183 protein-coding genes, 5 tRNA genes and 1 pseudogene (1 of these 189 running past the window's edge) are annotated in these 166426 nt (G+C 62.0%); 114 read left to right on the top strand and 75 right to left on the bottom strand.

The annotated features are described in order from the left end of the window. From tuf (CK228_RS14320) to rpsL, 4 genes are all read right to left on the bottom strand, one after another. On the bottom strand, positions 1-1169 hold a 1169-nt coding region (gene tuf, locus CK228_RS14320), incomplete at its 3' end, for an elongation factor Tu (protein WP_056566843.1). A gap of 67 nt (positions 1170-1236) precedes the next feature. Beyond that, positions 1237-3327 carry an elongation factor G gene (gene fusA, locus CK228_RS14315; RefSeq protein ID WP_095770222.1) on the bottom strand — a complete coding sequence of 697 codons (2091 nt, stop codon included), beginning with the start codon at positions 3325-3327 and terminating at the stop codon, positions 1237-1239. 29 nt (positions 3328-3356) lie between these two features. Beyond that, positions 3357-3827, bottom strand: coding sequence for a 30S ribosomal protein S7 (gene rpsG, locus CK228_RS14310; RefSeq protein WP_006202127.1), 471 nt, complete (start codon positions 3825-3827; stop codon positions 3357-3359). A gap of 60 nt (positions 3828-3887) precedes the next feature. Further along, complete coding sequence (gene rpsL / locus CK228_RS14305) at positions 3888-4259, bottom strand: 30S ribosomal protein S12 (protein WP_006333356.1); 372 nt, start codon at positions 4257-4259, stop codon at positions 3888-3890. Positions 4260-4734: 475 nt separating this feature from the next. Between rpsL and CK228_RS14300 the strand changes: the two genes are divergently transcribed. The 3 genes from CK228_RS14300 (at position 4735) to CK228_RS14290 (ending at position 7147) form a co-directional block, all read left to right on the top strand. Beyond that, complete coding sequence (locus tag CK228_RS14300) at positions 4735-5016, top strand: transcriptional regulator (RefSeq protein WP_095770223.1); 282 nt, start codon at positions 4735-4737, stop codon at positions 5014-5016. 16 nt (positions 5017-5032) lie between these two features. Then, positions 5033-6145, top strand: coding sequence for a PLP-dependent cysteine synthase family protein (locus tag CK228_RS14295; protein ID WP_245438029.1), 1113 nt, complete (start codon positions 5033-5035; stop codon positions 6143-6145). Between the two features lie 75 nt (positions 6146-6220). Then, positions 6221-7147 (top strand): Gfo/Idh/MocA family oxidoreductase, encoded by a 927-nt coding sequence (locus CK228_RS14290; RefSeq protein WP_095788251.1) that lies wholly within the window; start codon positions 6221-6223, stop codon positions 7145-7147. Positions 7148-7150: 3 nt separating this feature from the next. Here the strand turns inward: CK228_RS14290 and CK228_RS14285 are convergent, their stop codons facing one another. The 14 genes and pseudogenes from CK228_RS14285 to tuf (CK228_RS14220) all read right to left on the bottom strand — a co-directional run bounded on the left by CK228_RS14285 (position 7151) and on the right by tuf (CK228_RS14220) (position 24378). Beyond that, complete coding sequence (locus CK228_RS14285) at positions 7151-7816, bottom strand: O-methyltransferase (protein WP_095788250.1); 666 nt, start codon at positions 7814-7816, stop codon at positions 7151-7153. An 85-nt stretch (positions 7817-7901) separates the two neighbouring features. Beyond that, on the bottom strand, positions 7902-12098 hold the full coding sequence (rpoC, locus tag CK228_RS14280; protein ID WP_056568394.1) for a DNA-directed RNA polymerase subunit beta': 4197 nt from the start codon (positions 12096-12098) through the stop codon (positions 7902-7904). A 130-nt stretch (positions 12099-12228) separates the two neighbouring features. Beyond that, positions 12229-16365 (bottom strand): DNA-directed RNA polymerase subunit beta, encoded by a 4137-nt coding sequence (gene rpoB / locus CK228_RS14275; RefSeq protein WP_095770228.1) that lies wholly within the window; start codon positions 16363-16365, stop codon positions 12229-12231. Positions 16366-16616: 251 nt separating this feature from the next. Then, on the bottom strand, positions 16617-16994 hold the full coding sequence (gene rplL, locus CK228_RS14270) for a 50S ribosomal protein L7/L12 (protein ID WP_010909265.1): 378 nt from the start codon (positions 16992-16994) through the stop codon (positions 16617-16619). Between the two features lie 54 nt (positions 16995-17048). Continuing rightward, positions 17049-17567 (bottom strand): 50S ribosomal protein L10, encoded by a 519-nt coding sequence (gene rplJ / locus CK228_RS14265; RefSeq protein ID WP_019857958.1) that lies wholly within the window; start codon positions 17565-17567, stop codon positions 17049-17051. Positions 17568-17959: 392 nt separating this feature from the next. After that, a complete protein-coding gene (gene rplA / locus CK228_RS14260) occupies positions 17960-18658 on the bottom strand; it encodes a 50S ribosomal protein L1 (protein ID WP_010909263.1) in 699 nt (232 codons plus the stop codon). Between the two features lie 4 nt (positions 18659-18662). After that, on the bottom strand, positions 18663-19091 hold the full coding sequence (rplK, locus tag CK228_RS14255) for a 50S ribosomal protein L11 (protein ID WP_010909262.1): 429 nt from the start codon (positions 19089-19091) through the stop codon (positions 18663-18665). A 172-nt stretch (positions 19092-19263) separates the two neighbouring features. Next, positions 19264-19791 carry a transcription termination/antitermination protein NusG gene (nusG, locus tag CK228_RS14250; protein WP_010909261.1) on the bottom strand — a complete coding sequence of 176 codons (528 nt, stop codon included), beginning with the start codon at positions 19789-19791 and terminating at the stop codon, positions 19264-19266. Positions 19792-19820: 29 nt separating this feature from the next. Continuing rightward, entirely contained in the window at positions 19821-20024 is a 204-nt protein-coding gene (gene secE, locus CK228_RS14245; RefSeq protein ID WP_010909260.1) for a preprotein translocase subunit SecE, read from the bottom strand. 361 nt (positions 20025-20385) lie between these two features. Continuing rightward, positions 20386-20461 (bottom strand) — tRNA-Trp (locus tag CK228_RS14240). An 82-nt stretch (positions 20462-20543) separates the two neighbouring features. Next, positions 20544-20615, bottom strand: a pseudogene (locus CK228_RS35765) (hypothetical protein); the annotation flags it as partial. Between the two features lie 192 nt (positions 20616-20807). After that, positions 20808-21290, bottom strand: coding sequence for a group II truncated hemoglobin (locus CK228_RS14230; RefSeq protein ID WP_095788279.1), 483 nt, complete (start codon positions 21288-21290; stop codon positions 20808-20810). Positions 21291-21390: 100 nt separating this feature from the next. Next, positions 21391-22986 (bottom strand): hypothetical protein, encoded by a 1596-nt coding sequence (locus CK228_RS14225; RefSeq protein ID WP_245438028.1) that lies wholly within the window; start codon positions 22984-22986, stop codon positions 21391-21393. 216 nt (positions 22987-23202) lie between these two features. Then, positions 23203-24378 (bottom strand): elongation factor Tu, encoded by a 1176-nt coding sequence (gene tuf / locus CK228_RS14220; protein WP_010909256.1) that lies wholly within the window; start codon positions 24376-24378, stop codon positions 23203-23205. 294 nt (positions 24379-24672) lie between these two features. Here tuf (CK228_RS14220) and CK228_RS14215 point away from each other — a divergent pair, with 294 nt between their 5' ends. Beyond that, a complete protein-coding gene (locus CK228_RS14215) occupies positions 24673-25560 on the top strand; it encodes a DMT family transporter (protein ID WP_095788248.1) in 888 nt (295 codons plus the stop codon). 192 nt (positions 25561-25752) lie between these two features. Here CK228_RS14215 and CK228_RS14210 read toward each other — a convergent pair whose 3' ends face one another. Then, positions 25753-26010 carry a GlsB/YeaQ/YmgE family stress response membrane protein gene (locus tag CK228_RS14210; protein ID WP_064982869.1) on the bottom strand — a complete coding sequence of 86 codons (258 nt, stop codon included), beginning with the start codon at positions 26008-26010 and terminating at the stop codon, positions 25753-25755. Between the two features lie 129 nt (positions 26011-26139). On the opposite strand from CK228_RS14210, the gene CK228_RS14205 reads away from it, so the two are divergent. After that, positions 26140-26589 (top strand): YidB family protein, encoded by a 450-nt coding sequence (locus tag CK228_RS14205; RefSeq protein ID WP_095788247.1) that lies wholly within the window; start codon positions 26140-26142, stop codon positions 26587-26589. An 80-nt stretch (positions 26590-26669) separates the two neighbouring features. Here CK228_RS14205 and CK228_RS14200 read toward each other — a convergent pair. Beyond that, positions 26670-26743: transfer RNA gene (locus CK228_RS14200), tRNA-Gly, on the bottom strand. A gap of 90 nt (positions 26744-26833) precedes the next feature. Then, positions 26834-26918: transfer RNA gene (locus tag CK228_RS14195), tRNA-Tyr, on the bottom strand. Between the two features lie 202 nt (positions 26919-27120). Between CK228_RS14195 and CK228_RS14190 the strand changes: the two genes are divergently transcribed. Continuing rightward, positions 27121-27969 (top strand): RNA methyltransferase, encoded by an 849-nt coding sequence (locus CK228_RS14190; protein ID WP_095788246.1) that lies wholly within the window; start codon positions 27121-27123, stop codon positions 27967-27969. Positions 27970-27982: 13 nt separating this feature from the next. Beyond that, positions 27983-28396: a hypothetical protein gene (locus CK228_RS14185; RefSeq protein WP_095788245.1), complete on the top strand. Its 414-nt coding sequence runs from the start codon at positions 27983-27985 to the stop codon at positions 28394-28396. Positions 28397-28563: 167 nt separating this feature from the next. On the opposite strand, the gene CK228_RS14180 is transcribed toward CK228_RS14185, so the two are convergent. The 3 genes from CK228_RS14180 to gcl form a co-directional block, all read right to left on the bottom strand. Further along, complete coding sequence (locus CK228_RS14180; protein ID WP_095788244.1) at positions 28564-29481, bottom strand: 2-hydroxy-3-oxopropionate reductase; 918 nt, start codon at positions 29479-29481, stop codon at positions 28564-28566. A 105-nt stretch (positions 29482-29586) separates the two neighbouring features. After that, on the bottom strand, positions 29587-30384 hold the full coding sequence (gene otnI, locus CK228_RS14175) for a 2-oxo-tetronate isomerase (protein WP_095788243.1): 798 nt from the start codon (positions 30382-30384) through the stop codon (positions 29587-29589). Between the two features lie 16 nt (positions 30385-30400). Beyond that, positions 30401-32182 carry a glyoxylate carboligase gene (gene gcl / locus CK228_RS14170; protein WP_095788242.1) on the bottom strand — a complete coding sequence of 594 codons (1782 nt, stop codon included), beginning with the start codon at positions 32180-32182 and terminating at the stop codon, positions 30401-30403. 213 nt (positions 32183-32395) lie between these two features. Between gcl and bhcR the strand changes: the two genes are divergently transcribed. Together bhcR and CK228_RS14155 are read left to right on the top strand one after the other, a co-directional pair. Then, on the top strand, positions 32396-33217 hold the full coding sequence (gene bhcR, locus CK228_RS14165) for an HTH-type transcriptional regulator BhcR (RefSeq protein ID WP_095788278.1): 822 nt from the start codon (positions 32396-32398) through the stop codon (positions 33215-33217). Positions 33218-33352: 135 nt separating this feature from the next. Next, entirely contained in the window at positions 33353-33769 is a 417-nt protein-coding gene (locus CK228_RS14155; protein WP_095788241.1) for a hypothetical protein, read from the top strand. Positions 33770-33848: 79 nt separating this feature from the next. On the opposite strand, the gene CK228_RS14150 is transcribed toward CK228_RS14155, so the two are convergent. Then, on the bottom strand, positions 33849-34154 hold the full coding sequence (locus CK228_RS14150) for a BA14K family protein (protein ID WP_095770856.1): 306 nt from the start codon (positions 34152-34154) through the stop codon (positions 33849-33851). A gap of 501 nt (positions 34155-34655) precedes the next feature. Then, on the bottom strand, positions 34656-34823 hold the full coding sequence (locus CK228_RS14145) for a hypothetical protein (RefSeq protein WP_095770241.1): 168 nt from the start codon (positions 34821-34823) through the stop codon (positions 34656-34658). Positions 34824-34980: 157 nt separating this feature from the next. On the opposite strand from CK228_RS14145, the gene CK228_RS14140 reads away from it, so the two are divergent. After that, positions 34981-35056, top strand: a tRNA-Thr gene (locus CK228_RS14140). Positions 35057-35229: 173 nt separating this feature from the next. On the opposite strand, the gene CK228_RS14135 is transcribed toward CK228_RS14140, so the two are convergent. Then, the gene (locus CK228_RS14135) at positions 35230-36156 is read right to left on the bottom strand and encodes a LysR family transcriptional regulator (protein ID WP_095788240.1); all 927 of its coding nucleotides are present in this window, start codon (positions 36154-36156) and stop codon (positions 35230-35232) included. Between the two features lie 113 nt (positions 36157-36269). Between CK228_RS14135 and CK228_RS14130 the strand changes: the two genes are divergently transcribed. Further along, on the top strand, positions 36270-36965 hold the full coding sequence (locus CK228_RS14130) for an NADPH-dependent F420 reductase (RefSeq protein ID WP_095788239.1): 696 nt from the start codon (positions 36270-36272) through the stop codon (positions 36963-36965). A 65-nt stretch (positions 36966-37030) separates the two neighbouring features. On the opposite strand, the gene CK228_RS14125 is transcribed toward CK228_RS14130, so the two are convergent. The 4 genes from CK228_RS14125 to CK228_RS14110 all read right to left on the bottom strand — a co-directional run bounded on the left by CK228_RS14125 (position 37031) and on the right by CK228_RS14110 (position 40031). Beyond that, positions 37031-37414, bottom strand: coding sequence for a hypothetical protein (locus tag CK228_RS14125; protein WP_095788238.1), 384 nt, complete (start codon positions 37412-37414; stop codon positions 37031-37033). Between the two features lie 122 nt (positions 37415-37536). Next, positions 37537-38166 carry an SDR family oxidoreductase gene (locus CK228_RS14120; RefSeq protein WP_095788237.1) on the bottom strand — a complete coding sequence of 210 codons (630 nt, stop codon included), beginning with the start codon at positions 38164-38166 and terminating at the stop codon, positions 37537-37539. A gap of 1 nt (position 38167) precedes the next feature. Beyond that, on the bottom strand, positions 38168-39118 hold the full coding sequence (locus CK228_RS14115; protein WP_095788236.1) for an alpha/beta hydrolase: 951 nt from the start codon (positions 39116-39118) through the stop codon (positions 38168-38170). A gap of 34 nt (positions 39119-39152) precedes the next feature. Then, a complete protein-coding gene (locus CK228_RS14110) occupies positions 39153-40031 on the bottom strand; it encodes an NmrA/HSCARG family protein (protein WP_095788235.1) in 879 nt (292 codons plus the stop codon). A gap of 103 nt (positions 40032-40134) precedes the next feature. On the opposite strand from CK228_RS14110, the gene CK228_RS14105 reads away from it, so the two are divergent. After that, complete coding sequence (locus CK228_RS14105) at positions 40135-41031, top strand: LysR family transcriptional regulator (protein ID WP_095788234.1); 897 nt, start codon at positions 40135-40137, stop codon at positions 41029-41031. A gap of 262 nt (positions 41032-41293) precedes the next feature. Here CK228_RS14105 and CK228_RS35760 read toward each other — a convergent pair whose 3' ends face one another. The 3 genes from CK228_RS35760 to CK228_RS14095 all read right to left on the bottom strand — a co-directional run bounded on the left by CK228_RS35760 (position 41294) and on the right by CK228_RS14095 (position 42583). Beyond that, positions 41294-41554, bottom strand: a complete 261-nt coding sequence (locus CK228_RS35760) for a DUF2569 family protein (protein ID WP_245438026.1) — start codon at positions 41552-41554, stop codon at positions 41294-41296. Further along, complete coding sequence (locus CK228_RS35755) at positions 41548-41856, bottom strand: hypothetical protein (RefSeq protein WP_245438025.1); 309 nt, start codon at positions 41854-41856, stop codon at positions 41548-41550. The genes CK228_RS35760 and CK228_RS35755 overlap by 7 nt, the downstream gene beginning before the upstream one ends. Before the next feature lie 112 nt (positions 41857-41968). Further along, on the bottom strand, positions 41969-42583 hold the full coding sequence (locus CK228_RS14095; RefSeq protein WP_095770250.1) for a TetR/AcrR family transcriptional regulator: 615 nt from the start codon (positions 42581-42583) through the stop codon (positions 41969-41971). 91 nt (positions 42584-42674) lie between these two features. Between CK228_RS14095 and CK228_RS14090 the strand changes: the two genes are divergently transcribed. The 5 genes from CK228_RS14090 to CK228_RS14070 are packed head-to-tail and all read left to right on the top strand — an operon-like array spanning position 42675 to position 47270. Continuing rightward, the gene (locus CK228_RS14090) at positions 42675-43766 is read left to right on the top strand and encodes a spermidine/putrescine ABC transporter substrate-binding protein (RefSeq protein ID WP_095788233.1); all 1092 of its coding nucleotides are present in this window, start codon (positions 42675-42677) and stop codon (positions 43764-43766) included. A gap of 8 nt (positions 43767-43774) precedes the next feature. Beyond that, complete coding sequence (locus CK228_RS14085) at positions 43775-44662, top strand: ABC transporter permease (protein ID WP_095788277.1); 888 nt, start codon at positions 43775-43777, stop codon at positions 44660-44662. A gap of 1 nt (position 44663) precedes the next feature. Then, positions 44664-45446, top strand: a complete 783-nt coding sequence (locus tag CK228_RS14080) for an ABC transporter permease (RefSeq protein ID WP_095788232.1) — start codon at positions 44664-44666, stop codon at positions 45444-45446. Beyond that, positions 45443-46507, top strand: coding sequence for an ABC transporter ATP-binding protein (locus tag CK228_RS14075; RefSeq protein ID WP_095788231.1), 1065 nt, complete (start codon positions 45443-45445; stop codon positions 46505-46507). Before CK228_RS14080 ends, CK228_RS14075 begins: the two co-directional genes overlap by 4 nt. A 1-nt stretch (position 46508) precedes the next feature. Beyond that, positions 46509-47270, top strand: a complete 762-nt coding sequence (locus CK228_RS14070; protein ID WP_095788230.1) for an MBL fold metallo-hydrolase — start codon at positions 46509-46511, stop codon at positions 47268-47270. 6 nt (positions 47271-47276) lie between these two features. Here the strand turns inward: CK228_RS14070 and CK228_RS14065 are convergent, their stop codons facing one another. The 4 genes from CK228_RS14065 to CK228_RS14050 all read right to left on the bottom strand — a co-directional run bounded on the left by CK228_RS14065 (position 47277) and on the right by CK228_RS14050 (position 51928). Next, a complete protein-coding gene (locus tag CK228_RS14065) occupies positions 47277-48002 on the bottom strand; it encodes a TetR/AcrR family transcriptional regulator (RefSeq protein ID WP_245437688.1) in 726 nt (241 codons plus the stop codon). A 64-nt stretch (positions 48003-48066) separates the two neighbouring features. Continuing rightward, positions 48067-49494 carry an amidase gene (locus CK228_RS14060; protein ID WP_095788229.1) on the bottom strand — a complete coding sequence of 476 codons (1428 nt, stop codon included), beginning with the start codon at positions 49492-49494 and terminating at the stop codon, positions 48067-48069. Positions 49495-49590: 96 nt separating this feature from the next. Continuing rightward, entirely contained in the window at positions 49591-50625 is a 1035-nt protein-coding gene (locus CK228_RS14055; protein ID WP_095770256.1) for an extracellular solute-binding protein, read from the bottom strand. Positions 50626-50956: 331 nt separating this feature from the next. Next, on the bottom strand, positions 50957-51928 hold the full coding sequence (locus tag CK228_RS14050; protein ID WP_095788228.1) for an NAD-dependent epimerase/dehydratase family protein: 972 nt from the start codon (positions 51926-51928) through the stop codon (positions 50957-50959). Between the two features lie 747 nt (positions 51929-52675). Between CK228_RS14050 and CK228_RS14040 the strand changes: the two genes are divergently transcribed. After that, the gene (locus CK228_RS14040; protein WP_095770259.1) at positions 52676-53449 is read left to right on the top strand and encodes an NAD kinase; all 774 of its coding nucleotides are present in this window, start codon (positions 52676-52678) and stop codon (positions 53447-53449) included. Between the two features lie 192 nt (positions 53450-53641). Then, complete coding sequence (locus tag CK228_RS14035) at positions 53642-55234, top strand: DEAD/DEAH box helicase (RefSeq protein WP_179295907.1); 1593 nt, start codon at positions 53642-53644, stop codon at positions 55232-55234. A 73-nt stretch (positions 55235-55307) separates the two neighbouring features. Here CK228_RS14035 and CK228_RS14030 read toward each other — a convergent pair whose 3' ends face one another. The 7 genes from CK228_RS14030 to CK228_RS14000 form a co-directional block, all read right to left on the bottom strand. Next, complete coding sequence (locus tag CK228_RS14030) at positions 55308-55916, bottom strand: hypothetical protein (protein ID WP_095770268.1); 609 nt, start codon at positions 55914-55916, stop codon at positions 55308-55310. Between the two features lie 252 nt (positions 55917-56168). Continuing rightward, positions 56169-56819 carry an OmpA family protein gene (locus tag CK228_RS14025; RefSeq protein WP_095204385.1) on the bottom strand — a complete coding sequence of 217 codons (651 nt, stop codon included), beginning with the start codon at positions 56817-56819 and terminating at the stop codon, positions 56169-56171. A gap of 127 nt (positions 56820-56946) precedes the next feature. Further along, positions 56947-57315, bottom strand: coding sequence for a GFA family protein (locus CK228_RS14020; RefSeq protein ID WP_032933394.1), 369 nt, complete (start codon positions 57313-57315; stop codon positions 56947-56949). A 104-nt stretch (positions 57316-57419) separates the two neighbouring features. Continuing rightward, the gene (locus CK228_RS14015; RefSeq protein ID WP_095788275.1) at positions 57420-57791 is read right to left on the bottom strand and encodes a hypothetical protein; all 372 of its coding nucleotides are present in this window, start codon (positions 57789-57791) and stop codon (positions 57420-57422) included. Between the two features lie 305 nt (positions 57792-58096). Continuing rightward, a protein-coding gene (prfB, locus tag CK228_RS14010; protein ID WP_140892126.1) for a peptide chain release factor 2 occupies positions 58097-59228 on the bottom strand; the annotation gives its coding sequence in 2 pieces (ribosomal slippage) (positions 58097-59161 and positions 59163-59228; 1131 coding nt in all). Positions 59229-59354: 126 nt separating this feature from the next. Then, on the bottom strand, positions 59355-61811 hold the full coding sequence (locus CK228_RS14005) for a penicillin-binding protein 1A (protein ID WP_095788225.1): 2457 nt from the start codon (positions 61809-61811) through the stop codon (positions 59355-59357). A gap of 214 nt (positions 61812-62025) precedes the next feature. Further along, positions 62026-63288 (bottom strand): N-acetylmuramoyl-L-alanine amidase, encoded by a 1263-nt coding sequence (locus CK228_RS14000; RefSeq protein WP_095788224.1) that lies wholly within the window; start codon positions 63286-63288, stop codon positions 62026-62028. A 650-nt stretch (positions 63289-63938) separates the two neighbouring features. Here CK228_RS14000 and CK228_RS13995 point away from each other — a divergent pair. Then, the gene (locus tag CK228_RS13995; protein ID WP_095788223.1) at positions 63939-66863 is read left to right on the top strand and encodes a ribonuclease E/G; all 2925 of its coding nucleotides are present in this window, start codon (positions 63939-63941) and stop codon (positions 66861-66863) included. Between the two features lie 222 nt (positions 66864-67085). Here CK228_RS13995 and CK228_RS13990 read toward each other — a convergent pair whose 3' ends face one another. Continuing rightward, positions 67086-68051, bottom strand: coding sequence for a glutaminase (locus tag CK228_RS13990; protein WP_095788222.1), 966 nt, complete (start codon positions 68049-68051; stop codon positions 67086-67088). A 4-nt stretch (positions 68052-68055) separates the two neighbouring features. Continuing rightward, positions 68056-69204, bottom strand: coding sequence for an aminotransferase class I/II-fold pyridoxal phosphate-dependent enzyme (locus CK228_RS13985; protein ID WP_095788221.1), 1149 nt, complete (start codon positions 69202-69204; stop codon positions 68056-68058). A gap of 146 nt (positions 69205-69350) precedes the next feature. On the opposite strand from CK228_RS13985, the gene CK228_RS13980 reads away from it, so the two are divergent. The 6 genes from CK228_RS13980 to aat all read left to right on the top strand — a co-directional run bounded on the left by CK228_RS13980 (position 69351) and on the right by aat (position 74656). After that, on the top strand, positions 69351-70742 hold the full coding sequence (locus tag CK228_RS13980) for a M48 family metallopeptidase (RefSeq protein ID WP_095788220.1): 1392 nt from the start codon (positions 69351-69353) through the stop codon (positions 70740-70742). Between the two features lie 64 nt (positions 70743-70806). Beyond that, the gene (locus CK228_RS13975) at positions 70807-71607 is read left to right on the top strand and encodes a DsbA family protein (protein ID WP_095788219.1); all 801 of its coding nucleotides are present in this window, start codon (positions 70807-70809) and stop codon (positions 71605-71607) included. A gap of 145 nt (positions 71608-71752) precedes the next feature. Beyond that, positions 71753-72187, top strand: a complete 435-nt coding sequence (aroQ, locus tag CK228_RS13970) for a type II 3-dehydroquinate dehydratase (protein ID WP_095788218.1) — start codon at positions 71753-71755, stop codon at positions 72185-72187. Positions 72188-72213: 26 nt separating this feature from the next. Further along, positions 72214-72672, top strand: a complete 459-nt coding sequence (gene accB, locus CK228_RS13965) for an acetyl-CoA carboxylase biotin carboxyl carrier protein (protein ID WP_095770859.1) — start codon at positions 72214-72216, stop codon at positions 72670-72672. 10 nt (positions 72673-72682) lie between these two features. Continuing rightward, complete coding sequence (gene accC / locus CK228_RS13960; RefSeq protein WP_095788217.1) at positions 72683-74026, top strand: acetyl-CoA carboxylase biotin carboxylase subunit; 1344 nt, start codon at positions 72683-72685, stop codon at positions 74024-74026. A 12-nt stretch (positions 74027-74038) separates the two neighbouring features. Further along, positions 74039-74656, top strand: a complete 618-nt coding sequence (gene aat / locus CK228_RS13955) for a leucyl/phenylalanyl-tRNA--protein transferase (protein ID WP_095788216.1) — start codon at positions 74039-74041, stop codon at positions 74654-74656. An 8-nt stretch (positions 74657-74664) separates the two neighbouring features. On the opposite strand, the gene CK228_RS13950 is transcribed toward aat, so the two are convergent. The 3 genes from CK228_RS13950 to CK228_RS13940 form a co-directional block, all read right to left on the bottom strand. Continuing rightward, entirely contained in the window at positions 74665-75051 is a 387-nt protein-coding gene (locus tag CK228_RS13950) for a hypothetical protein (protein ID WP_095770860.1), read from the bottom strand. A 75-nt stretch (positions 75052-75126) separates the two neighbouring features. After that, complete coding sequence (locus CK228_RS13945) at positions 75127-75720, bottom strand: DUF2155 domain-containing protein (protein ID WP_095770281.1); 594 nt, start codon at positions 75718-75720, stop codon at positions 75127-75129. A gap of 140 nt (positions 75721-75860) precedes the next feature. Continuing rightward, positions 75861-76259 carry an NADH:ubiquinone oxidoreductase subunit NDUFA12 gene (locus CK228_RS13940; RefSeq protein WP_095770282.1) on the bottom strand — a complete coding sequence of 133 codons (399 nt, stop codon included), beginning with the start codon at positions 76257-76259 and terminating at the stop codon, positions 75861-75863. 230 nt (positions 76260-76489) lie between these two features. Between CK228_RS13940 and panB the strand changes: the two genes are divergently transcribed. Both panB and panC read left to right on the top strand, forming a co-directional pair. After that, positions 76490-77350 (top strand): 3-methyl-2-oxobutanoate hydroxymethyltransferase, encoded by an 861-nt coding sequence (panB, locus tag CK228_RS13935; RefSeq protein ID WP_095788215.1) that lies wholly within the window; start codon positions 76490-76492, stop codon positions 77348-77350. Further along, a complete protein-coding gene (gene panC / locus CK228_RS13930; RefSeq protein WP_095788214.1) occupies positions 77347-78198 on the top strand; it encodes a pantoate--beta-alanine ligase in 852 nt (283 codons plus the stop codon). Before panB ends, panC begins: the two co-directional genes overlap by 4 nt. Before the next feature lie 65 nt (positions 78199-78263). On the opposite strand, the gene CK228_RS13925 is transcribed toward panC, so the two are convergent. The 3 genes from CK228_RS13925 to gatB all read right to left on the bottom strand — a co-directional run bounded on the left by CK228_RS13925 (position 78264) and on the right by gatB (position 81116). After that, positions 78264-78962, bottom strand: a complete 699-nt coding sequence (locus CK228_RS13925) for an AIM24 family protein (protein WP_095788213.1) — start codon at positions 78960-78962, stop codon at positions 78264-78266. 158 nt (positions 78963-79120) lie between these two features. Next, the gene (locus CK228_RS13920) at positions 79121-79612 is read right to left on the bottom strand and encodes a GNAT family N-acetyltransferase (protein ID WP_095788212.1); all 492 of its coding nucleotides are present in this window, start codon (positions 79610-79612) and stop codon (positions 79121-79123) included. A 4-nt stretch (positions 79613-79616) separates the two neighbouring features. After that, positions 79617-81116 carry an Asp-tRNA(Asn)/Glu-tRNA(Gln) amidotransferase subunit GatB gene (gatB, locus tag CK228_RS13915; protein ID WP_095770287.1) on the bottom strand — a complete coding sequence of 500 codons (1500 nt, stop codon included), beginning with the start codon at positions 81114-81116 and terminating at the stop codon, positions 79617-79619. 290 nt (positions 81117-81406) lie between these two features. On the opposite strand from gatB, the gene CK228_RS13910 reads away from it, so the two are divergent. Next, positions 81407-81664: a YjhX family toxin gene (locus tag CK228_RS13910; protein WP_095770288.1), complete on the top strand. Its 258-nt coding sequence runs from the start codon at positions 81407-81409 to the stop codon at positions 81662-81664. A gap of 49 nt (positions 81665-81713) precedes the next feature. Here CK228_RS13910 and CK228_RS13905 read toward each other — a convergent pair whose 3' ends face one another. Both CK228_RS13905 and CK228_RS13900 read right to left on the bottom strand, forming a co-directional pair. Further along, positions 81714-82145, bottom strand: a complete 432-nt coding sequence (locus tag CK228_RS13905; protein ID WP_095770861.1) for a CBS domain-containing protein — start codon at positions 82143-82145, stop codon at positions 81714-81716. Positions 82146-82232: 87 nt separating this feature from the next. Next, positions 82233-82991: a rhomboid family intramembrane serine protease gene (locus tag CK228_RS13900; RefSeq protein ID WP_095788211.1), complete on the bottom strand. Its 759-nt coding sequence runs from the start codon at positions 82989-82991 to the stop codon at positions 82233-82235. Between the two features lie 389 nt (positions 82992-83380). Here CK228_RS13900 and CK228_RS13895 point away from each other — a divergent pair, with 389 nt between their 5' ends. The 4 genes from CK228_RS13895 to CK228_RS13880 all read left to right on the top strand — a co-directional run bounded on the left by CK228_RS13895 (position 83381) and on the right by CK228_RS13880 (position 86418). Then, entirely contained in the window at positions 83381-84013 is a 633-nt protein-coding gene (locus CK228_RS13895) for a PAS domain-containing protein (RefSeq protein WP_095770862.1), read from the top strand. A gap of 119 nt (positions 84014-84132) precedes the next feature. Continuing rightward, complete coding sequence (locus tag CK228_RS13890; protein WP_010909193.1) at positions 84133-84750, top strand: PilZ domain-containing protein; 618 nt, start codon at positions 84133-84135, stop codon at positions 84748-84750. 286 nt (positions 84751-85036) lie between these two features. Then, a complete protein-coding gene (locus CK228_RS13885; protein ID WP_095770290.1) occupies positions 85037-85645 on the top strand; it encodes a transglutaminase-like cysteine peptidase in 609 nt (202 codons plus the stop codon). A gap of 215 nt (positions 85646-85860) precedes the next feature. Continuing rightward, complete coding sequence (locus tag CK228_RS13880; RefSeq protein WP_095770863.1) at positions 85861-86418, top strand: ankyrin repeat domain-containing protein; 558 nt, start codon at positions 85861-85863, stop codon at positions 86416-86418. Positions 86419-86470: 52 nt separating this feature from the next. On the opposite strand, the gene CK228_RS13875 is transcribed toward CK228_RS13880, so the two are convergent. Together CK228_RS13875 and CK228_RS13870 are read right to left on the bottom strand one after the other, a co-directional pair. After that, positions 86471-86998, bottom strand: a complete 528-nt coding sequence (locus CK228_RS13875; protein ID WP_095788210.1) for a gamma carbonic anhydrase family protein — start codon at positions 86996-86998, stop codon at positions 86471-86473. A gap of 19 nt (positions 86999-87017) precedes the next feature. Beyond that, positions 87018-87353, bottom strand: coding sequence for a hypothetical protein (locus tag CK228_RS13870; protein ID WP_095788209.1), 336 nt, complete (start codon positions 87351-87353; stop codon positions 87018-87020). Positions 87354-87470: 117 nt separating this feature from the next. Here CK228_RS13870 and CK228_RS13865 point away from each other — a divergent pair, with 117 nt between their 5' ends. Then, positions 87471-88202: a hypothetical protein gene (locus CK228_RS13865; protein WP_095788274.1), complete on the top strand. Its 732-nt coding sequence runs from the start codon at positions 87471-87473 to the stop codon at positions 88200-88202. 48 nt (positions 88203-88250) lie between these two features. Here the strand turns inward: CK228_RS13865 and CK228_RS13860 are convergent, their stop codons facing one another. Both CK228_RS13860 and cysE read right to left on the bottom strand, forming a co-directional pair. Continuing rightward, positions 88251-88454 (bottom strand): DUF3126 family protein, encoded by a 204-nt coding sequence (locus tag CK228_RS13860; RefSeq protein ID WP_019857879.1) that lies wholly within the window; start codon positions 88452-88454, stop codon positions 88251-88253. A 153-nt stretch (positions 88455-88607) separates the two neighbouring features. After that, complete coding sequence (cysE, locus tag CK228_RS13855; RefSeq protein ID WP_095770865.1) at positions 88608-89456, bottom strand: serine O-acetyltransferase; 849 nt, start codon at positions 89454-89456, stop codon at positions 88608-88610. A 247-nt stretch (positions 89457-89703) separates the two neighbouring features. On the opposite strand from cysE, the gene CK228_RS13850 reads away from it, so the two are divergent. Both CK228_RS13850 and speB read left to right on the top strand, forming a co-directional pair. Next, positions 89704-90309 (top strand): hypothetical protein, encoded by a 606-nt coding sequence (locus CK228_RS13850; RefSeq protein ID WP_095788273.1) that lies wholly within the window; start codon positions 89704-89706, stop codon positions 90307-90309. Positions 90310-90416: 107 nt separating this feature from the next. Next, on the top strand, positions 90417-91388 hold the full coding sequence (gene speB / locus CK228_RS13845; protein WP_095788208.1) for an agmatinase: 972 nt from the start codon (positions 90417-90419) through the stop codon (positions 91386-91388). A 130-nt stretch (positions 91389-91518) separates the two neighbouring features. On the opposite strand, the gene CK228_RS13840 is transcribed toward speB, so the two are convergent. From CK228_RS13840 to CK228_RS13830, 3 genes are read right to left on the bottom strand one after another with little or no spacing between them, the layout of a single operon-like run. Continuing rightward, positions 91519-92286, bottom strand: coding sequence for an alpha/beta hydrolase (locus tag CK228_RS13840; protein WP_095770867.1), 768 nt, complete (start codon positions 92284-92286; stop codon positions 91519-91521). A 19-nt stretch (positions 92287-92305) separates the two neighbouring features. After that, the gene (locus CK228_RS13835) at positions 92306-92866 is read right to left on the bottom strand and encodes a DUF192 domain-containing protein (protein ID WP_095788207.1); all 561 of its coding nucleotides are present in this window, start codon (positions 92864-92866) and stop codon (positions 92306-92308) included. A 24-nt stretch (positions 92867-92890) separates the two neighbouring features. Next, on the bottom strand, positions 92891-93487 hold the full coding sequence (locus tag CK228_RS13830) for a cold-shock protein (protein ID WP_032920553.1): 597 nt from the start codon (positions 93485-93487) through the stop codon (positions 92891-92893). Between the two features lie 216 nt (positions 93488-93703). On the opposite strand from CK228_RS13830, the gene gloA reads away from it, so the two are divergent. Both gloA and CK228_RS13820 read left to right on the top strand, forming a co-directional pair. Further along, positions 93704-94144, top strand: coding sequence for a lactoylglutathione lyase (gloA, locus tag CK228_RS13825; RefSeq protein WP_010909179.1), 441 nt, complete (start codon positions 93704-93706; stop codon positions 94142-94144). Positions 94145-94289: 145 nt separating this feature from the next. After that, positions 94290-94583: a DUF2218 domain-containing protein gene (locus tag CK228_RS13820; protein ID WP_095770296.1), complete on the top strand. Its 294-nt coding sequence runs from the start codon at positions 94290-94292 to the stop codon at positions 94581-94583. 47 nt (positions 94584-94630) lie between these two features. Here CK228_RS13820 and CK228_RS13815 read toward each other — a convergent pair whose 3' ends face one another. Together CK228_RS13815 and ilvA are read right to left on the bottom strand one after the other, a co-directional pair. Further along, positions 94631-95188, bottom strand: a complete 558-nt coding sequence (locus CK228_RS13815) for a DUF1697 domain-containing protein (RefSeq protein ID WP_095788206.1) — start codon at positions 95186-95188, stop codon at positions 94631-94633. Continuing rightward, entirely contained in the window at positions 95185-96441 is a 1257-nt protein-coding gene (gene ilvA, locus CK228_RS13810; protein WP_095788272.1) for a threonine ammonia-lyase IlvA, read from the bottom strand. Before ilvA ends, CK228_RS13815 begins: the two co-directional genes overlap by 4 nt. A gap of 432 nt (positions 96442-96873) precedes the next feature. On the opposite strand from ilvA, the gene CK228_RS13805 reads away from it, so the two are divergent. Both CK228_RS13805 and CK228_RS13800 read left to right on the top strand, forming a co-directional pair. Beyond that, positions 96874-97980: an alpha/beta hydrolase gene (locus CK228_RS13805; RefSeq protein WP_179295906.1), complete on the top strand. Its 1107-nt coding sequence runs from the start codon at positions 96874-96876 to the stop codon at positions 97978-97980. A gap of 142 nt (positions 97981-98122) precedes the next feature. Next, positions 98123-99286 (top strand): alpha/beta hydrolase, encoded by a 1164-nt coding sequence (locus tag CK228_RS13800; protein WP_095788205.1) that lies wholly within the window; start codon positions 98123-98125, stop codon positions 99284-99286. A 26-nt stretch (positions 99287-99312) separates the two neighbouring features. On the opposite strand, the gene ade is transcribed toward CK228_RS13800, so the two are convergent. Beyond that, on the bottom strand, positions 99313-101130 hold the full coding sequence (ade, locus tag CK228_RS13795) for an adenine deaminase (RefSeq protein ID WP_095788204.1): 1818 nt from the start codon (positions 101128-101130) through the stop codon (positions 99313-99315). Positions 101131-101211: 81 nt separating this feature from the next. Beyond that, the gene (locus CK228_RS13790) at positions 101212-101598 is read right to left on the bottom strand and encodes a hypothetical protein (protein ID WP_095788271.1); all 387 of its coding nucleotides are present in this window, start codon (positions 101596-101598) and stop codon (positions 101212-101214) included. A 190-nt stretch (positions 101599-101788) separates the two neighbouring features. On the opposite strand from CK228_RS13790, the gene CK228_RS13785 reads away from it, so the two are divergent. The 31 genes from CK228_RS13785 (at position 101789) to CK228_RS13655 (ending at position 120043) form a co-directional block, all read left to right on the top strand. After that, entirely contained in the window at positions 101789-102454 is a 666-nt protein-coding gene (locus CK228_RS13785; RefSeq protein WP_095788203.1) for an outer membrane protein, read from the top strand. A 498-nt stretch (positions 102455-102952) separates the two neighbouring features. Continuing rightward, positions 102953-103279 carry a hypothetical protein gene (locus CK228_RS13780; protein ID WP_095788202.1) on the top strand — a complete coding sequence of 109 codons (327 nt, stop codon included), beginning with the start codon at positions 102953-102955 and terminating at the stop codon, positions 103277-103279. Beyond that, positions 103279-103449 (top strand): hypothetical protein, encoded by a 171-nt coding sequence (locus tag CK228_RS35295; RefSeq protein ID WP_179295905.1) that lies wholly within the window; start codon positions 103279-103281, stop codon positions 103447-103449. Before CK228_RS13780 ends, CK228_RS35295 begins: the two co-directional genes overlap by 1 nt. 107 nt (positions 103450-103556) lie before the next feature. Beyond that, a complete protein-coding gene (locus tag CK228_RS13775; RefSeq protein ID WP_095788201.1) occupies positions 103557-106049 on the top strand; it encodes a DNA-directed RNA polymerase in 2493 nt (830 codons plus the stop codon). An 85-nt stretch (positions 106050-106134) separates the two neighbouring features. Then, positions 106135-106335 (top strand): hypothetical protein, encoded by a 201-nt coding sequence (locus CK228_RS13770; RefSeq protein ID WP_095788200.1) that lies wholly within the window; start codon positions 106135-106137, stop codon positions 106333-106335. Positions 106336-106475: 140 nt separating this feature from the next. Then, positions 106476-106742: a hypothetical protein gene (locus CK228_RS13765; RefSeq protein ID WP_095788199.1), complete on the top strand. Its 267-nt coding sequence runs from the start codon at positions 106476-106478 to the stop codon at positions 106740-106742. Further along, positions 106739-107101, top strand: a complete 363-nt coding sequence (locus CK228_RS13760; RefSeq protein WP_095788198.1) for a hypothetical protein — start codon at positions 106739-106741, stop codon at positions 107099-107101. The genes CK228_RS13765 and CK228_RS13760 overlap by 4 nt, the downstream gene beginning before the upstream one ends. After that, a complete protein-coding gene (locus CK228_RS36310) occupies positions 107098-107223 on the top strand; it encodes a hypothetical protein (protein ID WP_280951021.1) in 126 nt (41 codons plus the stop codon). Before CK228_RS13760 ends, CK228_RS36310 begins: the two co-directional genes overlap by 4 nt. Positions 107224-107251: 28 nt before the next feature. Then, positions 107252-108013, top strand: coding sequence for a DUF2815 domain-containing protein (locus tag CK228_RS13755; protein ID WP_095788197.1), 762 nt, complete (start codon positions 107252-107254; stop codon positions 108011-108013). Positions 108014-108016: 3 nt separating this feature from the next. Continuing rightward, positions 108017-108505 carry a hypothetical protein gene (locus CK228_RS13750; protein ID WP_210202893.1) on the top strand — a complete coding sequence of 163 codons (489 nt, stop codon included), beginning with the start codon at positions 108017-108019 and terminating at the stop codon, positions 108503-108505. Continuing rightward, entirely contained in the window at positions 108502-108738 is a 237-nt protein-coding gene (locus tag CK228_RS13745; RefSeq protein WP_095788196.1) for a hypothetical protein, read from the top strand. The genes CK228_RS13750 and CK228_RS13745 overlap by 4 nt, the downstream gene beginning before the upstream one ends. Before the next feature lie 15 nt (positions 108739-108753). After that, entirely contained in the window at positions 108754-108933 is a 180-nt protein-coding gene (locus CK228_RS13740; RefSeq protein WP_095788195.1) for a hypothetical protein, read from the top strand. Continuing rightward, a complete protein-coding gene (locus CK228_RS13735; protein WP_095788194.1) occupies positions 108934-109437 on the top strand; it encodes a hypothetical protein in 504 nt (167 codons plus the stop codon). Next, positions 109434-109601 (top strand): hypothetical protein, encoded by a 168-nt coding sequence (locus CK228_RS35290; RefSeq protein ID WP_179295904.1) that lies wholly within the window; start codon positions 109434-109436, stop codon positions 109599-109601. The genes CK228_RS13735 and CK228_RS35290 overlap by 4 nt, the downstream gene beginning before the upstream one ends. Continuing rightward, complete coding sequence (locus CK228_RS13730; protein WP_095788193.1) at positions 109601-109792, top strand: hypothetical protein; 192 nt, start codon at positions 109601-109603, stop codon at positions 109790-109792. The genes CK228_RS35290 and CK228_RS13730 overlap by 1 nt, the downstream gene beginning before the upstream one ends. 132 nt (positions 109793-109924) lie before the next feature. Further along, entirely contained in the window at positions 109925-111430 is a 1506-nt protein-coding gene (locus tag CK228_RS13725; RefSeq protein WP_210202892.1) for a toprim domain-containing protein, read from the top strand. Then, the gene (locus CK228_RS13720; protein WP_095788191.1) at positions 111411-111620 is read left to right on the top strand and encodes a hypothetical protein; all 210 of its coding nucleotides are present in this window, start codon (positions 111411-111413) and stop codon (positions 111618-111620) included. Before CK228_RS13725 ends, CK228_RS13720 begins: the two co-directional genes overlap by 20 nt. 147 nt (positions 111621-111767) lie before the next feature. Beyond that, on the top strand, positions 111768-112055 hold the full coding sequence (locus tag CK228_RS13715) for a hypothetical protein (protein ID WP_095788190.1): 288 nt from the start codon (positions 111768-111770) through the stop codon (positions 112053-112055). Continuing rightward, on the top strand, positions 112055-114085 hold the full coding sequence (locus CK228_RS13710) for a DNA polymerase (protein ID WP_095788189.1): 2031 nt from the start codon (positions 112055-112057) through the stop codon (positions 114083-114085). The genes CK228_RS13715 and CK228_RS13710 overlap by 1 nt, the downstream gene beginning before the upstream one ends. A 161-nt stretch (positions 114086-114246) precedes the next feature. Further along, the gene (locus CK228_RS35750) at positions 114247-114447 is read left to right on the top strand and encodes a hypothetical protein (protein ID WP_245438024.1); all 201 of its coding nucleotides are present in this window, start codon (positions 114247-114249) and stop codon (positions 114445-114447) included. Then, the gene (locus tag CK228_RS13700; protein WP_095788187.1) at positions 114447-114707 is read left to right on the top strand and encodes a hypothetical protein; all 261 of its coding nucleotides are present in this window, start codon (positions 114447-114449) and stop codon (positions 114705-114707) included. Before CK228_RS35750 ends, CK228_RS13700 begins: the two co-directional genes overlap by 1 nt. Beyond that, the gene (locus tag CK228_RS13695; RefSeq protein WP_095788186.1) at positions 114707-114916 is read left to right on the top strand and encodes a hypothetical protein; all 210 of its coding nucleotides are present in this window, start codon (positions 114707-114709) and stop codon (positions 114914-114916) included. The genes CK228_RS13700 and CK228_RS13695 overlap by 1 nt, the downstream gene beginning before the upstream one ends. Then, positions 114913-115722: an exonuclease gene (locus tag CK228_RS13690; protein ID WP_095788185.1), complete on the top strand. Its 810-nt coding sequence runs from the start codon at positions 114913-114915 to the stop codon at positions 115720-115722. Before CK228_RS13695 ends, CK228_RS13690 begins: the two co-directional genes overlap by 4 nt. Before the next feature lie 131 nt (positions 115723-115853). Continuing rightward, positions 115854-116012, top strand: coding sequence for a hypothetical protein (locus tag CK228_RS13685; protein WP_179295903.1), 159 nt, complete (start codon positions 115854-115856; stop codon positions 116010-116012). Positions 116013-116070: 58 nt separating this feature from the next. Continuing rightward, complete coding sequence (locus CK228_RS35285) at positions 116071-116241, top strand: hypothetical protein (RefSeq protein WP_179295902.1); 171 nt, start codon at positions 116071-116073, stop codon at positions 116239-116241. Between the two features lie 187 nt (positions 116242-116428). Further along, positions 116429-118024, top strand: a complete 1596-nt coding sequence (locus CK228_RS13680; RefSeq protein WP_095788184.1) for a portal protein — start codon at positions 116429-116431, stop codon at positions 118022-118024. Then, complete coding sequence (locus CK228_RS13675) at positions 118017-118205, top strand: hypothetical protein (protein WP_095788183.1); 189 nt, start codon at positions 118017-118019, stop codon at positions 118203-118205. Before CK228_RS13680 ends, CK228_RS13675 begins: the two co-directional genes overlap by 8 nt. Beyond that, positions 118202-119059: a hypothetical protein gene (locus CK228_RS13670; protein WP_095788182.1), complete on the top strand. Its 858-nt coding sequence runs from the start codon at positions 118202-118204 to the stop codon at positions 119057-119059. The genes CK228_RS13675 and CK228_RS13670 overlap by 4 nt, the downstream gene beginning before the upstream one ends. Before the next feature lie 53 nt (positions 119060-119112). Beyond that, positions 119113-119496 carry a M15 family metallopeptidase gene (locus tag CK228_RS13665; RefSeq protein WP_095788181.1) on the top strand — a complete coding sequence of 128 codons (384 nt, stop codon included), beginning with the start codon at positions 119113-119115 and terminating at the stop codon, positions 119494-119496. Further along, positions 119493-119777 (top strand): hypothetical protein, encoded by a 285-nt coding sequence (locus CK228_RS13660; protein ID WP_095788180.1) that lies wholly within the window; start codon positions 119493-119495, stop codon positions 119775-119777. Before CK228_RS13665 ends, CK228_RS13660 begins: the two co-directional genes overlap by 4 nt. Beyond that, the gene (locus tag CK228_RS13655) at positions 119774-120043 is read left to right on the top strand and encodes a hypothetical protein (protein WP_095788179.1); all 270 of its coding nucleotides are present in this window, start codon (positions 119774-119776) and stop codon (positions 120041-120043) included. The genes CK228_RS13660 and CK228_RS13655 overlap by 4 nt, the downstream gene beginning before the upstream one ends. 235 nt (positions 120044-120278) lie before the next feature. Here CK228_RS13655 and CK228_RS13650 read toward each other — a convergent pair whose 3' ends face one another. Further along, complete coding sequence (locus CK228_RS13650) at positions 120279-120539, bottom strand: hypothetical protein (protein ID WP_095788178.1); 261 nt, start codon at positions 120537-120539, stop codon at positions 120279-120281. A 21-nt stretch (positions 120540-120560) separates the two neighbouring features. Then, positions 120561-120842, bottom strand: coding sequence for a hypothetical protein (locus tag CK228_RS13645; RefSeq protein ID WP_143750584.1), 282 nt, complete (start codon positions 120840-120842; stop codon positions 120561-120563). 286 nt (positions 120843-121128) lie between these two features. Here CK228_RS13645 and CK228_RS13640 point away from each other — a divergent pair, with 286 nt between their 5' ends. The 15 genes from CK228_RS13640 (at position 121129) to terL (ending at position 139210) form a co-directional block, all read left to right on the top strand. Further along, the gene (locus tag CK228_RS13640; protein WP_095788176.1) at positions 121129-122061 is read left to right on the top strand and encodes a capsid protein; all 933 of its coding nucleotides are present in this window, start codon (positions 121129-121131) and stop codon (positions 122059-122061) included. Between the two features lie 78 nt (positions 122062-122139). After that, positions 122140-122730, top strand: coding sequence for a phage tail protein (locus CK228_RS13635; protein ID WP_095788175.1), 591 nt, complete (start codon positions 122140-122142; stop codon positions 122728-122730). 1 nt (position 122731) lies between these two features. Continuing rightward, positions 122732-125221: a hypothetical protein gene (locus tag CK228_RS13630; RefSeq protein ID WP_095788174.1), complete on the top strand. Its 2490-nt coding sequence runs from the start codon at positions 122732-122734 to the stop codon at positions 125219-125221. 95 nt (positions 125222-125316) lie between these two features. Then, positions 125317-125679, top strand: a complete 363-nt coding sequence (locus CK228_RS13625) for a hypothetical protein (RefSeq protein ID WP_143750583.1) — start codon at positions 125317-125319, stop codon at positions 125677-125679. Positions 125680-125703: 24 nt separating this feature from the next. Further along, positions 125704-126228 (top strand): hypothetical protein, encoded by a 525-nt coding sequence (locus tag CK228_RS13620; protein WP_143750582.1) that lies wholly within the window; start codon positions 125704-125706, stop codon positions 126226-126228. Positions 126229-126293: 65 nt separating this feature from the next. Continuing rightward, entirely contained in the window at positions 126294-128456 is a 2163-nt protein-coding gene (locus tag CK228_RS13615; RefSeq protein ID WP_095788171.1) for a hypothetical protein, read from the top strand. Between the two features lie 63 nt (positions 128457-128519). Further along, positions 128520-132191 carry a phage tail tip lysozyme gene (locus tag CK228_RS13610; RefSeq protein WP_179295901.1) on the top strand — a complete coding sequence of 1224 codons (3672 nt, stop codon included), beginning with the start codon at positions 128520-128522 and terminating at the stop codon, positions 132189-132191. Between the two features lie 73 nt (positions 132192-132264). Beyond that, positions 132265-133794, top strand: a complete 1530-nt coding sequence (locus CK228_RS36305) for a phage tail fiber protein (RefSeq protein ID WP_095788169.1) — start codon at positions 132265-132267, stop codon at positions 133792-133794. Position 133795: 1 nt separating this feature from the next. Continuing rightward, positions 133796-134971, top strand: coding sequence for a hypothetical protein (locus CK228_RS13600; protein ID WP_095788168.1), 1176 nt, complete (start codon positions 133796-133798; stop codon positions 134969-134971). Next, positions 134971-135396: a hypothetical protein gene (locus tag CK228_RS13595; protein WP_095788167.1), complete on the top strand. Its 426-nt coding sequence runs from the start codon at positions 134971-134973 to the stop codon at positions 135394-135396. Before CK228_RS13600 ends, CK228_RS13595 begins: the two co-directional genes overlap by 1 nt. Before the next feature lie 29 nt (positions 135397-135425). Further along, complete coding sequence (locus CK228_RS35280) at positions 135426-135602, top strand: hypothetical protein (RefSeq protein WP_179295900.1); 177 nt, start codon at positions 135426-135428, stop codon at positions 135600-135602. Then, positions 135599-135865, top strand: coding sequence for a hypothetical protein (locus tag CK228_RS13585; RefSeq protein ID WP_095788165.1), 267 nt, complete (start codon positions 135599-135601; stop codon positions 135863-135865). The genes CK228_RS35280 and CK228_RS13585 overlap by 4 nt, the downstream gene beginning before the upstream one ends. Next, complete coding sequence (locus CK228_RS13580; protein ID WP_095788164.1) at positions 135865-136125, top strand: hypothetical protein; 261 nt, start codon at positions 135865-135867, stop codon at positions 136123-136125. The genes CK228_RS13585 and CK228_RS13580 overlap by 1 nt, the downstream gene beginning before the upstream one ends. Next, complete coding sequence (locus tag CK228_RS13575; RefSeq protein ID WP_095788163.1) at positions 136125-137396, top strand: SGNH/GDSL hydrolase family protein; 1272 nt, start codon at positions 136125-136127, stop codon at positions 137394-137396. Before CK228_RS13580 ends, CK228_RS13575 begins: the two co-directional genes overlap by 1 nt. Positions 137397-137497: 101 nt before the next feature. After that, on the top strand, positions 137498-139210 hold the full coding sequence (gene terL, locus CK228_RS13570; protein ID WP_095788162.1) for a phage terminase large subunit: 1713 nt from the start codon (positions 137498-137500) through the stop codon (positions 139208-139210). A 660-nt stretch (positions 139211-139870) separates the two neighbouring features. Here terL and CK228_RS13560 read toward each other — a convergent pair. Then, entirely contained in the window at positions 139871-140095 is a 225-nt protein-coding gene (locus tag CK228_RS13560; RefSeq protein ID WP_095788160.1) for a hypothetical protein, read from the bottom strand. Positions 140096-141317: 1222 nt separating this feature from the next. On the opposite strand from CK228_RS13560, the gene CK228_RS13555 reads away from it, so the two are divergent. From CK228_RS13555 to CK228_RS13490, 15 genes are all read left to right on the top strand, one after another. Then, positions 141318-141878: a hypothetical protein gene (locus tag CK228_RS13555; protein ID WP_095788159.1), complete on the top strand. Its 561-nt coding sequence runs from the start codon at positions 141318-141320 to the stop codon at positions 141876-141878. Positions 141879-141961: 83 nt separating this feature from the next. After that, positions 141962-142729 carry a hypothetical protein gene (locus CK228_RS13550; RefSeq protein WP_095788158.1) on the top strand — a complete coding sequence of 256 codons (768 nt, stop codon included), beginning with the start codon at positions 141962-141964 and terminating at the stop codon, positions 142727-142729. A 181-nt stretch (positions 142730-142910) separates the two neighbouring features. Beyond that, positions 142911-143153, top strand: a complete 243-nt coding sequence (locus CK228_RS13545; protein ID WP_210202891.1) for a hypothetical protein — start codon at positions 142911-142913, stop codon at positions 143151-143153. Then, positions 143150-143557: a hypothetical protein gene (locus CK228_RS13540; RefSeq protein ID WP_095788157.1), complete on the top strand. Its 408-nt coding sequence runs from the start codon at positions 143150-143152 to the stop codon at positions 143555-143557. Before CK228_RS13545 ends, CK228_RS13540 begins: the two co-directional genes overlap by 4 nt. Beyond that, positions 143557-143775: a hypothetical protein gene (locus CK228_RS13535; protein WP_095788156.1), complete on the top strand. Its 219-nt coding sequence runs from the start codon at positions 143557-143559 to the stop codon at positions 143773-143775. Before CK228_RS13540 ends, CK228_RS13535 begins: the two co-directional genes overlap by 1 nt. Further along, positions 143772-144059, top strand: coding sequence for a hypothetical protein (locus tag CK228_RS13530; RefSeq protein WP_095788155.1), 288 nt, complete (start codon positions 143772-143774; stop codon positions 144057-144059). Before CK228_RS13535 ends, CK228_RS13530 begins: the two co-directional genes overlap by 4 nt. A 155-nt stretch (positions 144060-144214) precedes the next feature. Beyond that, a complete protein-coding gene (locus CK228_RS35275) occupies positions 144215-144379 on the top strand; it encodes a hypothetical protein (RefSeq protein WP_179295899.1) in 165 nt (54 codons plus the stop codon). After that, complete coding sequence (locus CK228_RS13525) at positions 144376-144852, top strand: helix-turn-helix domain-containing protein (protein ID WP_095788154.1); 477 nt, start codon at positions 144376-144378, stop codon at positions 144850-144852. Before CK228_RS35275 ends, CK228_RS13525 begins: the two co-directional genes overlap by 4 nt. A 96-nt stretch (positions 144853-144948) precedes the next feature. Beyond that, complete coding sequence (locus tag CK228_RS13520; RefSeq protein WP_095788153.1) at positions 144949-145407, top strand: hypothetical protein; 459 nt, start codon at positions 144949-144951, stop codon at positions 145405-145407. A 6-nt stretch (positions 145408-145413) separates the two neighbouring features. Further along, a complete protein-coding gene (locus CK228_RS13515) occupies positions 145414-145779 on the top strand; it encodes a hypothetical protein (protein WP_095788152.1) in 366 nt (121 codons plus the stop codon). A gap of 127 nt (positions 145780-145906) precedes the next feature. Continuing rightward, positions 145907-146263, top strand: a complete 357-nt coding sequence (locus tag CK228_RS13510) for a winged helix DNA-binding protein (protein WP_179295898.1) — start codon at positions 145907-145909, stop codon at positions 146261-146263. Position 146264: 1 nt separating this feature from the next. After that, positions 146265-147299, top strand: coding sequence for a site-specific integrase (locus tag CK228_RS13505; RefSeq protein ID WP_095788151.1), 1035 nt, complete (start codon positions 146265-146267; stop codon positions 147297-147299). A 267-nt stretch (positions 147300-147566) separates the two neighbouring features. Continuing rightward, positions 147567-147655: transfer RNA gene (locus tag CK228_RS13500), tRNA-Leu, on the top strand. A gap of 410 nt (positions 147656-148065) precedes the next feature. Further along, a complete protein-coding gene (gene hutH / locus CK228_RS13495; RefSeq protein WP_095770870.1) occupies positions 148066-149571 on the top strand; it encodes a histidine ammonia-lyase in 1506 nt (501 codons plus the stop codon). 219 nt (positions 149572-149790) lie between these two features. Continuing rightward, complete coding sequence (locus CK228_RS13490) at positions 149791-150132, top strand: hypothetical protein (protein WP_245317938.1); 342 nt, start codon at positions 149791-149793, stop codon at positions 150130-150132. 43 nt (positions 150133-150175) lie between these two features. On the opposite strand, the gene CK228_RS13485 is transcribed toward CK228_RS13490, so the two are convergent. From CK228_RS13485 to CK228_RS13470, 3 genes are all read right to left on the bottom strand, one after another. Then, positions 150176-150487 (bottom strand): hypothetical protein, encoded by a 312-nt coding sequence (locus CK228_RS13485; RefSeq protein WP_095770302.1) that lies wholly within the window; start codon positions 150485-150487, stop codon positions 150176-150178. A gap of 400 nt (positions 150488-150887) precedes the next feature. Next, the gene (locus tag CK228_RS13475; RefSeq protein WP_095770303.1) at positions 150888-151109 is read right to left on the bottom strand and encodes a hypothetical protein; all 222 of its coding nucleotides are present in this window, start codon (positions 151107-151109) and stop codon (positions 150888-150890) included. Between the two features lie 98 nt (positions 151110-151207). Beyond that, on the bottom strand, positions 151208-151786 hold the full coding sequence (locus CK228_RS13470) for an NUDIX domain-containing protein (protein ID WP_095788150.1): 579 nt from the start codon (positions 151784-151786) through the stop codon (positions 151208-151210). A 157-nt stretch (positions 151787-151943) separates the two neighbouring features. On the opposite strand from CK228_RS13470, the gene CK228_RS13465 reads away from it, so the two are divergent. The 4 genes from CK228_RS13465 (at position 151944) to CK228_RS13450 (ending at position 154150) form a co-directional block, all read left to right on the top strand. Further along, positions 151944-153047 (top strand): NADH:flavin oxidoreductase/NADH oxidase, encoded by a 1104-nt coding sequence (locus CK228_RS13465; protein WP_095788149.1) that lies wholly within the window; start codon positions 151944-151946, stop codon positions 153045-153047. Between the two features lie 129 nt (positions 153048-153176). Beyond that, positions 153177-153494 (top strand): SH3 domain-containing protein, encoded by a 318-nt coding sequence (locus tag CK228_RS13460; protein WP_095770305.1) that lies wholly within the window; start codon positions 153177-153179, stop codon positions 153492-153494. Between the two features lie 108 nt (positions 153495-153602). Beyond that, positions 153603-153881 carry a DUF982 domain-containing protein gene (locus CK228_RS13455; protein ID WP_095788148.1) on the top strand — a complete coding sequence of 93 codons (279 nt, stop codon included), beginning with the start codon at positions 153603-153605 and terminating at the stop codon, positions 153879-153881. Between the two features lie 29 nt (positions 153882-153910). After that, positions 153911-154150 (top strand): DUF2188 domain-containing protein, encoded by a 240-nt coding sequence (locus tag CK228_RS13450; RefSeq protein WP_095770307.1) that lies wholly within the window; start codon positions 153911-153913, stop codon positions 154148-154150. 104 nt (positions 154151-154254) lie between these two features. Here the strand turns inward: CK228_RS13450 and CK228_RS13445 are convergent, their stop codons facing one another. Further along, positions 154255-154539 (bottom strand): hypothetical protein, encoded by a 285-nt coding sequence (locus CK228_RS13445; protein ID WP_095788147.1) that lies wholly within the window; start codon positions 154537-154539, stop codon positions 154255-154257. A 54-nt stretch (positions 154540-154593) separates the two neighbouring features. Continuing rightward, positions 154594-155598, bottom strand: a complete 1005-nt coding sequence (locus CK228_RS13440; protein ID WP_095788146.1) for an alpha/beta hydrolase — start codon at positions 155596-155598, stop codon at positions 154594-154596. Positions 155599-155750: 152 nt separating this feature from the next. Between CK228_RS13440 and CK228_RS13435 the strand changes: the two genes are divergently transcribed. From CK228_RS13435 to CK228_RS13400, 8 genes are all read left to right on the top strand, one after another. After that, positions 155751-156494 (top strand): competence/damage-inducible protein A, encoded by a 744-nt coding sequence (locus CK228_RS13435; protein WP_095788145.1) that lies wholly within the window; start codon positions 155751-155753, stop codon positions 156492-156494. Between the two features lie 82 nt (positions 156495-156576). Beyond that, entirely contained in the window at positions 156577-157410 is an 834-nt protein-coding gene (locus tag CK228_RS13430) for a universal stress protein (RefSeq protein ID WP_095770311.1), read from the top strand. A 116-nt stretch (positions 157411-157526) separates the two neighbouring features. Further along, a complete protein-coding gene (gene gpt / locus CK228_RS13425; protein WP_095770312.1) occupies positions 157527-158027 on the top strand; it encodes a xanthine phosphoribosyltransferase in 501 nt (166 codons plus the stop codon). 210 nt (positions 158028-158237) lie between these two features. Continuing rightward, the gene (locus CK228_RS13420; protein WP_019857844.1) at positions 158238-158726 is read left to right on the top strand and encodes an NUDIX hydrolase; all 489 of its coding nucleotides are present in this window, start codon (positions 158238-158240) and stop codon (positions 158724-158726) included. A gap of 102 nt (positions 158727-158828) precedes the next feature. Beyond that, entirely contained in the window at positions 158829-159140 is a 312-nt protein-coding gene (locus tag CK228_RS13415) for a PilZ domain-containing protein (protein WP_095788144.1), read from the top strand. Between the two features lie 672 nt (positions 159141-159812). Continuing rightward, complete coding sequence (locus tag CK228_RS13410; protein ID WP_095770314.1) at positions 159813-163601, top strand: vitamin B12-dependent ribonucleotide reductase; 3789 nt, start codon at positions 159813-159815, stop codon at positions 163599-163601. A gap of 13 nt (positions 163602-163614) precedes the next feature. Continuing rightward, entirely contained in the window at positions 163615-163965 is a 351-nt protein-coding gene (locus CK228_RS13405; protein ID WP_095788143.1) for a helix-turn-helix transcriptional regulator, read from the top strand. Then, entirely contained in the window at positions 163932-164528 is a 597-nt protein-coding gene (locus tag CK228_RS13400) for an ImmA/IrrE family metallo-endopeptidase (protein WP_095788142.1), read from the top strand. The genes CK228_RS13405 and CK228_RS13400 overlap by 34 nt, the downstream gene beginning before the upstream one ends. Before the next feature lie 330 nt (positions 164529-164858). Here CK228_RS13400 and CK228_RS35735 read toward each other — a convergent pair whose 3' ends face one another. Further along, on the bottom strand, positions 164859-165074 hold the full coding sequence (locus CK228_RS35735) for a hypothetical protein (RefSeq protein WP_245438021.1): 216 nt from the start codon (positions 165072-165074) through the stop codon (positions 164859-164861). 304 nt (positions 165075-165378) lie between these two features. Here CK228_RS35735 and CK228_RS13390 point away from each other — a divergent pair, with 304 nt between their 5' ends. Beyond that, positions 165379-166426, top strand: partial view of an acyltransferase gene (locus tag CK228_RS13390; protein WP_095788141.1) — the 5' portion only. The gene runs 65 nt beyond the window's last position; only the first 1048 of its 1113 coding nucleotides appear in the window; the start codon lies at positions 165379-165381; its stop codon lies off the right edge, out of view.

The following is a 166426-nucleotide window of genomic DNA, read 5'->3' as shown; positions in this document are numbered from 1 at the left end:
TTGATGGTGACGACGATGCCGGCACCGACGGTGCGGCCGCCTTCACGGATGGCGAAGCGCAGCTTCTCTTCCATGGCGATCGGCACGATCAGCTCGACATCGACCGTGATGTTGTCGCCAGGCATCACCATCTCGGTGCCGGCCGGCAGCGACACGATGCCGGTCACGTCCGTCGTGCGGAAGTAGAACTGCGGACGGTAGTTGGTGAAGAACGGCGTGTGACGGCCACCTTCGTCCTTGGTCAGGATGTAGGCTTCGGCCACGAACTTCTTGTGCGGCTTCACCGTGCCGGGCTTGGCCAGAACCTGGCCGCGCTCGACGCCTTCACGATCAACGCCGCGCAGCAGCGCGCCGATGTTGTCGCCAGCCTGGCCCTGATCGAGCAGCTTGCGGAACATTTCCACGCCCGTGCAGGTCGTCTTGGTCGTCGGACGGATGCCGATGATCTCCAGCTCCTCGCCGACCTTGACCACGCCGCGCTCGACGCGGCCGGTCACCACCGTGCCACGGCCCGAGATCGAGAACACGTCTTCGATCGGCATCAGGAACGGCTTGTCGAGCGGACGAACCGGGGTCGGGATGTAAGCGTCGACCTGAGCCATCAGCTCGCGGATCGCGTCCTCGCCGATCGTCTTGTTCGAATCCTCCAGCGCGGCCAGCGCCGAACCCTTGACGATCGGAATGTCGTCGCCGGGGAATTCGTTCTTCGACAGAAGCTCGCGAACCTCGAGCTCGACCAGTTCCAAAAGCTCGGCGTCGTCGACCTGGTCGACCTTGTTCAGGAACACCACGATCGACGGCACGCCGACCTGACGGGCAAGCAGGATGTGCTCGCGGGTCTGCGGCATCGGGCCGTCGGCGGCCGACACGACCAGGATCGCGCCGTCCATCTGCGCGGCACCGGTGATCATGTTCTTCACATAGTCGGCGTGGCCGGGGCAGTCGACGTGGGCATAGTGGCGGTTGGCCGTCTCGTATTCAACGTGAGCCGTCGAGATGGTGATGCCGCGCGCCTTCTCTTCCGGCGCCGCATCGATCTGGTCGTAGCGCTTGTACTCGCCAAAATACTTCGTGATCGCCGCCGTCAGCGACGTCTTGCCATGGTCAACGTGACCAATCGTGCCGATGTTCACATGAGGCTTAGTGCGCTCGAATTTACCTTTTGCCATGTGATGTCTCCATTTCCTGCTCGCCCATGCGGGCTTTGAATTGCGTTACCGCGACGGCTCTTTCGAGTTACGCGTATTTTTTCTGGACTTCCTGGGCGACCGCGGTCGGGACCGGTTCGTAGTGGTCGAACTGCATCGTGTAGGCCGCGCGGCCCTGGCTCATCGAGCGCAGGTTGTCGACGTACTTGAACATGTTGGCGAGCGGCACCATCGCGTTGATGACGACGGCCACGCCGCGTGCTTCCTGGCCCTGGATCTGGCCACGACGGCCGTTCAGGTCGCCGATGACGCTGCCGACATAATCTTCCGGCGTCACGACTTCGACCTTCATGATCGGCTCGAGCAGCTGCACGCCAAGCTTGGGCGCGGCTTCACGGAAGCAGGCGCGGGACGCGATTTCGAAGGCCAGGACCGAGGAGTCGACGTCGTGGTAGGCGCCGTCGATCAGCGTCGCCCGGACGCCGATCATCGGGAAGCCCGCGAACGGACCAGCGCCCATGACGCTCTGGATGCCCTTTTCGACACCCGGAATGTATTCCTTCGGCACCGCGCCGCCGACGATCTTGGACTCGAAGACGAACTCTTCGCTCTCGGTGTTCGGCTCGAAGATAACCTTGACACGGGCGAACTGGCCGGTACCGCCGGTCTGCTTCTTGTGGGTGTAGTCCTGCTCGTGCTTGCGGGTGATCGTCTCGCGATAAGCCACCTGCGGAGCGCCGACATTGGCCTCGACCTTGAACTCGCGACGCATGCGGTCGACGATGATGTCGAGATGCAGTTCGCCCATGCCGGAGATGATGGTCTGGCCGCTTTCCTCGTCGGTCTTGACGCGGAAGGACGGATCCTCGGCAGCCAGGCGGTGAAGAGCGAGGCCCATCTTTTCCTGGTCGTTCTTGGTCTTCGGCTCGATGGCGATCTGGATGACCGGATCGGGGAATTCCATGCGCTCGAGGATGACCGGGTGCAGCGGATCGCACAGCGTATCGCCGGTGGTCGTGTCCTTGAGGCCAGCCAGAGCGACGATGTCGCCGGCGAAGGCTTCTTCGACGTCGGCGCGCGAGTTCGCATGCATCTGCAGCATGCGGCCGATGCGCTCCTTCTTGCCCTTGACGGTGTTGTCGACCGAGATGCCCTTGGTGAGCTTGCCCGAATAGATGCGGGCGAAGGTCAGCGAACCGACGAACGGGTCGTTCATGATCTTGAAGGCGAGCATCGAGAGCGGCTCGTCGTCGACGGCATGACGCTCGATCTCGGCATCAGTCTTGGCATCGACGCCCTTGATGGCGGGAACGTCGGCCGGCGACGGCAGGTATTCGACGACGGCGTCGAGCAGCGGCTGCACGCCCTTGTTCTTGAAGGCCGAGCCACAGAACATCGGGAAGAACTTGACCGCTATCGTGCCCTTGCGGATCAGCGAACGGATCTCGTCATTCGAGGGCATCTTGCCTTCGAGGTAGTTCTCGAGGGCCGTCTCGTCCATTTCGACGGCGGCCTCGATCATCTTCTCGCGGTACTCCACCGCACGTGCCTGAAGGTCGGCCGGTATCTCGACGACGTCCCAGGCAGCGCCCAGCGTCTCGTCACGCCAGACAAGCGCGTTCATCTCGACGAGGTCGACGACGCCCTTGAATTCGGTCTCGGCGCCGATCGGCAGCTGCATGACGACAGCCTGCGCACCAAGGCGCGAGCCGATCATCTCGACCGAGCGGTAGAAGTCGGCGCCGATCTTGTCCATCTTGTTGCAGAAGATCATGCGCGGCACGCGGTACTTGTCGGCCTGGCGCCAGACGGTTTCCGTCTGCGGCTCGACACCGGCGTTGGCATCGAGCAGCGCGATGGCGCCGTCGAGCACGCGCAGCGAACGTTCGACTTCGATGGTGAAGTCGACGTGTCCGGGAGTGTCGATGATGTTGAAGCGGCGCATCTTGCCGTCACGGCCCTTCCAGAAGGTCGTGGTGGCGGCGGACGTGATGGTGATGCCGCGTTCCTGCTCCTGCTCCATCCAGTCCATGGTGGCAGCGCCGTCGTGCACTTCGCCGATCTTGTGCGACTTGCCCGTGTAATAGAGGACGCGCTCGGTGGTCGTCGTCTTGCCGGCGTCAATATGCGCCATGATACCGAAATTGCGGTAGTCTTCGATTTTGTATTCGCGGGCCATCGTAGCTGCCTCTCAGTCCTGTTCGCGCTTTACCAGCGGTAGTGTGCGAAAGCGCGGTTGGCTTCAGCCATCTTGTGGGTGTCTTCGCGCTTCTTGACGGCCGTGCCGCGGTTGTTGGCCGCGTCCATCAGCTCGCCGGAGAGGCGATCGATCATGGTGGTCTCGTTGCGGTTGCGGGCAGCCGCGATCAGCCAACGAATGGCCAGCGCCTGGCGGCGCTCGGGACGCACGTCGACCGGAACCTGGTAGGTGGCGCCGCCGACGCGACGCGAACGCACTTCCACATGCGGCGCGACATTGTCGAGCGCCTGATGGAAGACGGTGACCGGCTCCTGCTTGGTCTTCGACTGGACCTGGTCGAGCGCGCCATAGACGATGGTCTCGGCGACCGACTTCTTGCCGTCATACATGACGGCGTTCATGAACTTGGTGACGATCAGATCGCCGAACTTCGGATCCGGGTTGATCTCACGCTTTTCTGCACTGTGACGACGCGACATGGCTTTTGTCTCTCAATCTCGTAGCCCGACGCTTTCAAGCAGCGCCAGGGCCGGAAAATCTTACTTCGGACGCTTGGCGCCGTACTTCGAACGGCGCTGCTTGCGGTTCTTTACGCCCTGCGTGTCGAGCACGCCGCGGATGATGTGGTAGCGGACGCCCGGAAGATCCTTGACGCGGCCGCCGCGGATCATGACCACGGAGTGTTCCTGAAGGTTGTGACCTTCGCCGGGGATGTAACCGATCACTTCAAAACCATTGGTCAGGCGGATCTTGGCCACCTTGCGCAGCGCCGAGTTCGGCTTCTTCGGCGTCGTCGTGTAGACGCGCGTGCAGACGCCCCGCTTCTGCGGGTTCTGCTGCATGGCCGGGACCTTGTTGCGCTTCACCGGCGCAATGCGCGGCTTGCGGATCAGCTGGTTGACGGTAGGCATTAAACCCTCTTGTCTCTCAATTCCGTGTCTCGTGCCGGTCAAGGCTCGCTCAAAGCGTCATTTCCATACGCAAATTCGGGCCACAAACCGCGCCTCGCGGTCTTGCCCGAACAAATCGCAGAGGAAGCGGAAGCCGCTTCGTGCACGCCGGAAATGTCTTTTCGCTCGTAAAACGAACCCTGTTTGAGGCAAACTCCAAAGCGTGTCGCTTCGGAAGGGAGAGCCTCACATCGGTTCTGACTGGGCGGCTTCTACTCGTAAGCCCGCGAACCGTCAACCCCGGCGCGGCAAATATTGCATCGAAGGCGGGGCTTGGCAGCCATGCGAAAACCGCAGGTAATTTTCTTTCGCCATTTTGCAAGGACGGAGAAGAAAGTAACTGGTTTTTGGCTGTCGCGCGGCCCCGCTTCATGCGAAAAGGCCGCCTGAGCACTCAAAATCCCCTCGCCCGCGCTTTGCCAGGAGGAATCAGCCCGTGAACGACAATGAAGAACGCCCGGTCACCATCATCACCGGCCGGGTGTGGAAGCGCAAAGGCGGCAAGCCGGAAGGCGTCCACGTCATGCTGGTGGCGCCCGACGACGATTCGGCGGTGCGTCGCGCCCTCGAATCGCTTGCGGCGGAAGGTTACGCCGAGGCCGAGCTCGACCAGATCGGCGATATGGACGGCGTGCCGGACGACGAGCCGCATCTGTCGGCCTATCAGGGCGCGCTCGAAGGCGAAGTGTCGATCGTCACCTTCGACGCACCGATCTGAAACCAGGGCACCGATGATGGCCAGATCAAAGGCGATTGAACCTGCATCCCGAGCCTGGGCCGACAAGGCGGTCGCCGCGATCGAGGCCGACCAGCACCGTTCGGCCGATACCCACCTCTGGAAATTCGATCTGCCGGCGCTGATTGGAATCGACTTCTATCTTAAGGATGAGTCCACCCATCCGACCGGCAGCCTCAAGCACAGACTTGCGCGTTCGCTGTTTCTCTATGCGCTGTGCAATGGCCTTGTCCGTGAAGACACCCCGGTGGTCGAAGCCTCATCAGGCTCGACAGCTGTGTCGGAAGCCTATTTCGCGCGCATGATCGGCGTGCCCTTCTATGCGGTGATGCCTCGGTCGACGTCGCGCGAAAAGATCGCCGCGATCGAGCACTATGGGGGCAACTGCCATTTCATCGACGACGGCAGGCGCATCTATGCCGAGTCGTCCGAACTCAGCGAACGGCTCGGCGGCCATTTCATGGACCAGTTTACCTATGCCGAACGTGCCACCGACTGGCGCGGCAACAACAACATCGCTGATTCCATCTTCGGACAGATGCGCGAGGAGCGGCACCCCATCCCAAGCTGGATCGTGATGAGTGGCGGGACGGGCGGCACCACCGCCACGATCGGCCGATACCTGCGCTACAAGCGGCACGCCACGCGGCTGTCGGTGGCGGATGTAGAACGCTCGGCCTTCTTCGAAGGCTTTGCCACGCATGATCGCGAATGTCGCTGCGAGCAGCCGTCGCGCATCGAAGGCATTGGCCGACCGCGCATGGAGCCGTCCTTCGTCCTAGGTGTCATTGATCACATGTTGCAGGTGCCGGATGCCGTGTCGCTGGCGGCAATGCGGGTGTTGTCGCGCCGGCTCGGCCGTCGTGTCGGCGGTTCGACCGGCACCAACTTCATCGCCATGTGCTTTCAGGCGGCGCGCATGATCGAGCACGGTAAGACCGGTTCGCTGGTGACGCTGATCTGCGATTCCGGCGACCGTTACGCCAACACCTACTATTCTGATGAGTGGCTGGCGGCCAACGGCCTCGACCCCTCGCCCTTCGAACCTGCGATCGAAGCCTTTTTGGGGGGCGGAAAACTGACACTGCAATTCGAGGAAAGCTGGGGCTGACTTTTCGGCTTCCGGCTTGCCCGGGGCAAGTGTTCTGATAGAAACGCTCACCATCATCAAACAGACGGAGCGGCCGTGTCCCAGCCCATCAACATCGGCATCGTCGGCGTCGGCAAGATCGTCCGCGACCAGCATCTGCCGGCGCTGGCGAAAGACCAGAACTATCGCCTCATCGCCGCCGCCAGCCGGCATGGCAAGGTCGACGGCATCCCGAACTTTCCGACCATCGAGGCGATGCTGGACGCGGTGCCGGAACTCGAGGCTGTCTCGCTCTGTATGCCGCCGCAATTCCGCTACGATGCCGCGCGCACCGCGCTCGAGGCGAAGAAGCATGTCTTCCTGGAAAAGCCGCCGGGCGCCACGGTCAGCGAAGTCGAGGATCTGAAGGCACTGGCGGCGAGGCAAGGCGTGTCGCTGTTCGCCAGCTGGCATTCGCGCTATGCGCCGGCGGTGGAGGCGGCGCGCGGCTTTCTCGCATCGACCCGGCTCCGCTCCGCGGCGATCGTCTGGAAGGAAGATGTGCGCCGCTGGCATCCGAACCAGGACTGGATCTGGGCGCCTGGCGGCTTCGGGGTCTTCGATCCCGGCATCAATGCGCTGTCGATCGCGACCCACATCCTGCCGGCAATGTTCATCACCTCGGCCGTGCTCGACTTTCCTGAAAACCGCGCCGCCCCGGTCGCGGCGCAAGTCACCTTCCGCACCTCGAACGGATTGCCGGTGACGATGGATCTCGACTGGCTGCAGACCGGCCCGCAAAGCTGGGACATCCTGGCCGACACAGATGCGGGCAAGATGGTGCTTTCCGGCGGCGGCTCGAAGCTCGCCATCGACGGCCAGATCGTACATGAGGAGCCGGAAGCGGAATATCCGATGCTCTACAGGCGTTTCGCCGAGGTCGTGCGCGCCGGTACCTCGGATGTCGATCTGGCTCCGCTCCAGCATGTCGCCGACGCCTTCATGCTCGGCAAGCGCAACGTGGTAGAGGCGTTTTTTGATTGAACTTCAACTGACGACCGCAATGGCAAAGCCGTCATATCCCTTGGCGCCGACGGTCTGGATGGCTGTGCCGTCCAGTCGTTTGTCGCCACCGATGAATGAAAAGGCCGCGCGTGCGCCTTCGACATTGGCATCGCGGCCATCTTCGTTCACGACATCGCCGTCGCGGATGACGTTGTCGCAGACGATGACCGTTCCCGGCCGCGAAAGCCGCATGGCCCAGGAGAGATAGTTCGGGTTGTTCGGCTTGTCGGCATCGATGAAGATGAGATCGAACGGCCCGGCATTTTCAGCACTTAGCGCGGCCAGCGATTCAAGGGCCGGCCCGACCCGCAGTTCCACTTGGTCCCACACGCCTGCCCGTTCGAAATTCGACCGCGCGACCTTGGCGTGATGCGGGTCCAGTTCAAGCGTGACGATCTTGCCGTCCATGGGCAAGGCGCGAGCCATCCAGATGGTGGAATAGCCGCCCAGTGTACCGATCTCGAGCACGTTTTTCGCACTGCCGATGCGCACCAGCAGCGAGAGCAGCTTGCCCTGCGCCGCCGAGACGTCGATCGCTGGCAGGCCATTGTCGCGGTTGGCCGCCAGAACCGCATCGAGAACGGGATCCGCCTCGAAGAGCGAGGAAACGATGTAGTTGTCGACAGCCGTCCAGGTCTTCGTGCTCATCTGCCTTCCTCGATCGTTCGCTGAAAGGAAAAAGCCGCCGGGTTGCCCCGACGGCTTCTGTTGCCTGAGATTTTTGCCGCCGCGCCTACTGCGCGGCGGTTGTCATATCGGCCAGCATCGGCTCGGCCACTTCCACCCCGGAGGCCTTGCGGCGCTCGTCGATGATGAGTTCGTCGCGCGAGGTGGCGATGCGCCGGATCTGGCTCATCGTGCCGCCCGTACCGGCCGGGATCAGCCGGCCGACGATGACGTTTTCCTTCAAGCCCTGCAGCATGTCGGTCTTGCCGGCAACCGCGGCTTCCGTCAGCACCCTGGTCGTCTCCTGGAAGGAGGCGGCCGAGATGAAGGACGGCGTCTGCAGCGAGGCCTTGGTGATGCCGAGCAGCACCGGCTGGCCTTCGGCCGGCTTCTTGCCGTCCTCGATCAGCCGCTCGTTGACCTCTTCCAGTTCGATCACGTCGACGTGGTCGCCCGGGATGTAGGTCGAGTCGCCCTGCGTGGTGATCTCGACCTTCTGCAGCATCTGGCGAACGATCACCTCGATGTGCTTGTCGTTGATCGACACGCCCTGCAGGCGGTAGACTTCCTGGATCTCGTTGACGAGGTAGGAAGCAAGAGCCTCCACGCCCTTGATCGCCAGGATGTCGTGCGGCGCCGGATTGCCGTCGAGGATGTAGTCGCCCTTCTCGATGACGTCGCCGTCCTGGAGATGGAACGGCTTGCCCTTCGGGATCAGGTATTCGACCGGCTCGAGCGTCGAGTCATGCGGCTCGATGATGATGCGGCGCTTGTTCTTGTAGTCGCGGCCGAAGCGGATCGTGCCATCGATCTCGGCGATGATGGCGTGATCCTTCGGACGGCGTGCCTCGAACAGCTCGGCAACACGCGGCAGACCGCCGGTGATGTCCTTGGTCTTGGCGCTTTCCATCGGGATACGCGCCAGCACGTCGCCGGGACGAACCTGCGCACCCGGCTCGACCGAGAGAATGGCCTCGACCGAGAGCAGGAAGCGGGCATCGCCACCCTTCGACAGCTTGCCGACCTTGCCCTTGGCGTCCTGAACGACGATCGCCGGCTTCAGATCGTTGCCGCGCGGCGTCGAACGCCAGTCGATGACCTCACGCTTGGTGATGCCTGTCGACTCGTCGGCCGTTTCCTGGACGGAGATGCCGTCGACCAGATCCTCGAACGCCACCTTGCCCTCGATTTCGGTGAGGATCGGGCGGGTGTAGGGATCCCACTCGGCAATACGCTGGCCGCGCTTCACCTTGTCGCCATCGTCCACGAAGATACGCGAACCATAGGTGACACGGTGCGTGGCGCGCTCCTTGCCGGCTTCGTCGAGGATCAGCACCGCCATGTTGCGGCCCATGACCATCTGCTGGCCGTCGGAGTTGCGCACCACGTTGCGGTTGCGGATTTCGACCTTGCCCTCATAGGAGGCTTCAAGAAACGAGCTATCCACCACCTGCGCGGTACCGCCCATGTGGAAGGTACGCATGGTGAGCTGGGTGCCCGGCTCGCCGATCGACTGCGCCGCGATGACGCCGACGGCTTCACCCTGGTTGACCGGGGTGCCGCGCGCCAGATCGCGTCCGTAGCAGACCGCGCACACGCCGACCCTGACCTCGCAGGTCAGTGCCGAGCGGATGCGGACCGACTGGACGCCGGCCTTTTCGATCTGCTCCACGTCGCGCTCGTCCATCAGCGTTCCGGCCTTGACCAGCAGGTCGCCGGTCACCGGATGGTTGATGTCGTCGAGCGCGGTGCGGCCCAACACGCGCTGGCCGACCGAAGCGACGACCTGACCGGCATCGACGATCGGCTGCATGGTGAGGCCCTTGTCGGTGCCGCAATCCACGGAGTTGACGATGCAGTCCTGCGCCACGTCGACCAGACGGCGGGTGAGGTAACCCGAGTTCGCCGTCTTCAAGGCGGTATCGGCCAGACCCTTGCGGGCGCCGTGGGTCGAGTTGAAGTACTCGAGCACGGTCAGGCCTTCCTTGAAGTTCGAGATGATCGGCGTCTCGATGATTTCACCCGACGGCTTGGCCATCAGGCCGCGCATGCCGGCGAGCTGGCGCATCTGGGTGGGCGAGCCACGCGCACCGGAGTGCGACATCATGTAGATCGAGTTCATCGGCTTCTGACGGCCGTTGTCCTCGAACTCCACCGCCTTGATGCGGGCCATCATCTCGTCGGCGACCTTTTCCGAGCACTTGGCCCAGGCGTCGACGACCTTGTTGTACTTCTCGCCCTGAGTGATCAGGCCGTCATTGTACTGCTGCTCGTATTCCTTGGCCAAAGCCTCGGTGTCGGACACCAGCTTGATCTTGCTGTCCGGGATCAGCATGTCGTCCTTGCCGAACGAAATGCCGGCACGGCAGGCGTGAGCGAAACCGAGCGCCATGATGCGGTCGCAGAAAATGACCGTCTCCTTCTGACCGCAATGGCGGTAGACGGTATCGATCATCTTGGAGATGTTCTTCTTGGTCATCTCCTGGTTGGCGGTCTCGTAAGGCACATTGACGTTTTTCGGCAGAAGCTCGCCGATGATCATGCGGCCAGGCGTGGTGTCATGGATCTTCGACACGACCTTGCCTTCGGCGTCGACCGTGCGGAAGCGACCCTTGATCTTGGCGTGCAGGGTCACCGCCTTGGTCTCGAGCGCGTGCTGGAGTTCGCCCATATCGGCAAACACCATGCCCTCGCCCGGCTCGTTCTGGTTGACGATCGAGAGATAGTAGAGACCCAGAACCATGTCCTGCGACGGCACGATGATCGGCGCGCCGGAAGCCGGGTGCAGGATGTTGTTGGTCGACATCATCAGCACGCGGGCTTCAAGCTGCGCTTCCAGGGACAGCGGCACGTGGACCGCCATCTGGTCGCCGTCGAAGTCGGCGTTGAAGGCCGTGCAGACCAGCGGGTGCAGCTGGATCGCCTTGCCTTCGATCAGGATCGGCTCGAACGCCTGGATGCCGAGGCGGTGCAGCGTCGGCGCGCGGTTCAGCAGCACCGGATGCTCGCGGATGACCTCGTCGAGGATATCCCAGACTTCCGGACGCTCCTTCTCGACCAGCTTCTTGGCCTGCTTGACGGTCGAGGAGTAACCCTTGGCGTCGAGACGGGCGTAGATGAAGGGCTTGAACAGTTCGAGCGCCATCTTCTTCGGCAGGCCGCACTGGTGCAGCTTGAGCTCCGGACCGGTGACGATGACCGAGCGGCCGGAATAGTCGACGCGCTTGCCGAGCAGGTTCTGCCGGAACCGGCCCTGCTTGCCCTTGAGCATATCGGAAAGCGACTTCAGCGGACGCTTGTTGGCGCCGGTGATGACGCGGCCGCGACGGCCGTTGTCGAACAGTGCGTCGACAGCTTCCTGCAGCATGCGCTTTTCATTGCGCACGATGATGCCGGGCGCACGCAACTCGATCAGCCGCTTCAGCCGGTTGTTGCGGTTGATGACGCGGCGATAGAGATCGTTCAGGTCGGACGTCGCGAAACGGCCGCCGTCCAGAGGAACCAGCGGACGCAGGTCCGGCGGGATCACCGGAACCACCTTCATGATCATCCATTCCGGACGGTTGCCGGATTCCATGAAGTTCTCGACGACCTTGAGCCGCTTCAGATACTTCTTCTGCTTCAGCTCGGAGGTGGTCGAAGCCAGTTCCGAACGCAGGTCGCCGGCGATCTTCTCCAGATCCATGCCGGCCAGAAGGTCATGAATGGCCTCGGCGCCGATCATGGCGGTGAACGAATCCTCGCCATACTCGTCGACGGCGATCATGTACTCTTCCTCGCTGAGCAGCTGGTGCTCCTTCAGCGCGGTGAGGCCGGGTTCGGTGACGATGTAGTTCTCGAAGTAAAGGACGCGCTCGATGTCCTTCAGGGTCATGTCGAGCAGCGTGCCGATGCGCGAGGGCAGCGACTTCAAGAACCAGATATGGGCGACGGGAGCGGCGAGCTCGATATGGCCCATGCGCTCGCGGCGGACGCGCGACAGCGTAACTTCGACGCCGCACTTCTCGCAGATGACGCCCTTGTACTTCATGCGCTTGTACTTGCCGCACAGGCACTCATAGTCCTTGATCGGGCCAAAAATGCGCGCGCAGAACAGACCGTCACGCTCCGGCTTGAAGGTGCGGTAGTTGATGGTCTCCGGCTTCTTGATCTCGCCGAACGACCAGGACAGAATCTTCTCAGGGCTGGCCAGTGAGATCCGGATGGAATCGAACACCTGCGCAGGCGCCTGCGGATTGAAGAGATTCATGACCTCTTGGTTCATGCCGTTCTCCTTTTCGGGGTCCTCGAAAACCCCTTGCATCTAGTCGCGGGCCAAACGCCCGCCGTCTTTGTCGGCCACCGGCCGTCGAATTCCTTGGCGCGCCGCAACTTCGTGCGGCGCGCTGTAGCCTTTACTCAGCCGCGTCGGGCAGCCGAACCGGGGCGTCGTCGAGCTTGGTGTTCTCCAGCTCGACATTGAGGCCGAGAGACCGCATTTCCTTGACGAGCACGTTGAAGCTCTCCGGAATGCCGGCCTCGAACGTGTCGTCGCCGCGCACGATCGCCTCGTAGACCTTGGTGCGGCCGGCGACGTCGTCCGACTTCACCGTCAGCATTTCCTGCAGCGTGTAGGCGGCGCCGTAGGCTTCCAGCGCCCAGACCTCCATTTCGCCGAAGCGCTGGCCACCGAACTGCGCCTTGCCGCCCAGCGGCTGCTGGGTGACGAGCGAGTACGGACCGATCGAACGCGCGTGGATCTTGTCGTCCACCAGGTGGTGAAGCTTGAGCATGTAGATATAGCCCATCGTCACCTTGCGATCGAACGGCTCGCCCGTGCGTCCGTCATAGAGCTGCGACTGACCGCTGGTGTGCAGGCCCGCCTGCTCCAGCATGATGTTGATGTCAGCCTCGTGCGCACCGTCGAACACCGGGGTCGCGATCGAGACGCCGCGGCGCATCTGCTCGCTGAGGCGAACAATGCTCTCGTCGTCATACTCGCGGATCGGCTCGTTGCGGTCATTGGCCGGCATGAAGCTCTCGAGCGTCTTGCGCAGCGGCTTGATGTCGCCGGCCGCCTTGTACGTGTCGATCAGTTCGCCGATCTTCCTGCCCATGCCCGCGCAGGCCCAGCCGAGATGCGTTTCCAGGATCTGGCCGACATTCATGCGGCTCGGCACACCCAGCGGGTTGAGCACGATATCGGCATGCGTGCCGTCCTCGAGGAAAGGCATGTCCTCGACCGGAACGATGCGCGACACGACACCCTTGTTGCCGTGACGGCCGGCCATCTTGTCGCCCGGCTGCATCTTGCGCTTCACCGCGACGAAGACCTTGACCATCTTCATGACGCCCGGAGGCATTTCGTCGCCGCGCTGGACCTTCTCGACCTTATCCATGAAGCGCTGCTCGAGCGCCTTCTTGGAGTCATCGTACTGGCCACGCAGGGCTTCCAGTTCGCTCTGGAGCTTTTCGTTCTCCACGGCAAACTGCCACCACTGCGAACGCGGATACTCGTCGAGCGTATCCTTCGACAGCGTCGAGCCCTTCTTGAAGCCCTTCGGTCCAGCGATCGCTTCCTTGCCGACGAGCACGTCGGAAAGACGCGCGTAGACGTTGCGGTCCAGGATGGCCTGCTCGTCGTCACGGTCCTTGGCGAGGCGTTCGATCTCCTCGCGCTCGATTGCCATGGCGCGCTCGTCCTTCTCCACACCGTGGCGATTGAACACGCGCACCTCGACGACGGTGCCGAAAGTGCCCGGAGGCATGCGCATCGAAGTGTCGCGCACGTCGGAAGCCTTTTCGCCGAAGATGGCGCGCAGAAGCTTCTCTTCGGGCGTCATCGGGCTTTCGCCCTTCGGCGTGATCTTGCCGACGAGGATGTCGCCCGGCTGCACTTCCGCGCCGATATAGACGATGCCAGCTTCGTCGAGGTTCTTCAGCGCTTCTTCCGAAACGTTGGGAATGTCACGCGTGATTTCCTCCGGACCAAGCTTGGTATCGCGCGCCATGACCTCGAACTCCTCGATGTGGATCGAGGTGAAGACGTCGTCGGCGACGATGCGCTCGGAGAGCAGGATGGAGTCCTCGTAGTTGTAGCCGTTCCACGGCATGAACGCGACCAGCACGTTGCGGCCGAGCGCCAGATCACCGAGCTCGGTCGACGGACCGTCGGCGATGATGTCGCCCTTGTTGACCCGGTCACCCATGCGCACCAGCGGACGCTGGTTGATGCAGGTGTTCTGGTTCGAACGCTGGAACTTCATCAGCCGGTAGATGTCGACGCCGGACTTGCCGGGATCGAGATCTTCCGTTGCGCGGATGACGATACGCGTCGCGTCCACCTGGTCGACAATGCCGCCGCGGCGGGCACCGATGGCGGCGCCTGAGTCACGGGCAACGACCGGCTCCATGCCGGTGCCGACGAACGGCGCCTCGGCGCGCACCAGCGGCACGGCCTGACGCTGCATGTTCGAGCCCATCAGAGCGCGATTGGCGTCGTCGTTTTCCAGGAACGGAATCAGGGCCGCGGCCACCGACACCATCTGCTTTGGCGACACGTCCATCAGGTCGACGTTTTCGCGCGGCGCCATCATCACTTCGCCGGCACTGCGGCAAATGACGAACTCGTCGACGAAGCCGCCATTCTTGTCGAGCTCGGCGTTGGCCTGCGCGACATGGTGCTTGGCTTCTTCCATCGCCGAGAGATAGACGACGTCATTGGTGAGCTTGCCGTCGACGATCTTGCGGTACGGGCTTTCGATGAAGCCGTACTTGTTGACGCGCGCGAAAGTGGCCAGTGAGTTGATCAGACCGATATTCGGGCCTTCCGGCGTCTCGATCGGGCAGATACGGCCGTAATGCGTCGGGTGCACGTCGCGCACTTCGAAGCCGGCGCGCTCGCGGGTCAGACCACCCGGTCCAAGCGCCGAAAGACGACGCTTGTGGGTGATCTCCGACAGCGGGTTGGTCTGGTCCATGAACTGCGACAGCTGCGAGGAACCGAAGAACTCGCGCACGGCGGCGGCCGCCGGCTTGGCGTTGATCAGATCCTGCGGCATCACCGTGTCGATCTCGATCGAGGACATACGCTCCTTGATCGCGCGCTCCATGCGCAGCAGGCCGACGCGGTACTGGTTCTCCATCAACTCGCCAACGGAACGCACGCGGCGGTTGCCGAGATTGTCGATGTCGTCGATCTCGCCCTTGCCGTCGCGCAGTTCGACCAGCGTCTTGACCACGGCCAGGATGTCCTCCTTGCGCAGCACGCGCACGGTGTCCTCGGCCTTGAGTTCGAGGCGCATGTTCATCTTGACGCGGCCGACAGCCGACAAATCGTAGCGCTCGCTATCGAAGAACAGCGAGTTGAACATGGCTTCGGCGGTCTCGAGCGTCGGCGGCTCGCCCGGGCGCATGACACGATAGATGTCGAACAGCGCGTCCTGGCGGCTCTCGTTCTTGTCGACGTTGAGCGTGTTGCGGATATAGGCGCCGACATTGACGTGGTCGATGTCGAGAACCTTGATCTCCTGCTCGCCGGTGCCAAGCAGCACCTTGAGCGTCTTTTCATCGATCTCGTCGCCGGCTTCGAGGAAGATCTCGCCGGTGGCGTAATTGACGATGTCCTCGGCCAGGTAGTTGCCGAGCAAATCCTCGTCGGTCGCCTTGATCGCCTTCAGGCCCTTTTCGCCGAGCTGGCGCGCCTGGCGGGCGGTGATCTTCTTGCCGGCCTCGACTACGATCTCGCCCGTATCGGCGTCGACCAGATCGCCGACGGCCTTGAGGCCGCGGAAACGCTCGACGTTGAACGGAATGCGCCAGTGGTCGCCGGCGCGCACATAGCTGATCTTGTTGTAGAAGGTCGACAGGATCTCTTCGCCATCCATGCCGAGCGCCATCAACAGCGACGTCACCGGAATCTTGCGGCGGCGGTCGATGCGGGCGTGCACTACGTCCTTGGAATCGAACTCGATGTCGAGCCACGAGCCGCGATAGGGAATGACGCGCGCGGCAAACAGAAGCTTGCCCGACGAGTGCGACTTGCCCTTGTCGTGGTCGAAGAAGACGCCCGGCGAACGGTGCATCTGCGAGACGATGACGCGCTCGGTGCCGTTGACGATGAAGGTGCCGTTCAAGGTCATGAGCGGCATGTCGCCCATGTAGACGTCCTGCTCCTTGATGTCCTTGATCGACTTGGCGCCGGTATCCTCGTCGATATCGAACACGATGAGGCGCAGCGTCACCTTCAGCGGCGCGGCATAAGTCAGGTCGCGCTGACGGCATTCATCAACGTCGAATTTCGGTCCTTCGAACTCGTACTTCACGAACTCCAGCATCGAGGAGCCGGAAAAATCGGAGATCGGGAAGACCGACTTGAAAACAGCCTGCAGCCCCTCGTCCGGACGGCCGCCCTTGGGCTCGTCCACCATCAGGAACTGGTCATAGGATGCCTTCTGAACCTCGATCAGGTTCGGCATCTCCGCAACTTCCGGAATCTTTCCGAAGAACTTGCGTACGCGTCTGCGGCCATTGAAAGTCTGGGTCTGGGCCATCGTCGCTCCTTAGCTCTAAACTCGGGACGAACCTCGCCGCGGTCCGCCTTGCATACCGAACCGCCTGGGCGGCGGCTCTCTGTCTGTTCTCCGTCCGCCTTTCGGCGGACGGCTAAAACGGGAGAAAACCCGTTTCCTGAAGGCCGGTTCGCGGCCCTCAGGAAAGAGGTTCTCGTACATCTCGCGCTACGCGTCCTCCCTCCAGGCGAAGGGAGTGGCGGACGGCGCGAGGCCGCCCGCCGCTTTTACGCTTACTTCAGGTCGACCTTGGCGCCGGCTGCTTCCAGCTGGGCCTTGAACTTGTCAGCGTCGGCCTTGGAAACGCCTTCCTTGACCGGCTTCGGAGCCGCTTCGACCAGGTCCTTGGCTTCCTTGAGGCCAAGACCGGTGATGGCGCGGACTTCCTTGATGACGTTGATCTTCTGAGCGCCAGCGTCGGTGAGGACGACGTCGAATTCCGTCTTTTCCTCGGCCGGAGCAGCAGCAGCGGCAGCGCCGCCAGCAGCGGCAACCGCCACCGGAGCAGCAGCCGAAACGCCCCACTTTTCTTCCAGAAGCTTCGACAGCTCGGCCGCCTCGAGGACGGTCAGCTTCGAAAGGTCGTCTACGATCTTTGCGAGATCAGCCATTGTTGTATTCCTTCGTTAGGTTCGAACGTGTGTTTTTGATAGCGAGGAACGGCCTCATGCCGCCTCGTCCTTCCGGGCGTAAGCGCCGATGACGCGCGCGACCGAGGCCGCTGGCGCATTGACGATCTGGGCGATCCGGGTTGCCGGCGTGGCGATCATGCCAACCAGCCTGGCGCGCAGCTCATCGAGCGACGGAAGTGTGGCGAGTGCCTTCACACCGTCGGCATTGAGCGAGGTGGTGCCCATTGCGCCGCCGAGAATGACGAGCTTGTCATTTCCCTTGGCGAAATCGGACGCGACCTTCGGCGCCGCAATCGGATCCTCCGAATAAGCAATCAGCGTCTGTCCCTTGAACAGGTCGATGATCGATGCGGAGTCCGTGCCCTGAAGAGCGATTTTGGCGAGACGGTTCTTCGCGACTTTAACGGTGCCACCGGCGGCGCGCATTTTCGACCGAAGGTCGTTCATTTGCGCGACGGTGATACCGGCATAGTGGGCCACGACGACTGAACCTGCGTTTCCGAACGCTTCGTTCAGGCCCGTGACGAGTTCGCGTTTTTCCGCTCTGTCCACTGCCTATCTCCAGTTGACCCCAATCCCGTCAATGAGAACATCTCATTTCGAGGACAGGCGTCGGGTTGCCTTTTGCCGGCCGGGCCATCCAGTAACGGATCTCCCGAACGACGCTCGAGGATCCTGCCCCCTTTCGCCACACCGACGGCAAGGCCGGCGATGCGCAGACAAAAGGCAAACACGGTTCGAACCTTTCATTGGAGCATTCGCTCCGTTGTCGGGTCTTCACCCGTCTCATGCAGGCCCACATGAATTAAGGCTTTTGGGCCGCCTGCAATCTCGGACAGGATGTCCGGAAGCCTTTCGACTTCCGGCACCGGGCCCAGGATTAATCCAAGGCCCGGAATTCAGTCACGGATCGGCCTTCCGGCGGCCGATCCAAATGGTCTTAATCAGGACGCAGCGAGCGTCGAGACGTCGAGCTTGAGGCCCGGGCCCATCGTCGAGGTGACCGACACCTTCTTGACGTAGTTGCCCTTGGCGCCAGCCGGCTTTGCCTTGGTCACCGCATCGGCGAAGGCGCGGATGTTCTCTTCCAGCGCCTTGACGTCAAACGAGACCTTGCCGACGCCGGCATGAACGATGCCGGCCTTCTCGACGCGGAACTCGACCGCGCCGCCCTTCGATGCCTTGACGGCGGCGGCGACGTCGGTGGTGACGGTGCCGACCTTCGGGTTCGGCATCATGCCGCGCGGGCCGAGCACCTTACCGAGACGGCCGACCAGCGGCATCATGTCCGGCGTGGCGATGCAGCGATCGAAATCGATCGTGCCCTTCTGGACGATGTCGACCAGGTCTTCCGCGCCGACGATGTCGGCGCCGGCGGCCTTGGCTTCCTCGGCCTTGTCGCCACGGGCGAACACGGCGACGCGAACCGAGCGGCCGGTGCCGTTCGGCAGGTTGACCACGCCGCGGACCATCTGGTCGGCATGGCGCGGGTCGACGCCGAGGTTCATGGCGACTTCGACGGTCTCGTCGAACTTGACCGAGGAACGGTCCTTGAGCAGCTTCAGCGCTTCACCCAGGGCATAAGCCTTGTTGGGATCGATGCCTTCGCGGGTCTTCGATACACGCTTTGCAATCTTTGCCATGATCTCAGCCCACCACTTCCAGACCCATCGAGCGGGCGGAGCCCTCGACCATGCGCATGGCCGCCTCGACGTCGTTTGCGTTCAGATCCTTCATCTTGGCGGTCGCGATTTCGCGCACCTTGTCGCGCGAAACGGTGCCAGCCTTGACCTTGCCCGGCTCCTTCGAGCCCGACTTCAGGTTCGCGGCCTTCTTCAGGAAATAGCTCACCGGCGGCGTCTTCATGACGAAGGTGAACGACTTGTCCTGATAGTAGGTGATGACGACCGGAACCGGCGATCCCTTTTCCATTTCCTGGGTCTGCGCGTTGAACGCCTTGCAGAACTCCATGATGTTGATGCCGCGCTGACCAAGCGCCGGGCCGATCGGGGGCGACGGCGTGGCCGAACCCGCGGAGACCTGAAGCTTGAGCTGGCCTGCAATTTTCTTAGCCATCTCTTTTCCTGCCTTTGTCTATGCCGGCCCCATCAGGGAAAACACCGGCGGTTGCAGTCTGGTGGTGCGGTTCGCGCGGCCGGCTAAAGCCACGTTCGCCTCCCACCGTTCTCAGGCCATGCGTTTCCGCACCGCCTCCCCTGATCGCCAGACCGGCATCAGGGATTTCGGATCAGCCCTTTTCGACCTGTCCGAATTCCAGATCGACAGGCACGGCGCGCCCGAAGATCGAAACTTCCACCTTGAGCCGCGCCCGCTCCTCGTCCACTTCCTGGACGAAGCCGTTGAACGACGCGAAAGGACCATCCGAGACGCGGATCGCCTCGCCGATCTCGAAAGTGACCGAGGGCTTCGGCCGCTCGACGCCTTCCTGCACCTGGTTCAGGATGCGCTGCGCTTCCGCCTCGGTGATCGGCACCGGCTTGGAGTCACCGAGAAAACCGGTGACCTTCGGCGTGTTCTTCACGAGCGAGAACACGGCGTCGGTCAAATTGGCCTTCAGGAGCACATAGCCCGGGAAGAACTTGCGCTCGGCATCGACCTTGCGGCCACGACGAACCTCGACCACCTTCTCGGTCGGCACCACGATCTGCTCGATATCGGCGGACAGGCCCTTCTGCTTGGCCTTGTTCTCGATGTCCTCGGCGACCTTCTTTTCAAAGTTCGAATAAGCGTGGACGATGTACCAGCGCGCAGCCATTTTTTTAGACTTCTCCGTAGTCGCCGGACTTAGCGTCCAATGCCCAGAATCTGTTCGATCGCGAGGCCCATCAACTGATCGGCGCTAAAGAAAAAGATCATCGCAATCACAGCGAAGGCCAGAACCATCACCGTCGAGATCATCGTTTCGCGCCGCGACGGCCAAGTCACCTTGGCGGTCTCCGAGCGAACCTGCTGGAGAAAGACGAAAGGATTTGTGGTTTTCGAAGCCATATGCCGCTCTGTCTTCAAGACCCGTTGGCCGGGTCCCCTGGATGATCCCGCTGGCCGGGACGTGCCGCCTGGGCCCAGTCTCGCGCCGAATCAGCGCAATCATTTCGCCCATGCAAATCAGACGCGTAAAGCCGGCTTCCCAGCTCCACGCGTCGCGTGTCTGTTCTGTCTACATAAAACCGATTCTTGATCCACGCAAGTGGCAAGTGTCCGCTTTATGACCAAACGCCGCCTCGGAACCATCCAGTCGTTCCGTCCCGGCTATGGCGTCCTTATGCCCCAATCGCCCTAATATGGCAAGCGTGTCGCCGATTTTCAAAGGGCGGTCCGCGGAAATATCATTTCTGACGGCCATTTTGAATGGCACGGGCAGCAGGGCTCGAACCTACGACCTGCGGTTTTGGAGACCGCCGCTCTACCAACTGAGCTATGCCCGTATCGTGCGCGCTTCGGCGCAGCAGGGGCTTCCTAAAAGCTTCCGCGCTGTCTGTAAAGAGTGGTTTGCACGCAAACGCGCCTTCATCCCCTTTGCCAGAAATCGGGATAGGTGACGACCAGCCCGTCGTGGTCGATCTCGAGTTCGCGCCTGAAGTCACTGACGCGCGATTCATAGAGATATCGTCTGCCCTCCTTTGGCCGGAGCTCATGACGACGGAGTCGGCAAAACCCTCCCCTGCGCGCTCACGCAGTTCAAGATGCTCGATACCGGGGCCGTCCCACTCGCGCCAGCGCACGGTCTTGAAATGGGCCGACATCAGCCCCGCACTCCGAGGCGGATGGAAGCTACTTTGTTACCGGCGGCGTGTACGGCCCGCCAGGCACGCCCCAGCCCCAGGCAGGCATCGGCTCGGTTTCCGGATCGCAGGTCTCGCCGAGATTGGAGTTCATCTTGGCCAATCGCGATCCCCATTCGATATAGCCCATGAAGGCCGAACGGAATTCGGGATCGTCCGGCAAGCCGACCTCGTCGGCTGCGTCGGCGAGCAGGTTGATCCAGCGGCGGCGCTGTTCTTCCGTCAGATGCTTGCCCAGATGATGCATGACCATCTCGCGGTGGCCGCCGAATTTCTCGCTATAGGTCTTCGGTCCGCCAAAGACCTCGCCGATGAAGGCCGCGACATGGGCGGGATGGTCCGGCGACATCGCCTTGAATACCGGCCCGACGACCGGGTCCTTTGCCACCTTGTCATAGAAGGTCTGCGTCAGCCGGTTCAGGGCATCGCTGCCACCGGCCCATTCGTAGAGTGTCGGAACATCCCGGCTCATCATCGATCCTCCGCCAGCCCCGGCGCCACCGGCGGCGACGATAGCGGAAAGATCGAAGGCAGCTCAACCTGCCTCTATGGCCAGTTTCCGAAGCCGCGCGCTACAGCTTTGCGGGCGCATCGGCCGCCGCATTGGCGGGCGGCAGGCCGCGGCAATTGTCGGGCCTGGGAACAGCTTTGCAAATCGTGGCGCCGGTCAGTGCGTCGACCGATTGCGGCCCCGTTATCAGTCCCGCCCTCAGCATGATGTCCGGTTCAAGCCGGCGCTCGGCCGAGCGCTCCGCGATCGCTTTGAACAGAGCGGGACCGATCGCCATCTCCTCGAGATACGCCTTGACCATCTGCTTCTGTCCCATCGGATACAGGCTGAGCCGCGCCTCGGGACCGACAAGCCTTCTCGCGCCACCGGCAAGCATCAGCGCGCAGGCCGTATCGCATTCGACGCCCGCATCGATGCTCAAACCGGCATAGGCGCCCTCCTTGGCCAGGCAATTCCATGCCCGCGGGTCGCAATCGACGAAATCGGTCCGGCCGACGGCGACGTCGAGCTTCCTTTCGTGGATAAGCCGGCCCGCCGCAAGGGCGCCGGACAGGTCACCTCCCCGTGAGCTGATCACGACAGGCAGGCGCCGCTCGCCAAGCGTGGCGAGCAATTGGCGCAGCTTCTGCGGTGTCTGGCTCGTAATCACGCCTTCCGCCGAGATCCATTCCGGACAGTCGGGATTACACAGCGGATTGCTGCCGCGAACCACGACAAAGCGCATCTCCGCGCCGGCCTTCGCGGTTTCCATTCCAACCGGTGCGACATCCCGGGGCTTGCCCGTCGGAGCGGCCGATGGCGTCGCATCGTTTGCAGGGCTCGGTATCTCCCGGCAGTTCGCAGCCGGCTGCTGCAGTGCGCACAGGCTCGCGGAGGTCAACAGATCCGCCGCGTCTCGGCTGGTCACCAAATTCATCGTCAGCATGTCGTCGAGCGCGATCTGGCGGATGTCGCTGGCTGGCGTGGCCTTCATCATTTCCAGCACGCCGTCGCCTATCCCCATTTCCCTGAGATAGGCCGATAGCGTCTTCTCGACCGCCTTGCTCATCTCGTAGGTCTTGTAGCTGCCGGCACTTTTCCGGCTGACCACCTTGGTGTTGATGACCTTCCTCTTGCCGTTCACGATCCGGTAGGTGGTCCGGTAGAGCAGCTTCTCGCGCTTGTAGGTGGTGGTGATCTGGTGGACGCCGAGATAGGCAAAATCTCCGACCACGCGGCGGACACCGCCGGAAAACATCAGCGGACAGGCCGAATTGCACATGGCCCCGTCGTCAAAGGCCATGCCGAAATAGTCGGCACCCTTGCCCTTGTTGTCGCTGCAATTCTTCGCCTCCGGCTGGCAGCCGGAAAACACCGTCACGCCGACGGCGATATCGAGCTTGGCCTTGCGGATCATCCTGCCAAGTGCGAGCGCGGCATCGACATTGCCGCCGGGCGAGCTGACGACGACGGGCAGTTGCCGTCCCTTCAACGTTTTGAGCGTGCGTTTGAAGAGTGACGGCGTGCCCGCCGCGATCGTGCCTTCAGCCGATATCCATTCCGGACAATTGGGCTCGCAGCCCGGCGCATTGCTGCGCACGACGGCGAAGCGCATCGGCGGGATGTCCAGAGACTGCTCCTGGGCCTGGGCCGGCAGGACCGCAGGGACCAACAGCATGAGACGGACCAGTGCCCGCAACTGCCACCCCTTCTCGCCGAAACAGCGCCCTGGAACCACTCTTTCGCAAAGCTCCCGCAATGCAACCTATACTAGTTGCCGTGATGGCGCTTGCAACAGGGCAGGCGCGGTTCCGATGTCACGCAGCGACGTTAACGAAAAAGGGCGGCCCGAAGACCGCCCTTTCCTTGTCGATCCGGCCGATGCCGGTCTCGATTATTCCTTGATGGTGACGACGATGCCGGCACCGACGGTGCGGCCGCCTTCACGGATGGCGAAGCGCAGCTTCTCTTCCATGGCGATCGGCACGATCAGCTCGACATCGACCGTGATGTTGTCGCCAGGCATCACCATCTCGGTGCCGGCCGGCAGCGACACGATGCCGGTCACGTCCGTCGTGCGGAAGTAGAACTGCGGACGGTAGTTGGTGAAGAACGGCGTGTGACGGCCACCTTCGTCCTTGGTCAGGATGTAGGCTTCGGCCACGAACTTCTTGTGCGGCTTCACCGTGCCGGGCTTGGCCAGAACCTGGCCGCGCTCGACGCCTTCACGATCAACGCCGCGCAGCAGCGCGCCGATGTTGTCGCCAGCCTGGCCCTGATCGAGCAGCTTGCGGAACATTTCCACGCCCGTGCAGGTCGTCTTGGTCGTCGGACGGATGCCGATGATCTCCAGTTCCTCGCCGACCTTGACCACGCCGCGCTCGACGCGGCCGGTCACGACCGTGCCACGGCCCGAGATCGAGAACACGTCCTCGATCGGCATCAGGAACGGCTTGTCGAGCGGACGAACCGGGGTCGGGATGTAGGCGTCGACCTGAGCCATCAGCTCGCGGATCGCGTCCTCGCCGATCGTCTTGTTCGAATCCTCCAGCGCGGCCAGCGCCGAACCCTTGACGATCGGAATGTCGTCGCCGGGGAATTCGTTCTTCGACAGAAGCTCGCGAACCTCGAGCTCGACCAGTTCCAAAAGCTCGGCGTCGTCGACCTGGTCGACCTTGTTCAAGAACACCACGATCGACGGCACGCCGACCTGACGGGCAAGCAGGATGTGCTCGCGGGTCTGCGGCATCGGGCCGTCGGCGGCCGACACGACCAGGATCGCGCCGTCCATCTGCGCGGCGCCGGTGATCATGTTCTTCACATAGTCGGCGTGGCCGGGGCAGTCGACGTGGGCGTAGTGACGGTTGGCCGTCTCGTATTCAACGTGAGCCGTCGAGATGGTGATGCCGCGCGCCTTCTCTTCCGGCGCCGCATCGATCTGGTCGTAGCGCTTGTACTCGCCAAAATACTTCGTGATCGCCGCCGTCAGCGACGTCTTGCCATGGTCAACGTGACCAATCGTGCCGATGTTCACATGAGGCTTAGTGCGCTCGAATTTACCTTTTGCCATAGTCTCTTTCCTTGGACGGCCTTGACCTTCAGTTCAGTCGAATGCGGGGCGATTAGCGACAAAGGCCAAAAAACACAAGCGTCTTTTGGCCGGGTGCCGTCTCACTCAGTCCGAACCTGGGATCCGATTGCGGGGATATGGCGCCGATATAGGAAGGCGATGCGGGAAATGGAATGGGTGACATGCCGATCGATCGAGGCCTGCATGCCATGTTCTTGCCGGCCAATTCCTGTCTCGATCACGGCCAGTTGATGGCCCATTGCGGCGCCCTCCGAGGTCTGATCTCCTGACCCCATGCAATTCATCCCTGCCTCAATCCGCGGCCCGCTGTTCATGATCATCTCGACCGGGTCGTACCTGGTCAACGATACGATGATGAAACTCGCGACCGCCGGGTTGCCGTCCTATGAGGTGCTGTTCCTGCGTGGTGCCGCCGCGACGCTCTGGGGCTTCCCGCTGTTGTTCCTGCTGGGCTACGGCAAACAGATCCCGTTGATCTTCGACAGGCGCGTGCTGCGCAGGAACCTGCTCGAGCTGGCGGCGATCCTTTGCTACGTCGTGGCCCTCGCCAACATGCAGATCGCGGATTCCACGGCGCTGGGACAAATCACGCCGCTCTTGATGCTGGTCGGCTCGTCGATCCTGTTTGGCGAGCGCATCGGCGGCCAGCGCATGGCGCTGATCGGGCTCGGCTTCATCGGCGCGCTGATGGTGGCGCAGCCGACCATGCAAGGCATTTCGGTCTATGCGCTGCTCGCGCTCGGCAACGCCGCGCTGGCGGCCGCGCGCGATCTCGCCGGCAGGCATGTGCCGACGGAGGTGCCGGGAATGATCGTGGCGATTTCCGCCGTGGTGGTGGTGCTGATCGGCGCCGGTGCCGCGCATCTGGCGTCCGAGCGCTGGGTGATGCCCGAAGCTCGCCATTTGCTGCTGCTGGCCGGGGCCGGTCTTTTCCTGATCTTCGGCCATTTCTTCATCTTCATGGCCTATCGCGTCGGGCCGACCAGCGCGGTGGCGCCGTTCTATTACTGCTTTACCGTCTGGGCCGTCATTTCGGGCCTGCTGGTGTTCGGCCAGTTCCCCAACGCGCTGGCGGTCTGCGGCATCCTGCTGGTGGTGGCCAGCGGCCTGACCATCGTCTCGCTGGACCAGCGCAAGCGCCGGCTGACTGTCGTCGCCTAGCATCGGCAGCCGAGCGCCTGTCCGACGCCGAGCACAAGGCCGCTATTCGCAAGTCGCTAATCGGCTGGGCGGTGTTCCTCGCCGGAACGCTGATCTTCTTCGCCGCGGCCGATGCAGTGTTGATGCCATAGGCAAGCCGACGCTGGTCTTGCCTCGGCAGAAATTCCAAACTTCAGATCATCCAGCTGGCGCTTAGAGCGTCCGCCGTCCGCTGAACTGGTGATAGGCCCAGAGCACAACCACCGCGCCAACCACCGCGACGATCAGGCTGGAGATGTTGAGACCGGTGACACCCACGCCGAAGAGCTGGCTGCAGATCACGCCGCCGACGATGGCCCCGACAATGCCGAGCACGACATCCATGATAAGGCCTTGGCCGGTCTTGTTGACGATCTTGCTGCCGAGGAAGCCGGCGATGGCGCCGAGAATGATCCAGCTGATGATACCCATTTTTTCCTCTCCATCCCCTGCCATCGCGACATTTTCATATGATTGTCAAAAGCTCAAGCCAGCTTGAAATTCCGCCCGGATGCGCCATTGTTGACATGGGCCGGGCTTGGTCGAGATGGAGGATCCACTATGGGACTTTTTGACAACGCCGTTCCCGGCGGCAACATCACCAAACCGCTGATGATCGCGCTCGGCGCGTTGCTGGTCGGAAAAATGCTGAGCGGCAGAAGTACCGAACAGCCGGATCAGCCTCAAACGCCAGTGCCGGCCGACCCAGCCGCCAGTGACGGCGGCCTGCTCGGCGGACTGGGCGGCCTGCTCGACAAGCTCAAGAACGCTGGCCACGGCAATGTCGCCGACTCCTGGGTCGGCACCGGGCGGAACCAGTCAATCAACGCCAACGATCTCGGCTCGGCACTTGGGCCGCAGGTGATCCGCGAGATCGCGCAGCGCACCGGAATGGATGAGGGCGAACTGCTCAAGCAACTGTCGACGGCCCTGCCCGGCATCGTCGACAAGCTGACGCCGAACGGCCAGGTGCCGCAGCAGCACCAGGTGGCTTCCGCATTCAACAGCTGACGCGGCAAACACCGATGCCCTGAAGCGCTGCGCGGGTGGTCGCGCAGTGTGCAGGTTTGCCAATTGCGGGGATGACAGTCTGGAGCGGGTAGCGGGAATCGAACCCGCATATTCAGCTTGGAAGGCTGCTGCTCTACCACTGAGCTATACCCGCGCCTTGCACTGAAGTATCGGATTCACCCGAAAAGCGCCATGCACTTTTCGGCCCGATGCTTTTCTCGTTTCAGGGCTTCCGGGCCGGCAGTGGTGGAGAGGGTTGGATTCGAACCAACGTAGGCTAAGCCAACGGATTTACAGTCCGTCCCCTTTAACCACTCGGGCACCTCTCCAGTCTGCCGCCGGAGCCATGCAACGAGGCATTCTTGCCGATCCCGGAGCCCGAGTTGGATATCTTCTCCGAAATCAGCGAAGCGCCTTATGGCGGCAAGGCCAGTGGGTGTCAACCGCGCAGGAAGGGTTTTTCGATGTTGTTCGCCGGCTGCGGCGACGGGCCATATCCTTGGCCGGTGGAGACAGCTATAGAAGCCGGCCATGAGCAACAAGACCAATACCCCCAAAGACACCCATTACGCCAAGCTGCGCCGCGCGCACCGCGACGAGAAGAGCGGCGGCGCGCCGGCATTCCGGCCGCGCCAGCCCGTGCCGCCCGGCGAAAACGCCGCCGATGGCCTGGTGCGACTTTATGGCCTGCACACGGTGCGCGCCGCGCTCGACAATCCGCGGCGCCGGATCAGAAAAATGCTGGTGACCCGCAACGCTGCCGAGCGCCTGGAGATAGAAGATCTCGCCGTCCTGCCCTTCAAGGCGGAGTTGGTCGAGCCCAGGGACATCGACAAGATCACCGGGTCGGACGCCGTGCACCAGGGTGTGCTGATCGAGGCGGAGCCGCTGAAGCCGAAGCGCCTCGACGCGCTCGGCGACACGAGACTGGTGCTGGTGCTCGATCAGGTCACCGATCCGCACAATGTCGGCGCCATCCTGCGCTCGGCGGTCGCCTTCGGCGCCGGCGCGCTGATCACCACCGCGCGCCACAGCCCGCAGGAATCCGGCGTGTTGGCAAAATCCGCCTCCGGCGCGCTGGAACACATCGACCAGATCGAGGTGAAGAACCTGGCCGACGCGCTCGGGCAACTGCACGAAGCCGGCTTCCAGACCATCGGGCTTGATTCCGACGGGCCGGCGGAACTCGAGACGAGCTTTGCCGGCGACAGGATCGCGCTGGTGCTCGGCGCCGAAGGCAAGGGCCTGCGCCAGAAGACGCGCGAGACGGTGACGACGCTGGCGCGGCTCGACATGCCCGGCGCCATCCGCTCGCTCAACGTGTCGAATGCAGCGGCGATCAGCCTTTATGCCGCGCGAAAATTCCTTTCGGCGGACTGAACGAGCTACAAGTATGTTCGAAGCATTCTCAGATGCGGATGAATGGCTCGCGCTTTACGCGAGCACAGTCGGCACGTTGAGAACACTCACTCCATCGGAGTTCTACGACGAGACGAACAACCGCTATCATACCGCGAGAGATGACATAATGCGGCTGGTTCACGGCCTTGAAAATCCCGCCGACTTTCGAGAATTCCTCGACGTTAACGCCGGTCGGAAGACTTGGCTGCCGGACAGCTCCGAAGCCTTGACTGCCATGGACGGTACTGAAATTCACTATCGGGTTGTCAGCAACCTAGCGGATGAAAGGTGGGTTGACGGGGCTCTCAACGAAGCTTTCGAGAACGGCACGCTTATTCCAGCCCTTGAACGGATCGCTGCCGAGATCGGCAAGTTCAAATTGAACAGCAGTCAGCAAACTCCCTGACCACTCTCGCCATTCGTGGCTCGGTCAATCTTAGCGCCATACGGGCTTTCTAAACCACGGCTGAGCGCACAAAGGTAAGAAACGGGTTCCGGCGACAGACGCAGGAACCCGTTCTCTGACAGGACAAGAGGTGGCGGCTTGGGAACGTTGCGCCGCCCTCTCCGGGCCTATGCCGCTTTGCCTTTCACTTCGGTCACTTCGCCACCGACCTCGAAATTGGCCATCCGCTCCAGCGCCCTGACCAGCGCCGAGTGATCCTCCTTTGCGCCGCCATTGGCGGCGCACGAGTTGAACAGCTGCTGCGTGGTCGAGGTGTTGGGCAGCGCCACGCCGAGCGCCTTGGCGCCCTCCAGTGCCAGGTTGAGATCCTTCTGGTGCAATTCGATGCGAAAGCCCGGCGCGAAGGTGCGTTTGACCATGCGCTCGCCATGCACTTCGAGGATGCGCGAGGCCGCCAATCCGCCCATCAAAGCCTGCCTGACCTTGGCGGGATCAGCGCCGGCTTTCGAAGCAAAAACAAGCGCTTCGGCGACGGCTTCAATAGTCAACGCGACGACGATCTGATTTGCCACCTTGGTGGTCTGGCCGACGCCGTTAGGGCCGACCAGAGTGACGTTCTTGCCCATCTTCTCGAAGACCGGTTTTGCGCGCTCGAAGGGCTTTTCCTCGCCGCCGACCATGATGGTGAGCGACGCTGCCTTGGCGCCGACCTCGCCGCCCGAAACCGGCGCGTCGAGATAGTCGCAGCCGAGTTCGTTGATCTTGCCGGCGAAAACCTTGGTCACGATCGGCGAGATCGAGCTCATGTCGATGACCAGCTTGCCTTTGGTCAGGCCGGACGCGACGCCATTGTCGCCGAACAGCACGTCGGCGACCTGCGGGGTATCAGGCACCATGGTGATGACGATCTCTGCCGCCTTGGCGACGGCGGCGTGGCCGGAGACTGTTTTCAGGCCCTTGGCGACGAGATCAGCCGGCGGCTTCGAGCGATGGTCGCTGGCGATGACCTTGTAGCCAGCATCGAGCAGATGCCCCGCCATCGGCGCGCCCATGATGCCGAGGCCGATGAAGCCTATGGTTTCCATTGTGGTTCTCCGTCTTTTGCTGGGCCGCGTTCCTTCGCGCCCCCCCTCTGGCCTGCCGGCCATCTCCCCCACGAGGGGGGAGATTGGCAGCGTCAGCGCCGGCTCTTAAGCCGCCGCGCTGCCCTGCCCGGCCAGGTCCCGGAACCAGCCAAGCCCTGCCTCGGTGCCGGCTTTCGGCTTGTATTCGGCACCGATCCAGCCGGAATAGCCGATGCGGTCGATGTGGTCGTAGAGGAAGGGATAGTTGATCTCGCCCGTTCCCGGCTCGTGACGGCCGGGATTGTCCGCAAGCTGGATATGCGCGATGCGGCCGAGGTTGGCCTCGATTTTACGGGCGAGATCCCCCTCCATGATCTGCATGTGATAAATGTCGTATTGCAGGAACAGGTTTTTCGAGCCGACGCGGTCGATCAGCGCCAGCGCCTGGTCGGAGTAATTGAGGAAGAAGCCTGGGATGTCGCGGGTGTTGATCGGCTCGATCAGCAGCCGGATGCCGGCCTGTTCCAGCTTCTCCGCCGCGAAGGCGAGGTTTTCGGCGAAAACATCCTCGAGCACCTTGCGGTCGACGCCGGCGGGCGCGATGCCGGCCAGGCAATTGACCTGCGCGCAGCCGAGCGCCTGTGCGTAGGTGATCGCCTTGGCGATACCCTGGCGGAATTCCGGCACGCGGTCCGGCAGCACGGCGATGCCGCGTTCGCCCTTGCCCCAGTCGCCGGCCGGCAGGTTGAACAGCACCTGTGTCAGGCCATTCTTCTTCAGCCTGGCGGCGACAACATCGGGCGCATGATCATAAGGGCCGATATATTCGACGCCCTTGAAGCCCGCACGGGCGGCTGCGTCAAAACGGTCGAGGAAATCTTGCTCGCCAAAGAGCATGGAAAGATTGGCGGAAAAACGCGGCATTCTTTTTGTCCTCTTATCAGTCGAGCATCACGATCGCGGTCGGCGCGTCTTCCTGATGTTCGGCAAGTTCCTCGAATTCGGTGATCTTGTCGATCTCGGTGCCCATCGAGATGTTGGTGACGCGCTCCAGGATAAATTCGAGCACGACCGGAACCCGGTGCTCCTTCATCATCCGTTGCGCTTGCCTAAAGGCGCTCGCGAATTCCTCGGGCTTGCGCACCCTCACCGCCTTGCAGCCCATCGCTTCGGCGACGGCGACATGGTCGACGCCATAGCCGGCCTCGGGATCGCCCGATCGGTTGATGTTCTCGAAGGCGAGGCTGACCTCATAATCCATCGAGAAGCCACGTTGCGCCTGGCGGATCAGGCCGAGATAGGCGTTGTTCACGACGACATGGATGTAGGGCAGCTTGTGCTGCGCGCCGACCGCCAGTTCCTCGATCATGAACTGGAAATCATAGTCGCCCGACAGCGCCACGATGGTGCGGTCGGGATCGGCGGCGCGCACGCCAAGGGCTGCCGGCAGCGTCCAGCCGAGCGGGCCGGCCTGGCCGCAATTGATCCAGTTGCGCGGCTTGTAGACATGCAGGAACTGCGCGCCGGCGATCTGCGACAGGCCGATCGTGGTGACATAGGTGACGTCGCGGCCGAACGCCTTGTTCATCTCCTCATAGACGCGCTGCGGCTTCAGCGGCACCTGGTCGAAATGCGTCTTGCGCTTCATCGTCTTCTTGCGGGCCTGGCATTCCTTGGCCCAGCCCGACCAGTCACGCATCTTGCCCGCCGTCTTCCACTCGGTGGCGACGTCGAGCAGCATCTTCAGCGCCGCACCCGCATCCGATACGACGCCGAGATCCGGCGCGAAGACACGGCCGATCTGCGTGGGCTCGATGTCGACATGGATGAATTTCTTGCCCCTGGTGTAGACGTCCACAGAACCGGTGTGACGGTTGGCCCAGCGATTGCCGATGCCGAAGACGAAATCGGCTTCCAACATCGTCGCATTGCCGTAGCGATGCGAGGTCTGCAGGCCGCACATGCCGGCCATCAGCCGGTGGTCGTCGGGGATCGCGCCCCAGCCCATCAGCGTCGGAATAACCGGGACGCCAGTGATTTCAGCGAACTCGATAAGCAGGTCGGATGCATCGGCATTGATGATGCCGCCGCCGGCGACGATCAGCGGTTTTTCCGCCGCATTGAGCATCGCCAGTGCCTTTTCGGCCTGGGCACGCGTCATCGCCGGCTTGAACGGCGCCAGCGGCTCATAGGCATCGATGTCGAACTCGATCTCGGCCAGTTGCACGTCGACCGGCAGGTCGATCAGCACCGGGCCGGGCCGCGACGAGCGCATGAGATGAAACGCCTTCTGCAGCGCCATCGGCACGAGATAGGGCTCCATGACGGTGACCGCCCATTTGGCGACCGGTGCGGCGATGGCGGCGATGTCGACGGCCTGGAAATCCTCTTTGTTGAGCCGCGCACGCGGCGCCTGGCCGGTGATGCACAGGATCGGAATGGAATCGGCGGCGGCCGAGTAAAGACCGGTGATCATGTCGGTGCCGGCCGGCCCGGAGGTGCCGATGCAGAGCCCGATATTGCCCGCCTTGGCGCGGGTGAAGCCTTCCGCCATGTGGGAGGCGCCCTCGACGTGGCGGGCAAGGACATGGCGAATGCTGCCCCTCGCCTTCAGTGCCGAATAGAGCGGATTGATCGCCGCGCCCGGCACGCCGAAGGCGCAGGAGATACCTTCCTTTTCGAGAACGAGAACCGCCGCATCGACGGCGCGCATCCTGGCCATTTTCCGGCCCTCCACTTGGGTTGTCATTGTTGGATGACCGAGAATGTCAGCAAGCCGGCTATTTTTCAATTTTTTCAGAATATTTTTTCATTTGTAGAAAACGGCGACTATTTGCTGATTTTATTCGATTTTCCGTTTTCCAGGAATTTGCGGCCTCGCAACAGTGAAAAACTTTTTCATTGTATGTTTGGAGAAATCGGCGAGACTGGCGCGATGGAAACCACCGAAAAACGCCAGCGCGGCCGACCGCGCGCTTTCAACGGACCTGCCGAAACCAGTTCTGTGCAGTCGCTGGACCGGGCCTTGCGCATACTGGCCATTGTTGCCGAGGGCAGCGGCCTGTCGCTGAGCGAGATATCGGCGCAGAGCGGCCTTGCCGCCTCCACCGCCTACCGCATGCTGACGACACTTGAAAACCACGGCATGGTCGAGTTCGACACATCGGACCAGTTGTGGTCGATCGGCGTCGAGACCTACCGCATGGGCGCGGCCTTCCTGCGCCGCCGCAAGCTGGTCGACCGCGCCCGCATCGTCATGCAGGAGTTGATGGAAAGAACCGGCGAGACCGCCAATCTCGGCGTCGCCGAGGATGATTGCGTGGTGTTCGTCAGCCAGGTCGAGACGCACCAGGCGATCCGCGCCTTCTTCCGCCCGGGCACGCGCAGCCCCTTTCACGCCTCCGGCATCGGAAAGGCGGTGCTGGCGCATCTCGAGCCGGAGCGCGTCGGCACCATTCTGCGCAAGGCTGGCCTGCAGCGCTTCACCGACAAGACGCTGTCCGAGATCCCTGCCCTCGCCCACGATCTGGCCGTCATCAAGCAGCGCGGATGGTCGGTCGACGACGAAGAGCGGCACCCCGGCATGCGCTGCGTGGCGGCCGCCATCTTCAACGAATTCGGCGAGCCGATCGGCGGCGTTTCCGTATCGGGGCCGACCGTGCGGGTGACGCCGGAGCGGCTGGCCGAGATCGGGCCGATGGTGCGCAGTGCCGCGGCCGAGGTGACCCGGATGATCGGCGGCGCGCAAGCCGGCTGATCAGCCTGCCCCGGGCAGCGCGCTCCTGGTCGCAATATCGAAGAAATCGAGCCGTATGGCCGTGCCGACACCGCAAGCGCCGGCGGCATGGACCCTGTCTTGCCGTGGCGTTCGAATGCATGCGAAAGGGCGCGGATGAGGAAAACGGTTCAGCTTCTGCTTGTCGCTTCGCTTTGCGGATGCGTTGCGACGACACCTCGACCCGATGCAGGCGACCAGCGCGTCGATCCCATTCCGTTCTCGCTCGCGCTCGAGGAGGTCGTCATCACCGGCATTCGACAGCGCTTGCCGGATCCTGCTTCCGTCAGGCTCGGAAGGACGCTTGCCGGCGAGCGGACAGTGAACGGCCGCAAGGAGATCGTGGTCTGCGGCTTCGTCAGCGGCAAGACTGCGGCCGGCGGCGCTGGCGGCGACCAAGCCTTCATCGCCAGGATCTACCCGGATTCGGCAAGCAGCCTCGAGCTTGTCGCCATGGGCGGCGCTTCGGAAACAAGGCGCCTCGTCGACAGCACCTGCAGCGCGGCCGGATTGCCGATTTCTGATTCCGCCTGAACACGCAACTGTAAGTATTTATGAGAGAAAGAAAAAGGGCCTCGCGCGAGCCCCTTTCTCTGTTGACGATCCTCCTCTCTCAGAGCCGGCAGTAGTGGCTGTAGCCGTCGTAGCCGATGTAGGTGTCGGAGTCCGGATCGTAGCTCGAGTAGCGATCGAGGCAGCGACGCACATGCCAGGAACCGCCGTCTTCGTCGACATAGACGGTGCGCGGGGGCTGCTGGGCAAGCAGGCTGCCAAGGACGAACCCGCCCACGCCGGCGGCGATGCCGATTCCGAGGTCGTGGTGATGCGAATGAGCCGCCGAAGGCTGAACGGTGCCGACCAGCGTGGTGGCTGCGACGGTGGTGGCGATGACGCCGGAAACGAGTGTGCGCTTGAACATGATGATCTCCTTGCTTCGTTGACCGAGGCGATCCATCCGCCTCTTGATCATCTGTCGCTGCCGCACAGGAAAAGGTTCGAGGCTTTTTTGACTTTTTTTGCGCAGATGCTGCCGGGTCCCGGCCCTTGGGCCCACGGAACATGCAAAAGGGCGGCCGAGGCCGCCCTTCGAACGCAACAGGCCTTGGTATCAAAGGATGATAACCACCCTGCCGTGGTGATGATGCCGGTGATGGTGATGGTACCACCAGTAGTCGCCATAGTAGTCGTCGTCGTAGTAGTAATGATGGTGATGATGCATGCCGTGAGCCGACGACGTCTGAACGGTGGCGGCCAGTGCAGTGAGGAGTGAGGAATGAGTAGTGAGTAGTGAGTAGTGAGTAGTGAGTAGTGAGTAGTGAGTAGCGAGTAGCGAGTAGCGAGTAGCGAGTAGCGAGTAGCGAGGGCAGGATCACGGGGATCCCGGCCCCACTACCCACTACTCACTAGTCGCTCCGCACGCTCATCCCATGCCGGTTATGTGGCGAAGCCAGAAGGCGAGCGCGATGAATCCGATGATCGTGGTCACGCCGGTCCAGTCGACATTGGCCTTCCTGACGTCGCTGATGAGCTTGACCAGCAGCATCCAGGCGATGACGACGAGGGGGAGAATGATGACAAGCCTGATCATGCGACACTCCAGTCCGAAGCGATTGCACCTTCTTGATATGTAGGAAGCGCGCTCGTGGATTTCAGCATGGGCCGGCGGCGGCGTCATCCACCGCCGGGGTAACCGAAAACGGAGTTTTGTCTTTACTGGCGCACGAAATATGCTACCGGAGCGCCGTGCCCTTGTAGCTCAGCTGGTAGAGCAGCGGTTTTGTAAACCGAAGGTCGCGGGTTCGATTCCTGCCGGGGGCACCAGTTCTCAAGCCGTAAGCCGTTCTTTTGCCTGCGCAATTTAGCACCCTTTGGAATCCCGCCTTCTGCCACTGACCGGGCTACCGAGCGTTTGTGTAAGATTTTGTGTAACGGAGACCGGCCTTTTCGTACGAATCTTCGGCACCGATATCTGGCCGCAGAATATCCAAACTGGGTCATTCTCCCTGTTGGCGTCTGCGGCCGTCCTGACCATTCCGGCCCAGCTGGTCCACCACCATTTCGATGAAGGTCTTCAGCTTCGGCGTTTGTCGCCGATCAGGGTGAAACAGCAGATGAATGGGACGCGGAGGCGTTTCGTAGTTCGGCAACACTCTGACGAGCTGCCCGGTCGCGAGGTGCGTGCGCACCGCCTCTTCTCCGATCAACGCCAAGCCGAAACCTGCGAGCGCCGCCTCCAGCAACGAAGCGGGGTTGTTGACCTTGAGACGGCCGTGGACCAGGGCCTTTGAGATGAGACCGTCCCGTACAAAGAGCCAATCGCTGAACGTTGGTTCGGGCCAGTTGCCGAAGAGCAGGCATTCATGATTGACCAGATCCGATACGATCGAGGGCATCCCTCGTTCTTTTAGGTATGCAGGCGACCCGCAGGCAATCGTCTGAAAGGGTGCGAGCTCTATCGCCCCTAGGTTAGACTCCTCGAGAGGACCGATCCGGAACACCGCCTCAAACCCGTCGTCGATAAGGTCGACAAAGCGGTCGTTGAGAACCAGGTCGACATCGACACTGGGGTGGCTGCTCAAATATCGTGCGACCACAGGTGTCACGCAGTGAGCTCCGAATGAAACCGGCGCATTGACGCGCAAGAGCCCTCGCGGTTTACCCCTGGTCTCATCAGCAATTGCATCCGCCCAGTCGACCTCGGCCAGCGCCACTTTGCACCGATCGTAGTAGGACTTGCCGATCACCGTCAGGCTTTGCTTTCGGGTTGTGCGGTTGAGCAGGCGTGCGCCTAAACGTGCCTCCAGATACGTGACATGCTTGGCCACCATCTGCGGTGAGATGCCGAGCGCCGATGCCGTCGCTGCAAAGGAGCCGCTTTCTGCCGCCTTTACGAATGCGGCCATGCTGGCGAGACGATCCATTCCACACTCCTGGTTGGGAGAGCCGGTTTCATGGCGCCATTTATCGATCTAATGCAAGGGGTCATATAGCTTCACAAGCAATCTCATCCCCCACACCTTCGAAAGGCATAAACATGAAAATCGGCATTGTTGGCGCTGGCAATATCGGCAGCGCACTCACCCATCTCTTCCAGGCCGCAGGGCACGAGGTCACGATCTCCAATTCGCGCGGACCAGGGTCTCTGGCGGGCCTGTCGGCGGAAACCGGCGCTCGGGCCGCTGCGATCGAAGAGGCTGTCCGCGGCCAGGACGTCGTGGTCGTCGCCGTTCCCACAAACAAAATCCCTAGTCTGCCTCGCGAACTGTTCGCGTCCACGCCAGCCGACGTCGTCGTCATCGACACGACCAACTACTATCCACGACAGCGCGACGGTCATCTGGACGGAATTGAGGACGCTAACACCGAAAGCGAATGGGTCGAGCGGCACCTTGGGCGTCCGGTGGTCAAAGCGTTCAACACGATAGAAGCGACCCATCTCCTACCGGGCGCCAAGCCGGCGGGCTCCGCGGACCGCATCGCGCTGGCGGTGGCGGGTGATGACGCTCGGGCCAAGTCCAAAGCCATGGCGCTGATCGACGGGATCGGCTTCGACGCAGTGGACGCCGGCACTATCGCGGAATCCTGGCGTCAGCAGCCGGGCTCGCCGGGCTATCTCAAGGACTATGACGTCAAGGGCGTCCGTAGCGCGCTCGCCAAGGCGAACCCTGAACGTCAGCCCGACTGGCGCGCCACGCCCAACAGCCCCGGCACCTACGACTTGCCGGCTTAGACGCCTTGGTCCGGCACCATCTGCCCCGCTCACAGGCCATCAAGGATTAGCCGATGCGCTGCCCGTCAACCCATTGGGAGCTGACGGGCGGCGGCATCTGCGGTGTCCTCGGGTCTCGTGTTGAAGGCTATCGCGGCGTTCGGCGCCGCCTTGCGGATGATGTTCACCACGGTTTCGAACAACAGTAGGCTCCTAGGCGGCAGCCTGAGGCCGCCTCCAATCACCACGCAATCATACGCACCATCGCCCAGAGCTCTTTTGAGGTCTGCAAATCCGGCGGCATCGGGCGTGATCATGCAGGTATCGCCCTGCCACCCCCGTTCCTCAATCTTCGCCACGCCCAAAGCGATCCCGGCGTTGATCTTTTCGGCATTAAAGCCGGGCGGCAATGACGGGTCCGAGAAGTCAACTGTTTCAGGTTTCTGGCCGACAAATAGTATTCGCGTCATTGGAATTCTCCATAAAGTTTCGGGGTTCGGAAAGTGGGATATCGTTCGGGGGCAAGGCTTGCCGCCTCAATGCGCCGACCGTCAAGGATATCCATCCAGTCAGGGGCACGCCCTTGTGACCTTCACCAAGTGATCAGGGGCGATTTGCGCAGCCACGTATCCGCAGTGAGTTGCTGAACAACGAAATCCGCGACATCGGCTCGGGCGATCGTCCCGCCATGTACGCCTGACAGATCGGTCAACGCCCTGATGCGACCGCGCGAAGGCTTGTCGTTGAGCACCATCGGCCGGACGATGGTCCAGTCGAGCGTGCTGCCCCTGATCGCATCTTCCTGCCGATCCTTGTCTTCATAGACCTTCCGCAGCATCAGGGGCAGGAACAACCGGTCGAAGAAGAAACCGCCATGGCCGCGGCTGTCGCCGGCGCCGAGGCCAGTGATGCACACCAGCCGACGGATGTTCTGCTGCTCCATAGCGCCGACCAGCGCACGCGTCGCCGTTGAGAGCAAGGTCACCTCCCGGAACGGGCTCATGGCGGTGCCCAATGAACTGACGACGGCGTCACAACCAGCGATGGCGCGAGTTAGCGCGGCGGTATCGCGGGCGTCGCCTTCGACGAGCTCGGCGCCGGTGAGGTCCTTGGCCTTTGCCTTGGAACGAACGAGGGCTACGACGTTGTGTCCCTCCGCGATGGCCTTAGCGACGATCAGCCGGCCGGTTGCGCCAGTGGCGCCCAATACCAGAATTTTCATTTCAAGCCTCCGAAGCTGTGCTGTTGGACGGGGAAGTATCGACGAGCCGCTGGCGGAGGAAGTCAACGATGGCGTCCACCGAGCGCTCGGCCGCGAGAAAGTGGCCGAGGGAAGACTGGAAGACATGTGGCATGCCCTGCCAGACCGACAGCGTGACCTCCACCCCTGCCGCCCTCGCCCGGTCGGCGTAGCGCACGGAATCCGCGAGCAGCAATTCGTCATCTCCGACATCGATCCGGATCGGCGGCAGGCCGTTCAGCCGAGCATAGAGCGGTGATGCCTTCGGGTTCTTCGCATCCTGGCCCTGAAGATACATGTCCGCGAAGCCCTGGAGCACGCCGCCCGTGAAGATCGGGTCCGCCTCCGCCCTGGTCTCGAGGCTGTCACCGGTGAGCGCAAGGTCAGTCCAGGGCGACATCACCGCTGCGCCGACTGGTTGCACCGTGCCGTTCGTTTTGTCGGCAGCGAGGACCGACAGCAGCGACAGCGTCAAACCGCCGCCAGCAGAGTCACCTACAACCACGATCCGTTCGGCGCCGTCCGCAACGAGACCGCGATAGACGGCGACCGCATCGTCGATGGCTGCCGGGAATGGGTATTCGGGTGCGAGCCGATAGTCAGGGACAAAGGTATCGGCGCCGACACGTGATGCGATCTGACCCGCGAAGTTGGTGAGCGCCTCGGCTGAGCCGAGCACATAGCCACCACCATGAAGATAGAGGATGTGGGCGCCCGATCGTGCACTCACCGGCCGAAGCCAGAAGCCGGCAATGCCTCCGACCGTCGCAGCCTCGACCTGGACATCCGCCGCAGCGGGTGTTGCGGCAAACATGGCGTCGAACATCGGTCGCGCCTCGGGACCGAGTTTCTCACCCTTATGGGCCGAGGCCGCCTGTCGCATCGCGGCTACCGCAGGAGCATCTTCAGGCGAGAGGGGATGGATCGTCATCATGGCAGGTCTCCTTGGTTGGGGGTAAAGTGCGGGCTCAGCCCTTCGCCCACTGGGAGGCGGCATCCCTGGCAAAAGCGGCATAGGAGCGGGGGGCGTGGCCGAGCAGTTTGGTCAAGCGCTCGATGTCGTCAGAGGTCGCCACCGCGCCTTCCGTCTGATACCGGCTGAACATCAGGCGCAGGTCGAGCGCATGCCAGGCCGGCAGCATGGTCTTCGTACGCTGCTCCATGACGACGAGATCGTCGCCGCCATGGCGGATCGCGCGGCCGAGGGCCTCGCTCCAGATGGTGGCGATGCCGTCGCCGGTCAGACTGTCCGGACCAACCAGGGCGTAGGTCTCGCGGCCGAGCGGCGTGGCGGACTGTTCACGGCGGACCAACTCGATCGCTGCGGCCTCGCCGATGTCGCGGATATCGACCATCGAGACGCCTTTCTTGCCGATCGGCGAGCCATAAATGCCGGTCTTCAGCAGTCCGTCCTTCTGGCGAAGATCGTTCTGGATGAAGTAGGCGGGACGCAGGATCGTCGCGGGCAGGTCGAGCGCATCGATCATGTGTTCGACCGTGTACTTGCCCGCAAAATGCGGCACGTCAGCATAGCCGTCGCCGCCGAAGACCGAGAGATAGACGATGCCTTTGACGCCGGCCTCTCGGGCGACCGTGAGGGTGAGCATGGCCTGGGTCAATTCATCGGCGACGTTCGGGGCGAGCAGGAACAGTGTGCTGACACCTTGCAGTGCCGCGCGCACCGAATCCGGGTCGGCGAGGTCACCGCGGACCGCGGTCACGCCCGAGGGCAGTTGCGCTGTTTCAGGAGAGCGCGTCAGCGCGCGGACCTCGACGTTTCGCCCCTGCAGGTGGGCCAGGACTTGGGACCCGATGGTCCCGGTGCTTCCGGTTACCAAAATAGCCATTGTGAAAACTCCTGTTTGTGCGTGTCGAGGGAAAGATAAACGTTCCAATCTTGAGTGGGAGGTGGCATGATCGGAACAGGTCGTCTCAATATTGGAACATGTCATGGATCTAGAAGCCTTGGCCGATTTCAATCTCGTTGCCGCCCACGGCGGTTTCGGCCGGGCCGGTCGCATCTCCGGCCGATCCAAGGCGACATTGTCGCGCCATGTGAGCGAACTCGAACATAGCCTCGGCGTGAGGCTGATCGAGCGTGGGTCCCAGAGCCTGCGACTGACGGACGAAGGGCGAGCGCTTTACGAGCGCACGGACGGATTGATGGCGGAAATCGCGGAGGCGGGAGAGGCGATTGTCTTGGGTGCGTCGACCCCGAGAGGCAGGCTGCGGATAAGCGCTCCCGTGGTTTTCGCGCATGTGGCGCTTCCCATGATCGGCACTCGTTTCGCTCTCGCCTATCCGGAGGTCAAGCTTGAGATTGTTGCCGAGGATCGCAAGGTCGATCCGGTCGAGGATGGCTACGACCTTGTAATCCGGATCGATCCTTCACCGGATGAACGGCTCATCGGTCGCCGTTTTCTCAATGACGAGCGGCTGATTGTTGCCTTGCCGGACATGCCGCGCCCTCAGCCGGTGCCGGGCGGCAGACCGAGTCCGGTAAAGGCCGTTTTGCTGAGCGCAACGTCGCTGAACGTGGTTTGGCGCATCAAATCCGATTTTGAGGACGAAATCCTTTTGAAGCCCGAGCCAATCCTGCGCTTCTCGTCTCTGCTGATGGTGCGCGATGCCGTTCTGGCTGGTGCGGGCGCGGCATTGCTTCCGAAGCTTCTTGTCGCAGGCGATATCGAGGCGGGCCGCCTTGTTTGTTGGGGAACTGATGCCGGTCCGCCTGTCGAGATCTGGGCGCTCCAAAGTTCGCGACGGCTTATCGGTGCGAAAGTTCGCGCTTTCCTGGATGTGATGGAGAGGGCATTTCCCACCAAAACTTTCGTTCCTGCAACCTGAACAAGAACCTGTCCCGCCGGCTAGGCGCCTCCCCGTTTTAGGATGAAGACGGTTTCCCGGCACGGCCATACTGGCGTGGTGCACAGTCCATAACCTCTTAAAGGCTGTGCTGAACGCGCTTTTGGTTTGTAAACCGAAGGTCGGCGGTTCGATCCCGTCCGGGGGCACCAGCAGCGCAACGCTTATGTCGGCTATAGTCGCTTCGACAGGCGGCCCCACCAAGCCTGGTTGAACGCGCTCTCGCAGCATTGCGCGCCTTCTACTAAGCGTTCGCGACCTGGGCGGATGCCCTGACCCTGGTGAACGTGTTGCGTACCCTGACGGATCTGTAGACGTAAGCGACCCAGAGTCCGGCCATGGCAAAAGAGGCTATAGACGTCGCAATCGCGTTTCCGGTGACCACTTGCCCGACCCGAACCCCGAAAACCGTGGAAACCAAGGCTGCGTCCAGGATGAAGACCACCGGGATTGCAAGCCATTGGGCGAGGAACAACTGCTTGAACCAAGGGCTCCGCCTCAGCATGGCAACGACCACCACCAGTGCAGCACCAGAAACGCCAGCAGCAGGGCAATCTCGCCATAGACCACCATGGGTCCGTTCGGCACCAGCATGAGCTGGTTGTAGCCATCGCTCGAGGACCCTATTGCGACAAGCGTGCGCAATGGCGACAAGGATTGACCGATCGCGAGAAGCATTAGCCATCCTCCGAACCCGACGGGATCCGCCGGATTCTGCGAGGGCTTGATGGCGGATCGAACCGCAAAGAAGACGGGGACGCCGATCAGCAACAGAAGGATTGCCCAATGCCAGATGGAAAACTGCATTCACCCCTCCTCTAAAAATGCACCCAGGGGTTGTATCAGATTTCGGATTCGACTCAAGAGGGTTGAGCCGCGACTTGGTCCCAAAATCGATTCTGCTGCCTGTTCCTGACAATCACACCCCGATCGCCGCCACCAGAATCCGGTTTTGCCGGCGTACCGCCGCGCGCAGTTCCGCGATCTTCGCCTCGTCGCGCTTCACGAATTCGATGAACATCATGTTCATGTTGTTGAAGATCAGTTCGCCGAGTGCCGCGCCGTCTATGTCCTGGCGCGCCAGCCCGATCTCCTGCAGCCGGGCGATCAGCGCGCGGATCTGTTCGGTGAGCGAGCGGTCAAGCGCGGTGTAGGCCTGGCCGAACGGGCTGTCGGGAAGCTGCGTCGAGATCGCCATGGCCTGCCGCCACATCTCCTTGCTGAGATAGTGCAGCGAATGCTCGATATAGATGCCGATCAGCGTGTCCAGCGCATCGCCGACATTGGCCGGCGGCCTGGCGACGACACCGCGCCCGGCATTGAGCACCTCGTTGACCTCCAGCGAGACGATGGCGCCCAGGATGTCGCCCTTGTTCTCATAGTAATTGTAGATCGTCCCGATCGACACTTCCGCCTGCGCGGCGATCGCCTCGATCTTGGCGCCCTCATAGCCGGCCTCGCGGAAAAGCGCCGCCGCCGCCTCGATGATGCGCCTGTGCCTGTCCGCCTTTTGCCTTGCCCGCAATCCGCTCATAGCAGCCTCTTGCCACAAAAACAGAATTGACTCAATTTTAGAATTGGTTCAACTTTTTGCAAGAAGCCACAAAGGCAAGGGAGAACACTCGATGTCCGTCAAATCCGCATCCGGGAATCCGCTTTCCATCTTGAAGCGCCATCTGCACGCCGCCTGCGCCGCCACGGCCCTGCTGCTTGGCGCGGGCAGCCTCGCCGAGGCCGCCGATCTCAACGCCCTGATCTGGTGCGACCATTCCGATCCGGCCCTGCTGCAGCCCTTCGAAGAGGCCAACAACGTCAAGGTCAACGTCAAGGAGTTTGAAGGCACCGGCGCCGGCCTCGCCATCGTCGAGCAGTCGCAGCCCGGCGACTGGGACGTGATGGTGATCGACTCGATCGACGTGCCGCGCGGCGTCGAAAAGGGTCTGTTCGAGCCACTGCCCGAGGACAAGCTGCCCTTCGCCGACCTCTTCCCGCAAGTGAAAATGGACGGCTCCACCGTGGTCGGCGGCAAGCGCTACGGCATCACCGAAAAGTTCGGCTACAACACGATCGGCTTCAACAAGACCAAGGTCGATCCGGCCGACATGCAGTCCATGGCATCGCTGACAAGCGACAAATACAAGGGCAAGGTCGCCATCTACGACTATTACCTGCCGGTCATCGGCATGGCGGCACTCGCCATCGGCAAGAAGACGGCCGAGCTGACCGAAGCCGACCTGCCCGCCCTCAAGGACGAGCTTCTCAAGATGAAGGCCAACGCCAAGCTGGTCGGCGAAGTGACCGCCAGCCAGACGGCGCTTGCCACCGGCGAGGTCGACATATTGGTCGGCGGCGGCGAATGGGTGACGGCGGGGCTGGCCAAGGAGAACCCGGCGCTTGACTTCTCCATCCCCAAGGAGGGTGCGGTGCTGTGGTCGCAGTCTCTGGCGATGTTCAAGGATTCCAAGAACAAGGACATGGCGCTGAAATTCATCCAGTACATTATGAGCCCGGAAGGCCAGGCGCGCCTTGCGACCTCGTCCTGCTATTGGGGCATGCCCGCCAACACCAAGGCGGCGCTGACCGACGACCAGAAGAAGGTGCTGCGTTTCGACGAGCAGCCGGGCTTCCTCGCCCGTGCCCAGGCCTATCCGGCGCCGAACGCCGATCTCGACAAGAAGATGCAGGACATGTGGACCGAAATGCTGCAGGCGAAGTGATCCCGCTCGTGAGTTCAAGCGGGAACAGCGGACGTGCCCCGCCCCGGGCGGGCCGTGCCCTGCCCCGGGCGGGCCGCGCCTTGCCCTGGGCGCTGGTGACACCGGCACTCGGCTGGACGCTGTTGTTCTTCGTGCTGCCCTTCATCGCCATGGGGTTTTCGAGCCTCACGGCGCATGAAGGCGGCGGTTTGACGCTTTCCAACTACAACCAGTTCTTCACCAACCCCTCCTATTGGCAGGCAATGGTGAACTCGCTGCAGGTGACGGCAATTGTCACCGTGGTTTCGGTGCTGCTCGCCTATCCCTTCGCCTGGATCCTCGCCGAACAGGTGCCGGAACGCTGGCAACGGCTGGCGCTGATGCTGGCCGTGCTGCCGTTCTGGACGTCCTATGTCGTGCGTTCCTATTCCTGGCTGCTGGTGCTGGCGCAGAACGGCGTCATCAACCGCGCGCTCACCGGTTCCGGCCTGATCACCGAGCCGCTGCAGCTCGCCAACACGCGGCTGGCCACCGTCACCGGCTTCGTGCATTTCTTCGTCATGCTGCTGACGCTGACCATTTTCGCCAACCTCAAGCAGCTCAGCCCGAGCTACCGCAAGGCCGCCGCCGATCTCGGCGCTGGGCCGGTGCGCACCTTCATGCATGTCATCCTGCCGCTGACCTTGCCGGGCATCATGGTCGGCGCCTTCCTCACCTTCGTGCTGTGCATTGGCGATTACATCACGCCGCAGATCCTGGGCGGCAACAACGAGCTTTTGATGCCGCAGCTGGTGATGATGCAGATCGGCCGGCGCGGCGACTTTCCGCTGGCCTCGGCGCTGTCGATCATCCTGATGGCGGTGGTCACCATCGCCTATCTCGCCTGCGCGCGCTGGCTGAAGATCGAGCGGGCCTGAAATGCGCCAGCTGGTCCGCGTCGTTTCCTGGGTCTACGCGCTCGCCGTCTACGGCTTCATCTTCCTCCCGGTGGTGGTGCTGGTGCTGTTCTCGCTGCAGGCGACGTCGTTTCCGATCCCGCCCTTCACCGGCCCGTCGCTGCGCTGGTACGAGGCCGTGCTCTCCGATGTCAGGCTGACCTCGGCGCTGGTCAATTCGCTGCTGGTGGCGTCGATCTCCTCGGCCACCGCCGTTATGCTCGGCTTCCTCTGCGCCTGGGGGTTCGCGCGCTTCGTGCTGCCGGGATCAGGCCTGCTGCGCGGGCTGATCACGCTGCCGCTGACCGTCAGCTATCTCATCATCGGCATGGGGCTTTTGGTGCTGTTCAACTGGGCCGGCGTACCGAAATCGCTGCTTGCCGCCGGCATCGGCCATGTCGTGATCAACCTGCCGCTGTGCTTTGCCATCATCTACAGCCAGATGAGCGACCACCAGATCAACATCGAGCGGGCAGCGCGCGATCTCGGCGCGCCGGAATGGAAGGTGCTGCTGCTCATTACCGTGCCGGTGATGGCCCCGGCCATCTTCGCCGGCTTCTTCCTGTCGATGACCTTCTCCTGGGACGAATTCGTGATCTCCTTCCTGCTGACCCGCTTCGACACCACGCTGCCGGTGGAAATCTGGAACCTGTTGCGCTCGGGCCTCAACCCGAAAACCAACGCCGTCGGTTCGCTGGTCTTCGCCGTTTCCATCGTGCTGGTCGTGCTGTTCGAACTGACATTGCTGCGCCGGAGAAAAGCATGACCGCGCCTCTGGTCGACATCCGCGCCGTCTCGCACCGTTTCGGGCAGCTGGCCGTGCTGAAGAACGTGTCGCTGCGGATCGAGCCCGGCAGCTACACCATCCTGCTTGGGCCATCGGGCTCGGGCAAGACGACGCTGTTGTCCATCCTGGGCGGCTTCGTCATGCCCAGCGAAGGCAAGGTGTTCATTCGCGGCGAGGATTGCACCGAGGTGCCGCCGGCCAGGCGCCCGACGACGACCGTGTTCCAGGACTATGCGCTGTTCCCGCATATGAGCGTCGGCGGCAATGTCGGCTTTGGGCTGCGCATGCAGGGCGTCGACGGCACGACGCGAGCCGCAAAGGCGCGCGAGGCGCTGGCGCTGGTTGGGCTGGCCTCCGCTTTCGACAAGAAGCCGCACCAGCTCTCCGGCGGGCAAAGGCAGCGCGTGGCGCTGGCGCGGGCGCTGGTCATCGAGCCGGCGGTGCTGCTGCTCGACGAGCCGCTCGGCGCGCTTGATCTGAAATTGCGCCGGCAGATGCAGGACGAGTTGAAGGCGATCCAGAAGCGCGTCGGCACCGCCTTCATCCATGTCACGCACGACCAGGAAGAAGCGATGGCGCTGGCCGACCATTGCGTGGTGATGAATGACGGCCGCATCGAGGACGAAGGGCCGCCCGAGCGGGTCTATGCCAGGCCAGCGACGCGTTTTTCGGCGACCTTCATGGGCGAAAGCACGATCCTTGCCGGCAAGGTCACTGAAGCCGGGGACAGGACAAGCACCGTCTCGACGCCGGCCGGCCCGGTTTTGGTGCGCAGCGCCTTGCCCGTGGGCTCAGCCGTTGCACTGGCCATCCGGCCGGAGCATCTCATGCTCGGCGGAGCCGCCGGCACCGCAAGCCTCGGCATGGCGAAAGTGAGCGATGTCGTCTTCCAGGGCAGTTTCAAGCGCGTGCTTGCCGCCTCCGTCGAAGACCCCTCGCTGCAGTTCATCGCCAAGCTGCCGGCGACCGCCACCCTCCAATCCGGCGACACGGTTGCCGTTTCGTGCGATACCGACCAGATCATCGTCTTGGCGGACTGAAATGGGATCTCTTCCGGTCATCGACGCACCAGACTGGTACGAGACCATCCGCATGGCCGACGGCGTCACGCTGATCCATGAGCCATGGATCAAACCGTTCTTCCGCTGCAACATCTGGCATGTGCGCGGCCGCGACCGTGACCTTCTGTTCGACACCGGCCTCGGCCATTTCAGCCTGCGCACACATGTGCGGCTGGTCACGGAACGCAAGCTGACCTGCGTCGCCAGCCATACGCATTTCGACCATATTGGCTGCCATCACGAATTTCCCGACCGCTGCGTGCACCGGGCCGAAGCAAAAATCCTCGCCGATCCACGCAACGAATGGACGGCGGCTGACCGCTATGCGACCGACGAGATGTTCGATGGATTGCCGCAGGGCTGGGAGTCGTCCCGCTACCGGATCCTGCCTGCCCCGGCCGACCGTCTCCTCGAACATGGCGACATCGTCGATCTCGGCGACCGCGCCTTCGAGGTGATCCACACACCGGGCCATTCACCCGGAGGCATCGCGCTCTACGAGAAGAAGACCGGCATACTGCTGTCTGGTGACATCATCTATGACGGCCCGCTGATCGACGACGTCTATCACTCGGATATTCCAGACTACATGGCGACGCTGCTCGCCATGCGCGAGCTCGACGTCTCGGTCGTGCATGGCGGCCATTTCCCGAGCTTCGGCAAGGTGCGCTACCGCCAGCTGATCGACGAGTATCTGGCGCAGAAACGCCAAGCCGGCTGCCATCTGCGGCCGCGGCCCTGAGAACAGCTATGGCATCAATTCGAAATGCCGCGGAAATGCCTGATGCAACAGGAGCAGCATGGTCTTGCGCAGCACATTGGTGTCGCGGCTCGAAGGGTTCAGATGATCCCAGTACCATGCGCCGTGAACCAGATAATTCAGGCTCTCCGACAAGGTGTCGATGTCGACGCCGGTGTAGCCGCCGCTGCGCGAAATCTCGATGAGCAGTTCGCGCGCTTCGGCGGTGTAGGCGAGATCGCTCGGCAGGCCGATCTCATTGTAGATCTGCATGCTCTTGCGGTCGCTTGAGAACACGACAAAGACCGACACCCATTTGGGATGCTGCCGGGCGAAACGCTGCGCACAATCGACGGCGCCCAGCAGCCTTTCGACCGGCGACAGGCCGGGCGCCCGCACCAGGCTGATCCACAGCGCATCATACTGGTCGCTGAGATACTGAAGCACGGCCCGGAACAGGTTTTCCTTGCTGCGAAAATGAAAGACGACCAGCGCGTTGGACGAGCCGACATGTTCGGCGATGCGCTGCATGGTGAGGCTCGCAAGGCCCTCCTCCGCGATGAGCTCGATGGTGGCGTCGATGATGCGCTGCACGCTGGCTTCGCCGCGCTCGCGCCGGCGGTCCTTGGGCGGCGCGGCATCGTTTGCCGCGCCCTTGGTCGTCGCGAGCTTGCGTTTCTCTGGCTTTGCGGTTGCCTTGCGTTGCGCCATTTTCGTCAGGCCTTTCGGACCCATGGCGGAGATATCCCGCCACATAGATTGCCTTGCCATATGGCACGCCGGCTCATCGCGAAATCGCTCAGAGCGATGGGCGCGTCCCGGTGCTCCCATACCATTGCCCCCGGGCCGTTTCATAGGCCAGTCCGGCCCGGAAGACATCGGCATCGCTATAGGTGCGGCCGACGATCTGGATGCCTGTCGGCACGCCGCTTGCGGCGTGGCCCGACGGTATGGACAGAACAGGGCAACGGCTCAGCATGTTGAACGGCGTCGTCATCACCCAGCCCAGCGAGGGGTTCACCTCCCTGCCGTTGATTTCGACCGTGTCCCTGGTCTGGTCGAACTCCGCCGGCACCGCGGGCAGCGCGTTTGTCGGGCAGATCAGCACATCGTGGGTCTCTAGCAGCGGGCCGAGCGTCTGGTACATCCTGGCCGCCACGTCCAGCGTCGCGACGAAGTCGGTGGCCTTGGACTTTTGCCCGTCCTCGGCAAACCGCCGGGCATAGCTGGTCATGTCGCTGGCGTGCTCGGCAAGCAGTTGCGACAGCGACGCGCCGAACAGGTGCTCGAGATAGGCCATCCCGGCCTTGAGCACCCCGTCGTCCCAGCCAAGATCGACTTCCTCGACCGTCGCGCCGAGCGAACGGAACACATCGCAGGCGGCGAGCGTATTCTTGCGCACGTCGGGGTCGACCTCGAAGGAACCGAGATCCATGGAAAAGGCTATTCTCCAGCCTTTGATCGGCTTGTAGTCGAGCGGTAGGCGCAGCTTGGGGCGCAGCGTGGCGATGTCGAGCGGGCTCGGTCCGGCCATGACGTTCTGCAGCAGGATGGCATCCCTGACGTTTCGCGCCAGCGGCCCGGTGTGGCAGTAGAAGTCGAGGTTGAAGGGCGGCTCGTCGGGATTGCGACCGTAAGGCGGCTTGTAGCCGACGAGACCGCAGGCCGACGCCGGAATGCGGATCGATCCGGCAATGTCCGAACCGGTGGCGATCGATGATGTTCCGGAAGCGAGCGTTGCCGCAGCGCCGCCCGAAGAGCCGCCCGGCGTGAAATCGCGATTCCACGGATTGCGAGTCACCCCCCACCGCTTCGACCAGGTGTATCCGGCACAACTGAATTCCGGCGTCGCCGTGCGCGCATGCACGATGCCGCCGGCCTTCATGATGCGCTCGTTCATCGTCGAGGTGTGGCCGCCTATGGCGTCCCTGGACAGCAGCGAGCCATGCGAGGTCGGCTTGCCCTTGATGTAGCTCTCATCCTTGATGCCGATCGGCAGGCCTTCCAGCGCGCCGGTCCTGGCGCCCCTGGCGTATTTCGCCTCGGCCCGGGCGGCCAGCTTCATAGCCTCTTCGAAATGCGTGAAGGTGAAGCAGTTGATCGCCGGTCTGGTGGCTTCAGAGCGGCGAATGGTGGCCTGCATCAGTTCGACAGGCGAGAGTTTCTTTGCCTTGAACAGCCGCAGCGCCTCATGGGCCGGCGTGTAGCAGAGGTCGAGATCGGACATCGGAAATCTCCCGCGATCGCGAGACCGCACCTGGCATGAAGGGTGCCGGACCGCGGGTCGCGGCCCGGTGACTGTGGTTGGGTTGGTCCGGCGACGCTATTTCTGGAGGTCGGTCCAGATCTTCGTGTAGAGCGCCTGCACATCCGATGGACAGGCCGGCATGAACTGACCCTTGGCGGCAAATTCAGCCGGAACGACCACTTCCGGCGCCGTCTTCATGTCGTCCGGCATGAAAGCCTCGGAGCCCTTGATGGCGTTGGCGTAGCGGGCGAAAGCCGAGATCATCGCGGCGTTCTTCGGGTCCATGATGAAATTCTGGAACAGCTTGGCGTTCTCGACATTCTTGGCGTCCTTGAGGACGGCGACATTGTCCATCCAGATCGGAAAACCTTCCTTGGGATAGCCGTAAACGATCTTGTCGTTCTGCAGCCGCTCCCGCAGCGATATGCCGTTCCAGTTGACGCCGGCGGCGATGTCGCCCCGGCCCAGGCCGTCGACGGCCGCGTAGTCGAGCGAAAGCCATTTCGCCTTCGCCTCGACCAGCTTGTCGTGTACCTTCTTCAGCACCTGCATGTCGTTGGTGCAATATTTGCCGCCCTCATAGGCGATGGCGAGGAACATGATGTCCCCCATTTCGGGCACGACATTGATCTTGCCGACAAGCTCCGGCGGCGGGTCGAGGAAGATCGCCGAGGTGTTCGGATCGCCGGAATAGACCGACTTGTTCACCGAAATGCCTGTCGTGCCCCACTGCCACGGAACCGTGTATTTGCGGCCCGGATCGAAGGGAACATCGACCCATCGCGGATCGACATTCTTGAAATTCTCCATCTTGTTGGGGTCGGTCTCCAGGAGCAGACCTTCGCTGATCCAGACCGGCACGACGCTGGCCGACGGCACGACGATGTCATAGCCGGACGCGCCCTGCCGGACCTTGGCCAATGCCGTGTCGTTGGAATCATAGTCGGTGACGGTGACCTTGACCTTGTAGGTTTCCTCGAACTTCTTGATCAGGTCCGGGCTGGTGTAGTTGCCCCAATTGTAGATGTTGAGTTCGCCATCGGCGCGGGCAACGCCGGCTGCGGCGAGCAGCGAAAGCCCGACGGCCGCCGCGGTCAGTTTCCAGTTCATGCTAGTGCTCCCATTTTTGGGACCGGCTGCGTCGCCGCCTCGGTCCGTCTCCTGCTGATGAACAAGCGTGGCTGTGCCCTTCGGCCCAAGGCGGGCCGGCTGGCTGTCAAAATATTCCCCTTTTCGCGACCATTCACCGGCGGATGCCCAGCTGGCCAACTTTGGTGGTCTGCGCCAGGATTAATTATAACTAACTATACAGTCAATATCTTTTCGCAGAGATCGCCGCGGCTGGCCCAGTTGTCCTGATAACGCAGCAAGCTGCGAGCCGATGGCAGGCGGCATGGGTATCTCTTTCGCGCTCGGTACGGGCACCCGGAATTTCGGCTTTTCAGGCGCTTGCCGCCGATCTGTCCCCAGTCACAATCCGTCGCCGGTACCACTCGAAGGTGCGCCGGATCCCTTCCTCGTAGCTGGTCGTCGCCTCCCATCCAGGAAGAACCTGCCTTGCCAGGGTCAAGTCCGGGCAGCGGTTTGTCGGATCCTGCGGAATTGGCGCATGGTGTTCGATGCGGCTGCCCGGAACAAGCGAGCAGACGAATTTCGCGATACCGAGAACCGAGACCTCGCGATTGTTGCCGATGTTCAGGGGTCCCCGGTATGTGATGCTGTCGCGCCAAAAGAAACGCTCCAGGCCGTCGACGATATCGTCCACATACCCCCAACTGCGCGATTGGGAGCCGTCGCCATGGACAGTCAGGATTCCCGTGGTCAGGGCCTGGCAGACAAAATTCGAAACCGCGCGGCCGTCATCGATGCGCGTTCGCGGCCCATAGGTGTTGAACAGCCTGACGACGCGCACATCGAGCCCGCTGACACGTTGCTCCTCGAAAAGCAGCGCCTCCGTGCAGCGCTTGCTCTCGTCATAGGAGGACCTTGGCCCGGTGCAGTCCACGGATCCCCGGTAGCTCTCCGGTTGCGGCGACATCAGGGGATCGCCATAGACCTCCGAGGTCGAGGCGAAGCAGAAGCGACCGCCGAGCCTGAGCAGCGACAGAAGATTGAGCGCGCCGCCTATATTGGCTTTGATCGTGCGCGCCGGCTCGCGCATGTACCATACGGGCGAAGCCGGTGACGCCAGATGGATGATCTCATCGAAATGCTGGCTGGTCGTGAAGGTCTCGGCATCAGCAATCCGCAGGCTGAGCCGCGGGTCCGAGACATGGGCAATGTTGTCGCGCGATCCGGTCCACAGATTGTCGACGACGACCAGCGTTTCCACATCCTCACGCCGCAGCAGACGATCGACAAGATGGGAGCCAAGAAAGCCGCAGCCACCAGAAACCAACACGCTGCGCGGCATGCGCGCTCCCCTTTAGAAACACGGCCGGTCAACCCGCCGCAACGCTTGTTTTCCAGAACGACACGGTCCTATCCGGATACGACACGTCTTCTACCAGTGCTTTCGTCGATGCCGCAATTGCAACGATCAAACTTGCGCCAGCCAGGGCTCCGGTCGCCCAAGCATGAAACTGTCGCTAGGGATGGGCCGAGCGTCGGCGGTATCTACGGACGAGTGGCGTATTCCGGCGACCTACAGTGCCCGTTGCGGGCAAGGCATTCCGGCAGCATCGCCGCAGCGCGACGCTGTCGGCAGCGGTCTCATGCTCATATTTTCCGACTGGCGCACAAGCTCGGCGAAGACCAGCGCGAAGCTACCCAGCATGAGAAAGACGATGATCAGGCGTGCTACCGGCAATATGTCGGCCTCGTCTGGCTGGTGCGTGTCCCCGGAGGAGGCATGCGCACAAATCAAAACTGCCGCAGCGTCCTTTTGGCATCCGAAGGATAGAGCGGTGCTGCGGGCGCCCCCACGCCATTCATGCCGGCTAACATGATCGTTCCGCCTTTACGAGACTTTAAGCCCCGCCTTAACCATCACAATCGCTCGCGCCCTGTCATGAAGCGCGATCCGCAGGTTCGGTCGATGCTCGCGCGGCATGCCTAGCGTGCCGGCGCAACGGCTCTCTTTGCAGACCTGCCCGCCCGTGCTACCCCGGCCCGGGCGCGGCCAGACCTGCCGGCGCCAATCGGTCGCGATCGGGGAGCCATGAGCACAGCCGCCAACAGCATCGCCTTCGTCTCGTCCGACACAGCAGACGCCAAGGCGGCGCTGGAAAGTCTGTCGGCACGCTATGGCCAGTGTCCGGTCGCCGAGGCCGCGGTCGTGGTGGCCCTGGGCGGCGACGGCTTCCTGCTGCAGACCTTGCGCGACACGATGGGAACGGGAAAGAAGGTCTACGGCATGAACCGTGGCACCATCGGGTTCCTGATGAATGAGTACCGTTCCGGAGGGCTCACCGAGCGTATCGCGGCCGCGGTCGCCGAAACCATCCGGCCGCTGGAAATGCTGGCCGTCACCTCGGAAGGCGAAACCGTCTCGGCGCTGGCGATCAACGAGGTTGCGCTGTGGCGCCAATCCTACCAGACGGCCAAGATCCGCATCAGCGTCGATGACCAGATACGGCTCGAGGAACTCAGCTGCGATGGCGTCATGATCGCGACGCCGGCGGGATCCACCGCCTACAATCTTTCAGCGCATGGCCCGATCCTGCCGCTCGACGCACCGCTCCTGGCACTGACGCCGGTCAGCCCGTTTCGCCCGCGCCGCTGGCGGGGCGCATTGCTCTCCAACAAGGCGACCGTGCGCTTCGATATTCTGGAGCCGGAAAAGCGGCCGGTAAACGCCGCGGCGGACCACACGGAGGTCAAGGCGGTGACCTCGGTAACGGTGCGGGAGTCGCCGGCGGCGACCGCAACCTTGCTGTTCGACCCCAATCACTCCTGGAACGAGCGCATCCTTGCCGAGCAGTTCCGTTACTGAGCCGACACAGAGACAAGCGGCCGGATTAAGCATCGCGATTAAGGTTACAGCTTCACAATCGCGCCAATCCCGCCCGTTTCTGTTGACAAATCGCGGACTTGCGCCTAATCGCAATGCCAATCTTGCAAGCGCGTGGCGCTTGCCGCGACGAATAACGTTGCGCCTCCCCGAACCAGCCAAAGACAACAACACTTGTCCTTAGACACCACGATCGCTCAAGAAGCGTTGACCTTTTCAGACCTCGGCCTGTCGCCGAAGGTGCTTTCCGCAGTTACCGATGCCGGCTACACGCAGCCGACACCGATCCAGGCCGGGGCCATCCCGCACGCCTTGCTCGGCAAGGACGTGCTGGGCATAGCCCAGACCGGCACCGGCAAGACGGCCTCCTTCGTGCTGCCGATGCTGACCCGGCTGGAAAAGGGCCGCGCCCGCGCCCGTATGCCGCGCACGCTGATTCTCGAACCGACGCGCGAGCTTGCCGCGCAGGTCGAGGAAAACTTCGTCAAATACGGCAAGAATCACAAGCTCAACATCGCGCTTCTGATCGGCGGCGTGTCGTTCGACGAGCAGGACAAGAAGCTGGAGCGCGGCGCCGACGTGCTGATCGCGACGCCTGGCCGTCTGCTCGACCATCGCGAACGCGGCAAGCTTCTGCTCAACGGCGTCGAGATCCTCGTCATCGACGAGGCCGACCGGATGCTCGACATGGGCTTCATTCCCGATATCGAACGCATCTGCGAGATGATCCCGTTCACCCGGCAGACGCTGTTCTTCTCGGCGACCATGCCGCCGGAAATCACCAAGCTGACGGAAAAGTTTCTGCACGCGCCGGTGCGTGTCGAGGTTTCGAAGGCCGCGTCGGCCGCCACCAACATCACACAGCGGCTGGTCAAATCAGGCTCGAAGCCCTGGGACAAGCGCGAGACGTTGCGCAACCTCATCAAGGCCGAAGACGCTGAGTTGAAGAACGCCATCATCTTCTGCAACCGCAAGGTCGAAGTGTCGGAGCTGTTCCGCTCGCTGCTGAAGCATGATTTCGATGCCGGCGCCCTGCATGGCGACATGGACCAGCGCGCGCGCATGCAGATGCTGGCCAATTTCCGTGACGGCAAGCTGCGCTACCTCGTGGCATCGGACGTCGCCGCGCGCGGCCTCGACATCCCCGATGTCAGCCATGTCTTCAATTACGATGTGCCGATCCATGCCGAGGACTATGTCCACCGCATCGGCCGTACCGGCCGCGCCGGTCGCTCCGGCAAGTCCTTCACCATCGCGACGAAGTCCGACACCAAATATATCGACGCCATCGAACGGCTGATCGGCAACAAGATCGAATGGCATGACGGTGACCTGTCGACGGTCGTGGCCAGCGAAGGCGGCGAGGACGACGCTCCGCGCCGTGGCAAAGGCGCGCCGCGCCGCGCCGGCCGCAAGGACGACGATCGCAAGGACAGAGGCGAGCGCAAGAAGGGCGGCGAACGCCGTGCCAGACACAGCGAGGAAGGCGCCTCGACCGTGGTCGCACAGCAAGAACAGCCCGATGTGACTGGGACGGGCGTCGCCGATATCAGCGAGCGGCGCGCACGCAAGGACGCGATCCGTTCGGAAAACACCGAACGCAAATCCTCCGATCGCAACGAACAGCGCGCACCGGAACGCGGTGACACCAGGCCGCAGCGAGACAACAGCCGTCCTGCCCGCCATCGCCACCAGGAAGACAACGACACCACCGTTGGCTTCGGCGACGACATGCCTGCCTTCATGCGCATCGTCGCCAAGGTCTGATCCCGGACCGCTTTCAAGGGCAAGCCTGCCGGCTTGCCCCGCCGGTGAACTCCTGGTCTGGCCTGGCCGGCCGCTACATCGGCCCAGGCATCATCTTGGTCGGCTTCTCCAGCATCGGAAAATCGGCCTTGTTGCATTTCACGTTCGGATTCGTCGGACTGAACATGCCGTTCGGATTGTCTCTGAACAGCCAGGCGTGAAGATCGTAGTGGACGAACTCCCTCGGGATGAGCGGATAGTGTCCCTCCATCGGGCCCATGAATTTCTGGCCAAACAGTGTGGGAGCCTCCTTGGTGTCCGGTGTCAACGGCACCAGCCATTCCACGCCGACCAACTTCAGGCCTTTCTTGGTCGGCTCGTAGATCAGCACGTTGGGCTTCATCGGGTCGAGCTTCTGGCCGACGCTTGGGACGTTGACGAAATGGACGCCCATGGCGCCTTTTGGGTAATCCATCGAGCCCGGTATCTTTTCGCCACTGTAGAAGACGCAGCCGACCGTCGACAGATAGAGGTCGCGGACAGCTGCGGTGTAGTCTTCATACTTGGCCAGAGATTTCTTCAAGGCTTCGATGTCGGCCTTGTTGGCGTCCTCGGCCCGAGCCGTAGTGACGCCCAACCATGCGCCAAGGAGACCTGTCAAAGCGAGGACGCCGCAGCGCCCAAGGCTGGCTGTTCTTGTCATGCATTCCTCCCAGATTTCTGATCTGGCCGTGCAAGACCGAGGCGGGAAAAAATGCTGATCGCGCGGCCAGTAGTACCGCCTCATCCCCTCCGGAACAGCGACAATACTATTCCTTTCCACTGCTGCGGGGAACTTGTTATTTAGCACTAACTAATGCGCCGGCGTACCAATCCGAAAGAGCGCAGGACGTCCGCTTAAACAGAAACGGCCCCCATGTGGGGGCCGTTTCGCATTCGCTTGCCGAACAGATCGTCAGGTGAGCGGCGACAGCTGGATCTCGACGCGACGGTTCTGCTCGCGGCCGGCGGCCGTCGCATTGGATGCGATCGGCCGCGTCTTGCCGAAACCGGTGACGGCGAAGCGGCGCTGATCGACGCCCTGACCGGACAGATAGTTGGCAACCGCGAGTGCGCGGCGCTGCGACAGGTCGAAATTGTGCTGGTCGCCGCCGGTCGAATCGGTATGACCGAAAACATCGACCGTGGTCTGCTTGAATTTCTTCAGCACCAGCGCAACCGAGTTCAGCACCGGATAGAAGCCGGGCTTCACCGCATCCTGATCGACATTGAAGGTGATGTCCGACGGCATGTTGAGGATGATCTGGTCGCCGCTGCGGGTGACGCTGACACCGGTGCCCTCGAGCTGCCGGCGCAGTTCAGCTTCGTTCTGATCCATTGTGGCGCCGATGGCGCCGCCGGCCAGCGCACCGATGCCGGCGCCGATCAGCGCGTTGCGGCGGTCATTGCCCCCGGCAAGCAGACCAAGGCTGGCACCTGCAAGGGCACCGAGACCGGCACCCGCGGCCGTGTTGGAAATCTTCTGGTCGCCCGTATACGGATCGGTAGTGGTGCAGGCGCTCACCAGCAAAGCCGTCGCCACGACGACGAGCACAGTCTTCTTCATAGATGGTCCCTCTCCAAGTCGCGCCTTTTTCGACGGCGCCAAATCAACCCTTGCCGCGACTTGTACCATGAATTGCGGCGAAAAACGGAATGGGAAAAGCGCCCGCGACGGCTTTTCCCAGGATCAGTTACCAGAGATTCTTGCCGTCAATGACCACCACTTCCACCTTGTCGAGATTGAAGTCGTCGAACAGCCGCGAGTTGACGCTGATCTTCGGATTGTCGAAATCCGGCTCGCCGGTCGACCAATCCGGCGTCTCGGTGAACGTGCCGCAGCCGCAGTTGGCGCAAAACCCATGTTTCACGGTTTTCGAGCCCCACTCATAGAAGGAGACGTTTTTCAGTGGCGTGATGAGCTTGAACTGCGACGGAGTATAATAGGCCCAGAGCGAGCCGCGTTTCGAGCAGAACGAGCAGGTGCATTGCGTCACCGTTTCCGGTGCCTCTGAAACCTCGAATGTCGTCGCCTTGCAGTGGCAGCTTCCCTTGATGGTCATCAACATCACCTCTCCATTGTCGGCCGCCCACGCGGCAGGGCACCATAAAGAAGCGATCCTGACAACTGCCTGCAGGCTCCGCCCCTGAACAGCAGGCAGCGAACTCAGTAGGACGGGGGCGGCACGAACAGGCAGATGGTCTTGCCGGCATCCAACCCGGCCTCATGCGCGCACCAATGGTATTCGCCGTCCGGCGAATCCTTGATGCGCCTGTCGCTGTAGGCCAGCACCTCCCCGGTGTCCTTGATGACATAGCCTTCCGGACGCTCGCTGATCGAGGTCTGCGACACCTCGCGGCAGTCGTAATTCGCGCAGCAGGCGAACGGATAACTCCAGCCTTGCGGCTTGGCCGCGGTCGGCTTGGCGTCGTGCGCCATCGCCGGCGCCGACAGGAGCGCGACCACCGCGCAAAAGGGAAGGACAAGCTGGCCAACCGACGGAACGGCGATGGCCGATCTGGAACTGGCAGCAAACATGGCAACGCTCCTTTCAAACGAGGTTTCAAGCGTTTCGCTTGCCCGTTCCCGGAACGTGTCTTCCCAGCGGCCAATGGTCAGCAGATATGCCGCGACCGGCCATAAATGCTTTTGTCTCCTCCTGCCGCAAATGGTGAGCCGAAAAGTGAGTCGGCGCAAGAAATTGCTGCGTGGAGGCTGCGCCCGTTGCTGGCCGCCCAAGGCCGCAAACGTGCCCTTCATGACCACGCCAAGTCGTCAGGAGTGATGGACCCGCTTGGTCCACGAAAGTGCGAGCGGGTGCTGTGGCCTAGTGGCGGACGGTGCTAGTCCAGATCCGCCACGGCCTCGCCCGCGCCGCCTTCGATGCGTTGCGACAGCGAGGCTTCCATGAAATCGTCCAGGTCGCCATCGAGCACGCTCGACGGGCTGGTGCTTTCGACGCCGGTGCGCAGATCCTTGACCAACTGGTAGGGCTGCAGCACGTAAGAACGGATCTGGTGGCCCCAGCCGATGTCGCTCTTCGAGGCTTCGGTGGCGTTGGCGATGGCCTCACGCTTCTTCAGCTCTTCCTCGTAGAGGCGCGAGCGCAACATCTCCCAGGCCTTCGCCCGGTTCTTGTGCTGCGAACGCTCGGCCTGGCAGGCGACCGCGATGCCGGTGGCGATATGGGTGATGCGCACGGCCGAATCGGTGGTGTTGACGTGCTGGCCGCCCGAACCCGACGAGCGATACGTGTCGATGCGCACGTCCGATTCGGAAACATCGATCTCGATCGTGTCATCGATGACGGGATAGACCCAGACGCTGGCGAAGGAGGTGTGCCGGCGCGCATTGCTGTCATAGGGCGAAATGCGGACCAGGCGGTGGACGCCGGATTCGGTCTTCAGCCAGCCATAGGCATTGTGGCCCTTGATCATCAGCGTCGCGGACTTGATGCCGGCTTCTTCGCCGTCATGCACTTCCAGCACCTCGACCTTGAAGCGGCGGCGTTCGGCCCAGCGCGTGTACATGCGCAAAAGCATCGAGGCCCAGTCCTGGCTTTCGGTGCCGCCGGCGCCGGCATGGATTTCGAGATAGGTGTCGTTGGCGTCGGCTTCACCCGACAGCAGCGTTTCGACCTGTCGGGCCTTGGCCTCGCCCTGCATCGAACGGATTGCCGCCTCGGCCTCGGCGATGACGCCCTCGTCGCCCTCTTCCTCGCCGAGCTCGATCAGGCCGATATTGTCTTCCAGCGCCTGGGTCAGGCCCTTGACCGCCGCGATGCCCTCCTCGAGGCCCTGGCGCTCGCGCATCAGCTTCTGGGCTTCCAGCGGTTCGTTCCAGAGGCTGGCGTCCTCGGCCCGCACATTCAGGTATTCAAGCCGCTTTATGGCCTGATCCCAGTCAAAGATGCCTCCTCAGCAGGGTTATCGCCTGCCTGATCTCGTCGACAATATTCTGCGTTTCCGCGCGCATGGCCTGGTATTTTGTCCTGTTGCTGAAGTGACGCCTCGGTCGGCGGGATACATAGGGACGGCGCCGCCATGTGTAAAGCGAAATGGGCCGGCCCCAAGGCCAGCCCAGCGATCCGCATCCGGCCCGTCAGTAGAGCCCGCCGCCGCCGTCCTGTATGGCCTGGTTGGCCTGCGGCGACAGTGCGCCGCCCGACGCGTTGGAGCCGTCGGCGCCCATGCCGATCACCCAATAGCTGTCGGCGGGACCGGTGCCCGGCTTGAAGGCCTCGATGATGGTGCCCGGATCGCCCGTCGCGGCACGCATACCCGTCTTGCGATTGATGGCGATCAGGTTCATGCCGTCCGGAACCTTGAAGTCGACATTGGGCGTGCCGTCCAGCGCCACGCGCATGAAATCCTTGAAGATCGGAGCGGCGAGGCCGCCACCGGTGGCGCCATGACCAAGGCCGCGCGGCGTGTCGTAGCCCATGTAGAGGCCGACCACGAGGTTCGGCGTGAAACCGATGAACCAGGCGTCCTTTTCGTCGTTGGTGGTGCCGGTCTTGCCGGCAATGTGGCGGCCGAGTTCGCCGATGGTGGCGCCGGTGCCGCGCTGGACCACGCCTTCCATCATCGAGGTGATCTGATAGGCGGTCATCGGATCGAGCACCTGCTCGGAATTGTCGACCAGTTCCGGCTCCGGCTGGTTCTTCCATTCAGGCGCGTTGCAGCCTTCGCAGCCACGCTCATCCTGCTTGAACACGGTCTTGCCGTAGCGGTCCTGGATGCGGTCGATCAGCGACGGTTTGATCGACTTGCCGCCATTGGCCATGATCGAATAGGCCGAAACCATGCGCATGACGGTCGTCTCGCCGGAGCCCAGCGCCATCGGCAGATACGGCGCCAGATGGTCATAGACGCCGAAGCGCTCGGCATATTCGACGACCAGCTTCATGCCCATGTCGTTGGCAAGCCGCACCGTCATCAGGTTTCGCGACTTCTCGATGCCGGAGCGCAGGGTTGCCGGCCCGGCGACGGTGCCGTCATAGTTCTTCGGCGTCCAGGTCGTGTTGCCGCTCTGTATGGTGATCGGTCCGTCCATGATCACCGAGGCGGGCGTATAGCCATTGTCGAGCGCCGCCGAATAGACGATCGGCTTGAACGAGGAGCCCGGCTGACGCATCGCCTGGGTGGCGCGGTTGAATTCGGACTGCGCGTAGGAGAAACCGCCGACCATGGCCAACACACGGCCGGTGTGCGGATCCATGGCGATCAGGCCGCCTTCCACCTCGGGAACCTGGCGCAGGCTGTAGGCATTGTCGGAGCCTTCGTTCTTCTGCACGAAGATGACGTCGCCGGGTTTCAGCACATCGGCCGGCGACTTGGCCTTGACCGTCTTGCCGTCGACCATATGGCGCATGGCAAAGCCCATGTCGTCCTTGCTGACGGTGCCTTCGACCCGTTCCTTGACGATGTCGCCCGATGCCTGGCGCGCGGGCTGCAGGCCTATCGAGAGGCCTGACGCCGAGGAGTCGAGCACGACGGCGAGCGACCATTCGGGGACGTCCTCCAATCCCTTCACGGCGCCCAGCGGGACGCCCCAGTCGCCGGACACGTCGATTGACGTCACCGGGCCGCGATAGCCGCGCAGCGTATCGTATTTGATCAAGCCGTTCTGCATCGCCTTGCGGGCGATGAGCTGAACTTTCGGATCAAGCGTGGTGCGAACGGACAAGCCGCCTTCGTAGAGCGCGTTCTCGCCGTAGCGGCCGATGATCTGGCGACGCACCTCCTCGGTGAAGTATTCACCGGCGAACAGATAGGTGCCGGTCCGGCGCGGCGTCACGCCGAGCGGCTCGGCCTTGGCCTTGATGCCTTCCTCGCGCGTGACGTAGCCATTCTCGACCATCTGGTCGATGACCCAGTTGCGGCGCTCGATCGCGCGATCGGCATGCTTGAAAGGATGGTAGTTGTTGGGACCTTTCGGCAGCGACGCCAGGTAGGCGGCCTCGGCCACGGTCAGCTCGTTCACCGACTTGTCGAAGTAGGTGAGCGCCGCGCCGGCGACACCGTAGGCGCCGAAACCGAAGAAGATTTCGTTGAGGTAGAGCTCGAGGATACGATCCTTGGGATAGGCCTGCTCGATGCGGAAGGCCAGGATCATTTCCTTGATCTTGCGCTCGTAGGTCTGGTCCGCGGTCAACAGGAAGTTCTTGGCCACCTGCTGGGTGATCGTCGAGGCGCCGACCTGGCGCCTGCCCGAGCCGAAATTCTGCAGGTTGACTATGATGGCGCGGCCAAGGCCGGTCACGTCGATGCCGGGGTGGTTGTAGAAGTTCTTGTCTTCCGCCGACAGGAAGGCCGCCTTGACACGATCCGGGATAGCCTGGATCGGCAGATACAGGCGCCGCTCGCGCGCATATTCGGCCATCAGCGATCCGTCCGAGGCATGGATGCGCGTGGTCACCGGCGGCTCGTATTTGGCCAGCACCTCGTAGTCGGGCAGATCCTTCGACAGATGGCTGATGTAAATCGCAACGCCCGCCGCGACCAGAAGGGCCAGCGTCGTGCCGATGCCGAAAAAATAGCCAATGAGACGAATCATACCCGCTCCAGTCCTTGGTTCGGGAATTTCCTAAACGAAGCCGCCTTCCACGCAAGCTTTCGAGCCGGTCCCAATCCGTATTCGAAAACCCATGTCGCCACCATGTGGACAAAATACGGCAAGGCCCGACTTCGTGACCGCCCGCCGCAAAATAAAGGCACCGGGTGTTGTCATACAGCAACGCCGCCTCTGGTTGCAGGCGCCGCAAGACATGTCAACCTCCGGTTCCGACCCCAGCCCTGGCGGATGCGAACAGTGCAACGGCATTGGTGATGCTTTGTGCCGCCTTGCCGCGCCATTCCGCGTCAAGCAGCTGCGCCTCGTCCTTGGCATTCGAGAGATAGCCGAGTTCGACCAGAACCGATGGCACGTCCGGCGCCTTCAGCACCTTGAAGCCCGCGGAACGCTGCGGATTGTTGATGAGACCGACGCTGGTCGACAGCTGGCCGACCAGCGTGTGGGCGAAACTCATCGAGAAGGTGTGCGTCTCACGGCGGATCAGGTCGATCAGGATATCGGTCACTTCCTTATTGTCGTCCTTGATGACCATGCCGGCGAACTGATCGGAGAGATTTTCGCGGTCGGCGAGCGCCTGCGCCTCGGGATCCGACGCCCTGTCCGAGACGGTGTAGACGGTGGCGCCGCGGATGCCCTTGACGCTGATCGTATCGGCATGGATCGAAATCAGCAGGTCGGCCTCATGCTGGCGGGCGATGCGCACGCGGTCGTCCAGACGCAGATATTCATCGGTGTCACGGGTCATGAAGACATCGTATTTGCCGATGGCCGCGAGCTTGTCGCGCAGCTCCGTGGCGAAGGCCAGCGTGACGTTCTTCTCGATGGTGCCGTTCAGACCCTCGGCGCCGCCGTCGACGCCACCATGGCCGGGATCGATGACGACGGTGAAGCGGTGGCCGGGATTGGAGACCGGTCCGGTGCCAACCCGCCCGCCCTTGTCGGTCGAAACCGTCGAGCCGGTGGTCAGCGCCTGGTTGGCAAGGGCGGCGTCGAACTCCCGTTCGGAGGCGGCCGACATGTCGATGGCAATGCGGTAGCCGGTTCCGTCCTCATTCTTGAGCACATCCAGCTTGTCGACGGCGAACGGCCCCTTGCCGGTGACGATCAGCCGGGAAACGCCCTCGCCGAGCGCGCCCAGCCGCACGCCCTTGACCAGGCCCCGCGGCTTCAAATCCTTGGCGTCGATGGCCAGCCTGGTGTTCGCCAGATCGATGACCAGACGATTGGGTCCGCGCAGCAGAAACCATTTGATATCAGGCTCGCGATCGAAATCCATGACGATGCGCATCTTGGTGGCATCGCCCGCCATCTTGTAGCCTTTTGCCACCAGCGGCGCATCGGCGGCGTCGGCAACGGAGAAAAAGGCTTGGGAAATCACCACCAGCAGCGACAGGCATAGAGCGGCAAGAATCCGGCTGCCAACACGACATCCCTTGTCTGTGAAGTCTGCCAGTCCCATCTCTCTTCCAGTCGCTCCCGGTTTGGCGCCAGGCGCCCGCTCGTTTCGTCGAAGTGCCGGTTAGGCCGCGAACTCGATTAACGATTGGTATCCAGAGAAGGTTAACCAAGCCTTTTCACGCAGGGTTCGGACCCAAGCTTACGTTACGGAACTGCTTTTTGCCGGCATCGGAAATCGGGGTTGCCTTCCACCCCGCCAAATCATAAAAGCGATAGTGGATCACTGCAATCCTGGAACCGCCCTCCTCCGCAGCTTCCTGCTACAGGGTCAGATGAAAGGCGGCTCCTTTCGCTTCACGCGAAAAGGCTTCAGGTGATTGCGACGAATTTCGCAGGTGTGCTCCCGTGGCGGGGGAATCACCTGCGTGAGGAAAACGGCCGGGTTTGTTCCCGTGCCGGCTCTGTATGAGCAAACAAGCTGGTCCGGTTTCCGGGCTTTGGTTCAAAAGGTTCCGCTGGTGACGATGGCTTCAAGCGCAATCATGGAAAGGTCCGCATCAAACCGCGCCAGTATGGCAGCGGGCGGCACCGCCATGACACGCGGGCACCGTCCGGCGGACATTCAATTATCCGGCACCCACTCTCCAGACACACAGCAGCGGGCTTTGCCCCGCCAGCTGCGGCTGACGGCTGCCGGGGGGAAACGAAATAATGCCCAACAAAATGCTGATAGACGCCTCCCACCCGGAGGAAACACGCGTTGTCGTCGTACGCGGTAGCCGTATCGAAGAATTTGACTTTGAATCCCAGGACAAGAAGCAGCTCAAAGGAAATATTTACCTCGCCCGCGTAACGCGCGTCGAACCCTCCCTTCAGGCAGCCTTTGTCGAATATGGCGGCAACCGTCACGGTTTTCTCGCCTTCAGTGAAATACACCCCGACTACTACCAGATCCCGGTCGCCGACCGTCAGGCATTGCTGCGCGCCGAAGCGCAGGAAGCCGAGGACGAAGAGGACGAGGATGGTGACGGCGATGACCGCCAGAGCCGCGATCGCGGACGGCGCGGACGCCGGCGCGGCGGCAAGAGCCGCGAGCGCGGTGAGCACAAGCGCGATACCGGCGAGGCAGGCGAAGGCTCCGGCGAGCCAAGCGAACGCAACGACATCGGCGACATCGCTGTCGAGGAGATTTCACCCGAGATCATCGAACACGCAGCCGATACATCGGAACATTCAGATCCCTCGGGGCATGCCGATACATCAGGCCATGATGAAGGTTCCGCCGAGCAGGACGAAACCGAAACCCGCGAGGGTGGTCCGACATCGATCGCCGCCGCGGTCGAAGGCGATGTGATTTCCGAACCTGTCTCGCAGACGGAACAGGCCTCTGAAACCACATCCAGCGACAATGATCGCGGCATGCTGGAGGAAGTACAGTCCTCGCATCCCGACGATCACGAGGTCGAATCGGTCGGCGCCGAGGATGCTCTGGAAGAAGTGCGCAACCGTCGCAAGCCGGTGCGCCGCCAGTACAAGATCCAGGAAGTGATCAAGCGCCGGCAGATCCTGCTGGTTCAGGTCGTCAAGGAAGAGCGCGGCAACAAGGGCGCCGCACTCACCACCTATCTGTCGCTTGCCGGCCGCTATTCGGTGCTGATGCCGAACACGGCGCGCGGCGGCGGCATTTCGCGCAAGATCACCAGTGCGGTCGACCGCAAGCGCCTGAAGGAGGTCGTTGCCGATCTCGAAGTGCCGCAAGGCATGGGCGTCATCCTGCGCACCGCCGGCGAGAGCCGCACCAAGGCCGAGATCAAGCGCGACTACGAATATCTGATGCGGCTTTGGGAAAATGTCCGCAGCCTCACCTTACAATCGACGGCCCCTGCCCTGGTCTATGAGGAAGGCAGCCTGATCAAGCGCTCGGTGCGCGACCTCTACAACAAGGATATCGACGAGATCCTTGTCTCCGGCGAGGAAGGCTACCGCGAAGCCAAGGACTTCATGCGCATGCTGATGCCGAGCCACGCCAAGGTGGTTCAGCCGTTCCGCGATACGACGCCGATTTTCGTGCGCAACGGCATCGAGGCGCAGCTCGACCGCATGCTGCAGCCGCAGGTGACGTTGAAGAGCGGCGGCTACATCATCATCAACCAGACCGAGGCCCTGGTTGCCATCGACGTCAATTCGGGCCGCTCCACCAAGGAGCACTCGATCGAGGACACCGCCCTCCACACCAATCTGGAAGCGGCCGAGGAAGTCGCCCGCCAGCTCAGGCTGCGCGATCTTGCCGGCCTGATCGTCATCGACTTCATCGACATGGAGGAGAACCGCAACAACCGCTCCGTCGAGAAGCGGTTGAAGGATCACCTCAAGAACGACCGGGCCCGCATCCAGGTCGGCCGAATCTCGCATTTCGGTCTGATGGAGATGTCACGCCAGCGCATCCGCGCCAGCGTGCTGGAATCGACCATGAAGCCCTGCCCGCATTGCGGCGGCACCGGCCATGTCAGGTCCGATTCGTCCGTCGCGCTGATGGTGGTGCGGGCGATCGAGGAATTCCTGCTCAAGGATTCGCGCAGCCACATCACCGTGCGCACGCCGGCGGCGACCGCGCTCTACGTGCTCAACCACAAGCGCGGCACGCTGGTGGAACTCGAAAGCCGTTTCGGCCTGACCATCACCATCGAGGCCGACGATACGGTTGGCGCGCAGCATTACGCGATCTTCCGCGGCGCGCTGGCCGAGAAGCCCGAGGGCTTCGTCGAGGTGCGCAGCCTGCCGGCCTATGTCGAGCCGGAAGAGCCCGAGGACGAGATTGCCGTCGTCGAGCAAGACGATGAGGTCGTGGTCCAGGCCGAGCAGCCGCGCCAGCAGCCGCAGCAGCCGCGGCCTGCCGGCAGCGAAGATGGCGAAGGCCGCGACCGCAAGCGTCGCAAGCGCCGCAGACGGCGCGGTGGGCGAGATCGCGACCGCGAGCATGGCGCCCCGACGGACGGGGCATCCACCTCCACTCCGGCCGGCGATTTCGCCGGCGCGGCAGACGTGGCAGGCGATGACGACGGCGAACAGGACGACGACGCCCCGATCGTTGCCAGCGCGTCCGACGAGGCGGTGCAGGCCGCCGATGACAGCCAGGGCAAGAAGCGCCGGCGCGGCAAGCGCGGCGGCAAGCGCAACCGTCGCGAAGACGGTGAAGGCGAGACCGAGGCAAGCGCCAATGAGGCGACCGATGCTTCCGAAAGCGAGCCTGCCTCGATCGAGCCGGTGGCTGTTGCTGCCGCGACGGAAGAGCCGGTGGCCGCGGTGAGCGAAGAGGTGGCGAGCACCGAGAAGCCCAAGAAGCCGCGTCGTGCAGCCAAGCCGAAGAAGGCAGCCGCCGAAGCCGTGGCCGAAACGACCGTCGCCGAAGCGGCCGCGGAAACGCCGGTCGAAACACCGGTGGCGGTTGTTGAAGAGACAGCGGTTGCACCCGTTGCGGAAGAGCCTTCCAAGGCCCGTCCGTCCAGGCGCAAGCCCGCGGCAATCGATGCACCGGTGGTGCCGGTGGTGTCCTCGACCGTCGCCGATGAGCCGGAAGCCAAGACCGAAGAAAAGCCGAAGCGCGCCGGTTGGTGGCAGCGGAAGGGCTTTTTCTAGGCTTCTCAGCTGGTTGAAGTGATTTTTTTAATAAGAAAATCCCGCGCCGATCGAAAGACGGCGCGGGATTTTTCACATCGGGCGTTCCAACCGTTGGCGAAACGCTGGCTAGAGCATGATGCCGAAAAGTGTGAAGCGGTTTTCGGACGACATCATGCTCTATCTCCTTGATTTAGAGGCGGATTCAGATTTCAGGTCGATTCGACCTGAAATCATCCGGCTCTAAGGCGCGAAGATCGACCAGTTCATCATCCTGGCCAGCTTTTCCAGCGCGATCGAACCCAGCTTGGAATTGCCGTTGGCGTTGAGCCCGGGCGACCACACCGCAAGCGATGCCACACCCGGCACAATGCCCAATATGCCGCCGCCGACGCCGCTTTTTCCCGGAATGCCGACACGGAAGGCGAAATCGCCGGAGCCGTCATAGTGGCCGCAGGTCAGCATCATGGCGCCGATGCGCCGCGCCCGCTCCGCCGACACCACGGAATGGCCGGTCGCCGGGTTCTTGCCGCCATTGGCGAGGAAGCGGCCAGCCATCGCCAGTTGCCGGCAACTCATGGCTATGGCGCAATGGTGGAAATAGACGCCCAGCGCCAGTTCCGGCGCATGATGAAGATTGCCGAAGGATTTCATGTAGTTGGCGAGCGCGAAGTTGCGATAGCCGGTGGCACGTTCGGACGCCGCGACCTCGCGGTCGATGATGATGCTCTCGTCGTCGGCAAGAAACTGGATGAAGCGCAGGATCTCGCCGATCGCCTCGCGCGGCTGGTGGCCGGCAAGCAGTATGTCGGAAATGACGATGGCGCCGGCATTGATGAACGGATTGCGCGGAATGCCGTTCTCGTGCTCGAGCTGGACGATCGAGTTGAACGGGTTGCCCGAAGGCTCGCGCCCTACCCGCTTCCACAGCGCGTCGCCGACATTGCCGAGCGCCAGCGTCAAGGTGAACACCTTGGAGATGCTCTGGATCGAAAATGCCTGGTCGGCATCGCCCGCCATCAGCACGCGGCCGTCAGTGGTGACGGCGGCAATGCCGAATTTCCTTGGATCGACCTTGCCCAATTGCGGAATGTAGGTGGCGACATCGCCGCGATCGGCGCGTTCGGCCATTTCGGCGGCGACTTCGGCCAATGCCTGATCAAGTCTGGGGGCCTGTTCGAGTTTGGTGGCCTTTTCGAGTTCCGGCATGGCGCTACCTCAACCAGCGTTCGATGCGCGCCATCGCCTCGACCATGTCATCGTGGCTGCCGGCATAGGAAAACCGCATCGTGCGATGTCCGGCCTGGGTGTCGAAGTCGCGGCCGGGCGTCGCCGCCACATGCGCCTCGGCCAGCATCTTGCGCGCGAAGGCCATGCTGTCATTGGTGTGGCGGGTGACATCGCAGAACGCATAGAAGGCGCCGTCCATGGGCGCGGCCAGCGGGAAGCCGAGTTCCGGCAGGCGTTTCATCAGCAGTTCACGGTTCCAGGCATAGCGGCCCTTGACCGCTTCCAGCTCTTCGGTCGCGGCAAAGGCTTCGATCGCGGCGATCTGCGACAGTTCCGGTGGCGAAATGTAGAGGCTCTGGGCGATGCGTTCGACCGGCCGCACCAGCGCTTCCGGCAACACCATCCAGCCGATGCGCCAGCCGGTCATGCAATAGTATTTCGAGAAGGAATTGATCACCGTGACGCTATTGCCGAAGGCAAGTGCGGTGGTGTCGGGCGCACCATAGGCCAACCGGTGGTAGATCTCGTCGGAAATGACGGCGATGCCCAGTGCCTCCGCCGTCTCGACCAGCGTCGACAGTTCGTCGGCCGGTATGACGGCTCCGGTCGGGTTGGCGGGACTCGCGAAAAGCACACCCTTCAACGGCTTCTCGCGATGCGCGGCCTCCAGGTGACCGGCATGCAGATAGGCTGCGTCGCCAAGCTCGATCTCGACCACATCGATGCCGAGTGCCGCCATGATGTTGCGATAGGCGGGATAGCCGGGTGCCGCGATGGCAACGCGATCGCCCGGATCGAACATCGCCAGGAAGGCGAGATTGAAGGCCGCCGACGAACCCGTGGTCACCGCGATCCGCGCGGGCTCGACTTCGAGCCTATAGTGATCCGCGTAATGCGCGGCGATCGCCTCGCGCAGGCCAGCCAGCCCCAGTGTGTCGGTGTAGCCGATGCGGCCGACCTGCAAGACCTTGGCCGCGGCGGCGCGAACCCGCGCGGGCGCCGGGTCGGACGGCTGGCCGACCGCCATGGAGATCACCGGCACTCCTTGCGCCTTCAGCCGGTTCGCTTCGGCCAGCACATCCATGGCGTGGAATGGCTCGACATTGCCGCGACGTGAGAGCGAAACGACCATTTTATCCCTATCCCGACGGTTTGGCGCGCCGCGCCCCCGAATACATGCGCCGCACAAATGCCCGATTGATGTGAGGATCACAAGTTGAGGAAGTTTCCGGTGCCGACTTTTCATCTTTCGCCCGCTCGTCTACCAGTGGACACGTCATGTTGAGCCGACCCAGATCGACGATTGCCAGGATTGCGCGTGTTTTCACGACGCTTTCGCTTGGCCTTGCCGTTGGCGTGGCAAGTTCGGTCACCGCCTTCGCCCAGAGCGTTCCGGTGGTCCGCGATGCCGAGATCGAGGCTTTGGTGCGCGACTATGCGCGGCCGATCTTCAAGGCGGCAGGGCTTGCGAATGACGGCATCGACATCGTCCTGGTCAATGATTCCAGCTTCAACGCTTTCGTCACCGGGCGACGGCTGTTCATCAACACCGGCGCGCTGATGACGGCTGAAACGCCCAACGAGATCATCGGCGTCATCGCGCACGAGGCCGGCCATATCGCCGGCGGCCACCAGCAGAAACTGCGTGATCAGCTCGAGCGCGCCAAGACGATGGCTATCATTGCGACCTTGCTTGGCGCGGGTGCGATGGTCGCTGGCGCGACCACCAACAGCCGCGGCCTTGCCGGCGCCGGCATGGGCGTGGCCGCCGGCGGCGGCGAGATGGCACAGCGCAGCATCCTCGCCTACCAGCGCACCGAGGAGATAACGGCCGACCGCTCCGCCATCACCTATCTCAACGCCACCGGCCAGTCCGGCATGGGCATGCTGAAGACGTTCCGCCGCTTCCAGACCGCGCTGTCGCTTTCGGGTGCGCAAGTCGACCCCTATCGGATCAGCCACCCGATGCCGCAGGAGCGCATCGCCAATCTCGAAGTGCTGGTGAAGCAGAGCCCCAATGTCGACAAGCTCGACCCGCCGGCGCTGCAGCAGCGCCATGACATGATGCGGGTTAAGATCGCCGTCTACATGGAAGGCAAGGCCACCGCCGCGCGGCTGATGCAAAAAATGAGAGGCAGCCTTGCCGGGCAGTATGGCGACGCCCAATCGACCTACCTTTACGGCGACATCGCCGGCGCGCTCGCCAAGACCAATGCCCTGATCAAGGCGCAGCCGAAGAATGCCTATTTCCAGGAGTTGCGCGGCGACATCCTGATGAAAGCCAACAAGCCCAAGGACGCGGCGGAAGCCTACGCCAAGGCGGTCAGCCTCGATCCGGCGCGGTCGGGCTTGCTGCCTGTCTCGCTCGGCCAGGCGCTGATGGCGGTCGGCACGCCTGACTCGCTGAAGAAGGCCGTCGTGCAGATCAACAATGGCCTGGGACGCGACAAGGAAAATTCCGAAGGCTATCGCTACCTGGCGCAGGCTTACGGCGAGCTGGGTGACATACCGGGCGCCGAGCTTGCCACGGCAGAAGGTCATTTCTATTCCGGTAACTACAAGGATGCGAAGATCTTCGCCATGCGGGCGCAGCAGCAGATGAAGCGCGGCGAGCCGCGCTGGATACGCGCCCAGGACATCATAAACTACAAATCGTCAAACAAGATCTAGTGAACCTTCCGGTCACGCACTGCGACACAGCCGGACCAGGAAACAGGCAAAAGGAACGAGAACGATGAAAAAGGCACTGCTGCTGGGCACCACGGGGGTCGCTGTAGTCCTTGCCATGCTGGCTTTCGGTTTCGTGGCCGGCAGCCCACAGATTGCCAAGGCCGGTACGGCACAGCCCGTCCAGACGGCGGCCGATACCAAGATCGACCGCGCCGAGGTCGAAGGGATCATCCGCGACTATCTCCTGAAGAACCCGGAAGTGCTGCTCGAAGTGCAGGACGCGCTCGAAGCCAAGCAGAAGGAAGAGCAGCGCATCGCCGCGCTCGGCGTCATCAAGGACGCCAAGGACCAGATCTTCAACTCCGCCTTCGACGGCGTCGTCGGCAATCCGAACGGCAAGGTGACGATCGTCGAGTTCTACGACTACAATTGCGGCTTCTGCAAACGCGCCATCGAGGACATGCGGGCGCTGACCAAATCAGATCCGGATCTGCGCTTCGTGCTCAAGGAGTTCCCGATCCTCGGCCCGGATTCGCAGAAAGCCAGCGTCGTTTCGATGGCGTTCCACCTGATGAAGCCGGAAAAGTACGGCGAGTTCCATAATGCGCTGCTCGGCGGCCAGGGGCGCGCCACCGAGGCGGCCGCGATCAAGATCGCGCTTTCGCTCGGCGCCGACGAGGCGACGCTGCGCGAGAAGATGAAGGATGCTTCGATCCCCGAGGCCTTCTCCAAGACCTACGATCTTGCCAACAAGCTGGCAATCACCGGAACGCCGTCCTACGTCGTCGGCAACGAGGTCGTGTTCGGGGCTCTCGGCCAGGAGGTGTTGGCGGAAAAGATCAAGGCGGTGAAAGCCGCACTTTGATCAGCCCGGAGTTTTCTTCACGGGCGCATTTCGGCCTGTTGTGGACAGTGAAAGAACGCACTTGCGCTCTTTTCGCGGACGACTATGCCCGGTATAGAGGCCCAGCGCGCCGGTTTGATACCGGCGCCGGAAAAGGTCGGTTTTTTTGAAAACGGTTTTCGTCCTGAACGGTCCCAATCTCAACGCGCTCGGCAAGCGCGAGCCGGGCATCTATGGCGGCAAGACGCTTGCCGCGATCGCCGACGACTGCAAGCAGTTGGGCACGGCGCTCGGGCTCGAGATCGATTTCCGCCAGTCGAACCACGAGGGTGACCTTGTCGACTGGATCCAGGAAGCCGGCGACAAGGCTTCCGGCATCGTCATCAATCCAGGCGCCTACAGTCACACCTCGATCGCCATCCATGACGCCATCCGTTCGGTCGCACCGCTGCCGGTCGCCGAAGTTCACCTTTCCAACATCCATGCGCGGGAATCATTCCGCCACGTCTCCATGGTCGCGCCGGTCGCCGTCGGCATGATCTGTGGCTTTGGGCCGCTCGGCTATACGCTGGCGCTACAGGCGCTGGCCGCACGCCTATGACCGGCCAACAAACAGAAGGCTCGAAAATGTCGATAAAGAAGACCGGTGTTGACCAGCAACTGATCCGCGATCTGGCGGGCATACTGAACGACACCAACCTGACCGAGATCGAGGTCGAACTGGGCGACCTGAAGGTGCGCGTGTCGCGGCAGGCCCCTGCCGTCCATGCGATCGCGGCACCCCAGCCCAACTATGCGCCGGCAGCAGCCCAGCCCGCGGTCGCTGCCGCCCCGGCCACGGTCGACGTGTCGAAGAACGCGGTGGCCTCGCCAATGGTCGGCACCGCCTATCTGGCGCCGTCGCCCGATGCCAAGCCGTTCATCGAGGTCGGCCAGACGGTCAAGGAAGGCCAGACGCTGCTGATCATCGAGGCGATGAAGACGATGAACCAGATCCCCTCGCCGCGCGCCGGCACCGTAACGGCGATCCTGTTCGAGGATGCGACGCCGGTCGAATACGGCATGCCGCTCGTCGTGATCGAGTAGAGCGGGCCGGATGTTCCAGAAGATCCTCATCGCCAATCGCGGCGAAATCGCGCTTCGGGTGCTTCGCGCCTGCAAGGAACTCGGCATCCAGACGGTAGTGGTGCATTCGACCGCCGACGCCGACGCCATGCATGTGCGGCTTGCCGACGAGAGCGTCTGCATTGGCCCGCCGCCATCGCGCGACAGCTATCTCAACGTCCATCAGATCGTCGCGGCCTGCGAGATCACCGGCGCCGATGCGGTGCATCCGGGTTATGGCTTCCTGTCCGAGAACGCCAAGTTCGCCGACATACTGGCCGCGCACAACATCACCTTTATCGGCCCGACCGGCGACCATATCCGCGTCATGGGCGACAAGATCGAGGCCAAGCGCACCGCCAAGCGCCTCGGCATCCCGGTGGTGCCAGGTTCCGACGGCGCGGTGACCGAGGAGAAGGAAGCCAAGCGCATTGCCGCCGAAATCGGCTATCCCGTGATCATCAAGGCCTCCGCCGGCGGCGGCGGACGCGGCATGAAGGTCGCGCACACCGAGGCCGACCTCGAGGTCGCTCTGCAGACGGCGCGCTCGGAAGCAGGCGCCGCTTTCGGCGACGATGCTGTCTACATCGAGAAGTATCTGCAGAAGCCGCGCCATATCGAAGTGCAGGTGTTCGGCGACGGCTTTGGCCGCGGCGTGCATTTCGGCGAGCGCGACTGTTCGCTGCAACGGCGCCACCAGAAAGTCTGGGAAGAGGCCAATTCGCCGGCGCTCAACGCCGAGGAACGGGCCCGCATCGGCGGCATCTGCGCCAAGGCCATTGCCGACCTCGGCTATTCCGGCGCCGGCACGATCGAGTTCCTCTACGAGAATGGCGAGTTCTATTTCATCGAGATGAACACACGCCTGCAGGTCGAGCATCCGGTGACGGAAGCAATCACCGGCATCGATCTCGTGCATGAGCAGATCCGTGTCGCTTCCGGCGGTGGGCTTTCCGTCAGGCAGGAAGACATCAAGTTCAATGGCCACGCCATCGAATGCCGCATCAATGCCGAGGATCCGCGCACCTTCACCCCCTCGCCTGGTACCATCACGCATTTCCACACGCCAGGCGGTCTCGGCATCCGCGTCGATTCCGGCGTCTATTCCGGCTACAAGATCCCGCCCTACTACGATAGCCTGATCGGCAAGCTGATCGTGCATGGGCGCAACCGCGTCGAATGCATGATGCGGCTGCGGCGGGCGCTGGATGAATTCGTCGTCGACGGTATCAAGACGACGTTGCCGCTGTTTCGCGATCTGGTCGGCAATGCCGACATCGCCAATGGCGACTATGACATCCACTGGCTGGAAAAATACCTGGCCAAGGAAGAGTAGTTCGGGGACGCGATGACCCGTCCTTACGCGCCCGGCTATCGCATCCCCACCGACCTTCTTCTCAAGGCCTACGCTTCGGGCGTCTTCCCGATGGCCGAAAGCGCCAGCGACCCAGAGGTGTTCTGGGTGCGGCCGGAGACACGCGGCATCATCCCGCTCGAAGGGTTCCACACGCCCAAAAGCCTGAGGAAGACGATCCGCAAAAACCCGTTCGACATCCGTTTCGATTTCGATTTCGAGGCGACGATCGACGGCTGCGCGGAAAGGCGGGAGGAAAGGCGCTCGACCTGGATCAACGCGCCGATCCGTGAGGCCTATGTGCAGTTGCATCGCATGGGCCACTGCCATTCGGTCGAGGCGTGGCATGAGGACAAGTTGGTCGGCGGCCTCTATGGCGTGTCGCTCGGACGAGTGTTCTTCGGCGAAAGCATGTTTTCCAAGGAAACGGATGCGTCGAAAATCTGCCTCGTGCATCTCGTCGAGCGCTTGAAGGCACGCGGCTTCGCGCTGCTCGATACGCAATTCACCACCGAGCATCTGAAGCGCTTCGGCGCGGTCGACGTCCCGCGCGGCAAGTATGAGAAGATGCTGGCTGACGCGCTGAAGGGCGAGGCGATCTTTTTTCCGTAGCGATTGGGCTACTTCGCGGCCGTTGCCTCGATCGGCGTCTGCGAGTGGAACATCATCTTCCAGCCGTTGACGCGATGGACATAGCCGGTGCTGACCAGCGCGGCGTAAGGTTCGCCGTTCTCGCGCGTCGCATGCGCCTCGTAGGTCAGCATGACGATGTCGCTGCCCGGCTCGATTATTCCCTTGAGCTCGATATCGAGATCGCGCCAGCGATTAGGCTTGGTCGCGGTCTTGGCAAGATCGGCATTGTCCATCGCCTTTGCCATTCGCGGAAAGGCCACCAGGCATTCCGTGTCGGCATTGGCCGCGTAATAGGCCGCATCGCCGGTCCAGAAGCCTTTTTCGAGTTCCAGCAGTTCTTTCTTGCTGGCCGTGATTCGCTTGGTGTCCGACATCGAAATATCCTCCGGGCGCGTCGATGCGCGGTCGTCCGTGATCCAACGCATGGTGGCCACGACGGTTCCCAGGGATCAGTTGGCGTCTGATGTGTCCGGTTGCGTGGGATCGGACTGTTCCGCGTCCGGGCTGGCCGCAGGCTTGGCGGCGGCTGGTTTGGTCGCGGCCGGCTTCGAAGCGTCAGCCTTGGTGGCGTCGGCCTTGGTGGCATCTGGCGCCGGCACATCGGACTTCTGTTTGCATTCCTTCAGCCAGACATCATAGACGGCATGCTCGACGGCGTTGAGACCAGGGCTTTCGGCGAACATCCAGCCGGTGAAGATGCGGCGGATCTTGCGGTCGAGCGTGATCTCGTCGACCTCGACGAAGGAATCGGTCTTCGGCTCCTCGTTCTGCGGTCGGGAATAACAGACGCGGGGCGTCACCTGCAAAGCGCCGAACTGCACCGTCTCGTCGATATAGACATCGAAGGTGATGATGCGGCCAGTGATCTTGTCGATGCCGGCGAACTCGGCAACCGGGTTGGCGATGCGATCCGATCCCGCTGGCGGTGCCGGCGCGGGGGCCGCCGGTGCCGGTGCGGGCGACGCTGCAAAGGCCGCGGCGCTGACGGCGAGGCCGGCGGCTAGCGTCAAACCGCCCGTCGATATCCGATTGAAAAAGCTCATATAGGGGTACCGGTGGTTCGCGCCCGGGTGATTCCGTCGATCGCCAAGGCTAGTCGCCGTTTTCTGATCAGCAAGCAGCTAAACACCAATTGTGGCGATAAAGGACCGGCCCGCACTTTGTGCCGTACAAGCCGGGGCCGTTACGACCCTGGCGTCCAGGCGTCATAGTCACCCGTAACCTGCGGGCGATGCTGATTGGTCAGCACCGAGCCCTTCGGGCGGTAGGCCGCTGGCGTGCCGGTCAGATTGGGCTTGTGCGGCTTCTGCCAATCGCGCGGCTTGTAGTCCTCGCTGGCCGGAGCGAGATCGACGCGGTGGTGGATCCAACCATGCCAGCCGGGCGGAATGGCCGAAGCTTCCGAATAGTTGCGGTAGATGACCCAACGGCGGGTGCGGCCTTCCGAATCGATGCCGCCTTCGTAGTAGACATTGCCGACCTCGTCCTGGCCGACCCTCTTGCCGTACCGCCAGGTGTGCAAGCGTGTTCCCAGCGTCTGGCTGTTCCACCAAGTGAAAAACTGCGTCAGGAAAGTCTTCATCTCAGAGCCCTTTGCGCTGGCGGCGCCTGTTTCCTGCTTATGGCGTCAGGCCTTCGGGAAGGCAAGGGTTTTGCCATGGAGAGCGTGCAAATGGCGCGCCGGGGTGCCGACACATGCCTGTGCCCCCAAGAGGCGGCAGGATGCACGCTTGCCAAGCCTTTCGGCTCTTTCTAAAGCTCAGCGCGCCCATGCGGATATCCAATCCGGCCATGGGCCGAAGGAGGTGACGATTGGCCACGAAACTGCCGACCACCGACATTCGCATCGGCGCTGAGCTGATTCGCCGCCGCAAGGGCGGCATCCCGTTGGTCTGCCTGACCGCCTACACCTATCCTGTCGCCCGCCTGCTCGACCCGCATGTCGACCTGCTTCTGGTCGGCGACAGCGTCGCCATGGTCCTGCATGGCCACGAGACAACGCTCGGCGCCTCGCTGGAGATGATGATCGCGCATGGGCAAGCCGTGATGCGCGGCTCGGCCAGGGCCTGCGTGGTCGTCGACATGCCGGCCCGCAGCTACGAGGATTCGACGGAGCAGGCCGTGGCCTCGGCGCGGCGCATCGTTGACGAGACCGGCTGCCAGGCGGTGAAGCTTGAAGGCGGCGTCGACATGGCCGGGCAGATCGCGGCAATCGTCGCCTCCGGCATTCCGGTCATGGGTCATATCGGCCTGCTGCCGCAATCGGTGGAGAAGGACGGTGGCTATAAGATCAAGGGCCGCACGGACGAGACTGTCGCGGCGCTGATAGCCGACGCCTTCGCTGTCGAAAAGGCCGGCGCGTTCTCCGTGGTCATCGAAGGCACCATCGAGGCGGTCGCCGCCGACATCACACGCCGCATTGCGATTCCAACCATCGGCATCGGCGCCAGCGGCGACTGCGATGGCCAGATCCTGGTGATCGACGACATGGTCGGGCTGACCGTCGACCGCGTGCCGAAATTCGTCAAGGAATATGCCGATCTGCGCCGCGTGATCGCGCACGCCGCCGAGCGCTACGCAGCGGAGGTGCGAGACCGGACTTTCCCTGGTGCTGCCCATGTCTTTTCAAGTTCAAAAGCCTTTTCGGGCAAAGGCGGCGGGGATGGGTCATGAGTCGTCCCGAGGTCGTCGACAGCGTCGCCGCACTTCGCGCGCAGGTCAGTGACTGGCGGCGCGATGGCCTGCGCGTCGCCATGGTGCCGACCATGGGCGCGTTGCATGAGGGGCACCTCTCCCTGATCAGGATCGCCAGGGAAAAGGCCGAGCGCTGCGTGGTGTCGATCTTCGTCAATCCGACGCAGTTCGCGCCGAGCGAGGATCTCGACAAGTACCCGCGCCATCTGGCCCGCGACCTCGACCTGTTGGCGACGGTCAACGCCGATCTTGCCTTCACGCCGATGGTCGGCGCGATGTATCCCGCCGGCTTTGCCACCAGGATCTCGGTCGGCGGCCCGTCCGCCGGGCTCGAATCGGACTTTCGCCCCACTTTTTTCGAGGGCGTCGCCACCATTGTCGCCAAGCTTTTTCTTCAGGCGACGCCTGACTATGCGGTCTTTGGCGAGAAGGACTACCAGCAGCTTTGCGTCGTCAGGCAGCTCTGCCGCGACCTCGACCTGCCTGTCGAGATCATCGGCGCCCCGACCATACGCGACGCGCATGGCCTGGCCATGTCGTCACGCAACGCCTATCTCGACGAGACTGAACTGGCTGTCGCCCGCCAGCTCAACGTCATCCTGCACAAGACGGCTGCCGCACTGGCGGCAGGCGCGCTCGGAGATGACGCAACTGGGGAAGCCAGCCGCGCGCTCATTGCCGCCGGCTTCCAGAAGGTCGACTACGTCGAGGCCCGCGAAAGCCTGACGCTTGCGCCCTGGCGCCGCGACAGAGCTGGGCGCCTGCTTGCCGCGGCCTGGCTGGGCAAGACGCGGCTGATCGACAATGTGGAAGTTCCCGTTGCCTGATCGGATCGGGCTACGCCACGCCTTGTGCCCTGGCATGTCACCCGTCCGAAATTTCCGGCACGCGCTCACTCTTCCGTCGGCATATGCAGATACATCGACTGGATGCCGACACGGCCCGGACCGGTGAAGCGGTTGACGATGAAATTCATATTGGCGCCGAAGAAGCCGCTCGACAGGCGATCGATCTTGGTTTCCATCCTGACGGAGGCATCCTTGAACAGCCAGCCGCCCGGCTCGATGTCGATGGTCTCGCCGGCGGCAAGCGTCTTTTCAAAGACGTTGCCGTAGCCGTGCAGCCAGACTATGCCGTCGCCGCTATCGCCGCGAAAACGGTCGATGAAGAAGCCGCTCTGGCCGAACAGCATCGTCGCCAGGCCGCGCACACGCTCGAATGTGTATTCGACATTGCCGGTTGCGGCGAGAAACTGGTGTTCGCGCACCTGGATCTCCTCGCCACGCCTGAGATGGATCGGCACGATGTGGCCTGGTCCATCGCGGCTGAAGGCGATGATGCCCGCTCCCGACGCCTCGGTGACGAAGATCTGCATGCCGGCCATCATGCGCTTCAGCGCGCCCTTCAGCGATTTCAGACCGATGGTGATGGTCGAGGTCTTCCACAACAGGATGTGGTGCTCGAAATAGACAGGCATCCGCGTCACATCGACCGAAAGCACGGGCACCAGTTCGCCCGCTATGTGATAGGTGACGCCACCAAAGGTCTCGTCCGACACCTGTGTCGGCATCAGTTCCGGCAGGCTTGGCATGGTTCCCCCCCAGCGCTACCCGGCGTGCCAGTCCATTCCGGCTTCCGCGCGGTCAGCACCGGCAGCTTTGGTGCGGAGCCCTCAGGCCGTCAAACGAAAACGGGCGCATCCAGCGCCGCTCGCGCGAAGGTGATCAAGCGAGGTTCACTTCGAAGGAATCAGCCGGCAAGAGACCGGCGGTAGACCAGTGTCGGCTCGCCCGGGGCACCCGCGTGCCCGCCGGCATCGCCGGATCGCACGAAGCCGTTCGCTTCATAGAAGGCGATGGCGCGGGTGTTCCGCGCCTCCACTTCCAGGCGGATGCCGCGGGCTTCCGGAAAACTCTCGATGATCTCGTCGAGCAACATGCCGCCAATGCCCCTGCCCTGCAGGCCCGGAAGCACGTAGAGCTGTTTCAGGACAACCTCTTCTCCGCCACCAATGCCCTCGGCAAAAGCCACGCCGCCAATGCGCTTGCCGTCATCGGCGACGAGGAACTCGCTGTTCGGCTTGGTCAGTCTCGTTTTCAGAGACGCAATCGAGTGCCATTCGTCGGTGATTTCGGTAACCCGCCCGGCGCCATAGATCGCGTCGTAGGTGGCGTGCCAGGTTTCAACCAGCAGCGCGCGGATGGCAGCGAGATCGCGTTCGCCGGCGGTGCGGACGAACATGGCCTTACTCGATGCCGAGCTTGGCCTTGACGAGGTCGTTGACCGCCTGCGGATTGGCCTTGCCGCCGGTCGCCTTCATCACCTGGCCGACGAACCAGCCGGCCATGGTCGGCTTGGCGCGCGCCTGTTCGACCTTGTCGGGATTGGCCGCGATCACCTCGTCGACCGCCTTCTCGATGGCGCCGGTGTCCGTAACCTGTTTCATGCCACGGCTTTCGACCAGCGCACGCGGATCGCCGCCTTCGTTCCAGACGATCTCGAACAGGTCCTTGGCGATCTTGCCGGAGATGGTGCCGTCCTTGATCAGGTCGATGACCGCGCCGAGCTGGTCGGGCGAAACCGGCGCATTTTCAATGTCCTTGCCCACCTTGTTCAACTGGCCGAGCAGATCGTTGATGACCCAGTTGGCGGCGAGCTTGCCGTCGCGGCCGGCGGCCACCTTCTCGAAATAATCGGCGACCGACTTTTCCGACACCAGGATCGAAGCGTCGTAGGTCGAGAGACCCAGCGAGGAGATGAGCCGCGCCTTCTTGTCGTCGGGCAATTCCGGCAGCTCTTTGGCCAAAGCATCGACATAGGCCTGATCGAATTCCAGCGGCAGCAGGTCGGGATCGGGGAAATAGCGGTAATCGTGCGCTTCTTCCTTCGAGCGCATCGAGCGCGTCTCGCCCTTGACCGCATCATACAGCCGCGTTTCCTGATCGATCTTGCCGCCGTCCTCGATAATGGCGATCTGGCGGCGTGCCTCGAAGTCGATGGCCTGGCCGATGAAGCGGATCGAGTTCATGTTCTTGATCTCGCAGCGGGTGCCGAACTCACCACCAGGCCGCCGTACCGAGACGTTGACGTCGGCGCGCAGCGAGCCTTCATCCATGTTGCCGTCGCAGGTGCCGAGATAGCGCATGATGGTGCGCAGCTTGGTGACATAGGCCTTGGCCTCATCGCCGGAACGCAGGTCAGGCTTGGAGACGATTTCCATCAGCGCCACGCCGGAGCGGTTGAGATCAACATAGGACATGGTCGGATGCTGGTCGTGCATCGACTTGCCGGCGTCCTGTTCCAGATGCAGCCTCTCGATGCCGACCTCGATGTCCTCGAACTCGCCCTGCCGGTCCGGTCCGACCGAAACGATTACCGTGCCCTCGCCGACGATCGGCTGCTTGAACTGCGAAATCTGGTAGCCCTGCGGCAGGTCGGGATAAAAGTAGTTCTTCCGGTCGAAAACCGACTTGTGGTTGATCTGCGCCTTCAGCCCGAGACCGGTGCGGATCGCCTGTTTGACGCACTCCTCGTTGATGACAGGCAGCATGCCCGGCATTGCCGCATCGACCAGGCTGACATTGGCGTTGGGGGCCGCACCGAAAGCGGTCGAAGCGCCGGAAAACAATTTTGCTTCCGAGATGACCTGCGCGTGCACCTCGAGACCGATGATGATTTCCCAGTCACCGGTGGCGCCGGGGATCAAGCGTTTTGCATCGGGCGTGCGGGTATCGATGAGGGTCATGGCGGCCTGCAAATTACGATGAGTGAACTCACGTTTGAACGTGACTTTCACGTCTGAAGTGAAAGTCATTCGCTAGTGCAAACCGCCAGAAGAGACAAGCGCAAAGCCGCCGGCTGGCCTTTTCAGCCGCTTTCGCCTATAGGACTCCCATTCCAATGGAGAGTGGATGTCCACTTACGCTCAGTCCCGTTAAGGCCCTGACCTCATAGCGAGGCAGGGCAGAAAACCTGAAACCCCGTGCCGCGAAGCTTCGCGGCGGCGGCATTTTTTGTTTTCCCGGAACGCTCCACATGGATATTTCGCGCACTGAACAGCGCATCCTGCACCTGCTTGCGCAGGGCGGACGCATTGAAATCGAAAAGAACCAGAAGAAACGGATCGCCTCCGTCAAATGCCTGACCCGCGATGGCTGGCACTATCCAGACGTCGATCTCGACCTATTTCGAAAGCTGAAACGCAAGAAGGCGGTTTCGTCGTCGGGCGGCGGTCCCTACCGCATCACCAGGCGCGGGCTCGAACTCGTCCGCTCCGAACTCGACAACCGATAGACTACGGAACCGCCGGCCGGGTTTTCCGGCCGGCGGTTCCTTTCACCGCTCAGGCGGTGGCGATGTAGGCCCTGATCTCATCCGCCTCGCGCTCGACATCCTCGATGCGGCGCTTGACCACGTCGCCGATCGAGACGATGCCATCGAGCAGGCCGTCCTTTTCCACCGGCAGATGGCGGAAACGGCCCCTCGTCATGATCTCCATCACCTCGTTGACGGTGTGGTTCTCGTTGCAGATCTTAACCTTCGGCGTCATTGCCGAACGCACGGCGATATCGAGCGCGGCGGCACCTTCCTTGGCGAGAACCCGCACGATGTCGCGCTCCGACAGGATGCCGACAATCTTGTGATCGCCATTGGTGATGACCAGCGCGCCGATCTTGTGTTCGGCCAGGATGCGGATGGCTTCGCTGAGCTTTTCATTCGGCCCGAGCGTCAACACGTCGTGGCCCTTTTTTTCCAGAATTGCCTTAACGGTCATGGCGTCCTCCTCTGCTTCGCCTGCCGGTTCCCTGCCAGACCGGCTTTCGCGTAAGAGTGAACATCGTGCGCCGTGATCGGCTGCATTTCAAGTGCGGGGGTCGGTGGTCTCCCATTCCGGCGGCTGCCGTCGCCGATCAAACCAGCGCAGGCCGAAAAAGCCGGCGACGAAGCCGCCAATATGAGCCTCCCAGGCGATCTGACCATCTACTCCAGGCGCAAATCCGAGCAGGCCGGTGGCGAGGTTGATGATCATCCACATGGCAAGGAAGATCACGACACCGCGCGAACGCAAGACAAGCGCGATCGGCAGCACGGGGCCGGCGAAGGCCGCCTTGCCTGCAGAGCGGTCGGTGCGGAAACCGAAACGCGCCGCCGCACCCATCATGCCCGATATGGCGCCGGAGGCGCCGACCAGCGGTGCCTCGCCATAGGGGTGCATGGCCCAGAAGAGCGCCACGGCGGCCAGCCCGGTAATGGCGAAGAACAGAGCAAACCAGATCCCGCCGAGGCGATTGGCCAGCGGCGAACCAAAAGCGGCGAGCCAGACCATGTTGACGGCGATATGGGCAAAACCGCCGTGCATGAACGCATAGGTGAAGGGGCGCGTGAACAGAAACCAGTCGAAGCCGTATTGCCCGGTATAAAGGACGGGAATGAAGGCTCCATCGTAGAGCAGCGTCATCTGCTGCGCGTCGTTCAGCACATATTGCTGCAACAGGAAGACGGCCGCGCAAATGCCGATCACCGCCAGCACGATCGGCGGCAGGTTGAACACCGGTTCGCGCACAGGCGGCGGCAGGCTTTCGGCCGGCTCGGCCTCGGTTGGATTTTGCTGTTCGCTCATCTGCAATCGCACTCGGTGCTGTTCGACCTGGCGAGCATCTAGATCACGGCCATTGGAACCGCAAACGGCGAATCGCCCCAGTGCGAATCAAAAAAGAAGCCGTCCAAGGTTTCCCTTGAACGGCCGGTCGAGCCCCCTGCTCCCCTAAAACTCTTGACTGAAGTGCTGCCGATCGTCGCGAAACGACCGCTTCTGGAGTGGTTTTGGTGTGCCACAGGGCCTGCTCGGGGGCAACGTAAACCAGTTGTTAACCTTAACGTCCCCGACCCGTGAACAAGTGTTAACGACGCTGGCACGCTTCCTGCTCCGCAACGCATGTAGGTCATCGGAGGGCGCCCTTCTGTTCACCGATGGGACATCAGACGACAGAATGCGCGGAGCAGCATACCATGAACCAAAACGGATCGATCACGCTGTTCCATTATTGGAACCGCCTGCGTGACGGACGCCCTGCTCCGAAGCGATCGGAAGTCGAGCCGGCCGATATCAAGTCGCTTTTGGCCGACACGTTCATCCTGGAAAGAGACACGCGCGGCCAACCGGTCTTCCGCCTCGCCGGCACCAGGCTCTGCGCCTGTTATGGCCGCGAACTTAAGGGGTTCTCCTTCCCGTCGCTGTGGCGCGAGAAGGATCAGCGTCTGGTCTCACGGCTGATTCACGGGGTTTTCGACCAGAAATCCGTGGTGCTGATCAATTTCGAGGGCTTCAGCCGCAATGGCCGCTCCAACAAGTTCGAATTGCTTGCCTTGCCGCTCGACGGCGGCATCGAGAACCCGCGCTGCCTTGGCGTGATCAGTGCCGCGGAGAAGCCGTTCTGGCTGGGCGCCGACCCGATCACGGACGCAATGATCGATTCGATCCGTGTCATCGATCCGGAGAAAGAGATGCTCAACAACCGTCCGGCGATCGACGTTCCCTCGCTTGTTCCAGCCGATCTCGAGGCGCCCGATACGATCTCGGCGCTTGGCCGGGCGCGCCGCATCCGCCATCTCGTCGTCTTCGACGGTGGACGCGACGAATAGTTGATGATCGTACGGTCTCGCAGGCTCGTTTTTCCCCTTTGTTAACCCGCTTTGTTGTACTTCTGTGATGAAGTTCCTCGCATTGACGCGCGGGAATGCCAAACGGGGTATAGGCAGTCATGAGGTCAGCGGCGGTCGACTACGCACCGTCCCAAGCTGAAAGGCGTAACTTTCAGCGCGTCCGGGTCAAGATATACGGGCGATTCATGCTGGAAGACCGCACCGAGCACCCTTGCCAGGTTGTCGACATGTCGCCTGGCAATGTCGCGTTCCGCACCGATCGCATCGGCATGCCCGGCGAAAAGGTGATCGCCTATATCGACCATATCGGCCGCATCGAAGGCGTCGTCACGCGCACGCTGCAGGATGGCTTCGCCATGACGGTGATTGCGTCCGACCGCAAGAAGGACAAGCTGGCGGCGCAACTGACCTGGCTCGCCAACAAGCACGAACTCGACCTGCCGGAAGACCGCCGCCACGAGCGCGTCGCGCCGCGCAACCCGACCAGCGTGCTGCAGCTCACCGACGGCCGCCAATACCAGTGCCGGATCATCGACCTGTCGCTGTCGGGCGCCGCGATCGAGATCGACGTCAAGCCGGCGATCGGTGTCCAGGTCATGCTCGGCACCATGCGCGGCCAGATCGTTCGTCATTTCGAGGATGGCGTCGCCATCGAATTCGCCGTCATCCAGCGCCCCGAGACGCTCGATTCCGAATTCAACACGCCACGCGCCTGACCGGATCAAACGGACGCCGCAAGCTAACCGGCCCTGCGTGGCCGATTTTTTGTTTCCGGCCGGCGGCGATTTGTCCCTTCGCGAGTGGCCGGGCTGGCTTCCAGCAGGCAGGCTGCCTTTCGGGGCATGCGCTCCGATGCCGCCCGGGCAATCCAAACAATTCAATACTCAAATGATTCAAATTTTATGTTTATTCTATTGGCGTTTTACTTAAAGTCTGCTTCGCGCTTTTGCGTCAAATAAATCCAGCCGTGGCAATGTCTCCTTCGAACGGGGAGACTAGAAAATGAAAAAAACGAGGGGCAAGCTGTTGCTTATGGCAATGGCGATGCAGCTTTCCGCTTGGGGATCAGCATATGCCGCGGGACCGGCCTATATGCACACTGGCGGCCGTACCACACAGCCTGTTGGCCACTATGAATTCTGCCAGCGCATCCCTGGCGAATGCAACGAGAAGACGCCCAAGGGCGCGCCGGTCGACCTGAGCCGCAAGCTCTGGGCGACGATCGTCAGCATCAACAATTCGGTCAACACCCGCATCAAGCCGCGCACCGACATGGAAAACGACGGTGTCGAGGAGTACTGGGCCTATCCCGACAATGGCTATGGCGATTGCGAGGACTATGCGCTGGAGAAGCGCCGCGAACTGATGGACGCGGGCGTGCCGGCAGGCGATCTCCTGATGACGGTCGCGCGCCAGCCCAATGGCGACGGCCACGCCGTGCTGACCGTGCGCACCAGCCTCGGCGAGTTCATCCTCGACAATCTGGAAACCAAGGTGCTGTCCTGGACGGACACCGACTACACCTATCTCAAACGTCAATCGGCGGAGAATTCCGGCGTTTGGGTGACGATCAATGACGGCCGCTCCGACGCGGTCGCCAGCGTCCGCTAGGACGTAACGAGAAACCCGGTCGAGTCCCCACCCTCCCCGTCCCCAACGACCGGGTCAAAGGAGCCGGCCCCGTCCCCGGGCCGGCTCCGCCATTTCTGGCGTTGCTCGAAACCCAATCAGGGTTGGGTAGGCGCATCCGACTATCCAGAGCCTCCTTTCCATGGACGGCGGATCGCGGCATCATAGGCTGTTGGTTCGTCCTCTGGATCACGGCGATGTTGGAAATCCCGGAAGATCGATGCGAGCGCCATCGCCTGTTCAAGGCGATCGACGATGCCTTCAAGGCCGGCGACTTCGATGGCCTTGGCAAAGCCCTGGGCGGTTCGCCCCGTTGGTTCGACGAACGTATGCCGTTCGAACTCGGACTCGGACATCCTTTGGAATACGCGATCTATTGGAGCCCGGTCGGCTTCATCTCGACGTTGCTGGATGCAGGCTCGGATCCGAATTACGGGGATCACGGCGGGTTTCCGGCCATCATTGCCGCGCTGTCCACCGACCGGGCCGACAGACCGGAAATCATCCAGATGTTGATCGAGGCTGGCGCCGATCCCAATATGCGGGGCGTGAACGACTGGACGCCGCTACACTATTCGGTGGCCGTTCGTAGCGCCGAGGCGATCCGCCTGCTTTTGGCGGCTGGCGCCGACCCTACTCTTGCAACCCGCATCGATGACTATGCGACAGCCATCGAGGAAGCGGACATTGCCGGTTTTGAAGCCGGTGCTTCATTGCTGCGTGATGCCATAGCAAGGCGCGGCTCTAATAGATAATAGCCCGGTCCGGGACGCACCCCGTGGCGATACGGATCGGCCGAAACTGGCGTCAGACCTTCTTCAGCCCTGCCTTGAAGCGCTTGCCATTGGCGACGTAGTGCGCGGCCGAGCCGCGCAGCCTGGCGACGGCTGCGTCGTCCAGCACCCTGATCGCCTTGGCCGGTGAGCCGACAATCAGCGAATTGTCCGGAAATTCCTTGCCTTCGGTGACCAGCGCGCCGGCGCCGACCAGCGAATTCTTGCCGATCCTGGCGCCGTTCAGCACGATGGCGCCCATGCCGATCAGGCTGTTGTCGCCGATCGTGCAGCCATGCAGCATGGCCCGGTGGCCAATCGTGCAGCCCTCGCCGATGGTCAGCGGAAAGCCCGGATCCGTGTGCATGACCGTGTGTTCCTGCACATTGGTGTCGGCGCCGATAATGATCGGCTCATTGTCTGCGCGAATGACGACGCCGAACCAGAAACCGGCATTGCGGCCAACGCGCACGTCGCCGATCAGCGTCGCATCGGGCGCGATCCAGTTTGAACCCGCGTCGGCGAAGCTGGGCTGCGTTCCGTCGATCGCATAAAGCGGCATTGTCGGCCTCCGAATCGTCTCAGATGCCGGACCCTAAGAGACGGATCGTCCATGAGGCAATGGCAAGCACGACGATGCCCAGCGCCAGCGACCAGGCGATCGCCGTGCAACCGCATGACAAGAGCGCCATCGTCGAAATGCGCTTTTCGCGGCGGGCATCGAGGGCATCGTTGACCAGCATGAACGGCCCGGCACCAACGGTGGCCGCCAGCGAGCGCAGCACATGCGCCGGCGACACATAGGGCTCGGCGAAGGCGACCTTGCGGCCCGACAACAACTCCATCGTCGAGCCCGTCAGCCCGCACACTGTCAGCCCGACGACAAAAGCAAACAGGAAGAGTTCCATCTGAGCCATCTTAACCCTCCATTTACCATGAAATCGCACAGTCGTTTCGGAAAGGCTGCAAGAGCCGTGCCGCGCGATGTGTGCCGCCGGGGGACACTGGGAATGGCGGTTGGGATGAGGACCGAGATGAAGCAGGCAGCGATCGCCGACGGCCCTGAACTCACCGTGGTCGATTCCACGCTGATGAAGCGGGTGTTCTATGCCTTCGCCGCACTTGCCTTGCTGTCGGTCACTATCAGCCTTGGCGGCAAATGGTTCGGCCATAGCATCGCCATGGCCGGATATACCGACGACACGACGGTGCGCCGGGTGGTGATCGGCAACAATGTCATTTCCGTGCCGGCCAATTTCATCCGTTTCGACCAGGCCCGGCGCGACGGCATCGCTTCGCGTCTCGACCTTTATCTGCGCTATCCCCAGATGGACGGGTATAGCGAGGCGGCCCGCGACGATTTCAATCACGCGGAAGCCAACAGGAAGATCATCTTCCTGTCCTTCGAACAGCAGATGATGTCGCGCGACATGAGCGGCCGGTTCACGCCGATCTACAGCGCGCTGATCGTCCAGCCCGGCATTCCGGGACCAGGCGGCACGACGGTCTACGGTTTCAATGAGAAATCAGGCTACCTGAACGAGGTGCTGGTGGTCGGCAAGCGCGGGGGAAAGGACCTTTTCGTGGCCCGCTGCCTGAGCGGGCCGACTGCCGGTCAATCGCTGGCGCCGTGCGAACGCGACATCCATGTCGGCGACGATCTCAGCCTCACCTACCGTTTTCCCAAGGAATTCCTTGGCGACTGGCAGGCACTCGACGTGGCAATGACCGCTGAGGCCGGGCGAATGTTGAAGAGCGGACATTGAGAGACAGTCGCAGGCCGCGCCTGGCGCGGCCTGCCATTTGATACGGGATCAGCCCAGATCGATGTCGAGGATCGCCATCGAGAAATTGTAGTCGCCGTCGTCCTCATCCTTGAAGACGATGCCGAGGAACTCGTCACCGACATAGACTTCGGCGGAATCTTCCTTGCGCGGCCGTGCCTTGACCTCAAGCTTGGGGTTCTGGAAGACGCGCTTGAAATAGGCGTCCAGCTTTCTGATTTCGTCCGGCTTCAACAGTCTTCTCCGATCATCGGGCTTGCTGGTTTGAAGGGCGCTTCTGGCACGTCGACAATGGCGATGTAAAGGCAAGCCGGCCGTATTGCACCGCAAGCGGCAGCGCCGCCGGACAAAATCGCAATCGCGCCGGACGGCGCGCCGGCGCAGAAATCAGATATCGAAGCTGATCACCTGGTCCATCGACTGCGACGGCAGGAGCTGGTCCATCTGGCGCGAAGGCTGGTCGCAGCCGGTCTCGCCGACCACGCGGGCCGGCACACCGGCAACCGTCTTGTTGTGCGGCACGGGTGACAGCACCACCGACCCGGCGGCGACCTTGGAGCAATGGCCGATCTCGATATTGCCGAGAATCTTGGCGCCGGCGCCGATCAGCACGCCGCGGCGGATCTTGGGATGGCGGTCGCCGCCGGCCTTGCCGGTGCCGCCCAGCGTCACGCCGTGCAGGATCGACACATCGTCCTCGATGACCGCGGTCTCGCCGACGACGAGGCCGGTGGCGTGATCGATGAAGATGCCCTTGCCTATGCGCGCGGCCGGGTTGATATCGGTCTGGAAGACCGAGGACGAGCGGCTCTGCAGATAGAGCGCGAAATCCTTGCGGCCCTGGGTCCACAGCCAATGCGCCAGCCTATGGGTCTGAATGGCGTGAAAGCCCTTGAAATAGAGCACAGGCATGATGAAACGGTCGCAAGCCGGGTCGCGGTCGTAATAGGCCTGGATGTCGACACGCACGGTCGTCGGCCATTCCTTGTCGTCGGCCAGCATGGTCTTGAAGGTCTGGCGGATCAGGTCGGAGCCGATATCCTGGTGGGCAAGCCGCTCGGCGATCCGGTGGATGACGGCCTCTTCCAGGCTCTCCTGGTTGAGGATCGTCGAATAGAGAAACGCGGCAAGCAGGGGGTCGCGGTTGACGGCGTCCATCGCTTCGTCGCGGATCGAACGCCAGATCGGATCGACCGGCTGCAACGCGCTATGGCGGGAAATGCTGATGCTGTTCATCGACGTCGCGTCCTGCTGGCTTGCCTGTTGTCCGGCGGCACATATAAGCCAGATCATAGCATGATTGAACTCAATTTTCCTTAGTGCTGTGTCAAATGGATTTGGTTCGCAGGAATTCAAGCGGCCATGGAAAACGAACCCTTGATCGCTGAGTCGCCGGAAAGCTGCCTTTCGCGCCCAGCGGCCGGGACGATCCGAGTGACTGGCTCGAAGAGGCTGAGATCGATTAACTGGACGGATGACCAACATGGAAGACCAGCCCTTGATCGACGAACCGCTGAAACGGGAACTCGCGGCGCTCTACCTGGCCGAAAGCCGTCACTATCACAACCTTGCCCATATCGAGGCGATGCTGGCGCTGGCCGGCGATTACCGAGCGCTGCTCAGCGATCCGGAAGCCGTCGAAGCGGCGATCTGGTTCCACGACGCCATCTATGACAGCAAGGCCAAGGACAATGAGGCCAGAAGTGCGGCGCTTGCCGCGCAAAAGCTCGCGAGCCGAACCGACCCGGAGCGCCTGGACCGCATCGGCGCGATGATCCTCGCCACCGCCACGCACCAGTTGCCCGGGTTCGATGACGACGCGGCCACACGCGACGCCAGCCTCTTCCTCGACATGGATCTGTCGATCCTGGGCGCCGCGCCGGATGCGTTCGACGCCTATGAACGCGCGGTCCGCCGCGAATATGGCTGGGTGGAGGAGCCGGTGTGGCGTACCGGGCGGGGAGCCGTGCTGAAGGATTTCCTTGCCCGCGCGCACATTTTCCTCACCGAGGAATTTCGCCAGCGCTTCGAGCCGCAGGCCAGGCTGAACATGGCGCGCTCGCTGGAGGCCTTGCAAAGGACCTCGTGATTTTCGCCGGGGTGCACGGGGCTTTTGCATGCGGCCACAAGAAGCCAGACTGCGAGGGGCGGATCGCCGAAATCGTCAAACGTGAATTCTTCTGAGGTGCCGACATTATGAGCAGCAATTTCTTCCAGCCGGTCGATGCCTCGGCCGTTCCCCGTTTTGCCGGGCTCTCGACCTTCATGCGGCTGCCGGCGGTGGCGAGCGCCGAAGGGCTCGATATCGCGCTCGTCGGCATACCGTGGGATGGCGGCACGACCAACCGCGCCGGCGCACGGCACGGCCCCCGCGAGATCCGCAACCAGTCGAGCCTGATGCGGCGCGCCCACCATGTGTCGGGCATCGAACCGTTCAGCATTGCCAATGTCGCTGATGTCGGCGACCTCTCGGTCAATCCGATCAACCTGATGGACGGGTTGAAGCGCATCGAGGACGGCGTCGCTGCGATCGTGGCGGCAGGCGCCATTCCGCTCGCCGCCGGCGGCGATCATCTGACGACTTTGCCGGTGCTGCGAGCCGTCGCCAAGGATCGTCCGGTGGGCATGATCCATTTCGATGCGCATTCCGACACCAATGACCGTTATTTCGGCGACAATCCCTACACGCACGGCACGCCGTTCCGCCGCGCCATCGAAGAGGAACTGCTCGATCCCAAACGGGTCGTGCAGATCGGCATTCGCGGCTCGATCTATGAGCCCGGCGAGCATGACTGGGCGGTCGCCCAGGGCATTCGCATCATCTACATGGAGGAGTTCGTCCGGCGCGGCGCGGCCAGCGTCATGGAAGAAGCGTGCGCCATCGCCGGAACCGGCCCGACTTATGTGACCTTCGACATCGACTGCATCGACCCGTCGATGGCGCCGGGAACAGGCACGCCCGAGCTCGGCGGCTTCACCACCCGAGAGGCGCAGGAAATGGTCCGCCTACTCGACGGATTGCACATTGTCGGCGCCGATGTCGTGGAAGTGGCGCCGCCATTCGACCTCGGCAGCATGACGGCGCTGGCGGGTGCGACGATGATGTTCGAATTGCTGTGCGTGCTGGCGAAGTCGGTCCACGAAGCGAGAACGCGCAAGATCAGGTGAAGGCGCTTATGGCCGATGCCATTGCCGCGAGGATGGGCAGCCCCGCCGCCACCGACAGCCCGTTGAGAACGATCCCTGCAGGCCAAGGGCGCGATTGTCGTTGGAACGCGCCAGCCCACCGGCAGACCGCTCAAAGCGGATATTCAGCATAAAACTCCAGCACGCGTTTCTTGAAGGTTTTGTCCCCGACCGCCAGCATATGGTCCCTGCCCTCGATGTGGAAAGCCCTGGCGTTCGGCATCAGGGCGGCGAGTTCGTCTGGGGAGCCGCCAATGTCGTCTGTGGTGCCGACTGCGACCAGCGTCGGCTGGGCGATGCGGGCAATATCATCCTCGCTCAGCAACTCCCGCGATGTGGCGATGCAGGCGGCAAGCGCCCGGCGATCGCTGCGGGTCTGGTCGGCGAAAGCGCGGAAAGAGCGGCCGCGCGGATGGGTGGTCGTGGCCGGATCGTCGACAAGCAGGGCGTCGGCAATCGGATCCCAATCGCCGACGCCATCGATCATGCCGATGCCGAGGCCGCCAAAGACCAGCGTCGCCACCTTGTCCGGATCCGACAGAGCCAGAAACGCCGCGATGCGAGCGCCCATCGAATAGCCCATGACATGGGCCCGTTCGATGCCGAGATGATCGAGCAAGGCTGCGGCATCCGAGGCCATTTTCGCCGGCGTATAGTCAGCCTCGTCATAGCTCTTCGATGACGAGCCATGGCCGCGATTGTCGAAGGCAATGGCGCGATACCCGGCATCGTTGAGCGTCTTGAACCAGCCGGGCGACACCCAGTTGACGTAGTGGCTCGAGGCGAAGCCGTGGATCATGAGCACGGGATCACCCTGCCCCGATGCCGGTTGGCGGTCGAGGAAGGCAAGATCGAACCGGTCATGAGAGAAGAACTGCATCGGCTGCCCCACCTCGCGTTCAGCCGCCGCCGTTGGGTGCGTCACCATTGTCCGGCGGTGGCATGCCAGGCCCGGATACGGTGCCAATTGCCGGGTGGCGCAAGAGGTCGCCATACCCGATGCCGTATTTGGCGGCGGCGCCGGCCTTGAGCTCGAGCACGAAGCGCACGGGCACGCCGGGCGAAATGATGGCCTGGGATTGCGGCTCGCCATGTTTGACGGCCCGGATCTTGCCATCCTGGCCGACAAAGATCAGGTCAAGCGGCATCGGCGTGTTCTGCATCCAGAAACTGACCTGTTGCTGTATCTCGAAGACAAACAGCATGCCGTGATCGTCCGCCATGTCCTGGCGATACATCAAGCCGGCCTCGCGCTCCGCGTCGTTGTCGGCGATTTCGATCGAGAAGGAGCGATTCCCATCTTTCGTCGCCACGACCAGCGGCGTCGGGTCGACCGGAAGGATCATCGCCCGACTGTCGGCCGAGGTCGGCCGTTCCGAATAGAAGAAAGCGCCTGCGGCCACGATCACGGCCGCAATGGCGCAAAAAACGCCCGCCGTCAGCCAGTTCCTGCGAGTCATCCACGATCCTCTGCCGAAATCGTCCTAGTGCGAAACCGGCAAGGTGCCCATATCGGGGTGAATTTCGGCGGCCATAAGGCCTTTATCACCGCGGCCGAAACGGACAAGCACGACCTGCCCCGGCCGAAGCTCGGTGATGCCATAGCGGCGCAAGGTCTCCATATGGACGAAAATGTCCTCGGTGCCTTCGCCGCGCGTCAGGAAGCCGAAGCCCTTGGTGCGGTTGAACCACTTGACCAAAGCGCGTTCGAGTCCGCTCTCCGGCGTCACCGCGACATGGGTGCGCTGTTCCTGCATTTCCGCGGGATGGACGGCGGTGGTGACATCCATGGAAAGCACACGAAAGGCCTGCAGCCCGCGATCGCCCTGCTTGACAAGGCAGACCACGCGCGCGCCCTCCAGGGCAGTCTGGAAACCGTCGCGTCGAAGGCATGTCACATGGAGGAGGATATCGCCCGAGACACCGTCATCGGGTAGGATGAACCCATAACCCTTGGCCACATCGAACCACTTGATGGCGCCGGCAATTTCGGTCAGGTCGGCGGCGTCGCCGCCTTCGTCGCGCTTCAAGGCGTCGCCAAGGGTTCCGGCCCGCCCCGTCAAAGAGGCCTTTTCCCCCATAAGAATGCCCCCTTTTTTCAAGAACACCGCAACTGATTCTTGACACCAGATTAACACCGCGGCTTCCGGTGTGTGCAAGACCTTCCCTGCCTTTTTTCACGGTTCATTGCGGGAATACCGGATTTGTTCTTTGCCGGCATCGCCGGCCGCGGGAGATTGCCCTTTCGCCGGGCCGACCCTATGTTGCGCCGCATCCCAACAGATCGAGGAAAACTCATGCGCTATCTGCACACCATGGTCCGCGTCGCCGACGTCGATGCCTCGCTCGATTTCTACTGCAACAAGCTCGGGCTGAAGGAGGTCCGCCGCTACGAAAACGAGCAGGGCCGCTTCACGCTGATCTTCCTCGCCGCCTCCGAAGATGAGCAGAGCGGCATCAACGACAAGGCGCCGCTGATTGAACTCACCTACAACTGGGATCCGGAAGACTACAAGGGCGGACGCAATTTCGGCCACCTCGCCTATGAGGTCGATGACATCTACGCCACCTGCCAGCATCTGATGGACAATGGCGTCACCATCAACCGGCCGCCGCGCGACGGCAACATGGCATTCATCAGATCGCCGGACGGCATTTCGATCGAGCTTCTGCAGAAGGGCCCAGCGAAAGCCAAGGCCGAACCCTGGGCTTCGATGGCCAACACGGGAAGCTGGTAGGCGTCGGCCTGGCACCGGGCGGAAGTTGCCCGGCCGCCTTTTGGCGTTTTTCACGAAGACACCTATCTACCCGAACATGGCGCCAGCCTGACAGGTCTGGCGCCATGTCAAGCAATGGGCGCCTGCCCTTCCGGAGAGTTCACTCATGCCGACCAGCCGTGCCGATGTCGCCACCGAACATGCCAGCCGCTATCTGCAGCAACTGTGCAAGCACTGGGCGCACAAATTTCCCGTCGAATTCGATCCCACCCATGGCACGATCGATCTGTCGCTCGGCCGTACTGTCATGGATGCGGACACGGCAGCGTTGCACATCGTGGTGTCAACCGACGAAGCGGGATCGCTCGAGCGCCTGGAAAGTGTCGTGGCCGACCACATCAAGCGCTTTGCCTTCCGCGAAGAACTGACCTTCGACTGGAAGCCGGCGACGGCAGCGTAGGTGTTTGTTTGAGCACGATCCTGAAAACCGGTACCCATTTTTCGGGGTCATGCTTTCCCGCCGGCCCGGCCGGCCGTCTCCAGCAGCGCCAGCACCGAGCGCCAGTTGCGCGCGGTGCCCGGCACCTTCAGAACACGCGGAATGAGGTTGGCGAAGACTGACTTGCCGAGCCCGTCCGGCGCGCTGAGGTAGAGCACGTCTCGCTTGACTTCGAAGCGCTCGGGGCCGGTGCATTTTTCAGCCAGCCGCGCCACCTCTTCGGCGGTCGGCTCACGCTCCAGCGCATAGGCGTGGAGCTTGGTGTGGTCGGCGGCCGCTTCCGGATAGGGATTTTCGCTCACCAGCCGATCCAACCAGGAGAGATCGCGCACCATGATGCGCGAATGAAAACCCCATTTCTTCTCGAACGCCGCTTCGATTTGTCTGGTCAGCGCGGCGGCGTCGCCTTTGCCGGCCCGGAACACGACATTGCCGCTCTGCACATAGGTGCCGACGCCGGAAAAGCCGAGATCCTCGAAGAACGAGCGCAGTTCCGCCATCTTGACGATGCGGTTGCCGCCGACATTGATGCCGGAAAACAGGGCGATGAAGACCTTTGCGCTCATATGATGAAGCCCGCCAATGTCTCGTTGTCGGTGATGTCCTGATACTGGACGCCCTCGGCCTCGAAATTTGCCTTCAGCAGGTCGAAATTACGGCGGTCCTTGGTTTCGATGCCGATCAGCACCGAGCCGAAATTGCGCGCCGACTTCTTCAGATATTCGAAGCGCGCAATATCGTCGTCCGGACCCAGCATTTCGAGGAAGTCGCGCAGCGCGCCCGGCCGCTGCGGGAAGCGGATGATGAAGTATTTCTTCAGGCCTTCGAAGCGCAACGCCCTTTCCTTGACATCCGGCAGCCGCTCGAAATCGAAGTTGCCGCCCGAAACCACGGCGACAATGGTCTTGCCGCGGATCTCTTTCCTGGAAAAATCCTTCAACGCATCGATGGCCAACGCGCCGGCCGGTTCGAGCACGACGCCTTCGACATTGAGCATCTCGATCATGGTCGCGCAGAGCCGGTTTTCCGGGATCAGCCGCACCGTGTCGGCGGCGAATTCCTTGAGATACCGCAAGGGTTCACGGCCAATCTCGGCTACCGCCGCGCCATCGACGAAGTTGTCGACCTTGGCGAGCTTCAGCCGTTTTCCCGCCGCGAGGGTGTCATGCAGGCTCGGCGCGCCGGCCGGTTCGCAAAAGACGAAACGCGCCTCCCGGCCTTGGTCGGCGAAATAATGCGTGACGCCGGCGGCGAGCCCGCCACCGCCGACCGGCAGCATGATGATGTCGGGCATGCGCGCACCCGGCATCTGGTCCGCGATCTCATAGGCGACCGTCGCCTGACCCTCGATAATGTCCTTGTGGTCGAAGGGGGGCACCATGTGAGCGCCGGAGCTTTCGGTGAATTCGAAAGCGGCGCGATAGCAGTCGTCGAAAAAGTCGCCGACCAGCCTGATCTCGACGAAATCGCCGCCGAACAACCTGGTCTTGTCGATTTTCTGCTGCGGCGTCGTCACCGGCATGAACACCACGCCCTTCTTGCCGAAATGGCGGCAGACGAAGGCAAAACCCTGGGCATGGTTGCCGGCCGACGCGCAGACGAACAGTTCGGCCTGGTTGCCGGCGGCAAGCGCCTTGCGGAAGAAATTGAAGGCGCCACGGATCTTGTAGGAGCGCACCGGGCTCAGATCCTCGCGCTTCAGCAGCACCCGGGCGCCGGTCTTCTTCGACAAATAGTCGTTTTCCTGCAGCGGCGTTTCCGGAAAGATCTGGCCGATCGCAGCGGCCGCGGCGGCAACGCGGGAGGAGAAACTGTTCATCGGGAAGCCACCTTGTGCCGCATGTCCGCGCGGACCCTTGTCATCGACATGGCCGCGCAGCGTGTGTTTATTGCACACTGATCTCTCACAGCCGATCCTGCCTATGGCATATCCGGCCCCGCAACGCCATTGTTCGGTCGTTCGCAACTCTCTTCAGCCGAAATTCGTATAATATTCGCAAGCACTTGTACCCATTTGCTCATGCCGTTATATCGACTGGTCGCGAAATCGAAGCGACGCGAGCCTTCGCGGCCGACGCATCCGGCATCCGCCTCGAGCTGGAGGTGGCTGCCCTTTTCCCGGCTTTTTTCCTCCGCCACCTTGGCTTTCGGGCAACAGTCCGATGGTCGTAGCCAGGCGCTGACCACATTTCGGCTGGACACGACTTAGTTCTGCCGCACTCTCCCTGTCCGGGAGGTGTCGCGGGGGTAGATGGGCCTTTTGGCCGGAGTGGAAATTTCAGGCGTGCCTTTGAAGAAGATCGTTACTGTTTGTCTCGCCTTGCTCGTCGCCGGCTGCGCCGGCCCGCAAACGCAGGAATTGCTTGGCAGCGCCATCGTCGCCGCGCCGGTGACGGATATCGCCGGCAACCACTCGATCTTCATCACCACGACGCGCAAGAAATCCGACGATCCCAACAAGGTTTTCGATGGCGAGCGCTCGGCGACGCTGAACTATGCCCGCGTCAACGTCACCGTTCCGGGGATCCACACGACCGGCCAGATCGAACGGCGCTCCCGCGGCAAGTCGGATGACCCGGCCAAATATTTCATGGCCTCCGAGGTTGTCGGCTACGACACACAGCCGAAATTCTCCAGCGCGCTCAACGCCGATATCGCGGCGCGCGGCGGCCGCGTCATGGTCTTCGTGCATGGCTACAACACCGGTTTCGACGACGCGGTCTACCGTCTCACCCAGATCGTCCACGATTCCGGCTATCCGGGCACGCCGATGCTGTTTTCCTGGGCATCGGGCGCCAAGACCACCGACTATGTCTATGACAAGGAAAGTGCCAGCGCCGCACGTGACCAGCTCGAAGTGACATTGCGCATGCTGCAGCAGTCCGGTGCGCGCCGCATCGACATTGTCGCGCATTCGATGGGAACCTGGGTGACCATGGAAACCCTGCGCCAGATGGCCATCAGCGGCGACCGCGACCTTGGCGGCAAGCTCGGCGACGTGGTGCTGGCCTCGCCGGACATCGATGTCGACGTGTTCAAGAGCCAGATGCGCCGCTATGGCAAGCCCGACAAGCCGTTCATCCTGCTGTTGTCCGACGACGACCGCGCGCTGAGGCTTTCCGGCCTGATCGCCGGTTCACGGCCACGCGTCGGCGACTACAAGGATGCTGCCGATCTTGCCTCCTACGGCGTGACGGTGGTCGATCTCTCCAAGGTCAAGGGCAGCGACAGCTTCAACCATACGAAATTCGCCGACAATCCGGCCTTGGTGAAGATGATCGGCCAGCGGCTGCGCGAAGATGACGGTTTTGCCAGCGACAGGGACGTGACCGACCGCGTCAGCCTGCTCGGGCAGTAGATGCGGCGGCGCGAATTTCGCCGTGCCTGTTCACCATTCACGAGGTATCGGGCCACTTTGAACTGGACCGCGCCGGCCTCTGGCTCTATCGCAATAGCGGTGACGTCATGCTTTTGACGTCCCCCTTCATGGGAGCCGGCGCTTGAGCTTGCGCTTGAACAGTTTCGTCCTCGCGTTGACGCTCGCCCTTGCCGGCTGTGCCGGCCAGAACACGCATGATTTGCTCAACAAGACGAATGTGTCGGTGCCAGCCTCCGACATCGCGGCCACGCACGAAATTTTCGTCGCTACAACCCGCCAGCAGGCGACCAAGGATCCGCGGCAGGTGTTCGACGGCGATCGCTCGTTGACCACCAGCTACGCCCGTGTCGACGTCACCGTGCCGAAGGTCCACCAGATCGGCGCCATCGAGCGGGCCAAGGGCTCGGCCAACTCGATCCCGGCAAAGCAATTCACCGCCACCAATGTCGTCCACTATGGCGATGCCTCGCAATTCGCCAAGGCGGTCGGCGCCGACATTGCCGTGCGCGGGGATCGCGCACTGGTGTTTGTGCACGGCTTCAACAATGGCTTCGACGACGGCATTTACCGGCTGACGCAGATCGCCCACGACACGAAATATCCCGGCACGCCGGTGCTGTTCTCATGGGCGTCGAGCGCCAAGACGACGGGCTATATCTATGACAAGGACAGCGCCAGCGCCGCCCGCGACGATCTCGAGGCGACGCTCAGAATGCTCGCCAAGACACGGGTCAAGAGCATCGACATCATCGCCCATTCGATGGGAACCTGGCTGACCATGGAGGCGCTGCGCCAACTCGCCATCACCGGCGACCGCGATCTCGGCGGCAAACTCGGCTATGTCGTGCTGGCGTCGCCCGACATCGATGTCGACGTGTTCAAAAAGCAGATGATCCGATACGGCAAGCCGGACAAGCCGTTTGCCGTGCTGCTGTCCGGCGATGACCGTGCGCTCAAATTGTCTTCACTTATCTCCGGCGACAAGCCGCGTGTCGGCGACTATGGCAATGCGGCCGATCTCGCCAGCTATGGCGTGTCGGTGGTCGATCTGACCAAAATCAAGGGCGGCGACGGTGGCCTCAACCACGCGAAATTCGCCGACAATCCCATCCTGGTGCAGTTGCTCGGCGATCGCCTGCGCACCCCTGCTGGCCTGGCCTCCGACGAACCCGATCCGGCGCAGCTCAACAATCTCGGCCAAGGCCTCGGCAAGGCCGTCGGTTCGGTCGCCGAGGTCGTCATAACCACGCCGTTCAAGGTGCTGACCATCGTCACCGGCGGGTGAGCCAATCACCCGCGTCGGAGGTTGGTCTAGACGAACAGGTCGACCTTCTGGAACGTCGTCACGTCGATCAGGCCGACGTCGGAAATCCTCAACTCCGGAATGACCACCAGCGCCAGCAGCGAGTGCTGCATGTAGGCGTTGTTCAGGGAGCAGCCCATCTTGCGCATCGCCTCGGTCAGTTTCTCGGCCTTGGCGGCGACGATCTCGGCGCGCTCGTCCGACATCAGGCCCGCGATCGGCATTTCGACAAGCGCCAGTTCCTTGCCCTTCGAGAACAGCACGACGCCGCCGCCGACTTGGCCCAGCCGGTTGACCGCCAGGGCCATGTCCTGCTTGTTCGTGCCAACGCAAATGATGTGGTGAGCGTCATGCGCCACGCTCGAGGCCATGGCGCAATCGCCCATATAGCCGAAGCCGGAGACGAAGGCGTTGGTGACGCCGCCCGTGCCCCTGTGCCGCTCGACCAGCGCGATCTGGCAGACGTCGTTGCGGCGGTCCATGGCGACCAGCCCGTCCTCGACCGGCAGATCGGCCTCCAGGGCCCGCGTCGGCGCCTGGTTCTCGATGACGCCGATGACGCGCACCCGCACCTCGTTGGCGCCCTTGGGAGCCGTGATGTCGAAATCGCCAGCCCTGAGCTTCTTGCCCAGCTTGACGGTGTTCTTCGCCGTCTTCGGGTAATCATAGGCCGGAATGTCGATGTCGAGCTTGCCACCCTTGGCCAGCCTGACGCCGCGCGCATAAACCTCATCGATGGTCATTGCGGCGAGGTCGGAGACAATCAGCAGGTCGGCCAACCGTCCAGGCGCGATCGAACCGATCTCGCGTTCCAGCCTGAAATGCAGGGCAGTGTTGATCGTCGCCATCTGGATCGCCGTCACCGGCTTCAGCCCCTGTTGGATGGCGTGGCGCACCACCCGGTCCATGTGGCCTTCATGCACCAGCGTGCCGGAATGGCTGTCGTCGGTGCACAGGATGAAGTTGCGCGGATCGATGCCGCCTTCGGTCACCGCCTTGATCTGCGAGGCGACATCGTACCAGGCCGAGCCCAGGCGCAGCATCGCTTTCATGCCCTGGCGGACACGGGCGATGGCATCTTCCGCGCGCGTGCCCTCGTGGTCGTCCTCGGGTCCGCCGGCGACATAGCCGTGGAACGGCAAGCCAAGGTCGCGCGAGGCATAGTGGCCGCCTACCGTCTTGCCTGCACGAACCGTCGCGGCGATCTCGCCCGACATGACAGGATCGTTGGCGGCGACGCCTGGAAAATTCATCACTTCGCCGAGGCCGATGATGTTTTCCCAGGTCATGGCCTCGGCGACGTCGGCGACCGTCAGCTCGGCGCCGGCATGCTCCAGCCCCGGTGCCGACGGCACGCAGGACGGCATCTGCACATGCACGTTGATGGGCATCACCACCGCCTCGTCATGCATCAGCCGCACGCCCGGCAAGCCCAGCACATTGGCGATCTCGTGCGGGTCGATGAACATCGACGTGGTGCCGTGCGGGATGACGGCACGGCAGAACTCGGTCACCGTCACCATGCCGCTTTCGACATGCATGTGCGCGTCGCAGAGGCCGGGCACCAGATAGCGCCCGCCGGCATCGACCACCTTGGTGCCCTGGCCGATGGCGTGGCTGGCATTCGGCCCGCAATAGGCGAAGCGGCCGCCGGCAATGGCGATGTCGGTGCCGGCGATGATCTCGCCGGAGTGAACGTTGACCCAGCGGCCGTTGCGGATGACGAGATCGGCGGGCTTGCGGCCCGTGGCGACGTCGACCAGATGCGTCGCCATCTCGGTCCAGGGTTTTGGTTTCGTCGCATGCGCCGCCGGCTTCTTTGCCATGAAGGGACTCCTGTTTGGGCGACTGTGCCAAGCCTGCCTGGTTTTGACCAGCGCCAAACGGCGGACCGGCCCGTCCAGCCTTCACAAAGCCTGTTCAGCCGCGACCTCGACCGTGACTTTCGCACCGCCGGCCGAAATCCGTTCCGCCAGGCGCTGGAGTTCGCCCGGGGCGAAGGTGCCGCTGAGCATTACCTCGCCGCCGAGGATGGGTTCGACCAGGCGCGGCGACGCCACCACGGTACCGTCGACGCTGAGGTCGACCACCTTGCCGACATTCGCCCTGGTGAAGTCGCCGAACGCCTTCGCGCTGTCCGGTGTCATCTTCAGGTTGAGCGCCCGCTGTCCCGACGCTTGATCGGATACGACCGCTGCCTTGGCGATGGCGAGCGTCAATGGCTCGGCCACGGCGAGACCGCAGGTGAACAGTATGATGGCCGTTCCAGTGATAAGACGAGCCAGGCTGTTCATCCGGATTTTTCCCTGCAAGACGGCCATTTTGCACGCTGGCATTCCCCCGGCAATGCCGGCTGTCCTTGGCTTACAGCCTGTGCCTCGGCGAGCGACACACGGCCACAGCCGGAAATTGGATTCCGTTTTGCCGTAAATCGGTCTACCTTGGCTCTCAAGATTTTTCCGGCTCTTCATCCGGGGAGTTCGAATGTATCGCCTTGTCGTCGCAAGTGCCGGTCTGCTTGCCGTCCTGTCGATGCCGGCTTTCGCAGCCGACGCGACGGTCGATGTGCCGATGACCGCGCCCGGCTTCGACTGGACAGGATACTATGCCGGCCTGCAGGCGGGCTATGGCTGGGGCCAGTCCGACATCTCAGGAACGGAAGGCGAGCCGTTTTCCGTCTCGCCCGACATAAACGGCGGTTTCATCGGCGGGCACGTCGCCGGGCTGTGGCAGTTCGACCAGGCGGTGATCGGCGCTGAGGCCGACCTCAACTATTCCTCGGTCGACGGCACGGCGGAAGCCGAACCCGGAAACAATTTCGGCGCCGACATCAAATGGTTCGGATCGGTCAACGCCAAGGCCGGATACGCTATGGATCGTGTGCTGGTCTATGGCATAGGCGGCATCGCCTTCGCCGGGGTCGAAACCTCGCAATCAGCGGGCTCAGCCTTCTCCGAGACACGGGCGAATATCGGCTGGACCGTGGGCGCCGGCGTCGACTACGCGCTGACCGACAAATTCGTCGTCGGCGCCCAGTATCGCTACTACGATTTCGGTTCCGAGCACTATGACGGGTCCAGCGACTTCGTCGGTCGCGACCAGGATACCAAACTGAACACCGTGGGCATCAATCTCAGCTACAAGTTCTGAGCCTCGCCGGCATCGATCGGCGAGCGACAGCTGTGACGTGATCAGCAAAGTCGATGAGGGGCGGCCGGCGCCCCCAGTGGGCGGGGGAATGGGTTGGGCCTGGTAGACGCCGGCCTCGGCGGATCAAGTCCGCCGTGCAAACACCCTACCCATTGCGCGCGGCGCGCTAAATTCCGCGATCACACCAGTATCGCCATGCCATCACCTCTGGGGTGTGTGTTCAGCATGGCCAACAACACGACTTGACGGCCTGTGTCTGGCATCTGAAAAGAGCGGGCATGCGGACGTGGCGGAATTGGTAGACGCAAGGGACTTAAAAACCACCAAATTTCCCTTGCACCCACGCAACTGACCCCTCAACGCCTTGTAAATCCCCGGTTCCTGCCGGGGTTTCGCGTATCAAAACCAATCGCTCCACTGACGCAACGGATTGTGTGGGAAACACACCGATGTGGGAATTTCAGTGGGGAATGCCCCGCAAAAGGAGAACAAACGTTCATGCCGCGAGAGAACCTGATCAAGTTCCGCATCTATCGCGATGAAGACGGTGACGTGCTGCTCAACATCTCTGGGACATGGGATGACGGAGAGGCCGACCCTATCGAGTTTCATGGCGGCACCTACTCCGACCTGATCCTTGAGACCCAGGACTACGGCTACCTCAACATAGGGGGGTCGCTCGTCCACATGCTGGGTGACATGGACTGCATCGCCACCTGGAGCGAGGATGACACGCTCAGTGAGGGTTGGGTCCATGAGTGCATGGATCAGTTCGGATGGGAGCGAAAGTTCTACACGGTGGTCGATGAAACGGTGGCTGTCTGATGGCCCAGAACCGCACCGGCATCCACCGCATGATGGAACACTGCGATCTGTCCTACGAGCAGATCAAGATGTGCCTCTGGGTGATCCACCTCAACCTCCCGAACGCCACCGACTTCGCCGACCAACTGGTCCAAGGCTTCCGCCGCAAGAACCCAGAGTGGTTCCGCTGATGCGTGTCACCATCGTCATCTTCGCTGGCCGGCGCTGGCGACGAACCGAACCACCCTGGCTGCGCGGCACCCGGCCCGCAGTCACGTACACCCTACTGGAGAACTGAATGCAGCATGACCACCTCCTCCAGCGCCAGATCGAGCTGGAGATCGAAATGTCGGGCCTCGGGCGGGAGCGATACCTCTCGCGGGTCCGTAAGAACGTCGACAAGGAGAGAGGCTATGAGACGGATACTGGGCGCTCGATCCTCGAAAGCTCAGTCGGTCCCGTTGCACAGGGCATCGCCCAGTTCGTTGAGGAAGCCTACTCGGGTCGTGCTAGGCCCCGCGCCACCGCCGCCAAGCTGATCAAGGACATGGACCATAGCGTGGTCTCCTATCTCGCCTGCAGGGCCATCCTCGGGCGCATGATGAAGCCGCGCGCCCCGGTCCTCATGACGTTGGCCGTGGCGGTTGCCCGTGCGGTCGAGCTGGAGGCACGGTTCGCGGAGTTCCGCAAGCAGGACAAGGACCGGTTCGACTACGAGCTGCGCAAGCTGTCGGACGACGGTGCAACGGAGCAACACAAGGCGGTCGTCCTGACCTACGCCATGGGCAAGCACAACATCCCATGGGACCGCTGGAGCCGGGTCGAGATGATCCACCTCGGCATCCGTCTGGTCGAGCTGTTCTGCGAACACACCGGGCTGGCCGTGATCCAGCAGGCTGTCGAAGGGGGCGACAAGAACGCCCCGAGGGACCAATACCTCGTCCACCTGACCGAGCGCGCCATGGCGTGGATCGACCAGTCCACCCGGAAAGGCGAGCATCTGTTCCCCGACTTCATGCCCATGCTGGTCCCGCCAAAGGACTGGACGGCGCTCTCTGGTGGCGGCTACTACTCCGACCTCGACCGGCCCCTCCCGCTGGTCCGCAGGGCTAGCAAGAAGCAGTTCGAGCTGCTCAAGCGTAAGCTGGCCGAAGCACAGCACAAGTCGGTCCTGCTGAAGGGCCTCAACGCCATCCAGCGGACGCCGTGGCAGATCAACGGTGCGGTCCTCGACGTGATGGCGGTGCTGGCCAAGTCGAACGAAGGCATCGCCGGCCTCGTACCGGGTGATAGCCCAAAGCCGCCCCGGCCTGAGGGTGTGCCGGAAGACGCCGACCTCAAGACCCTGCCGCCCCACCTCCAGACCGCGTTCAGGGAATGGAAGTGGGCAGCCCGAGACGTCTACTCGCTGAACCTCCAGCTTCGCCAGGACCGGCTCCATCAGGAGACCATGATCGGGCTCGCTGAGCGGTTTCAGCCTGAGGGGGCGATCTACTTCCCGCACAACCTCGACTTCCGTGGCCGCGCCTATCCAGTGCCGCTCGTCCTGCATCCGCAGGGCAGTGACCCGGTGAAGGGTCTGCTGCGGTTCGCTGAGGGGAAGCCTCTCGGGAAGGATGGCGCTCGCTGGCTGGCGATCCATGGGGCTAATACGTTTGGCGTCGACAAGGTGTCGTTCGACGAGCGTGAGGAGTGGGTCGAGGATCATTGGACGGAAATCGCCCATTGCGCCGCAGACCCTCTCGGAAACCTTTGGTGGACTGAGGCGGACAAGCCATGGTGTTTCCTTGCCTTCTGCTTCGAGTGGTGGGACTACCAGACCAGTCCCGAGACCTTCGTCTCGCACCTCCCCATCGCCCTGGACGGCTCCTGCAATGGGCTGCAGCACTTCTCGGCCATGCTCCTCGACAGTGTTGGCGGCAGGGCTGTGAACCTCATCCCGGCGAAGAAGCCGCAGGACATCTATCAGGTGGTCGCTGACCGTGTGATGGAACAACTGCGTTCAATTGTCTCCACTGTCGGGACGGTTGCGGAACAGGGGCGATGGGCTCACGAATGGCTCACCATGGGGATCGACCGCAAGATAACCAAGCGGCCAGTCATGGTGTTGCCCTATGGCGGAACGCCACGGTCGTGCCTGAAGTATGTCGACGAGGCGGTGAAGGCCAAGATCGCGGCAGGCTACAAGCACAACCTGGGTGACGAGCTGAAGAAGGCCATCGGGTTCCTGTCCAGCATCATCTGGGAAAGCATCGGGGACGTGGTCATCGCCGCAAGGGAGGCCATGGGGTGGCTTCAGAAGACGGCTAGGGTCATCGCGAAGGAGAACCTTCCGATGCACTGGACGACGCCTTCCGGCTTCGTGGCCTACCAGGGCTACCTCAGCCTCAAGTCGCGGCGGATCGAGACGCGCATCAGCGGAAGTCTGGTGAAGTTGCGTCTGTTCGACGAGACCGACCTGATCGACGTCTCAAAGCAGGCGACGTCTATCAGCCCCAACTACGTCCACTCCATGGACGCCTCAGCCATGATCCTGACGGTCGCTTTGCTGGCTCTCGCCGGCATCACAGACTTCGCCATGATCCACGACAGCTACGGCACCCATGCCTGCAACACTACGCTGCTCGCCTCGACCCTCCGTAAGGTGTTCGTCGAGATGTACCAGTGCGACCCTCTCACAAAGCTCCGCGATGAGCTTGCGCTTCAATCCTCGGAGGAGTTCGAGGAGCTTCCATCGAAAGGAGAATTGGACCTGTCCTTGGTCCTGCAATCAGACTTCTTCTTCGCCTAGATCGTTGCACTGGCGGGACCTTCCTTTCAGTGCATCCATACCACCCCCACTAGCCCTACGAAACATCAACTGAGGATTTCACCTAATGCAGAACATCACCATTCGCATGGGCGCTGCCCACCAGGACATCACCGTAGGCGACGTCAACATCGACCTCGCTGCTGCATCCAAGACCGACCGGTACGAGCTTCGTCGGACCCTGATCGAGGGCCTGAAGGAGAACGGCTACTTCGGCAAGAAGGAACAGCGCAAGGCTGCCTTCCGCAACCGGAGGGCTGCCGCATGACCATAGGCCTCTGGCTTCTGGTCGCCCAGATCGTCCTCTGCATCCTGTCCCTGTGGCTCGCATGAGCATCGCCTGGGCAACCCTGATCCTCGCGATCTGCATGATCCTCCTCTTCATCTCCGCAAACTGGAAAGACCCTGATGCCCAAGCTTAATCGGGACGTGTTGAACACGGCCACACCCCGCGACGTCGCCATGGCGTCCATGACTGTCCTCGACCGACTGCAGGACTTCCGCCCCGAGATACAGATCATGGGCGCAGCAACGGTCTTCCTGACCCTCGCAGACCACCTCGGCATTCCTGCTCAGGAAGCCTTCACGGTCACCAAGAACCTCATCAACGGCGACGACGGCAAGCGATCCGAGTTCCGTGGCATCGACGCATACATGAAAGGCGAACTGAAATGAGCAAGACCACTGTCAAGACCGGCGACACCATCCGCTGCACCCGCGCAACCGGCACTGGCGGCAAGCTCGCCGTGGACTGCCTCTACAAGGTGATCTCGTTCGATGGTCGCTACGTTCGCCTCGACGGTGTGCCTGGTGGTTACCTCATCACCCGGTTCGCACCGGTTGAGCCGGCTGCCAAGGCCAAGCCAACCACGTTCGGTCAGGTTCGCTCGGTCACCGTCAACCAGTCCGACATCCACGACGTGCTGACCCAGTACGTCCGGCTCGGCCTCGGCATCAACGCCACGGTCGAGAAGATCATCGACAAGTTCCCTGAGGCCGTCGAGCTGGTTCTGAAGCACGAGGTCGCCGCGTGAGCTACCTGACCCTCGCCAAGTTTCACTGGAAGCGCGGTCAGCCGCTGCCGGTCGATCTCTTCATCAAGCTGACCTACCTGGGCTTCGACGTCGAAGCACTTGAACGCCACTACTCCGTCTAAATCCCTCCACTCACGAGACAATTGCACAATGGCAAACGATACCAAGAAGAAGCAGCTCCCCTCTTTCACCTCCCCTCGCGTCGTCTTCGTCTACCCGAAGCTGGCCGAGCCCGACTACGGCAACAAGGACTTCCCGAAACCGGACGGCGAATACAGCGTCAAGGGCAAGATGTCCCTGGCAACGCTGGAGAAGTTCATCGCCACCAAGAACAAGGAGGGCATTACCCTCAACGACCTCTACGAGGAAGCCCGCCGTGACGCCGAGAAGGCGTTCGCCGAGCTGTCGGTCAAGACCCGCAAGGAGTTCGAGAAGAAGAACATCACCGGCCCGGTCATGAACTCGCTGTTCGAGACGCTCTACGACAAGGAGACCGAGGAAGAGACTGGCGAGGTCTGCCTCAAGTTCACCAAGAAGGCCTCTGGCGTGGTCAAGAAAGGCCCGCGTGAAGGCAAGAAGTGGACGTCGGCCCCCGACATCTATGACGCTCGCGGCAAGAAGATGGCCGGCAAGCTCCCCAACATCTGGGGCGGCACGGAAGGCAAGATCAGCTTCGCGGCCTCGCCCTACTTCATCCCAGGCACGGCGGCTGCCGGCCTCAAGTTGATGCTCAACGGCGCTCAGATCATCGACCTCGTGTCGAATGGTTCGCGGTCGGCTGACAGCCACGGCTTCGGTGAAGAGGAAGGCTACGGCTACGACCCGAGCGAGTTCGCTGACGAGGATGCCGGTGAAGACACCAGCTCCGAAGGCGGCAACGACAAGACCTCGGCGGGCGAAGAAGACTTCTAAGCCTTGCCCAGACCGACATACCCCAAGCGGACCTCGAAGCGGCAGATCGCTGTCGCCAAGGGGTTCCGCTCAGGGCTCGAAGATAAGGTGGCTGGGGACCTCGACAATGCTGGGGTTCCCTACACCTACGAGAGCTTCAAGATCACCTACGAGATACCGGCGCGGCTGGCGAAGTACACACCTGACTTCCGCCTGCTCAGCAACGGCATCATCATAGAGACCAAGGGGCAGTTCGTCACGGCGGATCGCCAGAAGCACAAGCTGATCAAAGAGCAGAACCCGGACCTCGACATCCGGCTCGTGTTCAGCCGCTCGGGCACCCGCATCTCCAAGCAGTCCCAGACCACCTACGCCATGTGGTGCGAAACCCATGGCTTCCTCTACGCCGACAAGTCCATCCCGCAAGCCTGGATCGACGAGCCACCGACTGCCGGTCGCGTGGAGGCCCTGAACGCAATCCTCAACTCCCAAACGAAAGCGAAGAAATCATGAGCATCCTGTCCTCCATCGTCTCCTTCATCAAGCGCGCTCCGTCGACCTCGAAGGCCCTCGCCGGCTTCCACAAGGCCATCGCCCAGCTCGACGCCGTGGTCGAACACCACAACCTGAAGGCCGACCGCCTGGACGCCCAGATCGCCGTGAAGGTCGCGGAGCAGACTGCCGCCAAGGACGCCGCTGCCGAGGCCGACAAGGTCGCCAAGCGCATCCGCAAGATCGTTGCCTAATCGGAGAACCTGAACATGAAGATCGCCATCATCACCTACATCACCTTCATCGTCCTCGCCATGTATGGCTGGTTCGCCAACCTGATCGACGTCGTCCAAGCGGTGACCTCGGGCTCCCCGTTCACGACCCTGATCGTCGCCCGCATCGTCGGCGTCCCGGTGTTCGTCCTGGGCGCTGTCCTCGGCTGGTTCTGATTGAACTTCGATAGCAAGGCTTGGACCGGTCGAGAGGCCGGTTCCAAGTCCTACCCCTCGGTCACGGAGCTGATCGACAAGTACCTTCCGCGCAAGACCCAGAACGAGGTCTACGCGATGTCTCGGGTCTACGAGGCCCGGATCACCGACCTGATGCGGACCATCCACGACTATCACCTCCGCTGCGAGGCGATGGCCAAGCACATGGATGGCATGGAGAAGGAGTTCTACAGCCGGGTCGCCTTTCCGGTCACCCACGGTTCGTTCGAAGCTTCGGCAGAACGCATCCCGATGGAGATGTCCCACGGCTACCAAGTCACATGGCGTCCTGACCCTTTCCGAATGCACTGCGTCATGCGGGACAACGACCTGATCAACCAGCAGGACCACCCTCACCTCTTCGAGATGGTCTGCCGGCAGTTCGAGGAACACGTCACCCGAACGCTGATCCCTAAGCTGCGCCAGGAGTTCGCCAAGCTCTACCCGACGATGCGCCGCCGATGATCAAGAGCCTGCTTCATGGCGTCGGCATTTGTTGGGGCTTCGTCCTCACCATCGTCAGCGTACAGGTCGCCTTTGACCTGTCATCCGCTCTCGGCCTCACCGTGATCATCACGCTCGTCGGCCTAGTCCTTGGCTGCCTCATCCACGCGATCAGGGAAAGCTGATGACCGACGCAGACAAGCTCGCGGTCCTACGCTTCCAGATGGCGGCTTATGGCCAGACCTTCGTCCTCCGCAAGGGCAGCACCACCCAGGTGATCGAGCCACACAGGATCGTCGGCAATCGAGCCGGCATGATCCTCGTCGACGAGATCGCCCAACTCCAGCAGTTCCAGAACGACCCGCCGCAAGGCTGAATGCACGAAACCGACAGTGAGTTCCTACGCAAGGAGTCATGCCCATCCTGTGGCTCCCGCGACAATCTCGCCCGGTACACGGACGGCCACGCCTACTGCTTTGGCTGCCGACACTACGAACCCGGAGACAACATGACAGAACAGACCGAGGCGGCAGCGCCCCGGAACGTAGACTTCGTCCCCCTGGGTGAGCCCGCCGATTGGGCAAGCCGAGGTATCGCACTCGAAAGCGCGCAGAAGTGGGGCTTCACCCGTTCAGAATTGAATGGCCAGCCCGTCCGCTTGTTCAACTACCGAAACAGCGCGAGCCAGCTTGTCTGGCAGAAGGTCCGGTTCGCCGGCAAGGACTTCCGGTCCAAGGGCAACAAGGAAGACATGTGCCTCTATGGCATGTGGCTTTGGCGCGACGGCGGCAAGCGTGTCGTCATCGTCGAAGGCGAGCTGGACGCGATCTCGCTCAGCCAGATGCAGGGCCACAAGTGGCCTGTCGTCTCGATCCCCAATGGGTGTGACGGCGCGGCCAAGGCCCTGCGGAAGCACCTCAACTGGCTGGAACAGTTCGACGAGATCGTCCTCATGTTCGATCAGGACGAGCCCGGCCAGAAGGCGACCGACGAATGCAAGGTGATCCCATTCACACCGGGCAAGCTGCGCATCGCCTCACTGCCCCTCAAGGACGCCAACGAGATGCTCATGGCGGGCCGGATCAAGGAGACCATCGACGCCATTTGGGGTGCCAAGGTCTACCGGCCTGACGGCCTCGTCAGCATCGACGACATCCTCGAAGACGCTTTGGAAGATCCAGTTATCGGCCTGCCCTGGTGCTTCGAGGAACTGACCAAGCACACCTACGGTCGCCGCCTTGGTGAAATCTATGGCGTGGGCGCCGGCACAGGCATCGGCAAAACCGACTTCCTGATGCAGCAAATCGCCTTCGACGTGAACGAGCTGAAGGAGGTGGTCGGCGCAATCTTCCTCGAACAGAAGCCGAAGGAAACCGCCAAGCGCGCCGCAGGCAAGTTCGCCGGCAAGCGCTTCCATGTGCCCGATGGCAGTTGGACAAAGGATGAGCTTCGCCGCGCGCTCGAAGAGATGCGGGGCAAGGTCTACTTCTACGACAACTTCGGCCAGACCGACTGGGAGCTGGTGAAGGGGCACATCCGCTACATGGCGGTGACCCTCGGCGTCCGCATCTTCTACCTCGATCACCTCACGGCGCTCGCGGAAGACAACGACGAGCTGGGCGTGATCATGAAGGAGCTAGCTGGCCTCGCCAACGAGCTGAACATCATCATCACCTTCGTCAGCCACCTCGCCACACCAGATGGGAAACCCCACGAGGAAGGCGGGCGCGTCATGATCCGGCACTTCCGGGGCTCCCGATCGATCGGCTTCTGGTCGTTCTTCATGTTCGGCCTTGAGCGGGATCAGCAGCACGAAGACCCGATCATCGCGGCGACCACGATCTTCCGCATCCTCAAAGACCGCTTCACCGGCAACGCGACCGGCAAGACCATCAACCTTGGGTTCGAGAGCGAGACCGGACGCCTGTTCGTTCGCGACGACGACCCCTTCAAAGACAAGGACGCAAGAGAACATGGCTTCTCGAACGAGAGCGATGACGACCTTCCTTTCTGATGCTTGGAGGCTCTGGCTGTTCCTCATCGCGTGGACGTTCCTGGTGGTGATGACCATCCCTGGGCATCAACCCTCAACACCACAGCTGGGCAACGAGTGCCGCGTCTGGGCCGGGCTGTATCTGCCCTGCTCAAAGGTCGGGCCAACCAACTACCCCGACGTATGGCTGAGCGAGGGTCAGGACATCTGACCTTCGACCACACCAACGAGAACATCCCCTCTGCGCTGATCGTTCGGCGCGAGGGCTCCCGCCTAATCCTCCAAACCAGAACTGCCAGCATCGTCCTGTTCGCGGAAGCGTGGAGGGACCTTGTGGGCGCAATTCAAGAGGTAATGCATGGACTACCAGACGACCCTCAACCTGACCCAACTCCTGCTCGCTGAGAAGGAAGAGAAGCGCCAACTCTACAACCGCTTCAAGCAGCTCGAACGCCACAAGGACGACCTCGCCGGGATGTTGATGACAGCCCAGGCCGACAAGCAGCAAGTCAAGGTTCTCACCGACGAGAACGCCAAGCTCGACCAGATGGTGGCCAAGCTGCTCGACGAGAACATGGCGCTGAAGGCTGACAACGACATGCTGCGCCTGCCGCAGATGATCCACCCAGGCTACTTCAAGGGCTGATGGGTCCTACCACCCTCGTCTTCGACATCGAGACGAACGGACTGATCCCAGAGATGACCACGATCCATTCGTTGGTCATCAAGAACACCGACACAGGCGAAGTCTTCTCCTGCACCCCGCAGTGGGAGGTCTCTGACAAGCCCTACTACACGGTCGATTTCGGCCTGCGGATGCTCATGGAAGCTGACGTCATCGTCGGCCACAACATCCAAGACTTCGACGTCCCCGCGATCCAGAAGCTGTTCAAGTGGTTCAAGCCGAAGGGCCTGATCCGCGACACCATCATCATGTCCCGCCTGATGTACGCGGACATGAAGGACGCCGACTTCCGGCAAGAGAAGCGCCTCGGCATGGGGCGTTGGATCAAGAAGCACCTGTTCTCGAAGCATTCGCTGGAGAGCTGGGGCCAACGCATGGGCATCTGGAAGGGTGACTATGGCGAGATCAAGAAGGCAGAGGCAAAAGCCCGCGGTCTCACCGGCCAGGACGCCGTCGACTACGTCTGGGGCAAGTGGTCCCAGGACATGCAGGACTACTGCGAGCAGGATGTCGAGGTCACCGACCGGCTCTGGCACAAGCTGAACAAGAAGGGGTTCTCGGAAGAGAGCATCCAGCTTGAACACGACGTGCGCCGTGTCGTGGCCCGGCAGGAGGCCTATGGGTTCGCCCTCGATCTCCGCAAGGTCCAAGACCTCCACGGCACCCTAGCCCAGCGCAAGGCTGAACTGGAGAAGGCCCTACAGGTCGAGTTCAGGCCGTGGTTCCGCAACCTCGGGACGAAGACGCCGACCATCGACCGAAGCGTCTCGCAAAAGCACTTCAAGCCCATCGGCTACGAGACCGACCGCAAGGGCAACTTCAAGCTCGACAAGAAGACCGGCGAGAAGAAGCCGATCTGGCCGAAGTGCCACTACTCGACCGACGCTCCCTACACCGACGTCAAGCTGGTGCCCTTCAATCCGGGCTCCAGGCAGGACGTCGCTGACCGGATGCGGAAGCTGTTCGGCTGGAGGCCCACGGAGTTCACCTCCGATGGTCACCCGAAGGTCGACGACGAGACCCTCAAGGGCCTCACCTACCCGTCCGCGAAGGTCCTTTGCGAATACTTCGTCGTTCAGAAGCGCATCGGCCAAGTCGCGGAAGGCAAAGAGGCCTGGCTCAAGCACGAGGTCAAGGGCCGCGTCCACGGCAAGGTAGCCACGAACGGGGCGGTGACGGGTCGCATGACCCACTCCAAACCGAACATGGCCCAGGTGCCGGGCATCCACGACAAGAAGACCGGCGAGCTGCTTCCCTATGGCTACGAGTGCCGGGAATGCTGGACCGTCGGAAAGGGCAAGAAGCTCGTTGGCTGTGACGCGGATGCGTTGGAGCTGCGGGACCTCGCCGGCTACATGGCTGCCTACGACGGCGGCGCGTACATCAAGACCGTCCTCGAAGGCAACAAGGCCAACGGCACCGACATGCACACCATCAACGCGAAAGCGCTGGGGTGCAGCAGAGACGTTGCCAAGGTCTGGTTCTACGCCTTCATCTACGGTTCGGGCGACGAGAACCTGGGCAACATCCTCGGCATCACGTCATCCAAGGCCAAGGCTATCGCAGCTGGCAAGCTGTCACGTCAGAAGTTCCTCGCGGCGCTTCCGGCTCTCGGCAAGCTGTCGGAGGCAGTCCAGCGCAAGGCCAAGACCCAAGGCTGGATCAAGGGGCTCGACGGTCGCATCCTCATGGTGCGCTCGGCTCACGCTTCCCTGAACACCCTCCTCCAATCCGCAGGAGCAATTCAGATGAAGCGCGCTCTCGTGATCCTCGACAACAACCTTCAAGCGCTCGGGCTGGTCCCAGGCGTCAACTACGAGTTCGTCGTGAACGTCCATGACGAATGGCAGATCGAGGTCGATGAAGACAAAGCAGAGCTGGTGGGGAAGGAAGCGCAAGACGCAATCCGACTTGCTGGCGAGTACTACAAGTTCCGCTGCCCTCTCGCCGGCAACTCCGTCGTGGGAACGAACTGGGCCGAGACACACTAAGGCCCCTCAGAACGCGCCGGGCTTCGTCTACATCATGGCGAACCCGGCGTGGCCTGGACGAAGCAAAGCGGGCTTCGCGAAAGACCTAAAGAACCGCATCCGTCAGGCCAACACCAATGACCCTGACCGCGCCTACTACTTCCATGAAACGAGGAGATTTGATGATCGGAAACAAGCTGAAGCAGTTCTTCACGAGCTGCTGGCTGGCTATCGCATCGCCGGCACAGAGTGGTTCGAGCTACATCCAGACGATGCAGCCGGTATGCTACGGGGGCTCCATCGCCGGTTTGCTGCGGAAGGCGGATCGGGATGCGATGCAGGCAGCCCTGACTGACAAGTACGGCATCCGGCAGATCGACTGATGGCCTGCGACATGGGCGTTGGCTGTGAACAGTACGGGGTCTGCTACGCGGCAGCCCATGGTGAACCCGAGCGGTGCGGCGACGTTCCCCGCGTCTGGGTCGTCACTGGCAGAAGCGAGAGCGGCGACGAGTTCGTCTACGTCTTCAAGGAGAAGCCCACCGGGGAAAGCCTCGAACTGTTCTTCGCTGAGGAGCAGCCCGAGGAGTGGGAAGCCGGATGCATCCAGAGCTGGCACATCGACCACGAGGTGGTTCGCTGATGCGGTTCGTCATCAAGGACATCGACACCGGCCACTACATCGGAGGTGAGGCTCCTGGCCCGCGCCGCCGCAAGGAAGGGCTCGACAAGGCCAAGCTGTTCCACCGGAAGGCGGACGCCGAGGCCCACCTGAAGCGATGGTCCTACAGCTCCCGAGCTTACCGCTACGCCATCGTCCCCGTCACAATCACTGAACAGGAGACCAATTGAGAACACTACTGATCGACGGGGACATCCTCGTCGTGTCAACCGGAGCTGCCCTTGAGGTCGAGACCGACTGGGGTGACGATGAGTGGACCCTGACTTGCGACGTCAAGGAAGTGAAGGCCACCATCTTGGACACCATCAAGCGCCTCGAAAGGGACCTTGATGCAGACGCCTCGGTGATCACCCTCTCGAAGGGCATCACCTTCCGCCACGAACTCTACCACGGCTACAAGAAGGGACGCTCCCGCAAGCCGGTTGGAACCAACGAGGTCAAGCGCTGGCTGATCGAAGAGCATGGCGCGAAGTACAAGCCAGGGATCGAGGCGGACGATGTCATGGGCATCCTCGCCACCAACCCTCGGCTGATCAAAGGCGAGAAGATCATCGTGTCCCAGGACAAGGACATGCTCACGATCCCCGGCCTGATCTACCGCAACGGTGAGATCGTCAAGGTCACCCCTGCCGAGGCCGAGATGAACTGGCTGACGCAGACTCTGACGGGCGACACCACGGACGGCTATCCCGGCTGTCCTGGCATGGGTCCTGTCACGGCCAGGGACGCCCTCGAAAGGCGCATCGGGCTGGAGAGCTACGAACACACCGTCGAGCGCGGCAAGCGCAAGGGTGAGACCGAGACCCGCTGGAAAGAGATCGACGTGCCCACACTCTGGGACGTGGTTCTTCACCAGTTCAGCCGCGCCGGCCTGACCGCCGACGATGCCCTTCTACAGGCTCGACTGGCCCGCATCCTACACAACAACGACTACGACCATGTGAAGAAGGAACCCATTCTTTGGACGCCACGATGACGGACTGTGTCTGCAAAGGCCCTGGCTACGTCTGCACCAGACATTGCGCCTCCGAAAGCTCGGCCCCAGCGGTCAAGTCTGACGGGGGCGCTTCGTCGTACTACCTGATCCCCGAGGGAGCCAAGGAACTCATGGACCTCATCGAGCATAAGCGCATGGGGTTCAGCATCGGGAACATCTTCAAGGCCTGCTACCGGCTCGGCTCCAAGGATGGCACGACGCGCGCCTATGATCTCCGCAAGATCATCTACTTCGCACAACGCGAGTTGGACCTTCTCGGTGTCCCATAACACCCCCACTAGCACTACGGAGGGGTTTCTGGTTCCTCCGCCAGTCACACGGGAATTGTTGGCGTACCTGAAACAGGTCTTTCGCGACAAACTTCCCGGTCTTGAGATTTCCGACCGTGAGCTTGGGGCTTTGATCGGAGAACAGCGGGTGATCTCTCACCTCGCAGCTATCCTCCACAATCAGGAAGAAGACCTACTCGCAAATGTGCTTAAGCAAGCCGAAGATTGAGAAGGCCGACCCTGTCGCGCCACCTCCCCCGGTCATTGACAAGCCTATGGCTCCCGTCTTGAACGAAACATCCCGCACTGCCAATCAGGACAGTGCCAACTCCAACGCCACCCGTCGCGGACGAAAGTCCCTGACAATCCCGCTCGCCAACGCTGGCGGGTCCGGCATCAACATTCCGCAGTAACCCTTGGCCGACGCGGTAACTATCGCGGCTAAGGCTCTCTACGAACAACTGGCCACCGACCGAGACCCGTACCTTAAGCGGGCTCGTCGGGCGGCTGAACTGACTGTCCCGTACCTGTTCCCCAAAGAGGGGACGTCGGGATCGGCAGATTTCGTAGAGCCTAACCAAGGTCTCGGCGCTCGTGGCGTCAGGTTCCTCGCTTCCAAATTGAGCCAGAGCCTGTTCCCCATCAACGCGCCTTTCTTCAAGTACGAAATCGACGACATCGCTCTGCAGGACCTGACGAAGGCTGCCGATAAGCGTGGTGAAATCGAGAAGGCTCTCAGCGCCCGCGAGCGCGCCGTTCTCAGTGAGATGAACGGTTCCATGTTCCGGCCCATCGCCTTCGAGGCATGTCGCCAACTCGTGATCGCCGGCAACTACATGATCTTCATCCCGAAGAAGGGCAAGCCTCGGGGCTTCCGCCTCAGCTCCTATGTGGTCAACCGCGATCCCTCTGGCAATGTCCTCGACATCGTCATCAAGGAACAGGTCGCCCGCGTTGCCCTGGCCGAGGACATCAAGGCGAAGATCGGCGCTGCCAACCAGAGCGGCGAACAGAACAAGGAAGCGACGGTCGACGTCTTCACGTTGATAACGCTCGATGACGCCTCGAACTCCTACATCGTCACCCAAGAGATTGACGGCGTCCAGATCGACGGCGACTACTCTGGCACCTATCCGAAAGACAAGCTGCCCTGGCTGCCTCTCCGCTTCACCTATGTGGAAGGCGAGGACTACGGTCGCGGCTTTGTCGACGAGTACATTGGCGACCTCAACTCCCTCGACGTCCTGACCGAAGCACTCCGGGACGGCACTGTGCAGGGCGCTAAGGTTGTCTGGATCGTCAACCCCAACTCGACCATCAGCGTTCAGAAGCTCGCAAAGGCTGAGAACGGTGCGTTCGTCCAGGGCGACATCAACTCTGTCATGCCCCTCAGGCTCGACAAGCAGGCCGACTTTGCGGTGGCCGAAAGGTTCATCCAGCAGCTCACCGAACGGCTCTCCTTCGCCTTCCTCCTGAACACCTCCATCCAACGGAAGGGTGAGCGGGTCACGGCTGAGGAAATCCGGTTCATGGCCGGCGAACTGGATCAAGGCCTCGGCGGCGTCTATTCGCTGCTGGCTGAAGAGTTCCAGTTGCCCGTCGCAAGGCTGTACGAAATCCGCATGGAGTTCGTCCGCAAGGTCCCTCCGCTTCCCAAGGAGCTGACCTCAACGTCCATCGTGACGGGCCTCGACGCACTCGGACGTGGCAACGATCTGCAGAACCTCGACGGCTTCCTGGCCGGTGCTGCCCAGTTGGGTGGCTCCGAAGTCATTGGTCGCTATGTCAACCTCGGGGAGTACTTCAAGCGCCGCGCTGCTGCGTTCGGCATTGACACCGGGGGTCTCATTCGCACTGACGAAGAGATCGCCCAGGCTGACCAGCAGGCCCAGCAGATGGCCATGCTCCAACAGCTCGGTCCTCAAGCCATCTCCCAAATGGGCGGCATGGCGAAAGAGGGCATGAAGCAGCAAGCCCAACCACAAGCCACGACAGGAGAACAGAATGGCTGATACGAATGAAGGGGCGACCGGCCCCACCGACACCCCGCCCAACCCGTTTGAGGGCATCACAGGCCCTGCCGGCCCAACCGAGGTAGCCCCGAAGGCTGCCCCGAAGGCCAAGGCCAAAGAGCCGAAGCTCCCGGCTAACCATGAAGTGCTGCTCAGCGGCAACGTTCTGGTGACCCTTTGAGCGTAGAAACCATCCAGGTCCAGACCGCTCAGCCGACCGCTGACGAAGCTGCTGCGGCTCTGGCCGAGGCGGCTAAGACTGCCCCGACCAGCGAAGCTGAAGCTCGTGCCAAGATCGCGGCTGACGTGGCTGCTGCTGAAGCGGCCAAAGCTGCCCCGGTAGCTCGCCCCGAGTGGCTCGACGAGAAGTTCGCCACACCGGAAGACATGGCGAAAGCCTATGCCGAGCTGTCCAAGAAGCTGGGTGCCCCGAAGGAAGAGGCCAAGCCCGAAGCCGAGAAGACCGAAGCCGAGAAGGCCAAGGAAGCGGCTGATAAAGCTGCCGCCGAGAAGGACAAGGGCGAGACCCCGAAGGCATCCGAGGTTGTCGCTGATCTGAGCGCAAAGTTCCTGGCTCAGGACGGCAAGCTGACAGACGCCGACTACGCCGCAGCCGAGGCCATTGGTCACGACCGCGCCACTGTCGACGCCTTCATCGCCGGCCAGCAGGCTCTGGCAGAAGTGGCTACGCAACGGATCACTAGCGCAGCCGGTGGCAAGGAAAGCATGGACCGCATGTTCGCATGGGCCTCCACGTCCCTGCCGGCTGCCGAAATCGACACCTTCAACAAGTCATTCGAGGGTGCTGACGTGAACGCTGCCGTGGTCGCCATGGAGCAGCTCAAAGGCAAGTACGAAGCGGCGAACGGGAGAGACCCGACGCTGATCGGCGGCAAGCCCGCAGCCACTGCCACTGACGTCTTCACGAGCTGGGCTCAGGTCCAAGACGCGATGAAAGACGACCGCTACGCCCGCGACCACGCATACCGCACGACGGTCGAGCAGAAGCTCGCTCGGTCCAACAACATCCGCTAACGGACACGGCCCCCACCTCTGCATGTCAAGTGGGGGCCATCTCAAAGGAAATCATGGCCTATTCATTAGGCGCGAAGTCGCTCGCCAATCTGGCCGGCGTCCACCCCGACCTCGTCAAAGTGGTCAAGCGCGCCATCGAAATCACATCCCAAGACTTCACAGTAGGCGAAGGTCTCCGCTCCAAAGCGCAGCAGGCGATCAACGTCAAGAAGGGCGTCTCGACCACCATGCGCTCCCGTCATCTGGACGGCCACGCTGTCGACCTTCTGCCCGTCGTGAACGGCAAGGTCACCTTCGACTGGAAGTTCTACTACCCCCTCGCGGCAGCCGTGAAACAGGCCGCTAAGGACGTCGGCGTACCCGTTGAATGGGGCGGCGACTGGAAGACCTTCAAGGACGGCCCGCACTTCCAGCTACCCTGGGCGAGCTACCCGTGAACCTCAGGTCCAGCAGGCGCACCTCCAAACAGTTCCTGCTGGCCAATACCGTGCTGGCTTGGGGGCTCGCCTTCTACAGCCTCTACACCAACCAAGGGGCCGCTGCAGTGGCATCCTCGCTGGCCCTGATCGGTTCCCTCTACGGAGCCTATGTCGGTGTCGGCCACATGGACTACCGCCGCTTCCTCAACTTCTTCAACGGACAGGAGACGTCCCAATCATACCCCGCATCTACGGGTATCTCGCCGGACTACTCGCCGTCCTCGCCCTCGTCGGCGTGATCTACGGCAAGGGTCGGCTCGATGCCAAGCATGCCACAGAACTCAGCCAGCTCACCGAGACCATCGAGCTGACGCAGAAGGCCCTCGACACGGAACGCAATGCGCGCCGGTCGGACGCCATCATCGCTGCCGAGAACGCCAAGCGGCAGGCAGCCCTCCAGACCAAGATAGGCGAATTGAACCAGTATGTGGAAACGCTCGAAGACGCTGATCGTGAGTGCCTTAGTGGCCCTGACGTTGAGCGGCTGCGCGACCTCTGGCGCTAAGTTCGCCAAGCCGCACTACCCCGAGCTGCCCGCCGATCTGCGGGTATGCTTTGAGACCCAGGTCGCCCCGCCGTCGAGCGGCGTGATGACCAAGAAGCGCGTGATGTTCCTCATCGCGGAGCTGAAGAAATCGGAGAACGAGAAGAGCGACTGCGGCAAGCGCCTCATCGCCTTCTACGACAATATCTCCCATTAGATGCGCACGAGCCCACGTTTGAATAATGTGGGCCGGCGCTCACTGCTTCTCCGCTCGGACAAAAAAGAGGCTCGCCGTATTGATGATTATTTCATCGCGCGGCCTATTCGGGTCAAGACCTGGCGGGTTGAAATCCTTAAACCTAGGGTCTGAATAATCTGGCCCAAGGCATTTAACGAGGGTTCCCTCAACAGCAGAGACCTCATGGACGATAGAGGTCTCATAGGTCATCGATTTACCTTCCAAGTTATCCCCTGTTTCCAGGGTAACAAACCGGTATGATTGGCCGACCTCAAACATTCAAACTTCCTCTCGGTTGTATCAAGCAGGCTGCTCTGTCTTGTCTTTTGATGGGTTCAGCCATTCCCCTAAGTTCTTAAAACGTTCATCGGGTGGCACAACCTTCTCGTCCGGCGAAATTCGCAACCGTGTCGGAAGCTCGAAACGACCGACCGATGCCGCAAGGTTTCCATCTTCGGGCCAGAAAGTATCGAATATTTCCTTGATGGTCGCGTCCGAGGCGAACGCAGCCGTCTTTGTAGTATCGTCCGCGTAGTCAGCTACCACTATGAATTTAGTTGATTTGTTGGCGTTGAAGTGCATCTCGAATCTCCTTTCCAACAGCATCGACGTCTTCGAGCCCGCTGACTACCCTAAATTTAGTTTCCCCCACGATCCACAGGGACCTAGTCCCCTTCCCGACGCCTGTTCCGAGCAGATCACACCCCTCTTTAGGCGGTGATCATGGAACCAAGGAAGTCTCACCAGAAGATTACTTGGAGACCCGCCAACCGCCCCTGAGGGGACGGAAGCCGGACAATCCCAATGACGCTTCCAGTGCTGCTCCGAGGTCCGCGCAAACCTCAGAACAAACACGGGAATACACAACATGGCCAATGGTGGCATTGTTTCTAACCTCGGTCAGGCCAACGGCACTGGCGACGTCCAGGCTAACTTCGTCAAGGTCGCAACCGGCGAAATCCTGACTGCATTCACTCGCACTGTCGAGTTCGCGGACAAGCACATGGTCCGCAACATTTCGGAAGGCAAGTCCGCTTCCTTCCCCGTTACCGGTCGCACCTCGGGTGCCCGTTACCACACGCCGGGCGATCAGGTCCTCGGCACGATCACGAAGTTCAACGAGCGCGTGATCACCATCGACGACCTCCTGCTGACCGACTACTTCACGGCCAACATCTGGGAAGCGATGAACCACTTCGAGACCCGCTCGGAGATGACCAAGCAGCTCGGCGAAGAGCTGGCCCAGGCATACGACCGCAACGTCGCCCGCACGATGATCCTGACGACCCGCATGTCGAACGTCGTGGACAACCTTCCGGGTGGTGGCAAGATCGTCAACGCCAACCTGCTCACGGACAGCGACAAGATGGCTGCGGCCTTCTTCGACGCTGCTGCCGCGCTCGATGGCAAGTACATCCCCGCTGACCGTCAGGCAGCTCTGAAGCCGGTGCAGTACTACGCCCTGGCCCAGAACACAAAGGTCATCAACAAGGACTGGGATGGCAAGGGTTCCTATTCGGACGGTAAGGTCTTCAAGATCGCGGACATCCCGGTCTTCAAGTCGCTGAACCTCCCGAACGGCACGACCGTTGCAACCGGCCCGGCCAAGTACCAGGGCGACTTCACCAACACCGCTGGCATCATCTTCAACAAGGGCCTCGCCGGCACTGTGAAGCTGCTCGATGTCGCTATCGAGAGCGAATACATGGTCTCGCGTCAGGGCACCCTGATCGTCGCCAAGTACGCTGTCGGTCACGGCGGTCTCCGTCCCGAGTGCGGCCTGGAACTGGCAATCGCCTAATCCACACCACTCACCAATGAACCGGGGCTCCTTAGGGGGCCTCGGTTTTTTTTCGTTTCAACGCTCCACGGAGGCCCAATGTCCGCAAACGGACTAGCACCCCTGACTGAGCTTGAGGCCATCAACGAGGTTCTCGCCACTGGTTCGGAAAGCCCGATCTCGACGCTGGAAGACAACATCGTCATTGACGCCTCGCTCGCAATGAACACGCTCCGCGCAACCTCTGTGGAGGTCCAGACGCAGGGCTGGAACTTCAACACCCTCGAAAGCCTGTCCATCACCCCGGATCAGTCCGGCGAAGTGAGGCTCCCTCGCAACACCCTTCGGGTCGACACCGTTGGGGAAAGCGCGGCAATGAATTGCGTACAGCGCGGCCTGCGCCTCTTCAACAAGACCGACAACACCTACGTCTTCACCGCCCCGGTGATTGTCGACATGGTCGAAGGTCTGGACTTCGAGGACATGCCCTCCTCGGCCCGCATGTACATCACCATCAAGGCGGCTCGGAAATACCAAGACCGCTACTTCGGTGATCCCAACACCCACTCCTACACCCTTCAGGACGAGCTTCAGGCCCGCTCCGCGATGATGCAGGAGGAGCTGGACAGCACCGATCCGAACATGCTGACCGGCAGCCAGTTCGTGCAGAAACTCCGCGTCCGCAGCTAACGTGTCCAAGATCAGCGGCTCAATCCCGAGCCTTGCGAACGGCGTTAGTCAACAGGCTGTGGCGCTTCGGCTTGCCTCTCAGGGTGAGCTTCAGGTCAACGCTTATTCAACCGTTGTGGACGGCCTGAGGAAGCGGCCGCCGACCAAGCGCATCGCTGCCATCAACGGCAACGTCCCAGCGTCAGTCCATGCCCACATGATCGACCGTGACGCTGATGAGCGTTACGAGGTCCTCATGTCCCCCACGGGCATCCGCGTGTTCACCCTCGACGGCATCGAGAAGACCGTCAACACGCCTGATGGGTTCTCCTATCTGAGCTACACCGCAGGCCCCGCCAAGCCGCCCTACAGGACGGTCACGGTGGGCGACTACACCTTCGTCACGAACACCACCAAGAAGGTCGCGATGGACCCCGCAGTGGTCGAGCAAGTGTCCCCTAGCGAGGCCCTGGTCTACGTGATGGCCGGCAACTACGGCAAGGACTACAAGATCACGCTCAATGGCTCGGTCGTCGCTTGGTATCGCACCCCGGATGGGACGAGTGCGGCCCAGGCACCGGCAGTCGACACCAACTTCATCGCTCGTAGGCTCGTTTCAGGCGAGACCGTGGCCCTGTCCACGACCGTCAATGGGGGCGCCAACGGCGACTGGACTTGGAAGGCCACAGACACGAACCTCGTCGCGGCTGGCTACACGGCTGGCAACGGCTGGACTGTGACCGCCAACAAGGGGACCATCTACATCAAGCGGAACGACGGCGCTGCGTTCTCCATCGGCGTCGAGGATGGCTACAACGGCCATGCCATGAAGGCGATCCAGAAGACCACTCAGGACTTCTCGGACCTCCCGGCATTCTGCACCGAGGCAGTGGCGATCCAGATCACCGGCTCCATCTCCACGGCGTTCGACGACTACTTCGTCCGCTTCGGCAAGCAGTCCCCCACGGACAACAGCAGCACCCCCGGCGTGTGGCGAGAAATCCCCAAGCCTGGAGTAAGCAAGGCGTTCGACGCATCCACCATGCCCCATGTCCTCGTCCGCGAGGCAAACGGAACCTTCACCTTCAAGAAGGCCACATGGGATCAGCGGAAGGCCGGCGACGAGATCACCTCCCCGGCACCATCATTCGTTGGTCAGACGATCAGCGATGTCGTGTTCTTCAAGAACCGGGTTGGCCTCCTGTCCGGTGAGAACGTTATCCTGTCTCGCGCGGGATCGTTCTTCGATTACTGGAAGGCAACGGCCACGGCCCTGCTCGACGATGATCCGATTGACGTCGCCTCCTCCGAGACGAACGTGTCGATCCTCCGAGCTGGTATCGGCTTCGCTGACAGGCTCGTCCTGTTCGCTGACCAGAACCAGTTCACCTTCAAGGGCAACGAGCTGCTCACCCCTAAGACCGCCTCGATCCGCGCCTCGACGTCCTACTCGGCGTCCAGCAAGGCAAGGCCAGTGGCAGCGGGTGACGCCATCTTCTTCCCAGTCGACCGTGGGCAATTCTCCATGGTCAGGGAGTACCGCATCGACGCGGCATCGGGCGAGGCTTCCGCTGAGGACGCCACAGGGCACGTCCCTCAGTACGTCCCCGGCTCCATCATCAAGATGGCTGCATCGACCCATGAGGACATCCTCGTGGTGCAGGCGGATGGGAAGCCCGAGGAGCTGTTCGTCTACAAGTACTACTGGGCCAACAACGAGAAGCTCCAGGCTTCGTGGTCCAACTGGACGTTCCCTGGGGTGACCCGCATCCTCGACTTTGGGTTCATCTCCTCGCGCCTGATCATGATCGTTCAGCGTGGGGTCGAGACCATGATCGAGGCCATCGACGTCGAACCGGGTGGCGTGGACGACCATTCCACCTTCATCACCCACCTCGACCGCCGCTTCACCGTTGATGTCCCGAATCTCTCGGGCGTTGACTACGACCCCTACACCGACCTCACGTACATCCCCATGGACATCGACGTGTCGACTGGAGGTTACCTCTGTGTGACCGCTGGATCGACCAGTCCGGATGCCCTTAGGGTTGGACTGCAGATCGAGATCGTGGAGGCAGCGGCGGATCACATCGTCGTTCGGGGCAACCTGACCAAGACGCCTCTCAACTTCGGCACCCCGTACACCAAGCGATACCGGCTCTCCAACATCTTCATCCGGCAGCAGTCGCAGAACGGCGGAACCGCGGTCCTGTCCGAAGGGCGGCTCCAGCTCCTGCAACTGATCTTCCTTTACTCCAAGACCGCCTACTTCCGTATCGAGGTCACACCGCTGGCTCAGGCCACGCGATCCTACGTGACCAACGGGAGGATCATGGGCGACCCGGAGAACAAGGTCGACACAGTCACGCTGAGCGACGGTACGTGCCGCATCCCAATCCTCGCGAAGAACGACCGCGTTCAGGTCGACATCGTCAACGATAGCTACCTCCCCAGCTCTCTCCTGAGCGTCGAGTGGATCGGCAGCTACACAGCCAAGTCCAAAAGGATTTAATGATCACAATTCGCAGGGCCAAGGTGGCCGACGCTATCTTCCTGGCCCCGCGATTGCGGTCAGCAGATCGAGACGAGTGCAAGGCAGCCTTGGGCATGGAGCCCGAGGTTGTCCTGCCTCTTCTGGTCCAGCAGGGAAACTATGTCTGGGCTGGAGTTGAACCATCAGGTGAGGTCTTTGGCCTCTTCGGTGTCGACCCCAGCGGCCCCTACATGGGCATCGTCTGGATGGTCTCTTCGCCGGCCATCATGAACTACCGTCGAGAGCTTATCGGGCTGACCCCAAAGTGGCTGAAGAGGCTGCACAAGGTTCGCCCGCTGCTCGGCAATCACATCGACGCGCGCAACACCACGCACATCCGCTGGCTCAAGCGCATGGGCTTCTCGTTCCTGAGGACCCATGACGAGTTCGGCGTTGAGAAGCGTCCCTTCCACGAATTTGCAAGATTGAGGTCATAACGAATGTGCATTGGCGCAGTCGGTATGGCTGTTGCCCAGTTCGCTATGTCCGCTGCCAGCACCGCCGTTGGCTTCATGGGACAGCAGCAGCAGTACGAGGCGCAGCAGCAATACTACAAGAACAACCGTGACGCGGCGAACAAGGCTGCCGTCAACACCTACGCGACCAACCAGAACCGCGCGCTGCAAGAACGCAAGGCTGCCTCCCAGCAACAGCAGGACCTTAACACCGAGGCCTTGAAGGGTCGGGGAACCGCAGAAGTGGCAGCCGGCGAGGCTGGCGTGACAGGCCTTTCGGTCGACGCGCTGATCGCTGACTACTACGGGCAGCAGGGCCGCTACGAGCGCACCCTCGACAACAACTACCAGATGAACGCGGACTATCTCCGAGGCGAGATGGACAGCACCCAGGCGCAGGCCGAGGGCCGCATCAACTCGGTCCAGCAGGGCCAGAAGCCATCCTTCGCAGACGCCGCTATCCGCATCCTTGGAGGTGGTCTCGACGCATACGGAGGCTACCAACGAGCTAAGGCAGCAGGGACCGCTTAATGGCACAGCAAGGAAGAGTTCAAGTACCAGGCCTACAGGCTGACATTCAGCTTCGCCCAGCGCCGATGCAGTCCGACACCTACGCTCCCCCGCCGCAGCCGGCCAAGAACGAGAACCTGTTCCGTCTGGCTGATGCTCTGGGGGCCTTCTCGGGAACCATCGGGAACCTTGTGGGCGTCGTCGGGAAGAGCAGCAAGGAAGACCGAGCGCGGGAAGATGCCGCGTTCCAGATGCACATCGCCGGCCAGACCCTCGCGCAGACCCGCAAGGACATCGCTGACGGCAAGATGATGGTCACCGACGACAAGATCAGCAATGCTGCCCGCCAGTCGATCTACGGCGGCAAGTGGGCTGAAGGCCTCGCGGCTGACACCGACGCCGAACTTCAGACCTCCTTCGATTGGGACAACGGCAACCCCGAAGAGTTCCTGGCGAAGAAGTTCCAAGAGAACATCGAGAAGAGCGGCCTGACCGACCCGAACGCCCTCGCGGCTGCCGGCAAGGCTTGGGATGGCTACAAGACCGCGGTCTTGGCCAAACAGCAGAAATACAAGGTCGACCGGGTCAACCAGTCCAACACGGACAGCGCGTTCACCTACGTCAACGACAATGCCACCAAGCTGATTGCGGCTGGCGTTGAGCCGGGCAAGGTCGCGGCGCTCCTCACGAACGAACGCAAGACGCTCGGTGTCAAGGGCTCCCTCGGGGTCAACGACGAGACGCTGGATCAGGAGTATCTGAACACGGCTGCCCGGCTGGCCTCAACGAGCCCTGAGTATGCCGTTGCGCTGCTCGATCAGGAGTACGACGGACGCTCTGGAAAGACGTCCCTGTCCGCTCAGCGGCCCTATGCCGACCGTGTCCTCCAGATCAAGGCTGAGGCTGCCAAGGCCATTGGGCTTCGCCAGGACAAGGCACAGCAGGATGAGATCGACCATCAGGCCGACACCCTTCTGAGCGATGGCAAGCTCGACCGCGTCACCGACGTGACATGGTACGATCACAACCACGAGCAGAAGACCAAGCCCGCCGAGACCATCAAGAAGGAAGCGATGAACCGCTACCTCGACAGGTCCCAGCAGATCGCCTCGGTCAACAAAGAGACGCCCGACCAGACCATGGCTCGAGAGCTTCGCGTGTCGCAGCAGTCGGGCCTCGACCATCCTGGCCTCAAGGCTATTGTGACCGGCATCGCCCAGGCAGCCTCGATAGACATGAGCCAGAACCCAGACGCCATGTCGAGGGTGATGGACAAGGTCAAGATGGCAAGGTGGCTGATGAACACCTCGAAGAACACCTACATGGCCTACCTTAGCGAACCTGACCGTGACTTCATGGAAAGCTTCATGATCGCCAAGGACGAGCTGCCCGGTAAAGATGGCCGGCAGATGTCCGATGCGGGTGCCCTGGAGTTCGCCACGAGGACGTCTCAGCCTGTACAGGTGGACGGCCTGAACTTCACCAAGGCCCAGAACGACGCCATCGACCAGTCGGTCAAGAGCATCGGCACCAAGGACGGGTTCCTTGGCTTCTTCACGACCCTCACGCCGACCAACTCTGCGGCTGCCCAGCAGCGCGTAGCCTCCATCGCCAAGCGCCTCGTGCGTGGTGGCCTGGATCAGGACAAGGCCATTGAGGTCGCTGCCGACAGCGTCAAGCGCAACTCGATCACCTACAACGGAACCCTCCTGTCGCTCGGCAAGGTCGCCCTGCCCGACAACTACAAGGAGGCCCTTGACGGGATCATCGGGGACTTCGCCACGGAGAACCCAGGTGTGCTGAAGGATCACGACATCGGGGCTGGAGACATCTCCATCATCCCGGCGCAGGACATCAACAAGTCGGGCGGGCGCTTCATGCTTACCGACAAGAACACTGGCGTCCCGCTCATGGATGACAAGTCGGGGGAACCCTACTACGTCACCATCGGCACCATCCGGTCCCGTGGCAATTCCATGAAGGCTACGACCGACGCCAAGGCAGCGCAGGACATCTCGATCCGGGGTGTCGCAAAGACGCGCGGCCTCGTCCCGGTTCAGTCCGAAGACGGCAACGGTACGGTCTGGGTCGATCCCAAGACGCGCGAACACTTCGACATCACGCTTCCGACACCGGGCGGCAAGCCCCAGGTCAAGAAGCTCGGTCGCCGCGCTCCGGTCGACAGGACCAAGCCACTCTACGACGACAACGGCTTCATGCCGCCGCTGAGCCCTCGCGCCAGCAACTAACCCTCAGGCCCTCGGAACACCACCGGGGGCCTTTCCCTTTCATCAACACAGGACGCTCCCTGAATGCAGGTCACAGCAGAACAAGTCATCGCGGGCCTAACACGGCGCGGGGTGCCAGCGCACGTCGCCCAAGGCGTTGCGATGAACTTCAAGGACGAGAGCAGCTTCAACACTGACATCGTCGGTGACAACGGCAACGCCATCGGCCTCGCCCAGTGGAACGGGCAGCGCAAGGCCAACCTCGAAGCCTTCGCCCGCGACAACGGCAAGTCGGCCACGGACTTCAACACCCAGCTCGACTTCTTCATGAAGGAGAACACCAGCTCCGAAGCAGGCGCTTGGAACGAAGTCCTGAAGGCTGGATCAGCCGGTGACGCCGCAGCTCGCTTTGTCGAGTTCTGGGAGCGCCCGAGGGCCGACCATCTGGCTCGCCGCAAGGCTGCCTACGGTGGTGGCTCTGCCGACGTCCCCGCAATCGGGAATGGCTCGGCTGACATCTCGGTCCCCTCTGTTGAGCTGTCGCATTGGCAGACGAACACCCCTCGCGCGCCTGAGGTTGAAACCGCAGAGCCGGGCTTCTGGCAACTCCAGAAGGACGCCTACAACCGGGAGCAAACGCTGCCCTGGCTGGCTGTCCAGAACAAGCAGATCGACCCTGACCCGAACTGGTCTCTCGATCCGAAGCGCATTGGTCCTGACCTTGAAGCTCGCGGCATCCCCGTGTCCGAGGCCGAGACCTACTCCCACCGACTGTCGAGCGTCTCTGAGGCCGACTATCAGGACAACCTGGGCCGCGTGAAGGACGACTGGGATCGTGGCGTCAGGCTCTCCAACGCCGGCTTCACAGGCTCTGCCCTGAGCATCGCCAACAACATCCTCGACCCGGTGGCCCTAGGTGCCGACATCATGGCATCCACGGTCGCCCCTGAGATGGTCGTGGGCAATCGCGCTAGGCGTCTCGGCAGGGTCCTTGAAGGGGCCATGGCTGGCGCGGCTGGCGGCGCATCCTCGGTGGCCGTGAGTGCTGCCGTGAACCCGCACACCGACCAGAGCGATCTCCTCGCTGCGACCGTCTTCGGCTTCGGCATGGGCGGCGCTGTGGGTCACCTCTTCGGTCGCCCTGAGACCACCATGGAGGCTCTCTCCCTGGCCAAGGCTTCGCGCAACGCGGCTGAGGCTCACGAGGGCATCACCCTGCCGGGTTCCGTTGGTGCCGCTAAGGCTTCCCCGGCCCAGCCATTCCTCAACGAGGACGGCCTCGGGCTGCTCCAAGACAAGGACTTTGAGAAGACCTTCGGTGGTCGCTTCCGCGTGGACCTCTCGGCCCGTATGCAGGAAGACGCCAACCCGCTGGTCAAGGCTGCAGCCGGCCTCGTGCAGGACGGCACCGGCAAGGCCAACGGAGCGATCAACGCCATCTCGGCAAGCGAGGATATGACCCGCCTGTTCGAGGAGAAGATGATCTACCATCAACAGGTCTACACGACCCAGCTCCGCGACTTCGCCTCGCGCGCAGCCAAGGGGACGGGTAAGGACCAGATCGAGCGGGACTTCAACCGCAAGATCGACGCCTTCATCCGCGACCGGGCGTCGGGACGGACTGAGCGTTACGACCCCGCTGTCGTCAAGGCAGCCAACAAGCAGACCGAGCTGTACGCCGACGCGCTGGAGCTGATGAAGAACCCGTACATGCGCGAAGGCATTGCCGACGCTCGCCCGGTTCTCAACGCCGATGCGGTCAAGGCTGACAAGCACTTCGCCCCGCGCTTCTGGGACAGCCCCAAGCTTATCGAGGCCCGCAAGATGTTTGGCCCCGACGCGATCTCCAACCTCGTTGGTCGCGCCATGAAGTCCGCCAACACGGCTCTCGACGACACCCTGATCGAGCGCACCTCCAAGGCGTTCACCAATGCCATCCTCGACCGGGCTCATGGCCTGGACGACGTGACCCACTTCAACCTCAGCCAGGGCAACCTCGACGCCCTTCTGGAGATGCTTGAGGGCCACTACGGGCTGGTCAAGGAAGACACTGACGCTCTCCGCTGGCAGTTCGCCGGCAAGAGCCTGAAGGGCACCGACAAGGGCGCTGACGGGCACCTGAAGACGCGCCTGCTGCTGGACGAGCAGATGTCCCACACGATGAAGAACCAGCTCACCGGTACGATGGAGGAGCTGAAGCTTTCGGACCTATTCTCGACGGACGCCCGCGCCAACTTTACGCGCTACATGCGCAGCACCATGGGCCGAGTCTCTCTGGCCCGCTACCGCTACATCGACCCGGTGACCAAGGAGGTGCTGATCAACGGCATCACCAGCGACGGTGACTGGAACAAATACATGAAGCTGGTCGCGCTGAAGAACGCCGACCTCATCTCCGCAGGCAAGATTACCAAGGCCGAAGCAGCCACCAGCGTCAAGCGCATGGAGTTCGCCTACGCCTCGATCCTGGGCCGCCCAACCAACACCATGGATGCGACCAACGCCGGCTGGACCCTCAGGATGATCCGCAAGTTCAACTTCGCGCGCATCATGAACCAAGTCGGGTTCGCCCAGCTCTCCGAGATCGGGATGCCTATAGCGTCCCTCGGGTGGAAGGCCTCGTTGTCCCAAGCGCCGGCCCTGCGCCGCGTCCTGACGGATGATGGAGCTTCGATCCTGAAGTCCGGTTTGGCTGACGATCTGGAGGCGATCATGGGTGTGGGTGCTGACCGGCTCCTGCACAGCTCGAACTACAACCTCGAAGACCTGACCCACATCTACGACGAGCCGACCAAGACGTGGAAGGACGTTGTCGAACGTGGTCTGAACAAGGCCAACAAGTTCACCTCAGAAGTCTCGGGCCTCACCCAGGCGAACGTCATGCTGGAACGCTGGACCGCTGCGGCGATCATCCAGAGGTTCTCCGACATGGCGCACGGCGGCAAGGCATTCTCAGCCAAGCGGCTGGCCGACCTGGGCCTGACCAAGGACATGAACGACCGCGTCATGGCGATGTTCAAGACCGACGGAAACTTCGAGCATGAGACCGGCTTCATCACGGGCCGGAAGGTCACCCGCGCACACTTCGACAAGTGGGCCGATAAGGAGGCCCGCGAGGCTTTCATCCAGGCAGCCCACAGGCTTTCCCGTCAGGTGATCCAGAAGAACGACATCGGGAACATGGCGATGTGGATGTCTCATCCGCTTGCCAAAATCTTCATGCAGTTCCGCACGTTCATGGTCGGGGCCTACGCCAAGCAGACCCTGAAGGCGCTCAACATGCGCGATCCCATGGCGTTCCATCAGCTCATGATGACATCGGGCTTGGCCACGGCCTCCTACGTCGCCCAGATGAAGCTCCAGGCTATGGGCCGCGCCGACAAGGACAAGTTCCTCGAAGAGCGGCTGAGTGCCAAGAACCTGATGGCTGCCGGCTTCGCGCGGGCGGGCATGTCCTCGATCATTCCGATGCTCGTCGACAGTGGGCTCTACGCCTCCGGCAACAACGCGCTGTTCTCCTACACCCGCACGACGGGACAGGCGAGCAACATGGTCTTCGGCAACCCGACGTTTGGCGGTTTCGACGACTTCACGCAGGCAACTCGTGGTGTCGCCGGCCTGTTCCGCGAGGGTGACTGGTCGCAGGATGAGGCTCGGACACTGACCCGTATCCTTCCCTTCGGCAACGCTCTGCCGATTACGATGGGGCTCAACGCGGCGATCTCTGATCTGCCCAAGCATCCGCCCCGCCAGTAACCACAAACGTCACCTCAACGAGGCCCTCGGCTAACCACCGGGGGCCTTTCTCATTTCTCCACAAAGGGAACAAATGGCATCTCCTCTCAAGTCCATGGTCTTCTACGATGCCGATGGCGTCACGAAGGATTGGACTTTCGACTTCCCCTATCTCGACCGCGATCACATCAAGGTCTACGTCAATGGTGTCCCCTACGGCGATTTCGTGTGGATGGGCGTCTACTCCATCCGCTTCAACACTGCCATCGCGTCCGGCAAAATCAAGATTGCGCGCGAGACGCCCGCTGCGTCCCCCATCGTGACCATTGCAGACGGTTCCTCGCTTCGAGCGGTCGACCTCAATCGGGCACAGCTCCAGTCGCTCTACGTTGCCCAAGAGGCCGAGGACGTCGCGGTCCACATTGCCACCGGCGTCATCATCGCTCCCGAGAGTGATGCAGGCCGCGTCAACCTCGTGATCCCGTCGATTGAAGATCGGCGAAACAAGATCATGGGCTTCGATAGCGATGGTGCCTTCATGATCTACACCGAGGACAACATGCCGTCCGGCCCGCGCGGCCCTGAGGGCAACAAGGGTCCTACCGGTGACCAAGGTCCGATCGGCATCCAGGGTCCGCAAGGTCCTACTGGCGCGGTCGGCCCGAGGGGTCCTGAAGGTCCGCAGGGTCCGCAGGGTATCGTAGGTCCGCAGGGCCTCCAGGGTATCATTGGCCCGTCGTTCAACCCGAATGCTTTCGGAACTGGCAGCGACCGCGCCTCCTATGATGGCAGCCCCAAGGGCTTCGCCTACCTGTCCCTCAACGAGGGCCTGATGTACTGGAAGCTCTCGAACACGAGTGGCGACTGGTCCTCGGGCGTTGCCTTCGGTCAGGGTGCGCAGGGCGTCCAGGGTCCTCAGGGCGTGACTGGTGCGGTTGGCCCTATTGGCCCCGCAGGCCCGACTGGTCCGACTGGTCCGCAAGGCGTTCAGGGTGTCGTTGGCCCTACCGGCCCAGCCGGCGCTACTGGACCCGCAGGCACCTACGGGATGCTCTGGAAGGGCACCTACGTCGGCACGGCGAGCTACGACCCCAAAGACGTCGTCTACTGGGTTGGCGAGAGCTACATCCGCGTCAACACCGGGCCGACCGTCAACGTCCAACCGGACAACAGTACGTATTGGCAGAAGGTCGTATCGAAGGGTACGACCGGTGCAACTGGCGCTTCCGGTCCCGCTGGTCCCTCGGGTCCGCAGGGCAACGCCGGTCCCGCTGGTCCCCAGGGTCCTGCCGGCCCCACTGGACCGACTGGTCCTGCCGGCGCTCGCGGTCCTCAGGGTGACACTGGTCCCCAGGGTCCTGCAGGCGGCTCGAACGTCTACACCGGCACGTCCGACACCGAGACCGTGTACCCGATTGGTCACACGATGATTGTCGGCGGCACACCCGGCTTCGCTGGTACCCTCAACGCAACAGTTATCCTGAGCGGTAAATCGGGGACTTGGAGGAACCGGGGTTACTTCGTGGCGGCTCAACAAACCACCAGCAGCGGCGGTGGGTCGAGTGGTGGAACGACTACGTCAATTTCCAACGCCTACTACTGCCTAGTTCAAAGGGTCGCATAACATGACAGGTACTATCGACGTCGGTGCATCCGACCTCGGTAGGGAAACGCAGGGGGCTGGCTTTGACGGGCCAGCTCTCGTCTCCCCCACCCGCAATGGCCTCATGTCTGCAGCCGACAAGGTCAAGCTCAATGGCATTGAAGCGGGCGCTACAGGGGACCAAACCCCTACCGAAATACTCACTGCAATCAAGACCGTGGACGGGGCCGGAAGTGGGCTCGACGCAGACACCCTGGACGGACACGACACCAGCTATTTCCTGCCCGCCTCAAGCTACACCGCTGCGGATGTGCTGACCAAGATCAAGACGGTTGACGGCATCGGCTCTGGCCTCGACGCTGATCTTCTGGACGGTCTCGACAGCACCGCATTCGTTAAGGCAGACGGCTCGGTCGCAATGACCGGAACATTCACCGTGCAGGGCACTGCCCCGATGATCAAGTTCAACGACACGGATGCCGGGGCGCATGACTACTGGGTCCACGCCAACAGCAACCAGTTCTACGTTTTGGTCGACCGCAACGACGACGGTGGTTGGGATGTCCCACACGCTCTCCAGCTCGATAGCGTGAACAACATCGGCTATTGCTTCGGCGGTAAGATTTGGACGGCAAGCAACGACGGAGCTGGAAGCGGCCTCGACGCAGACCTGCTCGATGGGTTGAACTCCGAGGCCAGCGCCGGCACCGCAAACACGATTGCAGCGCGCAATCCTTCCGGCGATATCTTCGCGCGTCTCTTCCGCTCGGAATATACGGTGGCCAACACCACAATCGCCTATCTTAGCGGGCAGAACGCCATCGGCGCGGGGGCCACCGACAACTACATCCGTCCGATTGCCATCGGCTCAGTTGCGGCCCAACTGGCTGCCTCTGGGGCCATCTACGACAGGATCGAACTCAGGGGCTCACAGTGGGGTCAGTACTGGGTCACCAACGGGACCGCAGACGCGATTGCCGGGATGGCTGTCGGAGCTGTCGGAACCTATGCCCTCTTGAAGAGGGTACCTCTCGTCACCTCGAACCCTGGCGATACCACCGCAGGGTCTAACCTTCAGTACGCGAATGCCGGCACCGTGGGTGCAAGCACCAGCCCGGCTGGCACTTGGCGCTGCATGGGTAGGAACGGCACGGGCAATGACGACAACGCCGTTACAATCTGGCTGAGGATTTCTTAATGGACTACCGCAATGCCACCTTCAATGCGGCTGGCACAATCGACTGTGAGGTCGACCACCGGGTCTACGGCTGGATACCCTTCACGGCATCTCCAGACGACACTGAGGAGTACGGCAGGGACATCTTTGCCGCAGCCTCGGCTGACGCAACTCCATACGTCCCACCACCGCCACCGTCGACTGAAGAGGTCAGGGCCTCGATGCCCCCGCTATCCCCACGACAGCTCCGTCTGGCGCTGCTCTCCATCGGCCTCCACGAGGCTGACGTCGACATGAAGCTGGTCAACGATCCGGCTGGCATGGTCGAGTGGAAATACGCCACCTACTTCAAGCGATCGCATCCGCTTGTCGAGGGCCTCGGTGCCCTCTTCTTCATCACCGCAGATCAGATCGACAGCCTCTGGCTATGGGCGGCTGAGCTGTGATCCTCAACCTAATCTCAGGAACAACCACCGTGGAAAGCACCACCGCTGCGGTCGCCGTCTCCGCAGTCGCAAGCCCTGTGTGGCTCCCCTGGCTCCACGCAGCTTCTGACGGCGCTGCACTCATCGCACCCATCCTCGGCACCATCTGGCTGGTCGTTCAGATCGGCAGCAAGGTCCGTGAAATGGCCCGAAAGGACAAAGAATGAAGACCGACACCAACGCCCTCGGGGCGCTCTTCGACACCTTCGCTAACCAGCTCAAGACCATCCTGACGGAAGGCCGCACGGTCGTCGACAAGGAGACCGGAGATGCCGTCAAGGTGACGCCCGATGCGGCGTCCCTGAACGTCATCCTGAACTTCCTAAAGCACACCGGCACGACCGTCGCTCCCGGCACCCACAAGGTGGTCAACGACATCGTCGCCAATCTGCCGTTTGACGGCTCCGAACATCAGGAACGGTTCAACTAATGAACATCACCGCCCAGAACACCTTCACCACGCCGGTCCTCGTCCAGGCTGGCAACTCCTTCGACATCTCCATCAGCGGCACCTTCGTGGCGTCGGTGGTCCTGCAGCGTTCCAAGGATCAGGTCACATGGATGGACGTCGAGACGAACACCGCGCCGGTCGAGAAGACGGGCTCCGCAGGCTCGGCCTGGTACTTCCGCCTCGGCATCAAGACTGGGGGTTACACCTCGGGCACCGTGGCCGCTGACATCTTCGACTAATGGCGCATATCAAGGCTGTTGCGGGGGTCGCTGTGAGAAGCGTCCTCCGTAACGTCCTACTCTCGACCACGTCATCCACCCCGCTGGCCTCGCTCTACATGGGGCAAGTCGCCACGCGGTGCCGCATTCCGACAAACAGCTCGACCACCAACAAGCAGGCCAACAGCCGCACCTACCACATTGCTCGGGACGACATTACGTCGCTCAAGATCGAGCTGCCGGCGTGGTACTGGTATCGCACCTCGACCAAGCTTGAGACCAACGTCACCGGGTCGATCACCTACACGGCCTCCATCGAATACCCTGCTGGCACGTTCACCCAGGTCAAGTTCGGTGGCGCTAACTCAGGCATTGCCACCGGCTCGGCTGCCCCTGCCGGCACACCTCTCCTGTCCGATTGGGTCAACGTCAACATCCCCAATGGGGCCGGCTTCTGGGTCCGCACCTTCGCTAACGCCACCCATGCCATCGTGTTCGCGGACGCCTCCGCTGGGACCAACTTCTGGACCTGTGACTTCGCCAACGGCGAGGCCTACGAGTACGCCGCCTCCGGTGTCACCGACAAGACGATGGGGGGCACCCTGGTCCCGAACAAGACCACCAACGATGCCGCCATCTTCCACCCAACGGCCATCGTCGGGATGACCCGCAAGGCCTCTGTCCTGCTCATTGGCGACAGCCGCGTGGCGGGCTTCGGCGACTTCTTCAACGCCGCTGGCGACACTGGTGAGCTGGCACGGTCGATTGGCCCTTCCCTGGCCTACATCAACGCCGGTTCGGCTGGTGACACCCTGTCGGAGTTCATCGCCTCCAGCACCCAGAGGAAGGCTCTCCAGCAGTACTGCTCGCACGTAGTGGTTCAGACCGCGATCAACGCGCTGCGCTCTGGCACCGGACAGAACAAGACCGCCGCCACCGTCCTGGCTGAGCAGCAGACGATCCTCGGCTACTTCGCCGGCAAGGGTCGGTTCACCACGACGACCGAGCCCTGCACGACCTCCAACGATAGCTGGGCATCCCCGACTGGGCAGACGCTCAACACGAACGTTGCTCAGATCACCGCGTACAACGACGCCATCCGCGCCGGGGTCGCCGGGTCCCTGGGCTACTTCGAGATCGCTGACGTGTCCGAGACGGCCCGCAACAGCGGCAAGTGGAAGTCCGATGGCACGGCCAGCAAGTGGACCGCTGACGGCCTCCACGCATCCCCATTCGGTTACGCCTCGATCCAGTCGAGCGGAGCCGTCGATCCTTCCCGCTTCACGCGGTAGGCAGCCCTCAGGAGAGGCTTCAGGTCCATTCCGGCCCACTGATGCCCCAAGCTCATAGAGCCTCTCCTGACCCCCTCCCCGCCCTGCACAACTAGGAGCAAATGACCAAGCAGACGCTATCCGCCTCGACCTCGCTGTCGTCGCAGAAGGACCCTCTACTCGACTTCAGAAACTTCCTCTACGTCGTGTGGAAACATCTCAATCTGCCGGACCCGACAAGGGTTCAGTACGATATCGCCTCTTTCCTGCAGCATGGCCCGAAGCGCCTCATCATTGAAGCCTTCCGTGGCGTCGGCAAGTCCTGGGTCACCTCGGCCTTCGTCTGCTGGCTGCTCTATTGCGATCCCCAAACCAAGGTCCTCGTCATCTCGGCCTCGAAGCAGCGCTCCGATGACTTCTCGACCTTCACCATGCGCCTCATCTTCGAGATGGAGCTTCTGGCTCACCTGAGGCCCGGCCCCGATCAGCGCCAGTCCAAGGTCGCCTTCGACGTCGGCCCGGCCCGTGCATCGCACAGCCCCTCGGTCAAGTCCCTGGGCATCACCTCGCAGATCGCCGGTTCACGCGCCAACGTGATCATCGCGGACGACATTGAGGTCCCGAACAATTCCGACACCCACCTGAAGCGCGAGAAGCTGTCCGAACAGATCAAAGAGTTCGACGCCGTGCTGTCGCCGGGTGGCCGCATCATCTACCTTGGCACCCCGCAGACCGAGCAGTCGATCTACAACCTCCTGCCCGACCGTGGCTACGTCTGCCGCATCTGGCCGGCTCGCTTCCCCGACGAGGAGCGCCGCGCCAAGTACGGCTCCAAGCTGGCCCCGTTCATTGGCCGGCTGCTGGACGACACGCCCGACCTCGTTGGTGGCCCTACCGATCCCCAAAGGTTCACTGACGTGGACCTGAACGAGCGTGAGATGTCCTATGGGCGCTCAGGCTTCGCCCTTCAGTTCTACCTAGACACCAGCCTCTCTGACGAGGATCGCTTCCCGCTGAAGCTATCAGATCTGATTGTCATGGGGCTCAACCCTCGCAAGGCACCGAGAGAGGTCGTGTGGGGCTCCGGTCCCGATCAGGTCATCGAGAAGCTGCCAATGGTTGGCCTTCCAGGCGACCGGCTGTACCGCCCGATCTTCACCGACAAGGACTTCGTCGACTATGACGGCACCGCCATGTTCGTCGACCCCTCGGGCCGAGGCAAGGACGAGACCGCCTGGGCTGTGGTCAAGATGCTCAACGGCATCCTGTACCTCACCGCTGTTGGTGGCATCAGGGGCCACGGCTATGACGACGCTGCCCTGGACAAGATACTCGACTGCGCCAAGGAACAGGACGTCAACGTCATCAAGGTCGAGCCCAACTACGGCGACGGCATGTTCGCCCAGCTCCTCCGCTCCCGAGCCCAGCTCCGCTACCCGGTCCTGATCGAGGATGCTGAGTGGTCGAAGGCCCAGAAGGAGGCCCGCATCATCGACACCCTGGAGCCGATCATGAACCAGCACAGACTGGTGGTCGATCCCAAGGTCATCGAATGGGACTACGACAGCACGGCTGCTCTGCCAACCGACGAGGTCAACAAATACCGGCTGTTCTACCAGATGACCCGGATCACCAAGAACCGGGGAGCCCTGGCTCATGACGACAGGCTTGATGCTGTTGCTGGCTGTGTCGCCTACTGGCTGGAATGGATGGCTAGGAACACGACTGTGGCTGTCGAGACCCGCAAGCAGGAGCTGCTCGACCTCGAACTGGCTAAGTTCATGGAGACAGCCCTCGGTGGCTCCCTTCGGTCGCCCCCTCGGTTCGCCCTCTAGTCCACCTTCAGGACACCCTTCAATTCCATACCACCCCCACTAGCACTACCCCGATGGTTCCCCTTAGGGTTACCCTTAAGTGGCACCTGATTGGAGCCCTTAGGTTGACCCCTAGGTGGGACCTGATAGCCACCCGAAGCTGCCCTGGAGTTCTCCCCAAGGTGGCCTAGGGTGGCTTAGGGGACATAGGGACACAGGAGTCAGTCGAGGTCAGGCAAGAGGACCCCCTCCTCCTTGGCAGCCAGCCTGAAGAGCCTTCGGACCTCCTGGGCGGAAGCCTTATGCTCCCCGAAGGCGACAATGCTCTCGACCGCCTGTCGCCACTTCGGTCCCCTCTTGGTGAACTTCAACAGCACCTCGCCGGCTGCCTCTACGTTCGAGACGTTGTGCCGACCGTTGGGTGCCCTGATGGGGACGACGGGTGAGAACCAATGGAGGGGGATGGTGGCTTCCTTTTGGTGGCAAGTTCATGTGCGACCTCGGCCCTGTCAAGGGTCTCCAATTGCGCCACCCAGGGTTCAGGCAGAGTCAACTCCACACGCAGACCCAGGACCGTCGGGATTTGCTTCCGAAAGTCCTTCGACCGGATGAGCAGCAACCATGCTCGATGCTCGAATGAAACCATAAAGCCTAACTTAAGTTGGGCCTGAGGGTTCCACTTTACTCGTGAAGGTCGAAGACCAGGAACACCTGATCGCTCGCTGCAATACTGATCATCAACTCAATCAGCTCACAGTCGGTCTCGGTTAGATAAGGGCCTTCCCTACGAACTGCTTCGAGGGTCGCCTTAACGGAGACCACACTGCCCACGGGGGCGTCTTTCAAAACTGCGCGGATGATGTCCCCAGCGGCGTGTAACGGTAGACGGGATGTCTCTGCATCCATGATCGCCTCCTACCCCTAGACCTTGATCGTGCGCTACTTTTTAAAAAAATCAAGAGCTGGAATCGTACAAAGGGGGCCGGAATGTTTGGTGCAAATTTCTGAGCGGGTGATCGGATAACTGGTACGCGCGCCGGCCCCCCGTACGCCCTCGTCCAGCCACGCATTTATCCGTGCCCGCGTGGGACGTGATGCGGGCGTGATGCGGGCGTTCTCCCACACAAATTCCCACACATGAGGCGCAACGCCATGCAATCCAAGGCCTTGCAAGGGATGAGGGAACCCTTAGGGCACCATGAGGCGCACCCATCGGGCACCATGAGGCGGCACATAGGGGCTGTGGAATGCCCGTTCTAGGCATGGAATGTTCATTCCCTTGTCTGCCAATCGGTGTATTTGCCTTGTGTCGCACCATGAGCCCGCGCTAGGTCGACCCTAAGTCCATCGGAAGGGTTGACGAATGGGTTTCGATTGGGTGGCGCTTTGGGTGGCGGCATTGGGTGGCGCTTTGGCTTGCGCTGGCGTGGCGCGTTGGCGCGTCGGCGATAAGGTCGGCGCAACATGCTGCGCTTTCATGGTCGTTAGCGTGGTCGCGTTGCTCATCAGAAGCCCGAACTAATCCCACAAGTGCAACGTTTAGGGCATTCCGCGGTCTTTTGCTGAATTTTGTTTCGTTTTGATTTCAAGGGCTTAGGCCATAATCGAGCCCTATCTGTCGTTTTTTTCAATCATCCCACTTGCGCAATCATCCCGCTTCGGTCTATCTATTGGTCATCGAACGAAGCGGTTCGGGGCGGCGAGGTTCTCGGGTTCCACTAGACCAGCTTCATCGGTACGGAATTAGGGCACACCAAGGGGTGCCAAACTAAAGACTGGCTGACTATCGCCTCTCTGTTCTTTGAAGCCGCAAACACGGGCAAAGCCGCCCTAGGCACTGAATATCGTAATCTCTACCATCCACTGGCGCGAAAGTTGCGGCAAAGGGACGGATCAAGCGGGATTAGAGCGGACCCTATCGGTCACACAACGGCAAGCCTTGGCGGCACCGGAAGTGACACGGGAAAGTGACAATCTGCGGTGCCCGGTTCCTAGCCTTAAGACTGTGCCAAAGAGGCAAGGCGAAAGCCTTCCCTACAATCTGCCTATGCGGTGCCCAAGGGTGCCGCCAAGGCATTCCAGAGTGTCGGACAACCGGCCTTCTGGCATGTCTTGAAAGGGTTTCAACATGACAACAATCCACACCACGTTCTGGCAAGAGCGGCGGCAAGCGGTGCGCAATGCGTCCATCAAGTGGACAGTGCGCGATAGCAACCGCCAGCGCAGCTACAACAGCGAGGCAAAGCACCTTCATCCTAAGGCCGGTCGGTTCGCTGACAGGCAAGCGGCCAAAGGCTTCGCCAGACTGTGCGCAAAGATCGCCATTCGCCACATGGTCGCAACCGGCGTGATTGCCGATTATGACAAGGTGACGCAAGAGGCGGTGCGGGCTTCATTCAAGGCCGCGCTGACTAAGGAAGACCGCGCCGTATGCGACGGTTGCTCGGGTGGCGTCTACTTCGCCCGATGGGGCTGGGCGGACACAACCATCGCCCATGAGGTGGCGCATTGGGCTGACCAATGGGCGCACAAGCTGGGCGGTCGAGCAACCCTGTCCAGCTATGAGCCGCACGGCGCTAAGTGGCGCGGCTGGTACACCTTCATTCTTGCCGCCGCGTCGGATCGCTTCACAGTCGAGGGGATCAAACGGGGCTGGGCGGCGGATCGCCTGCCAATTCTCATGCCATAGCTTTGCCCATTCCACTGCACTGTCGGGACGTTCTCGCCAGTGTAGAGGTATGCGCAACGTCAACCACAACGTGAGGTTCTCACATGGCTAAGCTGTTCAAGTCCAAGACCATCCGCTCGGGTGGCAACGCGAAGACCATCAAAGGCGACAAGATGGGCGAGTATGAAACCGCCATCATGTACCTTGCGCCGGCTGCCCAGTCGCTGCTCGGCAACGTCTGCCCAATGGCTGTCACTGCAGGGTGTGAAATGGGCTGCCTGTCAAAGGCTGGCCGCGCTGGCATGTTCTCGTCGATTGTCGAGGCGCGGATTGCCAAGACCCAACGGTATTTCAGGGACCGGGCGCAGTTCATGGCCGATCTGGTCAAGGACGTCGCCGCCTTCGTTCGCTACTGCGAGCGCAAGGGCATCAAGCCAGCGGTTCGCCTCAACGGCACGTCTGACATTCAGTGGGAAGTGGCGCACCCTTGCTACCGCGACGGCGAGCGCTTCGGGTCCATCTTCGAGGCGTTCCCTGAGGTGCAATTCTACGACTACACCAAGATTTACAAGCGGGTCAGCCGCAAGCTGCCGGCCAACTACACCTTGACCCTGTCCTATAGCGAGGCGAACCGCGCCTATGCTGACGAGATCAAGAAGGCCGCCACATGGTCCCGCGTCAACGTGGCCGTGGTCTTCCGGTCTAAGGCTGTCCGCGACAGCTACATGGCGACCACGTTCGAGGGTGTCGAGGTGTTGGACGGCGACGAAACCGACATGCGCTTCCTAGATCCTAAGGGGCACACTCACGTCATCGGCCTGTACGCCAAAGGGCCGGCCAAGAAGGACACTTCTGGCTTCGTTATCGACTAACCATTCCACTGTCGCAACCGTTCCCTGAGCGCATCGGTCGAGTGTCCTCCAGCACTGGCCGGTGTCGCTCGGGCAAGAGGATCACCATGCCGCAACCTGAAACCCTGCTCGCCGTTGTCCTGTGGTCGGGCCTGATCACCTTCTGCGCCGTCTTCTTCATCGCAACCCTGAAGGCACCCCAATGAGCCGCACCAAGCAACCGCGCCCCTATTACACCCTCGTCGCTCATGAGGGCGACCACATCGCCGACAACCCTTGGGCCATCGCCTTCGGTGACTACGACTTGGACACCGTGAAGGCCGAGCGCGACGAGTACCGCGACAAGGGCTGGAAGGCCAAGGAACTCAAAATCATCACCACGACCGACCAGCAGGCCGACATTGACGCCGCTGTCTTCGAACTCAACGAGGCAAGCCACAAATGAAGGTCCAATATCTCGAAATCCGCCCCTGCGTCGAACACGACGGGGCAACCCACAGCTTCAGGGGTGAGCCAAACCCCACCTACGAGTTCTTCACACCCGAGGGTGCCGAGGAGGCGGCTGAAGCCTTCCGCGCTGCACAGAACGGCGAGGCCGGCCCAGTCTTCTGGACCATCTACGGGATCGACACCGAGGGGCTGGCCCAGGCCATTGGCGACTTCGTATCGCAGGATGCCGCCTTTGAGACGCTGTACGCAATCCTCGGCGTCATGGTCGACGCTCGTGACATCCTCGAAGCCTCAAGGGTCCGCATAGCTGACGACGACGACCACGGGGAGCGCATCAGCAACGCGTCAGCGGTCCTCGAAGACTTCATCAACCAGTGCAGCAACTCGGAGCGCATCTGATGACCACCTACATCTGCCAGCGCCTCGACCAGTACACCGAACGGGGCAACAAGTGGGCGCTGCGCGCTGCCCACACCACCGGGGCAACGACGCTCCTCGGCTTCCACAAGACACGCAAGGCCTGCGTCACCGTCGCCCGCCTCTTGGCTGGCCGGCAGGGCAAGGTCGAGGTCCGCGACAAGGCCACTCGGGTCACTGCCTGGAGGATCGAGCCATGAAGTTCAAGTCAATGATCTGGTATCGCAACGCCACCGGGTCGCTGCGGTCTTCGGGCGATCTGCTCGATCCCGTGTATGAGGCCTGCGGGTCACTCGACGCGGCCCACAAGGCGCTCCATCGGGCAACCCCTTTCGTGCGCTCGAAGGCCATCAGCGTGGTCGTCACCGTTTGCGTCCCGAACACCGGCTCCTACCCGGTCAAGTCCGCGCTAGGCCGCGACCCATACCTCTACGGCGGCACCAAGGAATACTTCGTCGACCAGCTCGTCGGGGTGCCAGCATGACCCTCTGGGAGTTCATCCAGCTCGTCGTCGGCGGCTACGCCTTTGTCTGCCTGTTCACCGCTTGGTGGCTCGTCAAGGCGACTTAAGTCGAAACTCGCATTTGCAAGCAAAACTCAAATTCAACGTTGACACCTCACACGGAGGAAGATATTCCTATGCACATCATCAACGAGCAATTCCTCACCGAGGGCCGCGCCGCCGCATGGATGCGTGACTACTCGGACACCTACCGCCCCTCGACCTTCGGCACCCGGCTGACCAAGCGGCGCTCGCGCTGCGGCCAGTACTGGGAAGTCGTCGGCTCGCGGTTCGTCCAATGATCCGCTTCGTCTGCAACCAACCGAACCTTCAGCAACTCTCAAGGGAAACCATCATGAACAAGTTCCGCATCGGCCAGAAAGTCCGCATCACCAACACCCTGTTTGTCAACGGCAAGGGCGGCAAGGGCTTCAGCTTTGGCGACGTCGTCGAGATCATCGAGCTTGACAGGACTGGACACTGGCCGATCCACGCCAAGACCGCTGACGGCAGCACTGGTCTGCTCGGCTACAACGAGGTCGATGCTGTCGAGGAGCCCGCCAAGGAGCCCACCGCGCCCATGGCCAAGGCTGTCCTCGATCTGCTGCGCCGAAAGGGCGCGATCACCTCGCTCGAAGCCCAGGGCGTCCTGCGCTGCCGCCAGTTGCCGGCGCGCGTCCTCGACCTCAAGCGCCTAGGCCACAAGATCGTGACCGAGATGAAGATGGACCCGACCGGCCAGAAGTACGCCCGCTATCACTTGCAGGCGGCGTGAACCTTAGCCGGGGAGTGTGAGTTAGTACTAATGTTCCCTTCGCACTCCCTCTCGGGTGCCCCTACGTACCACCCTTTTGGTTCAGAAGGGAAAGCAATGCCGAACGTGACCGCAAAGGAGAGAATGAAGCGATGCGCCGTGATCGAGCTTATCCTCGGCGCGTGTGCGGAGTTGACCGCACTTGGTGAGAACCGGGACTTGCATCTAGTCCTTATGGCGATACGCCTCGGCAACTACCAGAAGCGGCCCATGGATGTGACGGCGCTCGCTGCGACAACGAGCCTGCCACGGACCACTGTGATCCGCCACATAAAGGCTCTGGAGGGGCTTGAAAGGATCAGGGTGGTGAACACCGGGCGTCGGGCAGTTCCGATCCTCGTTGGCACCGATAGGCCACTAGTAAAGGGCTTCTACAGCCGCCTGGAACAGCTCATCATATCAGCGGCTGCTAACCTGTCCAAAGTGGACAGTTCACAGGTGGACACAAAACGTAAAGAAATGTTAACGACCAGCCAGCCGTCCCACTTGCGGGATAGAGGCCAACTCAGGGAATGATTTATCATGTTGCAGAAGTTCGAGGCCATCCTCGTTCAGCTTACTCGTATTGCCGATGCTTTGGAGAATGGTCGGGGGTCTGCGCCGGGGGTCAGCGCAGCAACTCCCAGCAACCCCTACGCCAGCCCTGATCTGCCGGTTGGCTTTAATACAGTCCTTGGCTATCTGGCCGAGGTCAACCCGGAAGCCCTTGATTTGATGGGCGATCCGATTGCGGACACGCAGAGGGACGGATACTGGCTCACGCATCAAGCCAGCCGCCGAGACATCCAGATCATCTCGGTTGAGGCCCCGGCCCCTTTGAAGGCTGTCGGGATCGAGATGGTCAACGCATATCCAGTTGAGTTGCTGCGGAAACGCCTGGGCGAATAAGCCTACGCCGCAGAGGAGCATAACAGGGACCATGAGGGGGATGATCGCGGCTACGTGATTGTCCCCTTCTTGCAAAGGATGCGGCTCAAGAGTATCTAGCACAGGCACATCATGTGAGGGACAGCTAATGAACACCTTTGCCGGTCGTCAGACCGAGAACAAGACAGCGCGGCGACTGCTCTCCTTTATCGAGGAGTTCGGCAAGCTCGACGCGGAAATGCAAATCCAACAGATCGCGGTGTATCTCCATGTCATGGGCAAACCTGACAGCACCATGCGAGAACTCGAACAGGCGACTGGCCTCAGCTCGTCGTCGGTCAGCCGGAACGTCTCCGCGCTGTCCAAGACGCACCGTAAGGGGCAGCCGGGGCACGACCTCGTCACCACCTATGAGGACGCGATGGATCGCCGGATCAAGCGCGTCAAGCCGACGCCTAAGGGCACCAAAGTCTTCAACACGCTCATCAGCATCCTAGGGAGCTAACATGGCAATCACTCAGCGCGGCAGCGGCTTTCAGGCCGAGTTCGTTATCAAGGGCACCCGCTATCGCAAACAGTTCGACAAGCACGATCTGGCTGAGAAGTGGGAGCTGGAAACCCGAACGGCACTCAAGCTGGGCAAGCCCCTGCCTGAGGGTCCTGAGGAACAGATCGGCGGCAGCGATGCGGGCACCATAGGGAACGCCCTGCGCGCAGCCAAAGAGAAGCGATGGGCATACCAGCGCGGCTCCACTCGAACTGTCCTCAATGCCGAGAAGTTCGTCGAGTGGGTCGGTGCCAAGACGCTGGCCAAGGCTGCACTACACGAGGACAAAATCCACGAGTTCGTGCGCCACCTCAAGACCGAACGGAAGGTCTCTGGCGCGACCATCAACCGATACCTCTCGTGTATCTCGGTGCTGATCAAGTTCGCCCGCGTCGAGCGGCCCGATCTGCCCTATCAGGAGAAGGGTGCCAACCGGCTCCGCTTCTTCACCGAGGAGGAGGTAGAGATGGTCATCCAAACGCTGACCCTCTGGGGCAAGCTGGCCGAGCGGGACCTGTTCATCTTCCTGATCGACACGGGCGCTCGCCCCTACTCGGAAGGCACCTCGGCGCGCTGGTCTCAGTTCCGCGACCGCACGGTCACCTTCGGGGAGCTTCAGCTCACCAAGACGGGCAAGGCCAGGACGATCCCGCTCACCACCCGAGCCCTCGAAGCGGTAGCCCGCCGGAAGGCCCTAAAGGGGAACCAAGAGGGGCCGTGGACCGACGTCACCGAGTGGCAGATGATCGAGCTATGGCGCAGCGTTCGCGAACACCTCCCGCAGCTTGCGGACACCGTGGTCTACACATGCCGGCACACCTGTGCGTCGTGGCAAGTGCAGCGCGGCGTCGACCTCCTGCGCGTCAAGGAATGGATGGGGCATAACGCCTACCAGACCACGCTCGGCTACGCCCACCTCGCGCCTAAGCACCTCATGGACAACCTCGCTGTCCTTGAGGGTGGTGCAGGGCCGGCCCTTCGTGTAGTCAAATAGAGGCACCTCGGGGTCGCGACCCGAGCGACGAGTGAAATCGTGACAGGCGGGGAGAGACCCGCACAAATCTTAGGATCGACCCATGCTCCTCACCATTCTCTCCTACGTTGTCCTCGGTGCGCTGCCCCCGTTAGGCGCGATCCTCATTGCCCTCGGCGGCTCTGCCCTGGCCGACGCCATCGGGTTGACAAAGTATTAGATTTCCCACACGTCAAAACCGCGTGGGAGATACGTGGGAGAAAGTGGGAAATTCCCACCCATGTGGGAGTGGGCGTGGCGGAATTGGTATACGCAGCAGACTTAAAATCTGCCGGTGTTTCAAGCACTTACGGGTTCAAGTCCCGTCGCCCACACCAACCCAAAAAAGGGACTTAAAATCCCTCGATCTCTGATCGTACGGGTTCGATTCCCGTCGTCCGCACCACCCTTCGCTCTTCGAGCTTCGGGTGGCAGGCCGCCCAAAGCTCGGCTCCGTCAGACTGCCCGCACGGGCTCGCCGCCGCATATGCCGCGTGAGCTGCTGATCCGATAAGTCTTCGACGTCATCCTCGAAGTGATTTCAAACGGGGCGCCGGATTTCCAGCGCCGGATCGCAGGCGGCATGTCTTTTATTGCCGACGACGTCGCTACAGTCGCATCAGCCGGCAATTCCATCGCCATTATGCCCGTGATTGGGCGGTACGGCGCCGAAGCAGCGGTTCTCACGCCACCTTTCGAGCGGGCCGACAGCCGCCTGCGCAATCGCAAAGCTATTTCGGAACGGGCAATGACAATAACGATAGATAGAAACGCCAGCTGGCGCGACATCGCACGCGTGAGCGAAGGCGAATCCCTGGCGCTTAGCCGGGCAGCTTGGGAGAGGATCGCCTTCGCGAACCAGATCGTGGCGGCCATCGTCGAAAAAGGCATCCGCGCCTATGGCGTCAATACCGGGGTCGGCGCCTTGGCAAGCAAGGTCGTGGCGCCTGCCCTGCAAAAGAAACTGTCGCGCAATATCATTCGCAGTCACGCCTGCGGCGTGGGCGACCTTGTGCCGAGACGCGGCGTGCGCGCCATCATTGCCGCTCAAGTGGCAAATTTCGCGCACGGCCATTCGGGCGTGAGCCCTGCGATCGTCCGCAATTTGCTCACCTTTATCGAGCGCGACTGCGTTCCCGACGTGCCATCCCGGGGATCGGCCGGGTATTTGACCCACAACGCGCATGTAGCACTGGTCCTGATCGGCGAAGGCAGTGCAACCGTGGCAGGCCGCTCCATGAGCGGGCTCGAGGCCCTGGCTGAAATGGGTCTGGAGCCATTGGAGCTTGGCGCCAAGGAGGGCTTGAGCCTCGTCAACGGCACCGCATGCGCAACAGGCCTGACAAGCATCGCCGTGCTGCGCGCCGAGCGTTTGTTGGGATGGGCTGATGCGGCGGCGGCTTTGACACTTGAAGCCGCAGGCGCGCAAATGCCGGCTTTTGGCGAGGCAATCCTGGCAATGAGGCCCTCACCCGGCATTCAGGGCGTGGGCAAATCGCTGCGTGGCTGGCTTCATGGCAGCGAACTTATCGCGCTGGCACACGGCAGTCGCACGCAAGACGCACTCAGTCTTCGCGCCGTGCCGCATGTTCATGGCGCCGCCCGGGAGGTGCTGGACCGGTCCGCCGAGCTTGTCGACCGCGAACTGGCTGCCGTCACCGACAATCCGGCGGTATTCGGGTCTTTGAACGACCCTCAGGTCGTTTCAGAGGCGCATGCGGTTGCGCCGGCCCTCGGGCAGGCCGCTGACGGCCTGACCATCGCCTTGGCTCAGGTGGCTGGAATGAGCGAGCGTCGGATCGATCGTCTCGTCAATCCGCTTGTCAACAATTTGCCGGCCTTCCTCGCCGACGAGGACGGAGCCAATTCCGGCTTCATGATCGCCCAATACACGGCCACATCGCTCAGCAACGTCAATCGGCGTTTGGCCGCCCCGGCGGCGACCGACGGCGGCGTCACATCCGGCCTGCAAGAGGATTTTCTGGCTCATCCAACCGTCGCGGCCAACAAGCTGCTGGCGGTTATCGACAACGCCGAATACATTCTCGCGATCGAGCTCATGGCAGCCGCGCAGGCCCATGATTTTCTGGCGGTGCGCGGTGCACGCGCGCCTGGTACCGATGCCATCTACCAAATGGTCCGGGGCAATATCGCACACTATTCCGACGACCGGCCTCTGTCCCGGGACATGGAAGCCTTGCGCAACTTCATCCGCGAAATGGACGTGCCGGCCTGTCCGCGGCACAGTTCGTAAGGCGAATGCTCGGCCAGCTTCGAGCGGCCAGGCCTTCATCGGGTTCGGCTTCAGACGCTGGACCAGGATGATCGCCTTGGCATCGACGATGCGGTCGTCGGCTATGCCGGCCAGCTTCGTCGAGCGGCATTGTCCAGGACCCCGATGTCCTCGCCCTCTTCCGGGCAACCGCATCGAGGACGGCCAGCCGCATTCGTTTTAGCAAAGGCGAAACAAAGGATGCATTTCCGCGTTGAGGATCGTCAAAACGGCGGGAGATTTTTGAAAATGGATCCGGCAACTGCGGCAGTGATGGTCTTGCTCCAGTGCAGCCCGGTTGAGGGTTCTGTCTGCAAACCCGTCGATATGGCGCCAACCATGTATGCGTCGCTCGACTTATGCATGGCTTCGCTGAAGGACAGGCTGGCAAGCGCTCCGAACGGCGAAACCGTTGGCCGGTGTCGCCTCGTCGATACGACCGTCACAGATGGCTTGCCGGTTGGCTATACAAGGGTTTTTGTGACTCGCGGGCTGGGCGACGACGCCATCACCAGCAGCTACGTCGTACAGCGCGAGCGTTAGCGCCTCGTTCCCGCTGCCCTAAGGCGGGCGTCTGCCCTGTTTGCTAGATGCGCGTAGCGCCAGTCTCCTGGCCGCCGGAATGTGGCACCGGCGGTCGCTGATCGGCGCTTTGCTCATGGCCCGGCCCAGAGCCCACCTCGATGATTCCGACCAGCGCGCGAACAAACTCAACCATATCGTTTGCCGTGATGGCTGCCCTGTCGGGATCTTGCCCGATGTGCTCGGCGGCCGCGCAACATGACAGGCGGATGTGATCGTAGTGGGATTCCCTTTCATCCTCCGGCAACATCGCCAGTTTCATGGCCCGGCGATAAATCAGCCGCAGTAATTGTTCGAGAGCGGCTCCGACACTCATGCGTTCTACTCCGCATTGGTCTAGCGTTCCGGCGCTCGAGGGCGCATGTCGGAACGTCGATGGGAGGTATTTCCGTCCCAGTGCCAAAGGGTGCATTATAGCCATTAATATATCGTATATTGCTAATATACGATGCCCCGAAGCGTCTTTCGGCCTCCATGATATCGTGACGCCCCAGCCTGACGCCGACGGCGCGTGAGGCGGAGCCTAGCCGGGGCGGCGCGGACCGAGCGACCCATCGAGCGCGTTTGCTTCGGCCAACTTGGTCACCGCTCGCTCGACTTTCTCCGCCGCGGCATCGGTGTGCTTGATATCCCGGATAATTCGCTGCGTCAGAAGCGCGAACCTGGCAGCGCGATATACCTCACCGCCGCGGTTTCGTGGTGAAATGTCGCCATCATCATGGGGAACCGCCAAAAATTATTGGCGGATCAATCTTTGTCAGGCGCTCCCTGGCCTCGATCAGCCGCCGCCGCGCGGTCCTGATCCGGCTGCAAAGCGCGATATTGATTCCGACGCCGCAGTCCTCGTCCAGCATTTCTTCCGCGCGTTCCAGAGCGAGTTCCGCGCGGTTGACGCGCTGTCTGGCCTTGGCCAGTTCCATATTGAAAAGCTCAACCATTGCTCCGCTTCCGTTGCGGTCCCTTCGGGGGTTAAACCGCCGCTGGTCGCTTTGGTTCCGTGATGCGAGGATGGAGCCAACTCCTGCCGGAACGTCGGTCAAGCCGAGATCGGGTTCAGCTTCAGATGCTGGATCAGGATAATCGTCTTGGCATCGACGATGCGGCCGTCGGCGATGCCGGCCAGCGCTTCGTCGAGCGGCATTTCCAGGACCTCGATGTCCTCGCCCTCCTCCGGCGCGCCGCCGCCGGCGGAGATGCGGTCGGCGGGCGAATAGCGGGCAACGAAGAACCACAGCCGCTCGGTCACGCTGCCCGGGCTCATATAAGGCGAAAACAACCGCTTTAAGTCCTTCAGCCGGTAGCCGAGTTCTTCCTCCGCCTCCTTGCGGATGGCGGTCTCGGGGTCGTTTTCGTCGAGCAGCCCGGCACAGGCCTCGATCAGCGGTTCGCGGTGGCCGGTGACATAGGCGGGATAGCGGAACTGGCGCACCAGAAGCACCGTCGAACGCTGGGGGTCGTAGGGCAGGATCACCGCGCCGTCGCCGCGATCATAGGTCTGGCGGACCTGCGTCTCCCACTGCCCGTCGCGCCGGCGATAGTCGAGCACGGTCTTTTTCAGCACCGCCCAGTCGTCGGAAAGAACCTCTTCCGAACGGATACGAATACGATCTTCCATTGGATACCTCGGTATTTGCCGCCGGGCGCAGGCGTAGCCGCGAACCGGCGCCGGCGCAATTGGGGCAGCGATTGGTCCGGCGTTTCACTCTCTCGTGTGTGGTATGGGAGAGTTCCGTTGCCTAAATGACGCCTTCCCTCTCCCCGGAGCCCTCTTCATGACTGCATCGCTTTTTCAGCCGATCACCCTCGACGGCCTCACCTTCCCCAATCGCATCGCCGTGGCGCCGATGTGCCAGTATTCCGCCGAGGACGGGTCGGCCAGCGACTGGCATCTTTACCACTGGATGAACCTGGCCATGTCCGGCGCCGGCATGGTCACGGTGGAGATGACCGATGTCGAGCGGCGCGGGCGCATCACCCATGGTTGCCTCGGACTTTACTCCGACGACAACGAAGCCGCCGCGCGCCGCACACTGGATGCGGCACGACGCGTCGCCGCGCCGGGCACGAAATTCGGCACGCAGCTTGCGCATGCCGGCCGCAAGGCCTCGAACCGCAAGCCCTGGGAAGGCGGCGGGCCACTGCAGCCGAACGAAGACCCCTGGCAGACCGTCTCGGCCTCGGCCATCGCCTACGACACCGGCTGGAACGTGCCGCGCGCGCTCGATGAGGAAGAGATCCTGCAACTCATCGAGCGGTTCGCCCAAGCCGCCAGGCGGGCCGAACGCGCCGGCTTCGACTTCATCGAACTGCACGCAGCACATGGCTACCTGATCTTCCAGTTCCTGTCGCCGCTGTCCAACCAGCGCACCGACCGTTGGGGCGGCTCGCTGGAAAACCGGATGCGTCTGGTCGTCGAAATCGCCAGGGCGGTGAAGAAGGCGGTGCCGAAGCTGATGCTCGGCGCGCGGCTGTCGGTGAAGGACTGGGTCGACGGCGGCTTCGATGTCGAGGATGCGATCGAGGTGGCGAAGGCCCTGAAGGCCGAGGGTATCGCCTATCTCTGCTGCTCCAGCGGCGGCAATTCGCCGTTGCAGAAATTGCCCACCGGTCCCGGCTATCAGGTGCATCTGGCGGAGGCGGTGCGCAAGGGCGCCGGCATTCCGACCCGCGCGGTTGGCCTGATCGACGATCCCCAGCAGGCCGAGGCTGTTATCGCCGAGGGCCGTGCCGACATGGTCGCACTGGCGCGCGCCTTCCTCGCCGATCCGCGCTGGGGCTGGCGCGCGGCCGCCACATTCAAGGAAAAGATCCATCCGGCGCCGCAGCTCGCCCGCTCGGTAACGACGATGGAGCACTGGATGAAGGCGGCGGGCTGAACCGGCCCGCCCTCCTGACACAGGCGCGATCCCGCCCAGCCCGTTTTGCCACAGCCCGCTTCAAATCCGGCGGCAAACTGTTACGCTGGGTGAGGCTGCGGCGGGCGCGGCCGGGCTTGGGAGGAGATCATGTCGTTCAGGGCATTCTTGCCGGCTGCGATGCTTGTGACTGTCGCCGGCCTTTGGCTCGGCGCATCGACGCCGAGCGTGGCGCAATATTGCGAGGGGACGGTGCACGGCCTGTCCGGCCGCTACAATCTGGCGACCGGCAGCGGCTTTCTCGCCGTGCGGACACGGCCCAACTCGTCATCACGGATGATCGGCCAGCTGTTCAATGGAGACCACGTCGAGATTTTCGACCGGCGCGGCAGCTGGTACAAGGTCGAAATCGGCGGGTCCACCGGCTGGGCGAACGCTCGCTGGCTGCGCAACGACTGCGGTTACTGAGACGCCGAAACATGTCACCCAAAAAGCGCGTCGCAGAACGCGACGCGACTTTTGGGCGCAGGTTCCGGGCCACTTTTGCAACCAAATTGGCTGCTTTGCGTTGCGGCCATGATGGACAGCAAACCTTTTGAAACGCCGGTCGTGGTCGAACTCGGCCATGTCGGCAAATATCGCCATATCCGCAGCACCCAGGAAGCGGCGGAGTGCCTCATGACGGTGTGGCCGCTCAATCGCGGCCCGCGTCATCGTGATGCCCTCGACACTTGCCTCAAAGTGCTGGAAGGTTATCGTTCGACAGCGGACGCGCGACGGGCATTGATCGAGGCCGCCAGGGAATCGGAAGTGCTGGTGCCCGACGAAAGGCTATCCGACGACAGGCTGCATTGAGCAGGCGGAGCTTTCAACCGGAGGTTTTTATGGCGAAGCTGACTTACAAGATCGTCGAGCATGACGGCGGCTGGGCCTACAAGGTCGGTACGACCTTCTCGGAGACATTTCCCACCCATCAGGATGCCTTGCGCGCCGCCGAGATCGCCTCGGCCGAGCAGCAGGTGGCAGGCGCGACGGACGGCATCCAGTATGAGGACGCCGAGGGCAAATGGCACGAGGAACTGGCTGACGGTCGGGATCGGCCGCAGACCGAGGTTTCAGACTAGACTTTCCAAAGAAGAGAACTTGCCAGCAGACCAGAGACAGGGCGCCGACCGCAGGACGTCAGGAGAGACGACGTCCTGCGGTCGACCGCTGCCCGGCGGCTGAACTATTTGCCGCAATACTGGTCGTTCACGTTGCCCTGAGCATTCGCATCAGGACCCGCTGTGCCGTATGCACACGGGCCGGCTGGACCAGAATTGCCAAGGCTGTCCAGCCCAGAGCGGTCGCCATTGATGCTTCCGGTCGTGTTCTGGTCGACGCCTGAGGACTCTTCGTTGCCGAACGGCCACCAGTTGTGACGGTTCGAATATGCGCTGTCGGACGATTGTGCCATCGCCGATGTGGTGAGACCGATCGTCAGAACCGATGCTGCAAGAAATTTCCTGTACATTGCATTACTCCGTGTCTTGGTCGCCTTGGGTGCGACACGGGGTAAACCCGGCGGTCAGCCGGTTGGTTCATTGAAATTGTCGTGAGGCTGTGGTGATGGAAATGTGCGGATCGCAATCCGCTCGATGAAGCCAATCACCCGCTTGGGCTCGGCGAACTGCGGCATATGGCCGACGCCGTCGACGGGTTCGAAATCGAGCCCTGCGATCTTGCCTTGCATCGGCTCGCCATGGATGCGGATGTCGATGACGCGGTCGGCCGTACCGAAGAGGATGCCGGCAGGCATGACAATCTCGCCATAGCGCTGTTCGATGCGGCCGAGATCCTGTTCGACGGCCACCACATCGGCTGATGTCGCCTGGAAATGGACTGGCCGCAGCCCGAGCCAGCCGCCGCCGTCAACCATGTAGTCCGCGGGAAAGACCTGCGGCGCGAAGATGAATTCCATTGTCGGCCGCGCATAGCGCAGGCTCAGGGGTATCGCCACAGTATAGGCCATCATCCAGCGCTGCAGGCGCGAGGGGATATAGAGCAGGTCAAATCCTTGCCGCGCCCTGTTTTCCAGATGCGTCAGCGGCGCCAGCAAGGCGATGCCCGAAATTGCCTCGGGATGTTCCACGGCCAGGGTCAACGTGACGGCGCCGCCCAGCGAGTGGCCCACCACCAGCGGCCTTTCCAGCGCCAATTTTTCGATGAAGCGGCGCACCAGGGCCGCCTGTTCAGGCAAGCGGCCGGTGGCACCGTTCGCGCGCGTCGAATAGCCCGATCCCGGACGATCGAGCGCGATCAGCCGATAGCCCGGGCCGAAATGTCCGAACAGGGTGTGCCGGAAGTGGTGGAGTTGCGCACCAAGCCCATGCAGGAAGACGATCGGCCGCCCCTCGCCGACATCGACATAGTGGATGCGGTTGCCGTCGATCTCGATGAATTTTCCGACCGGCGGCACCAACCTGTGCGCCTTCGCCGCGATCCATAGCGTCGCCAGCACCAGGCAGGCGATCCCCAGGACCGCCAGCAGGAACAGCAGGGCCAGCAGCCACGACAGGATCGATATCAGCATTGTTCACCCGGACCAGAACCCGTTTGAGCTTACCTGCATCCGGTCATGCTGCAACCTTGCATCGTCCAGGCACGGATGTTCACCGCCGAGGTGGCATTGCCGATAGCCACGCGCCGCGCTATTTCAGGCGACCCGTCCTGCCGGAGCCCTCCATGACCGAAATCGTTACCGCCGCCATGCTCGTCATCGGCGATGAGATTCTCTCCGGCCGCACCAAGGACAAGAACATCGGCCACCTCGCCGACATCATGACGGCCGTCGGCATCGACCTGAAGGAGGTGCGCATCGTTCCCGACGAGGAAGAGGAGATCGTCGCGGCGGTGAATGCCGTACGTGCGCGCTACACCTATGTGTTCACCACGGGCGGCATCGGCCCGACCCATGATGACATCACCGCCGATTCGATTGCCAAGGCGTTCGGCGTGCCCTGCGAATACGATGCCAAGGCCTATGCGCTGCTGGACGCAAGCTATGCGGCGCGCGGCATCGAATACACCGAGGCACGCAAGCGCATGGCGCGGATGCCGCGCGGTGCCGACCATATCGATAACCCGGTGTCGGTAGCGCCCGGCTTTCGCATCGGCAACGTCCACGTCATGGCCGGCGTGCCCTCGATCTTCCAGGCCATGCTCGACAATGTCGTGCCGACGCTGAAGACCGGCACGAAAATGCTGTCGGCGACGGTGCACTGTCCGTTCGGCGAAGGCCTTGTCGGCGGGCCGTTGGGTGAGATCCAGAAAGCGCATCCGGATACGATCATCGGCTCCTATCCAAAGTATGGCGACGGCAAGTTCTGGACCGAACTGGTCGTTCGCGCCCGCAGCCAGGAGGCCCTCGACGCCGCGCGCGCCGATGTCGAGGCAATGGTGGCGGGTTTCGTCGCCAAGGCGAGTTGAACCCGTTGTGGCCGGAACAAAGCATGGCGCGCCGGCGTTGCTTTCACGCGAGTTCGAACACTCGCCAGATTGAGGGATCACCATGCGCTTCAGGACCATCGTTGCCATTCTGCAGAACGAGCAGGACGCCGAGCGCGTGCTCGACTGCGCCATTCCGCTCGCCAACCGCTTCCAGAGCCACCTGATCGGCATTCATGCCGAGGCGCTTCCGGTGCCCTACACGTCGGCGACCGGCTTTCCCGATACCGAGTTCCTGCAGGTCTCGGCCGACATGAGCCGGGAGCGGGCCGACAAGCTGCAGGCCGTCTTCCTGAGGCGCATCGAGGATTCCGGCCTCTCCTTCGAGTGGCGCAGCCTGGAGAGCTTCTCCGGCGACAGCGCGTTGACCGGCATTTCAAGCGTGCGCGCCGCCGATCTTATCATTGCCGCCCAGCGCGAAACCGGCGGCGATCCGAGCGCCGATGTCGACACGCTGGTCTATGACGCCGGCCGGCCGGTGCTGGTGGTGCCGAGCGCGGGTCCGCTGGTCACCACGTTCAAACGCGTGCTGCTCGCCTGGAACGGCAGCAAGGAGGCCGCCCGCGCCGCCTTCGACGCCCTGCCCTTCATCATCGAGGCCGAGAAGACCGACATATTGGTCATCGATCCGCCCGATACGTTCGACGAAACCCCGGAGGCGGCCGGCGCCGAAATCGCGTCGGCGCTGTCACGCCACGGCGCCAATGTCAGCGTCTCGGTGCAGAAATCGGGCGGCACCTCGGTCGACGACATGATCCAGAACCGGGTCGCCGAAACCGGCGCCGATCTGCTGGTGCTTGGTGCCTACAGCCACTCCTGGCTGCGCCAGCTGCTGTTCGGCGGCGTGACGCGCACGGTGCTGCGCACGGCACAGGTGGCGGCCTTCCTGTCGCGATAAGTCCACAGCCATCGCGGTAAGCCACCCTTGCCAAGGCCGAGGCTTTCCAGTTAATTCCGCGCGCATTCCCCTGTTTTTGTGCGCGCGGTCCTCGCGTGCTGCGGAGTGCGCGAAAAATGTCCCTTCCCGAAAAAGCCTTCCCGGTCTCCTGGGACCAGTTCCATCGTGACGCTCGCGCGCTTTCCTGGCGGCTTTCCGGCGCCAACAAGGGGCAATGGAAGGCGATCGTCTGCATCACACGCGGTGGGCTGGTTCCGGCGGCGATCATCGCGCGCGAACTCGGCATCCGCATCATCGAGACGGTCTGCGTCGCCTCCTACCACGACTACACCAGCCAGGGGCAGTTGCAGGTGCTGAAGGAGATTACCCCCGCCCTGCTGGCCGACGACGGGGCCGGCGTGCTGATCATCGACGACCTGACCGACACCGGCAAGACCGCCGGCATCGTGCGCGCGATGATGCCCAAGGCGCATTTCGCCACCGTCTACGCCAAGCCGAAGGGCCGGCCGCTGGTCGATACTTTCGTCACCGAGGTCAGCCAGGATACCTGGATCTATTTCCCCTGGGACATGGGCTTCACCTACCAGAAGCCGATCGCCGACGACCACGCCGGCTGATTCGCGACACGCCGCTTTTTCCAACTAAGCCGCCACCGACGACAATATTTGCTTCCGTGGATGGCTCCCCGGGGCAGGATATCCTGTGAAATCGACCTCTGTTGGCGGGAATCGGCCAGCCTGATCAAAGTTTTTACTTTTATTGGTCAGAATTAGCCGTAAGATTCGTAAGGCGGCAAACGATTCTGGAGGCTGGGGCTAGCTTCTCTGATGTTGACAAGGCCAACGACGCACAACCATCTGGCCGAAAGGGTCCGGCGACTCTTCGGCACCGCTCCGTGCCGTCTGCAGGTTGCCGCGCTGCCCTGGCGCGACACCGGGAATGGCGTCGAGATCATGCTGATCACCAGCCGCGACACGGGCCGCTGGGTGTTGCCGAAGGGCTGGCCGGAAGCCAAGGAGCCGCTCTGCGAGGCGGCGGCGCGCGAGGCCGGCGAGGAAGCCGGATTGCGCGGAACCGTCTCCCATCTCGAAGCCGGCCGCTACTTCTATGCCAAGGTTCTGGCTTCGGGTGAAGAAGTGCCCTGCGAGGTGCTGGTGTTTCCGCTGCACGTCGACAAGATCGCCGACCGCTGGAAGGAAAAGCACTCCCGCACCCGCAAATGGGTCAATTCCAGCGAAGCCGTACGCATGATCAATGAGCCGGACCTTTGCCAGATCATCGCCTATTTCTGCGCCGACCCGCACAGATTCTCCTAGCGGACCTCCGCCTTCTCCATATTCACAACCCTGTGATGTGACGGGCATGAAAGGTTTGCTAATCCTTCTTCGCTAAGAATCGACCAATCTGGCGTTTGATCGATGGCGAATCCTGTAGACCCACTTCAGCAGCATACCGGCGAGCCCGAGCGCGAGCACCGTCCGCGCGTGCTCAAGGGTGGAACCGTCATCACCGGGATTCAAAACTCGGAAATCGCCGTGATGCTGCGCAACCAGCATGCGGGCGGCGCCGAATTGAAAATACCGCTCGAGGCGCGGGTGCCCGATCATTTCCTGCTTTATGTGCCGCTCGACGGCGTCGCCTATCGCTGCGAGGTCCGCTGGCGCCGCAACGACCGGGTCGGCGTGCAGTTCACCGGCACCGAGCCGAAGCCGAAGCTGCATTACGGCTGATATCTGGCATATCGGCCCGACAGGTTTTTCGAGGCCGGCCAGATTGCTCACGACGGACGCCTCCCGGCGGTCAAAGTGCACAGATCCACCGCTCGAAACGGCAATCGCCGCGGCGCATTTCTATCCCCGTTATCCACATGTGTGACACACAAGATGTTGGGGTCACAAAAGCTACGCAAACGAATCCTTGACGGCGCAAAACGAGTCGCCTTTTATAGGCCATGTGCTCCTGTTGAGAGCGCGACCGGAAAGTTCTGAGCCCGGTCTTTTTCCCGGATTATGTGCGTTTTTGCCCGCATTTCCGCCCGTTTACGAGGCCGGCGGAAGCGTTGGGATTGTGGGGTGGCGGGGCGACGAAAGGGAGAATTGTCGGACTGGAATAAATTGTCTGTTAATACTATATTTAGTGTTTGCAGGTAGGTTCGACGCTAGATAGTGTGAATTTCCCTCGAGTGAGGGAATCGAAAAAATCAGATTTGAGGGACCCGCAGGGTTCGCCGGCGCGTTGTGACAGAGGCTTCACGAGAAGCCCAGGCCGCAAGTGCTGGGGGAGATCGCGGAATGGAGAGCCGGCCGTTTTCGAACGCCGGCAGACGGCGGACATGCGCGTTTCGCATCAGGGGGAGAAATCCCTGGGGAAAAGCGCTATATATAGACAAAAGGACCGAACCAATGCGCATCGAGCGTCGCTTCACCAAGCAAGGGCAATCGGCTTATGCGGAGATCGAATTCCGCAAGGCGCTTTCCGAGATCAAGAATCCGGATGGCTCGGTGGTGTTCCGCCTCGACAACATCGATGTGCCGGCGCAGTTCTCCCAGGTCGCCGCCGATATCCTGGCGCAGAAATATTTCCGCAAGGCCGGCGTGCCCGCGCGGCTGAAGAAGGTCGAGGAGAACGACGTCCCCTCCTTCCTGTGGCGCTCCGTCGCCGACGAAGCCGAACTGGCCAAGCTGCCGGAAGCCGAGCGCTACGGTTCCGAGATCGACGCCCGCCAGGTCTTCGACCGGCTGGCCGGCACCTGGACCTACTGGGGCTGGAAGGGCGGCTACTTCAAGTCGGAGGAAGACGCGCGCGCTTTCCGCGACGAGCTCGCCTATATGCTGGCCACCCAGCGCGTCGCGCCGAATTCGCCGCAATGGTTCAACACTGGGTTGCACTGGGCATACGGCATTGACGGTCCGAGCCAGGGCCACTTCTATGTCGACCCCTTCACTGGCAAGCTGACCAAGTCGAAGTCCTCCTACGAGCACCCGCAGCCGCATGCCTGCTTCATCCAGGGCGTTCAGGACGACCTCGTCAACGAGGGCGGCATCATGGATTTGTGGGTGCGCGAGGCGCGCCTGTTCAAATATGGCTCGGGCACCGGTTCGAACTTCTCGCTGCTGCGCGGCGAAGGCGAAAAGCTGTCGGGCGGCGGCCGCTCGTCCGGCCTGATGAGCTTCCTCAAGATCGGCGACCGCGCCGCGGGCGCCATCAAGTCGGGCGGCACAACGCGCCGCGCGGCAAAAATGGTCATCGTCGACGCCGACCACCCCGATATCGAGGAATTCATCGACTGGAAGGTCAATGAAGAGCAGAAGGTCGCCTCGCTGGTGACCGGCTCCAAGATCGTCAAGAAGCATCTCGAAGCCATCATGAAGGCCTGCGTCAATTGCGAAGGCAATGGCGAGGACTGCTTCGATCCGGCCATCAACACGGCCCTGAAGCGCGAGATCAAGGCAGCCAAGAAGTCGGCGGTGCCGGAGAATTACATCTACCGCGTCATCCAGTTCGCCAAACAGGGCTACACGTCGATGTCGTTCAAGACCTACGACACCGACTGGGATTCGGATGCCTACCTGACCGTTTCGGGCCAGAACTCCAACAATTCGGTGTCGCTGAAGGACAATTTCCTGCGCGCCGTCGAGGACGATGCCGACTGGCACCTGACCGCCCGCAAGGACGGCAAGGTCTTGAAGACGCTGAAGGCCAGGGACCTGTGGGAAAAGATCGGCTATGCCGCCTGGGCGTCGGCGGATCCGGGCCTGCATTTCAACACCACGATGAACGACTGGCACACCTGCGCTTCGGCCGGTGCGATCCGGGCCTCCAATCCGTGCTCGGAATACATGTTCCTCGACGACACGGCCTGCAACCTCGCATCGATCAACCTGCTGCCCTACCGCAACGCCGACGGCACGATCGACATCGCCGCCTACGAGCATACCGTGCGTCTGTGGACCATCGTGCTGGAAATCTCGGTGATGATGGCGCAGTTCCCGTCGAAGGAGATCGCCAAGCTTTCCTACGAATACCGCACGCTCGGCCTCGGCTATGCCAATATTGGCGGCCTGCTGATGACCTCGGGCATTCCCTATGATTCCGACGAGGGCCGCGCCATCTGCGCCGCGCTCACCGCGATCATGACTGGTGTGGCTTATTCGACATCGGCGGAAATGGCCTCCGAACTCGGCGCCTTCCCCGACTATGACCGCAACGCCCAGAACATGCTGCGCGTCATGCGCAACCATCGCCGCGCTGCCTATGGCGACAAGGACGGCTATGAGAAGCTCGCCGTCAATCCGGTGCCGCTGGTCGCCTCCGACCTCAAGCAGCAGGCGCTTGCCGAACATGCGAAAGCCGCCTGGGACCGCGCCATCGAGCTCGGCGAGGAGCATGGCTACCGCAATGCACAGGCAACCGTGATCGCGCCGACCGGCACGATCGGCCTGGTCATGGATTGCGACACCACCGGCATCGAGCCCGACTTCGCGCTGGTGAAGTTCAAGAAGCTCGCCGGCGGCGGCTATTTCAAGATCATCAACCGCGCCGTGCCGGAAGCGCTGCGCACGCTCGGCTATTCCGAGAGCCAGATCGCCGAGATCGAGGCCTATGCGGTCGGCCACGGCAATCTCAACCAGGCGCCCGGCATCAACCCCGGCTCGCTCAAGGCCAAGGGTTTCAGCGACGACAAGATCGCCGCGCTCAATGCGGCGCTGAAGTCGGCCTTCGACATCAAGTTCGTCTTCAACCAGTGGACGCTCGGTGCCGACTGGGTGAAGGAGACTTTTGGGTTCACCGACGAGCAGCTCAACGACTTCTCGTTCGAGATGCTGCCGGCGATGGGCTTCTCCAGGAAGGACATCGAGGCCGCCAACATCCATGTCTGCGGTGCCATGACGCTGGAAGGAGCGCCTTTCCTCAAGGCCGAACACCTCGCCGTGTTCGACTGCGCCAGCCCCTGCGGCAAGATCGGCAAGCGCTCGCTGTCGATCAACAGCCACATCCAGATGATGGCGGCCGCGCAGCCCTTCATCTCCGGCGCCATCTCCAAGACCATCAACATGCCCAACGATGCGACGGTTGAGGACGCCAAGGGCGCCTACATGCTGTCGTGGAAGCTGGCGCTGAAGGCCAACGCGCTCTACCGCGACGGCTCGAAGCTGTCGCAGCCGCTCAACGCCTCGCTGCTCGCCGATGGCGAGGAGGATGAGGACGAAGCCGTCGAGCAACTGATCGCGTCCCCGCAGGCGGCGCGCGCGGCGCAGATCACCGAGCGGATTGTCGAGCGCATCATCGAGCGCGTGTCGCGTGAGCAGGAAAAGCTGCCCGGCCGCCGCAAGGGTTACACCCAGAAGGCCAAGATCGGTGGCAACACCATCTTCCTGCGCACCGGCGAATATGATGATGGCCGCCTCGGCGAGATCTTCATCGACATGAACAAGGAAGGCGCCACGCTGCGTGGCCTTCTCAACAACTTCGCCATCGCCATTTCGCTCGGCCTGCAATACGGCGTGCCGCTCGACGAATATGTGCACGCCTTCACCTTCACCAAGTTCGAGCCGGCCGGCATGGTCATCGGCAACGATGCCATCAAGAGCGCGACGTCGATCCTCGACTACGTGTTCCGCGAACTGGCCATCTCCTATCTCGGCCGCAACGACCTCGCCCATGTCGACCAGTCGGACTTCTCCAACACCGCACTTGGCCGCGGCATCAGCGAAGGCAAGACCGACGCCGTTTCCAAGGGCCTGACCCGCGGTTCGCCGGTGAAGCTGGTGTCGAGGGCGATCGGCAACGAGCCGAAGGGCTTTGCCGGCGGCTCGACCGGCACCCCTGCCCGCTCGGCGCCCACCGCCTTCTCCGGCTCCAACGTGCTGGCCCTGAAGCCGGCCAGCGACGAGGCGATCGCCTACAAGCGCGACTATGAGGAGCGGGCCAAGGAACTGGCCGAGGACATCGCCTTCGAGGAAGCGGCGGGCTCTGCTTCGGTAGCCTCGGACGCGACGGCGGCGCTGTTCACCGATGCGGCTGCGAACGAAGCCGCCGAAGCGAAGAAACTCGCCGCCGACCGCCGCGCCAAGTCACTGCTGCAAGGCTACACCGGCAATTCCTGCTCCGAATGCCAGAATTTCACGATGGTGCGGAACGGGACCTGTGAGAAGTGCGACACGTGCGGCGCTACGAGCGGGTGCAGCTGAGGGGACCGGAGCAATGATGATGACGAATACGGTCGCTCTTATCGCCCTCGGTAAAATGCTGGAGCGGGCACGCCGGGAGAAGCGTTTGACCCCCTACCAGGTAGGCCAAGCGCTTGGCGTCGCAACCTCGTTCGTGAGCAGTGTGGAAAACGGGGAGATCGATCCGAGCCATGTTGATTTCGAGCGTGTCGTAGCGTTTGCTGGACTGCCACTTAGAATGGTTGACGACTGCAAGAGGCCGCCTCGCGTATTTAAGCCTGCCTCTTCAGAAGCCCCCACCTCTAATGAGAGGGAGAAAGTGGTCGATCTGAACGTCTATAGAAAGCAAAAATGGCAACAGATATCTTTGTTCGAGAAGGACTAACACAACCTCAGATGGCGAAGGTGGCGAGTAAATATCGCCATGAATTCGATCTGGCTCATTCCGAGTTTGTGAATATCGTCGAGGTTCTCGAATTCAAGTTGCCGTTGATTTATCCAAGGTTTCGCCTTGTTGTCCGCGACAAAGAAAAGTTGAATGACGAGGCTGTTACCGAAACCAAGAATGATAGAATATTGGTAAGAGAAGACATCTACGATGGGGCTTGCGAAGGAGACGCTTATTGCCGCTTTGTCTTAGCTCATGAGCTTGGCCATTTTCTTCTCCATAGAGAGACAATGAAAGATCTTCATACGGTTTCTTCGGGAGAATACAGTGAAAATATTAAGAACCTGAACGCGATTGAGAGCGCAGAGGATCAGGCGACAATTTTCGCTCGCCATTTTCTGGTGCACCCGGCAATCGCATTCCGGTATAAAGAAGATATCGATATTCTATGCAGGAAGACTGGGGTTCCACGAGACGAGGCTGCCACAGCTATCACGATCTCAAAGCGCCAAGAAATGTTCAAAATTCGTAGTGGTGAGACAACATCTAAAGGCTGCTAGTAACAATCGACGTTCAGTGCCTTGCCGTTGGCAGGGTCAGCGCCCTGCACAGGCCTCACCCGCCGGCACCTCGAAATACTGGATGCCATCCGGCCCTTCGCTGCAGTCGCAGTAGGGCGGTTCAGGAATCTCTTCGGGGGTTGGCAAGCACTTTCAGCTCTTTCGTATAGGATGTGTCGAGGCTGAACGTATTGCGCTTGACGCCCCCGGGATCGCGCGCTCTGTGTGAGGAGCCACGGCGCAAACTGACAGTCTCGTCGGTCTTTTCCAAGAATAGGTGCCACGAAGCGGCCTCGGTGGTTCACGGCCCAGACGACTGATCTCATGACGCTAGTCGTCGCTGCATCCTGTCAGGGTAAAAGCATCCCAGGCCGCGCCATCTGGATTGGCCTTGGCCAAATCGGCCCATTCGGTGAAAGCCACACCGAAATCGGGCAACAAGAGCCCTTTCGGCGCCGGTGTCGCTTCGCGCGAGTTCAACTGCTCGGCGCCGCCGCCAGTCAAGGCGTAGACCTGTATCCCATATCCTGCACAGCCCGCTGCCATCCTGCAGGCCCGCTTCCCGGTCGTCGTCGGTGCAGGCGTGGCGGATGGTGCGGAAAGGAATTCTTGCCGTTGGTCCAGGTGATGTCGGCCGGCAGGTCTTTGTCGGTGTTGGGCTCAGCGAGAACACCTGCGCCGTCAGTGCCGCCGGCTCGTTGGCGGGGCCGAACTCATGCAAACGCACGATGATTTAGCCCGAAGCGACAAGCACTATCGATAGGCGCTCGATAGACCTCTCTGTGACGCCGAAGCCTTGGGATCAGGCTTTTGGTCAGGGTCAAAGGGCCCTGTATGACGAGGAGGGGCAATGGAAATGGTTGGCAACACCAACTCATCGCGCCTGGCATCACTCGACCTTCTACGATTGATCGCAGCCTTGGCGGTTGTGTGCTTTCACTACCTTTATCGGGGACCGATTGCCGGAGATGTCGACGCTGGATATCCTGTGGCTGCCCCGTTTGCCATCTATGGCTATCTCGGTGTCAATCTGTTTTTCCTGATCAGCGGTTTTGTCATCACGTGGTCGGCTGAGGGGCGAAAGTGGCAGGATTTCGCCGTCGCGCGCTTCGTGCGGCTTTATCCTGGATTTCTGCTCTGCATGACCTTGACGTTTGTCGTTCTCTCGATCGCCGACAACCCTAGATTTCCGACAGATTTTTCGACCTATGTCGCCAATCTTTCCATGTTCGCCCGGGCATTCGGCAGGCCGTCCATGGACGGTGTCTACTGGTCGATCATGCTCGAGATCGTATTCTATGGCTGGGTTGCGATGCTTATTTTTGCGGGTGCCTTCCAGCGTTGGAAGTTGGCGATCGTTGCCATCTGGCTCGTGATTTCGGCAGGAAATGAGCTCTTCTTCGGGAACACGGCGATACGAATTTTGCTTATCACAAGCTACGCGCCTTTTTTTGCCGTCGGCATTTTGGCCCAACAGGTTGTCGCAAAAGGTCGTTCGCCGGCAGCGCTCATCCTTCTTGTCGCAGCGTTCCTGTTGTCGTGCCAGACGATCACATTCAATCAGGGCTGGATGCAGGAACATTACGGAACGGCCATTCCCTATCCCGCTCTCCTGGTCGCCAATGGATTTGTCTTTGGGATTTTCGCAGGTGCACTCCTGATCCGCTCCCGCGTGGCCCCTTCGAAGACCGTTCTGATGCTCGGCGGATTGACTTACCCACTTTATCTTCTGCACCAGTACATAGGTTATCTCTCTCTCAACGCACTGGCCCCGTTTATCGGCAAGAACGCTGCGTTCTTTGTCGTTGTGCTCGCGGTGCTCCTTGCCTCCTTCTTGATCTGGCGTTTTGTCGAAACGCCGCTACGCAAGCCGCTTATCCGCGGTTTGACGTCCGCCA

The sequence above is a fragment of the Mesorhizobium sp. WSM4312 genome (assembly GCF_002294875.1).
GTDB lineage: Bacteria > Pseudomonadota > Alphaproteobacteria > Rhizobiales > Rhizobiaceae > Mesorhizobium.
The sequence above is the reverse complement of the archived record's forward strand: the minus strand, read 5'-3'. Positions and strand labels throughout refer to the sequence as shown.

Excerpts from the sequence above, each read along its gene's own strand:
- fusA (WP_095770222.1), bottom strand. The coding sequence starts at position 3,327 with ATGGCCCGCGAATACAAAATCGAAGACTACCGCAATTTCGGTATCATG.
- rpsG (WP_006202127.1), bottom strand. The coding sequence starts at position 3,827 with ATGTCGCGTCGTCACAGTGCAGAAAAGCGTGAGATCAACCCGGATCCG.
- rpsL (WP_006333356.1), bottom strand. The coding sequence starts at position 4,259 with ATGCCTACCGTCAACCAGCTGATCCGCAAGCCGCGCATTGCGCCGGTG.
- CK228_RS14295 (WP_245438029.1), top strand. The coding sequence starts at position 5,033 with ATGGCCAGATCAAAGGCGATTGAACCTGCATCCCGAGCCTGGGCCGAC.
- CK228_RS14285 (WP_095788250.1), bottom strand. The coding sequence starts at position 7,816 with ATGAGCACGAAGACCTGGACGGCTGTCGACAACTACATCGTTTCCTCG.
- rpoC (WP_056568394.1), bottom strand. The coding sequence starts at position 12,098 with ATGAACCAAGAGGTCATGAATCTCTTCAATCCGCAGGCGCCTGCGCAG.
- rpoB (WP_095770228.1), bottom strand. The coding sequence starts at position 16,365 with ATGGCCCAGACCCAGACTTTCAATGGCCGCAGACGCGTACGCAAGTTC.
- rplL (WP_010909265.1), bottom strand. The coding sequence starts at position 16,994 with ATGGCTGATCTCGCAAAGATCGTAGACGACCTTTCGAAGCTGACCGTC.
- rplA (WP_010909263.1), bottom strand. The coding sequence starts at position 18,658 with ATGGCAAAGATTGCAAAGCGTGTATCGAAGACCCGCGAAGGCATCGAT.
- rplK (WP_010909262.1), bottom strand. The coding sequence starts at position 19,091 with ATGGCTAAGAAAATTGCAGGCCAGCTCAAGCTTCAGGTCTCCGCGGGT.
- nusG (WP_010909261.1), bottom strand. The coding sequence starts at position 19,791 with ATGGCTGCGCGCTGGTACATCGTCCACGCTTATTCGAACTTTGAAAAG.
- secE (WP_010909260.1), bottom strand. The coding sequence starts at position 20,024 with ATGGCTTCGAAAACCACAAATCCTTTCGTCTTTCTCCAGCAGGTTCGC.
- CK228_RS14230 (WP_095788279.1), bottom strand. The coding sequence starts at position 21,290 with ATGAGCCGGGATGTTCCGACACTCTACGAATGGGCCGGTGGCAGCGAT.
- CK228_RS14225 (WP_245438028.1), bottom strand. The coding sequence starts at position 22,986 with ATGCTGTTGGTCCCTGCGGTCCTGCCGGCCCAGGCCCAGGAGCAGTCT.
- tuf (WP_010909256.1), bottom strand. The coding sequence starts at position 24,378 with ATGGCAAAAGGTAAATTCGAGCGCACTAAGCCTCATGTGAACATCGGC.
- CK228_RS14215 (WP_095788248.1), top strand. The coding sequence starts at position 24,673 with ATGCAATTCATCCCTGCCTCAATCCGCGGCCCGCTGTTCATGATCATC.
- CK228_RS14210 (WP_064982869.1), bottom strand. The coding sequence starts at position 26,010 with ATGGGTATCATCAGCTGGATCATTCTCGGCGCCATCGCCGGCTTCCTC.
- CK228_RS14205 (WP_095788247.1), top strand. The coding sequence starts at position 26,140 with ATGGGACTTTTTGACAACGCCGTTCCCGGCGGCAACATCACCAAACCG.
- CK228_RS14190 (WP_095788246.1), top strand. The coding sequence starts at position 27,121 with ATGAGCAACAAGACCAATACCCCCAAAGACACCCATTACGCCAAGCTG.
- CK228_RS14185 (WP_095788245.1), top strand. The coding sequence starts at position 27,983 with ATGTTCGAAGCATTCTCAGATGCGGATGAATGGCTCGCGCTTTACGCG.
- CK228_RS14180 (WP_095788244.1), bottom strand. The coding sequence starts at position 29,481 with ATGGAAACCATAGGCTTCATCGGCCTCGGCATCATGGGCGCGCCGATG.
- otnI (WP_095788243.1), bottom strand. The coding sequence starts at position 30,384 with ATGCCGCGTTTTTCCGCCAATCTTTCCATGCTCTTTGGCGAGCAAGAT.
- gcl (WP_095788242.1), bottom strand. The coding sequence starts at position 32,182 with ATGGCCAGGATGCGCGCCGTCGATGCGGCGGTTCTCGTTCTCGAAAAG.
- bhcR (WP_095788278.1), top strand. The coding sequence starts at position 32,396 with ATGGAAACCACCGAAAAACGCCAGCGCGGCCGACCGCGCGCTTTCAAC.
- CK228_RS14155 (WP_095788241.1), top strand. The coding sequence starts at position 33,353 with ATGAGGAAAACGGTTCAGCTTCTGCTTGTCGCTTCGCTTTGCGGATGC.
- CK228_RS14150 (WP_095770856.1), bottom strand. The coding sequence starts at position 34,154 with ATGTTCAAGCGCACACTCGTTTCCGGCGTCATCGCCACCACCGTCGCA.
- CK228_RS14145 (WP_095770241.1), bottom strand. The coding sequence starts at position 34,823 with ATGATCAGGCTTGTCATCATTCTCCCCCTCGTCGTCATCGCCTGGATG.
- CK228_RS14135 (WP_095788240.1), bottom strand. The coding sequence starts at position 36,156 with ATGGATCGTCTCGCCAGCATGGCCGCATTCGTAAAGGCGGCAGAAAGC.
- CK228_RS14130 (WP_095788239.1), top strand. The coding sequence starts at position 36,270 with ATGAAAATCGGCATTGTTGGCGCTGGCAATATCGGCAGCGCACTCACC.
- CK228_RS14125 (WP_095788238.1), bottom strand. The coding sequence starts at position 37,414 with ATGACGCGAATACTATTTGTCGGCCAGAAACCTGAAACAGTTGACTTC.
- CK228_RS14120 (WP_095788237.1), bottom strand. The coding sequence starts at position 38,166 with ATGAAAATTCTGGTATTGGGCGCCACTGGCGCAACCGGCCGGCTGATC.
- CK228_RS14115 (WP_095788236.1), bottom strand. The coding sequence starts at position 39,118 with ATGATGACGATCCATCCCCTCTCGCCTGAAGATGCTCCTGCGGTAGCC.
- CK228_RS14110 (WP_095788235.1), bottom strand. The coding sequence starts at position 40,031 with ATGGCTATTTTGGTAACCGGAAGCACCGGGACCATCGGGTCCCAAGTC.
- CK228_RS14105 (WP_095788234.1), top strand. The coding sequence starts at position 40,135 with ATGGATCTAGAAGCCTTGGCCGATTTCAATCTCGTTGCCGCCCACGGC.
- CK228_RS35760 (WP_245438026.1), bottom strand. The coding sequence starts at position 41,554 with ATGCTGAGGCGGAGCCCTTGGTTCAAGCAGTTGTTCCTCGCCCAATGG.
- CK228_RS35755 (WP_245438025.1), bottom strand. The coding sequence starts at position 41,856 with ATGCAGTTTTCCATCTGGCATTGGGCAATCCTTCTGTTGCTGATCGGC.
- CK228_RS14095 (WP_095770250.1), bottom strand. The coding sequence starts at position 42,583 with ATGAGCGGATTGCGGGCAAGGCAAAAGGCGGACAGGCACAGGCGCATC.
- CK228_RS14090 (WP_095788233.1), top strand. The coding sequence starts at position 42,675 with ATGTCCGTCAAATCCGCATCCGGGAATCCGCTTTCCATCTTGAAGCGC.
- CK228_RS14080 (WP_095788232.1), top strand. The coding sequence starts at position 44,664 with ATGCGCCAGCTGGTCCGCGTCGTTTCCTGGGTCTACGCGCTCGCCGTC.
- CK228_RS14075 (WP_095788231.1), top strand. The coding sequence starts at position 45,443 with ATGACCGCGCCTCTGGTCGACATCCGCGCCGTCTCGCACCGTTTCGGG.
- CK228_RS14070 (WP_095788230.1), top strand. The coding sequence starts at position 46,509 with ATGGGATCTCTTCCGGTCATCGACGCACCAGACTGGTACGAGACCATC.
- CK228_RS14065 (WP_245437688.1), bottom strand. The coding sequence starts at position 48,002 with ATGGGTCCGAAAGGCCTGACGAAAATGGCGCAACGCAAGGCAACCGCA.
- CK228_RS14060 (WP_095788229.1), bottom strand. The coding sequence starts at position 49,494 with ATGTCCGATCTCGACCTCTGCTACACGCCGGCCCATGAGGCGCTGCGG.
- CK228_RS14055 (WP_095770256.1), bottom strand. The coding sequence starts at position 50,625 with ATGAACTGGAAACTGACCGCGGCGGCCGTCGGGCTTTCGCTGCTCGCC.
- CK228_RS14050 (WP_095788228.1), bottom strand. The coding sequence starts at position 51,928 with ATGCCGCGCAGCGTGTTGGTTTCTGGTGGCTGCGGCTTTCTTGGCTCC.
- CK228_RS14040 (WP_095770259.1), top strand. The coding sequence starts at position 52,676 with ATGAGCACAGCCGCCAACAGCATCGCCTTCGTCTCGTCCGACACAGCA.
- CK228_RS14030 (WP_095770268.1), bottom strand. The coding sequence starts at position 55,916 with ATGACAAGAACAGCCAGCCTTGGGCGCTGCGGCGTCCTCGCTTTGACA.
- CK228_RS14025 (WP_095204385.1), bottom strand. The coding sequence starts at position 56,819 with ATGAAGAAGACTGTGCTCGTCGTCGTGGCGACGGCTTTGCTGGTGAGC.
- CK228_RS14020 (WP_032933394.1), bottom strand. The coding sequence starts at position 57,315 with ATGACCATCAAGGGAAGCTGCCACTGCAAGGCGACGACATTCGAGGTT.
- CK228_RS14015 (WP_095788275.1), bottom strand. The coding sequence starts at position 57,791 with ATGTTTGCTGCCAGTTCCAGATCGGCCATCGCCGTTCCGTCGGTTGGC.
- CK228_RS14005 (WP_095788225.1), bottom strand. The coding sequence starts at position 61,811 with ATGATTCGTCTCATTGGCTATTTTTTCGGCATCGGCACGACGCTGGCC.
- CK228_RS14000 (WP_095788224.1), bottom strand. The coding sequence starts at position 63,288 with ATGGGACTGGCAGACTTCACAGACAAGGGATGTCGTGTTGGCAGCCGG.
- CK228_RS13995 (WP_095788223.1), top strand. The coding sequence starts at position 63,939 with ATGCCCAACAAAATGCTGATAGACGCCTCCCACCCGGAGGAAACACGC.
- CK228_RS13990 (WP_095788222.1), bottom strand. The coding sequence starts at position 68,051 with ATGCCGGAACTCGAAAAGGCCACCAAACTCGAACAGGCCCCCAGACTT.
- CK228_RS13985 (WP_095788221.1), bottom strand. The coding sequence starts at position 69,204 with ATGGTCGTTTCGCTCTCACGTCGCGGCAATGTCGAGCCATTCCACGCC.
- CK228_RS13980 (WP_095788220.1), top strand. The coding sequence starts at position 69,351 with ATGTTGAGCCGACCCAGATCGACGATTGCCAGGATTGCGCGTGTTTTC.
- CK228_RS13975 (WP_095788219.1), top strand. The coding sequence starts at position 70,807 with ATGAAAAAGGCACTGCTGCTGGGCACCACGGGGGTCGCTGTAGTCCTT.
- accB (WP_095770859.1), top strand. The coding sequence starts at position 72,214 with ATGTCGATAAAGAAGACCGGTGTTGACCAGCAACTGATCCGCGATCTG.
- accC (WP_095788217.1), top strand. The coding sequence starts at position 72,683 with ATGTTCCAGAAGATCCTCATCGCCAATCGCGGCGAAATCGCGCTTCGG.
- aat (WP_095788216.1), top strand. The coding sequence starts at position 74,039 with ATGACCCGTCCTTACGCGCCCGGCTATCGCATCCCCACCGACCTTCTT.
- CK228_RS13950 (WP_095770860.1), bottom strand. The coding sequence starts at position 75,051 with ATGTCGGACACCAAGCGAATCACGGCCAGCAAGAAAGAACTGCTGGAA.
- CK228_RS13945 (WP_095770281.1), bottom strand. The coding sequence starts at position 75,720 with ATGAGCTTTTTCAATCGGATATCGACGGGCGGTTTGACGCTAGCCGCC.
- CK228_RS13940 (WP_095770282.1), bottom strand. The coding sequence starts at position 76,259 with ATGAAGACTTTCCTGACGCAGTTTTTCACTTGGTGGAACAGCCAGACG.
- panC (WP_095788214.1), top strand. The coding sequence starts at position 77,347 with ATGAGTCGTCCCGAGGTCGTCGACAGCGTCGCCGCACTTCGCGCGCAG.
- CK228_RS13925 (WP_095788213.1), bottom strand. The coding sequence starts at position 78,962 with ATGCCAAGCCTGCCGGAACTGATGCCGACACAGGTGTCGGACGAGACC.
- CK228_RS13920 (WP_095788212.1), bottom strand. The coding sequence starts at position 79,612 with ATGTTCGTCCGCACCGCCGGCGAACGCGATCTCGCTGCCATCCGCGCG.
- gatB (WP_095770287.1), bottom strand. The coding sequence starts at position 81,116 with ATGACCCTCATCGATACCCGCACGCCCGATGCAAAACGCTTGATCCCC.
- CK228_RS13910 (WP_095770288.1), top strand. The coding sequence starts at position 81,407 with ATGGATATTTCGCGCACTGAACAGCGCATCCTGCACCTGCTTGCGCAG.
- CK228_RS13905 (WP_095770861.1), bottom strand. The coding sequence starts at position 82,145 with ATGACCGTTAAGGCAATTCTGGAAAAAAAGGGCCACGACGTGTTGACG.
- CK228_RS13900 (WP_095788211.1), bottom strand. The coding sequence starts at position 82,991 with ATGAGCGAACAGCAAAATCCAACCGAGGCCGAGCCGGCCGAAAGCCTG.
- CK228_RS13895 (WP_095770862.1), top strand. The coding sequence starts at position 83,381 with ATGAACCAAAACGGATCGATCACGCTGTTCCATTATTGGAACCGCCTG.
- CK228_RS13890 (WP_010909193.1), top strand. The coding sequence starts at position 84,133 with ATGAGGTCAGCGGCGGTCGACTACGCACCGTCCCAAGCTGAAAGGCGT.
- CK228_RS13885 (WP_095770290.1), top strand. The coding sequence starts at position 85,037 with ATGAAAAAAACGAGGGGCAAGCTGTTGCTTATGGCAATGGCGATGCAG.
- CK228_RS13880 (WP_095770863.1), top strand. The coding sequence starts at position 85,861 with ATGTTGGAAATCCCGGAAGATCGATGCGAGCGCCATCGCCTGTTCAAG.
- CK228_RS13875 (WP_095788210.1), bottom strand. The coding sequence starts at position 86,998 with ATGCCGCTTTATGCGATCGACGGAACGCAGCCCAGCTTCGCCGACGCG.
- CK228_RS13870 (WP_095788209.1), bottom strand. The coding sequence starts at position 87,353 with ATGGCTCAGATGGAACTCTTCCTGTTTGCTTTTGTCGTCGGGCTGACA.
- CK228_RS13865 (WP_095788274.1), top strand. The coding sequence starts at position 87,471 with ATGAAGCAGGCAGCGATCGCCGACGGCCCTGAACTCACCGTGGTCGAT.
- cysE (WP_095770865.1), bottom strand. The coding sequence starts at position 89,456 with ATGAACAGCATCAGCATTTCCCGCCATAGCGCGTTGCAGCCGGTCGAT.
- CK228_RS13850 (WP_095788273.1), top strand. The coding sequence starts at position 89,704 with ATGGAAGACCAGCCCTTGATCGACGAACCGCTGAAACGGGAACTCGCG.
- speB (WP_095788208.1), top strand. The coding sequence starts at position 90,417 with ATGAGCAGCAATTTCTTCCAGCCGGTCGATGCCTCGGCCGTTCCCCGT.
- CK228_RS13840 (WP_095770867.1), bottom strand. The coding sequence starts at position 92,286 with ATGCAGTTCTTCTCTCATGACCGGTTCGATCTTGCCTTCCTCGACCGC.
- CK228_RS13835 (WP_095788207.1), bottom strand. The coding sequence starts at position 92,866 with ATGACTCGCAGGAACTGGCTGACGGCGGGCGTTTTTTGCGCCATTGCG.
- CK228_RS13830 (WP_032920553.1), bottom strand. The coding sequence starts at position 93,487 with ATGGGGGAAAAGGCCTCTTTGACGGGGCGGGCCGGAACCCTTGGCGAC.
- gloA (WP_010909179.1), top strand. The coding sequence starts at position 93,704 with ATGCGCTATCTGCACACCATGGTCCGCGTCGCCGACGTCGATGCCTCG.
- CK228_RS13820 (WP_095770296.1), top strand. The coding sequence starts at position 94,290 with ATGCCGACCAGCCGTGCCGATGTCGCCACCGAACATGCCAGCCGCTAT.
- CK228_RS13815 (WP_095788206.1), bottom strand. The coding sequence starts at position 95,188 with ATGAGCGCAAAGGTCTTCATCGCCCTGTTTTCCGGCATCAATGTCGGC.
- ilvA (WP_095788272.1), bottom strand. The coding sequence starts at position 96,441 with ATGAACAGTTTCTCCTCCCGCGTTGCCGCCGCGGCCGCTGCGATCGGC.
- CK228_RS13805 (WP_179295906.1), top strand. The coding sequence starts at position 96,874 with ATGGGCCTTTTGGCCGGAGTGGAAATTTCAGGCGTGCCTTTGAAGAAG.
- ade (WP_095788204.1), bottom strand. The coding sequence starts at position 101,130 with ATGGCAAAGAAGCCGGCGGCGCATGCGACGAAACCAAAACCCTGGACC.
- CK228_RS13790 (WP_095788271.1), bottom strand. The coding sequence starts at position 101,598 with ATGAACAGCCTGGCTCGTCTTATCACTGGAACGGCCATCATACTGTTC.
- CK228_RS13785 (WP_095788203.1), top strand. The coding sequence starts at position 101,789 with ATGTATCGCCTTGTCGTCGCAAGTGCCGGTCTGCTTGCCGTCCTGTCG.
- CK228_RS13780 (WP_095788202.1), top strand. The coding sequence starts at position 102,953 with ATGCCGCGAGAGAACCTGATCAAGTTCCGCATCTATCGCGATGAAGAC.
- CK228_RS35295 (WP_179295905.1), top strand. The coding sequence starts at position 103,279 with ATGGCCCAGAACCGCACCGGCATCCACCGCATGATGGAACACTGCGAT.
- CK228_RS13775 (WP_095788201.1), top strand. The coding sequence starts at position 103,557 with ATGCAGCATGACCACCTCCTCCAGCGCCAGATCGAGCTGGAGATCGAA.
- CK228_RS13770 (WP_095788200.1), top strand. The coding sequence starts at position 106,135 with ATGCAGAACATCACCATTCGCATGGGCGCTGCCCACCAGGACATCACC.
- CK228_RS13765 (WP_095788199.1), top strand. The coding sequence starts at position 106,476 with ATGCCCAAGCTTAATCGGGACGTGTTGAACACGGCCACACCCCGCGAC.
- CK228_RS13760 (WP_095788198.1), top strand. The coding sequence starts at position 106,739 with ATGAGCAAGACCACTGTCAAGACCGGCGACACCATCCGCTGCACCCGC.
- CK228_RS13755 (WP_095788197.1), top strand. The coding sequence starts at position 107,252 with ATGGCAAACGATACCAAGAAGAAGCAGCTCCCCTCTTTCACCTCCCCT.
- CK228_RS13745 (WP_095788196.1), top strand. The coding sequence starts at position 108,502 with ATGAGCATCCTGTCCTCCATCGTCTCCTTCATCAAGCGCGCTCCGTCG.
- CK228_RS13740 (WP_095788195.1), top strand. The coding sequence starts at position 108,754 with ATGAAGATCGCCATCATCACCTACATCACCTTCATCGTCCTCGCCATG.
- CK228_RS35290 (WP_179295904.1), top strand. The coding sequence starts at position 109,434 with ATGATCAAGAGCCTGCTTCATGGCGTCGGCATTTGTTGGGGCTTCGTC.
- CK228_RS13730 (WP_095788193.1), top strand. The coding sequence starts at position 109,601 with ATGACCGACGCAGACAAGCTCGCGGTCCTACGCTTCCAGATGGCGGCT.
- CK228_RS13725 (WP_210202892.1), top strand. The coding sequence starts at position 109,925 with ATGACAGAACAGACCGAGGCGGCAGCGCCCCGGAACGTAGACTTCGTC.
- CK228_RS13720 (WP_095788191.1), top strand. The coding sequence starts at position 111,411 with ATGACGACCTTCCTTTCTGATGCTTGGAGGCTCTGGCTGTTCCTCATC.
- CK228_RS13715 (WP_095788190.1), top strand. The coding sequence starts at position 111,768 with ATGGACTACCAGACGACCCTCAACCTGACCCAACTCCTGCTCGCTGAG.
- CK228_RS13710 (WP_095788189.1), top strand. The coding sequence starts at position 112,055 with ATGGGTCCTACCACCCTCGTCTTCGACATCGAGACGAACGGACTGATC.
- CK228_RS35750 (WP_245438024.1), top strand. The coding sequence starts at position 114,247 with ATGATCGGAAACAAGCTGAAGCAGTTCTTCACGAGCTGCTGGCTGGCT.
- CK228_RS13700 (WP_095788187.1), top strand. The coding sequence starts at position 114,447 with ATGGCCTGCGACATGGGCGTTGGCTGTGAACAGTACGGGGTCTGCTAC.
- CK228_RS13695 (WP_095788186.1), top strand. The coding sequence starts at position 114,707 with ATGCGGTTCGTCATCAAGGACATCGACACCGGCCACTACATCGGAGGT.
- CK228_RS13685 (WP_179295903.1), top strand. The coding sequence starts at position 115,854 with ATGGACCTCATCGAGCATAAGCGCATGGGGTTCAGCATCGGGAACATC.
- CK228_RS13675 (WP_095788183.1), top strand. The coding sequence starts at position 118,017 with ATGGCTGATACGAATGAAGGGGCGACCGGCCCCACCGACACCCCGCCC.
- CK228_RS13665 (WP_095788181.1), top strand. The coding sequence starts at position 119,113 with ATGGCCTATTCATTAGGCGCGAAGTCGCTCGCCAATCTGGCCGGCGTC.
- CK228_RS13650 (WP_095788178.1), bottom strand. The coding sequence starts at position 120,539 with ATGTTTGAGGTCGGCCAATCATACCGGTTTGTTACCCTGGAAACAGGG.
- CK228_RS13645 (WP_143750584.1), bottom strand. The coding sequence starts at position 120,842 with ATGCACTTCAACGCCAACAAATCAACTAAATTCATAGTGGTAGCTGAC.
- CK228_RS13640 (WP_095788176.1), top strand. The coding sequence starts at position 121,129 with ATGGCCAATGGTGGCATTGTTTCTAACCTCGGTCAGGCCAACGGCACT.
- CK228_RS13635 (WP_095788175.1), top strand. The coding sequence starts at position 122,140 with ATGTCCGCAAACGGACTAGCACCCCTGACTGAGCTTGAGGCCATCAAC.
- CK228_RS13625 (WP_143750583.1), top strand. The coding sequence starts at position 125,317 with ATGGAGCCCGAGGTTGTCCTGCCTCTTCTGGTCCAGCAGGGAAACTAT.
- CK228_RS13620 (WP_143750582.1), top strand. The coding sequence starts at position 125,704 with ATGGCTGTTGCCCAGTTCGCTATGTCCGCTGCCAGCACCGCCGTTGGC.
- CK228_RS13615 (WP_095788171.1), top strand. The coding sequence starts at position 126,294 with ATGCAGTCCGACACCTACGCTCCCCCGCCGCAGCCGGCCAAGAACGAG.
- CK228_RS13610 (WP_179295901.1), top strand. The coding sequence starts at position 128,520 with ATGCAGGTCACAGCAGAACAAGTCATCGCGGGCCTAACACGGCGCGGG.
- CK228_RS36305 (WP_095788169.1), top strand. The coding sequence starts at position 132,265 with ATGGCATCTCCTCTCAAGTCCATGGTCTTCTACGATGCCGATGGCGTC.
- CK228_RS13600 (WP_095788168.1), top strand. The coding sequence starts at position 133,796 with ATGACAGGTACTATCGACGTCGGTGCATCCGACCTCGGTAGGGAAACG.
- CK228_RS13595 (WP_095788167.1), top strand. The coding sequence starts at position 134,971 with ATGGACTACCGCAATGCCACCTTCAATGCGGCTGGCACAATCGACTGT.
- CK228_RS13585 (WP_095788165.1), top strand. The coding sequence starts at position 135,599 with ATGAAGACCGACACCAACGCCCTCGGGGCGCTCTTCGACACCTTCGCT.
- CK228_RS13580 (WP_095788164.1), top strand. The coding sequence starts at position 135,865 with ATGAACATCACCGCCCAGAACACCTTCACCACGCCGGTCCTCGTCCAG.
- CK228_RS13575 (WP_095788163.1), top strand. The coding sequence starts at position 136,125 with ATGGCGCATATCAAGGCTGTTGCGGGGGTCGCTGTGAGAAGCGTCCTC.
- terL (WP_095788162.1), top strand. The coding sequence starts at position 137,498 with ATGACCAAGCAGACGCTATCCGCCTCGACCTCGCTGTCGTCGCAGAAG.
- CK228_RS13560 (WP_095788160.1), bottom strand. The coding sequence starts at position 140,095 with ATGGATGCAGAGACATCCCGTCTACCGTTACACGCCGCTGGGGACATC.
- CK228_RS13555 (WP_095788159.1), top strand. The coding sequence starts at position 141,318 with ATGACAACAATCCACACCACGTTCTGGCAAGAGCGGCGGCAAGCGGTG.
- CK228_RS13550 (WP_095788158.1), top strand. The coding sequence starts at position 141,962 with ATGGCTAAGCTGTTCAAGTCCAAGACCATCCGCTCGGGTGGCAACGCG.
- CK228_RS13545 (WP_210202891.1), top strand. The coding sequence starts at position 142,911 with ATGAGCCGCACCAAGCAACCGCGCCCCTATTACACCCTCGTCGCTCAT.
- CK228_RS13540 (WP_095788157.1), top strand. The coding sequence starts at position 143,150 with ATGAAGGTCCAATATCTCGAAATCCGCCCCTGCGTCGAACACGACGGG.
- CK228_RS13535 (WP_095788156.1), top strand. The coding sequence starts at position 143,557 with ATGACCACCTACATCTGCCAGCGCCTCGACCAGTACACCGAACGGGGC.
- CK228_RS13530 (WP_095788155.1), top strand. The coding sequence starts at position 143,772 with ATGAAGTTCAAGTCAATGATCTGGTATCGCAACGCCACCGGGTCGCTG.
- CK228_RS35275 (WP_179295899.1), top strand. The coding sequence starts at position 144,215 with ATGCACATCATCAACGAGCAATTCCTCACCGAGGGCCGCGCCGCCGCA.
- CK228_RS13525 (WP_095788154.1), top strand. The coding sequence starts at position 144,376 with ATGATCCGCTTCGTCTGCAACCAACCGAACCTTCAGCAACTCTCAAGG.
- CK228_RS13520 (WP_095788153.1), top strand. The coding sequence starts at position 144,949 with ATGCCGAACGTGACCGCAAAGGAGAGAATGAAGCGATGCGCCGTGATC.
- CK228_RS13515 (WP_095788152.1), top strand. The coding sequence starts at position 145,414 with ATGTTGCAGAAGTTCGAGGCCATCCTCGTTCAGCTTACTCGTATTGCC.
- CK228_RS13510 (WP_179295898.1), top strand. The coding sequence starts at position 145,907 with ATGAACACCTTTGCCGGTCGTCAGACCGAGAACAAGACAGCGCGGCGA.
- CK228_RS13505 (WP_095788151.1), top strand. The coding sequence starts at position 146,265 with ATGGCAATCACTCAGCGCGGCAGCGGCTTTCAGGCCGAGTTCGTTATC.
- hutH (WP_095770870.1), top strand. The coding sequence starts at position 148,066 with ATGACAATAACGATAGATAGAAACGCCAGCTGGCGCGACATCGCACGC.
- CK228_RS13490 (WP_245317938.1), top strand. The coding sequence starts at position 149,791 with ATGCATTTCCGCGTTGAGGATCGTCAAAACGGCGGGAGATTTTTGAAA.
- CK228_RS13485 (WP_095770302.1), bottom strand. The coding sequence starts at position 150,487 with ATGAGTGTCGGAGCCGCTCTCGAACAATTACTGCGGCTGATTTATCGC.
- CK228_RS13475 (WP_095770303.1), bottom strand. The coding sequence starts at position 151,109 with ATGGTTGAGCTTTTCAATATGGAACTGGCCAAGGCCAGACAGCGCGTC.
- CK228_RS13470 (WP_095788150.1), bottom strand. The coding sequence starts at position 151,786 with ATGGAAGATCGTATTCGTATCCGTTCGGAAGAGGTTCTTTCCGACGAC.
- CK228_RS13465 (WP_095788149.1), top strand. The coding sequence starts at position 151,944 with ATGACTGCATCGCTTTTTCAGCCGATCACCCTCGACGGCCTCACCTTC.
- CK228_RS13460 (WP_095770305.1), top strand. The coding sequence starts at position 153,177 with ATGTCGTTCAGGGCATTCTTGCCGGCTGCGATGCTTGTGACTGTCGCC.
- CK228_RS13455 (WP_095788148.1), top strand. The coding sequence starts at position 153,603 with ATGATGGACAGCAAACCTTTTGAAACGCCGGTCGTGGTCGAACTCGGC.
- CK228_RS13450 (WP_095770307.1), top strand. The coding sequence starts at position 153,911 with ATGGCGAAGCTGACTTACAAGATCGTCGAGCATGACGGCGGCTGGGCC.
- CK228_RS13445 (WP_095788147.1), bottom strand. The coding sequence starts at position 154,539 with ATGTACAGGAAATTTCTTGCAGCATCGGTTCTGACGATCGGTCTCACC.
- CK228_RS13440 (WP_095788146.1), bottom strand. The coding sequence starts at position 155,598 with ATGCTGATATCGATCCTGTCGTGGCTGCTGGCCCTGCTGTTCCTGCTG.
- CK228_RS13435 (WP_095788145.1), top strand. The coding sequence starts at position 155,751 with ATGACCGAAATCGTTACCGCCGCCATGCTCGTCATCGGCGATGAGATT.
- CK228_RS13430 (WP_095770311.1), top strand. The coding sequence starts at position 156,577 with ATGCGCTTCAGGACCATCGTTGCCATTCTGCAGAACGAGCAGGACGCC.
- gpt (WP_095770312.1), top strand. The coding sequence starts at position 157,527 with ATGTCCCTTCCCGAAAAAGCCTTCCCGGTCTCCTGGGACCAGTTCCAT.
- CK228_RS13420 (WP_019857844.1), top strand. The coding sequence starts at position 158,238 with ATGTTGACAAGGCCAACGACGCACAACCATCTGGCCGAAAGGGTCCGG.
- CK228_RS13415 (WP_095788144.1), top strand. The coding sequence starts at position 158,829 with ATGGCGAATCCTGTAGACCCACTTCAGCAGCATACCGGCGAGCCCGAG.
- CK228_RS13410 (WP_095770314.1), top strand. The coding sequence starts at position 159,813 with ATGCGCATCGAGCGTCGCTTCACCAAGCAAGGGCAATCGGCTTATGCG.
- CK228_RS13405 (WP_095788143.1), top strand. The coding sequence starts at position 163,615 with ATGATGATGACGAATACGGTCGCTCTTATCGCCCTCGGTAAAATGCTG.
- CK228_RS13400 (WP_095788142.1), top strand. The coding sequence starts at position 163,932 with ATGGCAACAGATATCTTTGTTCGAGAAGGACTAACACAACCTCAGATG.
- CK228_RS35735 (WP_245438021.1), bottom strand. The coding sequence starts at position 165,074 with ATGGCAGCGGGCTGTGCAGGATATGGGATACAGGTCTACGCCTTGACT.